The following is a 230,686-nucleotide window of genomic DNA, read 5'->3' on the forward strand; positions in this document are numbered from 1 at the left end:
GAGACGCGCTCATGGAAAGTACGCCGAAAAAAGCTCCTCGCAGTAAATTCCCTGCTCTGTTAGTGGTTGCGTTGGCGCTGGTTGCCCTTGTTTTCGTTATCTGGCGCGTAGACAGTGCGCCATCAACTAATGACGCTTACGCGTCAGCAGATACCATTGATGTGGTGCCGGAAGTCAGCGGTCGCATTGTAGAACTGGCGGTCACCGACAACCAGGCGGTGAAACAGGGCGATTTGCTGTTCCGCATTGATCCGCGCCCGTACGAAGCCAATCTGGCGAAAGCTGAAGCCTCCCTCGCGGCGCTGGATAAGCAAATTATGCTCACCCAGCGTAGCGTTGACGCACAACAGTTTGGTGCCGACTCGGTTAATGCCACGGTAGAAAAAGCCCGTGCCGCCGCGAAACAAGCCAGCGATACGTTACGCCGTACCGAACCGCTACTGCGAGAAGGTTTTGTTTCTGCGGAAGAGGTTGACCGTGCAAGAACCGCACAGCGTGCGGCAGAAGCGGACCTTAATGCCGTATTGTTGCAGGCGCAGTCAGCCGCCAGCGCCGTCAGCGGCGTGGATGCGCTGGTGGCGCAGCGTGCGGCAGTGGAAGCGGATATTGCCCTGACCAAACTGCATCTGGAAATGGCGACCGTTCGCGCGCCGTTTGATGGCCGGGTCATTTCCCTCAAAATCTCCGTCGGGCAGTTTGCATCTGCGATGCGCCCTATTTTCACTCTAATCGACACTCGTCACTGGTACGTGATTGCCAACTTCCGCGAAACTGATCTGAAAAATATTCGCTCGGGTACACCCGCAACCATTCGCCTGATGAGCGACAGCGGCAAAACCTTCGAGGGTAAAGTGGATTCGATTGGCTACGGCGTGCTACCGGATGACGGCGGCCTGGTGCTGGGCGGCCTGCCGAAAGTGTCTCGTTCTATTAACTGGGTCCGCGTTGCCCAGCGTTTTCCGGTCAAAATCATGGTCGATAAACCTGACCCGGAAATGTTCCGCATCGGCGCTTCGGCAGTCGCTAATCTTGAGCCGCAATAATGAGCGCGCTCAACTCCCTGCCATTACCGGTGGTCAGGCTGCTGGCGTTCTTTCATGAAGAGTTAAGCGAGCGGCGACCAGGGCGCGTGCCACAGACTATGCAACTCTGGGTAGGCTGCCTGCTGGTGATTCTGATCTCGATGACTTTTGAGATCCCTTTTGTGGCGTTATCACTGGCAGTGCTGTTTTACGGTATTCAGTCGAACGCGTTTTACACCAAATTTGTGGCGATCTTGTTTGTGGTCGCCACGGTGCTGGAGATCGCCAGCCTGTTTTTGATCTACAAATGGTCATATGGCGAACCGTTGATCCGATTGATCATTGCCGGGCCGATCCTGATGAGCTGTATGTTTTTGATGCGCACCCATCGGTTGGGGCTGGTCTTTTTCGCCGTCGCCATTGTCGCTATTTACGGGCAAACCTTCCCCGCCATGCTCGACTATCCGGAAGCGGTCGTGCGCTTAACGCTGTGGTGTATCGTTGTTGGCCTCTATCCAACCTTGCTGATGACGTTAATCGGCGTGCTGTGGTTTCCCAGTCGTGCCATTACGCAGATGCATCAGGCGCTTAATGATCGGCTTGATGATGCCATTAGCCACCTGACGGACAGCCTCGCACCGCTACCCGAAACGCGGATTGAAAGAGAGGCGCTGGCGCTGCAAAAACTCAATGTCTTTTGCCTCGCGGACGATGCCAACTGGCGAACCCAGAGCGCATGGTGGCAAAGCTGCGTGGCAACGGTAACCTACATTTACTCGACACTGAATCGCTACGATCCCACCTCTTTTGCTGATTCTCAGGCAATTATTGAATTCCGACAAAAATTAGCTTCAGAAATCAACAAGCTGCAGCATTCCATTACCGAAGGTCAGTGCTGGCAAAGCGACTGGCGGATCAGTGAAAGTGAAGCGATGACGGCACGGGAATGTAACCTGGAGAATATCTGCCAGACGCTGTTACAGCTTGGTCAGATGGACCCGAATACGCCGCCAACGCCCGCAGCCAAACCGCCATCAATGGTCGCCGATGCTTTTACCAATCCAGACTATATGCGCTACGCGGTAAAAACGCTGCTCGCCTGTTTGATCTGTTACACCTTCTACAGCGGCGTGGACTGGGAAGGCATTCATACCTGTATGCTGACCTGCGTGATCGTCGCTAATCCAAATGTCGGTTCGTCGTACCAGAAGATGGTGCTGCGTTTTGGTGGGGCCTTTTGCGGCGCGATTCTGGCGCTGTTATTCACGCTACTGGTCATGCCCTGGCTGGACAATATTGTCGAATTGCTGTTTGTGCTGGCACCGATTTTCCTGTTGGGCGCATGGATTGCCACCAGCTCTGAACGCTCTTCTTATATCGGCACACAGATGGTGGTCACCTTCGCGCTCGCCACGCTCGAAAACGTTTTTGGCCCGGTGTACGACCTGGTGGAAATTCGCGATCGCGCTCTGGGTATCATCATTGGTACCGTGGTGTCGGCGGTGATTTACACCTTTGTCTGGCCTGAAAGCGAAGCGCGCACGCTGCCGCAAAAACTGGCTGGCGCGCTGGGTATGTTGAGTAAAGTAATGCGGATCCCACGCCAGCAGGAAGTCACGGCTCTGCGCACTTATCTGCACATTCGCATAGGTCTGCATGCGGCGTTTAATGCCTGTGAAGAGATGTGCCAACGCGTGGTGCTGGAGCGTCAACTGGACAGCGAAGAACGCGCATTACTGATTGAACGTTCGCAAACGGTTATTCGTCAGGGCCGCGATATTCTTCACGCCTGGGATGCCACCTGGAACTCGGCGCAGGCGCTGGATAACGCACTACAGCCGGACAGAGCAGGTCAGTTTGCCGACGCCCTGGAGAAATACGCTGCCGGTGTGGCTACCGCACTCAGTCATTCTCCTCAAATAACGTTAGAAGAGACATCCGCCTCGCAGGCCATTCTGCCCACCTTATTAAAACAGGAGCAACACGTCTGCCAGCTTTTCGCCCGCTTGCCAGACTGGACAGCCCCGGCATTAACGCCCGCCACGGAACAGGCACAAGGAGCCACGCAATGATCAATCGTCAACTTTCACGTCTGCTGTTGTGCAGCATTCTCGGCAGCACGACGCTGATTTCCGGCTGTGCCCTGGTACGTAAGGATTCTGCGCCTCATCAACAGCTCAAACCGGAGCAAATCAAACTGGCCGATGATATTCATCTTGCCAGCTCCGGCTGGCCGCAGGCGCAGTGGTGGAAACAACTCAATGACCCGCAGCTGGATTCGCTGATCCAACGGACGCTAAGTGGTTCACACCCCCTCGCCGAAGCGAAACTGCGGGAAGAAAAAGCGCAGTCCCAGGCCGATTTGTTAGATGCCGGTTCACAATTACAGGTCGCAGCGTTAGGGATGCTCAACCGCCAACGCGTCTCGGCGAACGGCTTTTTAAGCCCTTATGCGATGGATGCGCCAGCACTGGGTATGGACGGGCCGTACTATACGGAAGCCACAGTCGGTTTGTTTGCCGGACTGGATCTCGATTTGTGGGGTGTGCATCGCTCAGCGGTTGCTGCCGCCATTGGCGCGCATAATGCCGCGCTGGCAGAAACCGCAGCAGTAGAGCTATCGCTGACCACGGGCGTAGCGCAGCTTTATTACAGTATGCAGGCCAGCTATCAGATGCTCGATCTGTTAGAACAAACTCGCGATGTGATTGATTACGCGGTGAAAGCGCACCAGAGTAAAGTGGCGCACGGTCTGGAAGCGCAAGTGCCTTTCCACGGCGCGCGGGCACAGATTCTGGCGGTCGATAAACAAATTGCTGCCGTCAAAGGGCAAATCACTGAAACGCGAGAATCTCTGCGTGCATTGATTGGCGCGGGAGCCAGCGATATGCCGGAGATCAAACCGGTGGCATTACCACGAGTACAGACCGGCATTCCGGCAACGCTCTCTTATGAGTTGCTCGCCAGACGCCCGGATCTGCAAGCCATGCGCTGGTATGTTCAGGCGTCATTAGATCAGGTGGATTCCGCGCGGGCGCTGTTCTACCCGAGCTTTGATATCAAAGCGTTTTTCGGTCTGGACTCCATCCACCTGGATACCTTATTCAAAAAAACCAGTCGCCAGTTCAACTTCATCCCGGGTCTGAAATTGCCGCTGTTTGACGGTGGACGGTTGAATGCCAATCTCGAAGGCACTCGCGCCGCCAGCAACATGATGATTGAACGTTACAACCAGTCAGTACTGAACGCGGTGCGTGACGTTGCCGTCAACGGCACACGTCTGCAAACGCTCAACGACGAGCGAGAGATGCAGGCTGAACGCGTAGAAGCAACGCGCTTCACCCAGCGCGCAGCCGAGGCCGCCTATCAGCGCGGCTTAACCAGCCGCTTACAGGCCACCGAAGCCCGGTTGCCAGTGCTTGCCGAAGAGATGTCATTACTGATGCTGGACAGCCGCCGGGTGATCCAAAGCATTCAGTTGATGAAATCGCTGGGCGGCGGGTATCAGGCGGCTCCCATCGTCGAGAAAAAATAAAATGTCTACCGCGTGATGGCTGTCACGCGGTATTTCGTTTCGTCACGTCAAAACTGACGACAGCCTGTTTTTCGTCAGAGTTTTGAATAAATAGTGCCCGTAATATCAGGGAATGACCCCAAATAAAATGTGGCATAAAAGATGCATACTGTAGTCGAGAGCGCGTATGCGTGATTTGATTAACTGGAGCGAGACCGATGAAAAAAGTCGTCACGGTTTGCCCCTATTGCGCATCAGGTTGCAAAATCAACCTGGTCGTCGATAACGGCAAAATCGTCCGGGCGGAGGCAGCGCAGGGGAAAACCAACCAGGGTACCCTGTGTCTGAAGGGTTATTATGGCTGGGACTTCATTAACGATACCCAGATCCTGACCCCGCGCCTGAAAACCCCCATGATCCGTCGCCAGCGTGGCGGCAAACTCGAACCTGTTTCCTGGGATGAGGCACTGAATTACGTTGCCGAGCGCCTGAGCGCCATCAAAGAGAAGTACGGTCCGGATGCCATCCAGACGACCGGCTCCTCGCGCGGTACGGGTAACGAAACCAACTATGTAATGCAAAAATTTGCGCGCGCCGTTATTGGTACCAATAACGTTGACTGCTGCGCTCGTGTCTGACACGGCCCATCGGTTGCAGGTCTGCACCAATCGGTCGGTAATGGCGCAATGAGCAATGCTATTAACGAAATTGATAATACCGATTTAGTGTTCGTTTTCGGGTATAACCCGGCGGATTCCCACCCAATCGTGGCGAATCACGTAATTAACGCTAAACGTAACGGGGCGAAAATTATCGTCTGCGATCCGCGTAAAATTGAAACCGCGCGCATTGCTGACATGCACATTGCATTGAAAAACGGCTCGAACATCGCGCTGTTGAATGCGATGGGCCATGTCATTATTGAAGAAAATCTGTACGACAAGGCGTTCGTCGCTTCCCGTACAGAAGGCTTTGAAGAGTATCGTAAAATCGTTGAAGGCTACACGCCGGAGTCGGTTGAAGATATCACCGGCGTCAGCGCCAGTGAGATTCGTCAGGCGGCGCGGATGTATGCCCAGGCAGAAAGCGCCGCCATCCTGTGGGGCATGGGGGTAACCCAGTTCTATCAGGGCGTGGAAACCGTGCGTTCTCTGACCAGCCTCGCGATGCTGACCGGTAACCTCGGTAAGCCACATGCGGGTGTAAACCCGGTTCGTGGTCAGAACAACGTGCAGGGTGCCTGCGATATGGGCGCGCTGCCGGATACGTATCCGGGCTATCAGTACGTGAAAGATCCGGCTAACCGCGAGAAATTCGCCAAAGCCTGGGGCGTGGAAAGCCTGCCTGCTCATACCGGCTATCGCATCAGCGAGCTGCCGCACCGCGTGGCGCATGGTGAAGTGAGAGCGGCGTACATTATGGGCGAAGATCCGCTGCAAACTGACGCGGAACTGTCGGCAGTACGTAAAGCCTTTGAAGATCTGGAACTGGTTATCGTTCAGGACATCTTTATGACCAAAACCGCGTCGGCGGCGGATGTCATTTTACCGTCAACGTCGTGGGGCGAGCATGAAGGCGTGTTTACTGCGGCTGACCGTGGCTTCCAGCGTTTCTTCAAGGCGGTTGAGCCGAAGTGGGATCTGAAAACGGACTGGCAAATCATCAGTGAAATTGCCACTCGTATGGGTTATCCGATGCACTACAACAACACCCAGGAGATCTGGGACGAGTTGCGTCATCTGTGCCCGGATTTCTACGGTGCGACTTACGAGAAAATGGGCGAACTGGGCTTCATTCAGTGGCCTTGCCGCGATACTTCAGATGCCGATCAGGGGACTTCTTATCTGTTTAAAGAGAAGTTTGATACCCCGAACGGTCTGGCGCAGTTCTTCACCTGCGACTGGGTAGCGCCAATCGACAAACTCACCGACGAGTACCCGATGGTACTGTCAACGGTGCGTGAAGTTGGTCACTACTCTTGCCGTTCGATGACCGGTAACTGTGCGGCACTGGCGGCGCTGGCTGATGAACCTGGCTACGCACAAATCAATACCGAAGACGCCAAACGTCTGGGTATTGAAGATGAGGCATTGGTTTGGGTGCACTCGCGTAAAGGCAAAATTATCACCCGTGCGCAGGTCAGCGATCGTCCGAACAAAGGGGCGATTTACATGACCTACCAGTGGTGGATTGGTGCCTGTAACGAGCTGGTGACCGAAAACTTAAGCCCGATTACGAAAACGCCGGAATACAAATACTGCGCCGTGCGCGTCGAGCCGATCGCCGATCAGCGCGCCGCCGAGCAGTACGTGATTGACGAGTACAACAAGTTGAAAACTCGCCTGCGCGAAGCGGCACTGGCGTAATACCGCGTAAACTCACGTTAAAAGCGGCGATATTACCCAACGCCTTTGTATCAATCCGGAAACGACTCTCTGTTTCCGGATTTTTTTATACATACCTGCGCAGTCAAACCAGCCCATCCTGGTTATTAGCGACGTCTTCTCGGTTGTTCTTCTATTCCAGTCACGATTGCAAATGAGAATTATCTTTACTCAATTCTCATCGCGGCCTAACGTAATAATACTTTACATTTGATAAACAAAATTTCGGTAAGGTGAGAAATCATCGACCATTTAACTCGTTCTATTAACGGGATATTCTGGCGCGATTAATGCAGCGAAACCCCGTCTGATAGCATATTAATAACCTCAAAGTAATTTCAGGGATTGGGAAGCATATGATTAAAAAACTATTACCTTTACTGGTTTTAAGCACAATTTCCGCCACAACCGTTGCCGCTACACCGCCTAATACGTTGGTTGTAGCCCAGGGGCTGGATGATATTGTGAGTCTGGACCCGGCAGAAGCTAATGAACTCTCAAGTATTCAGACTGTACCAAGTCTGTATCAACGCGTAGTACAACCGGACCGTAATGATCCGACGAAAATCACTCCGATTCTGGCGGAAAGTTGGCAGGCTGACCCCGCAGCCAAAACGCTAACCATAAAACTGAAAAGCGATGCGAAATTTGCCTCTGGTAATCCGGTACGCCCGGAAGATGTGATTTACTCTTATGTCCGGGCTGTCACACTGAATAAATCCGGTGCGTTTATTCTCAATGTGCTGGGATGGCAGCCAGAAAATATCGCCAGCCAGTTGAAGAAAATCGATGACCATACCGTCCAGGTGCAATGGAGTGCCGACGTCAGCCCGGCGCTGGCACTGAATATTCTCTCCACACCAATCGCCTCAATTGTTGACGAGAAGCTGGTTGCGCCAAACGCCAAAAATAACGACTTTGGTAATGAATGGCTGAAGATGCATTCCGCTGGCAGCGGCGCGTTTAAAATGCGTACTTACCAACCGCATCAGGCCATCGTGATGGAAGCCAACGCCAGCTCACCAACCGGCGCCCCGAAACTGAAAAACGTCATCATCAAAAATGTTCCCGATCCGGCAACGCGTCGCCTGCTGATCCAACAAGGTGATGCTGATATGGCTCGTGATCTGGGAGCCGATCAAATCGATGCATTACAGGGTAAACCTGGCGTAAAAGTGATGAGCATTGCCTCCGCCGAACAGAACTACCTGGCCTTCAATACCGGTAACAAGGATAACCCGCTGATGAGTAATCCTGCGTTCTGGGAGGCCGCTCGCTGGTTGGTCGATTACGACGGCATCACCAAAAATCTCTTAAAAGGACAATATTTTACCCATCAAAGTTTCCTGCCCGTGGGCTTTCCTGGAGCACTGGAAGAAACACCGTTTACCTTTAATCCAGCCAAAGCAAAAGAGATCCTCGCTAAAGCCGGAATCAAAGACCCGCACTTCACGCTTGATGTCGAAAATAAACCGCCATTTATTACCATCGCGCAGTCAATTCAGGCCAGCTTTGCTCAGGGCGGTGTAAAAGTTGATTTGCTGCCAGCCGCAGGGAGTCAGGTCTACTCTCGCGTTCGCGCCCACCAGCATCAGGGGGCCATTCGTATGTGGTTGCCTGATTATTTTGACGCACATTCCAACGCCAGCTCTTTCGCCTATAACGATGGCAAATCCAGCACCGTTGCCGGGTTAAACGGCTGGAAAATCCCGGAACTGAACAAAGAAACGCTGGCGGCCATCGCTGAACCTGATAGCACTAAACGTCTTGATTTGTATAAGAAAATGCAACAAGAACTACAACGTAGTTCCCCGTATGTCTTTATTGATCAAGGCAAAACGCAAATTGTCATGCGTGATAATGTGCAGGGGTATCAACAAGGGTTGAATGCCGATATGGTCTGGTTTGATCAGGTAACCAAATAACCCTGTATGCAACTCGCGTCCAGCCATGTTACCGGGCGCGGTACCAGGGCTGGCCTGTATTGCAGGCCAGCCGCTGATTTATCACTGTATGGAAAGATCATGTCTGTCGTTTTTTCCACTCGCGCGAGATGGCGAGGCAAGCGCCCTCTGCTCGCGCTGTTGCAAGGGCTGTTTACCGTTGCTCTGACGCTACTCGGCCTGCTGCTGATTACCTTTGCGCTTTCGGCTCTCTCACCGGTCGATCGCGTACTACAAATCGTTGGCGATCACGCCAGCCAGTCCACCTATGATCAGGTACGCCACCAGTTAGGATTGGATCAGCCGTTAGCCGTCCAGTTCTGGCATTACCTGATGAATCTGGCACACGGCGATCTGGGCATCGCCAGCTCCACCGGGCAACCAGTACTTCAGGACTTGCTATCAGCATTCCCGGCGACCATTGAACTGGCAACGTTGGCGCTTATTGTCGGTGCTGTTGTCGGCGTCATTGCGGGTGTACTTTGCGCCCGTTATGTCGGTTCTCCGCTGGATTTCACCGTGCGAACATTAACTCTACTGGGAAATTCCGTCCCTGTTTTTTGGCTTGGTCTGCTGATGCTGGCGCTGTTCTACGCCAGACTGCAATGGAGTGCCGGGCCGGGCAGGCTGGATGATATTTATCAATTCACCATAGAACCCCGCAGCGGATTTGCGCTGATTGATACGTGGCTTTCTGGCGATCGCGAGGCATTTACCAATGCAATCAACCATTTGATACTTCCGGTTTTATTACTGGCGTACTTCTCGCTCGCCAGTATTACGCGCCTGACTCGTTCCGCCTGTCTTGGCGAAATGAATAAAGAATATATTCTGCTGGCGCGCGCCAAAGGAGCCAGCGAGATGACAATTTTGCTACGTCATGTTTTACCCAACATTCGCGGCACCTTGCTCACTGTTATCGCCCTCGCCTATACATCAATGCTGGAAGGCGCGGTACTGACAGAAACCGTCTTTTCATGGCCAGGTATTGGGCGCTACCTCACTACAGCGCTCTTCGCGGGTGATACCACAGCAATCATGGGAGGAACGCTGCTGATTGGCGTCTGCTTTGTGTTGATAAATAACTTAACCGACCTGCTGGTCCGGCTGACCGATCCGAGGTTACGCTGATGCCGATGTTTCTCTTTTTACGCCGTTTACGCCATTCACCCGCCGCGTTTTGCGGGTTGATAATTATCCTGTTATTGATGCTAATTGCGCTCTTCGCGCCGTGGCTGGCACCTCACGATCCTAACTGGCAGGATGCGGCGGCGCGGTTACAAGCACCGAGTCGTCAGCACTGGCTCGGCACTGACAGTTACGGGCGAGACCTACTTTCACGTTTAATCTACGGCAGCCGTCCGGCACTGGGGCTGGTGGCATTGGTGACAATCATTACACTCCCGGTCGGTCTGCTGATTGGCATTTTAGCCGGGTACTACGGCGGCTGGCTGGAACGCGTGCTGATGCGTTTTACTGACGTAGTAATGTCAATGCCGCGTTTAATTCTGGCTTTTGCTTTTGTTGCCATGCTGGGGCCGGGGCTGGTTAACGGCGCACTGGCGCTGGCATTAACCACCTGGCCTGCTTATGCGCGTCAGGCACGGAGTGAGATCCAACGTCTGCGACACAGTGATTATCTTGCCGCCGCAGAAATGATGGGCATCCGCGGCAGGCGTCTGCTGGCTGGTCATATTTTGCCATTGTGCCTGCCATCTGCCATTGTCCGTCTGGCGCTGGATTTAGCGGGTATCATTCTGGCGGCTGCTGGCCTGGGTTTTCTTGGGCTTGGTGCTCGCCCGCCAATGGCGGAATGGGGAGCCATGATCGCCGACGGTATGCAGGTCATTTTTGATCAATGGTGGATTGCCGCCGCTCCCGGCGCAATTATCTTAATTGCCAGTCTGGCCTTTAATCTGCTGGGTGATGGCTTGCGCGATGTTCTGGAGCCTCAACATGACTGACTCACGTCTTAGTATCAACAATCTCTGCGTCGATTATCCGGAGTCCCGGGTCGTCAACAATGTCAGTTTTACATTAGGCAATGAACGTCTGGCGCTGGTCGGTGAGTCGGGTTCAGGTAAGTCCATGACCGCCCGCGCCCTGATGGGGCTGGTGCGTAAACCGGGTGTAGTAACCGCGGACACACTTAACATTCTGGGGCGTGATGCACTCACCCTTAACGCGCGTGGATGGCAACAGTTGCGCGGTAACGATATCGCGATGGTATTGCAAGATCCGCGTTACGCGCTTAATCCAGTAAAGACAGTAAAAGCGCAACTGGAAGAGGCGCTTACGCTCCATCAACGTCTGAACCGCCGCGAGAAAGAAGAGAAAATAAACACCGCAATTCAGGCTGTCGGCCTCAATACGCGAGTACTGCAAAGCTATCCTCGTGAACTTTCTGGCGGCATGGGGCAGCGAGTGATGATTGCAATTGCGCTCATCAACGATCCCCGGGTATTGATTGCCGATGAGCCAACATCAGCACTGGATGTGCGCCTGCGTAATCAGATTCTGGAACTGCTGGTTACCCAGTGTGAACAACGTCAGATGGCAATGTTGCTGATCAGTCACGACCTGCCATTAGTTGCCCAATTTTGCCATCGGGTGCTGGTGATGTATCAGGGAAATAAGGTGGATGAAATGCACGCTGCTGCGCTACCTACAGCAACGCATCCTTACACGCGCACACTGTGGACTTGCCGCCCAAATGCACAAACTTACGGGCAGATGCTGCCGACGCTGGACAGGACGGCAATGACGCCGGAGAAATACCATGACGATTGTTGAAATTAATCACTTACAGGTGACTTTTGCTGAGAAAACCGCAGTTTCTGCCGCCAGTTTTTCGGTTAATGCCGGAGAGACATTTAGTTTAATTGGCGAATCAGGCTGCGGAAAATCCACGATTTTGCGCGTAATTGCTGGATTACAGCGCGACTGGCACGGTCAGGTGTCACTGTTTGGGCACACCATCAAACCAGGAATGCGTTTTCAGGGCGATCTCCGCCGCAATGTGCAAATGGTGTTTCAGGATCCCTATGCCTCGTTGCATCCCAATCATACTCTGTGGCGAACGCTGGCTGAACCACTCAAAATTCGTGGCGAAAGAGAAATAGAAAAACGCGTCCAGACTGCACTGGAACAGGTTGGCTTGCCTTTCGACGCCGCTCGTCGCTACCCACACCAGCTTTCCGGTGGTCAACGGCAACGTGTGGTTATTGCTCGCGCCCTGTTGTTACGACCACAACTTCTTCTGCTGGATGAACCCACCTCGGCGTTGGATATGTCGGTACAAGCGGAAATCCTTAATTTGTTGAATCAACTTAAGCTGGAACACCAAATGACATATCTGCTGGTCAGTCACGATGCCGATGTCATCGCGCATATGTCTGATCGAGCGGCATTGATGTCCGAGGGAAAAATTCAGCGATTTTTTGATCGCGACGCCATGGAAAAGGGGGAACATCGGATGGATTAAAAAACCTGACATTGCATTAATTCATTCTGCTTTCAGGTCTTTTTACAGTTGTTTTTTTGTCCACCCGAACACTTTATACTGTCTCTCCCCTACCAAACTTCATTATCAAAATGAAAAAAATTATCACTTTGATGTTGTTTTTGACATTCTTTGCCCACGCGAACGACTCCGAGCCTGGCAGCCAGTATTTAAAGGCAGCAGAGGCCGGAGACCGACGCGCACAATATTTTCTTGCCGACAGCTGGTTTAGCTCCGGCGATTTGAGCAAAGCCGAATATTGGGCACAGAAAGCCGCCGACAGCGGTGATGCCGATGCCTGCGCGCTGTTGGCGCAGATCAAAATCACCAATCCGGTCAGTCTGGACTATCCACAAGCAAAAGTGCTTGCCGAGAAAGCAGCGCAAGCGGGCAGTAAAGAAGGTGAAGTAACGCTGGCGCATATTCTGGTAAATACGCAAGCGGGTAAACCGGATTATCCAAAGGCGATTTCGCTGTTAGAAAACGCCTCGGAAGATCTGGAGAACGACTCTGCCGTCGATGCCCAAATGCTGCTTGGTTTGATTTACGCCAACGGCGTGGGCATTAAGGCCGACGATGACAAAGCAACCTGGTATTTCAAACGCAGCTCTGCGATTTCCCGAACCGGTTATTCCGAATACTGGGCGGGAATGATGTTCTTAAACGGTGAAGAGGGTTTTATCGAGAAGAACAAACAAAAGGCGCTGCACTGGTTGAACCTGAGCTGTATGGAAGGGTTTGATACCGGTTGTGAAGAGTTTGAAAAATTAACTAACGGTTAAGGTAGGCGCAGCAAACGTCGCATCAGGCATTGATGTCGGATGCGGCGTAAACGCCTTATCCGACCTACAAAAATCACGCCAAATCAGGCTATTGCGCTGTCTGGCGTAGGCCTGATAAGACGCGGCAACCGTCGCATCAGACATTGATGCCGGATGCGGCGTAAACGCCTTATCCGACCTACAAAATCACGCTACATCAGGCTATTGCGCTGTCTGGCGTAGGCCTGATAAGACGCGGCAAGCGTCGCATCAGGCGTTGATGTCGGATGCGGCGTAAACGCCTTATCCGACCTACAAAAACCACGCTACATCAGGCTATTACGCTGTCTGGCGTAGGCCTGATAAGACGCGGCAAGCGTCGCATCAGGCGTTGATGTCGGATGCGGCGTAAACGCCTTATCCGACCTACAAAATCACGCTACATCAGGCTATTGCGCTGTCTGGCGTAGGCCTGATAAGACGCGGCAAGCGTCGCATCAGGCGTTGATGTCGGATGCGGCGTAAACGCCTTATCCGACCTACAAAAACCACGCTACATCAGGCTATTACGCTGTCTGGCGTAGGCCTGATAAGACGCGGCAAGCGTCGCATCAGGCGTTGATGTCGGATGCGGCGTAAACGCCTTATCCGACCTACAAAATCACGCTACATCAGGCTATTGCGCTGTCTGACGTAGGCCTGATAAGACGCGGCAAGCGTCGCATCAGGCGTTGATGTCGGATGCGGCGTAAACGCCTTATCCGACCTACAAAAATCACGCTACATCAGGCTATTACTCAGTCAGGCATCCACACATTGCCGGGTGGATATCCCCCCGGCAATCTTCAATTACTGATCCGCCGTTTTATCAAATTTGCCCAGCACTTCACGCTCATAAGCCAGCGCTTTCTTACGGTCAAATTTGTGTTCCCACTTGGCAATCACCAGCACCGCCAGCGCATTACCCACCACGTTCAGCGCAGTACGCGCCATATCGAGGATACGGTCAACACCGGCAATAAACGCCAGACCTTCCAGCGGAATACCTACGCTACCCAGCGTTGCCAGCAACACCACAAACGACACGCCCGGCACGCCAGCAATCCCTTTCGAGGTCACCATCAGCGTCAGCACCAGAATGATTTCCTGCCAGATGGACAGGTCAATGCCATACAGCTGAGCGATGAAAATAGCGGCAATACTTTGATACAGCGTCGAACCATCAAGGTTAAAAGAGTAACCGGTCGGCACCACGAAACTGGTGATCGACGCCGGTGCTCCGTAGGCTTCCATCTTCTCAATAATTCGCGGCAGCACGCTTTCAGAGCTGGCAGTGGAGTACGCCAGAATCAGCTCATCTTTCAGAATACGAATCAGGATCCAGACGCTTAACCCGCACAGGCGCGCCACAATTCCCAGCACTACCAGCGCGAAGAACAGAATGGCGAAATGCACCAGCAGCACCAGTTTCGCCAGTGGCCACAGAGACGAGAAACCAAAGTTAGCCACCGTCACCGCAATCAGCGCAAACACACCCACCGGCGCATAACGCATCACCATGTGAGTCACTTTAAACATGGTTTCAGAGATGGAGCGGAAAACGGTCACCAGCGGTTCACGATGCGTCGCGGGCAGGGATGAAAGCCCCAGACCAAACAGCACCGAGAAGAAGATGATCGGCAGCATTTCGCCTTTCGCCATCGACGCCACGATGTTCGTCGGCACCAGCGACAAAATCGTGCCCATAATGCCGTGGGAACTGCTTTGTACCGCTTCCGTAGTGCTCTGATATTTCGAGATATCGACGGTCGCCAGCTGCGACATATCCACCCCGGCACCGGGCTGGAAGACGTTCGCCAGAGTGATCCCCAAAATGATGGCGACGGTGGTGATCACCTCGAAGTAGATAATGGTTTTCGCACCAATACGCCCGAGCTGTTTGGCATCACCAACACCCGCGATACCCACCACCAGTGTGGAGATCACAATCGGCACAACAATCATTTTGATCAGATGGATGAAGATATCACCCGCCGGAGAGAGCAAATTGACGACCAGCCAGTCGCGGCTGTCGCTATGGTAGTGCAGGTAGCTTCCCAGGAGAATGCCCAGCACCATAGCAAACAGAATCTGCCAGGCCAGGCTGAATTTTATATTTTTCATCAGAATAACTTCCTCAATGGAGCGCCGTTCCCCGTTCAGAAACGCGAGAACGTGACATACTGCCAGGGCATGAATTGTGTTGCGTTGGTTTGTAGATTTTTTTAACGCTTATGATCAGTATCATTTGCGCGGTATGTTGCGCAACCCTTTAACAACAGAGCTTTTCGCTGCATTAATGCATAATAACGCGAGTTTATGGCAGGATTAATGAATAACCATTTGTTATAGAAGGATTTTTATTTGTTTAATCTGCAATAATACTGATTGGTGATTATTTTTGATTATATGTTCATTCGATTATTTTTTATGCAGCTCAATAACATAATCTTCATCACCAGATGATTAATCTGATCTCCGCTGCAACAATTTCGCCATATTAATCGACTCGACCAGCTGTGTCCGGTTGATCCGGGGTGAGTTGAGATCCATCACTTTTTGCCATAGTTCGATGGCTTGCGCGTAGTTCGCCTGCATAAACGCATCGGAAGCCAGCAGCATCAGAGCGGTGATTTCGTTAGAGTCCAGCGCGAGGGCTCTGTCGATCATTGCGCGAGTCTGGACGGTCATATGTTGGCTGGCCTGGTAATACAGCACCGTCGCCAGCGCCGCATACAGTTCAGCGTTCTCACCACGTAGTTGCAACGCCTGACGGTACGCCAGCAGCGAATTGCTGTAATCGTTTTGCCACAGATAATACTCGCCCAGTAACGCCCACTGTTCGCTGTTTTGTGGATTAGCACGGATTTTATCCTGCAATGCCTGAAGCTGCGCTTCCGGGGTTTGCTGGCTGGCAAACTGATGCAGCGGATCGCGCTGACGCTGATACTCCGCACGTACCGCCTGCCATTTTGGACTTAACAGATAACTGCCGACACAGAGAAATACCATCAAAATCGTGAGTGTTGTCAGCATTTTCACCGGTATTTGGGGCTGTTTCATCGCTTCGCCCTCACTCGCCAGAGGATCAGTGCCATCAGCAGTAACAACACTACTGGCAGCGCCCACAACACCAGCGTCTGACCCGTTAACGGTGGGTTATAGCGAACAAAATCTCCGTAGCGTTCGGTCATCCAGTCAATGATTTCGACTTCACTTTTCCCCTCTTCCACCATGGTGTAAACCTGATGGCGCATACTGACTGCCACCGGCGCATTGGATTCCAGTAAGTTCTGATTCTGGCACTGCGGACAACGTAACTGGCTGGCAATATTTAACGCCTGTTGCTGTTGTTGCGGATTGGCGAATTGCCAGGTGTCTACAACCTGAGCGCGCGCAAAACAGGTAAATAACAGCAGTAGCGTGAGAAGCCCTTTATTCATCGCGCTTCCTTCCCCGCCATCCGCTTAACAATGCGCCCGCAATCATCAACAATCCTCCCCCCCAGATCCAGCGCACACCGCTTTGTACATACAAACGAAAAGCGTAACGATCCGCTCCGGTTTTCTCGCCCATGACCGCATACCAGTCATGGATGCCATTCCAGCGAATTGACGGTTCCATCATTTGCTGACGACGTGCTTCGTAAAAACGCCGCTCCGGCGTTAATTCACCAATGCGTTGCTGATGGTCAAACAGTGCCACTATCGCTTTTTCGCTGGTGTAATTGCCTTTGGCTTGCAGATCGAGGCGCTCAAAACGGAAGGTGTATCCTGCCAGCGTCACCTGCTGACCCGGCTGTAAATTCAGGCTGATCTCCTGACGGCTGACGCTGGAAACCACGATCCCCGCGGCAAATAACAGCACGCCCGCATGCGCCAGCAGCGCCGGAAGCTGAGCACGTTTGCCAGAGACAAACGTCGCCAGCACAATCACCACCAGCATCAACAGAGCAAACGGTAACGTCGCGCGGTTAAAATACGGCGCGCCAACGGAGAGGCGTCCCCAGCCCAGCAGGCCGTAAATCATCGGATAAAGCGTTCCCACCAGCACGATCAGTAGCACTGCGCAAAACAGCAACAGCGTAGCGAGGATTAACATTTCCCGCGATAACCCCGAAAAACGCACCGCCGGGCCACCGTCCCGCGCTCGCCAGCCATACAGAGCCAGAGACGCAAGGCTAATCAGTGCAAACAGGCTGAACAACGGCACGGCGCGGACGTTATCCAGCGCGAACGCATGAACCGAAACCAGAATGCCAGAACGGACAATTAAGGTGCCCAGCAGCGACAGCATCAGAGTTACTATCGCCAGCAACAGCGACCAGTGGCGGAAAATCCCCCGCTGGCGTGTCAGGGATAAACTGTGCAGCAGCGCTGTGGCAGAAAGCCAGGGTAATAACGACGCGTTTTCCACCGGATCCCAGAACCACCAGCCGCCCCAGCCCAGTTCGCAATAGGCCCACCAGGAACCGAGGATGATCCCCGCCGTTAATGCGCTCCAGCCAGGTAGTGCCCAACGCCAGCAAATTCGGGCGCTGGCACCATCAAGCTCGCCGCGCAGTAAACTCGCCAGTGCCACGCTCGCCGCCACCATCAAACCGCCGTAGCCGAGATAAAGCAGCGGTGGATGAAAGATAAGACCGGGATGTTGCAGCATCGGATTGAGATCGCGGCCTTCGATTGCTGGTGGAAATATCCGCACGAAGGGATCGGACCACAGCACCACAAACAGTAGCAGTGTGGCGAGCATGAGAGATAAAACGGCTAGCGTCAGCGGAAATAGCGGATCGGTTTGCTGTCGATAATGCCAGGCAAACAGCGCGCTCCAGGCGGAAAGCAGCAGCACCCAAAGCAGCAGCGAACCTTCATGACCGCCCCACACCGCCGCCAGTTTGAGTTCCCACGACAGCAGGCTATAGCTATGTTGGGCGACATAAATGACCGAGAAATCGCTGATGAGAAAACAATACGTCAGTACGCCAAAGGCGAGCAGCAGGAGCGCGAACTGCGCCAGAATGCCGATGCAAGTGAGTCGCATCATGGCAGGCCAGCGCAACCGCACTCCCGCGAAGGCCGTCAACGGGGTCAACACGTTGACCCCGAGACTTAACAACAACGCCAGAAAACTGACTTCAGGAAGGAATACGTCCAGAAACCACCTCTGTTCTGGCTTACGCCACCGTTAACTGCCCGGCGTAGAGAATGAAAAAGCGCAGCATCAACACGCCGACCAGGCTGGCCCCACATGCCGCCAGCACGGCAGGAATGCCGGAACTGCGATTGACCCACGGTTTGAGCAACATTGGCACAATCAGCCCCAGCCCGGCGACACCAAGCCAGAACCACCACGTCCAGAAACCGCCGCCCAATGCCGCCACCAGCGCACGCACTTTACCGTCATCGCCCAGCGCCAGACCGACAAAAAACGCCACCAGCAGGAAGATTTCACCCCATACCACGGGGATTTCCATACGGTGTACAAAGTGCGCTTCCGTGGAATGCGGGTTACTGCGTTGGCGTATCGCCATGGCGATCAGCGCCACCGCCGCACCAGACGAGATGCCGGAGAAGAGGAACAGCACCGGCAGGATCGGGTTATTGAGGAACGGATACGATTTCAGCGCCGACAGCAGAAAGCCGGTATAAGCCCCCAACAACACCGCCAGCACCAGCATCAATGTTTCCAGTCCGCGATGAACGGGCGTCAGCAGGCTCAAGACCTTTTGCACGATCCCCAGCTTCGGCAACCAGCGTTGTTGCAGGGCAAGCAAATCATGTTCAAAGATTTTCGCCAGCCACAGCACCAGCACCACCATGTAAAGCTGAAACAGCATCACCCCCATCGACATCACCGAGGTAAAACTGTAGTGGAACATCAGCTTCCAGAAGGTCCACGGTCTTGTCAGGTGGAAGACGAGGATCAACAGACCGAGGATCACCGCGCCAGGCCCGACAATCAGCGTGGTGCGCAACAACGTACTGTCTGCACCGCCCGCCTGCGGGTAGACACGACGTAACAGCACGGCCAGCGTCACCAGACCGGCAGAAATACCAATCAAAAACAGGTAGATGGCAATCGGCCAGTCCCACACCAGCGATTCAAAATGAAATGCGGAAGTCTGCGTCATTGGCTCACCTCCCCGTATTTAAACGGTACGCGGTACAGCTTCGGTTTGGTTCCCAGCGCCAGCTTGTAGCGGTAAGTGGGCTTCTGGCGCAGCAGTTGCGAAATCTCACTGCTGGGATCGTCCAGATTGCCAAACGTCAGCGCCTTCGTCGGGCAAGCCTCAACGCACGCGGGCAGCTTACCGGCCTGCAAATGGGTCTTACGGCAGAAATCGCATTTGTCCGCCGTCTTCGTGACCGGATGGATAAAGCGCACGCGGTACGGACAGGCGGCGATGCAGTACTGACAACCGACGCAGAGATCCGGATTAACATCGACAATCCCACTGGCAGCGTCGCGAAAAGACGCACCGGTCGGGCAAACGTCAACGCACGGCGCATGATCGCAGTGCTGGCAAGACTTACGGAAGAAGCGATATTTCACATCAGGAAATTCGCCCTGCGGCTCGCTACGAATAATCGTCAGGCGCGAGACGCCTTCCGGCACCTTGTTCACTTCCCGACAAGCATCCATACAGGCGGTACAGCCGATGCATAACGACTCGTCATGCACCATGCCGTAACGCACCCCATTGATATTCAACGTTTTCGCCACCACGCGTCCTGCGGTGCCGCTGACGGCTGCCAGCACGCCGACGCCGGTGAGAAACTGGCGACGAGACCAGGTCATGGCTGCTCCTTAAGCAACGGAACAGACGCCGGGTTAAAGTTCGGATTGGTGCGCTGATCGCTGTGGCAATCGACGCAAATCTTAATCCGTCCTTTGTCACTTAACGTCTGCATCGTATCTTGCTGTGGATGCAGGGAATGGCAGCTGGCGCACGCCACTTTGGTTACGTGGACATCGTGCGGCCAGAAGGCTTTTTGCAACTGTTCCGGCAGATGGCAGGACATACAGACGCTGTTCTGCTCTCCAACCTTGTACATCGGCTCGTTAAAGCGCATCACATCTTTCACCCCTTCGCGGTGTTGCGGTGATGGCTGACCGTGGCAGTTGGTGCAGGTGACCGGCAGTTTGTTATTCGGGTTGATAACAGAAGCATGTTTGCCATGCATACCTTCGGTATCTGGCTTATGACAGTCCAGACAGGCGGCATCCGGGTTACGCTGCTGGGTAACTTCGTAGCGATCATCAGATGCCTGCGCCGCAGGGGTAGCGGTAATTCCGTTCAGGCTCCACAACAGGCCCGACGCCAGCACCCCGGCAGTTAATAACGAACGTAATACGCTCATATTCACTCCATTGTGTTTTCCGCCCCTTGCGAGGCGGAACGGGGTTATTGGCTTAACAGACCGTTTTTACGTGCCTGCTCTTCCCACTGCGGGATCACCGTTTTGATGAAGTCCTGCTTCTCGGCCTTGATTTGCTCCATGTTCAGGCCAATGGCCTGCTGGGCTTTCTCTTTGGTCGAGATATCCGGGATCTGGATTTCATGGGTAATGCCTTTGGTCGCCAGCAGGCGCGCCAGTTTGGTGCGTGCATCCGCCGCTTTATCCATCGCCGTACCGAGCATCCTCAGACCTTCTTCCGGTGCGTGCATATGAATGCCGTGGGAAGCGATCGCCAAATCCCAACGCCACTGGGCATGACGGATATCGTCCTGAATCGGCTTCATTTCGGCTTCCGTTGCACCTGCATCCAGCGCCGCTTTCGCTTCGAAGTGAGCGTGAACCAGTTGATCTTCAACCTTGATTTTCAGGTCGTTAATCGACTGCTTACGTTCCGCGACCACTTTCTGCAAGGCAGCTTTGTCCTGGGTATGGCAGTTCGCACAAGTCTGGGCGAAGTTATCAAACGGATTACCAATTTTATGGTCGGTGTAGAGTTTGCCTTCGGCGTTCTGCACTTTTGGCATATGGCAATCGATACAGGTCACGTTGTTTTTGCCGTGAATGCCCGCTGTCCAGGTTTCATATTCCGGGTGCTGCGCTTTCAGCATTGGCGTTTTCGACAGGGAGTTAGTCCAGTCAGAGAAGGCAATTTTGTCGTAATACTGCTCCATATTTTCGACTTTCATGCCGTCATCCCACGGGAATTTAACCGCTTTGTTTTTGCCGTCGAAGTAATACTCCACATGGCACTGACCGCAAACCATCGATTGCTGGTCGAAACGTCCGGCTTTCTCGAAAGGTTTACCAATGGCTTCCATCGCGCGAGCCGCATACGGACGGGAAAGGGTTAACTCCGGTTTGCCTTTGGCGAACTCTGGTGAGGCGGTGTTATGGCAATCGGCACAACCTAAGTTGTTGACGATTTCCGGGCCGCCGCGCGCCCATTTTCCGTGGAAGTAGCCATCTTCGCCGTCTTTCTGGATCAGACGCGCCACATCCGGGCTTTTACAACTCCAGCACGCCATCGGTAGCGGACCATCTTCAGCGTTTTTCGGCGCACCGGTACGCAGGGTTTCACGCACATCGGTCACAGCAAAGGCATGTCCACGCGGCTTGTTGTAATCGCGCGAGAAGGGATACCCTGCCCACAGGATCACCAGCCGTGGATCTTCCGCCAGGGCGTCAACACGCTCTGACTGTTCCGAGGTAGCTTTCCAGGAGAGATATTGATCGGGATGCTGCGGGGCAAAGGTTTCATTCTTCGCTTCCACAGTTACAGGTGTTGCGGGAGCAGCCGTTTGTTCAGCGTGAACAGAAGTGAAAAAGAAAAAAGGAATCAATAAGCTGAAGATACGGCGTGCGTTTATTTTTATCCTTGTCATAGGGCTTCATCCGAATTGCGCCATTGTTGCAATGGCGGTTTTTATTGTTTTTCACGACAGTAACCGCACCTACACTGTCATGACATTGCTCGTCCCTATGTGTAACAAATAACCACACTATGAATGTTGTCTTTAATCAATTGTAAGTGCATGTAAAATACCACTTTAGAGTTAGTCAGTATCTTCCTCTTTTTCAACAGCATGCATAACTGCATGTTCCTCAAAGAATTAATCAACTTTTGTTGCTGACCTTCAAAAATTACCCTGCCGTTTATTTGCACAATTCTACTTTTGCGTGATCTGTCGCCCAAATACTAAACAAAACTGCCAATACCCCTACATTTAACGCTTATGCCACATATTATTAACATCTTACAAGGAGAACAAAAGCATGAGTCAAATTCACAAACACACCATTCCTGCCAACATCGCAGACCGTTGCCTGATAAACCCTCAGCAGTACGAGGCGATGTATCAACAATCTATTAACGCACCAGATACCTTCTGGGGCGAACAGGGAAAAATTCTCGACTGGATCACACCGTACCAGAAGGTGAAAAACACCTCCTTTGCCCCCGGTAATGTGTCCATTAAATGGTACGAGGACGGCACGCTGAATCTGGCGGCAAACTGCCTTGACCGCCATCTGCAAGAAAACGGCGATCGTACCGCCATCATCTGGGAAGGCGACGACGCCAGCCAGAGCAAACATATTAGCTATAAAGAGCTGCACCGCGACGTCTGCCGCTTCGCCAATACCCTGCTCGAACTGGGCATTAAAAAAGGTGACGTAGTTGCGATTTATATGCCGATGGTACCGGAAGCCGCGGTCGCGATGCTGGCCTGCGCCCGCATTGGCGCGGTACATTCGGTGATTTTCGGCGGCTTCTCGCCGGAAGCCGTTGCCGGACGCATTATCGACTCCAGTTCACGACTGGTGATCACTTCCGACGAAGGTGTGCGTGCCGGGCGTAGTATTCCGCTGAAGAAAAACGTTGATGACGCGCTGAAAAACCCGAACGTCACCAGCGTAGAGCATGTGGTGGTACTGAAGCGTACTGGTGGAAAAATTGACTGGCAGGAAGGGCGCGACCTGTGGTGGCACGACCTGGTTGAGCAAGCCAGCGCTCAGCACCAGGCGGAAGAGATGAACGCCGAAGATCCGCTGTTTATTCTCTATACCTCCGGTTCTACCGGTAAGCCAAAAGGCGTGCTGCACACTACCGGCGGTTATCTGGTGTACGCGGCGCTGACCTTTAAATATGTCTTTGATTATCATCCGGGCGATATCTACTGGTGCACCGCCGATGTGGGCTGGGTTACCGGACACAGTTATTTGCTGTATGGCCCGCTGGCCTGCGGCGCGACCACGCTGATGTTTGAAGGCGTACCGAACTGGCCGACGCCTGCCCGTATGGCGCAGGTGGTGGACAAGCATCAGGTCAATATTCTCTATACCGCGCCCACGGCGATTCGCGCGCTGATGGCGGAAGGCGATAAAGCGATCGAAGGCACCGACCGTTCGTCGCTGCGCATTCTCGGTTCCGTGGGCGAGCCAATTAACCCGGAAGCGTGGGAGTGGTACTGGAAGAAGATCGGCAACGAGAAATGCCCGGTGGTCGACACCTGGTGGCAGACCGAAACTGGCGGTTTCATGATCACGCCACTGCCTGGCGCTACCGAGCTGAAAGCCGGTTCGGCAACACGTCCGTTCTTCGGCGTGCAACCAGCGCTGGTCGATAACGAAGGTAACCCGCTGGAGGGGGCCACCGAAGGCAGTCTGGTGATCACCGACTCCTGGCCGGGTCAGGCGCGTACGCTGTTTGGCGATCACGAACGTTTTGAGCAGACCTACTTCTCCACCTTCAAAAATATGTATTTCAGCGGCGACGGCGCGCGTCGCGATGAAGATGGCTATTACTGGATCACCGGGCGCGTTGACGACGTGCTGAACGTCTCCGGTCACCGCCTGGGGACGGCAGAGATTGAGTCGGCGCTGGTGGCGCATCCGAAAATTGCCGAAGCCGCTGTGGTCGGTATTCCGCACAATATTAAAGGTCAGGCGATCTACGCCTACGTCACGCTTAATCACGGGGAGGAACCGTCACCAGAACTGTACGCAGAAGTCCGCAACTGGGTGCGTAAAGAGATTGGCCCGCTGGCGACGCCAGACGTGCTGCACTGGACCGACTCCCTGCCTAAAACCCGCTCCGGCAAAATTATGCGCCGTATTCTGCGCAAAATTGCGGCGGGCGATACCAGCAACCTGGGCGATACCTCGACGCTTGCCGATCCTGGCGTAGTCGAGAAGCTGCTTGAAGAGAAGCAGGCCATCGCGATGCCATCGTAACCCACAATTGCCGGATGCGCTCCGGGCAACAAGTCGGAAACGATTTGTAGGCCTGATAAGACGCGACAGCGGCGCATCAGGCGCTGGTTGCCGGATGCGGCGTGAACGCCTTATCCGGCCTACATTCGGCAACGGCTGTAGGCCTGATAAGACGCGACAGCGACGCATCAGGCGTTGATTGCCGGATGCGGCGTAAACGCCTTATCCGGCCTACATTCGGCAACGGCTGTAGGCCTGATAAGACGCGACAGCGTCGCATCAGGCGTTGATTGCCGGATGCGGCGTGAATGCCTTATCCGGCCTACATTCGGCAAGGGTTACCCAAGCGTTAACCTTCTCCCATAAGGGAGCGGGAATTAAAACAATCCCTACATTACCTCTGGAGAATCTGTGATGAATGGTACGATTTATCAGCGGATAGAAGACAATGCGCATTTCAGGGAGTTAGTCGAAAAACGGCAACGGTTTGCCACCATCCTGTCGATTATTATGCTGGCAGTTTATATCGGCTTTATTTTACTGATCGCCTTCGCGCCCGGCTGGCTGGGCACCCCGCTGAATCCGAACACCAGCGTCACACGCGGTATTCCAGTCGGTGTCGGGGTAATTGTGATCTCCTTTGTTCTCACTGGTATCTACATCTGGCGGGCGAACGGCGAATTCGACCGTCTTAATAACGAAGTCCTGCATGAGGTACAAGCATCATGAAAAGAGTTCTGACGGCGCTTGCCGCCACACTCCCTTTCGCAGCTAACGCCGCGGATGCTATTAGCGGGGCCGTAGAGCGTCAGCCAACGAACTGGCAGGCGATTATTATGTTCCTGATTTTCGTCGTGTTTACGCTCGGCATTACCTACTGGGCGTCAAAACGCGTACGTTCGCGTAATGACTACTACACCGCAGGCGGCAATATCACCGGTTTTCAGAACGGGCTGGCGATTGCCGGGGACTATATGTCCGCCGCCTCATTCTTGGGGATCTCCGCGCTGGTGTTTACCTCCGGCTATGACGGCTTAATTTACTCGCTAGGCTTCCTGGTAGGCTGGCCGATCATTTTGTTCCTGATTGCCGAACGTCTGCGTAACCTCGGTCGCTACACCTTTGCCGATGTGGCCTCTTACCGTCTGAAACAAGGGCCGATTCGTATTCTTTCGGCCTGTGGTTCTCTGGTGGTGGTGGCGCTTTACCTTATCGCCCAGATGGTGGGCGCAGGTAAACTGATCGAGCTGCTGTTTGGCCTTAACTATCACATTGCGGTAGTGCTGGTCGGCGTGCTGATGATGATGTACGTCCTGTTCGGCGGCATGCTGGCGACCACCTGGGTACAAATTATTAAAGCCGTGCTGTTGCTGTTCGGTGCCAGCTTTATGGCCTTTATGGTGATGAAACACGTCGGCTTTAGCTTCAACAATCTGTTCAGCGAAGCGATGGCGGTACACCCGAAAGGTGTCGACATCATGAAGCCGGGCGGGCTGGTGAAAGATCCTATCTCCGCGCTCTCTTTGGGGCTAGGACTGATGTTTGGTACGGCGGGCTTGCCGCATATTCTGATGCGCTTCTTTACGGTCAGCGATGCCCGCGAAGCACGTAAGAGCGTGTTCTACGCCACCGGATTTATGGGCTACTTCTACATCCTGACCTTTATTATCGGCTTTGGCGCGATCATGCTGGTCGGTGCGAATCCGGAATATAAAGACGCGGCGGGCCATCTGATTGGTGGTAACAACATGGCAGCAGTTCACCTGGCCAATGCGGTGGGCGGCAACCTGTTCCTCGGCTTTATTTCAGCGGTTGCTTTCGCCACCATTCTTGCGGTGGTTGCGGGTCTGACGCTGGCGGGCGCATCGGCGGTGTCTCACGACCTGTACGCTAACGTCTTCAAAAAAGGTGCGACCGAACGTGAAGAGCTGCGGGTATCGAAAATCACCGTACTGATCCTCGGTGTGATTGCCATTATCCTCGGCGTGCTGTTTGAGAATCAGAACATCGCCTTTATGGTGGGGCTGGCGTTTGCCATCGCGGCGAGCTGTAACTTCCCGATCATTCTGCTTTCCATGTACTGGTCGAAACTGACTACCCGTGGCGCAATGCTGGGCGGCTGGTTAGGACTGATTACTGCGGTGGTGCTGATGATCCTCGGCCCGACTATTTGGGTACAGATCCTCGGTCACGAAAAAGCCATCTTCCCGTATGAATACCCGGCGCTGTTCTCTATCAGCGTGGCATTCCTCGGTATCTGGTTATTCTCGGCAACGGATAATTCAGCGGAAGGTGCGCGCGAGCGTGAACTGTTCCGTGCGCAGTTTATCCGTTCCCAGACTGGCTTTGGCGTTGAGCAGGGCCGCGCGCATTAATCTCTCCCCTTCCCCGGTCGCTTGATCGGGGAATTTCTTCAGAACATCATCCTGGCCACCAGCGGCGAAACCAATACCATCAATACACCTGAAAGCATCATGACCAGGCTTGCAACTACGCCTTCTTGTTGACCCAGTTCATACGACCGCGCAGTCCCGGCACCATGAGATGCCGCGCCGAATCCAGCACCTTTCGCCATCCCTTCGCGAATAGAGAGACGTAAAAACAACACGTCGCCAATCGCCATGCCAAACACACCGGTGACCACCACAAACAGCGCCACCAGATCAGGCTGTCCGCCGAGCGACTGGCTCGCTGCCAAAGCAAATGGCGTAGTGACCGAACGCACCGCCAGGCTACGCTGGATCTCATCTGGCAGGGTAAACAATCGCGCCAGCCACACTGAGCTGGTCACTGCCACCACCGTTGCCGTCAGTACGCCTGCCGTCAACGACATCCAGTGACGCTTAATGATCGCCCGATTGTCATACACTGGTACCGCAAAGGCGATGGTGGCCGGACCTAATAGCCATAGTAACCAGTGCGCTTCGCCAATATAGTTTTGCCAGGAAATATTGCCAAAAACCAGCAGCATAACCAGTAGCGTAGGCGTCAGCACCAGAGGCATCAATGGCAATTTACGAAAGCGGCGATAAAGGCGTTTGTTAAGAAAATAGATAACTAGCGTAATTGCCAGACAGAGCATACTTAGCTGAAAATTAGCCACGGTTTAACCTGCGCATTTCATAGCGATAGACTTTTTCCACTACCCAGGCAGTCGTGCCCAGCACCATCACCGTACTCAGCGCGATCACAGCAAAAATACGCCAGCCATCCACCAGTAATAGTTGTGCATAGTTCACCACAGCCACCACGGCAGGGACAAAAAACAGCAACATTTCGGCCAATAGCCAACGCGCCCCGGCTCGAACCCATTGCAGAGGAAGAATGCGACAAACAATCAGCGCCAGCATCAGGATCATCCCCACCAGGTTGGCAGGCAGCGGCAAATGCAGCCAGGAGACGAGATACTGCGCAAAAATAAATAAACCTGCATACAGCACAACCTGAAAAAATACCTGGATAGATTGCACTACGGCAGGGGTAATGCGGCGAAGCGCCACGGGCATGAGAGGATATCCTGAAAATAAAACAGAATGGTAAGTATAGAGAGCGCTCGCCCCTGACTGAAATGAATTAAAATCATTGCAGGTATAGTCAAAGGGAATAGTTATGGATATCAGAACGCTGCGTTATTTTGTCGAAGTCGTGCGCCAGCAAAGCTTCACCCGCGCAGCGGAGAAGTTGTTTGTCACCCAACCAACTATCAGCAAGATGCTGAAGAATCTCGAAGATGAGCTGAACTGTATATTGTTGATCCGCGATGGTCGTCGGCTGCTTCTCACTGATACTGGTCGCGTCGTATTTGAGCGCGGGCTGGCTTTACTGGCTGAGTTTCGGCAACTGGAAGCTGAGCTTAGCGATATCAATCAGCTTAAAACCGGCGTTTTGCGGCTGGGAATCCCGCCGATGGTTGGGATGTTGATGGCCGGGCCGATTGGCCTTTTTCGCCAGCGTTACCCCGGCGTAGAATTGAAAATTTCGGAGTTTGGTGGTCTGACGGTACAACAAGCGGTGATGAACGGTGAACTGGATATGGCACTGACAGCCCTGCCAGTAGAAGAAAGCGGCCTGACAACGTTATCGCTGTTTAGTCATCCACTATGTGTACTGACGCCACATTCAGGTAAATGGCTTGAATGTGATGCCGTCTCACCGGAGACATTGGCGGAACATCCTCTACTTATCTATAACGAAGATTTTGCCTTAAGTAAGCAATTGATGAAGTTATTCGATGAACATGGCGTTAAGCCGAGAATTGCAGTTCGCAGCGGGCAATGGGATTTTCTCGCCGCGATGGTTCAGGCCGGTGTCGGAATAGCCATATTGCCGGAACCCATTTGCCAGCGATTAGATAAAAACACCTTAAAATGGCTACCGCTGGAAAGCGAACTAAGCTGGAAATTAGGAATGATTTGGCGTGAGGGCGTTTACCTTTCCCACTCTGCCCACGCGTGGCTGAGCTGTTGTGAAGGATACTGGTTAACGCCAGTGTAAGTCGGGTTGGCGGGCTCGCCCGCCAACCATGCAGATTACTGATTTTCCTCAATCAGCAACGCTTCAAGCAAATCGAGATCGTGCAGTAATTTTTGCAGCGTTTCGTTACTGATCTCCCGCGTGGCGCGCAGGTGGTACAGTTCAGCACGTTCAGAACGCAATGCCGCCAGACGGAAGCGACGCTCCAGGTTCTCTTCCAGGATTGAACTTTCTACATCATTACGTCCATCGGCGCGACGACGCAGGTTACCAATGACGCGAGAACTAACCTCTGTGAGCAGCTGGTTATCGATATTCTCTTCGGTATCCGCCGCCAAACGCTCCTCCATTTTCTGGATCGCCACAATCGCCACTTCTGCCGTTGCCGCTCGTGCAATACGTTCCTCTTTCAATTGTTGCGAATGGTCCGCGACTTCTATGTGTTGTAGCAGAATAGGCAACATCACCACGCCGACAAACAACGAGAAGAGAATGACGCCAGCCGCCAGGAACACCAACTCATAGCGCGCAGGGAAGACGTTACCATCCGGCAAGAGAAGCGGGATAGAGAGCACACCGGCCAGAGTGATCGCCCCACGCACCCCGGCGAAAGACGCGATCAGGATTTCTCGTGTAGTCCACGAACCAAACTCCATCGGCTTCTTCTTCAGGAAGCGGTTGCTGAACTTTTTCATCGTCCACAGCCAGCCGAAACGGACCAGCATCAGTGCCGCATATATCAGAATAATATCGGTAAACAGCATCCAGATTTCGACGTTAGGGTCGATTTCTGCCGCCATCAGCGACGTCTCCAGAATCCCCGGCAACTGCAGACCTAACAGCAGGAACACCATGCCGTTAAAGACAAATTCCAGCATCGCCCAGGTGCTGTTTGCGCGCAGGCGCATTGCCAGCGGCGCACGGCGCATCACACCGGAGCGGGTGATGGTCATCCCGGCGGCAACCGCAGCGAGGATGCCGGAAACGCCAATATGTTCCGCAATCAGATAAGAAGCGAATGGCAGCAAGAACAGCAGAACGATCTGCGTCGCGGGTTCATCACCGCCCCAGCGGCTGAGGAATCGCAGCGAGCGACCATACAGCCAGCTCACCACAAAACCGGCGAGAATACCGCCTATTGCCACTTTCATAAATTCGACCGTCGCACCGCCGACGGTGAAGATCATTGTCCCCATCGCCACTGCCACGGCAAACTTCAACGACACCAGGCCGGAGGCGTCATTCATCAACGCTTCGCCCTGCAAAATGCCCATGATTTTTTTCGGGATGCGCCCCTCGCCAACAATCCCGGAGAGCGCTACAGCATCGGTCGGAGAAAGCACTGCAGCCAGCGCAAAGGCGGGGATCAGCGGAATGCCCGGCACCACCCAGTAAATAAGGAAGCCAATGCCGACCACGGTGACCACCACCAGCGCCAGCGCGAGGCCGAAAATCTCTCGCCCATGTTCGAGAAATTCACGGGTCGGCGTTTTCCAGCCATCAGCGAACAGCAACGGCGGGATAAACAAGACTAAAAAGAGTTCAGGATCAAACTCCACATGCAAACCAAACGTCGGCCACGCCAGTAGCGCACCGATGGCGATTTGCATAAGCGGAAGCGGGATCTGAAAGGGCATGACACGAGTGACCACCCCGGACAGCGAGACCACGAGGGTCATTATCAGTATGGTGAAGAAGATTTCCATGCGTTCCCTGTTTGCGATGTTTTTTATGATCTGAGAAAGGCGTTATGCCTGAATTCTCATTTTTTCAGAATATCGCAAAAGCTCACACAATGTGCGGAGAAAATAAAAACGGGCAGCCATTGCCACCCGTTTTCAGAATCCTATGTAAGATTAGATAGCCCAGCCACCCGCATAGAAGGTCACCAGCGCCACGGCAATAACGACCGTACCGATGTTCAACTTGCGCCATTCGCCGGAAACCAGACGACCAATCACCAGAGTCGCGAAGCCAATCATGATGCCTGTTACGATGTTACAGGTCAGCACGATGAATACCGCCGTAACCAGACCCGCCATCGCATCAACAAAATCAGCAAAGTCGATTTTCGCCACGTTGCTCAGCATCAGCAGGCCAACGTACATCAGCGCCGGAGCCGTTGCGTACCCCGGAACGAGGTAAGAGAGCGGAGAGAGGAACAGAATCAGCAGGAACAGCACGCCAACGGTGATAGCCGTCAAACCGGTTTTACCGCCCGCCGCCGTACCCGCCGCAGACTCGATGTATACCGCTGCCGGAGCTGCACCCACCAGGCCAGAAAAAACGCTGCTCATGGAGTCGGTGGTCAGTGCTTTCCCGCCGTCGATGATCTGCCCATCTTTATCCAGCAGGTTCGCCTGACCGGCGACGGCACGGATAGTTCCGGTGGCATCAAATACTGCTGTCATCACCAGTGCCAGAACACTTGGCAGGACTACAGGATTCAGCGCGCCCATAATGTCCAGGCTGCCAATCAGTGAATTGCCGTTTTCATCGCTCAATGAAGGCATGGCAAAAACGCCGGAGAAATGGACGTTAGGATCGAAGATCAAACCGACAATTGAGATACCGATAATGGTCAGCAGAATGCCACCAGGGACTTTCAGTTTTTCCAGGCCGATAATCACTGCCAGACCCACCAACGACATCATCACCGGAAAGGTCGTGAAATCCCCCAGCGCGACGGGCAGACCATCAAGTGGGTTTTTAATCACCAGACCGACACCATTAGCAGCAATCAGCAGCAGGAACAGACCGATACCAATCCCCGTGCCGTGCGCCACACCGTGCGGCAAGTTGCGCAAAATCCAGCTACGGATACCCGTGGCAGAAATTACCGTAAACAACACACCCATCAGGAACACGGCACCCAGCGCGACAGGTACGCTAATATGTTGCCCCAGCACCAAACTGAATGCGGTAAACGCCGTCAGAGAGATGGCGCAACCAATCGCCAACGGCAGATTAGCCCACAGACCCATCACGATAGAACCGAGTCCGGCAACCAGACAGGTTGCAACGAAAACTGCCGCAGGCGGGAAGCCCGCTTTACCCAACATGCCTGGAACGACGATAACTGAGTAGACCATCGCCAGAAACGTTGTTAACCCGGCAACCACTTCCTGACGGACAGTGCTTCCACGTTGTGAAATTTTAAACCAGGCGTCGAGTGAACCGCCGGTACGCGCTGATGGCGTAGACATAAGAAAACATCCCCTGAGAGTTTAATTTTCGTCAAGATGCGTGGCGGACAATCCCCTGCCAGCGAAACGTTATCTTCCTGCTCCAGGTTTGCGACAATTTGCTGCGTCGCAAAAAAAAGCAAACGTTTAGCTCCGCGCATACAAAACGGGTGGTAAAAAAAGCAAACGATTATCCGGCGATCATAGCGGCTTTTTCAACCGAAGTTTGCTGCTTTTTTCTCTTTTATTGTCTTGACGATGAAAAACCAGGCAATTGATGCGCAAACGTTATCGTCGATGCGCAAGATTGCAGCGTTATCGAGCCGTATACCGTTCAGGATTGCGATAAAAAATCGTCTGAGATGACAAAAATATTGCGGCTAAAAAGTGTACTTTTACACTGGCGAAGAAACGCCGGTCACATACAATTAAAGCATCAACACCAACCGGAACCTCCACCACGTGCTCGAATGAGGTGTGTTGACGTCGGGGGAAACCCTCCTGTGTACCAGCGGGATAGAGAGAAAGACAAAGACCGGAAAACAAACTAAAGCGCCCTTGTGGCGCTTTAGTTTTGTTCATCTTCCAGTAAGCGTGCGCCGGTACCTTCTTCTCCTAATCGGTCGCCCGGGTTACGCAACGGGCAATCACTGCGCGAAAGGCAGCCACAACCAATACATCCATCCAGTTCGTCACGCAGCGCCACTAAGGTATGAATGCGCCGATCCAACTCTTCTCGCCATTGGGACGAAAGCTGTTTCCACTCTTTCGCACTTAACGTATGCCCTTCTGGCAACACGCCAAACGCTTCACGAATGGTTGCGAGCGGAATGCCAATACGCTGAGCAATTTTGATAATTGCGACATATCGCAACACATCACGTTTATATCGCCGCTGATTGCCGCTATTACGGATACTGGTAATCAACCCTTTGCTTTCATAGAAATGCAGCGCCGATACCGCCACACCGCTGCGTTTCGCCACTTCGCCGGGGGTTAGCAGCGCTTTAATGCGGGGTAATTTCTTTTCCATAAATCGCTTTACCTCAAGTTAACTTGAGGAATTATACTCCCCAACAGATGAATTAACGAACTGAACACTGAAAAGAGGCAGATTTATGTCCCATCAGAAAATTATTCAGGATCTTATCGCATGGATTGACGAGCATATTGACCAGCCGCTTAACATTGATGTCGTCGCAAAAAAATCTGGCTATTCAAAGTGGTACTTGCAACGGATGTTCCGCACGGTGACGCATCAGACGCTTGGCGATTACATTCGCCAGCGCCGTCTGTTACTGGCCGCCGTTGAGTTGCGCACCACCGAGCGTCCGATTTTTGATATCGCAATGGACCTGGGTTATGTCTCTCAGCAGACCTTCTCCCGCGTTTTCCGTCGGCAGTTTGATCGCACTCCCAGCGATTATCGCCACCGCCTGTAGTTTTATTGCCCGCGCGTTAACTCCCGCGCGGGTAATTACCCCATCCATTGCATAAACACCTGCGGCGGCATCGCCTTCGCAAAAAACCATCCCTGGCAATAGCGCACGCCGCGTTTGCGCAGCCAGTTAACCTGCGCCTCAGTTTCGACACCTTCAGCGATCGTTTTTAACCCCAGGCTGTGCGCCAGCTCGATGATGTGTTCCGCAATCAAATGACTGGTTTTGTGGGTGGTCAGCGTCTCAACAAACGATTTATCGATTTTCAAAATATCGACATTCAATGATTTAAGGTTATGCAAGTTAGAGTAGCCAATACCAAAATCATCAATTGCCACTTCGTAACCGGCCTTGCGGAAAGCCAGAATAATCGGCGTCATTTTGTCGACATCAAGAAATGCATGTTCAGTCACTTCAAATTTAATTTGCTGCGGGCGCACCGCATGTTGCTCTGTTTTCTGATTGGTTCGCGCTATCAACCGTGAGGTATGAAAATCGGAGGCTGACAGGTTAATAGAAACATAGCGATCGGTATGTGTTGCCAGATACGCGCCCAAATCACGGAAGACATTATCAATAACATAATCAGTTACCTGTTCGATCATCCCCTCCTTTTCTGCCAGCGGAATAAACTCTGCCGGATTCATTACTTGCCCCTGCTCACCAGGCCAACGTAACAACGCTTCAGCGCCGATACATTTTTCTGTTTTGATATCGATTATTGGCTGGTAATAAAGGCAAAGTTGATGTTTTTCGAGGGCGCGTTGCAATTTGCGTTTGGGAGACAAATAGTTTTGTCGAATACGTAGCCAGAGTAATAGCAGAACAAGACTCCCCAAAATACCGGCGGGCAACGCAAAAATAAGATGATTATAAAAATGAGTTATAAGACGTTGATATGAAGTCGCAACAATGGCTGCAATTGGGCGTTTTGTCGAATAAACTGTCGCATATAAATAGCCATTTCGTTGTACGGTTAAATCATTCAAATGAATCAGCGGAGAAAACGTTGCTGCCGAGGCCTCGTTGCTTAACGAGAAAAAGGTTTTCGTCACCGTATCATACACTCCCCATTGCAATGTCGGATCATCAGACATCACTTCACTCCAGAAGAGAGGGTTGATAACCGCCACATAATTTCCCCGCTGCATGTAGGTCATTTTATAGCCAGAGAAAAAAGGCGTATCACGGTAATAATAGATAGAAACGTTAGGTTCGCGCTTATAATCGGCCGGTGCAATCGTATAGCCATTTACAGACGCTATCAGCGATGAGCATAAAAAATGGTTATCACGAGCATAAATCAATTCATTAATATAAAGATAGCCACGAATAATATTCAACATTCGCTTTTGATGGGCTGGAGTGCAAACTTGCCCCTGATAGCGTTCAGCTGCATCGCTCACTAAATCTGCCTGACGAATGACCAGCTCAGATTTATCCAACGCCAGCTGAGCAAAAGTTCGGAGCTGATTATTCACTTCTGATTTTGCCCAAAAGAAGGCAATCCATAGCGACATAATGATGGGAAAGAGAACTAAAAAGATAATGCCCGGAAACGCCAGTAATTGGTGTCGTGCACGATGACTCATTGCTATCAATTCCCTGCCTGTTTATACCCGGTTATTGCAAGGTGAAACCCTGGCTACCGACGTCTTTAGATAAATCTTACGGTATAAATAGCACTTTTGCCTGATATAAAATTGAGACCTTTTTAATCGTCACCAGGATGACGATAATTCATTGATCTTAAAAATTAATCACCTTCAGGAATGCAGAGGCGGCGGGAAGATATACCCTTAATGCCGCTGAAAAAACACATAATCTGTACGGCAATAAAAGTCACGGCCTAATCTGGCTAACAAACAACCAATTGTGATATAGTTCACAAAATTCATGAAACAAACAGAGTGTTTCATTTTTGTGTTCTGCAAGCCCCGCGATAGCCAGAGTGTATCACGCCTCCCGTGAACAACGCCGCGCTGTCCAGGGCATCAGCTCTTTTCCGAGGAATTGTTTGATGGCTACCCTCACCACTGGCGTGGTTCTTCTTCGCTGGCAACTTCTTAGTGCCGTAATGATGTTTCTGGCTAGCACGCTCAACATCCGTTTTCGTCGGGCTGATTATGTCGGGCTTGCAGTGATCAGCAGCGGTCTGGGCGTAGTTTCCGCCTGCTGGTTCGCAATGGGGTTGCTTGGCATCACAATGGCGGATATCACCGCCATCTGGCACAACATCGAGTCGGTGATGGTAGAAGAGATGAATCAGACACCGCCACAATGGCCAATGATTTTGACTTGATATGTAGAAGCCTCCATAACGGAGGCTTCTTTTTTATGGCTGGCAGATGCTTTAATCATCCACCTTAAAACAATATAACCTATTGTTTTAATGACAAATCAGAACGGAATATCGTCATCAAAGTCCATCGGCGGCTCGTTAGACGGCGCTGCCGGAGCGGACTGCTGCGGGCGAGACTGCGCGCCGCCGCTGAACTGATTGCCACCCTGCGGCTGCTGAGGCTGACCCCAACCGCCCTGCGGCTGACCACCACCGATATTGCCACCTGCAGGAGCGCCACCACCCTGACGACCACCCAACATCTGCATGGTGCCGCCAACGTTCACCACGACTTCTGTGGTATAGCGATCCTGACCGGATTGATCGGTCCATTTGCGGGTACGCAGCTGGCCTTCGATATAAACCTGAGAACCTTTACGCAGATATTCGCTGGCCACTTCTGCCAGTTTGCCGAACAGCACAACGCGGTGCCATTCAGTCTGCTCTTTCATCTCGCCGGTGGCTTTATCACGCCAGGATTCGGAAGTAGCCAGCGTAATGTTGGCAACTGCGCCACCATTTGGCATGTAGCGTACTTCCGGGTCCTGACCCAGATTACCAACGAGAATAACCTTGTTTACGCCTCTGCTGGCCATGTTCGTGTCTCCTGAAAAAAAATCGTTCTGAATAAGTGTAAACGCGCGATTGTACCATTACCAATAGCGCTTTTACTATGTTGTGACCTCGGTTCCGGGAAACAAACCTGGCCAGACATTGTTACACAACACTCCGGGTAATGCATTCCAATACTGTATATTCATTCAGGTCAATTTGTGTCATAATTAACCGTTTGTGATCGCCGGTAGCACCATGCCACCGGGCAAAAAAGCGTTTAATCCGGGAAAGGTGAATGGATAAGATCGAAGTTCGGGGCGCCCGCACCCATAATCTCAAAAACATCAACCTCGTTATCCCCCGCGACAAGCTCATTGTCGTGACCGGGCTTTCGGGTTCTGGCAAATCCTCGCTCGCTTTCGACACCTTATATGCCGAAGGGCAGCGCCGTTACGTTGAATCCCTTTCCGCCTACGCGCGGCAGTTTCTGTCACTGATGGAGAAGCCGGACGTCGACCATATTGAGGGGCTTTCTCCTGCCATCTCAATTGAGCAGAAATCGACGTCTCATAACCCGCGCTCTACGGTGGGGACAATCACCGAAATCCACGACTATTTGCGTCTGCTGTACGCTCGCGTTGGTGAGCCGCGCTGCCCGGACCACGATGTTCCGCTGGCGGCGCAAACCGTCAGCCAGATGGTGGATAACGTGCTTTCGCAGCCGGAAGGCAAGCGTCTGATGCTGCTCGCGCCAATCATTAAAGAGCGCAAAGGCGAACACACCAAAACGCTGGAGAACCTGGCAAGCCAGGGTTACATCCGTGCTCGTATTGATGGCGAAGTCTGCGATCTTTCCGATCCGCCGAAACTGGAACTGCAAAAGAAACATACCATTGAAGTGGTGGTTGATCGCTTCAAAGTGCGTGACGATCTTACCCAACGTCTTGCCGAGTCGTTTGAAACCGCGCTGGAGCTTTCCGGTGGTACCGCGGTAGTGGCGGATATGGACGACCCGAAAGCGGAAGAGCTGCTGTTCTCCGCCAACTTTGCCTGCCCGATTTGCGGTTACAGTATGCGCGAGCTGGAACCTCGCCTGTTTTCATTTAACAACCCGGCGGGAGCCTGCCCGACCTGTGACGGTCTTGGCGTACAGCAATATTTCGATCCTGACCGCGTGATCCAGAATCCGGAATTATCGCTGGCTGGCGGTGCGATCCGTGGCTGGGATCGCCGCAACTTCTATTATTTCCAGATGCTGAAATCGCTGGCAGATCACTATAAGTTCGACGTCGAAGCGCCGTGGGGCAGCCTGAGCGCGAACGTGCATAAAGTGGTGTTGTACGGTTCTGGCAAAGAAAATATTGAATTCAAATACATGAACGATCGTGGCGATACCTCCATTCGTCGTCATCCGTTCGAAGGCGTGCTGCACAATATGGAGCGCCGTTATAAAGAGACGGAATCCAGTGCGGTACGTGAAGAATTAGCCAAGTTTATCAGCAATCGCCCGTGCGCCAGCTGCGAAGGAACGCGTCTGCGTCGGGAAGCGCGCCATGTATATGTCGAGAATACGCCGCTGCCTGCTATCTCCGACATGAGCATCGGTCATGCGATGGAATTCTTCAACAATCTCAAACTCGCAGGTCAACGAGCGAAGATTGCGGAAAAAATTCTTAAGGAGATTGGCGATCGCCTGAAATTCCTCGTTAACGTCGGCCTGAATTACCTGACACTTTCCCGCTCAGCAGAGACACTTTCCGGCGGTGAAGCCCAGCGTATTCGTCTGGCGAGCCAGATTGGTGCAGGCCTGGTTGGCGTGATGTACGTGCTGGATGAGCCGTCTATCGGCCTGCACCAGCGCGATAACGAGCGCCTGCTGGGTACGCTTATCCATCTGCGCGATCTCGGTAATACCGTGATTGTGGTGGAGCACGACGAAGACGCGATTCGCGCCGCTGATCATGTGATCGATATCGGTCCGGGTGCGGGTGTTCACGGCGGTGAAGTGGTCGCGGAAGGTCCACTGGAAGCAATTATGGCGGTGCCGGAGTCGTTGACCGGACAGTACATGAGCGGTAAACGCAAGATTGAAGTGCCGAAGAAACGCGTTCCGGCGAATCCGGAAAAAGTGCTGAAGCTGACGGGTGCACGCGGTAATAACCTGAAAGACGTGACGCTAACGCTGCCAGTCGGTCTGTTTACCTGCATCACAGGGGTTTCAGGTTCCGGTAAATCGACACTGATTAACGACACACTGTTCCCGATTGCCCAACGCCAGTTGAATGGTGCGACCATCGCCGAACCGGCACCGTATCGCGATATTCAGGGACTGGAGCATTTCGATAAAGTGATCGATATCGACCAAAGCCCAATTGGTCGTACTCCGCGTTCTAACCCGGCGACCTATACCGGCGTGTTTACACCTGTGCGCGAACTGTTTGCGGGCGTACCGGAATCCCGTGCGCGCGGCTATACGCCAGGACGTTTCAGCTTTAACGTCCGTGGCGGACGCTGCGAGGCCTGTCAGGGCGACGGCGTGATCAAAGTGGAGATGCACTTCCTGCCGGACATTTACGTACCGTGCGACCAGTGCAAAGGCAAACGCTATAACCGTGAAACGCTGGAGATTAAGTACAAAGGCAAAACCATCCACGAAGTGCTGGATATGACCATCGAAGAGGCGCGTGAGTTCTTTGATGCGGTGCCAGCTCTGGCGCGTAAGCTGCAAACGCTGATGGATGTTGGCCTGACGTACATTCGCCTCGGGCAGTCCGCAACCACACTTTCTGGTGGTGAAGCCCAGCGCGTGAAGCTGGCGCGTGAGCTGTCAAAACGCGGCACCGGGCAGACGCTGTATATTCTCGACGAGCCGACCACCGGTCTGCACTTCGCCGATATTCAGCAACTGCTCGACGTACTGCATAAACTGCGCGATCAGGGCAATACCATTGTGGTAATTGAGCACAATCTCGACGTGATCAAAACCGCTGACTGGATTGTCGACCTGGGACCGGAAGGCGGCAGTGGGGGCGGCGAAATCCTCGTCTCCGGTACGCCAGAAACCGTCGCAGAGTGCAAAGCTTCGCATACGGCGCGCTTCCTCAAGCCGATGCTGTAATCGTTAAGGCCGCTTTCAGAGCGGCCTTCTTCTTTCAGAGTTGCACCAGCAATTTACGTTTTTCTTCCGGCAGCAAATTCACCGCCTGCTGATAAGACGCATCCACCAGATAATAGATTTGCGAATCCGGCAGCGAACCGTCGAGATACACGGTGCTCCAGTGCGCTTTATTCAGATGGCGGCTTGGACGCACATCGCTGTGCTGCTGACGTAGCAGCTCCGCCAGCTCCGGGCTGGTTTTCAGCGAAACAGCTGGGCGATTTTCTACTTCTTTCACCATCGCAAACAGCACATCTCCCACTTTGATCTGCGTCGCTTTCCAGTCGTTATGCACGCTCTGTTCTGCGCCTGGTTTTGCCATGCAATATTGTAGCAACTCCGAAATGGTCATTTTTCACTCCCCTTGTAGTGTCGCGATGATGCGACGCGATCCGCCGTGGATGCGATGTTCCCCCAGCCAGATGCCTTGCCAGGTGCCGGTCTGAATACGCCCTTTATGCACCGGCAATACAAGCGATGTTCCCAGCATTGAGGATTTGATATGAGAAGGCATATCGTCTGCTCCCTCATAGTCATGCTCATAATTTCCGTTATCGGGAACGGCGCGGAGGAAAAAACGCTCCATGTCGTGGCGTACGGTGGGATCGCAGTTCTCATTAAGTGTCAGAGAGGCGGAGGTATGTTGCAGCAACAGATGCAGTAAACCGATGTTAACGCGCGGCATATCAGCCAGCTGATTCAGAATTTCATCCGTTACCAGATGAAACCCACGAGATTTGGCGCTAAGCGTGAGCGTCTTTTGATACCACATGTGCTGCTCCTTGATAAAACTCTCTTAATCAGTTTGCAGCAAGACAGCGAAAGGATAAAGGTGTGATTAAAAAAACAGCATTCGGGAGAGTATTACGCTCTCCCGCTCTGTCAGTATTCTGAATTGACGATCACCTCTTCACCAAACGCACCCGCTTGTGGCAAGGGTTTGTAGGTAGAGTTGGAGGCGCGCAGAATGCGGATACCACGAGCGCCGACATCGCGTGCGGCGGTAATATCGTTATCGGAATCACCATAAAAAATTCGGATATTTTTATCCTGCAGCCATTGCGATTTTGTATTTTGCCCTGGTTTATCGCCCGCAAAGATCACCGGATTCATGTTGGTGGCAGGAATATGAAAATTATCCGCCAGCGTTTTTGAAACCGTTTCTGTTTTGGTCGGGCTACGACCAGTCACAAAGAAGATCGCGTCACCGCGGCGTACATGCATATCAATCAGCTGGCGAGCGACCTCTTTTGGAATGCTGAATTCATCCCAGCCATTGTTCATTTTTTCCCAGAACACAGGATTTTTCAGATAATCTTCGCTTTCTGGCGAGAAGGTTTTTTTGCCGCGCCAGAAACCCGGACTGGAAAAAAGTACCGTATCATCGATATCAAACCCCACCGCCATTGGCGGACGTCCTGCGAGGCTATTTTCAATTTGTGCAACCGAAACCCAATGAATTGGCGCCTGTTCAGCGAGTTTGGCTACGTTAGTACCCGGATTAAGCGGTGAAGGAGATGAGGCCAGGGCAACAGCGGAACTGTTTAGAGCGAACAATAAGCAAACGGCACTCAATGCCTGTGTGATCTTGCGCATATTTTTCCCTAAATAGTCAGTAAGTTGAAACTTATTATTGTGCGTTTGTTGAAAAAACCATCTGACCATAACGCCAACCGCGGGGGAAAGGAAGGATTATCTGCGGATTTGTCACATAAAAAGAGCATGATCACATTTGGAATACCTGTGCGATAAACCACACATTGCCACGGTTATTCTGCTTACACATTCACACAATGGCACTCTTTTGGTTCTCGCAAACATTGTTCAGGGAATATACTGATGATAAATATAAATGCATTCAATGGATGATGAATGAAAATATCGTGGAATTATATATTTAAGAACAAATGGCGATTTCACATTACAAGCATTTCACTTTTTCTTATCATGCTCGCGGTTTCAATCGCTTTTTTGCACTTGCGTTTTAATACCTTGTCCAGTACCGATAAAATGCGGCTTGAAATGTATAAGTCCACATTATATTCCACCATCGAGCAATTTTATGTTTTACCCTATATGCTCTCAACAGACCATATCATCCGTCAGGCGGTAATTACGCCTGACGATATGACGTCCAGCGAACTCAATCAACGAATTGCACATTTCAATACTCAACTCAAAACCGCAGCAATATTTATTCTGGATACCCAAGGTAAGGCCATCGCTTCTAGCAACTGGCAGGACCCCGGCAGCTATGTAGGGCAAAATTATAGCTATCGCCCCTATTATAAACACGCCATGTCTGGCTTAAATGGACGCTTTTACGGTATTGGTAGCACTACGAATACACCGGGATTCTTCCTCTCTACAAGTATAAAAGATAAAGGAAAAATTGTCGGTGTTGTAGTAGTAAAAATAAGTCTTAATGAAATTGAAAAAGCATGGGCCGAAGGTCCTGAAAATATTATCGTGAATGATGAACATGGGATTATATTTTTAAGTTCAAAATCGCCATGGCGAATGCGAACACTGCAACCGTTACCTGTTCAGGCAAAACAAAAACTACAATCTACCCGCCAATATAGTCTCGACAATCTTTTACCGGCGGATTATTATCCCTGTTATACCGTGAGCAATTTTACTTTCCTGAAAGATAAAAAAGAACAACTCTGTTTATTCCCGCAATATTATACGCAACAAATAGCCATTCCAGAATTTAACTGGAAAATGACAATTATGGTCCCCTTAGATAACCTGTACTGGTCATGGGCTATTTCGTTAGTCATTACACTAATTATTTACCTGCTGTTTTTGTTATTTATTAAATACTGGAGAATGCGATCTCATGCACAACAATTATTAACACTTGCGAATGAAACATTAGAAAAACAGGTTAAAGAGCGTACATCTGCCCTGGAATTGATCAATCAAAAATTAATACAGGAGATAAAAGAGCGCAGTCAAGCTGAACAAGTATTACAAATTACGCGTAGTGAACTGGCAGAGTCCAGCAAACTGGCGGCGCTTGGACAGATGGCAACCGAAATTGCCCATGAACAAAATCAACCGTTAGCCGCCATTCACGCACTTACTGATAACGCGCGTACTATGCTAAAAAAAGAGATGTATCCGCAGGTTGAACAGAATCTGAAACATATTATTTCAGTGATTGAGCGGATGACGCAGCTCATTTCCGAACTTAAAGCATTTGCCTCGCGCCATCGCGTACCTAAAGGTTCTGCCGATGTCATCAAAGTGATGTATAGCGCCGTGGCGTTACTTAATCACAGCATGGAGAAAAATAACATTGAGCGACGAATAAAAGCCCCATCCATGCCGTTATTTGTCAATTGCGATGAGCTCGGTCTTGAACAGATATTCAGTAATTTAATTAGCAACGCCTTAGATTCTATGGAAGGTAGCTCTTACAAACGACTGGATATCGCCATTCGCCAGGCAAATAACAAAGTTATTATTACCATTAAAGACAGCGGTGGCGGTTTTGCACCTGAAGTTGTCGATCGCATATTTGAACCATTTTTTACCACTAAACGTAGAGGAATGGGGTTGGGACTGGCAATAGTCAGCGAAATTGTCCGAAATTCGAACGGCGCACTCCACGCCAGTAATCATCCTGAAGGCGGCGCAGTAATGACATTAACCTGGCCTGAATGGGGAGAAGAACATGAATAATAAATCCAGTGAAATTACTATAGTTTATATTGAGGATAGTGACGATGTACGTTTTGCCTGTGAACAAACGCTCACGCTGGCTGGTTATCGTGTTATTTCCTGTTGCGATGCAGAACACAGTATTCCCCTTATTCAAAGTCAGGCCAACATTATTATACTGACCGATGTCAGGTTACCTGGAATATCAGGACTAGAGCTCCTCAGTTACATCAACGAAATGGATAGCAAAATTCCGGTTATTTTAATTACCGGACACGGTGACGTGGAAATGGCGGTGGATGCCATGCGTAATGGTGCATTCGATTTCATTGAGAAACCAAGTAGCTCAGATAAATTATTGAGTATTATTGCCAGAGCGGTAGAAAAACGGCGATTGGTTTTAGAAAATCAGCAATTACTGGCGAATCTGCAACAGGAAAATGGCCCGGTGCTGATTGGTCGTAGTCCGCAGATGCAACAACTGCGTAAAATGATCCTTAATGTCGCAGATACCGGTGCCGATGTCCTTATTTATGGTGAAACAGGTTGTGGTAAAGAAGTCGTCGCCAGAATGCTGCATCACTGGAGTACCCGCCGTCAGGGGCAGTTTGTTGCCTTAAACTGTGCAGGCTTACCAGAAACGTTGTTTGAAAGCGAAATATTTGGTCATGAGGCGGGCGCATTTACCGGTGCGGTTAAAAAGCGTATTGGAAAAATTGAACATGCAAATGGTGGTACGTTATTTCTCGATGAAATAGAGGGAATGCCATCAGGAATGCAGGTAAAACTGCTACGTGTATTGCAGGAAAGAACCATTGAACGATTAGGTGCCAATCAATTAATTCCGGTGAATTGCCGTGTTATTGCAGCGACCAAGGAAGATTTACTGCGTCGCAGCGAAGAACATCTGTTTCGTCTCGATCTCTATTATCGTCTGAATGTGGTTAGCCTGAATATTCCACCTCTACGCCAGCGACGAGAAGATATCCCTGAACTGTTTTACTGGTTCGCCAGTCAGGCGGCACAAAAATATAATCGTCCTCTGCCTGATATTTCTCCCATGTTACTGGCCTGGTTGCAATCACAAAGTTGGCCTGGCAATGTACGTGAACTTAAACACAATGCAGAGCGTTTTGTTCTCGGTTTACTGACCCACCACCAGCCAGTGCCAATGACTCAGCAAGAAGAGAGTGGCCTTACCGCCTGCATTGATGCTTTCGAGAAAAAGTTAATCGAAGATATGCTGCGACAAACGGAAGGCCAGGTCAGTTTGACAGCGCGGCTATTACAGCTGCCGCGCAAGACTTTATATGACAAACTCAACAAACATCAGATTCAACCGCAAGTTTATCGACCAGAATCATCCAGCTAATGCTGATTCCTGAGGATGTAACCCCAAATCGATACCTTTGCGGGCGTAATGTTCAACTACCCAGGACCAGAATGATACCGGGATCGTAATCATCTTCGCATTGCGTTCCCGGTTGGCAGCTTCTGGCATACCGGGGTAAATCACCGGATTGCCGCCAGGTTGAGGCTGCGTAGCTAACAGATAATCCGCAAAGAACTGCCCTTTCTCCCCTGCCAGATCGGTGAATTGATCAGGATCGATAATCAACGCAAAAAGATGATTATGCGCAGATCCATCCGTCTGATGATCTTCGGCGATCGTGTCACCACCAGATAAGATCCCCGCCATCATTTCAATCATCAGTGCCAGGCCAAATCCTTTATGCTCACCAAATGGCAGTAACGCCCCTGGAGGATTGCTGAATAACACCCCAGGATCATTGCTTGGATTCCCCTGTGCATCAATCAATTGTCCCGGCGCGGCCTGCTTCCCGGTGGACGACATTACCCGTGCTTTATTTAGCGCCATGCTACTGGTGGCAAAATCAACCAGAATCGGCGGACGCCCATCACTGAACGGCCAGGCAAAGCAGAAAGGGTTAGTGGTCATACGCGGTTCCGCACCGCCCCAGGGCGCGACCAGCGCCGGACGCCCGGTAACGTTACTCATGGCCAGCATCGCCAGGCCTTGATCAGCAACCATTTGCCCGTAATGCCCCATACGCCCTAAATGATGCGCATGGCACAACGTTAACAGGCAAAAACCACGGCGTTTTGCTTGTTCGATGGCAGCATTTACCGCCACTTTTCCGGCGTGTTGACCAAAGCCATTGTGGGCATGAAAACGTTGTAAATTACCTTCACTTGTTAAGCATTCCGGGCGGGCATTCGCGGTTACATCGCCACGAGCGATATTTTCCAGATATTTCGGTAGCAGCGTGACGCCGTGGCTGGCAAAGCCATAACGTTCCGCTTCAATCATATGTTCCGCCACATCCTGAGCGATATCGGCATCACAGCCATTAAGTTCCAGCAGCCCGGCAGCTAACCAACGCACTTTTTCAACAGCAATTTGTAATGACATCGTTGGTTTCCTCACATTAGACCTAAAATTTTCCACCAGGTAGCGGCAAACAGTAGCAACAACAGGTAGCCGATTACCGTCAGGTACAGTCCCACACGGGTAAACTGGCGTGGCGTGAAGGTATCCGTACCCATACACACCATATTTTGTGGCGCGTTAATCGGCAGGATGAAGCCAAAACTGACACTGAAGGCGAGCAGAATGGTCATGCCGACCGGGTTAACGCCGAGTTCTGGCGGCAGACTGCTTAACAGGCTAATCAGGATGGGCAGCAATGCGGCAGTTAGCGCAGTGGCACTGGCAAACCCCAGGTGAATAATTATCAAGAAAGCGGCGAGAATCGCGAAGATGGCTAATGATGGCAAGCCATCGAGACCAAAACCTTTCACCACATAGTTCGCCATCCATGAAGCTGCCTGCGTATCAAGCAGCGTGGACCCCAGGCTGATACCAATACCAAACATCAGCAACGTGCCCCACTGCACACGTTTTTCGACCTCTTTCCAGCTCATTACACCGATGCCTGGCAGCAACATAATCGCCAGTCCGGCAAGGGTGACAGAGGTGGTATCAATACTGTGTAATTTTCCGCCAGTAGACCAAAAGAGCAGTAACAACAGCGAAATACCGATCAAGCGTTTTTCTTTACCGGTGGTTGGCCCTAATTCTGCGAGTGCTTTTTTAATGGCCTCGCTCCCCCCTTCAACAGCTTCCGTTTCTGGCGGCAACAATTTACGTGCGAGGAAATAGAGGATCACCGACATGGTGAGGCTCCAGGGCGCGCCCGCTAACAGCCAGTCAAGCCAGCTGACAGAATGCCCGGCGCCGAAAGTTTTATTGATAAAACCGATAGAAAGCAGGTTTTGCGCCGCCGAAGTTTGAATACCAACGTTCCAGATACTGGTCGCCTGGGCGATAACAATCATCATTGACGCCGCTAAACGTGAATGTTTATCCACCTTAAATGCCGCAATGACCCCCATCATAATCGGCACCACGCAAGCCGTACGGGCAGTGGCACTGGGTACGACCAGGCTCAGGACGATGGTCACCACAATGGCACCGATAATAATGCTGCGGCTGCTGGCACCTATTTTCGACATAGTAAACAGCGCAATGCGTTTATCCAGCCCGGTAATGGTCATTGCCGCCGCGATAAACATTGCTGCTGCCACCAGCGCCAGAGCAGAATTAGAAAAACCCGACAGAGTCATTTTCAGCGCTTTCGCGGTGCCAAGGATCGTGTCCGGGTGATTCATATCCGGGGCAAAACCAACCATAAAGATAATCAGTGCGGAAATAACAATTGCACTGGCGGTGTAATCCATCGCTTCGCTGATCCAGACAATAATGGCAAACACCAGAATGGCGATCATATTTTGTCCAGCGACGGGCAAGGTATCGCCCAGTGGCAGAAGGGTAATAATAATTCCGGCAATGATCGCCAACCACAGGCCGGGATTAGGGATAATTCGACGCTTTTGTGGTGCGCCATGGGATATTGATGACATATTCACCTCATTGTGAAAAATAAAAAACCTGCCTGGCTATTGCAGGAGCTATGCCATCTTTAATTTTTTAATAACGCTTTGTTATTTAATGATTTTATTATTTATTCTTTTTATTTTGTGCGCGGTTTTCCGCACAGTAAATAAAAGGTGATTCTCTTACCACACAGATAAAAAAAGGGAGCGATATGCTCCCTTGATATTCATTTATGGATTACTTAATAACATTCCATAACGTTTCGCCAAGTAATGCTGGATTTCGTGTCCATGCCATGCCTGCTTTATCGAACGCCCGGAATTTATCCTCCGCACTGCCGCTACCGCCAGAAATAATGGCTCCAGCGTGTCCCATGCGTTTTCCTTTTGGTGCAGTGACACCGGCAATATAACCTACGACCGGTTTATTCATTTCATGGCGAATAAATTCCGCGGCCCGTTCTTCCGCATTACCACCAATTTCACCGATCATAATTACCGCGTCTGTTTGCGGATCATTTTCGAATAAACGCAGCGCATCAATAAAGTTAGTCCCCGGAACCGGATCGCCGCCAATACCAATACAGGTGGATTGCCCAAGTCCCAGCGCCGTGGTTTGCGCTACAGCTTCGTAGGTTAATGTACCGGAGCGGGAAACAATCCCAATACGCCCTGGGCGGTGGATTTCACCAGGCATAATCCCGATTTTGCACTCGCCCGGCGTGATAACTCCTGGGCAGTTTGGCCCAATCAGCCGCACATCCGGGTGGCAGTCAAGCAGCCGACGAACTTTCACCATATCCAGTGTCGGTACACCTTCAGTGATCACCACAACCAATTTGACGCCAGCTTCAATAGCCTCAACAACAGAATCCAGCACAAACGGTGCAGGCACATAAATCACGCTGGCATCAGCCTCAGTTTGTCGCATCGCTTCTTTCATTGAATCAAAAACCGGGCGATCCAGATGCCGTTGCCCGCCCTTACCTGGCGTCACTCCACCCACAATCTGCGTGCCATACGCAATAGCCTGCTCTGTATGAAATGTGCCGTTTTTGCCGGTAATGCCCTGCACCAGTACCCGCGTGTGTTTGTTGATCAAAACGCTCATCTTAACCTCCTGTTAATTCAGTAACGCAATGATGCGTTTAGCGGCATCATCCAGAGAATTGACGGCTTCCACCGTCAGGCCACTTTCTGCCAGTAACCGCTGCCCTTCGGCAGCGTTATTACCGGAGAGACGCACCACGACAGGCAGGGTGATACGGGCCTCATTCAGAGCATGAATAATGGCTCTGGCGATCATGTCGCAACGGACAATCCCACCAAAAATATTAACCAGAATGGCTTTCACTTTGCTGTCGGAAACAATCAGCCGAAAGGCTTCACTGACGCGCTCCTGGGTTGCGCCACCGCCAACATCCAGGAAGTTTGCGGGTTGTTCACCGTATAGCTTGATGATGTCCATGGTTGCCATAGCCAGCCCTGCACCATTGACCATGCAGCCGATATTTCCGTCCAGCGAGACATAATTAAGATCAAGCTTCGCTGCCTGGCTTTCGCGTGGATCTTCCTGGGTTTCATCACGTAGCACCTGGAGTTCCGGGTGACGATACAGCGCGTTATCATCCAGCGATACTTTCGCGTCTGCACACATAAATTCGCCCGTTTCCCGCAACACCAGAGGGTTAATTTCCAGCAGGGCGAAATCCAGTTCGTTAAAGGCTTTCCACGCCTGATTAACCAGGCGACTAAAGGCAGCAAATAGCCCGTGTTCCAGTTGCAGAACAGCAAACATTTCGCGGATATGGCAAGGCTGCACGCCTGTCAGTGGATCAATGCTGACACTGCTGATTTTCTCCGGTGTCTCATGGGCGACTTTTTCAATTTCCACGCCACCTTCCGGGCTGACAATAAACGTGACCCGCTGGCTTTCACGATCCACCACCATGCCAAAATAGAGTTCCTGGCGTACCGGATAGATGTTTTCGCACAGCAAAATACTGCTGACATACTGCCCTTCTGGCCCGGTCTGATAAGTCACCAGTTGCGATCCCAACATTTGCTGTACAAAAGCCTGTGCTTCCGGCAGCTGCTTAAGCACTTTTACGCCGCCAGCTTTACCGCGCCCACCAGCATGTACCTGCGCTTTAAGTACCGCGCCTTTACTCGGGCAAGCAATATGTTGCCAGGCATCTGCCAGTTGCGAAATCTGTTGGATGGCTATCTCTTTTGGACACGGCATCCCCATGCCAGCCAGTAACGATTTGGCCTGATACTCATGTAAATTCATATATTCCCTCAGTGGTATGTGTTATCCGTGTAATGCTTTATTATTCAAGGCCATTGCTGCTTCGTGGATGACTTCGCTTAATGTCGGATGCGCATGGATCGCACAGGCAATATCCTCGCCAGAGGCGCTAAAAGTCATCGCCAGCGCAATTTCATTGATCAGCTCGGATGCCTGCGGGCCAACAATCGCTCCGCCAAGTACGCGGTCAGTGTGTTTATCGCTGTATAACGTGCAACGCCCACCTTCCTGGCCTAATGCTAAGGCGCGACCGTTACCGGCAAACAGAGAATTTCCTTTGTTAAAGACTCTGCCAGCGGCTTTCAGTGAGGCCTCGTTTTCCCCTACCCACGCAACTTCCGGTTGGGTGTAAATCACCGAAGGGATCAGCGCAAAATTAATCGGCTCTACCGCCAGTCCGGCAATTTGATCCGCAACCACCACACCTTCAGCCATCGCTTTATGCGCCAGCATCGGCCCTCGCACGACATCACCAATTGCCCACAGCCCGGCTTTCCCGGTACGGCATAAGTTATCGACGGCAATACCGCCACGGTTGTCGGCTTCAAGACCGAGTTGCACGAGATCGACACCAGAAAGTCGCGGTACACGTCCAATGGCAAGAATTAATTTATCGAAGCGGCTTTCTTCTCGCTTCTCACCCTGCCGCCAGCGCACATGCACACCGTCATCCCGTTGTTCAATAGCCTCAATCTCTACTGCCAGTTGCATTTTCATCCCACTGGCAATCATTGCTTTACGGACTTCGTTCGACAGGCGAGCTTCCAGTGCAGGCAAGAACGTTGGCGCCATCTCCAGCAACGTGACGTCTGAACCGACCCGATTCCACACAGACCCCAGTTCAAGGCCAATCACGCCAGCGCCGATCACACCGAGACGCGGCGGCACAGCGGTTAACGCCAGGGCGCCGCGATTATCGAGAATTTGCTGATTATCAATGGTAACGCCAGGCAGTTGACGCGGCTGAGAACCTGTTGCAATCACCACATTACGGGCGCGGATTTGTTGATCGTTTACACGTAATTGCCAAATCTCATCCCGAGCATGTTCTAACGTTGCGAGGCCGCACAGGTACTTCACTTTATTTTTCTTAAACAGCAAGCCGATGCCCATTGTCAGGCGGCTTACTATGGCGTCTTTACGTTGAATCATCGCAGCTGCATTGAAAGATACGCCGTCAACATTAACGCCATGAATGCTCGCCTCATGCTGCACTTGCGCGTACAGTTCGGAAGATTGCAGCAACGATTTTGACGGAATACAGCCGACATTGAGACACGTACCGCCCGGCGAAGGTTCGCCCTGTGCATTAACACCATCATCAATACATACTACGGAAAGCCCATTCTGCGCAGCCCGCAGTGCCGCTACGTAACCACCTGGCCCCCCCCCCATAACTGCCACATCAAAAATTGTACTCATCGGCGCCCTCCTTAAAGATCCAGCAACAGTTGTTCCGGTGATTCCAGTAGCTCACGTATTGCCACCAATGTCTGCACGGCTTCCTGACCATCGATAATGCGATGGTCATAGCTGAGAGCAAGGTACATCATGGGACGAATAACAACCTGGCCGTTTTCTGCGACCGGGCGCGGCGTGATGGCATGCATCCCAAGAATGGCCGACTGCGGCGGGTTAATGATTGGCGTTGACATCATCGAACCAAAAGTACCGCCGTTGGTGATAGAGAACGTGCCGCCCTGTAACGCCTCCAGCGGCAATTTGCCATTGCGTGCCTGTGTGGCGTATTCGGCAATTTGCCGTTCAATTTCCACCAAAGAGAGTGATTGCGCATTGCGTAACACAGGCACTACCAGGCCGCGGTTGCTGCTCACTGCAATGCCGATATCGCAATAATCACGCCAGATAATCTCGTTGCCATCAACGCTGGCATTCACTACAGGGAAGCGCTCCAGCGCCCGGGTAACGGCCTTAACAAAGAAGGACATAAAGCCCAGCTTCACGCCGTGCTTCTCGGCAAAACGATCTTTCCAGCGGGCGCGTAAATCCATCACGCTCTGCATGTTTACTTCGTTGAATGTGGTAAGAATGGCGTTATTTTGTTGGGAAGCCAGCAGACGCTCAGCAATCCGCTGACGTAAGCGCGACATCGGCTCACGACGTTCCTGACGAGCACCCGGTGTCAAGGGTTTAGCTGGCGCGATCTCCGCCACCCGTTCAGGCTGAATGACTGGTGCAGGAGTAACGCGCTGTACATCCTCTTTCAGGATACGTCCATTTCTCCCGCTCCCCGCAACGTCAGCAAGTTCGACACCACTACGCTGTGCCTCCAGCCGTGCGGAAGGCATCGCCAGGGTTTCGGTGACTGGTGTGACGGTTTCTTCTATGACAGCTTGCGGCTTAAGATGCGCCAACAGTTGCGCGGACGTGACCGTGCTACCTTCGCTGACGATAATATTGCTTAACACGCCATCGTGCGGGGCCGGTATTTCCAGAATGACTTTATCGGTTTCCAGCTCGGCAATCACATCATCGCGTTTTACGTGCTCGCCTTCTTGTTTACACCAGGTTGTCAGCGTGCCTTCCGTGACAGATTCCGGTAATACAGGGACAGTAATTTCGATCATAAAATGTTCTCCTTATTATTTTTGTGCGCCTTTCATGGCTGAATATCTGCAAACGCAGCAGCAAGAAATTCGTCGATTTGTTGTTTATGTACACGCCCATACCCTGTCGCCGGAGCTGCCGCTGCCGGGCGGCCTGCATACTGCCAGTAAGGAGTGTTAATTTTCAGTGCCGCCAGCTCATGACGAATCTGCCGCCACGCGCCCTGGTTTTCTGGCTCTTCCTGCAACCAAATCCATTCGCAGCAGTTCGGCCAACTCGCCAGAACATCATTCAGTTCTGCGACCGGGAACGGGTAGAGTTGCTCCAGGCGAACAATCGCCACTTCGTCTTCATGCTCACGCTGCTTACGGGCTTCCAGTACGTCGTAATAGACCTGGCCGCTACACAAAATAACGCGCTTAACTTTCTGGGACTGATGCAATTGCGGATCGGTGATTACCGGTTTATAAGCGCCATCAGTGAATTCACAAAGCTCGCTCATAGCGCCTTTAAACCGAAGTAAACGCTTACTCATCATTATCACTAACGGTTTGCGCATTGGGCGTAATGCCTGACCGCGCAACAAATGGAACATTTGTGCTGACTCACTGGGCATCACCACCTGCATGTTGTTTTCTGCGCACAGTTGCAGCCAGCGCTCAGGACGCGCAGAAGAGTGCTCCGGCCCTTGTCCGTCATAGCCATGCGGCAGAAGAATGGTTAAACCGCTATAGCGATCCCACTTGGTTTCGCCAGACGAGATAAACTGGTCAATAGCAACCTGAGCGCCGTTGGCAAAGTCACCAAACTGTGCTTCCCAAATAACCAGTTGCTGAGGCGCAGACGTTGAATAGCCATATTCAAAGGCTAAGAGCGCTTCTTCATTAAGCACCGAATCATAAACATCGAAAGATGCCTGACCAGCGCGGATATGCTGTAACGGCAGATAACGACGGGCTTCAGTTTGATGATGTACCACTGCATGGCGATGACTGAACGTGCCACGCCCTGAGTCTTCACCAGAAAGACGCACACCAACACCCGCATCCACAAGCGATGCATAGGCCAGCATTTCAGCCATTCCCCAGTCTATTGGCTGAGTACCTGCGGCCATATCCTGGCGTAACGCCAGTTGCCGTTTAATGGTAGGATGTGCGACCACATCGGGTGGCAGTGTAGAAATGATTTCACCATACGCTGCCAGCTTTTGCCGAGGCAATGCCGTAGATACCGGGGCGCTCCAGTGAGGGTTGGTCAACCCATACCAGTTAGCGCTAAAAGAGTGAATTGCAGGTTTGAGAGGCTGCGGTTCACGTTTCTGGCAGCTATCCAGCCAGTCGCGATAGCGTGCCGTCATCTCATCTTGTTGCGCCTGAGTTAACAGGCCGCGGCGGGCAAGAGATTCACCATAACGGGCGAGCGTACCAGGGTGAGCATCCACTGCCTGATACATTTGTGGCTGGGTAAGACGTGGCTCATCGCTTTCGTTGTGTCCGTGCTTACGGAAGCAGCAAATATCGATGATGATGTCGCGCCGGAAGGTGTCTCGCCATTCGCACGCCAGTTCCATTACCTGGCAAACAGCGTCAACGTCATCGCCATTAACGTGGATAATTGGGGCCGCTACCATTTTGGCAATATCGGTGCAGTACCGTGAAGAACGCATATCCTGCAAGCGGGAAGTGGTGAAGCCAATCTGATTGTTAATCACCAGATGTAGCGTACCGCCAGTGCCGTAGCCCTGAGTCTGCGATAAGTTAAACGTGGTTTGGTTGACGCCGAGGCCGCCCAACGCGGAATCCCCATGAATAAGTACGCCCACCACTTTTGCCTGACCATCCTCACCACGGCGTTCCTGCCTGGCTCGCACCTGGCCCAGCACCACCGGATTCACGATCTCCAGATGTGAGGGGTTATACGCCAGCGCCACATGCAGCGAACCGGCAGGTGTTTCCAGATTGCTGGAATACCCCATGTGGTATTTCACATCGCCTGAACCACTGCCGATCGTCTGCTTGCCTTCAAACTCAGCAAAAAGCTGTGCCGGGTCTTTATTCAACAGATTAACCAGAACATTAAGTCTTCCCCGGTGCGCCATGCCAATGACCATTTCCTCCACACCTTGCGCACGCAGGCGTTTTGTCAGCGTATCGAGCGCCGGGATTGCACTTTCGCCCCCTTCCAGAGAAAACCGTTTCTGCCCAACATAACGGGTATGCAGATAACGCTCTAACGTCTCTGCCGCCATCAGTTTTTCAAAACGAGCAATACAGGTTTGTACATCTGCTTGTGGCGCATTGCTGCTCTCAATCCGTGATAACAACCAGTTGATTTCTTCACGATTTTCCAGATGAGCAAGTTCATAAGCCTGGCTACCCGCCCAGGCTTGCTCCAGCAGGTTAAGCAGTTGCTTAAGTGGCATTTGCGTGGTGTGTGCGCCAAAGGTGACGCTAAATTCCTGCAACAAGTCTTCTTCGCTTAATCCCCAAAAACCAGGCTGGAGGGAGGGAACGTCAGCCGGGGGATTCAAACCAAGTGGATCAAGCTTTGCGCGCAGATGCCCCTGCGTGCGCCAGGCATTGATCAGTTGTATTACCGCAGCCTGTTTTTTTAACGTCGCACCGCTGACGTTGTTATCACCGGATACGCTTTGGACAGTCAGTTCAGGTGAAAGAAAAAAACGCCGCCAGTCTTCCGGGAGTTGTTCCGGCGTACGCAACCAGGTCTGGTAGTACTCTTCAAGCCAGGTCGCGTTATCTCCACTAAGCAGCGTGCCGGGCGAGGTCATGTTCTCCATGTTTTTCTCCTGATGGTCATAGACAGCCGCATTACTGCACAATCCGTACCAACAGTTAAAAACACTAATTTTCAAAAACTTATAGAAAAGAGATGATGTAAAAGTGGGCGAAAAAAGGGACAGAATAGTAGGGGATGGCTGGAGTCAGGAACAGGCGGAGAGATCCGCCTGTTGATTAAAATCACATCACCGCAGCAAACGCCTTTGCCACGCGATGCACATTTTGCGCGTTAAGCCCGGCGACACACATGCGACCGCTGGCGATGAGATAGACACCAAATTCTTCACGTAGTCGGTCAACCTGAGCGGTTCTTAAACCGGTATAACTGAACATGCCGCGCTGATTAAGCAGATAATCGAAATTGCGCTCTGGCATCTCTGTGCTCAATACCTTCACCAGTTCCTGACGCATTGCCAGAATGCGAGTTCGCATCTCTTCTACTTCCGCCAGCCAGCTGGCTTTCAATGCCTCGTCATTCAGCACCGCAGCCACCACCTTCGCACCAAAATTCGGCGGGCTGGAGTAGTTGCGGCGAACGGTTGCTTTCAATTGCCCCAGTACGCGGCCTGCGGCTTCGGCATCTTCACACAGAACAGAAAGTCCGCCGACGCGCTCGCCGTAAAGGGAGAAAATTTTCGAGAACGAATTGCTCACCAGAGCGGGTAATCCAGCGCTGGCAATGGCGCGAATGGCGTAGGCATCCTCTTCCATACCGGCACCAAATCCTTGATAGGCAATATCGAGGAATGGAATAAGCTCGCGGGCTTTGAGAATTTCAATCACGGAATCCCACTGGTCATTAGTGAGATCGGCACCCGTTGGGTTGTGGCAACATGGATGCAGCAACACAATACTGCGGGCAGGTAATGTTTTCAGCGTCGCCAACAGGTCATTAAAGCGCACGCCGTTAGTCGCTTCGTCATACCAGGGGTAAGTGCTCACTTCGAATCCAGCCCCGGCGAATATTGCTACGTGGTTTTCCCAGGTAGGATCGCTGACCCAGACGCCTGATTCCGGGAAGTAGCGTTTCAGGAAATCTGCACCCACTTTCAATGCCCCTGAGCCGCCAAGGGTTTGAATGGTTGCTACGCGCTGTTGTTGCAGTACCGGATGGTCCGCACCAAACAGCAGCGGCGCAATGGCATGGCGATAGCTGTTAAGCCCTTCCATCGGTAAATAAAGCGAAGCACCATGAGGCTGCGCATTCAGGCGCGCTTCCGCATCCGCCACGGCTTTCAGTTGTGGAATAATTCCGTCTTCGTTGTAGTACAGACCGATACTTAAATTCACTTTGTCGCTGCGAGGGTCTTCTTTAAAACGCTCCATAAGCGTAAGAATCGGGTCGCCAGCGTAGGCGTCAACTTTTTGAAACACGCGATGGTTCTCCAGGTTTACGGGCTGGTGGTTAAAACACAATAAACCGGAAGTAGGCGAAGATCGAGAGGATGTTCAAAGTCAGTCGGGAAGTTGGCGAAGAATTTGCTCCACTCGCTCTTGCAGTGGCCCCGAAACCGAAAGATAAGGAATGTTCCTGCGCGACAATTCCTGTTCATACCACACCTGTTGCCGTGCGCGAAATACCTCTCCTTGCCGGGTGCCATCCTGCACGAAGGGAAATTCTGCGCCGCAAAGCACCACCAGAGAGTATTCCCGCTCCGCCAGTTGATGAAGTTCTTGCGGAGCATGACCATATTGATCAAGGGCATAGAACAAGGTCGTGAGTGGCGACGTGTCACATATAAGATAGTGATTAGCTTCTGCTTGTTGTTCCCGGCGTACCTGTTCGCAGGCGATATGCAACAAATCATCCGCGGTTAAGATTCCGTTTTTTTCTTCCCAATAGTCGCGGCCAAATTCAGCGACATACACCGTATCAAGCCCATCCGCCAGCGCTTTTGAAAGCGTGCTTTTACCGGTAGATTCGCCACCAAGCAGACAGATACGGCGAACGAAACTGTAATAAACATCATTCGCCAACATGTAGCGATAGCGGTGAACATCGGAACGAATAAGCGTTCCCGAAGGCGCTTCATCGCCAACTGGGCGCGCCATTCGAACGTGTTCAACGGGTTGGGCAAAACGCCGCGCCAGCACGTTAGCAAAGCCATCGCCATAGTCTTCTGCAGTAAATACAGCATGTGGACGACAGCGTAATATCTGCAGGCACAGCGTCGCCACATAATGACGGTGGATGTCGGCATCGGCATCGTTATGCGGTATGGCAGGTAAGTTATAACGCGCAACAAGCTCTGGCGTCAGTACCAAAATCGTCGCTTGCGGGAAGCGCACTTGCAGCCACGTCAGGCGCTTTTCAGGTTCACAGTCAGGCATTTCCGGCACGGAATAACTGATGATGAACAGTTCTTCACATTGCGCCAGTGCGGTATTGATCAACTTTTCATGACCACAATGCAAAGGCGCGAATTTACCAACCACCAGGCCCGTTGCAAAAGGCTTCATGATGTTTGCAACTCTTTGCGCCATTGATACAAACCATGCCAGGCGTTAATCCAGAACAGGAAATATAAGCCAGCGGTCAGGTTTAAACCGCGCGTCATATACAGTGGCACTGCCAGGGTATTCACCGCTAACCAGACGAACCAGTTTTCGATACGTCTTCCCATCAACATGAATTGTGCCAGAACGCTAAAGGTCAAAATCAACGAATCCAGCCAGGGTGCCCAGGCATTGGTAAAGGTGTGGAGTAAAAAGCCGTAACCGCCTGCCACGACGACAGCACAGAGCAACAAAAGGAAAAAGTGACTGGCTTGCGTTCGGCGCACCGGCAAGATGTCGCCACCCTGACCTTTCAGCCAGTGGATCCAGCCAGTGATGCTGGTCGCGATGAAGAATAACTGGAGCGTAACGTCGGCATAGAGTTGCACGGACCAAAAAACCCAGCCGTACAATATGCTGCCAATTATGCCGATCCACCATGTATGCACATTGTTTCTGGCAGCCAGCCAGACGGAAACCGCGTATGCCAGACACGCGGCGATTTCTGAATAAGACATTGTCCCTCCCTGGAGACGAATATTAATCCACGTATTTCATCGCGACTCTTGAAGTCAGGCGCGTAATAAGTTCGTAAGCGCTTACTTTCGTCATTTCAGCGATACGTTCTACGGGCAAACCTTCGCCCCATAAAATGACCGGGTCCCCGGCTTTGTCCTGCGCCTGTGGACCTAAGTCTACGCAGATCATATCCATCGCGACTCGCCCGACAATCGGCACTTCGCGACCGTTCACCAGCACTGGCGTACCGGACGGCGCGGCGCGCGGATAACCATCGCCATAGCCCATCGCGACTACGCCAAGACGAGTATCACGTTCGCTTACCCAGGTTCCACCATAACCGACAGGCTCTCCGGCTTTATGCTCACGCACGGCAATCAGGCTGGAGGTTAAAGACATGACTGGCTGACAGCCAAAATCAGCCCCTGTCGTGCCATCTTCCAGCGGCGAGACACCGTAAAGAATGATCCCCGGACGCGCCCAGTCAAAATGCGACTGCGGCCATAACAAAATGCCGCCTGATGCCGCAATTGAGCGTTGCCCCGGTTTACCTTCACAAAAGGTGTTGAAGATATCGAGCTGCTTTTCAGTCGCGCCGCTTTGCGGTTCATCGGCACGGGCGAAGTGACTAACAATGTTCACCGGCTGGCGGACATTTTTACACTGGCTCAGACGCTGATAAAACGCCTCGGCCTGTTCCGGCAATACGCCCAAACGGTGCATTCCGGTATCGAGCTTCATCCAGACGGTGACAGGCTCTTTAAGTTCAGCGTTTTCGAGGGCGACAAGCTGCTCTTCATTGTGGACTGCGGTATGCAGATGTTCAGCGGAGATCGTCGGCAAATCGTCTGCTTCAAAAAAACCTTCCAGTAACAAAATAGGTCGCGTGATACCCCCCGCCCGCAGCCGTAGGGCTTCTTCGAGACGGGCAACGCCAAAGGCGTCAGCATCGGGGAGCGTTCGCGCGGTCTCAATCAGACCGTGACCGTAGGCGTTCGCTTTCACCACCGCAACCAGTTTACTGGCGGGGGCCAGTTCACGCAGACGTTGCAGGTTGTGTCGCAGAGCGCGGCGGTTAATCAAAACAGTTGCCGCTTGCATTTGTATTCCTTTTTTTCAGGTTCTGCCCACCAGTGCAAAACCTCGCTAAACAGATATGACCGGAGTATGCTATTCCACATCCAGGGATGGGTTTATAAACGGCAAGATGATATCGGATTTTCAGCCATGACAAAGATAAAATTTGTTTTCTTTTTTCTGCTAATCGCAGGTATAACACCTGCCGCGACGGGGGCTTGCCCGGTGCAGACACCTGACGGTGTCGCAGATAAGTTTTATTCAACCTATGTTTTTTCTGATACCGGCTTTAAGAGTGAAAAAGACCAGCTGGCATTTTTTCAGAATTACCTCACCCCCTCGCTTTATCAACTTATTGTTGGCGCGTATGACAGAAATAAACGCGACTACGCCATTGATCCCACGGCCAAACCTACTTTTGGTGACGGGATTATTTTCACGTCTTATCCTTCGGATAGTTACTATGAGAAATTTGATGGCGTGACGCTACCGTCATCGTTTAAACCTGGTGATAACAACGTCACTGTCACCCTCCATTTTCATTTTAGCGTTGATGATAAAAAGGCCTGGCAGGACGAAGCGCTAATGGCGCGTTCCGCTGATGATGGCTGTTGGCAGATCGACAATATCATATTCCACGAAGACGAAGATAACTCGGTTCTGAGCCTTAAAGAGTGGCTAAAAAAAGGGATTGAAAGCCCGGCAGAATAATTTTGGGACCAGTGTTTAGCTGGCCCCAAAGTGATTATTCGTCGTCGTACTGCGGCCCCGCATAGTTGTCGAAGCGCGACCATTGACCGTTAAAGGTCAGGCGTACCGTCCCGATTGGGCCGTTACGTTGTTTACCGATAATAATTTCCGCGATGCCTTTTAAATCACTGTTTTCGTGATACACCTCATCACGATAGATAAACATGATCAAGTCCGCATCCTGCTCGATAGAGCCAGATTCACGCAGGTCGGAGTTGACCGGGCGTTTGTCGGCACGTTGTTCCAGAGAACGGTTCAACTGGGACAGCGCCACCACCGGCACGTTCAGTTCTTTCGCCAGTGCTTTCAGCGAGCGGGAGATTTCTGCAATTTCCAGCGTACGGTTATCGGAAAGCGCCGGTACGCGCATCAGTTGCAGGTAGTCGATCATGATAAGCCCGATGCCGCCGTGTTCACGGGCAATACGGCGTGCGCGGGAACGCACCTCCGTTGGCGTCAAGCCGGAGGAATCATCGATATAGATATTGCGTTTTTCGAGCAAAATACCCATGGTGCCGGAAATGCGTGCCCAGTCTTCATCATCGAGCTGCCCGGTACGGATTTTAGTCTGGTCAACGCGCGACAGCGACGCCAGAGAACGCATCATAATCTGTTCTGATGGCATCTCCAGCGAAAAGATAAGCACCGGTTTATCCTGCAACATCGCTGCGTTTTCGACGAGATTCATCGCAAATGTTGTTTTACCCATCGACGGACGCGCGGCGACGATGATCAAATCCGACGGCTGCAAGCCAGCGGTTTTTTTGTTGAGATCGTCATAACCGGTATTTACCCCGGTAACGCCATCGTGTGGCTGCTGAAACAACTGCTCAATACGCGCCACGGTTGCGTCGAGCACATCGGCGATGTTCTTCGGCCCTTCGTCTTTGTTTGCACGACTTTCGGCAATTTTAAAGACGCGGGATTCAGCAAGGTCGAGCAGATCTTCACTGGTACGCCCTTGTGGATCAAAACCAGCTTCGGCAATCTCGTTAGCAACGGAGATCATCTCACGAACAACGGCACGTTCGCGCACGATATCCGCATATGCACTGATGTTCGCCGCACTTGGCGTATTTTTTGACAGCTCTGCCAGATAAGCAAAACCACCGACGCTATCGAGTTGCCCCTGGCGTTCCAGCGATTCCGCAAGGGTAATCAGATCGATAGGACTACCGCTTTCCTGCAAACGCGCCATTTCAGTAAAGATATGACGGTGTGGGCGGGTGTAAAAATCGTCTGCCACCACACGCTCGGCTACATCATCCCAGCGTTCGTTATCCAGCATTAAACCGCCCAACACCGACTGCTCCGCTTCGATCGAGTGCGGAGGCACTTTTAGCCCGGCAACTTGTGGATCGCGTTCGCGGTTATCAGTCTGTTGTTTGTTGAAAGGTCTATTGCCTGCCATAACGAATGGTGTTACCTGCTGTTGAATGGGGGACAAGAGAGTATAGCGAGAAACAGTTTCTCGCTACAGCATTTAACGCCCCCGCTTTCCGGTGGAAGCGCGAATTTGCAGGGTCGGGCGATAGATGTAATGGCTGAGCGGTGCGTCTGGTTGCGCAATACGCCGTAAAATTTGCTGCGCCGCCTGTTTCCCCAGAGCCAATGGTTCTACCGCAATTGTGGTTAACGGCGGGTTACTGTAAGCACAAGCCGCCACGCCATCATTACCAATCAACGAAATATCTTCCCCGGCAAATAATCCTCTTTCGCCTAGTGCCGACTCCGCGCCAAAAGCCATTAAATCGTTATAACAAATCACCGCTGTGGGTGGCGAAGGCATATCCAACAGCTGTTGCATCAACTGGTAGCCGTTGGCCTGAGTCGGTTCAGCACGCAGCGAAAAAGCATCAGTACTCCACGGCTGTAAACCATGGTGATTCATCGCCTCAAGGTATCCCTGATAACGCATATGGTGCGTAAGACCACCAATAAACACGATATCTCTGTGCCCTTGTTGAATGAGATATTCCGTCGCTTCCCGTACACCTGCGTGGCTGTCCACGCCAACGTAATCGACGGGCAATTGTTGCCAATCCAGAGGACGCATCGTGATTAATAAGGGTGTGGAACTGTTGGCATAACGCTGTAAATCGGCTTCTGAGGTACTGTTCACTGGACAGAGGACAATGCCCGCGACGTGGTGTTCCAGCAAGGTATCAAGCACCTGTTTTTGCCGGTCACTACGCTGGGAGGTATTGGACATCACGGTGATAAAACCGTGCTCCGCCAGCGTCATCTCAAGACCCATAGTAAATTCAGCGAAGAAAGGATTTATCAAATCGTCAATGACTACGCCGATAGTTAGCGATTTTTGCGAACGCAGATTGGCAGCAAAACGGTTATAGACATAGCCTAATTGTTCAATGGCTTGCTGGACTTTTTGTTGAGTCTCTTTTTTGATAAGTGAACTGTCGTTGAGAACCAGCGATACGGTCGATTTCGAAACGCCAGCCGCACGCGCAACATCGGTTAATGTTACCCGCTTTCTTCCTGTATCCGACTTCGCCATGCCTGCTCCAACCCCCCATAAGATCAAGGCAATTACTTTATCATAATCTCCTTTTACTCATGCGATCCGTTAACGCAAGGGATCGCAGGAGATCGTCGTTTCGATCACAGATTCGCACTTCCCTTGTTGTGTTTTTTACACCCTAATCGTACAAATTACGCATAAATTAGATCGTTCCAATTAATTTATGAAAATTATCATATTGTTTTAAATGCATATTTTTAATTATTTTTATATCGAAACAAGGAAATTATTATGTGCTCTGTACGCACGATCACTGCACCGGAAGCTGCAGATTTGATTGTTGATGGCGCAGTTGTCACCGTCTCCTCCTCCAGTGGAATGGGGTGTCCGGATGCGGTGCTGGCAGCAATAGGTGAACGCTTTCAACGTGCCGGACATCCGCAAAACATCACCTCCATCCACCCTATCGCCGCTGGTGATATGTATGGCGTAAAAGGCATCGATCATCTGGCGCAACCGGGCTTACTGGCAAAAGTGATCGCTGGCTCCTACCCCTCCGGTCCATCATCAATGGCACCTCCGTTAATCTGGCAAATGATCAATGACAACGCGATCCCCGCCTGGAATCTGCCTTCCGGGATCTTATTTGATATGCACCGGGAAGCGGCGGCTCATCGTCCTGGCGTGCTGACACAAACAGGCATGGATACCTATGTGGATCCCCTGTTGCAGGGCGGTGCAATGAATGAAAAAGCGGCGCAACAATCTCTGGTTGAACGTGTTCGATTTGCTAACGACGACTGGCTGTTTTTCCCCAGTATCGTGCCGCAGGTGGCGATCATTCGCGCTACCACTGCCGATGAACGCGGCAACCTGACTTATGAACATGAAGGGGCTTATCTGGGGCCACTGGAACAGGCTACTGCCGTTCGCAATAATGGTGGCATCATAATTGCGCAAGTAAAACGACAGGTTGCCGCCGGAAGTCTGAAACCAAAAGAGGTGCGTATTCCGGGTGTACTGGTGGATTACATCGTGATTGCGCCGGAACAAACACAAACGACACAAACGCAATATGAACCTGCCATTTCCGGCGAAATCAGTCGTCCGCTATCAGCCTTTCGTTATATGGAACATGGCCCGGCGCGAGTTATTGCCCAGCGAGTCGCGCAAGAACTACAAAGTGGAGATGCGGTAAATATTGGCTTTGGTATTTCTGCCAACGTACCACGCATTCTACTGGAACAAGGTCGCCACGGTGACGTCACCTGGCTGCTGGAACAGGGCGCGATTGGCGGAGTTCCACTGCTGGAATTTCAGTTCGGTTGTGCCTCTAATGCAGAAGCATTTTTGCCCTCTCCCCAGCAGTTCACCTATTTCCAGGGCGGTGGCTTTGATCTCACTCTGATGTCGTTTTTACAAATCGGCGCAGATGGCTCAGTGAACGTCTCACATCTCCCCGCTCGTCCACATGTCACTGCCGGATGCGGTGGATTTATTGATATCACCTCACATGCGAAGCGCATTATTTTCTCTGGCTTTTTCAATGCCGGTGCCCAACTGCAACTGGAAGAAGGTCAGCTGCGTATCATTAAAGAAGGCAAAGCCAAAAAACTGGTACAGGACGTCGCCCACGTGACGTTCTCCGGCAAACGCGCAATAAGACTCGGGCAACAAGTGCAGTACATCACTGAACGCTGCGTGCTGGAATTAACCCCAGACGGACTACTGGTCACGGAAATTGCCCCAGGTATTGATCCTGAACGCGACATTCTCGCCCAAAGCGATGCCCCACTCCGTCTGGCAGACGATCTCAAACTAATGAATCCCCACTATTTTCAACAAGGACGTCACCATGAATAACGGCACCATTGACCTCCAGCGCAACGGTTTCATTGCCACTTTGGTGATTAATCGCCCGGCGAAACTCAACGCATTAACCCCAGAGATGCTCGAACAACTGCTGGCGCATTGCCACACGTTGGAAACTGATTCGGAGATCCGCGTAGTACTGCTGACCAGTGCCAGTGAAAAAGCGTTTTGTGTCGGCGCGGATATTCATCGCTGGACCTCTCTTTCTGCACTCGATATGTGGCGCAACTGGATCCGCCGCGGTCATCAGGCATTTGATGCTCTGGCACAACTGCCACAGCCCGTAATCGCCCTGTTGCACGGCCTGGCTTATGGCGGTGGTCTGGAACTGGCTGCTACCGCCGATATCCGTATTTGTAGCGCCGAAGCACAAATGGCACTACCAGAAACCGGGCTGGCGACAGTGCCTGGCTGGTCAGGAACGCAGCGGCTGACGGCACTGCTTGGGCGCTCACTGGTGAAAGAACTGGTATTTACCGGTGAACCACTGGATGCACAGCGGGCACTGTCCTGCGGGCTGGTGAATCGCGTTGTCGCCAGGGAGACGTTACACGACGCCGGACTGCAACTGGCACAACGTATCGCCCAGCGTGCTCCCGTTGCAGTGCAGATCGCCAAGCAGGTTATTGATGCCGGAGAAGGTATTGCTGTGGCCTCGACGCTTGAAGCACTGGCTGGCGCTTTTTCCGCCACGACTGAAGATGCTCATGAAGGCAGTCAGGCATTTACTGAGAAGCGTCAACCGCACTTTAGTGCTCGATAACTTAGCATTTCATTTTGGATTTTAATAATAACGCAAGAATCCCATTGATTTTAGGCGGATTTCTTTTATCCGTCTGAAAGGAGACACATCATGCAACCTTCACAACCAGCAGAGAAAGCGAATGTTTCATCGGCAGATCTGCGTCGCGCGGCGTGGACCTGCTCTCTCGGCAGCGCACTGGAATACTACGATTTCGCACTTTACAGCCTGGCATCCGCCATTATTTTTGGTCCACTCTTTTTTCCTAATCAGGAACCGGGAATGGCGCTGATCGCCAGTTTTGGCACCTACTTTCTCGGATTTGCCGTCAGACCTGTAGGCGGAATTCTCTTCGGCTCATTAGGTGATCGTTTGGGCCGTAAGTTCGTCCTGTTAGCAACGGTGTTGTTAATGGGAATCGCCAGCACGTTGATCGGGGTATTACCCACTTACGAAACAGCGGGAATCTGGGCGCCAATTATGCTTATTGCATTACGCCTGCTGCAAGGGCTTGGTGCTGGGGCTGAACAGGCGGGAGCCGCCGTACTGATGACCGAATATGCTCCTGACGGCAAACGGGGTTATTACGCCGCGCTGCCGTTCCTCGGAATCCAGATTGGTACGTTTATGGCATCTGCCGTTTACTTCATCCTGCTGCATAATGTGACAAATCTTGCCGAAACCTGGTGGTGGCGCTTGCCCTTCCTCTCCAGCGTGGTGATTATCGCGGTGGCTATTTATATTCGACTGCATCTTAAAGAATCGCCATCATTCGCAAAACTCGAAGCTCGTCAACAAGTTACAGAATCACCCTTACGAAATTTGCTGAAAACATCACGCCGTAATGTCTTCGTCGGGATTGGCTTACGTCTGGCAGAAAACGGCGGCTCGTCGATTTATCAGGCTTTAGCGATCAGTTATATCGTTGGTGTGGTTGGGCTGGACAAATCAGTTGGTACGCTATGCCTGATGTCTGCGGTAGTAGTCGGTGCAATTATGGTGCCTATTGCCGGTTGGCTGACCGATCGCTTCGGCAGGGTTCTTGTCTATCGTAGTCTGGCGATTTTTCAGTTGTTGATTACCTTTCCGGTGTGGTGGTCTTTCAGCCACGGTAATGTTCCTGTCACTATTGTCTCTCTTTCTCTGGCCTTAGGGATTGGAGCCTGGGGTATGTTTGGTGCACAAGGTGCTTTTCTGCCTGAACTCTTTGGTGCTCGCCATCGTTATATTGGCGTCGCACTGGCAAGGGAAGTTTCTGCCGTTATTGCCGGAGGGATCGCGCCACTGGTTGGTTCTGCAATCATTTCCTGGGTGATCCACACTAACGATCCCAGTGGTATTGCTGCCTGGATGCCAATCGCTATTTACCTTAGTCTGCTGACCGTTGGTACGATTATTGCGACTTTCTTTGCTCCAGAAACACGCGATCGTGATCTTGATGATCTTGCCGACGCTGAAACGATCAGCGTTTCCCAACATAACCAGACTACGGGCACCTACCATGACGCATAATGTCTCTGAATCTATTATCGATTCCCTGACTGACGTGAAAATGCCCCATTACGCACCGCTGGCTCAAGTCAGCGGTAGTATCGACCTTAACGGTACCATTTTACCTGAGTACCGCTGCAACACGCTGGTTCTGGGCAGTGGCGCGGCAGGATGGCGAGCTGCCGTCGAGCTGAAACGGCAAAATGTCGATGTAATGGTAGCCTCCAGCAAAGCCTTCTGGGGAACTTCCGCCTGTTCTGGTTCTGATAAACAAACGCTTCACACCGCGAATACGCGTGCAAATGGTGACCATTTTCTGACATTAAGTAACACCCTGGCGGCAGGTGGTGCGATGGATCATGACACCGCATATGTTGAGGCGCTCGGATCGGTGAACACCTGTGAAGTACTGAAATATCTGGGTCTGGATTTGCCTGAAGATCTCTTTGGCGCAACGTTGCGTTATCAAACCGATCACGATGAATTTGGCCGTGCCACTAGCTGCGGTCCTCGAACATCGCGCCTGATGGTGAAGGTGCTGGCCCAGGAGGCAATGCGCCTTAATATTCCTCTTTGCGATCACACAACGGCGATTCGTATCCTGACCAGTGGTGAAGGAGAAAATCGACGAGTCGAGGGGGTGATCGCCATCGATAAAGCCTGTCGGGATAATCCCTGGAGAATGGTAGTGATTCGCTGTCAGCATCTGGTTTTAGCCACGGGCGGGCCTGGTGAACTTTATCGTGACAGTGTTTATCCGGTGAACTGTTTTAGTGCGTTGGGCATGGCGCTGGAAGCAGGGATAACTCTGGTTAATCTTACGGAAAGTCAGTTTGGTATCGGTACACCGCGCAGCCAGTTTCCGTGGAATCTTTCCGGTACTTACATGCAGGCGATGCCGCGCATCTATTCGCAGGACCACTCCGGGCGTCAGTATAATTTTCTGGCAACTTATTACCCCACGACTCGTATGCTGGCCTCCGCGATATTTCGCAAAGGTTACCAGTGGCCGTTTCACGCGGAACGAATGCTGGAATATGGCTCCAGCTTGCTGGATGTCGCAGTTTATGAAGAGACTCAAAAAGGGCGCGATGTTTTTCTCGATTTTCTACGGGAACCAGAACCCGCAGCGGACGGAACACTATTTAACCTGCGGGAGCTGGATGATGATGTCATCGACTATCTGCAACAAAATCACGCCCTGCTGGCACAACCGCTGGCGAGATTAACACAGATGAATCCTCTGGCTATTCGTTTGTATCAGATGCACGGTCATGATCTCACAGCCTCACCGCTCAAGTTTACGCTAAATAATCAACATCTTAATGGCGGAATTGAAGTTGATATTTGGGCACGTACATCGCTAACTGGTTGTTATGCTGCCGGAGAAAATGCCGGAACACATGGTGTCACGCGCCCAGGTGGAGCAGCGCTCAATGCCGGGCAAGTTTTCGCCCGCCGCTGTGCATTACATATTGCTCATCAGAAAAGCCAGGACCGGCCTCTCGAGAGGCAACAAATTCTCAGTACGATTAATGAGGCGCAACAGCACCTGAATCAGGGGCTGCTACGTGACGACGTGCGAGAAACGATACAAAATACCATGAGCCACCATGCCGCAATTTTGTGTCATACACAGGGGATCAACACTGCCGCGCAAACCCTGGCAACACTTTGTGAAGATATTCGCCGGGAAGGTATTCAATGCGATGAAAACAGCCTGGCACAATCTTTCCAGTGGCGGCAAAGTGCGCAACTGGCGCTGGCTGTACTGCGTTCTTTACAATGTTATGTCGAAAACGGTGGTGGGAGTCGTGGTGCCAGGGCTATCTATGATGGCGAAGCCGGTATTGCACCGCAAACACCAGGTGGGCCACTCCTGGCCTGGCGTTTTCGGCCAGAAAATCAGGATGCCAGGCAATATATGATTTGTGTTTGTCGGGAAGCTAATGATTACCAAACCTGGACTCGCCCGTGCCGTGAACGGGGCGTATTAACGCTAACCAACTTTGAGCGCCAGTGGCAAAACTGGATTGCGGCGACGCCGTTTCAATACTGATCAGAGATATTCCGGGTTGTGACCGCAGCCCGGAAAAAATCCCCGCGCGGCCTGGCGACTACTGTTAGGCTTAAAACAGATATGTCGCTCAGTAAAGGAGTTTAAATGGCAACACGAATTGAATTTCACAAGCACGGTGGCCCGGAAGTACTTCAAGCCGTAGAGTTCACTCCTGCCGATCCGGCGGAGAATGAAATCCAGGTCGAAAATAAAGCCATCGGCATCAATTTTATCGACACGTATATCCGCAGCGGCCTTTACCCGCCACCATCGCTACCCAGCGGATTAGGCACCGAAGCGGCAGGCATCGTGAGTAAAGTCGGCAGTGGTGTAAAGCATATTAAGGCAGGCGATCGCGTAGTCTATGCACAATCGGCATTAGGCGCTTACAGCTCTGTGCATAACATTAATGCGGATAAAGCGGCGATTCTGCCTGCGGCAATTTCTTTTGAGCAAGCTGCGGCATCCTTCCTGAAAGGCTTAACGGTTTATTATCTGCTGCGCAAAACCTATGAAATTAAACCCGATGAACAATTCCTGTTCCACGCAGCGGCTGGCGGCGTTGGCTTGATTGCCTGCCAGTGGGCAAAAGCCCTTGGCGCGAAACTTATCGGCACCGTAGGAACGGCGCAAAAAGCGCAAAGCGCCTTAAAAGCCGGAGCATGGCAGGTTATTAACTATCGCGAAGAAAACCTGGTCGAGCGATTGAAAGAGATCACCGGTGGTAAGAAAGTGCGCGTGGTGTACGATTCAGTGGGCAGAGACACCTGGGAACGGTCGCTGGATTGCCTGCAACGCCGCGGCTTAATGGTGAGTTTTGGCAACTCATCAGGTGCGGTTACCGGTGTGAACTTAGGCATTCTCAATCAGAAAGGCTCGTTGTATGTGACACGCCCTTCCCTGCAAGGCTATATCACCACGCGGGAGGAATTAACCGAGGCCAGTAATGAACTGTTCTCTTTGATTGCCAGCGGTGTGATTAAGGTCGATGTCGCCGAGCAGCAGAAATATCCGCTGAAGGATGCGCGGCGTGCGCATGAGATTCTGGAAAGCCGGGCGACGCAGGGTTCCAGCCTGTTGATTCCATAAAAGAAATTGGGCTTCCACCTGGGAAGCCCTTTCTTTTATAGTTCGGCTGTATGTAGGGTACAGCTCGATGAATTTGTTTGACGCGCAATAGTGACAGATTTGATTATCAATTCCTATTTTGTTCTAAGGATAAAACCTTAGGTTGTGATCATCCGCACAATCCCTTAGTAACGCCAGCGGTCATAACGCTGATATTTCGGCACTTTTGGTGCTTTAATTGCCCTGATCACCCACACCACCGCAACCGCCAACAGCAGCCACGGCAGCAACTTAATCATCAATGCCAGCATACCGCCGAGGAACATAAAGGCCGTCGCCACAATCAGCGCGGCGATAATACCCAGCAACGAAACACCGGTGACCATCAGCATGACAAAAAAGCCAATTACAAAAAGTAGTTCCAGCATGATGCTCTCCCAAATATGAAATCTCTTGCTGGCATTACAAGAATCATGCCAAAAATAATCTGTTGATTTAACAGCAAAACACCCCGCGACGGTGCGCAGGGCGTGGTGAATTTGACTACTTTTTGGTGAAAAGTTAACGCTTATCCGCCACCAGTTTGAGCGCGTGTTCCAGCACATTAATGTCTGCACCCGCTTTATGGGCATTTTCACTTAAATAACGCCGCCACTGCCGCGCGCCAGGAATACCCTGGAACAAGCCCAGCATATGCCGGGTAATATGGCCGAGATACGTACCCTGGCTGAGTTCACGCTCAATGTACGGATACATGGCGCGCACTACCGCCACCGGATCGGCATCGGTATCCGAGGAACCAAAAATCTCTCGGTCTACCGCCGCCAGAATCCCCGGATTCTGATACGCCTCGCGCCCGACCATCACGCCATCCATATGTTGCAAATGCGCTTTAGCTTCTTCCAGCGACTTGATACCACCGTTAATCGACATCGTCAGATGCGGAAAGTCACGCTTCAGTTGATACACACGCGGATAATCGAGCGGCGGGATCTCACGGTTTTCTTTCGGACTTAACCCAGAAAGCCAGGCTTTACGTGCGTGGATGATGAACATCTCACACTCACCTTTGCCGGAAACGGTGTTGATGAAATCGCAGAGAAATTCATAGCTGTCCTGATCATCGATGCCAATACGCGTTTTCACCGTCACCGGAATCGACACCACATCGCGCATCGCTTTCACGCAGTCGGCAACCAGCTGCGCATTACCCATCAGACACGCACCAAACATGCCGTTCTGCACCCGGTCAGACGGGCAGCCGACATTCAGGTTGATCTCATCATATCCGCGCGCTTCTGCCAGCTTCGCACACTGTGCCAGCGCCGCCGGATCGCTACCCCCGAGTTGCAACGCTACCGGATGTTCTTCTTCACTGTACGCCAGGTAATCACCTTTACCGTGAATAATCGCCCCTGTGGTCACCATTTCGGTATACAGCAACGTATTGCGGGAAAGCAGACGCAGGAAATAACGGCAATGTCTGTCCGTCCAGTCAAGCATCGGGGCAATCGAGAAACGGTAAGCGGGATAAACAGTGTGTGATTCTGCTGGCATGGCGACTTTTTAAGCATCTGGTAAATTGGGGGCGCTACTATAGCATAACGAATATGCGATCAGGCAATGTGACAGCCATGACACCCTGTTCTCGGCGTTTAAGTGAGAACTATGATAAAGTAAGGACATTCTTAACCCCACTGTCGAGGTGCCCAATGGAAAAGACCACAACGCAGGAGTTATTAGCGCAGGCTGAAAAAATCTGCGCACAGCGTAATGTGCGCCTGACCCCACAGCGCCTCGAAGTGTTGCGCCTGATGAGTCTGCAGGATGGCGCTATCAGCGCTTATGATCTGCTTGATTTGCTGCGCGAAGCTGAACCGCAAGCCAAGCCGCCAACGGTTTATCGCGCGCTGGAGTTTCTGCTTGAACAAGGTTTTGTGCATAAGGTGGAATCCACCAACAGTTATGTGCTCTGTCATCTGTTCGATCAGCCCACCCATACTTCAGCCATGTTTATTTGCGATCGCTGCGGCGCGGTGAAAGAAGAATGTGCTGAAGGCGTGGAAGACATCATGCATACGCTGGCGGCAAAAATGGGTTTTGCCCTGCGGCATAATGTTATTGAAGCACATGGATTATGTTCAGCATGTGTAGAAGTAGAAGCGTGTCGTCATCCTGAACAGTGCCATCATGACCACTCTATTCAGGTGAAAAAGAAACCTCGCTAAAAGGGTGTACATCCTTGTACATGTCGGGCAGGAGGGATTAATTACCAGCGGTAATCATGGCGTTTTTCCCAACTATCAACCTCTTTTTCTGCCTGATCTTTCTGATAACCGTAGCGTTCCTGGATTTTACCCACTAACTGATCACGTTTTCCTTCAATGATCGTCATATCATCATCGGTCAGTTTGCCCCATTGCTCTTTCACTTTACCTTTAAACTGTTTCCAGTTACCGCCGGCTTCATCTTTATTCATAATCAAGACCTCATCGTTAGGTTGTGAATGAGAGTACGTTCACTTTTCTTCTGAACGTGAGATTAAGTGTAGTCAGCAATTTGGCTTAGGATTATTTATTCAGAATTTTTAACCGTCACGTTGCGACAAACCAGGTATCGTTACGCCAGTGACGCCGCCAGATAGCCGCCAGAGAAAGCCCGCGTAACGCCAGAAAGACGGTTAACGCCAGCCACAAACCATGATTCCCCAGCCACGGCAGCGTAAGGAGCGTCAGCGCAAAACCTGCGGCGGCCACCGCCATACTGTTACGCATTTCGGCGGCACGCGTTGCGCCTATAAACATGCCGTCCAGCAGATAACACCAGACGCCGACCAACGGCAAAATCACCTGCCAGATAAGATAGCGGTCAGCCAGCTGCTGAATCTGGGTTAACGACGTCAGCAACGCAATGATGTGTTCCCCTGCCAGCAAATAAACCACCGAAAACAGTAACGCTACGATCCCCGACTGGCGGCACGCTGCCCGCCAGACATCCAGCAATTGACTACCGTCGCGCGCACCGTATGCCTGACCGGAATGTGCTTCAACCGCGTAGGCAAAACCATCCAGCGCATAGGCGGTAAAGGTGAGTAGCGTCATCAGAACCGCGTTAACAGCGATAATGTCACTCCCCAGTCGCGCGCCAAGTACAGTGATCGCGCCGAAACAGAGTTGCAGCAACAGCGAGCGCAGCATGATATCGCGGTTAAGCGCCAGCAAGTGACGGAAGTTTCCTCGCCAGGCTGTTTTCAGCATTTCGCCGGAGATTCCGCGTAGTTTGAGAATTTTACGCACCATTAGCAGACCAATCAGCAATGTTGCATATTCCGCAATAACCGTCGCCAGAGCCGCGCCCTGCACGTTCATATGCAGCCCCATCACCAGCCAGACATCCAGCACAATGTTGAGGATATTGCCGACCACTAACAAAATTACTGGCGCACGGGCATATTGCACGCCGAGTAACCAACCAAGTAATACCAGATTCGCCAGCGACGCCGGTGCGCTTAACCAGCGGATTTCAAGAAAGCGTCGCGCCTGTTCCAGGACTGCTTCACTACCGCCAACAATATGCAGCGCCAGATCGATAATCGGCGTACGCAGCAGCGCAATTAACGCCCCGGCCCCCAACGCCAACAGCAACGGTTGCACCAGCGCACGGGCTAGTGCCTGAGGATTTTTGGCACCATAAGCCTGCGCAGTCAGCCCGGTGGTGCTCATGCGTAAAAACAGCAACAACATAAAGAGAAAGCTGGTCGCCGTTGCACCAACCGCCACGCCGCCCAAATAAACCGGACTATCAAGATGACCAATTACCGCCGTATCGACCAGTCCCAGCAACGGAACGGTGATATTGGAGAAAATCATGGGTAAGGCGAGATGCCAGAGTGCTTTATCAGATGAAGTGAGGAATGCCATGCAGACAAGCCTGATGAAGAGAGATGAAAAACAAACCGCGACGCCAGGCGGCATCGCGGTCTCAGAGATATGTTACAGCCAGTCGCCGTTGCGAATAACCCCAACCGCCAGCCCCTCAATGGTGAAGCTCTGCTGACGAAGGTCAACGACAATTGGTTTAAACTCGCTGTTTTCTGGCAACAGTTCGACTTTATTGCCCTGTTTTTTCAGGCGTTTAACGGTAACTTCGTCATCAATACGTGCGACAACGACCTGACCGTTACGTACATCCTGAGTTTTATGCACTGCCAGCAAATCGCCATCCATAATGCCGATATCTTTCATCGACATCCCGCTGACACGCAGCAGGAAATCAGCATTCGGCTTGAACAAGGAAGGATCGACCTGATAATGACCTTCAATATGCTGTTGCGCCAGAAGCGGTTCACCGGCAGCCACACGACCTACCAGCGGCAACCCTTCTTCCTCTTCCTGCAATAAACGAATCCCGCGTGATGCGCCGGAAACAATTTCAATAACGCCTTTGCGTGCCAGCGCCTTCAGATGTTCTTCAGCCGCGTTTGGGGAACGGAACCCCAAACGCTGCGCGATTTCCGCACGCGTCGGCGGCATACCTGTCTGGCTGATGTGATCACGGATGAGATCAAACACCTCTTGTTGCCTGGCCGTTAACGCTTTCATTCCGCCCCCTGGGTGTATATACAGTTATGCTGTGAGTATATACAGCAAAAGGCGATTTTGGAACCATAAACTGCACAATAAACCAGAGATTTATCGAAATCTGGAAGGGTTATCCAAAATGCGACCATAACAGGATGCACCAGGTAATCACGGCGACGATAATGGCAATCAGCACTGCGGCAGATCCCATATCTTTAGCGCGTCCGGAAAGCTCATGGTATTCAGAGCCAATTCGGTCAACCACAGCTTCGATGGCGCTATTGAGAATTTCCACAATCATCACCAGCATCACGGAGCTGATAAGCAGCACGCGGGTAATCGCGTCCACATCCAGCCAGCAGGCGATAACCACCGCTAACAATACCGCTACACCTTCCTGACGGAATGCCGCTTCGTTGATCCATGCAGCGCGTAAACCTTTCCAGGAATAGCCAGCAGCTTTGATAATTCGGGTGAATCCAGTGGTATTATTGGCCATTGAAAGAACCTTTTTACATTATGAGCGTCAATATCAGTGTACCGTTAAATCCGATGATTCGGGTTTGAGTAACGCCGCGCGAAACATGAGCGGATACCACAGAATTTCCCATGACTTTCTGCTATCCTTGCCGCGCATTTGCATTATTAACCAGAGGCTTTACATCGTTTATGTCCGGCTGGCCACGAATTTACTACAAATTACTGAATTTACCATTAAGCATCCTGGTAAAAAGCAAGTCTATTCCGGCGGATCCTGCCCCGGAACTGGGGCTGGATACCTCTCGTCCAATTATGTACGTTTTGCCGTACAACTCGAAAGCTGACTTGCTGACGTTGCGCGCCCAGTGTCTGGCACATGACCTGCCTGACCCGTTAGAGCCGCTGGAAATCGACGGCACGCTACTGCCGCGCTATGTGTTCATTCACGGCGGGCCGCGTGTGTTCACCTATTACACGCCGAAAGAAGAGTCTATTAAGCTGTTCCACGACTATCTCGATTTGCACCGCAGCAACCCAAATCTGGATGTGCAGATGGTGCCTGTATCGGTGATGTTTGGTCGCGCGCCGGGGCGTGAAAAAGGCGAAGTGAACCCGCCGCTGCGTATGCTTAACGGCGTACAGAAATTTTTCGCTGTACTGTGGCTCGGTCGCGACAGTTTTGTGCGTTTCTCGCCGTCAGTTTCGCTGCGCCGTATGGCGGATGAACACGGCACGGATAAAACTATCGCTCAGAAACTGGCGCGCGTAGCACGTATGCACTTTGCCCGTCAACGTCTGGCTGCCGTGGGTCCACGTCTGCCTGCTCGTCAGGATCTGTTTAATAAGCTGCTCGCCTCCCGCGCCATTGCGAAAGCGGTAGAAGATGAAGCACGCAGCAAAAAAATCTCCCATGAAAAAGCGCAGCAGAACGCGATTGCGCTGATGGAAGAGATTGCGGCGAATTTCTCTTACGAGATGATCCGCCTGACTGACCGCATTCTGGGCTTCACCTGGAACCGACTTTACCAGGGTATCAACGTCCATAACGCCGAGCGCGTTCGCCAGCTGGCCCACGACGGCCATGAGCTAGTGTATGTGCCTTGCCACCGCAGTCACATGGACTACCTGCTGCTTTCTTACGTGCTGTATCACCAGGGGCTGGTGCCGCCGCATATCGCCGCCGGGATCAACCTGAACTTCTGGCCGGCCGGGCCGATTTTCCGCCGTCTGGGGGCGTTCTTTATTCGCCGTACGTTTAAAGGCAATAAACTTTATTCCACCGTTTTCCGTGAGTATCTCGGCGAACTGTTCAGCCGTGGTTATTCCGTCGAGTATTTCGTGGAAGGCGGTCGTTCCCGTACGGGGCGTTTGCTGGATCCGAAAACCGGTACGCTGTCGATGACCATTCAGGCGATGCTGCGTGGCGGCACTCGTCCGATTACGCTGATTCCGATCTATATCGGTTATGAGCACGTCATGGAAGTGGGTACTTACGCCAAAGAACTGCGCGGTGCGACGAAAGAGAAAGAGAGCCTGCCGCAGATGCTGCGTGGTTTAAGCAAGCTGCGTAATCTCGGTCAGGGTTACGTCAACTTCGGTGAACCAATGCCGTTGATGACCTACCTTAACCAGCACGTACCAGACTGGCGTGAATCTATCGATCCCATCGAAGCGGTGCGTCCGGCCTGGTTAACGCCGACGGTCAATAATATTGCTGCCGATCTGATGGTACGCATTAACAACGCAGGCGCGGCAAACGCCATGAACCTGTGCTGTACTGCGCTTCTGGCGTCACGTCAGCGCTCACTCACCCGCGAGCAGTTAACCGAGCAACTCAACTGCTACCTGGATCTGATGCGCAACGTACCTTACTCCACGGACTCTACCGTTCCTTCAGCCAGCGCCAGCGAGCTTATCGATCACGCGCTGCAAATGAACAAGTTTGAAGTTGAGAAAGACACTATCGGCGACATCATCATTCTGCCGCGCGAGCAAGCGGTGCTGATGACCTACTATCGCAACAACATTGCACATATGTTGGTGCTGCCTTCGCTGATGGCGGCAATTGTCACCCAGCATCGCCACATCTCCCGCGACGTATTGATGGAGCACGTCAATGTGCTTTACCCAATGCTGAAAGCGGAGCTGTTCCTGCGCTGGGATCGCGACGAGTTACCGGACGTTATTGATGCGCTGGCAAATGAGATGCAACGTCAGGGGCTGATTACCCTGCAAGATGATGAGTTGCATATCAACCCGGCGCATTCTCGCACGCTACAGCTGCTGGCCGCAGGCGCGCGCGAAACGCTGCAACGTTATGCCATCACCTTCTGGCTGTTGAGTGCCAACCCGTCGATCAACCGCGGTACGCTGGAGAAAGAGAGCCGCACCGTCGCGCAACGTCTCTCCGTGCTGCACGGTATCAACGCGCCGGAGTTCTTCGACAAGGCGGTGTTCAGTTCTCTGGTGCTGACACTGCGTGATGAAGGGTATATCAGCGATAGCGGCGACGCCGAACCGGCAGAAACGATGAAGGTGTATCAGTTGCTGGCGGAGTTGATTACATCAGACGTGCGTTTGACGATTGAGAGTGCGACGCAGGGCGAAGGGTAATCAGTGAGAATTGCCGGATGCGACGCAAACGCCTTATTCGGCCTACCATGATCTGCAAATTCAATAAATTGCGATATGTTGTGTAGGCCTGAGAAGCGCAGCGCATCAGGCAACCCAGAAGAAAGCCGGATGATCATCCGGCTTTTTTACATCATCAGAAATGCCAGTAACTCATTGCCAGCCCTAAAAACAGTACCAGACCAACATAGTTATTATTCATAAATGCTTTAAAGCAGGCTTCACGCTCGCGGTTGGCAATCAGTTTTTGTTGATAAACAAACAGCGCGCCAGCTACCAGAATTGACCAGTAATATCCCCAGCCTAAGCCATTTAACTCACCGATGATCGCCATCAGCGCTAGTACGCCAATCTGCAAAATACCAATAATCAATTTATCGTATTGGCCGAACAGGATTGCGGTGGATTTAATGCCAATCTTCACATCATCATCGCGGTCAACCATCGCATACTGCGTGTCGTAAGCCACCGCCCAGAGAATATTGGCGAGGAACATTAACCAGCAACTCAATGGCACCGACTCACTCACAGCGGCAAAAGCCATTGGAATCGACCAGCCAAACGCCGCGCCCAGCACCACTTGCGGTAGATGGGTATACCGCTTCATAAACGGGTATACCCACGCCAGCGCCAGCGCGGCAATCGACAACAGAATAGTCATCGTATTCAGCGTCAGCACCAGTAAAAATGAAATCAGTACCAGCACTACAAACAGCGCGCGCGCCTCTTTCTCCGTTACCGCGCCGCTGGGAAGTGGTCGGTTCGCCGTGCGCTTAACATGACCATCAAACTTGCGGTCAGCATAATCATTCACCACGCAACCAGCAGCGCGCATCAGCCAGACGCCCGCGACAAACACCGCCAGGATCCAGAGCTGGGGAACGCCCGGTGTCGCCACCCACAACGCCCATAATGTTGGCCAGAGCAGCAGTAACGCGCCAATTGGCTTATCCGTACGCATTAAGCGATGAAACGCCAGCAGCTTATTCTGCGTCAGACTCCACTCCATATTTTTTTCCTCTTAGTACAACGGTGACGCCGGTAAAAACAGTTCTGTTAGCAACAGCGGTTTACCGCTTAATCGCAGGCGGGAACGTCGCCCCCACAGTCCGGCATCACGGCCTATCTCAATAAAGTCCCGGGTTAATGTCGATGATGTGAACAGATAGCGTCCTAACGGCGTTTTACCTAATTTTTGTAACGCCAGCTCCGGCCCGCTTAACGTTGACACAGGAACGACGGTACGACCGGCAAGCCACGGTTCACCATCGGCACATAACAAAATTTCACGTAACCAGTAACGAGACTCTTTCGGCAGCAGTGGCAGTTCTTCGGGGATTTCATTCTGCTCGACAAACCCTTCGCGGATCATCGTCACGCTCACCGTTTTTCCCTGCTGTTCAAAACGTTTTGTCATGGAATCTTCCAGCAACAGCCAGTCGAGCAGTTGCGGCTCCAGGGCAGGGATCTCTGTAAAATAGCGCAGCGCACGCAGTTGCGTTAACGCGGGGTGTGACATGCCGAACTCTCCGTTACATAACGTAAAGGCATTGTATCGCAGAAAAATATTTACGGGAGATGTAAAGCAAATTAAGTGAACTAATGCGCAACAAAAACGCAACAATAGTACAGGAGGAGAAAAAAAGGTGCGCCAGGAGACGCACCAGTTGTTGCAAAATCAGCACTGTGGGGCGTAATTACCCCTTGCCTTTTACACTGCTGATAAAGGTGGAACGGGCAGATGTCGACCCCAGGCGTTCAGCTTCATCAAGCAGTTTTAACGCCTTATCAACATCACCTTTCGCGACAGCGTTTTTGATCGCGGTATTAAAATAACTTTCCGTGTCGTTGAGCATCGGCTCGCTTTTCTTCACCGGTGCCGGAGCGGGTGCAGCCACAGCTGGTGCCGCCGTGTTGCCTACCGTAACCGGAGCTGGAGCGGAAGAACCAAATAGTGGTCCTACCAACACGCTGGAGCTGGAGTTCGTTTTCACTTTCAGTTTCAGTAAGCCATCGGTGGTATGACGAGCAACCGGATCGGGAATATCCGGGATCGAGTTACCGACGCCTTTGGCATAGGCTTTAGCCGGGTCGAGCAGTTGAGTCGTCTGCTGGAGATCTTTTTCCGTGGTAAAGACCAGAACATAAAGTTTTTGCTGCCCCAACGCCGGTGTCAGGCGCATAACGCCTTCCAGCCGATCTGCACTCATCACGCCGGGTTCCTGGTAGGTGAAATAACTGCTGGGGAAGAAGGCTGATGGAGTCATGTTCTGATCAAGAATCAGCACATTCGGCGCAAATACGCTGGTTTGTTTGTTCACTTCGCTGGTCAGCGTCAGTGTCAGTTCACCAATGTTTGCCGGGACGCTGTACGCAGCAACCGGACCACTGATGCCAGGGACATTCAGTTGTTGGCCGCCGGTCGACAGTTGAGTAGTCTGGGTTTTAGATTGATCGACCGGTGTCCAGGTGAGTTGTTGCAGCGCGGCAGATGGAATGGCTGGCGCGTCGCTGGTGTTTTGCGGTACGTAGTTAACATCGGCAAGGCTGATTCCAGGTGCGCTTGCCAGCAACCCTGCTGATAAACAGAGAGCGATGAGACTTTTATTCATTTTCATTGTTTTCACCTCAAAATCTGGAGCTCAGCGGTAGCCAGGCAATAGCGCGCTAAACCCGATAATCAGAGGGGCTTTCGCCCCTTAAAGCTGTTTTTATGCCGGATGCGGCGTAAACGCCTTATCCGGCCTACTTTCGGCAGCAGTTGTAGGCCTGATAAGACGCAACAGCGTCGCATCAGGCATTGGTTGCCGGATGCGGCGCAAGCACCTTATCCGGCCCAGGTTTTGCTATTACCACCAGATTTCCATCTGGGCACCGAAGGTCCACTCGTCGCTGTCGCCACGACCGAAGCTACCGCCGTTGAAATCAGCCGACACAGCCTTGCCGTAGTATGGGTTGGTTGAAGAGCTACCGGTGTAGTCATAACCCCATTTCTCATCCCACTTGGCGTAGGTTGCGAAGACACGAATAGCCGGGCGTGACCAGATGCTGTCGCCAGCCTGCCATTGTTGTGCAAGGGTAATTTTGTACTGATTGTTCTTGTCGCCGGTGCGCTGGGATTCGACGTTGTCGTAGCCGATTTCCATCACGGTGCTCATGATTGGCGTCCACTTGTACATCGGGCGAATACCGACGGTCCACCACTTGGTGCCGTTGTCGTTATCCCAGTTGATATCCTGGTACATACCCACGTACATCATGTCCCAGTTGTCGCCCATGGAGATCGCACCGTGGTCGAGGATACGCAGCATGTGACCGTTGTTATTGATATTGTAGGCAAATTTTTCGTTATCAAACGCGACGCCAGAACCCTGCGACAGACCTTTACCCTGCGAGGTCATCGAGTCAGTAGCGTACTGAACAACAAACTTGTTAAAACCCTTCAGGACACTCTGAGTATGTTCAGCAGTGAATAACCAGCCGTCTTTCGATGCGCCATCAACCAGACGATAGTTATCACGCAGGTTGGCACGACCGTAGTCGACACCCAGTTCTAATGTGCCGCCCGGGTTGATTTCCATCTGCGCTAAACGCACATCGAAAACGTCGTTCGCGGTTTCGTTGGTATAGTCATAAATATTGTTGCTGGCGAAAGAGGAAGAACCACCCGCTTCAGAGGAGCGGGTTGCTGCCAGAGAGAGTTTACCGAAGCCAACATCGATGTTTTCCAGACCGGCACCAGGACCAGAAATATCCCAGTAGTAGAAGTCGATCATATGAACGTCATGACGTTGGTAGAAGCGCTTACCTGCCCAGATGGTGGAGCCTGGCAGCCATTCGATCAGGTTTTTACCCTGCACGTTTGCTTCACGGAAGGCCGGATCGGTAGCTTCCCAGTCATTCTGTTGCGCGACGGAATAGGCCACGTTAGTGTCGAAATAGAAGCTCTTATCGCCCTCTTTCCACACTTCCTGACCCAATTTTAATTCAGCATAAGTTTCACATTCGTTGCCAAGACGGTATTTACTTTGAGCACCGGTAGTCTGGAAACACTGTTGTTCGCCGCCGCTACCTGTCCAGCCAATACCGGAACGTGCATAGCCGTGGAAATCAACAGCCATTGCCTGAGCAGACATTACGCCCGCTGCGACGGCAACCGCCAGAGGAAGTTTGCGCAGAGTAATCATCATTCTATCTCCTGAGTCATTGCTTTTCTTTTTTCACATCACCTGTGACAGGCTTTGTGTGTTTTGTGGGGTGCTTAAACGCCCGGCTCCTTATGCAGTCGACGACATGCAGTGCCATCCTCACGGAACAGATGGCAACGCTCTGGCGGCAGGCCGATAGCGAATGTGGCACCTTCTTCTACCAACACCACGTCGTTCTGGCGGTACACCAGGTTTTGACGAATGGAAGGGATCTGGATATGGATTTGGGTTTCGTTGCCGAGTTGCTCGACGACCTGAACTTCACCCTCAAGGATGACGTCAGCGATATCACTCGGCAGTAGATGTTCCGGGCGAATACCCAGCGACATATTGGCTCCCACCTGGACATCACGGCTTTCAACAGGTAGCCAGACTTGCTGACGATTTGGCATCGGCAGCTCCACCTGCACTTGATCGATTGCGGTGGAGGTCACTTTTACTGGCAGGAAGTTCATCTTTGGCGAACCGATAAATCCGGCGACAAAACGGTCTGCCGGATAGTGATACAGCTCCAGCGGTTTCCCAACCTGCGCCACGCGACCAGCGTCCAGCACCACGATTTTGTCGGCCAGCGTCATCGCTTCGACCTGATCGTGGGTGACGTAAATCATTGTGCGGCCCAGGCGTTTATGCAGACGGGAGATTTCGATACGCATTTGCACACGCAGTGCAGCATCGAGGTTGGAGAGCGGTTCATCGAGCAAAAATACGCTTGGCTCGGCCACCAGCGTACGGCCAATCGCCACACGCTGACGCTGACCACCGGAGAGCGCTTTCGGTTTGCGATCCAGCAAATGCGCCAGTTGCAGCACTTCCGCAACCTGGTTAACTCGCTGGTTAATCACTTCTTTTTTCGCGCCAGCCAGTTTCAGGCCAAATGACATGTTTTCTGCTACTGACAGGTGGGGATAGAGCGCGTAAGACTGAAACACCATACCAACGCCGCGTTCTGCAGGCGGAGTGTCATTCATCCGTTTCTCACCGATGAACAGGTCGCCGCTGGTGATCGTCTCAAGCCCGGCAATCATGCGCAGTAAAGTCGATTTACCGCAGCCAGACGGTCCGACAAACACCACGAATTCACCTTCATGGATATCGAGATTGATATCTTTCGATACCACGACCTCGCCCCAGGCTTTCGTTACATTTTGCAGCTGTACGCTCGCCATGCCCTTCTCCCTTTGTAACAACCTGTCATCGACAGCAACATTCATGATGGGCTGACTATGCGTCATCAGGAGATGGCTTAAATCCTCCACCCCCTGGCTTTTTTATGGGGGAGGAGGCGGGAGGATGAGAACGCGGCTTCTGTGAACTAAACCGAGGTCATGTAAGGAATTTCGTGATGTTGCTTGCAAAAATCATGGCGATTTTATGTGCGCATCTCCACATTACCGCCAATTCTGTAACAGAGATCACACAAAGCAACGATGGGGCGTAGGGGCAAGGAGGATGGAAAGAGGTTGCCGTATAAAGAAACTAGAGTCCGTTTAGGTGTTTTCACGAGCACTTCACCAACAAGGACCATAGATTATGAAAATAAAAACAGGTGCACGCATCCTCGCATTATCCGCATTAACGACGATGATGTTTTCCGCCTCGGCTCTCGCCAAAATCGAAGAAGGTAAACTGGTAATCTGGATTAACGGCGATAAAGGCTATAACGGTCTCGCTGAAGTCGGTAAGAAATTCGAGAAAGATACCGGAATTAAAGTCACCGTTGAGCATCCGGATAAACTGGAAGAGAAATTCCCTCAGGTTGCGGCAACTGGCGATGGCCCTGACATTATCTTCTGGGCGCACGACCGCTTTGGTGGTTACGCTCAATCTGGCCTGTTGGCTGAAATCACCCCGGACAAAGCGTTCCAGGACAAGCTGTATCCGTTTACCTGGGATGCCGTACGTTACAACGGCAAGCTGATTGCTTACCCGATCGCTGTCGAAGCGTTATCACTGATTTATAACAAAGATCTGCTGCCGAACCCGCCAAAAACCTGGGAAGAGATCCCGGCGCTGGATAAAGAACTGAAAGCGAAAGGTAAGAGCGCGCTGATGTTCAACCTGCAAGAACCATACTTCACCTGGCCGCTAATTGCGGCTGACGGGGGTTATGCGTTCAAGTATGAAAATGGCAAGTACGACATTAAAGACGTAGGCGTGGATAACGCTGGCGCGAAAGCGGGTCTAACCTTCCTGGTTGATCTGATTAAAAACAAACACATGAATGCAGACACCGATTACTCCATCGCAGAAGCTGCCTTTAATAAAGGCGAAACAGCGATGACTATCAACGGCCCGTGGGCATGGTCCAACATCGACACCAGTAAAGTGAATTATGGTGTAACGGTACTGCCGACCTTCAAAGGTCAACCATCTAAACCGTTCGTTGGCGTGCTGAGCGCAGGTATTAACGCCGCCAGTCCGAACAAAGAGCTGGCGAAAGAGTTCCTCGAAAACTATCTGCTGACTGACGAAGGTCTGGAAGCGGTCAATAAAGACAAACCGCTGGGTGCAGTAGCGCTGAAGTCCTATCAGGATGAACTTGCGAAAGATCCACGTATTGCCGCCACCATGGATAACGCTCAGAAAGGTGAAATTATGCCGAACATCCCGCAGATGTCCGCTTTCTGGTATGCCGTGCGTACTGCGGTGATCAACGCCGCCAGCGGTCGTCAGACTGTGGATGCTGCGCTGAAAGATGCACAGACTCGTATCACCAAGTAATGCTGTGAAATGCCGGATGCGGCGTGAACGCCTTATCCGGCCTACGAAATTGAAACGTATGTAGGCCTGATAAGACGCGTCAGCGTCGCATCAGGCAGTTGTTGTCGGATAAGGTATGAAAGCCTTATCCGTCCTGGAATGAGGAAGAACCCCATGGATGTCATTAAAAAGAAACATTGGTGGCAAAGCGACGCGCTGAAATGGTCAGTGTTAGGTCTGCTCGGCCTGCTGGTGGGTTACCTTGTTGTTTTAATGTACGCACAAGGGGAATACCTGTTCGCCATTACCACGCTGATATTGAGCTCAGCGGGGCTGTATATTTTCGCCAATCGTAAAGCCTACGCCTGGCGCTATGTTTACCCGGGAATGGCTGGAATGGGATTATTCGTCCTCTTCCCTCTGGTCTGCACCATCGCCATTGCCTTCACCAACTACAGCAGCACTAACCAGCTGACTTTTGAACGTGCGCAGGAAGTGTTGCTAGATCGCTCCTGGCAAGCAGGCAAAATCTATAATTTTGGTCTTTATCCGGCGGGCGATGAGTGGCAACTGGCGCTCAGCGACGGCGAAACCGGCAAAAATTACCTCTCCGACGCTTTCAAATTTGGCGGCGAGCAAAAACTGCAATTGAAAGAAAGCGCCACGCAGCCTGAAGGCGAGCGCGCGAATCTGCGCGTGATTACCCAGAATCGTCAGGCACTGAGTGACATTACCGCCATTCTGCCGGATGGCAACAAAGTGATGATGAGCTCCCTGCGCCAGTTTTCTGGCACGCAACCGCTCTACACACTCGACGGTGACGGCACGTTGACGAATAATCAGAGCGGCGTGAAATATCGTCCGAATAACCAAATTGGCTTTTACCAGTCCATTACCGCCGATGGCAACTGGGGTGATGAAAAGTTAAGCCCCGGTTACACCGTGACCACCGGCTGGAAAAACTTTACCCGCGTCTTTACCGACGAAGGCATTCAGAAACCGTTCCTCGCCATTTTCGTCTGGACCGTGGTGTTCTCGCTGATCACTGTCTTTTTAACGGTGGCGGTCGGCATGGTTCTGGCGTGTCTGGTGCAGTGGGAAGCGTTGCGCGGCAAAGCGGTCTATCGCGTCCTGCTGATTCTGCCCTACGCGGTGCCATCGTTCATTTCAATCTTGATTTTCAAAGGGTTGTTTAACCAGAGTTTCGGTGAAATCAACATGATGTTGAGCGCGCTGTTTGGCGTGAAGCCCGCCTGGTTCAGCGATCCGACCACCGCCCGCACGATGCTGATTATCGTCAACACCTGGCTGGGTTATCCGTACATGATGATCCTCTGCATGGGCTTGCTGAAAGCGATTCCGGACGATTTGTATGAAGCCTCAGCAATGGATGGTGCAGGTCCATTCCAGAACTTCTTTAAGATTACGCTGCCGCTGCTGATTAAACCGCTGACACCGCTGATGATCGCCAGCTTTGCCTTTAACTTTAACAACTTCGTGCTGATTCAACTGTTAACCAACGGCGGCCCGGATCGTCTTGGCACGACCACGCCAGCCGGTTATACCGACCTGCTTGTTAACTACACCTACCGTATCGCTTTTGAAGGCGGCGGGGGTCAGGACTTCGGTCTGGCAGCAGCAATTGCCACGCTGATCTTCCTGCTGGTGGGCGCGCTGGCGATAGTGAACCTGAAAGCCACGCGAATGAAGTTTGATTAAGGGAGATAACAAAAATGGCAATGGTCCAACCGAAATCGCAAAAAGCACGTTTGTTTATTACTCACCTGCTACTGCTACTTTTTATCGCGGCAATTATGTTCCCGCTGCTGATGGTCGTCGCCATCTCGCTGCGTCAGGGGAACTTCGCGACCGGTAGTCTGATCCCGGAGCAAATCTCCTGGGATCACTGGAAACTGGCGTTAGGTTTTAGCGTGGAACAGGCTGATGGTCGCATTACGCCACCGCCATTCCCGGTACTGCTGTGGCTGTGGAACTCGGTAAAGGTCGCCGGGATTTCCGCGATTGGCATTGTGGCGCTCTCCACCACCTGCGCCTACGCTTTCGCCCGTATGCGCTTTCCAGGCAAAGCGACGCTGCTGAAAGGAATGCTGATTTTCCAGATGTTCCCGGCAGTACTTTCACTGGTCGCGTTGTATGCGTTGTTTGATCGTCTGGGTGAGTACATTCCATTCATTGGCCTGAATACTCACGGCGGCGTAATTTTCGCGTATCTGGGCGGGATTGCGCTGCATGTCTGGACCATCAAAGGTTATTTCGAAACCATCGACAGTTCGCTGGAAGAAGCGGCGGCGCTGGATGGTGCGACACCGTGGCAGGCCTTCCGCCTTGTCCTGTTGCCGCTGTCAGTACCGATTCTGGCGGTTGTGTTCATCCTGTCGTTTATCGCTGCCATTACTGAAGTTCCGGTCGCGTCGCTATTACTGCGTGACGTAAACAGCTACACCCTGGCCGTGGGGATGCAGCAATACCTCAACCCGCAAAACTACCTGTGGGGTGACTTTGCCGCCGCTGCCGTGATGTCTGCATTACCGATCACCATCGTCTTCTTGCTGGCTCAACGCTGGCTGGTCAACGGCCTGACGGCAGGTGGTGTGAAAGGTTAAAGATGTTGTTCTGCCAATGTTATGCCGCTGCACCCTCAACTTACGTTATCCCAACTTGTGACTGTTATTCGGCGCTCCACGGAGCGCCTTTTTTTACTCCCGCTTCAGCCGTTTCGAATTACACAACCACAGGGTGATCACCAGTAACAGGATCGCTGCCGAGTAGATCAACACATCCAGTGGCGATTTATGATCGACGATGATCAAGCGCACAATGGCGGTGATCCCAATATAGACAAAGTAACGTAGCGGGAAGTGAAAACCGGACTGAAAGTACTTCACAATCAGCGCGATAAATTCGAAATAGAGAAAGTAAACCACCAGCCCTTCTACCAGCTCATATTTACTGGTTTGTTCTGGCGCGAACAGCACATCAGCCAGATGCACCGTTTCTTTGCCGAGGAAGACAACCAAAATCAGGCCGAGGCACAACAGGCCAAGATTGAGTACGGTCTGCAAAATGGTGGAGATAAACTCCACGCGCGGACGAGAGAGTGACGTCATAGCAGTACCTCCTTCACAGTGGCGAGCTTCCTGTATAACGCAAAAATGTGACGGAGATCTATATTTTTTGTGTATGTTTTGTTCAGCTCAATTAAGTGGGCATCTCCCATCAATGTCTCATCTGGCAAAACACACAGCCCAAAAAAATCACCCATTCAGGTGATTCCCTGCCACCAGCAATGCGCGAAAAATCGACAATGTTCCTCTGGAACAAATGAAACGTAACCTGATAAAGGTGGTAAAAATGAAGCCTTATTTTGCTGCTTTGATGTTATCAGTCTCTGTTCTTCCTGCTTATGCTGGTCCGCTCGGTACTGCTGATAAAGCCGACCTACCGCAAAGCAATGTCTCCAGCCCAATGATGGCCCAGTCGCTCAGGCAACCAGACCTGCAACCGATATCGACGGACAGGAAGACAGAATGTTTTCGCCTTTACACACCAGATCGCAAACCGGGGGTGAACTGCGTTCCTGATGGCTCGACAGGCCATTAAGAATGAAGGTGCCAGTGAGTGCGAAAACTGGCACCTTTCCCATGACTTAGCGGAAATTGACGCTACGGTCGCTGGTCATATCATACAACTGGAACTTACGCCCAAGTTGCTGACCACCGTCACGCGTCAGCGGCGTCCAGCCAATCGCCGCACGGCTGCGTGTCGGGCCAGACGAGAAGAGATCCAGCGGTACAGAGACATACACGCCTTTGGTGAAGTCCCCTTCGCCGTACTCCTCTTTCGAAACATTCGTGATCGTGGCATAGCCCCCCACCACCACGCCGCTATCAAAGCGTTTGGCGATCTCCAGCGTGCCGCCTTTATCCCCAGCCAGATACTGCCCGACGCTCGCTTTCACTAACACGTCCTGGGCGAAAGATGGCGTCCAGTACGCGGTCAGATGTCCGGTTTTCACGCTGTAATCGGTGAATTTCATCATATCTTTTGCGCTACGCCAGTCGCGCTGTTTAACGTAGTTGGCATCCAGACCAAACGCCCAGTTACTATCCAGCGGGCGATACAACACTTCTGCTCCCACGCCGCCAAACATGGTTTCGAGATAACCTCCGTAGACCTGACCGTAGAAGCCGTTGCCCAGATGCTGGAAGTAGTTGGCTTGCAGGTTATTCACATAGACATCATTCTGCACATACTCGCGCACATGGGTACGCACGCGCGGTAAGTGCGAGTCCTGCGGTGGATTGGTGTAGTTAAACTTGTCGTAGTTGTTGGCAAGGTTAGCAAACAGGCTGCCGGTGGTCAGCAGATGGTCCGTCAGCCACAAATCCGCCGTTCCCATCACGCCCAGCTGATACATGTAAAAGTTTTCCGGGCCACCGACCGACTGGTTCAGCACCGGATCAATATGAAAATCAAAGCGCGATTTGTCGATATACCAGCCCTGCTCGGTGGACTTCGGAACCACTGGCTCGACGCGTTTTTGCGCCAGCTTCGTTTCGTGGCCCAACGGCTCTCCGGCGAGATGATTTTTCAGGCTGGCGACATCGGTTTCCGTCGTCACCTGCGGCATGTTAAGGCGATTTTCCGTAATGCGGATCGTTTTGATCCCATCAGGCAGATCGTTCATCACGATCCGATTAGCACGGATGATCCCTTCGCGCGAATCACGATATTTCACCTGCTCGCCGGTGACATACAGCGTATCGCCTTTCGCCTGGATCTGCGGATCGGCCAGTCCGGCATTGTATTTCAACAGCGTTAACTGATTCGCCACCACCGAGTGCTGCAAAATGGCATCCTGCGGTTGCGGCTGGTATTTCGGTCGGGCGTTATCGTTGTAGGACGGGCGCAGATCGTTAAAGTTGGTGCGCAGCGTGACGCCAAACATAAAGGTGTTGCCACGTTCATAGCTAAGGTTAACGTCGGCCCAATCGGTAACGCGATAAATCGCCCCGACGTTAAACTTACTTTTTTGCTCCAGCTTCCCGGCAAAATCCTGCTGATAATTATTACCTTCATACTCCAGTTTCAGGCGCAGCGGTTGCCAGGGCGTCTGGTATTCCACGCCGCCAAACAGTGAGGCCGGGCCGTGGAACATCTGACTGCCGTCGATAGATCCCGCTTGTTTGTAGCTGTTATCGCGATAGCAATATTTATCACTGGCTGAACAGAGCGGATTTTTCACGTTACCGCTGGTGCCCAGATATCCCCAGCCCAGGCCGAGTGTAAAATCGAACGGCCACCAGGCTTTGCTGGCAACAAGATATTCCGCATCAAACAGCCCCGTACCGCCGATATCCCGCGCACCAACCGCCACTTGCGGCAGCCAATAACTCTCTTCCCACAAACGCAGTTTGAGATCGAAGGCTTTATCTTTATACGTTTGATCGCCAGAGAACGCTTCGACGCTGCTGTACTGCCGGGTGCGCACGTCGGTGTAGCGCAGCGTTGTTTCCAGCCACGGGAAGAGTTGCACTGAAGCTGAGTAATAACGGTACTGATCGTTATCGCGATAGTTCAGGCTCAGCTCCCCTTCCCGCGCCATGCGCGCGGTGGGCGTTTGTAATAATCCTACGCCACCGAAATCCGATTGCGACGGACCAATGGGCGCAGGATATGTTTCGCCGTAGCAAGCTGTGCTAATGCCCAGCGCCAGTAAGCTAAGCAGATGTCTTTTTTTCATTATTGGGGTATCCGCTGCGTCAGAGTCTGAAGAATGTCGGCGTTAAGGGCATCAGGTGTCTCACTCCAGACGGAGTCCGCGAGGCCAACATAAATAATGCTGCCGGGCATCGGCTCTACGTGACGCTTGTTCCAGTAAGCCACCGGCGCTTTTTGCGTGCGTCCGTCCGGGTAAACCACCCACGCGTAGCTGCGATCCGCACCGCTGAGCAGGCTCTGGTCAGAGAGATAGCTCGCCACGTCGCGACCTGGAGTGAATGACTGCTTGCCAGGACGACTGATAAGCCCGAACAACGTGACCGTGGACGGCGGCGTTCCGACCCACAGCGTGTAGTTGCCCTGCAACGGCGGGTTACCGCGTTCGGCAACGCGGACGATATCAGGATCAAGATTGATTTTTTGCCTGCCCGTCACCTTCAACGCCTGAATTTGCTGGCGTAAGGCGTTAATCGCGGCGGCATCGTCGGCGCTGGAATCTGCAGCCAGTTCTGCCAGCCGTGTCAGCAACGCCTGCTGCTGACGCAATGCAGCCGCCGTGGCCAGCTCTTCGCTAATCACCGCTCCGGGCCACCAGCTGTTTGCCAGCCGCGGTTGGCCTACCAGATCGATTAAATGCTCTGCGCCCGTCAGCGTTTTGGCCTCACTGCTGCCATTGCTGAACACCTTGACGGTTCCCGCCGCGAAGACTGATGACGCCCCCGCACTCAAAAGCAACGCGACAATAGTTTGTTTAATCATTGTTTTGCCGCCTTGATGAGGGTGGTTTTCACCGGGAAGTAATCCGCGCCGAGATACTGTTCCGACTGGCGAATTTGCCCTTCGCTGTCGATCCAATAGCGGTTATGCCAGCGCGCCTGGTCAGTGAAGACTTCTTCGTCCAGCACGCGAACCGGGGTTTCATCGCTGCCGACTTTGACGGTATCGGTGCCATTCCATTTGAAGACTGAGCGCGCGGTGGCGTAGCGTACCTGCTGGTACTCGGTCCAGCCCATCGTGCGCGTCCAGGTTGCACCATCAATGATTTGTGCGGGTTTAATCAGCGGGTCGGCGGCAAGGTTATTCACTTCAATCAGGTTGTCGCCGCCAAGCAAAGTCTTCACCAGACGACCATGTTGTGTGACAAGGGTGGCCTGATCCTGAGTGACCCATTTTTGTTGTCCGTCTTCAGCGAAGGCCAGCACCACAAATAACTGCGGCCCGCCATTAAGCTGCATGTACTGGCTGGCGTAGGGCATATTTTGAATATCATCGTCCGTCAGCTGTACGCCTGGCGTACCGAACAGACTGTCCCATAGTGAATTGCCCAGCTCTTTAGTCGTGGCTGAACAGGCCTGTAATAGCAGGCAGATAAGAATGAGTGCAGGTCGCTTCACGACTCTTCTCCAGAGGGGCAGAATAACCACACCGGAGTGTGGTTATGGTTAATCCCCTTCATACTTCAAGCTGCAGATGCGGTGACCGCACTCGTTCACCCCGGTCACATAGTTATCTATGCTCCCGGGGACTCACTCGCTTGTCGCCTTCCTGCAACTCGAATTATTTTGGGGATACATACTTTATTACTGGGTACTGGTGGTCGTGGTTGTGGTGGTCCCGGTATTAGAACCATCACCGCCACCGGTTGCCGCGAGCGCGACACCCACCGCCGAGCTTACGGTGCTGACGCTGGTCGCGGAGGAACTCCCCGCCGAAACCGACGTTGCTGCCGATCCTGCCGCTTCGCCCACCTGTACAGGTGCAGCCCACGCAGAAGTCGCCGCAAGCGCAGATATGGCAAAAATGCCATACAGAACTTTTTTCATAACAATTTCCCTTCATTGAATGAATGGAGATTTACCCAAAACATTTCGGGCGGGATCGAGTATACACAACTAAAGCATGCGAATTACGGCGCGGGGAATTAGTGATGGAGTTTTAGGACAATTGGAATGAATATCAAATATAAGCTTTGACTTATATATAAATAAGATTAAAAATCATGAAGTTAAAATAAAATAAAAAGTAATTACTCTGCGTATTTTCCGAAATAAACCACGATTAAAAATTTATTTTAGGATTAACCTCACGGTATGATTTTCGTTAAATGACAGACAAGAGGATTTATCTGATAAAACAATGCCGACTTATAGTCGGCATTGTTTTTAAGGCTATTTAATCAATCGTACTATGTATTAATTGCCGAATACGATGTACATATCGGCATCGACCTGTAGGCCTGATAAGACGCGACCGCGTCGCATCAGGCATCGGTTGCCGGATGCGGCGTGAACGCCTTATCCGGCCTACATATCGACAATGATTAACCGCGCCACGCTTTATAGCGGTTAATCAGACCATTGGTCGAGCTATCGTGGCTGCTGATTTCTTTGTCATCTTTCAGCTCTGGCAGAATACGGTTCGCCAGCTGTTTACCCAGTTCCACGCCCCACTGGTCGAAGGTGAAGATGTTCAGGATCACGCCCTGAGTAAAGATTTTGTGCTCATACAGCGCAATCAACGCACCCAGGCTGAACGGAGTGATTTCACGCAGCAGGATGGAGTTAGTCGGGCGGTTACCTTCGAACACTTTGAACGGCACCACGTAGTCAAGCGTTGCCGGATCTTTACCCTGATCGCGATATTCCTGCTCAACCACTTCGCGGGATTTACCAAACGCCAGCGCTTCGGTCTGAGCAAAGAAGTTAGACAGCAGTTTCTGGTGATGATCAGAGAGCGGGTTATGGGTGATAGCCGGAGCGATGAAATCGCACGGTACCATTTTGGTTCCCTGGTGGATCAGCTGATAGAACGCGTGCTGACCGTTCGTGCCAGGTTCACCCCAGATAATCGGGCCAGTCTGGTAATCCACAACCTTACCGTTACGGTCAACATACTTACCGTTGGATTCCATATTGCCCTGCTGGAAGTACGCCGCGAAACGGTGCATATACTGGTCATACGGCAGAATCGCTTCAGTTTCCGCGCCAAAGAAATTGTTGTACCAGATGCCAATCAGCGCCAGCAGTACAGGCAGGTTTTTCTCGGCAGGCGTGGTGGAGAAATGCTTGTCCATCGCGTGTGCGCCAGAAAGCAGTTCAACGAAGTTATCAAAGCCGATGGAGAGAACAATCGACAGGCCAATCGCTGACCACAAAGAGTAACGACCGCCGACCCAGTCCCAGAACTCGAACATGTTGGCAGTATCAATACCAAACTCGCCAACGGCTTTGGCGTTGGTTGAGAGCGCCGCAAAGTGTTTCGCAACGTGCTTCTCATCACCTGCCGCTTTCAGGAACCAGTCACGCGCGCTGTGGGCGTTGGTCATGGTTTCCTGAGTGGTGAAGGTTTTAGATGCTACCAGGAACAGCGTGGTTTCCGGGTTTACTTTTTTCAGCACTTCCGCGATGTGAGTCCCATCGACGTTAGAAACAAAGTGCATGTTCAGGTGGTTTTTGTATGGACGCAGTGCTTCAGTCACCATGTACGGGCCGAGGTCAGAACCGCCGATCCCGATGTTCACTACGTCAGTGATTGCTTTGCCGGTATAGCCTTTCCACTCACCGGAAATAATCGCTTCCGAGAAGGTTTTCATCTTCTCCAGCACCGCGTTGACTTCCGGCATAACATCTTTGCCATCAACCAGAATCGGGGTATTGCTACGGTTACGCAGCGCTACGTGCAGTACGGCGCGGTTTTCAGTGCGGTTGATCTTCTCGCCAGAGAACATCGACTTAATCGCGCCCGCCAGATCGCACTCTTTCGCCAGATCTTGTAATTTCGCCAGCGTCTCTTCAGTGATGCGGTTTTTGGAGTAATCCACCAGCATCTGATCGTCGAAGGTTGCGGAGAACTTAGAAAAACGATCGCCGTCTTTAGCAAAAAGATCGGCGATCGTAACGTCTTTCATTTCATCGAAGTGTTTCTGTAGTGCCTGCCAGGCAGCGGTCTGCGTTGGATTGATGTTTTTCATTAGCAATACTCTTCTGATTTTGAGAATTGTGACTTTGGAAGATTGTAGCGCCAGTCACAGAAAAATGTGATGGTTTTAGTGCCGTTAGCGTAATGTTGAGTGTAAACCCTTAGCGCAGCGAAGCATTTATTAGCTGAACTACTGACCGCCAGGAGTGGATGAAAAATCCGCATGACCCCATCGTTGACAACCGCCCCGCTCACCCTTTATTTATAAATGTACTACCTGCGCTAGCGCAGGCCAGAAGAGGCGCGTTGCCCAAGTAACGGTGTTGGAGGAGCCAGTCCTGTGATAACACCTGAGGGGGTGCATCGCCGAGGTGATTGAACGGCTGGCCACGTTCATCATCGGCTACAGGGGCTAAATCCCCTGGGTTGTCACCAGAAGCGTTCGCAGTCGGGCGTTTCGCAAGTGGTGGAGCACTTCTGGGTGAAAATAGTAGCGAAGTATCGCTCTGCGCCCACCCGTCTTCCGCTCTTCCCTTGTGCCAAGGCTGAAAATGGATCCCCTGACACGAGGTAGTTATGTCTGAAATTGTTGTCTCCAAATTTGGCGGTACCAGCGTAGCTGATTTTGACGCCATGAACCGCAGCGCTGATATTGTGCTTTCTGATGCCAACGTGCGTTTAGTTGTCCTCTCGGCTTCTGCTGGTATCACTAATCTGCTGGTCGCTTTAGCTGAAGGACTGGAACCTGGCGAGCGATTCGAAAAACTCGACGCTATTCGCAACATCCAGTTTGCCATTCTGGAACGTCTGCGTTACCCGAACGTTATCCGTGAAGAGATTGAACGTCTGCTGGAGAACATTACTGTTCTGGCAGAAGCGGCGGCGCTGGCAACGTCTCCGGCGCTGACAGATGAACTGGTCAGCCACGGCGAGCTGATGTCGACCCTGCTGTTTGTCGAGATCCTGCGCGAACGCGATGTTCAGGCACAGTGGTTTGATGTACGTAAAGTGATGCGTACCAACGATCGATTTGGTCGTGCAGAGCCAGATGTAGCCGCGCTGGCGGAACTGGCCGCGCTGCAGCTGCTCCCACGCCTCAATGAAGGCTTAGTGATCACCCAGGGATTTATCGGCAGCGAAAATAAAGGTCGTACAACGACGCTTGGCCGTGGAGGCAGCGATTATACGGCAGCCTTGCTGGCGGAGGCTTTACACGCATCTCGTGTTGATATCTGGACCGACGTCCCGGGCATCTACACCACCGATCCGCGCGTGGTTTCCGCAGCAAAACGCATTGATGAAATCGCGTTTGCCGAAGCGGCAGAGATGGCAACTTTTGGTGCAAAAGTACTGCATCCGGCAACGTTGCTACCCGCAGTACGCAGCGATATCCCAGTCTTTGTCGGCTCCAGCAAAGACCCACGCGCAGGTGGTACGCTGGTGTGCAATAAAACTGAAAATCCGCCGCTGTTCCGCGCGCTGGCGCTTCGTCGCAATCAGACTCTGCTCACTTTGCACAGCCTGAATATGCTGCATTCTCGCGGTTTCCTCGCGGAAGTTTTCGGCATCCTCGCGCGGCATAATATTTCGGTAGACTTAATCACCACGTCAGAAGTGAGTGTGGCATTAACCCTTGATACCACCGGTTCAACCTCCACTGGCGATACGTTGCTGACGCAATCCCTGCTGATGGAGCTTTCCGCACTGTGCCGGGTGGAAGTGGAAGAGGGTCTGGCGCTGGTCGCGTTGATTGGCAATGACCTGTCAAAAGCCTGCGGCGTTGGCAAAGAGGTATTCGGCGTACTGGAACCGTTCAACATTCGCATGATTTGTTACGGCGCATCCAGCCATAACCTGTGCTTCCTGGTGCCCGGCGAAGATGCCGAGCAGGTAGTGCAGAAGCTGCATTTTAATTTATTTGAGTAAACACAGTATGGCCCGGAAGACATTATTTCGGGCCGTATTGTTTTTCTTGTCATTATGCCCATAAATAAACGAGCCTGTACTCTGTTAACCAGCGTCTTTATCGGAGAATAATTGCCTTTAATTTTTTATCCGCATCTCTAACTAATTATCGAAAGAGATAAATAGTTAAGAGAAGGCAAAATGAATATTATCAGTTCTGCTCGCAAACGAATTCCCGTACACTGAACTCTCTGGCTCACTGAGGGCACCATCATGGCACTCCCCCGTATTACCCAAAAAGAGATGACTGAACGCGAGCAGCGTGAACTTAAAACACTGCTGGATCGGGCGCGGATTGCGCATGGTCGCGTACTGACCAACTCCGAAACTAACAGCATTAAGAAAGAGTACATCGATAAATTAATGGTCGAGCGTGAGGCTGAAGCGAAAAAAGCCCGCCAATTGAAGAAAAAGCAGGCTTATAAACCGGATCCTGAGGCGTCATTTAGCTGGTCAGCAAATACGTCGACGCGCGGCAGGCGCTGATTAACGCCCCTTCTTTTTGCGCCCCGGCGAGGTAAAACGCTTACCGTTGGACGCCGGGCGACCGCCTTTTTCCGCCGTTTTTTCCATCTTAACGACTGGACGTTTGATGCCTACCGTTTTCGGTTTGGCCTTCGCTTTAGGTTTTGCCTCGGAAGAGGAATTTTCAATGAGCTTAAAGAGATCGATTAACTCATCGTCGGTTAAATCGCGCCACTCACCCAGCGGAATGCCGCTTAAGCTGACGTTCATAATGCGCGTACGTTCCAGCTTTTTCACTTCGTAACCAAAGTGCTCGCACATGCGACGAATCTGACGGTTCAGCCCCTGCACCAGGGTAATGCGGAAGACAAACGGTGCTTCTTTTTTGACTTTGCACTTTTTAGTTACTGTCCCGAGGATCGGTACTCCCGCCCCCATACCACGAATAAATTCATCGGTAATCGGTTTATCAACCGTCACCAGATACTCTTTCTCATGATCGTTACCCGCACGGAGGATCTTATTCACCAGATCGCCGTGATTGGTGAGGAAAATCAGCCCCTGGGAATCTTTATCCAGGCGGCCAATCGGGAACACGCGTTTGCTGTGGTTAACGAAATCGACAATGTTATCGCGCTCGCCATCTTCGGTGGTGCTGACAATACCGACGGGCTTGTTCAGGGCGATAAGTACCAAATCTTCGGATTCCCGAGGCTCAATCAACTGACCGTTTACTTTCACAACGTCGCCGGGTTTCACCTGATCGCCAATGGTGGCTCGCTTGCCATTAAGGAACACATTGCCTTGCTCGATATAGCGATCCGCTTCGCGGCGTGAGCAAATTCCGCTTTCGCTGATGTATTTATTTAAACGGACTGATGAGTCGGGCAGCATAAATTCTCCTGTAAAACGCGGAATATACCGTACCTCTTAGCGGGGAAAAACAGGGTTATGCGGCAACGTCGAAATTAAATGTGATCTGCCACGCCTTTTATCACAAAAGTGTCTCCGGAAGTACGATGCAAATTTGCCTGGCAAAATAAGAATAATCAACAAATTACGAATCGCTGCACACCTGTGCTGATGACTACTACGCAGAGAAACAAATGTGCAAGAGAAAGCGCTATTTCCCCCCATGCAAAGAGTGAAAAATCGCTTTGAAAGGCCATCATGATGGGGTTATATCAGATCAAGCGGTGAGAAAGCGTATTTGCACAAATGTGCAGAACCAGGAGGCGGCAATGGAAAACAGTGACGATATCCGTTTGATTGTGAAGATTGCCCAACTCTATTACGAACAGGATATGACGCAGGCGCAAATTGCGCGCGAACTGGGTATTTATCGCACTACCATCAGCCGCTTGCTTAAACGAGGCCGCGATCAGGGAATTGTCACCATCGCCATCAACTATGACTACAACGAAAATCTCTGGCTGGAGCAGCAAGTGAAGCAAAAGTTTAGCCTGAAAGACGTTGTGGTGGTGTCAGGAAATGATGAGGATGAAGATACTCAACTGGCGATGATGGGGTTACACGGCGCGCAACTGCTGGATCGCTTGCTGGAACCTGGCGATATTGTCGGTTTTTCCTGGGGCCGCGCGGTGAGCGCACTGGTTGAAAACTTGCCGCAGGCGGGGCAATCGCGGCAGTTAATTTGCGTGCCGATTATTGGCGGCCCGTCCGGTAAACTCGAAAGCCGCTATCACGTAAACACATTAACCTACAGCGCGGCAGCGAAGCTGAAAGGGGAATCGCATCTCGCGGATTTTCCGGCTCTGCTGGATAACCCATTAATTCGTAATGGGATCATGCAGTCTCAGCACTTTAAAACCATCTCTGCCTACTGGGATAATCTGGATGTCGCCCTGGTGGGAATTGGCTCACCGGCCATTCGCGACGGCGCTAACTGGCATGCGTTTTATGGTGGTGAAGAGAGTGACGACCTGAATGCCCGCCAGGTTGCTGGCGATATTTGCTCGCGCTTTTTTGATATTCACGGCGCAATGGTTGAAACGAATATGAGCGAAAAAACACTCTCTATCGAAATGAATAAATTAAAGCAGGCACGGTATTCCATTGGCATTGCCATGAGCGAAGAAAAATACAGCGGAATTGTTGGTGCACTGCGTGGAAAATATATTAATTGTCTGGTAACGAATAGCAGCACAGCTGAACTATTACTGAAATAAAAATCTTCCCGATGTTTACCGTAATAAAAATTACGGCGGGTCCCTATTATCTAAAATCAGGAGTCTGTTATGCAAACGTGGTTAAATTTGCAGGATAAAATCATTATTGTCACCGGTGGCGCATCCGGCATTGGTCTGGCGATTGTGGATGAATTATTAGCACAAGGCGCGAATGTACAGATGGTCGATATTCACGGTGGCGATGGTCAGTATGAAAGCCATAAAGGTTATCAGTTCTGGCCGACCGATATTTCCAGCGCCAAAGAGATAAATCATACGGTAGCAGAAATTATCCAGCGTTTTGGTCGCATCGACGGTCTGGTTAACAACGCCGGGGTCAATTTCCCGCGTCTGCTTGTCGATGAGAAAGCGCCTGCCGGGCAGTATGAACTCAACGAAGCTGCATTCGAAAAAATGGTCAATATCAACCAGAAAGGCGTTTTTCTGATGTCGCAGGCGGTGGCGCGACAGATGGTCAAACAACATGATGGCGTGATTGTGAATGTTTCCTCAGAAAGTGGGCTGGAAGGCTCAGAAGGCCAAAGCTGTTACGCCGCGACCAAAGCCGCGCTCAATAGCTTCACGCGCTCCTGGTCGAAAGAGCTGGGCAAGCACGGTATCCGTGTGGTCGGTATCGCGCCGGGGATTCTGGAAAAAACAGGACTGCGCACGCCGGAATATGAAGAAGCGCTGGCGTGGACGCGCAATATCACCGTCGAGCAGCTGCGTGAAGGCTATACCAAAAACGCCATTCCTATTGGGCGCGCCGGAAGATTAGCAGAAGTGGCTGATTTTGTTTGTTATCTGCTGTCTGAACGCGCCAGCTATATCACCGGAGTAACCACTAACATTGCAGGCGGCAAAACGCGCGGCTAAGGAGGCTTTATGGTCAATGCCATTTTTTGCGCCCACGGCAAATTAGCCTGCGCCATGCTGGAATCGGTTCAGATGGTGTACGGCGATGCCAGGGTCGAGGCCGTTGAATTTGTGCCCGGCGAGAACGCCGGAGACATTGTGGCAAAGCTGGAGAAGTTAGTAAGCATTCACAATCAAGATGAGTGGCTAATCGCCGTGGATTTACAGTGCGGCAGCCCGTGGAATGCGGCAGCGATGCTTGCGATGCGCAATCCTCGTCTGCGGGTAATCAGCGGCCTTTCTCTGCCGCTGGCGCTCGAACTGGTTGATAACCAGGACAGCATGAATATTGATGAACTGTGTGAACACCTGACGCAAATCGCAAAGCAAACCTGCGTCGTCTGGAGACAGGTGGCAACAGCGGAGGAGGATTTCTGATGAACATTACGCTCGCCCGCATTGATGACCGCCTGATCCACGGCCAGGTCACTACCGTCTGGTCTAAAGTGGCTAACGCCCAACGCATTATTATCTGCAATGACGAAGTTTATAACGATGAAGTTCGCCGGACATTATTGCGTCAGGCTGCGCCACCGGGAATGAAGGTTAACGTGGTCAATATTGAAAAAGCCGTCGCGGTTTATCACAACCCGCAATATCAGGACGAAACCGTTTTTTATCTTTTCACTCGCCCACAGGATGCCTTAGCAATGGTTCGCCAGGGGGTAAAAATAGGTACCCTGAATATTGGCGGTATGGCCTGGCGTCCTGGTAAGAAACAGTTAACCAAAGCAGTTTCATTAGATGACGATGATATTAACGCATTTCATGAGTTAAATAATCTTGGCGTCATACTGGATTTACGCGTCGTAGCGTCAGATCCCTCAATCAATATTATCGACAAAATAAACGAACAGTTAATCGCAAATTAAATAATAGCGCCTGTGTACATATGCTTTAACAGGCAGGGATGACGACACTTAAAAGGTGACAAATCATGGAAATAAGTACCCTACAAATCATTGCTATATTTCTTTTTTCCTGTATTGCCGGAATGGGCAGCGTGCTGGATGAATTTCAGACTCATCGTCCGTTAATTGCCTGTACGGTGATTGGTTTAATTCTCGGTGATTTAAAAACCGGAATTATGCTCGGTGGTACGCTGGAATTGATAGCTCTCGGCTGGATGAACGTCGGCGCGGCGCAATCTCCGGATTCTGCACTCGCCAGCATAATCTCCGCCATTCTGGTTATCGTTGGTCAGCAAAGCATCGCCACCGGAATCGCCATCGCGTTGCCTGTGGCTGCGGCAGGCCAGGTGCTGACGGTGTTTGCCCGTACCATCACCGTAGTGTTCCAGCACGCGGCGGATAAAGCAGCGGAAGAAGCACGGTTTCGCACTCTCGATATTCTGCATGTCTCCGCGCTTGGCGTGCAGGCACTGCGCGTTGCTATTCCGGCACTGATTGTCTCGCTGTTCGTCAGCGCAGATATGGTGAGCAATATGCTGAGCGCCATTCCCGAATTTGTGACCCGTGGACTGCAGATTGCTGGCGGTTTTATCGTGGTGGTCGGTTACGCCATGGTGCTTCGCATGATGGGCGTGAAATATTTGATGCCTTTCTTTTTCCTCGGTTTCCTCGCAGGTGGCTACCTCGATCTCAGTCTGCTGGCGTTCGGTGGCGTCGGCGTGATCATGGCCCTGCTCTACATCCAGTTAAATCCACAGTGGCGTAAAGCTGAACCACATCCCCAGACCACCACTATCACCGCCCTTGACCAACTTGATGATTAACGGAGCCATCATGGAACAGAGAAAAATTACACGCAGCGATCTGGTGAGCATGTTTCTGCGCTCCAACCTGCAACAGGCATCCTTTAACTTTGAACGTATTCACGGGCTGGGTTTTTGCTACGACATGATCCCCGCCATCAAACGACTTTACCCATTAAAAGAGGATCAGGTTGCGGCGCTCAGGCGACACCTGGTGTTCTTCAATACCACGCCAGCCGTATGTGGCCCGGTCATCGGCGTCACTGCCGCCATGGAAGAGGCGCGAGCCAACGGCGCGGAAATTGATGACGGTACCATTAACGGCATCAAAGTCGGTCTGATGGGACCATTGGCAGGAGTTGGCGATCCACTGGTCTGGGGAACGCTGCGCCCGATTACCGCCGCGCTCGGCGCATCTCTGGCACTTTCGGGCAACATTCTCGGCCCCCTGCTGTTCTTCTTTATTTTCAACGCGGTGCGTCTGGCGATGAAGTGGTATGGCCTACAGCTCGGCTTTCGCAAAGGGGTGAATATCGTCAGCGATATGGGCGGTAATTTGCTGCAAAAACTCACCGAAGGCGCGTCGATTCTCGGGCTGTTTGTGATGGGCGTGCTGGTGACCAAATGGACGTCAATCAACGTACCGTTGGTGGTTTCACAAACGCCTGCCGCCGATGGTGCCACCGTCACCATAACCGTGCAGAACATCCTCGACCAACTTTGCCCTGGTTTGCTGGCGCTCGGTCTGACGCTGCTGATGGTTCGTCTGCTCAACAAAAAAATTAACCCGGTATGGCTGATTTTCGCCCTGTTTGGTTTAGGGATTATCGGTAATGCGCTGGGCTTCCTGTCCTGATTCTTCGCCCCGGCGCAACCGTCGGGGCCATCGTTCAACATGAGGTGGTTTATGAAAACAACAGCTCTGCGTCTTTATGGCAAACGTGACCTGCGTCTGGAAACCTTTGACCTTCCTGAAATGCAGGAGGATGAAATCCTCGCAACGGTGGTCACTGACAGCCTGTGCCTCTCTTCCTGGAAAGAGGCCAATCTGGGTGAAAACCATAAAAAAGTACCCGACGATGTGGCGACCAATCCCATCATCATCGGCCACGAATTTTGCGGCGATATTCTGGCCGTGGGTAAAAAGTGGCAGCACAAATTCCAGCCGGGTCAGCGTTATGTGATTCAGGCCAACCTGCAACTCCCCGACCGCCCGGATTGCCCCGGCTACTCCTTCCCGTGGGTAGGCGGCGAAGCGACGCATGTGGTTATTCCCAACGAGGTCATGGAACAAGATTGCCTGCTGGCATACGACGGCGAAACCTATTTTGAAGGCTCGCTGGTTGAACCGCTTTCCTGCGTGATTGGCGCGTTCAACGCCAACTATCATCTTCAGGAAGGTAGTTATAACCACACGATGGGGATTCGCCCGCAAGGGCGCACGCTGATCCTCGGCGGCACCGGCCCGATGGGGCTGCTGGCGATTGATTATGCGTTGCATGGACCGGTTAACCCGTCGCTGCTCGTCATTACCGATACCGACAACGACAAATTGAGTTATGCACGCAAGCACTATCCATCAGAACCGCAAACACTGATTCATTATCTCAATGCCGCCGATGCAGCATTTGATACGTTAATGGCACTGAGTGGCGGTCACGGCTTCGATGATATTTTCGTCTTTGTGCCTAATGAAGGACTGGTGACTCTCGCCTCTTCCTTGCTGGCAACAGATGGTTGTCTGAATTTCTTCGCCGGACCGCAGGATAAGCACTTCAGCGCGCCAATTAATTTCTACGATGTGCATTATGCATTTACCCACTACGTGGGCACGTCAGGCGGCAATATCGACGACATGCGCGCAGCGGTCAAATTGATTGAAGAGAAAAAAGTGCAGGCCGCAAAAGTGGTAACACATATTCTTGGGCTGAATGCCGCGGGCGAAACCACGCTTGAATTGCCTGCCGTCGGCGGCGGCAAAAAGCTGGTGTATACCGGGAAATTCCTGCCGCTGACGTCACTCACGCAGATTCAGGATCAAGCACTGGCGGCGATTCTGGCGCGTCATCAGGGGATCTGGTCCGGTGAGGCGGAGCAATACCTGCTCGCCCATGCAGAGGCAATTTCCCATGATTAATCGCGCTACTTAACTCTGCATGTCGCTGGCTGGTCGCCGCGGCAACTTCGCGACCTGATGTGCGGCTGATTGCTGAAGCGGCACAATGTGCACGAGAAGAATAAAAAAACATCAGCGCCTTAAGGGGCGCTCAAATTGGTGGCAAAGTACACATTGTTTATGCCGGATACGGAATGAAGCCTTATTCGGCCTACATAATCTTGAAAATTCAATATATTGCAGTTATCTGGTAGGCCAGGTAAGCGTAGCGCATCAGGCAATCCTGTGTTTGTCATCAGTCTCAGCGCCTGTGCAATATGTGACATCGTGAGCCATGTCAGTAAGTGGTTAAATTCGCAGTGGTAGCATTCCTTCCGTGTTTTCTTACTAACCGGAGAAGTAATGGAACTGCTTTTATTGAGTAACTCGACGCTGCCGGGTAAAGCCTGGCTGGAACACGCGCTGCCGCTGATTGCTGAACAGTTGCAGGGTCGCCGTTCTGCGGTATTTATTCCTTTCGCTGGCGTAACGCAGACCTGGGATGATTACACAGCGAAAACTGCTGCGGTTCTCGCTTCGCTGGGTGTTTCTGTCACCGGTATTCATAGCGTTGTCGATCCCGTTGCCGCGATTGAAAATGCGGAAATTGTGATTGTCGGCGGCGGTAATACTTTCCAGTTGCTGAAACAGTGCCGCGAGCGTGGGCTGCTGGCACCAATTACTGACGTGGTGAAACGTGGCGCGCTGTATATTGGCTGGAGCGCAGGCGCTAACCTTGCTTGCCCAACCATTCGTACCACCAACGATATGCCGATTGTCGATCCGCAAGGTTTCGATGCGCTAAATCTGTTCCCGCTGCAAATCAACCCGCACTTCACCAACGCGCTGCCGGAAGGCCATAAAGGTGAAACCCGTGAGCAGCGTATTCGCGAACTGCTGGTCGTCGCGCCAGAACTGACGATTATTGGTCTGCCGGAAGGTAACTGGATCACAGTAAGTAAAGGTCACGCTACGCTGGGTGGCCCGAACACCACTTATGTGTTTAAGGCTGGTGAAGAAGCGGTGCCGCTGGAAGCGGGTCACCGTTTTTAAGTGAATTGCCGGATACATGATCCGGCATCTTGTTCATAGTGCCTGATGCGACGCTTTACGCGTCTTATCAGGCCTTCAGGGTCACGGTATTAATACTCGTCCCGTCCTTCATCTTCATCCGGCTGTTCCAGCACACTGTAAGCCACCGAACAAAACAGCGAGTTCAGACGCTGCATATCTCCCAGTAAGCCTAAATGTAGCGAACTGGTTTCAATACTCTGCACGTTTTGCTGGTGCAGGCGATCGACGTGGGCGTGGGAATAGCGGCGATTAAGAATGCGAAAACGATGTTTGCTGCGGCGCAAACGACGGGCGCTGGTAACATCGCCAGAGAAGAAAACCGACATTGCCAGTTTTAAATTACTGAGCAATTGCTCATAGAGCGCATCCAGTTCCTTCAAGCCATCAAGCGAAAATGCTCGCCTTGCTGCCAGCGATTTGTCGGCAATTTCACTCCCCATGCGCTCGACGATATCGGAGGCTTGTTCAAGGTTGAGCGACATTTCGATGATCTCCGCCCAGCGGCGCGACTCTTCTTCTGCCAGTTCCTCTTTTGGCATCCGCGCCAGATACAGCTTAATGGCGGTATAGAGAACGTTGATGTCATCAGCCAGCTTACGCAGCTCTTTCTCCTGCCGTGGCTCGCCGTGCATCACTTTATTCAACCCTTCCATCATCTGTTCCATGGCGTCGCCAATGCGCAGGGTTTCGCGGGCAGCGTTCGCCAGAGCAAGCGTGGGCGTATCCAGCGCGCTGACATCCAGATGTTTAGGCCGTAGCTGGGTATCCAGTTCCGGTTCATCGCGAATAATCGTTTTGCAAAACCGTGCCATCGGGTCAACGAATGGCAACATGACCAGGCAGCGTACAAGGTTGTAGAAGACGTGGAAATAGATCACCAATTCCGCTTTTGGCAATGGCAACTTCCCCATTGTCTCTGCCAGCAAATGAACAAACGGCAGGATAATCAGGCTACCCACCAGCTTAAACAGCAGGCTACCCAGCGCGACACGGCGGGCTGCGGCATTGGCGGCACTGTTGTTGAGCATCGCCAGCAGGCCGGAACCGAGGTTTGCACCAATCACCAGACAAAGCGCCACTGGGAAAGAGATAATGCCTGCGGCGGTCAGAGTCGCGGTCAGCAGTACCGCGGCAAGGCTGGAGTAGCTGATAATGGCGAACATCGCACCAATCAGCGCATCCAGCAAAATGTCGCCAGTCAGCGAGGCAAAGATCACCTGAACGCCGTTTGCCTGAGTGATCGGCGTTACGGCCTGCACAATCAACTCCAGCGCCAGTAAAATCAGCCCAAGACCAATACCGACGCGGCCCAGTTGCCCGGCGCGTGACTGTTTGCGTCCGAGGAAAAAAATCACGCCGATAAAAATAAGTAACGGTGACAGCCAGGATAAATCGAAGGTGAGAATACGCGCCATCAGCGCCGTCCCGACATCTGCACCCAGCACAATCACCAGCGCAGGCGCGAGAGCAACCAGATCCTGAGCGACGAACGAGGTCACCAGCATGGTGGTGGCATTACTGCTCTGCACCAGTGCGGTAACGCCGATCCCCGCGCAAAAGGCGAGCGGCTTTTTTTCGACGCTCCGGCTAAGGACAGTACGCAGACGCGCGCCGAAGACGCGCATTACGCCTGTTCGAACAATATGAGTCCCCCAGACCAGCAGGGCGACGGCAGAAAGCAGGTGAAGCAAAGTTAGCACGGAATCAGGTTCTCCTTTTTGTTATGCATTTTCCTGTTAAGATTTTTCTAATCACGTTGTTTTTATCCAGGCATTTCTCTTGTATGTACTTTCAGTATAAGAGATTTATACAAGAAAGCATTTAAAAAGGCATTTATATAAAAATCCACCTGTATCTGTTGCTATTTCTGTCACACTTTCCCCTGTCGTTTACACCAGATAATCGTTGTCACTTTTGTGACCTCTGAGAAGATAAACAACGAAATATTTAAGACCAGATTCTGTGAATGAAAATAATTAAGTAACAACGGTATTACGGAGATTGAGCAGCTTACGGTAGCAAAACGCATAACTTCCTGAATCGCCAAAAAAGAGAAACTAAATAATTTTTGTCTTAAAAAACATTGCGCAGAAAAGAATAAAGAGAGCAATAATACTATTTGTAGCGTAACAGTGGCGACTGCATAAGCGTAAAAACCGCCTTCAACACCGATATCCTTAAGTAAAGAAAGTGAATGAACGATATCGGAATAAAAAGGGATACGACCATTACCAAGCGAGTAGAACAGATATGTGGCTATCGCGATAACATCCATGACACCCCAAAAAAGAAGAATGTATTTTTTATATTGACGTTGCATAAAGTAAATCCTTTTTACGAAAACAAATATTACCAGGAATTATTATAATTGCGGGCGTTTTTGGATTAACACTCCACCCGTATTTTTTAAACCTCTGTCAGCTATACCTTCACTAAATAAGACATCGATACGCCCTTTACTTTTATCGTGATACAGAATACTGCATGAGATACACCTTATACCCTCTTTGGATTTACGAAAATCTAACCAATAACGACCATCATAAAATACCCACTCCACACCTGTTTTTATATTAATCATCCAATCATTATAACCTGTTGGTTTTTTTCCTAATAGTTCAGTAACTTCGGACTCTGAACATCCTTCGAAAGCGAAAAAATCTATTTCATCAATTTTTATCATGTTCAATAATCCATTATTTATGACATTAAAAACCGGGGCAAATACCCCGGTGTTATCACTTACTCGGCATCATACCCCAGATTCGGTGCCAACCAACGCTCGACTTCGGTAACGCTCATTCCTTTACGGCGGGCATAGTCTTCAACCTGATCGCGCTGAATTTGCGCCACCGCGTAATACTTGCTGTCTGGATGACTGAAGTACCAACCCGAAACCGATGCACCCGGCCACATGGCGAAGGATTCCGTGAGTTTCATACCGGTATGTTTTTCCACTTCCAGCAGCTCCCAGATTGTGGCTTTTTCCGTATGTTCCGGGCAGGCAGGGTAGCCCGGTGCCGGACGGATGCCCTGGTAGTTTTCGCGGATCAGCTCTTCGTTGCTGAGGTTCTCGTTCGGCGCATAGCCCCAGTAGACTTTACGCACACGCTCATGGAGATACTCCGCAAAGGCTTCCGCCAGACGGTCGGCAAGCGCTTTCACCATGATTTTGTTGTAATCATCATGCTGTGCTTCAAAGGCATCAGCCAGTGCGTCCTCTTCCAGCCCGCCAGTCACGGCAAATGCGCCGATGTAATCCGCTTTGCCGGAAACCTTCGGCGCAACGAAGTCAGCGAGACAGTAGTTAGCGAAGCCGGTTTTTTCGGTCTGTTGGCGTAGATGGTGGCTGACATTAATCACATGGGTACGCGTTTCGTCACGGTAGATTTCAATGTCATCGCCCACACGGTTTGCCGGGAACAGGCCCACCACACCACGCGGGTTCAGCATTTTTTCGGCGCTTAATTTATCCAGCATGTCGTTGGCGTCTTTAAACAGCCGCTGCGCCTCAACACCTACCACTTCATCTTCCAGAATGCGCGGATACTTCCCGGCCAGCGACCAGGTCATAAAGAACGGCGTCCAGTCGATGTAATTACGCAGCGTTTCGATGCTGGCTTCGACTTCCTGCACACCGAGACGGTGCGCCACCGGCGGCGTGTAAGCCTGCCAGTCAAAAGCGAAGTCGTTATCACGCGCCGCTTCCAGCGTGACCGGTGGTGTGCGTGGTTTCTTTCGTCCGTGCTGAATACGCACGGTTTCGTACTCCTTGCGGGTACGAGCAACGAAATCATCGCGCTGAGTGTCGGAAAGCAGCGCCGCCACCACACCAACGGTGCGCGATGCGTTCTGCACATACACCGTCGGGCCGCTGTAGTTCTGCTCGATTTTCACCGCCGTGTGCGCTTTTGAGGTGGTCGCGCCGCCAATCAATAGCGGAATGGTGAAGCCCTGACGCTCCATCTCTTTCGCCACGTTAACCATCTCGTCCAGCGACGGCGTGATCAGCCCCGAAAGGCCAATCAAATCAGCATTCACTTCTTTAGCGGTACGGAGAATTTTTTCCGCAGGCACCATCACGCCGAGATCGACAATTTCGTAGTTGTTACATTGCAGCACCACGCCAACGATATTTTTACCGATGTCGTGGACATCACCCTTCACTGTGGCGATCACCATCTTGCCGTTGGTTTTACCCTGCTCTTTGCTGGCTTCAATGAACGGCTCGAGATACGCCACCGCCTGCTTCATTACGCGCGCCGATTTCACCACCTGCGGCAGGAACATTTTGCCCTCGCCAAACAGGTCGCCGACCACGTTCATGCCGTCCATCAACGGGCCTTCAATCACTTCAATCGGACGCGTAGCCTGCTGGCGGGCTTCTTCGGTATCCTGCTCGATAAACTCGGTAATGCCTTTGACCAGCGAGTATTCCAGACGTTTATTCACTTCCCACGAGCGCCACTCCGCCTGCTGGGTGTTAGCGGTGTCGTCGGTTTTGCTGCCGCGATATTTCTCGGCAAGCTCCAGTAAACGCTCGGTGCCATCGTCGCGACGGTTGAGGATCACATCCTCCACCGCGTCGCGTAGTTCGGTAGGCAGGTCGTCGTAAATCGCCAGTTGCCCGGCGTTGACGATCCCCATATCCATGCCATTGCGAATAGCGTAGTAGAGGAACACCGCGTGAATGGCTTCGCGCACCGGATCGTTGCCACGAAACGAGAACGACACGTTAGAAACGCCGCCGGAAATCAGTGCGTGCGGCAGTTCACGTTTGATGTCTTCACACGCGCCGATAAAGTCCTGTGCGTAATTGTTGTGCTCTTCAATGCCAGTTGCGACCGCGAAGATGTTCGGGTCGAAGATGATATCTTCAGCCGGGAAGCCAACCTCTTCGGTGAGGATTTTGTACGCCCGACGGCAAATCTCGATTTTCCGTGCGCGGGTATCGGCCTGGCCCTGTTCGTCAAAAGCCATTACCACGACTGCCGCACCGTAGCGACGCAACAGTTTCGCGTGATGGATAAAGGCGTCGACACCCTCTTTCATCGAGATAGAGTTAACAATGCCTTTGCCCTGGATACACTTCAGACCTTTTTCAATAACGTCCCATTTTGAGGAGTCGATCATTATCGGCACGCGAGCGATATCCGGTTCACCGGCAATCAGATTGAGAAAACGCACCATCGCCGCTTCGGCATCGAGCATCCCTTCATCCATGTTGATATCGATAATCTGCGCACCGTTTTCCACCTGCTGACGCGCCACATCCAGCGCCTCGCTGTATTTCTCTTCTTTGATCAGGCGCTTGAACTTAGCGGAACCGGTGACGTTGGTGCGTTCACCCACGTTCACAAACAGGCTATCTTCGCCAATGTTCAGCGGCTCCAGGCCGGACAAGCGGCAGGCTACGGGAATTTCCGGTAGTTTGCGCGGCGCTAATCCTTCTACTGCACGACTCATCGCTGCAATATGTTGTGGCGTGGTGCCGCAGCAGCCGCCGACGATATTGAGAAAGCCTGCTTCTGCCCATTCACGTATCTGTTTTGCCATCGTGTCGGCGTCGAGATCGTATTCACCAAAGGCGTTGGGCAGCCCGGCGTTCGGGTGGGCGGTGACGTAGCATTCCGCAATACGCGACAGTTCCTGTACGTACTGGCGCAGTTCGTCTGGCCCCAGCGCACAGTTCAGGCCAAAGGTCAGCGCTTCGGCGTGGCGCAGGGAGTTGTAAAACGCTTCAGTGGTCTGCCCGGAGAGCGTGCGCCCGGAGGCGTCGGTGATGGTGCCGGAGATCATAATCGGCAGTTCAACGCCCAGCGCTTCAAACTCCGTTTTCACCGCAAAGACCGCCGCTTTGGCGTTAAGGGTGTCGAAAACGGTTTCAATCAGGATCAGGTCCGCGCCACCTTCCACCAGCGCTTTGGTGGATTCTCGATAAGCCGCCACCAGCTGGTCAAAAGTGATGTTGCGGAATGCCGGATCGTTGACGTCCGGAGAAATAGACGCCGTGCGGTTGGTCGGGCCGAGAACACCGGCAACGTAGCGCGGTTTCTCCGGCGTGCGGGCAGTCCACTCGTCAGCACAGGCGCGCGCCAGTTTCGCCGCCGCAAAGTTGATTTCCGCCGACAGGGATTCCATTTGGTAATCCGCCATCGCAATAGTCGTGGAGTTGAAGGTGTTGGTTTCGATGATATCCGCGCCCGCTTCAAAGTAGGCGTTGTGGATAGCGGCGATCACTTCCGGTTTGCTGAGCACCAGCAGGTCGTTGTTGCCTTTGAGATCGCATGGCCAGTCGGCAAAGCGTTCACCACGAAAATCGGCTTCGTTCAGTCGATAGCTCTGGATCATGGTGCCCATACCGCCGTCCAGCACCAGAATACGTTCATTTAACTGCGCACGCAGTTGTTCCACTTTGCTGCTCACACTTGCTCCCGACACGCTTAACCCAGATTTAATAAAAATTCAACAAACCATACTGGCATAAACGCATCTGTGGTAAAAGCGACCACCACGCAACATGAGATTTGTTCAACATTAACTCATCGGATCTGTTCAGCAACTATTGCATTCGCTGATAATAAAAATGAAAATGATTTCCACGATACAGAAAAAGGAGACTGTCATGGTCGCACCCATTCCCGCAAAACGCGGCAGAAAACCCGCCGTTGCCACCGCACCAGCGACTGGACAGGTTCAGTCTTTAACGCGTGGCCTGAAATTACTGGAGTGGATTGCCGAATCCAATGGCAGTGTGGCACTCACGGAACTGGCACAGCAAGCCGGGTTACCCAATTCCACGACCCACCGCCTGCTAACCACGATGCAGCAACAGGGCTTTGTCCGTCAGGTCGGCGAACTGGGTCACTGGGCAATCGGCGCACACGCCTTTATGGTCGGTAGCAGCTTTCTCCAGAGCCGTAATTTGTTAGCGATTGTTCACCCTATCCTGCGCAATCTAATGGAAGAGTCTGGCGAAACGGTCAATATGGCGGTGCTTGATCAAAGCAATCACGAAGCGATTATTATCGACCAGGTACAGTGTACTCACCTGATGCGTATGTCCGCGCCTATCGGCGGTAAATTGCCGATGCACGCTTCCGGTGCGGGTAAAGCCTTTCTGGCCCAACTGAGCGAAGAACAGGTGACGAAGCTGCTGCACCGCAAAGGGTTACATGCCTATACCCACGCGACGCTGGTGTCTCCTGTGCATTTAAAAGAAGATCTCGCCCAAACGCGCAAACGGGGTTATTCATTTGACGATGAGGAACATGCGCTGGGGCTGCGTTGCCTTGCAGCGTGTATTTTCGATGAGCACCGCGAACCGTTTGCCGCAATTTCAATTTCCGGACCGATTTCACGTATTACCGATGACCGCGTGACCGAGTTTGGCGCGATGGTGATTAAAGCGGCGAAGGAAGTGACGCTGGCGTACGGTGGAATACGCTGACTTTTTCGCCTCTGATTTATACGAATCGGACGCTAAACCGCTGCCTGCGCCGATACGCATAAACATCTTCCACATGCCCTTCACGTATGCGGTTTTGTAGTGCGCGCCAGTAATCAGCGCGGAACAAGTCGGCGTGCATCTCTTCAAATAGCGGACCAATACGCGGGTCGGCACATAACCAGTGACGGAACTCTTCCGGGAAAACATCGCCCGGCGAGACGCTGTACCACGGTTCGCTGGCAAGTTCGTCTTCCGGGTAGCGCGGCAGCGGGATGTCGCGGAAATTCACTTCCGTCATGTAGCAAATTTCGTCGTAATCATAAAACACCACGCGCCCGTGACGGGTGACGCCAAAGTTTTTAAATAACATATCCCCAGGGAAGATGTTGGCAGCGGCAAGCTGGCGAATGGCGTTGCCGTACTCTTCAATGGCATCACGCAATTGCTGCCCCTCAACTTGCTCAAGCCAGATATTAAGCGGCACCATCCGTCGTTCGATATAGAGATGGCGAATCACAATTTGTTCGCCGAGATCGGTGATTTTTTCCGCTGCTTCCTGGAGCAGTAATTCCATTAATGCCGGGGAAATATGCCGCTTCTCCAGCACAAAGTTTTCAAACTCCTGGGTGTCCGCCATTCGGCCCACGCGATCATGCTCTTTCACCAGTTGGTAGCAGGCACGAACGTGAGCGGCAGACATCTCTTTCTGCGGCGCGAACCTGTCTTTGATGACTTTGAATACTCGATCAAAACCCGGCAACGTAAACACCAACATCACCATTCCACGAATACCCGGCGCTTCAATGAACTGCTCATTACAGCCCTGTAGATAAACGAGATATTCGCGGTAGCTTTCGGTTTTGGCGTGCTTCTGGCAGCCGATAGCCATATACAATTCAGCGGTGGTTTTACCTGGCAGAATTTCCCGTAGCCACTCGACCAGCGCTGCGGGCAGCGGTGCATAAACCATAAAATAAGAACGCGCAAAGCCAAAAACAATGCTCGCTTCGGCGGTCGTCGTCAGGCAGGTATCAATAAATAACTCGCCGTCGTCCGTCTGGTGGATCGGCAATAAAAATGGCAACGTGCCGGAAGGCGTGATCAGTTTGCCCACCAGCCAGGCTGCCTTATTGCGGTAAAACAGTTCGTTCGCCACCTGTAAATGACTTTCCGCGAGGTTGTCTGTCCCCAGCGTTTCCGTCAGATGGCGAACGATGTAATGAATGTCACGGCTTTTATTCTGCCAACGCAGACGCAGCGGCAGATCGCTGATAACGCGCATCAGCAGAGATTCCCAGCCGTGATCGGGGTGAAAGTCTTTCGCCAGTGGGCGTGGAATGGTACGAAAGCGGCGCTCTGGCTGGGAGCTAAAGATAAAAAGCCGCTCGGGAGTAAGCGAGCGGTGGTCAAATAACCGACAGTACACGGAGTTGAAAAAGCTCTCCGCAATCTCGAAGCGCGGGTAATCTGGCAACAGCCGGGTGTAATGCTCTTTAACGCGCAGTAAAAATGCCGCGTCCGTGCTTTGGCCATTAGTAATGCAGCGCAGTTGCTCCACGACCAGACCCACGTGATGATCGTAAAGATGAATACGGTTTTTCATCGCCTGCTGGACAGCATGCCAGTCGGCTTGCTCGAAACGCTGCTGCGCCCCGGAAGTCACTTCGAGGAATCGACCATACTGAGCGTCGAAACCTTGCAAAATGGTTTGTGCAATCAGTAATTCCAGGCCACGCGGCATTTGTTGCCCTCGTCGGGAGCAGAGAATTGCCGGATAAGACGCGTAAGCGTCACATCAGGCGCTGATTGCCGGATGCGGCGTGAACGCCTTATCCGGCCTACGTTCGGCAACGGCTGTAGGCATGATAAGACGCGCAAGCGTCGCATCAGGCGCTGATTGCCGGATGCGGCGTGAACGCCTTATCCGGCCTACAGTCAGCAACGTTTATCGGTTGCTTAGAACTGCGATTCTTCGGTGGAGCCGGTCAGCGCGGTAACTGAAGACGTGCCACCTTGAATAATGGTCGTCACTTTATCGAAGTAACCTGTACCCACTTCCTGTTGGTGAGATACGAAGGTATAGCCATCTTTCGCGGCGGCAAATTCCGGCTGCTGCACTTTCTCAACATAGTGCTTCATACCCTCGCCCTGGGCATAGGCGTTTGCCAGGTCAAACATGTTGAACCACATGCTGTGGATACCTGCCAGGGTGATGAACTGGAACTTGTAGCCCATATCCGACAGCTGCTGCTGGAAGCTGGCAATAGTTTTGTCGTCGAGGTTTTTCTGCCAGTTGAACGACGGCGAGCAGTTATAAGCCAGCAGTTTGCCCGGATATTTCGCGTGGATGGCTTGTGCAAAGCGACGCGCCAGTTCTAGGTCCGGCGTGGAGGTTTCACACCATACCAGGTCAGCATATGGCGCATACGCCAGGCCACGGCTGATCGCTTGCTCAATACCCGCATGAGTACGGAAGAAGCCTTCACTGGTACGCTCGCCAGTAATAAATTCGCTGTCATATGGGTCGCAATCGGAGGTAATCAGATCCGCCGCATCGGCATCGGTACGAGCAACCAGCAGGGTTGGAACGCCCGTCACATCAGCTGCCAGACGCGCCGCGACCAGTTTCTGAATAGCTTCCTGAGTTGGCACCAAAACTTTGCCGCCCATGTGACCACATTTCTTCACTGATGCCAGCTGATCTTCGAAGTGAACTGCCGCTGCACCGGCTTCAATCATCGCTTTCATCAGTTCAAAGGCATTCAGTACACCGCCAAAACCGGCCTCCGCATCGGCGACGATCGGCAGGAAGTAATCGACATAGCGCGGATCGCCCGGCTCAATGCCCGCGGACCATTGGATCTGATCCGCACGGCGGAAAGTATTGTTGATCCGCTCCACCACCGCTGGCACCGAGTTTGCCGGATAGAGCGACTGATCCGGATACATGCTGGCCGCCAGGTTAGCGTCCGCCGCTACCTGCCATCCCGACAGATAGACTGCTTCAATACCCGCTTTCGCCTGTTGCAGCGCCTGACCGCCAGTCAGTGCACCGAGGCTGTTGATGTAGCCTTTTTTCGACTCGCCGTGCAGCAGACGCCACATTTTCGCCGCACCCAGTTGCGCCAGGGTGCATTCCGGATTGACTGAACCGCGTAATTTCACCACATCTTCCGCGCTGTACGGGCGAGTAATGCCTTCCCAACGCGGTTGAGTCCACTCTTTCTGTAATTCTTCAATTTGTTGTGTACGGGTTTTCATGTGCAGATGCTCCATAGTTATGTGGTGGTTTACGCTAACAGGCGGTAGCCTGGCAGGGTCAGGAAATCAATTAACTCATCGGAAGTGGTGATCTGTTCCATCAAGCGTGCGGCATCGTCAAAACGCCCATGGGAGAAACGTTCTTCGCCCAGTTCGCTGGCAATGACTTTCATCTCTTCGCCCAGCATCTGGCGGAACAAGGCTTTAGTCACCGGTTTGCCATTGCTCAACGTTTTTTGATGATGGATCCACTGCCAGATTGAGGTACGGGAAATTTCAGCCGTCGCCGCATCTTCCATCAGGCCATAAATCGGCACACAGCCATTGCCAGAGATCCACGCTTCGATGTACTGCACAGCCACGCGAATGTTGGCGCGCATACCTTCTTCGGTGCGTTCACCAGCACAAGGTGCCAGCAGCTGATCGGCAGTAATCGGCGCGTCTTGTTCGCGCATCACCTCAAGCTGGTTTTTGCGGGAGCCGAGAATATCGTTGAATACCGCCATTGCCGTATCAGCAAGGCCCGGGTGAGCGATCCATGTGCCATCGTGACCGTTATTGGCTTCCAGCGATTTATCCGCTTTTACTTTGTCGAGCACCTGGTTATTGCGCTCTTCATCTTTGCTCGGAATAAACGCCGCCATGCCGCCCATCGCAAAAGCACCGCGTTTATGGCAGGTTTTAATCAACAGGCGTGAGTAAGCATTCAGGAAGGGTTTATCCATCGTCACTGCCTGTCTGTCTGGCAGGACGCGATCGGGATAGTTTTTCAATGTTTTGATATAACTGAAGATGTAATCCCAACGACCGCAGTTCAGACCAACAATATGGTCACGCAGCGCGTGAAGGATTTCATCCATCTGGAACACGGCGGGCAGCGTTTCAATCAGCAACGTCGCCTTGATGGTGCCGCGCGGCAGATTAAAGCGATCTTCTGCATAGCTGAAGACTTCGCTCCACCAGGCCGCTTCCTGCCAGGACTGGGTTTTCGGCAGATAGAAATAGGGACCGCTGCCCTTTGCCAACAGTGCCTGATAGTTGTGGAAGAAATAGAGCGCAAAATCAAACAGGCTACCGGGGATTGTCTCACCACGCCAGGTGACATGTTTTTCCGGCAAGTGCAGACCGCGTACCCGACAAATCAAAACCGCTGGATTGGGCTTGAGCTGATAAATTTTGCCTGCTTCATTGCTATAGCTGATGGTGCCGTTAACCGCATCGCGCAGGTTAATTTGCCCATCGATCACTTTGTTCCAGTCTGGTGCCAGTGAATCTTCGAAATCGGCCATAAAGACTTTCACATTGGCGTTGAGCGCGTTGATCACCATCTTGCGCTCTACAGGTCCGGTAATCTCTACGCGACGATCTTCTAAGTCCGAAGGAATCCCGCGAATTTTCCAGTCAGCATAACGAATGGAAGCTGTTTCCGAAATAAAATCAGGCAACATTCCGTTATCGATATCCTGCTGCTGCTGAATACGCGCTGCCAGAAGTTTATTGCGTTGTGGCGTAAAATGCGTCACCAGCTCAGTCAGAAATTCTACCGCTTCGGCAGTAAGAATTTGCTTCTCCTGCTCGCCATACGGCCTTGTAAAAGCCAGTTCATCGATTGTTGTTGCCTGTTCAGTCATCGTGCAGCTCCTCGTCATGGATCCGAAAACTTCCCCACTGTGAACGAAGGATCGTTGTGCGCTTTTCGTTCAGCACAACTAAGACTACTCATTTAAAATGCAAAATCAAAAACAATTTCCATTTTAATTAAAAATACATGTTAACTTATTGATAACAATATAAATAAAATTTATTCACTTACTGAGGTGTGTTTCGGAAATAAAAAAGGCACCCGAAGGTGCCTGAGGTAAGGTGCTGAATCGCTTAACGATCGACTATCACAGAAGATTAATCCAGCGTTGGATTCATGTGCCGTAGATCATATGGCGTGATCTGGTAGACGTAATAGTTGAGCCAGTTGGTAAACAGCAAATTACCGTGACTACGCCAGCTCGCTCGCGGTGTATTTTGCGGATCATTGTGCGGGAAATAGTTATACGGTACATCCGGGTCTAGCCCGGCTTCCACATCGCGGAAATATTCCTGCGCCAGCGTTTGCGCATCATATTCGGGATGGCCCGTCACAAAGGCAATGCGCTTATCTTTGCTGGCAAACAGATATGCATCCCCTTCTTCCGTCTCTGCCAGAATTTCCAGATCGGTATAATCACGAATCAACGCTGCCGGAAAGTCAGCATAGCGCGAATGCGGTGCCAGGAATGAATCATCAAAGCCACGCGTCAGAAGCGCATGAGGATGGAGAATATGATGCTCGTAAACGCCAGAGAGTTTGTCGGTGCGGGTTTGCTTAGGAATACCATAGAGGATATTGAGCGCGGCCTGTACAGCCCAGCAGACAAACAGCGTCGAGGTGACGTGATCTTTCGACCACTCCAGCACCTGTTTGATCTGCGGCCAGTAAGCGACATCATTAAACTCCACCAGGCCCAGTGGCGCGCCGGTAACTATCAGACCGTCAAAGTTTTGTTCCTGAATATCTTCAAAGTTACAGTAGAAGTTATTCAGATGCTCTGCGGGCGTGTTGCGCGATTCACGGGAATCGATGCGCAAAAGCTGAATATCGACCTGCAAAGGTGAGTTTGAAAGCAGGCGCAGAAACTGATTTTCAGTTTCGATCTTCTTCGGCATCAGGTTAAGGATAAGCACCTTTAGCGGACGAATTTCCTGACCAGACGCGCGAGAAGTTGTCATCACAAAGACGTTTTCTTCACGCAAGAAATTGACGGCGGGTAGCTCGTCCGGCACACGAATCGGCATAACCTGATTACCTCACTATATACGCTTATACGTTTAGACATCCAGATAGCTGAAGATAACCAGAAAATTTACCAATGTCGAGCCTGCATGTTGAAGGTGAGAAAGTTTCAAGGAAAAGGCTACGTTAGAATATAAGAATGACGAAAAGGAGAGAAAATGGTTATTAGTATTCGCCGCTCACGGCATGAGGAGGGGGAGGAACTCGTTGCGATTTGGTGTCGTTCTGTCGATGCCACTCACGATTTTTTATCAGCAGAGTATCGGGCCGAGCTGGAAGAGCTGGTGCATTCCTTTCTGCCGGAAGCACCGTTGTGGGTCGCGGTTAATGAGCGGGATCAGCCGGTTGGGTTTATGTTGTTAAGTGGGCAGCATATGGATGCGCTGTTTATCGATCCTGATGTGCGCGGCTGCGGCGTGGGCCGGATGCTGGTGAAGCATGCGCTCTCAATGGCCCCGGAACTGACAACCAATGTTAATGAGCAAAATGAGCAGGCGGTTGGGTTCTATAAGAAGGTGGGCTTTAAGGTTACGGAACGCTCTGAGGTGGACGATTTGGGGAAACCGTATCCGTTGCTGAATCTGGCATATGTGGGGGTGTAGGCGGTTTTTTTCTCATCCCGGTGGGCTGAACTTTAGGTTTCGTACCCACCAATGGTGACATGATTATTTCTGCTTAAACATTGCCAGGACCGCACTATCACTGAGTACCACTGATTGCGCATGGATGTGGAACTGGCGATATTTCATTAACGTTGCCCCTGCGACCACTTCATGAAGAATGCGTTCCTCAACCTGTGACAAACCGCCCTCATTCATTTCCAGCGCGCTCACAACAATATCCATACGTTTTGCTGGCAAAAAAGAATGCCAGGTTGAACGTGGGTGGAGTTGCAGAACAAGATCTTGCAGAACTTTTTCTGCAACAAAGAAATTGGCGATTAACAGGCGCTGGTTACTGAAGGCAGCATCTCCTGACACTTCACGTTTGCTTTCAAGATCGCGAACAGTAATTTGATTACGACGAATTTGGATATACAGAACTGACATGAGATTCCCTTCATCATGCAAATAATTGATATGCAAAAAACCCCGGCCTTATTGACCGGGGTTTTTCTAATTTGATGCCTGGCAGTTCCCTACTCTCGCATGGGGAGACCCCACACTACCATCGGCGCTACGGCGTTTCACTTCTGAGTTCGGCATGGGGTCAGGTGGGACCACCGCGCTAAGGCCGCCAGGCAAATTCTGTTTCATTAACCCGCTTGTCGCCGGTTAATCTAATCTGTATCAGGCTGAAAATCTTCTCTCATCCGCCAAAACATCTTCGGCGTTGTAAGGTTAAGCCTCACGGTTCATTAGTACCGGTTAGCTCAACGCATCGCTGCGCTTACACACCCGGCCTATCAACGTCGTCGTCTTCAACGTTCCTTCAGGACCCTCAAGGAGTCAGGGAGAACTCATCTCGGGGCAAGTTTCGTGCTTAGATGCTTTCAGCACTTATCTCTTCCGCATTTAGCTACCGGGCAGTGCCATTGGCATGACAACCCGAACACCAGTGATGCGTCCACTCCGGTCCTCTCGTACTAGGAGCAGCCCCCCTCAGTTCTCCAGCGCCCACGGCAGATAGGGACCGAACTGTCTCACGACGTTCTAAACCCAGCTCGCGTACCACTTTAAATGGCGAACAGCCATACCCTTGGGACCTACTTCAGCCCCAGGATGTGATGAGCCGACATCGAGGTGCCAAACACCGCCGTCGATATGAACTCTTGGGCGGTATCAGCCTGTTATCCCCGGAGTACCTTTTATCCGTTGAGCGATGGCCCTTCCATTCAGAACCACCGGATCACTATGACCTGCTTTCGCACCTGCTCGCGCCGTCACGCTCGCAGTCAAGCTGGCTTATGCCATTGCACTAACCTCCTGATGTCCGACCAGGATTAGCCAACCTTCGTGCTCCTCCGTTACTCTTTAGGAGGAGACCGCCCCAGTCAAACTACCCACCAGACACTGTCCGCAACCCGGATTACGGGCCAACGTTAGAACATCAAACATTAAAGGGTGGTATTTCAAGGTCGGCTCCATGCAGACTGGCGTCCACACTTCAAAGCCTCCCACCTATCCTACACATCAAGGCTCAATGTTCAGTGTCAAGCTATAGTAAAGGTTCACGGGGTCTTTCCGTCTTGCCGCGGGTACACTGCATCTTCACAGCGAGTTCAATTTCACTGAGTCTCGGGTGGAGACAGCCTGGCCATCATTACGCCATTCGTGCAGGTCGGAACTTACCCGACAAGGAATTTCGCTACCTTAGGACCGTTATAGTTACGGCCGCCGTTTACCGGGGCTTCGATCAAGAGCTTCGCGTTACCGCTAACCCCATCAATTAACCTTCCGGCACCGGGCAGGCGTCACACCGTATACGTCCACTTTCGTGTTTGCACAGTGCTGTGTTTTTAATAAACAGTTGCAGCCAGCTGGTATCTTCGACTGATTTCAGCTCCACGAGCAAGTCGCTTCACCTACATATCAGCGTGCCTTCTCCCGAAGTTACGGCACCATTTTGCCTAGTTCCTTCACCCGAGTTCTCTCAAGCGCCTTGGTATTCTCTACCTGACCACCTGTGTCGGTTTTGGGTACGATTTGATGTTACCTGATGCTTAGAGGCTTTTCCTGGAAGCAGGGCATTTGTCGCTTCAGCACCGTAGTGCCTCGTCATCACGCCTCAGCCTTGGTTTTCCGGATTTGCCTGGAAAACCAGCCTACACGCTTAAACCGGGACAACCGTCGCCCGGCCAACATAGCCTTCTCCGTCCCCCCTTCGCAGTAACACCAAGTACAGGAATATTAACCTGTTTCCCATCGACTACGCCTTTCGGCCTCGCCTTAGGGGTCGACTCACCCTGCCCCGATTAACGTTGGACAGGAACCCTTGGTCTTCCGGCGAGCGGGCTTTTCACCCGCTTTATCGTTACTTATGTCAGCATTCGCACTTCTGATACCTCCAGCAACCCTCACAGGCCACCTTCACAGGCTTACAGAACGCTCCCCTACCCAACAACACATAGTGTCGCTGCCGCAGCTTCGGTGCATGGTTTAGCCCCGTTACATCTTCCGCGCAGGCCGACTCGACCAGTGAGCTATTACGCTTTCTTTAAATGATGGCTGCTTCTAAGCCAACATCCTGGCTGTCTGGGCCTTCCCACATCGTTTCCCACTTAACCATGACTTTGGGACCTTAGCTGGCGGTCTGGGTTGTTTCCCTCTTCACGACGGACGTTAGCACCCGCCGTGTGTCTCCCGTGATAACATTCTCCGGTATTCGCAGTTTGCATCGGGTTGGTAAGTCGGGATGACCCCCTTGCCGAAACAGTGCTCTACCCCCGGAGATGAATTCACGAGGCGCTACCTAAATAGCTTTCGGGGAGAACCAGCTATCTCCCGGTTTGATTGGCCTTTCACCCCCAGCCACAAGTCATCCGCTAATTTTTCAACATTAGTCGGTTCGGTCCTCCAGTTAGTGTTACCCAACCTTCAACCTGCCCATGGCTAGATCACCGGGTTTCGGGTCTATACCCTGCAACTTAACGCCCAGTTAAGACTCGGTTTCCCTTCGGCTCCCCTATTCGGTTAACCTTGCTACAGAATATAAGTCGCTGACCCATTATACAAAAGGTACGCAGTCACCCCATTAAGAGGCTCCCACTGCTTGTACGTACACGGTTTCAGGTTCTTTTTCACTCCCCTCGCCGGGGTTCTTTTCGCCTTTCCCTCACGGTACTGGTTCACTATCGGTCAGTCAGGAGTATTTAGCCTTGGAGGATGGTCCCCCCATATTCAGACAGGATACCACGTGTCCCGCCCTACTCATCGAGCTCACAATATGTGCATTTTTGTGTACGGGGCTGTCACCCTGTATCGCACGCCTTTCCAGACGCTTCCACTAACACACACACTGATTCAGGCTCTGGGCTCCTCCCCGTTCGCTCGCCGCTACTGGGGGAATCTCGGTTGATTTCTTTTCCTCGGGGTACTTAGATGTTTCAGTTCCCCCGGTTCGCCTCATTAACCTATGGATTCAGTTAATGATAGTGTGTCGAAACACACTGGGTTTCCCCATTCGGAAATCGCCGGTTATAACGGTTCATATCACCTCACCGACGCTTATCGCAGATTAGCACGTCCTTCATCGCCTCTGACTGCCAGGGCATCCACCGTGTACGCTTAGTCGCTTAACCTCACAACCCGAAGATGTTTCTTGCGATTCATCATCGTGTTGCGAAAATTTGAGAGACTCACGAACAACTCTCGTTGTTCAGTGTTTCAATTTTCAGCTTGATCCAGATTTTTAAAGAGCAAATATCTCAAACATCACCCGAAGATGAGTTTTGAGATATTAAGGCAGGTGACTTTCACTCACAAACCAGCAAGTGGCGTCCCCTAGGGGATTCGAACCCCTGTTACCGCCGTGAAAGGGCGGTGTCCTGGGCCTCTAGACGAAGGGGACGTGTCAGTCTGCTTCGCAAGACGCCTTGCTTTTCACTTTCTATCAGACAATCTGTGTGAGCACTGCAAAGTACGCTTCTTTAAGGTAAGGAGGTGATCCAACCGCAGGTTCCCCTACGGTTACCTTGTTACGACTTCACCCCAGTCATGAATCACAAAGTGGTAAGCGCCCTCCCGAAGGTTAAGCTACCTACTTCTTTTGCAACCCACTCCCATGGTGTGACGGGCGGTGTGTACAAGGCCCGGGAACGTATTCACCGTGGCATTCTGATCCACGATTACTAGCGATTCCGACTTCATGGAGTCGAGTTGCAGACTCCAATCCGGACTACGACGCACTTTATGAGGTCCGCTTGCTCTCGCGAGGTCGCTTCTCTTTGTATGCGCCATTGTAGCACGTGTGTAGCCCTGGTCGTAAGGGCCATGATGACTTGACGTCATCCCCACCTTCCTCCAGTTTATCACTGGCAGTCTCCTTTGAGTTCCCGGCCGGACCGCTGGCAACAAAGGATAAGGGTTGCGCTCGTTGCGGGACTTAACCCAACATTTCACAACACGAGCTGACGACAGCCATGCAGCACCTGTCTCACGGTTCCCGAAGGCACATTCTCATCTCTGAAAACTTCCGTGGATGTCAAGACCAGGTAAGGTTCTTCGCGTTGCATCGAATTAAACCACATGCTCCACCGCTTGTGCGGGCCCCCGTCAATTCATTTGAGTTTTAACCTTGCGGCCGTACTCCCCAGGCGGTCGACTTAACGCGTTAGCTCCGGAAGCCACGCCTCAAGGGCACAACCTCCAAGTCGACATCGTTTACGGCGTGGACTACCAGGGTATCTAATCCTGTTTGCTCCCCACGCTTTCGCACCTGAGCGTCAGTCTTCGTCCAGGGGGCCGCCTTCGCCACCGGTATTCCTCCAGATCTCTACGCATTTCACCGCTACACCTGGAATTCTACCCCCCTCTACGAGACTCAAGCTTGCCAGTATCAGATGCAGTTCCCAGGTTGAGCCCGGGGATTTCACATCTGACTTAACAAACCGCCTGCGTGCGCTTTACGCCCAGTAATTCCGATTAACGCTTGCACCCTCCGTATTACCGCGGCTGCTGGCACGGAGTTAGCCGGTGCTTCTTCTGCGGGTAACGTCAATGAGCAAAGGTATTAACTTTACTCCCTTCCTCCCCGCTGAAAGTACTTTACAACCCGAAGGCCTTCTTCATACACGCGGCATGGCTGCATCAGGCTTGCGCCCATTGTGCAATATTCCCCACTGCTGCCTCCCGTAGGAGTCTGGACCGTGTCTCAGTTCCAGTGTGGCTGGTCATCCTCTCAGACCAGCTAGGGATCGTCGCCTAGGTGAGCCTTTACCCCACCTACTAGCTAATCCCATCTGGGCACATCCGATGGCAAGAGGCCCGAAGGTCCCCCTCTTTGGTCTTGCGACGTTATGCGGTATTAGCTACCGTTTCCAGTAGTTATCCCCCTCCATCAGGCAGTTTCCCAGACATTACTCACCCGTCCGCCACTCGTCAGCAAAGCAGCAAGCTGCTTCCTGTTACCGTTCGACTTGCATGTGTTAGGCCTGCCGCCAGCGTTCAATCTGAGCCATGATCAAACTCTTCAATTTAAAAGTTTGATGCTCAAAGAATTAAACTTCGTAATGAATTACGTGTTCACTCCTGAGACTTGGTATTCATTTTTCGTCTTGCGACGTCAAGAATCCGTATCTTCGAGTGCCCACACAGATTGTCTGATAAATTGTTAAAGAGCAGTTGCGACGCGGCTTTCAGCTCACTGTCGCGAGGTGGCGTATATTACGCTTTCCTCTTTCAGAGTCAACCCTGAATTTCAGGATTTTTCTCTTCAACCGAACCGGCTGTTTGTGTGAAGTGATTCACATCCGCCGTGTCGATGGAGGCGCATTATAGGGAGTTCTCCGCAGGCCGCAATAGAAAAATTGCATAAAAATGACTGACTGCTGCATTCCCCAGCAAAACCCCGCTTTATACCTTTTTACGCACAGAGTTATCCACAATCATCAATGTAATTTCTGTATTTTTCCCACGGTAGCCACTGTCAAAATTGTGATCACCATTGAAAGAGAAAAATTCGCGAGCGTTGCGCAAACGTTTTCGTTACAATGCGGGCGAAAAATAAGGATGCCCCGTTAGGGGCGTTAGCTGAGTTTTTCGCGAAAAATTCAGCTAACGCTCTCTGTAATAGTCAAATCCAGGGGATTTACCATGCAACAACGTCGTCCAGTCCGCCGCGCTCTGCTCAGTGTTTCTGACAAAGCCGGTATCGTCGAATTCGCCCAGGCACTTTCCGCACGCGGTGTGGAGCTGCTGTCTACAGGGGGCACAGCCCGTCTGTTAGCAGAAAAAGGTCTGCCGGTAACCGAAGTTTCCGATTACACCGGTTTCCCGGAGATGATGGATGGACGCGTGAAGACCCTGCATCCGAAAGTACATGGTGGCATTCTGGGCCGTCGCGGCCTGGACGATGCCATTATGGAAGAACATCAGATCCTGCCTATCGATATGGTGGTTGTTAACCTGTATCCGTTCGCCCAGACCGTTGCTCGTGAAGGCTGCTCGCTGGAAGATGCGGTAGAGAACATCGATATCGGCGGCCCAACGATGGTGCGCTCCGCCGCCAAGAACCATAAAGATGTCGCAATCGTGGTGAAGAGCAGCGACTACGACGCCATTATTAAAGAGATGGATGCCAACGAAGGATCGCTGACGCTTGCAACCCGTTTCGACCTTGCCATCAAAGCCTTTGAACATACCGCCGCCTACGACAGCATGATTGCCAACTACTTCGGCAGCATGGTTCCGGCTTACCACGGTGAAAGCAAAGAAGCCGCCGGTCGCTTCCCACGCACGCTGAACCTGAACTTCATTAAGAAGCAGGATATGCGTTACGGCGAGAACAGCCACCAGCAGGCTGCCTTCTATATAGAAGAGAATGTGAAAGAAGCCTCCGTTGCTACCGCAACCCAGGTTCAGGGTAAAGCCCTCTCTTATAACAACATCGCCGATACCGATGCGGCGCTGGAGTGCGTGAAAGAGTTCGCCGAGCCGGCATGTGTGATTGTGAAGCACGCCAACCCTTGCGGCGTTGCTATCGGCCATTCCATTCTTGATGCTTACGATCGCGCGTACAAAACCGACCCAACCTCCGCGTTCGGCGGCATTATCGCCTTTAACCGCGAGCTGGATGCGGAAACCGCACAGGCCATCATTTCTCGTCAGTTTGTCGAAGTGATTATTGCGCCGTCCGCCAGCGAAGAAGCTCTGAAAATCACCGCCGCCAAACAGAACGTACGCGTTCTGACCTGCGGTCAGTGGGGCGAGCGTGTTCCGGGCCTTGATTTCAAACGCGTGAACGGCGGCCTCCTGGTTCAGGATCGCGACCTGGGCATGGTCGGTGCGGAAGAACTGCGCGTCGTCACCAAACGCCAGCCGAGCGAACAGGAGCTGCGTGATGCGCTGTTCTGCTGGAAGGTGGCGAAATTCGTGAAATCCAACGCCATTGTCTATGCCAAAAACAATATGACCATCGGCATTGGCGCGGGCCAGATGAGCCGCGTGTACTCCGCAAAAATCGCCGGTATTAAAGCTGCCGATGAAGGTCTGGAAGTGAAAGGTTCGTCAATGGCTTCTGACGCGTTCTTCCCGTTCCGCGACGGTATTGATGCCGCCGCCGCTGCGGGTGTGACCTGTGTAATCCAGCCTGGCGGTTCTATCCGTGATGACGAAGTGATTGCCGCCGCCGACGAGCACGGTATTGCGATGCTCTTCACCGACATGCGCCACTTCCGCCATTAATGGAGCAATAGATGAAAGTATTAGTGATTGGTAACGGCGGGCGCGAGCACGCGCTGGCCTGGAAAGCGGCTCAGTCGCCGCTGGTTGAAACTGTTTTTGTTGCTCCGGGTAATGCAGGCACTGCGCTGGAACCCGCGCTACAGAACGTCGCTATCGGCGTAACCGATATCCCGGCGCTGCTGGATTTCGCACAAAACGAAAAGGTAGATCTAACCATCGTTGGCCCGGAAGCGCCGCTGGTGAAAGGCGTAGTCGATACCTTCCGCGCCGCCGGGCTGAAAATCTTCGGCCCAACCGCAGGTGCTGCACAACTGGAAGGTTCTAAAGCATTCACCAAAGACTTTCTGGCCCGCCATAACATTCCCACAGCGGAATACCAGAACTTCACCGAGGTAGAACCTGCGCTGGCGTATCTGCGTGAGAAAGGCGCGCCAATCGTCATTAAAGCGGACGGTCTGGCCGCCGGGAAAGGCGTTATCGTGGCGATGACGCTGGAAGAAGCTGAAGCCGCCGTGCGCGACATGCTGGCGGGCAACGCGTTTGGCGACGCGGGTCATCGCATTGTTATCGAAGAGTTCCTCGACGGCGAAGAAGCGAGCTTTATCGTGATGGTGGACGGCGAGCATGTGCTGCCGATGGCCACCAGCCAGGATCACAAACGCGTAGGCGATAAAGATACCGGGCCGAACACCGGCGGGATGGGCGCTTACTCCCCTGCGCCAGTAGTGACCGATGAGGTTCATCAGCGCACGATGGAACGTATCATCTGGCCAACCGTGAAAGGCATGGCGGCGGAAGGCAACACCTACACTGGTTTTCTCTACGCGGGCCTGATGATCGACAAACAGGGCAATCCGAAGGTTATTGAATTTAACTGCCGCTTTGGCGATCCGGAAACCCAGCCGATTATGCTGCGCATGAAGTCCGATCTGGTTGAGCTCTGCCTGGCGGCCTGTGAAGGCAAGCTGGACGAGAAAACGTCCGAGTGGGATGAACGCGCTTCTCTCGGCGTGGTGATGGCTGCGGGTGGATATCCGGGCGATTACCGCACCGGCGATGTGATCCACGGCCTGCCGCTGGAAGAAGTGGCAGACGGCAAAGTGTTCCACGCGGGCACGAAACTAGCGGATGACGAGCAGGTAGTGACCAGCGGCGGGCGCGTACTGTGCGTTACCGCGCTGGGTCATACCGTGGCAGAAGCGCAGAAACGCGCTTATGCCTTAATGACCGATATCCATTGGGACGACTGCTTCTGCCGGAAAGATATCGGCTGGCGCGCTATCGAACGCGAGCAGAACTAACGCGACAGTTTTGCCAATAGCGTTTTGCGCGTGATCCCTAACTGGCGGGCGGCTTCGGTTTTGTTGCCGCCCGTTTTCTCCAGCGCCGCCAGAATCACCTCTTTTTCGACTTCCACCAGCGGCTGAATATCCTGACTTTGTACCAGCGGGATCGGCGTACTGGCAATCGCCAGCGGCAGCTCGCGTTCGGAAATATATTCCCCGGTCAGCAGCACCACCGCCCGTTCCACCGCGTTTTCCAGTTCACGAATATTTCCCGGCCAGTCGTAATGAATCAGCAGATCCATCGCCTGGGGCGTAAAGCCTTTTACCGCCTTGCGATTACGTTCGGCAAAGCGCTGAAGAAAATGGTTTGCCAGCAGAGGAATATCTTCCCGCCGCTGACGCAGCGATGGTACTTCAATCGCCACCACGTTCAGGCGATAGTAGAGATCCTGGCGAAAACGCCCGGCATTCACCTCTGCGGCAAGATCGCGATGAGTCGCCGCAATCAGCCGGACATCAACCGAGATGGTCTGGTTGCTGCCGACACGCTGAACTTCGCGCTCCTGAATCGCACGCAGCAGACGAACCTGCATCATCGGCGAGATATCGCCAATTTCATCGAGAAACAGCGTGCCGCCGTCCGCCTCAACAAAGCGCCCTTCCCGGCGTTTGTCGGCCCCGGTAAACGCCCCTTTTTCGTGACCGAACAATTCAGACTCCAGCAAGGATTCGTTGAGCGCCGCGCAGTTGAGCGTTACCAGCGGTTTTTCGCTACGTGCGCTACTGGCGTGAATCGCCCTGGCGACCAGCTCTTTACCGGTGCCGGAATCGCCGTGGATCAGCACCGTGGCTTCCGATGGCGCGACGAGGGCGATTTCACTGAGCAGGTGTTGCATCGCCGGGCTTTTACCGACCATACCGAACTGGCTGGCAGACACCGCAGGCGTTTCAGCGTCAACACTGTGTGTATGCGCGAGCGCCTTTTCCAGCGTCGCCTGCAGGTTATCGAAATCCAGCGGCTTGATGAGATAATCCAGCGCCCCGGTTTTCAACGCCTCTACCGCCGTCTCGACGCTGGAGTACGCGGTCATAATCAGCACCGGAATCGCGGGGTTTAATGTTTTGATCTCTTTTAGCGTGGCGATACCATCCATCTCTGCCATTCGTACATCGCAAAGCACAAGATCAAAAACCTGTTCCCGCACCTGCTCCAGCGCCTGTCGCCCGCTGTTCGCCAGCGCGACGTTATAACCCCAGCCGCGCAGCAAAGCCTGCAAAATAGTGCAGTGGCTAATGTCATCATCCACCACCAGAATATCGATATTATCGTGCGTCATCCTTGTGGGTCCTTACGCGTAATATTGACCGGAAGCCAAAGGGTGAACGTTGCGCCTTTTCCCTCCTGGCTTGCGACCTGAATTGTACCACCGTGTTGTTCAACAATATTATGCACGACCGCCAGCCCCAGTCCGGTGCCTTCGGCTTTGGTGGTGAAGTACGGGGTGAAGATGGCTTCAAGCTGATCCGCCGCAATTCCCTTACCGCTGTCGGTAACGCTGATTTTCACGCCTGCGCCGCTTTCGCTGGCCGTCACGCTAATCACGCCATGCTGACCAATCGCCTGAATAGCATTGAGATAGAGATTCAACAGGACCTGAGTCAGCCTGTCCGGATCGGCCTGAATTTCCGGTAATGTGTCGTTGGCGGTAAAGCGTAACTGGATCTCCCGGCTGTTTGCATCCTGGCTTACCAGCTGTAATGAGTGGCTAATCAGCGTGTTGAGTTCCACCGCCTGCAAAGCCAGATGCGTTGGCTTAACCAGTTCCAGCAACTCGCTTACCACGCGGTTTAAACGGTCAGCTTCTTTCGCCATCACCTGCGCCAGTTGATGCGCTTCTCCCCCTGCTGGCGCGCGTTCGGCAAAGTATTTCGCCAGCCCTTTAATCGAGGAAAGTGGGTTACGGATTTCGTGGGCAACGCCTGCCGCAAGATGCCCCAGTGCCACCAGCTTCTCTTTGCGCTTCATTTCATCCTGCAACAGCTGGCCCGAGCGCAGATATCGGCGATACCAGAAGAATGACAACACGCTTGCCAGCAAGACCGTCGCCAGGGCGAAGAGGATAATCAGGGTGTTTCTCTGCTCACGATCTTCAGCACTCACAATGTTACTGGCGTCGAAAGCGATAAAAATTGCTTGTGGTGTCGCGGCATACTGCTGCATATGGCGCATCCGGTGCATTCCAGCAGCAAACATCGGTTGAAACTGGCGATAAATTTCCAGAACAGGCTCGCCGTCTGCGCTATCGATCCGCCGCCACGCTTCTTCATCTCCCGGATGTAACTGCTGCATTTCCTGCGGGGAATAAAGCTGTTTTCCCATCATGCCGGAGTTGCTATGCATCACGATTGTTCCTTGTTCATCCGTGACCGCAAACCAACGTACACCAGGCTGCCCGGCCATTTCTTCCAGTAATGCCTGCTGCTGCGCATGATGCATGCGCATCCCCATGCCGACGCGCGAGCCGGATTCGAGAGCACGGATAAGTACACTGCCTTTTTCCAGCAGCGTTTGTCTGGCGGCGGCAGTCTCGCGCCCATAATCGCGAATCACTGTCACCGCAAACAGCCCCACCAGCCCAACAATGACCACGGGGAGGATCGCGCTTAACCATTTAGCTAAGGAGTCTTTAGAACGTTGCATAAAACGCATCTTCTTCTTTGCCTGTCCATCCCTTTCTGACAGCAGAAATCATGCCATCTTTTATCAGCGCTTACCCTGAGCTGTAACACAAAGGCTTAAGTTTCAATGAGTAAAAATGACTCGCTACCCGCAGCAGGCGAGTCATTTTTACTCGTTTATCATGCCAGATTACCCGTCATATCAGCGTTTCGCCGTTGGCACGGAAGATGCAATACCCGAAGTAAGACAACCACTGGAGGATTAACCATGAAACGGAACACGAAAATTGCCCTGGTAATGATGGCGCTTTCAGCAATGGCGATGGGATCGACATCTGCATTTGCTCACGGCGGACATGGTATGTGGCAGCAAAATGCCGCGCCTTTGACCAGCGAACAACAGACAGCGTGGCAGAAAATCCATAATGACTTTTACGCTCAAAGCAGCGCACTGCAACAGCAACTGGTGACAAAGCGTTATGAATACAATGCCCTGTTAGCCGCGAACCCACCGGATAGCAGCAAAATTAACGCGGTCGCCAAAGAGATGGAGAATTTGCGTCAGTCGTTAGATGAGTTACGGGTGAAACGAGATATTGCGATGGCTGAAGCGGGTATTCCGCGCGGTACCGGAATGGGTTACGGCGGCTGCGGTGGTGGCGGTCATATGGGTATGGGCCACTGGTAAATCAGAACGTTTTCTCGTTGGGTTGCCAGCGACAGAAATCAGAGTTTGCCACCAACAGTAATTGCGAACCTTCGGGCGCTTCCAGCCATGCCACGCTGACATCAACAGAAGAGCGGCTCTGGCGGCGCTCGATATGCGCTATCGCCTGCGAATCTAAATCAGGTTTAATGGTTTGCCCTTCACAGGTGGTCACAGTCTGCTCCATCGCATGCCAGCGCCCCTGGCGCAGCACGACTCTCCCCTGACGTAAGGCATCGCTAATCTGGCGGATCTGATCAGCACGATAACGGTATAAATCGATTTGGTCGTTAGAAAGCTGCTGCTTTTCCCCATCGGATTCGCGTTGCATAAAGCTCAGATCGCCGCGATCGTCAAAACGCGCGCGAATATTCACCGGGGGTTTGCTGTAAACATTGATATTGATGAGCGTGAGGTTATCGCCCTGCCAGCGATACTCTCGCGTCGTGGTATCGCCACTGCGCCACGGGCTAAACACGGCAAGCAGATGCACATTATCGCCGCTGTCTTTTCGCCAGATGCGTACCGCGCCCTGGTCTTCAGCAAATCCACTGGCGGTAAAGGGAGGAAGTGAAGAGTTGTGACTACAAGCAGTGAGAAACAGAGCGCCAGCCAGCATCAATGATCGACGCCAGAAAGACAAAAGGGGTGAAACCACCCCTTCGATAAAACTGTTCACTGCCACGCAATCTTACTTAACTGCGTCTTTCAGTGCCTTGCCAGAAACAAATGCCGGTACGTTAGCTGCGGCAATTTTGATTTCTTTACCGGTCTGCGGGTTGCGGCCAGTACGCTCAGCGCGGTGGTTCACTTTGAAGGTACCGAAACCAACCAGTTGTACAGCATCGCCTTCTTTCAGAGACTCAGTAATTGCAGCCAGAGTGGACTCCAGAGCAGCTTTAGCCTGGGTTTTGGACAGTTCTGCTTTCTCTGCAATTACATCAATCAGTTGAGTCTTGTTCATAAGTTATCCTTACAATGTGTTTATCGCTTGCTAAGCATCGAGTGCGACGGAAATGCCAGAATAGCACTCTCCTGCATACACGCACCGATAGCCACTTTTTTTCGCCCCCCAAATGTAGACCAGACGGGGGGCGAAAGGGAAGACTCCAGGTACGACAAATCAGGCGTTAAATCACGTTTTCTGGTCTTATTGCTGAAAAATTATACCAATATTGCTCTCACCCGCCTCACGCAGGTCTGCCCTAAGGCCTTTTATCAGCTCGATATCGCGTTCTTCGCACTCAGCTAAAAGTCGGAATATTTCCCACTGAATGTCCCATTCTTGCTCTACAGCTGGGTTTTCTTTGAGCTCTTCATCGCTCATTTCGCGACCAGCCTGAGTCATTTCCAGCATCGCCACGGTCGTGATGGAGGTCTTACTCACTTCCACCGCGTGTTCGAGCGTTTCGCCACTTAAACGCGAATGGACCAGTTCACTTAACGCCACGCAAGCATCAATTGCCGGATAAACGCCGTACAGATCGAAATCGTCGGCTGAAGGAATCGCTTCTTCAAATTTCTCCAGTTGGCTGTCGAAATTTACTTTTGCGTCTTTGACGGTCAGCGTTTCCCAAATGAGATCGAGAATGCGGCGGTAAATCTGCCCATCGCCGAAGCCGGTTTGCTGACAGAATACGGCGTAATTGGGGTACATGCGTTCGCATAAGCAGGCCATAAAAGTGACATGCTGCCAGCTTTCCAGGCGCTCCAGACGCAGATGAATTGGGTTTTGTAACATGTTGAGTTCTCAAATACGGAAATTATCCGCAGTTTACCTGAATTAGGGCTGATTTGCTGTATAGCGCACGAACGCCGGACGTTCCGAGGCCACCGCGTCCGCCCAGCGCGTTGGCTCCGGCAGACGATAGCCTTTCATGCAGCGTTGTACCCACGCCAGCGCGCTGTCCACGCTGACCCGATGGCCGGTAGCGATAAACAACGGGTTACAGCGCGCTTTGCTGCGCCAGACCCAGGCCAGCTGCTCGCCTTTATCCATCAGCGGGGCCAGCGCGCCCGGTTCGCTGGAGAGCGGTTCGAATTTACCGCAGAGCCGTTTTTTCGCTACGCCAATGGTCGGCACATCCACCAATAAGCCAAAATGGCTGGCTACGCCAAGACGGCGAGGATGCGAGATCCCATGACCATCGACAAACACTAAATCCGGCTTTTGCGACAGCATCTCCCACGCTGCCAGCAGCGCAGGATATTCGCGGAACGAGAGAAAACCTGGAATGTAAGGCATGGTGGTGGCGATGCGGGCCACTTTATACTCCACCAGCTCAAGCGAGGGGTATTTCAGCAGCACCATCGCCGCTCGCGTCACTTCTCCGCCCTGCTCAAATCCGACATCGGCTCCGGCGATCAGATCCGGCGGATCTTTATCGAGTCGATCCTCGCGGATCACAGAAGAAGCCAGTTCAATTTGTTGAGCGCGTAATGACGCGAGATCCATAATCGCTCCTTAGCGGTGATACTGTTCAGACAAGCGATGCACTGCCTCCACAAACACGCCTGCATGTTCTGGCGGCACATCCTGATGAATGCCGTGACCAAGGTTAAAGACATGGCCTTCGCCGTGACCGAAACCGGCAAGTATAGACGCCACTTCTTCTTCAATGCGGGCAGGCGGCGCGTACAGCATCGACGGGTCCATATTACCCTGCAGCGCGACTTTATTGCCCACGCGACGGCGCGCATCGGCGATGTCCGTTGTCCAGTCGAGGCCCAGCGCATCGCAACCGGTTTCTGCCATCGCTTCCAGCCACTGTCCACCGCCTTTAGTAAACAGCGTGACTGGTACGCGGCGACCGTCGTTTTCACGCAGTAAACCATCAACAATTTTATGCATGTAATAGAGCGAGAACTGTTGATAATCGCGCCCGGTAAGCACGCCGCCCCAGGTGTCGAAAATCATGACTGCCTGAGCACCGGCTTTAATCTGCGCATTCAGATACAAAGTGACGCTTTTCGCCAGTTTATCGAGTAGCGCGTGCAGCGCCTGTGGATCGGCATACATCATTTTTTTGATCACGGTGAACGCTTTGCTGCTGCCGCCTTCCACCATGTAGGTCGCCAGCGTCCACGGGCTGCCGGAAAAACCAATCAGCGGCACTTCGCCTTTCAGTTCGCGACGAATGGTACGCACCGCGTTCATCACGTAACCCAGCTCATCTTCCGGGTCCGGAATTGGCAGTTTATCGACATCGGCTTTGCAGGTGACTGGCGAGGTAAAACGCGGACCTTCTCCGGCTTCAAAATAGAGCCCTAAACCCATCGCGTCTGGCACGGTGAGGATATCGGAAAAGAGGATCGCCGCATCCAGCGGATAGCGACGCAGCGGTTGCAAAGTCACTTCGCACGCCAGCTCGGCATTTTTGCACAGCGACATAAAATCGCCCGCCTGGGCGCGCGTGGCTTTATATTCCGGTAGATAGCGACCCGCCTGGCGCATCATCCATACTGGAGTGACATCAACGGGCTGGCGCAGCAGCGCCCGCAGATAACGATCGTTTTTAAGTTCGGTCATTTTGGCTGTTCCTTAGTGCGTCAGGCGGTCAGTGTATCATCACTCATACTCTGCCCGACACATCGCCACTGTATCTTCTATCAGACGGCGCGCTACGGTGCCGGGCGGCGGGAGTAACGGCAAATCGTCATAGCGATACCAGTTCGCCTCAAGCAATTCTTTCGGGTCGATCACGATCTCGCCGCTGTCATATTCCGCCATAAACGCGGTCATTAAAGACTGAGGAAACGGCCACGGTTGGGAGGTCACGTAACGCAAGTTTTTAACTTTAATTCCGCTCTCTTCCATCACTTCCCGCGCGACTGCCTGCTCGAGGGTTTCACCCACTTCGACGAATCCGGCAAGTACTGTATGGACACCGTTACGATGGCGGGTATGCTGGGCGAGGAGGATCGAATCATCGCGACGGATGGCAACAATAATGCAGGGGGCGATTTGCGGGTAGTAACGCTCACGGCAATGGCTGCACAGCATCGCCCATTCGGTTTTGCTTGGATACATTTCATGCCCGCAGTAACCACAGTATTTATGCGATCGGTAAAACTCCGCCAGTTGCACGCCACGTCCGGCCAGTTGAAACAGCCCAACATCGAGATCAATGACCTGACGTACCGACCCCATATCGTGACGCCGCTGCAGTTGTACTAACCAAACAGGTTCCCCCTGCCATTCGCCGATTTGTAGTGCGCGCTGACCCACAAGATCGAAATTTGCCGCTTCGCCATATGGCAATTCTCCCTTCGGCAACCATAATTTTTGTTCATGGCTGACGACCCACCAGCCGTGATCTAATTTTTCAATTATACGATCCATAGCTCTTGCACTACCTTTGCATCACTGGCATGTTTAACATGGTTTTTACATTTCTCACAGAGCAGTTTTTGAATACAAACTTGCGGAGTCAATCATGCTTAACCAGCTCGATAACCTGACGGAGCGCGTCAGAGGAAGTAACAAACTGGTTGATCGCTGGCTACATGTACGTAAGCATCTGCTCGTGGCTTACTACAATCTGGTTGGCATTAAGCCTGGCAAAGAATCGTACATGAGGCTAAACGAAAAAGCCCTTGATGATTTTTGTCAGAGCCTGGTCGATTACTTGTCTGCCGGACATTTCAGTATTTATGAGCGCATTCTTCATAAGCTGGAAGGCAATGGGCAACTCGCACGCGCCGCGAAGATTTGGCCACAACTCGAAGCCAATACTCAACAGATTATGGATGACTACGATTCCAGTCTGGAAACCGCCATCGATCATGATAATTACCTTGAGTTTCAACAGGTTTTATCTGACATCGGCGAGGCACTGGAAGCGCGCTTTGTGCTGGAAGATAAGCTGATTCTACTGGTGCTTGACGCCGCCCGCGTCAAACATCCTGCTTGAGTTCTGCGCTGTTAACGCGTAATTTACATTCAACGCCCCGTTTGTGGGGCTAATTTCTTGTCGGAGTGCCTTAACTGGCTGAGACCGTTTATTCGGGATCCGCGGAACCTGATCAGGCTAATACCTGCGAAGGGAACAAGAGTTAATCTGCTATCGCATCGCCTTTGCGGCGATCGTCTCTTGCTTCATCCGTCGTCTGACAAGCCACGTCCTTAACTTTTTGGAACGAGCTATGTCTGCAACAAAACTGACCCGCCGCGAACAACGCGCCCAGGCCCAACATTTTATCGATACCCTGGAAGGCTCCGCCTTTCCCAACTCAAAACGCATTTACATCACTGCCACACAACCCGGCGTGCGCGTGCCGATGCGTGAGATCCAGCTTAGCCCGACGCTAATCGGCGGTAGCAAAGAACAACCGCAGTACGAAGAAAACGAAGCGATTCCGGTCTACGACACCTCCGGTCCGTATGGCGATCCGCAGATCGCCATTAACGTGCAGCAAGGGCTGGCAAAACTACGCCAGCCGTGGATCGATGCGCGCGGCGATACCGAAGAACTTACCGTGCGCAGTTCCGATTACACAAAAGCGCGGCTGGCAGATGATGGCCTCGACGAGCTGCGTTTTAGCGGCGTATTAACGCCAAAACGCGCCAAAGCAGGACGCCGCGTCACCCAACTGCACTACGCCCGCCAGGGTATCATCACACCCGAAATGGAATTCATCGCCATTCGCGAGAATATGGGTCGCGAGCGCATACGGAGCGAAGTTTTACGCCACCAGCATCCGGGAATGAGCTTTGGCGCACGTCTGCCGGAAAATATCACTGCGGAATTTGTCCGTGATGAAGTTGCTGCCGGACGTGCGATTATCCCGGCCAACATTAATCATCCGGAATCGGAGCCGATGATTATTGGCCGTAACTTCCTGGTAAAAGTTAACGCCAATATCGGCAACTCAGCGGTCACTTCTTCCATCGAAGAAGAAGTGGAAAAACTGGTATGGTCCACACGCTGGGGAGCGGATACCGTGATGGATCTTTCCACTGGTCGCTATATTCACGAAACCCGCGAGTGGATTTTGCGTAACAGCCCGGTGCCGATCGGTACAGTGCCGATCTACCAGGCACTGGAGAAGGTGAACGGGATCGCTGAAGATCTTACCTGGGAAGTCTTCCGCGACACCCTGCTGGAACAAGCCGAGCAAGGTGTGGATTACTTCACGATCCATGCGGGGGTGCTGCTGCGCTACGTGCCGATGACCGCGAAACGCCTGACCGGTATCGTCTCTCGCGGCGGTTCGATTATGGCGAAATGGTGCCTCTCCCATCATCAGGAAAATTTCCTCTATCAACACTTCCGCGAAATTTGTGAAATCTGTGCTGCTTATGACGTTTCGCTATCGCTGGGCGACGGCCTGCGCCCCGGTTCTATTCAGGACGCCAACGATGAAGCACAGTTTGCCGAGCTGCATACGCTGGGTGAACTGACTAAAATCGCCTGGGAATATGACGTACAGGTGATGATTGAAGGCCCAGGCCACGTGCCGATGCAGATGATTCGCCGCAATATGACCGAGGAGTTAGAGCACTGCCACGAAGCGCCATTTTACACTCTGGGGCCGCTAACTACCGATATCGCGCCGGGCTATGACCACTTCACGTCAGGGATTGGCGCGGCGATGATTGGCTGGTTTGGTTGTGCAATGCTCTGCTACGTAACGCCGAAAGAGCATCTGGGCCTGCCAAATAAAGAAGATGTTAAACAGGGGCTTATCACCTATAAGATTGCCGCTCACGCCGCCGACCTGGCGAAAGGGCATCCGGGCGCGCAAATTCGCGATAACGCCATGTCGAAAGCCCGCTTCGAATTTCGCTGGGAAGACCAGTTTAATCTGGCCCTCGACCCGTTTACTGCCCGCGCTTATCACGATGAAACCCTGCCGCAAGAGTCCGGTAAAGTCGCCCATTTTTGCTCCATGTGTGGACCGAAATTCTGCTCGATGAAAATCAGCCAGGAAGTGCGTGATTACGCCGCCGCGCAAACCATTGAAGTGGGAATGGCGGATATGTCGGAGAACTTCCGCGCCAGAGGCGGAGAAATCTACCTGCGTAAGGAGGAAGCGTGATGTATCAGCCTGAGTTTCCTCCTGTACCCTTTCGTTTAGGACTGTACCCGGTGGTTGACAGCGTACAGTGGATCGAACGTCTGTTGGATGCAGGCGTACGTACTCTCCAGCTACGCATCAAAGATCAGCGCGATGAAGAGGTGGAAGCCGATGTCGTGGCGGCAATTGCGCTGGGCCGCCGCTATAACGCGCGATTGTTTATTAATGATTACTGGCGACTGGCGATCAAGCATCAGGCATACGGCGTCCATCTGGGGCAGGAAGATTTGCAAGCCACCGATCTCAGCACCATCCGCGCGGCAGGTCTGCGACTGGGCGTTTCGACACATGATGATATGGAAATCGACGTCGCGCTGGCAGCACGCCCTTCTTATATCGCGCTGGGACATGTGTTCCCGACGCAAACCAAACAGATGCCTTCCGCACCCCAGGGGCTGGAACAGCTGGCACGGCATGTTGAGCGCCTGGCGGATTATCCCACCGTGGCGATTGGCGGTATCAGTCTGGCGCGCGCGCCTGCGGTGATAGCAACGGGTGTCGGCAGTATCGCCGTCGTCAGCGCCATTACTCAAGCCGCAGACTGGCGTTTGGCAACGGCACAGCTGCTGGAAATTGCAGGAGTTGGCGATGAATGACCGTGACTTTATGCGTTATAGCCGCCAAATCCTGCTCGACGATATCGCTCTGGACGGGCAGCAAAAACTGCTCGACAGCCAGGTGCTGATTATTGGTCTTGGCGGTCTGGGTACACCTGCTGCGCTATACCTGGCGGGGGCTGGCGTCGGGACGCTGGTACTGGCAGATGACGACGATGTGCATTTAAGCAATCTGCAACGACAAATCCTCTTTACCACTGAAGATATCGATCTCCCGAAATCACAGGTCAGCCAACAGCGACTGACACAGTTGAATCCCGACATTCAACTGATGGCATTACAACAACGATTAACGGGTGAGACGTTAAAAGATGCGGTTGCACAAGCCGATGTGGTGCTCGACTGTACTGACAATATGGCGACTCGCCAGGAGATTAATGCCACCTGCGTGGCACTCAACACGCCGCTTATCACCGCCAGCGCGGTCGGATTTGGCGGTCAGTTGATGGTACTGACGCCGCCCTGGGAGCAGGGGTGTTACCGCTGCCTGTGGCCAGATAACCAGGAGCCAGAACGCAACTGCCGCACGGCGGGCGTGGTTGGCCCGGTGGTCGGGGTTATGGGCACTTTACAGGCCCTGGAAGCCATTAAGTTATTAAGCGGTATAGAGACGCCTGCGGGAGAACTCCGACTGTTCGACGGTAAGTCGAGCCAGTGGCGCAGCCTGGCTTTGCGCCGCGCCAGTGGTTGCCCGGTATGCGGAGGAAGCAATGCAGATCCTGTTTAACGATCAACCGATGCAGTGTGTCGCCGGACTAACTGTTCACGAACTGCTGGAGCAACTCGATCAACAACAAGCAGGTGCGGCACTGGCGATTAATCAGCAAATCGTCCCGCGGGAACAATGGGCGCAACATATCGTGCAGGATGGCGACCAGATCCTGCTTTTTCAGGTTATTGCAGGGGGTTGAGATGTTACATATTGCGGACAAAACGTTTGATTCACATCTGTTTACCGGCACCGGAAAATTCGCCTCTTCACAACTGATGGTGGAGTCTATTCGCGCTTCCGGCAGCCAACTGGTGACGCTGGCGATGAAACGTGTCGACTTGCGCCAGCACAACGACGCTATCCTCGAACCGCTTATCGCGGCGGGTGTGACCCTGCTGCCGAATACTTCCGGGGCGAAAACCGCGGAAGAAGCCATTTTCGCCGCCCATCTGGCACGTGAAGCGTTAGGCACAAACTGGCTAAAATTAGAGATTCACCCTGACGCCCGCTGGCTGTTGCCCGATCCCATCGAAACCCTGAAAGCCGCCGAAACGCTGGTACAACAGGGATTTGTCGTGCTGCCTTACTGCGGGGCCGATCCGGTATTGTGTAAACGTCTGGAAGAAGTCGGCTGTGCAGCGGTGATGCCGCTCGGCGCGCCGATTGGCTCGAATCAGGGACTGGAAACCCGCGCCATGCTGGAGATTATTATCCAACAGGCCACTGTTCCGGTGGTTGTCGATGCTGGCATCGGTGTTCCCAGCCATGCCGCGCAGGCACTGGAAATGGGGGCCAATGCGGTGTTAGTGAATACGGCGATTGCCGTCGCGGACGATCCCGTCAACATGGCGAAGGCATTTCGCCTGGCGGTAGAAGCAGGCCTGCTGGCACGTCAGGCCGGACCGGGCAGCCGCAGTCATTTTGCTCATGCCACCAGCCCGCTGACCGAATTTCTGGAGGCATCGGCATGAAAACCTTCAGCGATCGCTGGCGACAACTGGACTGGGACGACATTCGCCTGCGTATCAACAGCAAAACGGCTGCTGACGTAGAGCGGGCGCTAAATGCCTCGCAACTCACCCGCGACGATATGATGGCATTGCTATCACCTGCCGCCAGTGAATACCTGGAACCACTGGCTCAACGGGCGCAGCGTCTGACCCGTCAGCGATTTGGCAACGTCGTCAGCTTCTACGTCCCGCTTTATCTTTCCAATCTTTGCGCTAACGACTGCACGTACTGCGGATTTTCCATGAGCAATCGCATCAAGCGCAAAACGCTGGATGAAGCGGATATTGCCAGGGAAAGCGCCGCTATACGGGAGATGGGCTTTGAACATCTGCTATTAGTCACTGGTGAACATCAGGCGAAAGTGGGGATGGATTACTTTCGTCGTCATCTCCCTGCCCTGCGTGAACAGTTCTCTTCACTACAGATGGAAGTGCAACCGCTGGCGGAGACGGAATACGCCGAGTTAAAGCAACTAGGTCTGGATGGCGTGATGGTTTATCAGGAGACATATCACGAGGCGACTTATGCCCGCCATCATCTGAAAGGTAAAAAACAGGACTTCTTCTGGCGGCTGGAAACGCCGGATCGGCTAGGGCGTGCGGGGATTGATAAGATAGGCCTCGGCGCGCTAATCGGCCTTTCCGACAACTGGCGAGTTGACTGCTATACGGTTGCCGAACATTTGCTATGGCTGCAACAGCATTACTGGCAAAGCCGCTACTCTGTCTCCTTCCCACGCCTGCGTCCATGTACTGGCAGCATTGAGCCTGCGTCGATTATGGATGAACGCCAGTTAGTGCAAGCCATCTGCGCTTTCCGGCTGCTTGCACCGGAGATTGAACTGTCACTCTCCACGCGGGAATCACCGTGGTTTCGCGATCGCGTAATTCCGCTGGCAATTAATAACGTCAGCGCTTTTTCGAAAACGCAGCCAGGTGGCTATGCCGACAACCACCCCGAGCTGGAACAGTTCTCACCGCACGACGATCGCAGACCGGAAGCGGTTGCTGCCGCGTTAACCGCTCAGGGTTTGCAGCCGGTATGGAAAGACTGGGACAGCTATCTGGGACGCCCATCGCAAAGGCCATGAGACAGAATGTAAGAACGTAAATTTATTCCGAGCAGCTCCGGAAGATGAAAAACGCAAGGTTGTTGAAAGCGTTGTGTTTTTTTATGGTAGTCCCGTCAACAGGAATGTTGTCCAGGGCGAAAAGCTTCTTCCTCGTTTCGCCCTGCCTTTCTTAATATTTCCCGTGAAGACTTTGCCCTCTGAATAACACCCATAAAAAAACCCGCCGAAGCGGGTTTTTACGTTATTTGCGGATTAACGATTACTCGTTATCAGAACCGCCCAGACCTGCGTTCAGCAGTTCTGCCAGGCTGGCAGATGCGTCTTCTGCAGTCACCTGCGGTGCAGCCGGAGCTTCACCCGCAGCACGGCGACGCATACGATCCTGGTGGTACGCATAACCGGTACCTGCCGGGATCAGACGACCCACGATAACGTTCTCTTTCAGGCCGCGCAGTTCGTCGCGTTTGCCCGCAACGGCTGCTTCGGTCAGCACGCGAGTGGTCTCCTGGAACGATGCCGCGGAGATGAAGGACTCGGTTGCCAGAGACGCTTTGGTGATACCCAGCAGATCGCGGGAGTAAGTTGCACCCACTTTGCCGTTCGCTTCCAGTTCGCGGTTTGCGATCTTGACGCGAGAGTATTCAACCTGTTCACCTTCCAGGAAGTCGGAGCTGCCCGCGTTAACGATGGTAGCTTTACGCAGCATCTGACGAACGATAACTTCGATGTGTTTATCGTTAATCTTAACGCCCTGCAGACGGTATACGTCCTGTACTTCGTTAACGATGTAACGAGTCACAGCATGAACACCACGCAGACGCAGAATGTCGTGCGGCGCTTCCGGACCGTCGGAAATTACGTCACCACGTTCTACACGTTCACCTTCGAACACGTTGAGCTGACGCCATTTCGGAATCATCTCTTCGTACGGATCGCTACCGTCTACCGGGGTGATAACCAGACGACGTTTACCTTTGGTTTCTTTACCGAAGGAAACGATACCGCTGATTTCAGCCAGGATTGCCGGCTCTTTCGGACGACGTGCTTCGAACAGGTCCGCAACGCGCGGCAGACCACCGGTGATGTCCTTGGTACCGCCGGATTCCTGCGGAATACGCGCCAGGGTGTCACCAGAGCTGATCTGTACGCCATCTTCCAGCTGAACAATCGCTTTACCCGGCAGGAAGTACTGCGCAGGCATATCGGTACCCGGGATCAGAACGTCGTTACCCTGAGCATCAACGATTTTCAGTGCCGGACGCAGATCTTTACCACCTGCGGTACGTTCTGCAGAATCCAGAACCACCAGCGAAGACAGACCTGTCAATTCGTCGGTCTGACGAGTAATGGTCTGGCCGTCGATCATGTCAGTAAAGCGTACAAAACCGCTTACTTCGGTGATAACCGGCATGGTGTGCGGGTCCCAGTTTGCAACGGTTTCGCCGCCAGCAACCTGTTCGCCATCGCCTTTCGCCAGTACCGCACCGTAAGGTACTTTGTAGCTTTCTTTGGTACGACCGAATTCGTCGATCAGTTTCAGTTCGGTGTTACGGGAAGTGATAACCAGTTTACCGCTGGAGTTCACAACCGACTTCACGTTGCTGAGCTTGATGCTACCTTTGTTTTTCACCTGGATGCTGGATTCAGCAGCCGCACGAGATGCCGCACCACCGATGTGGAACGTACGCATGGTCAGCTGTGTACCCGGTTCACCGATGGACTGTGCCGCGATAACACCGATTGCTTCACCTTTGTTGATGATGTGGCCACGCGCCAGGTCACGACCGTAGCAGTGCGCACATACACCAAAGTCGGTGTCACAAGATACAACAGAACGTACTTTAACCGCGTCGACAGAGTTCTCTTCCAGCAGGTCACACCACTGTTCGTGCAGCAGCGTGTTGCGCGGAACGAGGATATCAGCAGTACCCGGCTTCAGAACGTCTTCAGCAGTTACACGACCCAATACGCGATCGCGCAGCGGCTCTTTAACGTCACCACCCTCGATAACCGGAGTCATCATGATACCTTCATGGGTACCACAATCGTCTTCGGTAACCACCAGGTCCTGCGCCACGTCAACCAGACGACGAGTCAGGTAACCGGAGTTCGCAGTTTTCAGTGCGGTATCCGCCAGACCTTTACGAGCACCGTGGGTGGAGATGAAGTACTGGAGTACGTTCAGACCTTCACGGAAGTTCGCGGTGATTGGTGTTTCGATGATGGAGCCATCCGGCTTCGCCATCAGACCACGCATACCAGCAAGCTGACGAATCTGTGCCGCAGAACCACGCGCACCGGAGTCGGCCATCATGTAGATGCTGTTGAAGGAAACCTGCTTCTCTTCCTGACCGTCACGGTTAATAACGGTTTCAGTTTGCAGGTTATCCATCATCGCTTTGGATACACGATCGTTCGCCGCAGCCCAGATATCGATAACTTTGTTGTAGCGTTCGCCCGCAGTTACCAGACCAGACTGGAACTGCTCCTGAATTTCAGCAACTTCTGCTTCTGCCTCGGAGATGATTTCGTGTTTCTTCTCCGGGATGACCATGTCATCGATACCAACAGATGCACCAGAACGCGCTGCATATGCAAAGCCGGTATACATGATCTGGTCCGCAAAAATAACGGTCGGTTTCAGACCGAGAATGCGGTAGCAGGTGTTCAGCATTTTGGAGATTGCTTTTTTACCCAGCGCCTGGTTGACGATGGTGTAAGGCAGACCTTTCGGTACAATCATCCACAGAATGGCACGGCCAACAGTCGTGTCTTTCAGGCTGGTTTTCGCCACTAATTCACCGTTAGCATCTTTTTCATACTCGGTGATACGCACTTTAACGCGCGCATGCAGAGAAGCCAGACCAGAGCGATACAGACGTTCTGCTTCTTTCGGGCCAGTCAGCACCATGCCTTCGCCTTTGGCGTTAACACAGTCGCGGGTCATGTAGTACAGACCCAGTACAACGTCCTGAGACGGAACGATGATTGGTTCGCCGTTCGCCGGGGACAGGATGTTGTTGGTAGACATCATCAGCGCACGCGCTTCGAGCTGGGCTTCCAGCGTCAGCGGTACGTGAACGGCCATCTGGTCACCATCGAAGTCGGCGTTATATGCCGCACAAACCAGCGGGTGCAGCTGGATAGCTTTACCTTCGATCAGTACCGGTTCAAATGCCTGGATACCCAGACGGTGCAGAGTCGGTGCACGGTTCAGCAGTACCGGGTGTTCGCGGATAACTTCGTCCAGGATATCCCAAACGACAGCTTCTTCGCGCTCAACCATTTTCTTCGCAGCTTTGATGGTGGTAGCAAGACCACGCAGTTCCAGCTTGCCGTAGATGAACGGTTTGAACAGCTCCAGCGCCATTTTCTTCGGCAGACCGCACTGATGCAGACGCAGGTATGGACCTACGGTGATTACAGAACGACCGGAGTAGTCAACACGCTTACCGAGCAGGTTCTGACGGAAACGACCCTGTTTACCTTTGATCATGTCGGCCAAAGATTTCAGAGGACGCTTGTTAGAACCGGTGATTGCACGACCGCGACGACCGTTATCCAGCAGGGCGTCTACCGCTTCCTGCAGCATACGTTTTTCGTTACGTACGATGATATCCGGCGCAGCCAGGTCCAGCAGTCGTTTCAGACGGTTGTTACGGTTAATGACGCGACGATACAGATCGTTCAGGTCAGAAGTCGCGAAACGACCACCATCCAGCGGAACCAGCGGACGCAGATCTGGCGGCAGTACCGGCAGAACGGTCAGGATCATCCACTCTGGTTTGTTACCAGACTGAACGAACGCTTCCAGCAGTTTGATACGCTTGGTCAGCTTTTTACGCTTGGTTTCGGAGTTGGTTTCGTTCAGCTCTTCACGCAGCTGTTCGCACTCTTGCTCCAGATCCATGCTCTTCAGCAGGGCCTGGATTGCTTCCGCACCCATCTTCGCGTCGAATTCGTCACCGAACTCTTCCAGCGCGTCCAGATACTGCTCTTCAGTCAGGATCTGCTGACGCTCCAGGTTGGTCATACCACCTTCGATAACCACATAGGATTCGAAGTACAGTACACGTTCGATATCGCGCAGCGGCATATCGAGCAGCAGGCCGATACGGGACGGCAGCGATTTCAGGAACCAGATGTGCGCAGTCGGGGAAGCCAGTTCGATGTGGCCCATACGCTCACGGCGTACTTTAGTCTGGGTCACTTCAACGCCGCACTTCTCACAGATGACGCCACGGTGTTTCAGGCGCTTGTACTTACCGCACAGGCACTCGTAATCTTTTACCGGCCCAAAGATACGGGCGCAGAAAAGGCCGTCACGTTCTGGTTTGAACGTACGGTAGTTGATGGTTTCCGGCTTTTTAACTTCACCGAAAGACCATGAACGGATCATGTCTGGCGAAGCCAGAGCAATTTTGATCGCATCAAACTCTTCGGTTTTAGTCTGCGCTTTCAGAAACTTTAATAAATCTTTCACGGATTTGCTCCCGTCGGAGTTAGCACAATCCGCTGCCGGGTTTTACCCCGACAGCAGTGACCTGTTTGAGCGAGAATTACTCGTCTTCCAGTTCGATGTTGATACCCAGCGAACGAATCTCTTTCAACAATACGTTGAAGGATTCTGGCATGCCCGGCTCCATCTGATGGTTGCCGTCCACGATGTTTTTATACATCTTAGTACGACCGTTCACGTCATCAGACTTAACGGTGAGCATTTCCTGCAGGGTGTATGCTGCGCCATATGCTTCCAGCGCCCACACTTCCATCTCCCCGAAACGCTGACCACCGAACTGTGCCTTACCACCCAGCGGCTGCTGAGTAACCAGGCTATAAGAACCGGTGGAACGCGCGTGCATCTTGTCGTCGACCAGGTGGTTCAGTTTCAGCATGTACATGTAACCAACGGTTACCGGACGCTCGAACTGTTCACCAGTGCGACCGTCGTACAGGCGGATCTGACCAGAAGTCGGCAGGTCGCCAAGTTTCAGCAGCTCTTTAATTTCTGCTTCTTTCGCACCGTCGAAGACCGGCGTTGCGATTGGCATACCTTTGCGCAGGTTTTCAGCCAGACGCATAACTTCTTCATCGCTGAAGGTACTCAGGTCAACTTTCTGACGAACGTCAGCGCCCAGATCGTACGCACGCTGGATGAATTCGCGCAGTTTCGCGACTTCTTGCTGCTGTTTCAGCATGGCGTTGATCTTGTCGCCGATACCTTTCGCAGCCATACCCAGGTGGGTTTCGAGGATCTGACCAATGTTCATACGAGACGGTACGCCCAGCGGGTTCAGTACGATGTCTACCGGAGTACCGTTTTCATCGTAAGGCATATCTTCGATCGGGTTGATCTTAGAAATTACACCCTTGTTACCATGACGGCCTGCCATCTTGTCACCAGGCTGGATACGGCGTTTAACCGCCAGATATACCTTAACAATCTTCAGCACGCCCGGTGCCAGATCGTCGCCCTGGGTGATTTTGCGGCGTTTCGCTTCGAGTTTCTTCTCGAACTCGTGTTTCAGTTCGTCATACTGCTCAGCCAGCTGTTCCAGCTGATTTTGTTTCTCTTCGTCGGTCAGGCCCAGCTCCAGCCAGCGATCGCGCGGCAGTTTGTCGAGCTTCTCAGCTTCAACGCCACCGGCTACCAGCACAGCACGGATACGGCTGAACAGACCCGCTTCGAGGATCTGCAGTTCTTCAGACAGGTCTTTCTTCGCCTGTTTGAGCTGCATTTCTTCGATTTCCAGCGCACGTTTGTCTTTTTCTACGCCATCGCGAGTAAAGACCTGAACGTCGATAACCGTACCGGATACACCGTTTGGTACGCGCAGAGAAGAGTCTTTAACGTCAGACGCTTTCTCACCGAAGATCGCACGCAGCAGTTTTTCTTCTGGGGTCAGCTGAGTTTCGCCTTTCGGCGTTACCTTACCAACCAGAATGTCGCCACCGGTCACTTCCGCACCAATGTAAACGATACCGGATTCATCCAGTTTGGAGAGCGCAGCTTCACCCACGTTCGGGATGTCAGCGGTGATCTCTTCTGGCCCCAGCTTGGTGTCACGGGACACACACGCCAGTTCCTGAATGTGGATGGTGGTGAAACGGTCTTCCTGAACAACACGCTCGGATACGAGGATGGAGTCTTCGAAGTTGTAACCATTCCACGGCATGAACGCTACGCGCATGTTCTGACCAAGCGCCAGTTCACCGAGGTCGGTGGACGGACCGTCTGCCAGCACGTCGCCACGTTCAACCGGTTCACCCAGAGACACACACGGCATCTGGTTAATACAGGTGTTCTGGTTAGAACGGGTGTATTTGGTCAGGTTGTAGATGTCGATACCTGCTTCACCCGGATACATCTCGTCTTCGTTAACTTTGATTACGATACGGGAAGCATCCACGTACTGAACGACACCACCACGTTTAGCAACCGCAGTTACACCGGAGTCAACGGCAACAGCACGTTCCATACCCGTACCAACCAGCGGCTTATCAGCACGCAGAGTCGGAACGGCCTGACGTTGCATGTTCGCACCCATCAATGCACGGTTGGCGTCATCGTGTTCCAGGAACGGGATCAGGGACGCACCGACGGATACCACCTGCTGGGTGGATACGTCCATGTAGTCAACCTGGTCGCGGCTGAACAAGCTGGATTCGCCTTTGCTACGGCAAGTTACCAGGTCTTCTACGAAGTGGCCTTCTTCATCCAGGTTGGAGTTCGCCTGGGCGATAACGTAGTTGCCTTCTTCGATAGCAGACAGATAGTGAATTTCGTCAGTTACAACACCGTCGGTCACTTTACGATACGGAGTCTCAAGGAAGCCGTATTCGTTAGTCTGTGCGTACACGGACAGGGAGTTGATCAGACCGATGTTCGGACCTTCAGGGGTTTCGATTGGACATACGCGACCGTAGTGAGTCGGGTGTACGTCTCGAACTTCGAAGCCTGCACGTTCACGGGTCAGACCGCCTGGGCCAAGTGCCGAGATACGACGTTTGTGCGTAATCTCAGACAGCGGGTTGTTCTGGTCCATAAACTGAGACAGCTGGCTGGAACCGAAGAACTCTTTCACTGCTGCGGAAATCGGCTTGGCGTTGATCATATCCTGAGGCATCAGGGTATCCAGATCGCCCAGAGACAGACGCTCTTTCACCGCACGCTCTACACGTACCAGGCCAACGCGGAACTGGTTTTCCGCCATTTCGCCAACAGAACGGATACGACGGTTGCCGAGGTGGTCGATATCATCGACTTCGCCTTTACCGTTACGGATATCGATGAGCTTTTTCATAACATCAATGATGTCGTCTTTGCTCAGGATACCGGAACCTTCGATTTCTTCGCGCAGCAGAGAACGGTTGAACTTCATACGACCAACCGCAGACAAGTCATAGCGGTCTTCGGAGAAGAACAGGTTCTCGAACAGGCTTTCAGCAGCTTCACGAGTCGGCGGCTCGCCAGGGCGCATCATACGGTAGATTTCTACCAGTGCGCTCAGACGGTCGTTAGTTGGGTCGACACGTAAGGTTTCAGAGATATATGGGCCGTGATCCAGATCGTTGGTGAACAGCGTTTCGATACGCTTATGACCAGACTGGCTCAGCTTAGCCAGCAGATCCAGGCTCAGCTCCATGTTCGCTGCGCAGATCAGCTCGCCGGTAGACTCATCAATGTAGTCTTTAGCAACCACTTTACCTGCGATGTACTCAACCGGGACTTCGATCAGCTTGACGTCGTCTTTTTCCAGCTGGCGAATATGGCGCGCAGTAATGCGGCGGCCTTTTTCTACGTACACTTTACCGTTAGCTTCGATGTCAAAAGATGCGGTTTCACCACGCAGGCGTTCCGGCACCAGTTCCATCTGCAGCTTGTTATCACGGATTTCAAAGATAACTTTTTCAAAGAACAGGTCGAGGATCTGCTCTGTGGTGTAGTTCAGGGCACGCAGAATGATGGTCGCAGGTAGTTTACGGCGACGGTCGATACGTACGAACAGGTTGTCCTTCGGATCGAATTCGAAGTCCAGCCAGGAACCACGGTAAGGGATGATGCGCGCGTTATACAGCACCTTACCCGAAGAGTGGGTTTTACCTTTGTCGGAGTCAAAAAAGACCCCCGGACTACGGTGCAGCTGGGAAACGATAACACGCTCAGTACCGTTGATAACAAAGGTACCGTTGTCCGTCATGAGCGGAATTTCGCCCATGTAGACTTCTTGTTCTTTAATGTCTTTTACGGTGCCTTCCGGCGCTTCGCGCTCATAGATCACCAGACGCAGTTTAACGCGCAGCGGTGCGGAATAGGTCACGCCACGGATTTGACATTCCTGGACGTCAAACACCGGTTCGCCAAGGCGGTAGCTGACGTATTGCAGCTCGGAATTACCGCTGTAGCTCTGAATCGGGAATACGGAACGGAAAGCAGCTTCCAGACCATACTGCCCTTCAGGATCTTGCTCGATAAATTTCTGAAACGAGTCAAGCTGGATAGAAAGGAGATAAGGTACATCCAGAACTTGTGGACGTTTACCAAAATCCTTACGAATACGTTTTTTCTCGGTATAGGAGTAAACCATAGGGTTCCTCAGCTCGCTGACAAGTCGACCCATCTGTCCATTGAGCGGACAGTTTGTGCAACACTATTTTGTTGACCGGAAAATGGAACACTTTCCGCAATGCCTGTTGCTATCACGCTTAAACCATTTCATTGCGATTTACACAGAACGGGCGTCCTGTCGCAGTATATTAAGTCGTCGATAGAAACAAGCATTGAAAGGCACAGCAGTAGTCAAACAGTGTGAAACGCTACTGGCGCCTTACAGCGCAAAAAGGCTGGTGACTAAAAAGTCACCAGCCATCAGCCTGATTTCTCAGGCTGCAACCGGAAGGGTTGGCTTATTTAACTTCAACTTCAGCGCCAGCTTCTTCCAGAGCTTTTTTCAGTGCTTCTGCGTCGTCTTTGCTCACGCCTTCTTTCAGAGCAGCCGGTGCAGATTCAACCAGGTCTTTAGCTTCTTTCAGACCCAGGCCAGTTGCGCCACGTACTGCTTTGATAACAGCAACTTTGTTAGCGCCAGCAGCTTTCAGAATTACGTCGAATTCAGTTTTTTCTTCAGCAGCTTCAACCGGGCCAGCAGCTACAGCTACAGCAGCAGCAGCGGAAACACCGAATTTTTCTTCCATTGCAGAGATCAGTTCTACAACGTCCATTACAGACATAGCTGCAACTGCTTCAATGATTTGATCTTTAGTGATAGACATTTAAATTGTTCCTGAATATCAGAATAAGTTTATACGTAAGCGAATGCGTTAAAAAGATAACTGCGATTAAGCAGCTTCTTTCGCATCGCGTACAGCAGCCAGAGTACGAACCAGTTTGCCAGCCGAAGCTTCTTTCATGGTTGCCATCAGGCGTGCAATTGCTTCTTCGTAGGTCGGCAGAGTTGCCAGGCGGTCGATCTGAGACGCCGGGATCAGCTCACCTTCAAAGGCAGCGGCTTTGACCTCAAATTTTGCATTCGCTTTCGCGAACTCTTTGAACAGACGAGCAGCAGCGCCCGGGTGTTCCATAGAGTATGCAATCAGGGTCGGACCAACAAACGCGTCTTTCAGGCACTCGAACGGAGTACCTTCAACAGCACGGCGCAGCAGGGTGTTACGAACAACACGCATGTATACGCCAGCTTCGCGACCTGCTTTACGCAGTTCAGTCATTTTATCTACAGTTACGCCACGGGAATCCGCAACTACTGCAGACAGCGCGCCTTTGGCTACTTCGCTGACTTCAGCAACAATCGCTTGTTTGTCTTGAAGATTTAAAGCCATTAGCTTTGCTCCTGGATGTTTGCCAGAGAAAATCTCTGGAACTCACTTCACTCCTCCAAACGGAGAGAGCGTCTTAATTACGGTGAGCAGAAACAAGCCAGAATATAAAAGAATAATCTTAGCGTTCTGTCACCGTCTACGCAGGGGATTAAGTTTCTTGCGAAACTCCTGCGGTCTTCGACGGAGGCCTGGATAGGCCAGGCTCCAACGAACAAATCTTTTTAGCTGCTAACTTTCGTTAGCATACGTGGGGGTAAGATTGTAGACAAAATCACCGCCCACGTAAAGGCATTAGTTTACAGAAGCGCTCAGGCCAGCCTGGTCAACTGCAACACCTGCACCCATGGTGGTAGAGATGCTAACTTTCTTGATGTACACGCCTTTCGCCTGAGTCGGTTTTGCTTTTTTCAGCGCAACCAGCAGAGCTTCCAGGTTTTCTTTCAGTTTGTCAGCGTCAAAGTCCACTTTACCGATGGTGGTGTGGATGATGCCGTTTTTGTCGTTACGGTAACGAACCTGGCCAGCTTTAGCGTTTTTAACCGCTTCAGCAACGTTCGGCGTTACAGTACCCACTTTCGGGTTTGGCATCAGGCCGCGCGGACCCAGAACCTGGCCCAGCTGGCCAACAACGCGCATTGCATCCGGAGAAGCAATAACAACGTCAAAGTTCATTTCGCCTTTCTTGATCTGGTCAGCCAGATCTTCCATACCTACCAGTTCAGCACCTGCAGCTTTAGCAGCTTCAGCGTTTGCACCCTGGGTAAATACGGCTACGCGAACGGAACGGCCAGTACCGTGCGGCAGTACAGTTGCACCACGTACGTTCTGGTCAGATTTACGAGCGTCGATGCCGAGGTTAACAGCTACGTCCACGCTTTCTACGAATTTAGCAGTCGCCAGTTCTTTCAGCAGAGCGATAGCTTCGTTGATGTCGTACTGTTTGGTTGCATCAACTTTCTCGCGGATAACACGCATGCGCTTGGTCAGTTTAGCCATTTCTTAGTCCTCCACTACCAGGCCCATGGAACGTGCAGTACCTTCGATGGAGCGAGTCATCGCTTCAATGTCGGCACCAGTCATGTCGGCAGCTTTGGTCTGCGCGATTTCCTGCAGCTGAGCGCGGGAAATTTTACCCACTTTGTCTTTGTTCGGCTTACCGGAACCAGACTTGATACCAGCCGCTTTTTTCAGCAGAACTGCTGCCGGCGGAGTCTTGGTAACGAAAGTGAAAGAACGGTCAGCGTAAACAGTGATTACTACCGGAATCGGCAGACCTTTTTCGATGGAATCAGTTTTTGCGTTGAACGCTTTGCAGAATTCCATGATGTTTACGCCCTGCTGACCCAGAGCCGGACCTACTGGCGGACTCGGGTTAGCCATACCAGCTGCAACCTGCAGCTTGACATAGGCTTGTACTTTCTTAGCCATTATAAATTCCTCAAGTTGGGTAATAACGCCTCTGAGAGGCTCCCCGTGATATAAAAAATCGTTTTACGGGCAAGGCCCATAAAAACAAAAGGCGCGAAATTGTATTCCAATCTCGCGCCTTGTGCAACGATTAAATCGCCGCTTTTTTGATCGCTGAGTTAAGCTTTTTCAACCTGGCTGAAGTCCAGCTCTACAGGGGTCGCACGACCGAAGATAGAAACAGACACTTTCAGACGAGATTTCTCGTAATCAACTTCTTCAACAACGCCGTTGAAGTCAGCGAACGGACCATCATTAACACGGACCATTTCACCCGGTTCAAACAACGTTTTCGGACGCGGCTTATCACCAACCTGCTGCAGGCGGTTCATAATCGCATCGACTTCTTTATCGCTGATTGGCGCAGGACGATCGGAAGTACCGCCGATGAAGCCCATCACACGCGGTACGCTGCGCACCAGGTGCCAGCTCGCGTCGTTCATCACCATCTGAACGAGGACGTAGCCAGGGAAGAATTTACGTTCGCTTTTGCGACGCTGACCGCCACGGATTTCAACCACTTCTTCGGTTGGTACCATGACTTCACCAAACAACTCTTCCATGTTGTGTAATTTGATATGCTCACGCAGCGACGTTGCTACGCGGCCTTCAAAACCGGAAAACGCCTGAACGACGTACCAGCGCTTTTTAGGAGCTTCAGACATCTCAGAACCTCAGGCCAGTGATAAAGGATACCAGGCGAACCAGAATACCATCCAGTCCCCACAGGATCAGTGACATTACTGCGGTAACCGCAGCCACAATCAGCGTGGTGTGCAATGTTTCCTGGCGAGTCGGCCAAATGACCTTACGGACTTCGGTACGCGCTTCACGGGCAAAAGCAACGGTTGCTTTACCTTTTGTCGTTAACAGCGCGACACCACCCGCTGCAGCAATCAGAATTACTACGGCCAGCGCACGCAGCGGCAGCATAATGTCGCGATAAAGGTAGTTGCCGACAATCGCTACCAGGAGCAATGCCACCACAACGACCCACTTCATCGCTTCCAGGCCGCGCCCGCTTCCTTGAGCTTCGGTATTCGCACTCATAAACCAACCTGTCAGAAGTATTCTACAAACATTTTCACCCCGCGATCGCGAGGCAAACCAAATCGAAACGCGTATTAGCTTTTCGGATTATACGCCCTCAACAGAGCCTGTCTCAGCAATGATTATGACAAAGAAAATCACTGATGAGCCAGGTTCTGGTACGAAAGCGTGCAAAAAGGGCATCAAATGATGCCCTTTTAGTGCGCATTGCGTCAAATGTTATCGGCAATTAGCTCAGAACTTTTGCTACAACGCCCGCGCCAACGGTACGGCCGCCTTCACGGATTGCGAAACGCAGACCGTCGTCCATCGCGATCGGGTGGATCAGGGTAACAACCATTTTGATGTTGTCGCCCGGCATTACCATCTCTACACCTTCCGGCAGTTCGATGGTACCAGTCACGTCAGTAGTACGGAAGTAGAACTGCGGACGGTAGCCTTTGAAGAACGGAGTATGACGACCGCCTTCATCTTTGGACAGAATGTACACTTCAGATTCGAACTTGGTGTGCGGCTTGATGGTGCCCGGCTTAGCCAGTACCTGACCACGTTCGATTTCTTCACGTTTGATACCACGCAGCAGAACACCTACGTTCTCACCAGCACGGCCTTCGTCCAGCAGTTTGCGGAACATTTCAACGCCAGTACAGGTAGACTTCTGAGTCTCTTTGATACCAACGATTTCAACTTCTTCACCAACTTTGATGATACCGCGTTCTACACGACCGGTAACAACGGTACCACGACCGGAGATGGAGAATACGTCTTCGATCGGCAGCAGGAACGGCTTGTCAATCGCACGCTCTGGTTCCGGAATGTAGGAATCCAGGAAGCCAGCCAGTTCCAGGATTTTCGCTTCCCACTCTGCGTCGCCTTCCAGCGCTTTCAGAGCAGAACCACGAACGATCGGAGTGTCGTCGCCCGGGAAGTCGTACTGAGACAGAAGTTCACGAACTTCCATTTCAACCAGTTCCAGCAGCTCTTCGTCATCAACCATGTCGCATTTGTTCAGGAACACGATGATGTACGGAACGCCTACCTGACGACCCAGCAGGATGTGCTCACGAGTCTGCGGCATCGGGCCGTCAGTCGCAGCAACTACCAGGATCGCGCCGTCCATCTGAGCAGCACCGGTGATCATGTTTTTAACATAGTCGGCGTGCCCCGGGCAGTCTACGTGTGCGTAGTGACGGGTCGGGGTGTCATATTCAACGTGAGAAGTGTTGATGGTGATACCACGAGCTTTTTCTTCCGGCGCGTTATCGATCTGGTCGAATGCGCGAGCAGCACCGCCGTAGGTTTTAGCCAGTACGGTAGTGATTGCAGCGGTCAGCGTTGTTTTACCATGGTCAACGTGGCCGATAGTACCGACGTTAACGTGCGGTTTTGTACGTTCAAACTTTTCTTTAGACATCGATTGTCCCTCTAAGACACGGATAAATCGGTGATATCACCACATCAACCAGGCAACATGCCCGACTTGTTGAATGCAATAAACAGAAGGAAAAAACAGGGAGGAGAAAAGAAGTGGTGCTGATAGGCAGATTCGAACTGCCGACCTCACCCTTACCAAGGGTGCGCTCTACCAACTGAGCTATATCAGCACATCTTGGAGCGGGCAGCGGGAATCGAACCCGCATCATCAGCTTGGAAGGCTGAGGTAATAGCCATTATACGATGCCCGCATCCTGGAACTCGGCTACCTGATTTTCATTCTGCACTGAATATCGAGAGAAGCTCTCTTTATTCGAGCCGGTAAGCGAACTTATCGTCTCGGGCTACGCCATCGCGTGGCCGAAATTGGTGGTGGGGGAAGGATTCGAACCTTCGAAGTCTGTGACGGCAGATTTACAGTCTGCTCCCTTTGGCCGCTCGGGAACCCCACCGGACTTGATGGTGCCGACTACCGGAATCGAACTGGTGACCTACTGATTACAAGTCAGTTGCTCTACCTACTGAGCTAAGTCGGCATCAAGTAGCGCGCATTCTATGGAGACATGCGAGTTCATGCAACTAAAAAATTGCATAATTTGTTTTATTGGTCACATTTTATGCGACACGATGAAGAAACAGCCGAACGGAGGGCAGATTAGCACACTTTTTCAACATCATTGTGCTCAACAATGTGCTCCTGCTAAACCATAATTCTTTTTATCAGATGGAATATCTGTCACATTGCTTTTCAACGATAGCTTCCTGGGAGAGATTTTTTCTTATTATTCCTCCCCATCTGGTGTTACCCTCCTGCCCATTAACCCATTCAACAGAACTGTGACGCGCCATGGCAAATATCGCTTTGCCGATAGAGCTATGACCGCCAGAAACATGCTTATGAGTATAAAAGAGCAAACGTTAATGACGCCTTACCTACAGTTTGACCGCAACCAGTGGGCAGCTCTGCGTGATTCCGTACCTATGACGTTATCGGAAGATGAGATCGCCCGTCTCAAAGGTATTAATGAAGATCTCTCGTTAGAAGAAGTTGCCGAGATCTATTTACCTCTGTCACGTTTGCTGAACTTCTATATAAGCTCGAATCTGCGCCGTCAGGCAGTTCTGGAACAGTTTCTTGGTACCAACGGGCAACGCATTCCTTACATTATCAGTATTGCTGGTAGTGTCGCGGTGGGGAAAAGTACAACCGCCCGTGTATTGCAGGCGCTATTAAGCCGTTGGCCGGAACATCGTCGTGTTGAACTGATCACTACAGATGGCTTCCTTCACCCTAATCAGGTTCTGAAAGAACGTGGTCTGATGAAGAAGAAAGGCTTCCCGGAATCGTATGATATGCATCGCCTGGTGAAGTTTGTTTCCGATCTCAAATCCGGCGTGCCAAACGTTACAGCCCCTGTTTACTCGCATCTTATTTATGATGTGATCCCGGATGGAGATAAAACTGTTGTTCAGCCTGATATTTTAATTCTTGAAGGGTTAAATGTCTTACAGAGCGGGATGGATTATCCACACGATCCACATCATGTATTTGTTTCTGATTTTGTCGATTTTTCGATATATGTTGATGCACCGGAAGACTTACTTCAGACGTGGTATATCAACCGTTTTCTGAAATTCCGCGAAGGGGCTTTTACAGACCCGGATTCCTATTTTCATAACTACGCGAAATTAACTAAAGAAGAAGCTATTAAGACTGCCATGACATTGTGGAAAGAGATCAACTGGCTGAACTTAAAGCAAAATATTCTACCTACTCGCGAGCGTGCCAGTTTAATCCTGACGAAAAGTGCTAATCATGCAGTAGAAGAGGTCAGACTACGCAAATAATTTAAAGGGGAGTTAATGCTCCCCTTTCTTATTTTTCTGCACTACGCAGGGATATTTCACCGCCCATCCAGGGTTTTATTATTCCATCCTGCTCAAGTAATAAAGCACCCTGTTTGTCTATTCCGCGTGAAATGCCAAATATTTCTTTATCACCAATGATAAGTTTCACTGGGCGATTAATAAAATTATCCAACTTTTCCCAGCGCGAAAGATAAGGTGTCAATCCTTCTTGCTCGAAGAGTTCCAGCGCCGCGCGTAATTCACGTATCAGCATGGCCGCAAGAGTATTACGATCGAGATTGATCCCGGCTTCCTGCAGCGTGATCCACCCTTGATTAACGACACTCTCTTCAACACGACGCATTGCCATGTTGATCCCTGCACCAATGACTATTTGCGCCGCATCGCCGGTTTTGCCAGTCAGCTCCACAAGAATGCCTGCCAGCTTGCGATCCTGCAGATAGAGGTCATTAGGCCATTTAACACGAACTTTATCTGCACCCAGCTTGCGTAATACTTCCGCCATCACGATACCGATAACCAGACTTAAACCAATCGCCGCCGCCGGGCCCTGTTCCAGACGCCAGAACATCGACAAATATAAGTTCGCGCCAAAAGGCGAAAACCATTTCCGACCACGACGACCACGGCCAGCATGCTGGTATTCTGCAACACAGGCATCGCCAGATTTAAGCTCTCCGATGCGGTCCAGGAGATACTGATTCGTGGAGTCAATAACTGGCAGCACGGCTACACTGCCGTCATCCAGCTGACTCAATATCTTTTCGGCATTAAGTAACTGGATTGGCTCGGGCAAGCTGTATCCTTTACCCGGAACAGTAAATACATCAACGCCCCAGTCACGCAGTGTCTGAATGTGTTTATTAATAGCCGCCCGGCTCATTCCCAGCGTTTCACCCAACTGCTCGCCAGAGTGAAATTCGCCATTCGCTAACAGGGCGATCAATTTCAGTGGCACGGTGTTATCCTTCATGAAATTGTCTCCACTGCGCTCACTTCACCTGATGCACCAATAAAGCGGACTTCAGGCTCAAGCCAGACATTAAATTTTTCACCCACTTTTTGTCTTACATGATGCGCCAGCTGTACAACATCTTCGCTTTTTGCATCGTGCTCATTTATGAGAACCAGCGCCTGTTGACGGTGTACCGCAGCCCCACCAATTTGCGTCCCTTTAAGCTGGCACTGATCAATAAGCCAACCTGCAGCCAGTTTTACTGAACCATCCACCTGGGGGTAATGTGGGGCTGTTGGAAATTGTGCCAACAACGCGTTAGCAGTTTCGGCAGAAACAACAGGATTTTTGAAGAAACTACCCGCATTACCGTTCACTTTTGGATCAGGGAGTTTGGTGGTGCGCATATGACACACCGCATCAAATACTTGCTGTGGCGTTACCGTTGAAGGATCCAGGCGAGTTAAGTCACCATACGTCAGTACAGGTTGCCACTCTTTTGGCAGACGCAGACCTACGGCTACAATGGCGAAGCGATCCTGGTATTCATGTTTAAAAATACTGTCTCGATAGCCAAAACGGCACTCTTTGGCAGTTAAGCGTACTTGCTTGCCTGTCGCCAGTTCAACACAATCAACATAAGCGCAAACTCGCTGTAATTCTACGCCATAAGCACCAATATTCTGGATAGGTGATGAGCCGATACAACCAGGAATTAATGCCAGATTTTCCAGACCAGGCATACCTTCCTGCAAAGTGTATTTTACCAGGCGATGCCAGTTTTCTCCGGCTCCTACATGTAAATACCACGCATCAGGTTCATCATGAATTTCGATACCTTTGATCCGGTTGATGATCACCGTGCCGCGATAGTCCTCCAGAAAAAGTACATTACTTCCTTCACCCAGAATAAGAACGGGTTGTCCTTCTGCGGTTGCATGCTGCCAGGCATTGAGTAATTGTTGTTCGTCTTCGGCACATACAATGTGCTGAGCATTATGATCAATGCCAAATGTGTTCCAGGGTTTTAAGGAGTGGTTCATAGCTGCTTTCCTGATGCAAAAACGAGGCTAGTTTACCGTATCTGTGGGGGGATGGCTTGTAGATATGACGACAGGAAGAGTTTATAGAAACGCAAAAAGGCCCAGTCTTCCGACTGGGCTCTTCGCTTAATTTGATGCCTGGCAGTTCCCTACTCTCGCATGGGGAGACCCCACACTACCATCGGCGCTACGGCGTTTCACTTCTGAGTTCGGCATGGGGTCAGGTGGGACCACCGCGCTAAGGCCGCCAGGCAAATTCTGTTTCATTAACCCGCTTGTCGCCGGTTAATCTAATCTGTATCAGGCTGAAAATCTTCTCTCATCCGCCAAAACATCTTCGGCGTTGTAAGGTTAAGCCTCACGGTTCATTAGTACCGGTTAGCTCAACGCATCGCTGCGCTTACACACCCGGCCTATCAACGTCGTCGTCTTCAACGTTCCTTCAGGACCCTCAAGGAGTCAGGGAGAACTCATCTCGGGGCAAGTTTCGTGCTTAGATGCTTTCAGCACTTATCTCTTCCGCATTTAGCTACCGGGCAGTGCCATTGGCATGACAACCCGAACACCAGTGATGCGTCCACTCCGGTCCTCTCGTACTAGGAGCAGCCCCCCTCAGTTCTCCAGCGCCCACGGCAGATAGGGACCGAACTGTCTCACGACGTTCTAAACCCAGCTCGCGTACCACTTTAAATGGCGAACAGCCATACCCTTGGGACCTACTTCAGCCCCAGGATGTGATGAGCCGACATCGAGGTGCCAAACACCGCCGTCGATATGAACTCTTGGGCGGTATCAGCCTGTTATCCCCGGAGTACCTTTTATCCGTTGAGCGATGGCCCTTCCATTCAGAACCACCGGATCACTATGACCTGCTTTCGCACCTGCTCGCGCCGTCACGCTCGCAGTCAAGCTGGCTTATGCCATTGCACTAACCTCCTGATGTCCGACCAGGATTAGCCAACCTTCGTGCTCCTCCGTTACTCTTTAGGAGGAGACCGCCCCAGTCAAACTACCCACCAGACACTGTCCGCAACCCGGATTACGGGCCAACGTTAGAACATCAAACATTAAAGGGTGGTATTTCAAGGTCGGCTCCATGCAGACTGGCGTCCACACTTCAAAGCCTCCCACCTATCCTACACATCAAGGCTCAATGTTCAGTGTCAAGCTATAGTAAAGGTTCACGGGGTCTTTCCGTCTTGCCGCGGGTACACTGCATCTTCACAGCGAGTTCAATTTCACTGAGTCTCGGGTGGAGACAGCCTGGCCATCATTACGCCATTCGTGCAGGTCGGAACTTACCCGACAAGGAATTTCGCTACCTTAGGACCGTTATAGTTACGGCCGCCGTTTACCGGGGCTTCGATCAAGAGCTTCGCGTTACCGCTAACCCCATCAATTAACCTTCCGGCACCGGGCAGGCGTCACACCGTATACGTCCACTTTCGTGTTTGCACAGTGCTGTGTTTTTAATAAACAGTTGCAGCCAGCTGGTATCTTCGACTGATTTCAGCTCCACGAGCAAGTCGCTTCACCTACATATCAGCGTGCCTTCTCCCGAAGTTACGGCACCATTTTGCCTAGTTCCTTCACCCGAGTTCTCTCAAGCGCCTTGGTATTCTCTACCTGACCACCTGTGTCGGTTTTGGGTACGATTTGATGTTACCTGATGCTTAGAGGCTTTTCCTGGAAGCAGGGCATTTGTCGCTTCAGCACCGTAGTGCCTCGTCATCACGCCTCAGCCTTGGTTTTCCGGATTTGCCTGGAAAACCAGCCTACACGCTTAAACCGGGACAACCGTCGCCCGGCCAACATAGCCTTCTCCGTCCCCCCTTCGCAGTAACACCAAGTACAGGAATATTAACCTGTTTCCCATCGACTACGCCTTTCGGCCTCGCCTTAGGGGTCGACTCACCCTGCCCCGATTAACGTTGGACAGGAACCCTTGGTCTTCCGGCGAGCGGGCTTTTCACCCGCTTTATCGTTACTTATGTCAGCATTCGCACTTCTGATACCTCCAGCAACCCTCACAGGCCACCTTCACAGGCTTACAGAACGCTCCCCTACCCAACAACACATAGTGTCGCTGCCGCAGCTTCGGTGCATGGTTTAGCCCCGTTACATCTTCCGCGCAGGCCGACTCGACCAGTGAGCTATTACGCTTTCTTTAAATGATGGCTGCTTCTAAGCCAACATCCTGGCTGTCTGGGCCTTCCCACATCGTTTCCCACTTAACCATGACTTTGGGACCTTAGCTGGCGGTCTGGGTTGTTTCCCTCTTCACGACGGACGTTAGCACCCGCCGTGTGTCTCCCGTGATAACATTCTCCGGTATTCGCAGTTTGCATCGGGTTGGTAAGTCGGGATGACCCCCTTGCCGAAACAGTGCTCTACCCCCGGAGATGAATTCACGAGGCGCTACCTAAATAGCTTTCGGGGAGAACCAGCTATCTCCCGGTTTGATTGGCCTTTCACCCCCAGCCACAAGTCATCCGCTAATTTTTCAACATTAGTCGGTTCGGTCCTCCAGTTAGTGTTACCCAACCTTCAACCTGCCCATGGCTAGATCACCGGGTTTCGGGTCTATACCCTGCAACTTAACGCCCAGTTAAGACTCGGTTTCCCTTCGGCTCCCCTATTCGGTTAACCTTGCTACAGAATATAAGTCGCTGACCCATTATACAAAAGGTACGCAGTCACCCCATTAAGAGGCTCCCACTGCTTGTACGTACACGGTTTCAGGTTCTTTTTCACTCCCCTCGCCGGGGTTCTTTTCGCCTTTCCCTCACGGTACTGGTTCACTATCGGTCAGTCAGGAGTATTTAGCCTTGGAGGATGGTCCCCCCATATTCAGACAGGATACCACGTGTCCCGCCCTACTCATCGAGCTCACAATATGTGCATTTTTGTGTACGGGGCTGTCACCCTGTATCGCACGCCTTTCCAGACGCTTCCACTAACACACACACTGATTCAGGCTCTGGGCTCCTCCCCGTTCGCTCGCCGCTACTGGGGGAATCTCGGTTGATTTCTTTTCCTCGGGGTACTTAGATGTTTCAGTTCCCCCGGTTCGCCTCATTAACCTATGGATTCAGTTAATGATAGTGTGTCGAAACACACTGGGTTTCCCCATTCGGAAATCGCCGGTTATAACGGTTCATATCACCTCACCGACGCTTATCGCAGATTAGCACGTCCTTCATCGCCTCTGACTGCCAGGGCATCCACCGTGTACGCTTAGTCGCTTAACCTCACAACCCGAAGATGTTTCTTGCGATTCATCATCGTGTTGCGAAAATTTGAGAGACTCACGAACAACTCTCGTTGTTCAGTGTTTCAATTTTCAGCTTGATCCAGATTTTTAAAGAGCAAAACTTCGCAGTGAACCTTTGCAGGTACACTCTGAAGTATTTTTTATTTAATCACTACAGAGATGGTGGAGCTATGCGGGATCGAACCGCAGACCTCCTGCGTGCAAAGCAGGCGCTCTCCCAGCTGAGCTATAGCCCCATAACATGTAGTTAAAACCTCTTCAAATTTGCGGTGCAAATTTGGTAGGCCTGAGTGGACTTGAACCACCGACCTCACCCTTATCAGGGGTGCGCTCTAACCACCTGAGCTACAAGCCTGTAGAGGTTTTACTGCTCATTTTCATCAGACAATCTGTGTGAGCACTGCAAAGTACGCTTCTTTAAGGTAAGGAGGTGATCCAACCGCAGGTTCCCCTACGGTTACCTTGTTACGACTTCACCCCAGTCATGAATCACAAAGTGGTAAGCGCCCTCCCGAAGGTTAAGCTACCTACTTCTTTTGCAACCCACTCCCATGGTGTGACGGGCGGTGTGTACAAGGCCCGGGAACGTATTCACCGTGGCATTCTGATCCACGATTACTAGCGATTCCGACTTCATGGAGTCGAGTTGCAGACTCCAATCCGGACTACGACGCACTTTATGAGGTCCGCTTGCTCTCGCGAGGTCGCTTCTCTTTGTATGCGCCATTGTAGCACGTGTGTAGCCCTGGTCGTAAGGGCCATGATGACTTGACGTCATCCCCACCTTCCTCCAGTTTATCACTGGCAGTCTCCTTTGAGTTCCCGGCCGGACCGCTGGCAACAAAGGATAAGGGTTGCGCTCGTTGCGGGACTTAACCCAACATTTCACAACACGAGCTGACGACAGCCATGCAGCACCTGTCTCACGGTTCCCGAAGGCACATTCTCATCTCTGAAAACTTCCGTGGATGTCAAGACCAGGTAAGGTTCTTCGCGTTGCATCGAATTAAACCACATGCTCCACCGCTTGTGCGGGCCCCCGTCAATTCATTTGAGTTTTAACCTTGCGGCCGTACTCCCCAGGCGGTCGACTTAACGCGTTAGCTCCGGAAGCCACGCCTCAAGGGCACAACCTCCAAGTCGACATCGTTTACGGCGTGGACTACCAGGGTATCTAATCCTGTTTGCTCCCCACGCTTTCGCACCTGAGCGTCAGTCTTCGTCCAGGGGGCCGCCTTCGCCACCGGTATTCCTCCAGATCTCTACGCATTTCACCGCTACACCTGGAATTCTACCCCCCTCTACGAGACTCAAGCTTGCCAGTATCAGATGCAGTTCCCAGGTTGAGCCCGGGGATTTCACATCTGACTTAACAAACCGCCTGCGTGCGCTTTACGCCCAGTAATTCCGATTAACGCTTGCACCCTCCGTATTACCGCGGCTGCTGGCACGGAGTTAGCCGGTGCTTCTTCTGCGGGTAACGTCAATGAGCAAAGGTATTAACTTTACTCCCTTCCTCCCCGCTGAAAGTACTTTACAACCCGAAGGCCTTCTTCATACACGCGGCATGGCTGCATCAGGCTTGCGCCCATTGTGCAATATTCCCCACTGCTGCCTCCCGTAGGAGTCTGGACCGTGTCTCAGTTCCAGTGTGGCTGGTCATCCTCTCAGACCAGCTAGGGATCGTCGCCTAGGTGAGCCTTTACCCCACCTACTAGCTAATCCCATCTGGGCACATCCGATGGCAAGAGGCCCGAAGGTCCCCCTCTTTGGTCTTGCGACGTTATGCGGTATTAGCTACCGTTTCCAGTAGTTATCCCCCTCCATCAGGCAGTTTCCCAGACATTACTCACCCGTCCGCCACTCGTCAGCAAAGCAGCAAGCTGCTTCCTGTTACCGTTCGACTTGCATGTGTTAGGCCTGCCGCCAGCGTTCAATCTGAGCCATGATCAAACTCTTCAATTTAAAAGTTTGATGCTCAAAGAATTAAACTTCGTAATGAATTACGTGTTCACTCCTGAGACTTGGTATTCATTTTTCGTCTTGCGACGTCAAGAATCCGTATCTTCGAGTGCCCACACAGATTGTCTGATAAATTGTTAAAGAGCAGTGCCGCTTCGCTTTTTCTCAGCGGCGCGGGGTGTGCATAATACGCTTTCCCGCCACAGAGTCAAGCATTTATTTTTGCTTTCTCTGCCGAAGTTCTCAGGAGAACCCCGCTGACCCGGCGGCGTGTTTGCCGTTGTTCCGTGTCAGTGGTGGCGCATTATAGGGAGTTATTCCGGCCTGACAAGAGGAAATTTAAAATAATTTTCTAACCGCGCAACATTCAACCAAATCAATCTAAAACTGCCAGTTTTTCGAGCGTTTCGAAGCCGTAACGCTGTAAAACGGGCAATAATTGTTCAGCTTCTGGCGTCATTGCCATACAAAATGCAATATTCGCATCGGCAGATTTTGCATCCGGGGCTTCATGCTCTAACAACCAGGCCGTTCGGCGAGCAATCGCTGCGCCAGAATCCACCAGCCGGGTTCCCTCTGGCAGCACTTGTAATAGTTCTTCTTGTAGTAGAGGGAAATGGGTGCAACCCAATACAACTGTATCTGGCGGCTCTTTCATTCTTAACCACGGGCGTAGGATACGTTTTAGCGCATCCAGAGAAACATCTTCGCCATGCAGCTTCGCTTCAGCCAACTCAACCATCTCTGCCGAGCCCAGCATTTCTATCTGGCATTCATTAGCGAAACGCGCGATCAGCTCATGAGTATAAGAACGTTTAACAGTTCCGCGGGTTGCCAGTAATCCGACAATGCCATTTGCCGTCAGACGTGCAGCAGGTTTAATCGCCGGCACGACACCAACAACCGGGAAGTCGAACTTTTCGCGTAATGCAGGAAGTGAAACGGTACTGGCGGTGTTGCAAGCGACCACAGCCAGCGCAAGGGGATAACGTTCTTGCACTGCGGTGACAATTTCCACCACTCGCTCAACAATAAACACTTCGCTTTTTTCGCCATACGGGAAAGCGACGTTATCGAAAGCATAAATGTAATGGAGATCCGGCAAGAGATGCCGGATCTCGTCATAGACCGACAACCCACCGACGCCGGAGTCAAACACCAGCACGGTGGGACGTGGTTCAGAAGGTGTAGCTGCCAGACAAGGTATATTCCCGTCCTGCAGTTTGGTAGCCATAGACTGTCTCGTAATCTTTGTCGAACAGGTTGGCTATTTTACCACGAACTGTCAGGTGAGAGGTGACCGGATACGCAACCGCAAGATCCCACAAGCTCACACCGCCCATTTTAACGGTTTGATAAGGATAAGAGGAGTAATCCTTATCATAGCGAGTGCCTAAATACTGATAAGTAATCCCCCAGTCGAAGTCATACAACTGCCAGTCGAGCTGGTATTTCACCTGCTGTTTAGCACGGCGTAACAACGGCGTGTCAGTAATCGCATTGCGCGCATCAACATAATCATAACTCACAGTATGCGTCAGTGGTCCGGTATCAAAATTAGCGGTCGCCTCGACACCCTTAATCCGCGCTTTCCCTTCATTGTAATATTTCAGGGTGTGATCATCATAATCGATCAAGTCACTGACATCGTTACGATATCCGGAAATACGCCAGTTAACCCCAGCAGTTAAGCCTTCAAACGCGCCTTCCCATTGTTTGCTTTTCTCAGGATTCAGATTCGGATTACCGTAGGAGCCGTACAGTTGCCCAAGATTTGGTGCCTTATAAGATGTTCCGTAGGAAGCAATAAAGCGATAACCTTCGATGAACTCCCAACCGGCGCTGGTTTGCCAGGTACCATGACGACCAAACTGAGAATTATCGTCGCTGCGTCCTGCGCCTTCAAAAGTAAAATCGCCGACTTGCTGCAGCCCAGTCAGATAGATGCCGGTATTACGTTGATCATATCCATCCTCAACATAAGCTGTGCCCGGTGCCGTGCTCTGCTTCTGCCAGTCAACACCCGCACCAATATTACCGTGGCCAATGATGATGTTGTTTGCCCACTGGACGGTGTACTGTTTCATCTCATCGAGCGTCGCGGACGAATCATAACGACCATAATGCGGATCGTAGTTGTAATCTTTGCTATGGCTGTAGCTGGTAATCAGTTGTGATTTAATCAGTTCGCCGTTATAGCGCAGTCCGGCATCCCAACTTTGGCTATAGAGTTTACGGGTATCGACCAGTGGCAAGCCGGGAGAATAATATGCGTCATAATTGGTACGATTATCATAGCCATAGCCGCGCACAAAGCCGCTCCAGGCATCAGTAAAATTATGCTCCAGCGCGCCATAAAGCGTTTTACTTAAAAAACCATCGTTATCTGGCTGCGCTTGCGTTCCGGTATTACCATAGGCGACAACATCATAACCATGAGTATGGGCATAATCGCCCAACAGCGTTACCCGTGTCTTATCCCCCAGTTGTTGCTGTGTAGAGACATCATAGTTCTGATAACTATTGCTTCCCCACCCTGCTGAAATTTCCGTTCCGGGGTGATCGCGCGTCGTGATGATATTCACGACCCCGCCTATTGCATCTGAACCATAAACAGCGGAGCGCGGCCCACGGATATATTCAACACGCTGGACAAGCGCAATAGGGAACTGACTAAGATCAGCAGAACCACTCACCCCCGCCAAATTCAGGCGGACGCCATCAATTAACACCAACACATGACTGGCATTTGTACCGCGAATAAAAATAGATGAGAGCTGACCTGAACCGCCGTTTTGGGTGATATCCACGCCCGGAAGACGGCGCAGCACATCATTGACCGAGGTCGACTGCCAGCGGTCGATATCCTGACGCGTCACAACAGTAGTTGGCGCAAGCACAGTGCTGCGCGGTTGTTCAAAACGGTTAGCAGTAACGACGAGAGTATCCGGGCTGGTATCCTGTGCCCAAGCGGAAAATGCCGTGACGGAACACGCCGTCAGCAGCGAAGCTTTTTTAATCATTGTAAAGCATCCACAATAGAAGAAGGATGCCGCAGGTTTCATCAATATTACGCGATGATGAGAACCAGATGCGACGTTGGCCGGCAGGTCTTCGGGCTTGGAGGGGTATCTAAGATACTAAGAGATGATGACTTCCCACCGGATGGCAGTGTCCGCATAACGCAATCATCGCACCTTTCCTTACCGCTGCGCGTCAGCTCCAGATTCGCACTGGATTCCCTATTAACTCACAGGACCGGCAAGTGGATGCTACAGGTTGTAACAAGTTACTGTCCAGACGTAGCTCACAAATAGGAATTCATCAAGATCTGGACATCTGATGAGCAATCCCTACAATCGCCGCGTACTTTAATTTTTCAGGATACATCATGACCCCCGAACACCTTCCAACAGAACAGTATGAAGCGCAGTTAGCCGAAAAAGTGGTACGTTTGCAAAGTATGATGGCACCGTTTTCTGACCTGGTTCCGGAAGTGTTTCGCTCGCCGGTCAGTCATTATCGGATGCGTGCGGAGTTCCGCATCTGGCACGATGGCGATGACCTGTACCACATCATTTTCGATCAACAAACCAAAAGTCGTATCCGTGTGGATAGCTTCCCCGCCGCCAGTGAACTTATCAACCAGTTGATGACGGCGATGATTGCGGGTGTGCGTAATAATCCCATTCTGCGCCACAAGTTGTTCCAGATTGATTACCTCACTACGCTAAGCAATCAAGCGGTTGTTTCCTTGCTGTACCATAAAAAGCTGGATGATGAGTGGCGTCAGCAGGCGGAAGCCCTGCGCGATGCACTGCGCGCGCAGAATCTGAATGTGCATCTGATTGGTCGGGCAACGAAAACCAAAATCGCGCTGGATCAGGATTACATCGACGAACGTCTGCCGATCGCGGGGAAAGAGATGATCTACCGTCAGGTAGAAAACAGCTTTACCCAACCGAACGCGGCGATGAATATTCAGATGCTGGAATGGGCGCTGGACGTAACCAAAGGCTCAAAAGGCGATTTACTGGAGCTATACTGCGGCAACGGTAACTTTTCATTAGCGCTGGCACGCAATTTTGATCGGGTATTAGCCACCGAAATCGCCAAGCCGTCAGTCGCCGCCGCGCAATACAACATTGCCGCTAACCATATTGATAACGTACAAATTATTCGTATGGCGGCAGAAGAATTTACTCAGGCGATGAATGGTGTGCGCGAGTTTAACCGCCTGCAAGGAATCGACTTAAAGAGTTATCAGTGCGAAACCATTTTTGTCGACCCACCGCGCAGCGGTCTGGACAGTGAAACCGAGAAAATGGTGCAGGCGTATCCACGTATTCTGTATATCTCCTGCAATCCGGAAACGTTATGCAAGAATCTGGAAACATTAAGCCAGACGCACAAGGTCGAACGTCTGGCTCTATTTGATCAGTTCCCCTACACGCACCATATGGAGTGCGGCGTATTACTGACCGCGAAGTAAAACCCATGCCGGATGCGCTTGCATCCGGCATGATACCGATTACTCAGCAACTTCCTGCTTACGGTTACGCATCTTCGCGCCAATCCAGAACACCATAATGACGGACAGTACTGCCGGGAAGAAGTTAGAGCCGATATCCGGATATTCCGCACGAACTACCGTGCTGTACAGCAGTACGCCGAGAATAAAACAAGCAGCTGCCAGACCCGGCAAGCCTACCGGCATAGTGCGATTAAGATAACGTTGATGCAGGCAGTAAACTGTCAACACCAGGGAAATAATCGGGAATACAGAAAATGGTACAATGGAGCTAAACAGCGCTGCAAAAGTACCATTGATCGATAAGCCAGCAACCAACGCTAGCAGCAGCGTACCTCTATCTTGATTTGCTTGTTTCATTACTCGTCCTTCACATTTCCCGGAATAATTGTGGTTTTCTCTTGTTCACGGCGATACCAGTAATAAGCCCCTTTCGAAATCATTCGCAGCTGCAGTACCAGTCGCTCTTCTAATTGCCGGCGTTGCTCGACGCCGACATCCAACGCCTCGGCCCCCGCACTGAAGACAATCGTCACCATTGCTTCGGCTTGCGCTTCAGTAAACGCACGCGGCATATGGTTTTCGAGTTCCAGATAGTCCGCAAGTTCCGCAATGAAGTGCTGAATTTCACGCGCAACGGCGGCACGAAACGCAGCGGAGGTGCCGGAGCGTTCCCGCAATAATAACCGGAAGGCGTTAGGATTATTACCGATGAACTCCATAAATGTGGAGACCGAGGTGCGGATCACACTCCCGCCTTTGGCGATACGCTGACGCGCCTGACGCATGAGTTGGCGTAGCATTAAACCGCTCTCATCAACCATGGTCAGACCCAGTTCGTCTACGTCGCGGAAATGCCGATAAAAAGAGGTGGGAGCAATGCCTGCTTCTCGTGCCACTTCACGCAAACTCAGGCTGGCGAAGCTGCGTTCAGCACTTAATTGGCTAAATGCGGCTTCCACCAGCGAACGGCGGGTTTTTTCTTTTTGTTGCGCTCTTACGCCCATCACGATGTCTGAATCCTTGCCAAAAGTACTGCTGGCACTATACCAGAGAATGAACATACTGGATTGCTCCAGTGTTGTGAATGAACGGTAACGCAATAAAACATATTTACTGCAATTCTTTGGCCGGTTCTTTTACGTACAACAACGCCAGCATCGACAGCAACGTGCCTCCCCCCAGATACCACGCCGGAGCCGTCAGACTATCCAGCAACACGATGGATTGCGTGGCGAAATATTGCGCAAAACCGCCAAAGATTGCTACGCCAATGCTATAAACCAGCGCGAAACCTAATGCCCGAATCCGTTTCGGCAACAGTTCAGAGATCAACAACATCACTGGCACACCGCCAAGCGTGGTAAAGCTGACCATCACGAAAACCACCGTCAGCAACATGCCAGGGCTTGGGTAATTCACCAACAGCCAGAATGACGGCCAGCTACAGAGAAGCACCATCACACGGGAGATTAAAATCAGCTTTTTACGCCCAACCGAATCACATAGCATCCCCACCAACAGCGCACCCACAAACGTAATTACCCCCGCCAGTAACATCGCTGCATGAGAATAATGTTGAGGCATCGCCAGATACTTCGCCGCCCAGGTGCCGTAATAAAAGAGGGAGATATAGGTTGCGACCGTGCTACCAATAGCGAGTAAAACGCCATTAACGATAGTCGCCTTATGTTGCAGGAGCAGAGAAAACGCGCTTTCGCTGGTAGCAGCTTTTTTATTGCGCACTGGCTCAGGTACGTCATTTTCCAGGCTCAGACGCAACCAGCAACCGATAGGTGCTAATAACACGCCAATAAAAAACGGCACACGCCAGCCCCATTCTGCCATTACGGTTTCTGAACCTGTGGCGAACGGTAGCCATGCGCTCAGACCTAAAGCAACAACCCCACCGAAGGTCGTTGCCAGCCCTTGGGTCGCCAGTGACCAACTGCTGTAAAAGCCGCGACGATTTGCCGGAGCTGACTCCACCAGTAGCGACATTGAAGCCCCGACTTCACCACCTGCCGCAACACCCTGAATTAGACGCGCCAGCACCAGCGTTGCGGTTCCCCAATAGCCCGCCGTTTCATACGTCGGTGCGATGCCGATCATCAGCGTACCGAGGCTCATCAGAGCAATAGTGAACACCATCGCCGGTTTACGCCCGAAGCGATCGGCCCAGGCACCAACGATAATCCCACCGAGCGGACGCATAAAAAAGCTCACACCAAACGTTGCAAATGCCAGTAACAGCGCGACGTTATGATCGGCACTGGGTGGGAAGAAAAGCGTACTGATATAGACCACAAAAAAGTTGTAAACGCCAAAATCAAAAAATTCGAGCGCATTGCCAAACGCCGAGGCAAAGATCACCCGCCTGCCGCTGGGCTTTTTCTTCACACTCACGGTTTCATTTACGATCGCCGTCATTCCATGTTCCTTGCCAAAAAGTGTTGTTGTGTGTTGTTTTATTTATTGCAGCCAGGCTTCAACCAGTGCGCCCCAGTAGCTGCTTGCCGGGACCAGGCTTGCATCGTTAAAGTCGTAACCGGGGTTATGCACCATGCAGGAACCTTCCCCGACATCGCCATTACCGAATAACAGGAAACCGCCTTTGGGTTGGGCTTCCAGCATGAAAGAGAAATCTTCACTGCCCATCAGGGGTTTGATGCCAAACTCAGCCCGATCTTCACCAAATGTTTTGCACGCCACCTGCCAGGCGAAGCGCGCCATCTCCTCGTCATTTACTAATACCGGTGTACCGTTAACATGCGTAACCTCAGCCGTAGCGCCAAAGCTGGCAGCCTGGGCTTGTGCAAGAGCAGGAATACGGGTCAGAAGAAGTTGTCGGGTATCGCGGCTAAGAGAGCGGACACTGATTTTCATCTCAGCACTGTCAGGAATGACGTTAGCCGCCTCACCCGCAACAATGCTGCCGACGGTAATTACCGCCGCTTCCAGCGGATCGACATTGCGCGACACAATGCTTTGTAATGCGGTGGTGATATGTGCAGCAACCAGCACTGGATCGATGGCTTTGTGCGGGATCGCACCGTGTCCGCCACAACCACGAACCGTAATATGGAACTGATCCATTGACGCCATCAGCGCCCCAGGCTGGAAGAAAAACTTGCCGACCGGCAAACCCGGCATGTTGTGCATCCCGAAAATGACATCGCAGGGGAAACGATCAAAAAGCCCCTCTTTAACCATGATCTCACCGCCGTTAATCATCTCTTCCGCAGGCTGGAAGATAAGGCGTAACGTGCCGTTAAAACGGCGGGTTTCGGCAAAATAACGCGCAGCCCCCAGCAGTATGGTGGTATGCCCGTCATGCCCGCAGGCGTGCATTAAACCAGGATGTTTACTGGCCCAGGGCTTGCCACTATTTTCATAAATCGGCAACGCATCCATATCCGCCCGCAGGCCAATACTTTTCTCTCCGTCGCCCACTTTTAACGTGGCTACCACGCCGGTTGTCGCCAGCCCTTGCTCAACCTCATAGCCCCACTGGCGCAGCTTTTCCGCAACCAAAGCACTGGTTTTAAATTCTTGTAATCCCAGCTCCGGGTTTTCGTGGATCTGATGGCGGATCTCGCGAAGTTCTTCCTCAAACCCACGAATATAGTGTTCGATCATCGGCTATTCCTTTATTCACTTATAAACAGGCTAATTAACGGATTTTATTGATGGTATAAATACAAATAACTCATCAATATAAAATATTTATATATTTGTTTTATAAGAAGATTTCATAAAGACAATAACAAAAAAGCACGCTTCGGCAAGATAAAACTATCAGCCATAAGAAAAAGCGATTAATAGTGAATAAATAAAATAAGAAGGAGGAAGACAAAGCAAAGGCCGCTCACGATATAGCCAGATAAATGACGGGGATCAATTGGCTTACCCGCGATAAAATGTTACCATTCTGTTGCTTTTATGTATAAGAACAGGTAAGCCCTACCATGCCACATTCCTACGATTACGATGCCATAGTAATAGGTTCCGGCCCCGGCGGCGAAGGCGCTGCGATGGGCCTGGTTAAGCAAGGTGCGCGCGTCGCAGTTATCGAGCGTTATCAAAATGTTGGCGGCGGTTGCACCCACTGGGGCACCATCCCGTCGAAAGCTCTCCGTCACGCCGTCAGCCGCATTATAGAATTCAATCAAAACCCACTATACAGCGACCATTCCCGACTGCTCCGCTCTTCTTTTGCCGATATCCTTAACCATGCCGATAACGTGATTAATCAACAAACGCGCATGCGTCAGGGATTTTACGAACGTAATCACTGTGAAATATTGCAGGGGAACGCTCGCTTTGTTGATGAGCATACGTTGGCGCTGGATTGCCCGGACGGCAGCGTCGAAACACTAACTGCTGAAAAATTTGTTATTGCCTGCGGCTCTCGTCCATATCATCCAACAGATGTTGATTTCACCCATCCACGCATTTATGACAGCGACTCAATTCTTAGCATGCACCACGAACCGCGCCATGTACTTATTTACGGTGCTGGAGTGATCGGCTGTGAATATGCGTCGATCTTCCGCGGTATGGATGTAAAAGTGGATCTGATCAACACCCGCGATCGCCTGCTGGCATTTCTCGATCAAGAGATGTCAGATTCTCTCTCCTATCACTTCTGGAACAGTGGCGTAGTGATTCGTCACAACGAAGAGTACGAGAAGATCGAAGGCTGTGACGACGGTGTGATCATGCATCTGAAGTCGGGTAAAAAACTGAAAGCTGACTGTCTGCTCTATGCCAACGGTCGCACCGGTAATACCGATTCGCTGGCGTTACAGAACATTGGGCTGGAAACTGACAGTCGCGGACAGCTGAAGGTCAACAGCATGTATCAGACCGCACAGCCGCACGTTTACGCGGTGGGCGACGTGATTGGTTATCCGAGCCTGGCGTCGGCAGCCTATGACCAGGGGCGCATTGCCGCGCAGGCGCTGGTGAAAGGTGAAGCCAACGCACATCTGATTGAAGATATCCCTACCGGCATTTACACCATCCCGGAAATCAGCTCTGTAGGCAAAACCGAACAGCAGCTGACCGCGATGAAAGTGCCATATGAAGTGGGCCGCGCCCAGTTTAAACATCTGGCACGTGCACAAATCGTCGGCATGAACGTGGGCACGCTGAAAATTTTGTTCCATCGGGAAACAAAAGAGATTCTGGGTATTCACTGCTTTGGCGAGCGCGCTGCCGAAATTATTCATATCGGTCAGGCGATTATGGAACAGAAAGGTGGCGGCAACACTATTGAGTACTTCGTCAACACCACCTTTAACTACCCGACGATGGCGGAAGCCTATCGGGTAGCTGCGCTAAATGGCTTAAACCGCCTGTTTTAACACTTTATCGAAATGGCCATCCATTCTTGCGCGGATGGCCTCTGCCAGCTGCTCATAGCGGCTGCGCAGCGGTGAGCCAGGACGATAAACCAGGCCAATAGTGCGGCGTGGTTCCGGCTTAATGCACGGCAGATAAACAACCCCATCGCGTTTGCGTTCCGGCGGCACAGCCAGCGCAGGCAGTAAAGTGATCCCGCTACCTGCCGCCACCATGTTGCGCAGAGTTTCCAGGCTGGTCGCGCGGAAGTGTGTATCTTCATCCGCCCCGGCTTCAAAACAGAAACCCATTGCCTGATCGCGCAAACAGTGACCATCTTCCAGCATCAGCAGTTTTTCCCCTGCCAGATCGGCCATCGGTACACATTCGCGGTTCGCCCACGGGTGGTCTTCATAGATAGCCAGCAACATTGGCTCATCAAACAACGGCACTTCAATGAATGCTTCGCTCTCTTTCACCAGCGCGAGGATCACGCAATCGAGTTTGCCGCTGTCCAGTTGCGCCAGTAACTGGTGGGTCTGTGCTTCATGCAGATACATTTCCAGCTTTGGAAAGGTCTGGTGCAGCATCGGGATAATATGCGGTAGCAGGTACGGTCCAACCGTGGGAATCAAACCAATATGCAGCGGCCCGGACATCGTCTCGCCCTGCTGGCTTGCCATCTCTTTAAGGACTTTCACCTCACGCAGTACGGTACGCGCCTGATCCACCAGCAGCATTCCCGCCTGGGTGAACAACACTTTACGGCTGGTCCGCTCCAGCAACATCACGCCCAACTCATCTTCCAGCTTACGAATTTGCCCGCTAAGCGTCGGCTGGCTAACGTGGCAGGAATCTGCCGCACGCCGAAAATGGCGGTGTTCGGCCAATGCCACCAGGTACTCAAGATCACGAATATTCATTATCCATCCTCCATTGCCACGATAGTTCGCGGCGATAGGTAGCATAGCAACGAACGATTATCCCTATCAAGCATTCTGACTGATAATTGCTCACAGAAACGGAGCGGCACCTCTTTTAACCCTTGAAGTCACTGCCCGTTTCGAGAGTTTCTCAACTCGAATAACTAAAGCCAACGTGAACTTTTGCGGATCTCCAGGATCCGCTTTTTTTTATTCTACAGGCCCACAGCAAGAGAGCCTGATAGTAACGGTTACTCAATCCGATCTTTGACAATAAAGAAGTAACACAGCGCCCCGGTGAACGTCACACAGGCCGCGATAACCAGCGCCAGATTAAACGAGTGTGTGGTATCCACGACCCAACCGGTTACGATCGGAGCAAAGGAAGCAAAAACAAAACTGCCAAAGTTTTGAATCCCGGCGATGGAAGCCACTTTTGTTTCTGACACCATCACCTGCACCAGCCCCCATGCAGATGTTCCCGCGAAATGCACGCAGAACAGCGCCATTGAGATAAACGCTACCGCCTGGGCTGGCGAGGAAGATTGCACGACCAGCAACGTGCCTAATGCCGACATCATCAAACCGCAGACAATAGCCGTTTTACGCGTCTTCGCCAGGTCATAGCCTTTTTTCGCCAGCCGATCGACAACAATACCGTTAACCCACATCCCGACCGCCGCCGCGAGGAAAGGAATTGCCGCCACCCAACCGGTTTTCGCCAGACTGAAACCTTGTTCGGCCTGCAAATAACCGGGTAACCACGCGATGTAGAGCCAACCGGTATAATTGACGCCAGAGAAACCTAAAATCATCCCCCAGGTTGTCCGATGCTTAAACAGCGCCAGCCACTCGCTAAATTGTAACTGTGGACGCGGTTTAACCGGCGCGGAGAGATATGTCCGTTCTTCCTCGGTCAGGACAAACTGCGCCCGGTTGCGATACCACGCGTACCAACAGATCCCAACCAGAATCCCTGCTACGCCGATGATGACAAACATCGTCCGCCAGCCCCATGCCAGTTGCATCAATACAAGAGCAGGAGGCGCGATAGCCTGACCGATAACGGTAGATGAGTTAAAAATCCCCAGCGCCGTGCCGCGTTCTTTTTGCGCATACCAGTCGGTGATCGACTTTACTCCCGCAGGCATAAATGGCGCTTCGCCAATACCCAGACCGATACGCATTAAAATAAAGTGGCTAAAAGAATTAACCATTCCTGTTAATGCCTGCATTAATGACCAGAATATTAAGCCTGCGCCTAACACTATTCGTGGGCCAAAGCGGTCTAGCAAAATACCGGAAGGAAGTTGTGAAAAACCATAAGACAGAGAAAATGCAGAAAGCAAAACACCAAACTCGGTAGCGGATAATCCTAACTCGCCACGAATTGCTTCACCTGCCACGCTCAATGACGAACGGTCGAGAAAATTAACGATCCCCGCCATAAATAATAAAACCAGGGTCACTGTCTGAATACGACGAATCCGTTGCGGTTTATTACCCGCAACACTGGTTGACACATCAACGTCCATTTTTAGCTCCTTGAGCGGAATTAATCGATTTGATGAATATTCAGAAAATAATTAAGCGAACCGCTATTACCAGTTCCACAATGTGCCATCTTCCAGTCGTGCGACGGGGAGATACGCCGGGTCATACGGATATTTCGCCGCCAGTTTCTCATCGAAAGAAATACCCAGCCCCGGTTCATCGCCTGGGTGCATATAACCTTCATCGAAGCGCCAGCTGTGCGGGAAGACTTCAAGCATTTGTTCGGAATAGCCCATGTACTCCTGAACGCCAAAGTTTGGCACCCAGAGGTCAAAATGCAGCGCCGCCGCATGACAAACAGGCGATAAATCTGAAGGGCCATGCGAACCGGTACGTACCTGATAAAGCGATGCAAAATCGGCAATCCGTCGCATCCCGGTAATGCCGCCTGCATGGGTAATCGTCGTGCGAATATAGTCAATCAGCTGCTCTTCGATTAACTGTTTGCAGTCCCAGATACTGTTAAACACTTCACCGACCGCAATCGGCGTCACGGTATGCTGGCGAATCAGACGAAAACATTCCTGGTTCTCGGCAGGCGTCGGATCTTCCATCCAGAACAGGCGGTAATCCTCAATGCTCCTCCCAAAGCGCGCCGCTTCGATGGGGGTCAGGCGATGGTGCATGTCATGCAACAGATGTTCGTTAAAACCGAACTTATTACGCACCGCTTCAAATAACTTCGGCGTAAAATCGAGATACTTTTCTGAAGACCACAACTGCTCTTCTGGCCACAGGCCTTTGGTTGCTGGTTCATACGCCAGTCCTTTGCCCTTCGCCAGACCATAGGTGGTTTGCATACCCGGTACACCACACTGCACACGAATCGCCTTAAAGCCCATCTGCTGGTGCTTTGCATAGTCTTCAAGGACTTCATCAATCGTCCGCCCGGTGGTGTGGCAATAAACCATCACGCCTTCACGAGAAGCGCCACCAAGCAGTTGATACAATGGCATATTTGCCGCTTTAGCTTTGATATCCCACAACGCCATATCAATGGCAGAAATGGCCGACATCGTGACGGGACCACGTCGCCAGTAAGCTCCTTTATAAAAGAATTGCCAGATATCTTCGATACGGCTGGCATCGCGGCCAATTAATTGAGGACAAAGATGATCTTTCAGATAAGAAGCGACCGACAATTCGCGACCATTTAACGTGGCATCTCCTAATCCACAAAGTCCGCTTTCAGTGGTTATTTTAAGCGTAACGAAATTACGCCCGGGACAAGTAACAAAAACATCCACAGCAATAATTTTCATTATTGCAATCTCCTGTATTGTAAATAGACACTTCAAACTTAATTTTACGCCTACTACCATACAAGAGAGAAAAAGTGATTATTCAACCGTGATCACATTAAAAATAAAAATTTCTACCGAGGAGAAAAAACACCCTCAAAAACCACCTGAATAATTAGCCATCATCGTTAAAACAACACGTTAAATAATCACATAACAAACTCCATTAATCATTAAAAATGAACACAACAATAGAAATAAATTATATTCAATTAATTAAAGTATGTATTGGCTGATGTATTGAAAATATAATTTTTATGGGGAGAGTGAAGGTAAAGAAGACGCAAGAATAAAAAGGAATGTGACAAATAATGGTTCTGGTTGGGCGTTAAATTTAAGGTCACCAGAATACTGACAAATTTCTGCCTGATGCGGCGTAAACGCCTTATCCGCCTACGAAGTGTCACACTTTGTAGGCGTGGTAAGCTCCCCATTTTCAGGGGAGCAATATAAACAAATTACCCCAACCGCGCCTGCGCAAAAGCAATCGCCTGCGCCACCTGTTGCGGTGAGACACCGCCTTTTGCTGCACGCTTGTCGAGGCACGATTGCAGCGACAGAATCGGATAGACATCTTCGCCAATCACCTGGCTGAATTTCTGCAACTCACTGAGCGGCAGATCTTCCAGCGCTTTGCCCTGACGAATGGCTTCCACCACCGCTTCACCCACAATATGGTGCGCCTCGCGGAACGGTACGCCTTTCGCCACCAGATAATCCGCCAGTTCAGTAGCGTTGGCGTAACCCTGCTGCGCCGCTTCCTGGCAACGCGGACGTTTCACCTGAATGCCGTCCAGCACCAGCGCCGCCATATGCAGGCAGTCCAGCCAGGTATCGAGCGCGTCGAACAGACCTTCTTTGTCTTCCTGCATATCTTTGTTGTAAGCCAGCGGCAAACCTTTCAGCGTCATCATCATGCCGGTTAACGCCCCCTGCACCCGACCGCATTTACCGCGAATCAGCTCCAGCGCATCCGGGTTTTTCTTCTGCGGCATTAATGATGAACCGGAAGTCACACGGTCAGAAAGCTCCACAAACCCCGCTTCGCCGGTGTTAAAGAAAATCAGATCTTCAGCAAAACGCGACAGATGCACCATGCCGATAGCGGCAGCAGAAAGCAGTTCCAACACATGGTCACGGTCAGAAACGCTGTCGAGACTGTTACGGGTCGCCGAAGCAAAGCCCAGCCAGCCTGCTAACTGTTCACGGTCGATTTCATAGGCCGTTCCTGCCAGTGCGCCACAACCTAGCGGGCTGACATCCAGACGCTTAAGCGCGTCCTGCAAACGGCTTTCATCACGCGCCAGCATCTCAACGTAGGCCAGGCACCAGTGAGCGAACGTCACCGGCTGGGCGCGTTGCAGGTGAGTGTAACCCGGCATCACCGCGTCCTGATTGTTCTGCGCGGTCTCGACCAGAGCGGATTGTAACTGCCGGTTAGCCGTCAGCAACTCGCTAACGGTATCTTTGCACCACAGTTTCAGGTCAGTTGCTACCTGATCATTACGGCTACGCCCGGTATGCAGTTTTTTGCCTAACTGACCCACTTTGTCGATCAGTTTACCTTCCACCCAGCTATGGATATCTTCGGCGTCGCTTTCAAGGATTTGTTGTGGCCTGGCGCGAACATCTTCCAGCAGCACGTTCAGCGCCTCTTCCAGTTGCGCCTGCTCTTCTGCGGTTAACACGCCGACCGTTACCAGGGCTTTGGACCAGGCCACAGAGCCAACAATATCCTGCTCCGCCAGACGGTAATCAAAGCGCAGTGAGTCGTTGAATTGTTTGAACCGTTGATCTGCTGCCTGGGTAAAACGCCCGCCCCAAAGTGCCATAACTCTGTTTCCTTATTTTGAAATTCAATGCCGGAAAGCTGCGCCTCCGGCCAACAAAACTTAAGCTAAAATCCGCGTACCCATCGGCATACCGTTAAACAGTGCCGGAAGCTGTTCCGCATGACGCCAGGAGGCGATATCTACCGGACGGCCCAACGTGCGCGCAGCATCCAGCGCCGCGTTCACTTTCACAATCATGCCGTCAGTAATAATGCCCTGCTCAATCAGTTGTTCTGCTTTCGCGGCGGTCATTTCGGCAATACGTTGCCCTTTGCCGTCGAGAATGCCGCTGACGTCAGAGAGCAAAATCAGATCCGCGCCCAGCGTTGCCGCCAGCGCCGTCGCCGCCTGGTCGGCATTGACGTTCATCAGTTGCCCTTCGTTTGTTACGCCAATGGAGCTGACCACCGGCAGATAACCGTTCTCCAGCAAGCTGTTGATAAGCTTAGGCGAACCTGGCTGCGCCAGTCCAACATGGCCTAACTCTTCATCAAGCTGGGTCACTTTGACGCTGTCGCCGTCACCGAGAAACAAACCTACGGCCGCAATCTGATGCTTCTTCGCCCATGCCAGCAGGGTTTTATTTGCCGTTCCCGCCAGTGCTCCGGTGATAATGTCTATCTGATCCGCAGGCGTCACCCGCAGGCCATTTTTCTTTTTCACCGGCAGATTCAGCCCTTTCATCAGCTCATCCACCACGCAACCGCCGCCGTGCACAATCACCAGCTGACGCTGATGTGACTCGCGATAATTCACCAGTGCGCTAAACAGACGTTCCAGCGCCTCTTCACTATCCAGCAGTACGCCACCCAGTTTGATAATTAATGGATTCATCATTGCACCCTTAAATAAGAGACTGCGTTTCCGCATAGCCGAAACGAATATTGGCGCACTGCACCGCTTGTGCCGCCGCGCCTTTCAGTAAGTTGTCTTCGGTCGCCACAATAATCAGATGCTCGCCCTGAACGGCAAAACCGATATCGCAGAATGGCAGTCCAACGACATTTTTCAGCGCCGGAACGCCTTTGTCATACAGCCGCACCAGTGGTTTATGGGCATACGCCTGCTGTAACGCTTGCGCCACTTGCACCTGGCTCACACCCGGTTTCAGGCGGCAGGTAATGGTTTCGAGAATGCCGCGCGGGAAATTGCCCAGATGCGGGGTGAAGATAACGTCAGCACCGAGGTGTGTGGCGATCTCTGGTTGATGGCGATGGGTAAAGACGCCATACGGTTGCAGGCTAACTTCACAAAAACTATTTGAAATCGCTGCCTTACGTCCTGCACCGCTCACGCCGCTGGTGGCGTTGATCACCGGCCACTGATTGAGGTCAAGAAGATCGGCATCAATCAACGGTTTCAGCGCCAGCTGTGCTGCCGTCGGATAACAGCCTGGCACGGCAATCAAGTTCGCTTCTTTTAATTTATTACCGCACCACTCCGCCAGACCGTAGGCTGCCTGTTCCAGCAGTTCCGGGTATTGATGGGTAAAGCCGTAATATTTTTCATAGAAGGCGACATCGTTAACACGAAACGCGCCGGAAAGGTCGAACACCACACAGCCTGCTTCAAGAAATTGCGGCGCTAAATCGTGGCTGACTTCATGGGCGGTGGCGAGAAACACCACGTCCACCCCTGGGCTAAACTCGCTGATATCCGACATCGGCTGCAACGGCAGATCAACGATGCCTTTTAGCTGCGGATGCAAATCGGAGATTAACTTTCCCGCATCATTGCTTTGCGCTGAAACAGTCAAAGCGGTTATGTTCATATGCGGATGGCGATTTACATAGGTCACTAGCTCTGCGCCAGCGTAGCCGCTGGCACCCACAATCAGCGTATTCAACATCGGGGCTATTCACCTTCTTATGTCTGGTTGCCAGGTTAAACGTAAAACATTCACCTTACGGCTGGTGGGTTTTATTACGCTCAACGTTAGTGTATTTTTATTCATAAATACTGCATGAATATTGATACTATCATGACCAGAGGTGTGTCAACAATGAAAAACAAATTACCGCCATTTATCGAGATTTACCGTGCTCTGATTGCCACACCTTCAATAAGCGCCACGGAAGAGGCACTCGATCAAAGCAATGCAGATTTAATCACTCTGCTGGCGGACTGGTTTAAGGATTTAGGCTTCAATGTGGAAGTACAGCCTGTGCCAGGAACTCGCAACAAATTTAATATGCTGGCCAGTTGCGGACAGGGGGCTGGCGGTTTGTTGCTGGCGGGGCATACCGATACGGTGCCATTTGATGACGGACGCTGGACGCGCGATCCATTTACGTTGACGGAGCATGACGGCAAGCTTTACGGCTTAGGCACCGCCGACATGAAAGGCTTTTTTGCGTTTATCCTTGATGCGCTACGCGATGTCGACGTCACGAAGCTTGCAAAACCGCTCTACATTCTGGCGACTGCCGATGAAGAAACCAGTATGGCCGGAGCGCGTTATTTTGCCGAAACTACCGCCCTGCGCCCGGATTGCGCCATCATTGGCGAGCCAACGTCGCTGCAACCGGTACGCGCGCATAAAGGTCATATCTCTAACGCCATCCGTATTCAGGGCCAGTCGGGCCACTCCAGCGATCCAGCACGCGGAGTTAACGCTATCGAACTGATGCACGACGCCATAGGGCATATTTTGCAATTGCGCGATAACCTGAAAGAACGTTATCACTACGACGCGTTTACCGTGCCATACCCTACGCTCAACCTCGGGCATATCCACGGCGGCGATGCATCTAACCGTATTTGCGCTTGTTGTGAGTTGCATATGGATATTCGTCCGCTGCCAGGCATGACACTCAATGAACTTAACGGTTTGCTCAACGATGCATTGGCTCCAGTGAGCGAACGCTGGCCGGGTCGTCTGACGGTCGACGAGCTGCATCCGCCGATCCCTGGCTATGAATGCCCACCGAATCATCAACTGGTTGAAGTGGTTGAGAAATTGCTCGGAGCAAAGACCGAAGTGGTGAATTACTGTACCGAAGCGCCGTTTATTCAAACGTTATGCCCGACGCTGGTTCTGGGGCCTGGCTCAATTAATCAGGCTCATCAGCCTGATGAATATCTGGAGACGAGGTTTATCAAGCCCACCCGCGAACTGATCACCCAGGTGATTCACCATTTTTGCTGGCATTAAAACGTAGGCCAAACAATGTCGGATGCGATGCTTGCGCATCTTATCCGACCTACACCTTTGGTGTTATTCGAGGCGATTTTTTAACATTCCCATAAGTTACGCTTATTTAAAGCGTCGTGAATTTAATGGCGTAAATTCCTGCTATTTATTCGTTTGCTGAAGCGATTTCGCAGCATTTGACGTCACCGCTTTTACGTGGCTTTATAAAAGACGACGAAAAGCAAAGCCCGAGCATATTCGCGCCAATGCGACGTGAAGGATACAGGGCTATCAAACGATAAGATGGGGTGTCTGGGGTAATATGAACGAACAATATTCCGCATTGCGTAGTAATGTCAGTATGCTCGGCAAAGTGCTGGGAGAAACCATCAAGGATGCGTTGGGAGAACACATTCTTGAACGCGTAGAAACTATCCGTAAGTTGTCCAAATCTTCACGCGCTGGCAATGATGCTAACCGCCAGGAGTTGCTCACCACCTTACAAAATTTGTCGAACGACGAGCTGCTGCCCGTTGCGCGTGCGTTTAGTCAGTTCCTGAACCTGGCCAACACCGCTGAGCAATACCACAGCATTTCGCCGAAAGGCGAAGCTGCCAGCAACCCGGAAGTGATCGCCCGCACCCTGCGTAAACTGAAAAACCAGCCGGAACTGAGCGAAGACACCATCAAAAAAGCAGTGGAATCGCTGTCGCTGGAACTGGTCCTCACGGCTCACCCAACCGAAATTACCCGTCGTACACTGATCCACAAAATGGTGGAAGTGAACGCCTGTTTAAAACAGCTCGATAACAAAGATATCGCCGACTACGAACACAACCAGCTGATGCGCCGCCTGCGCCAGTTGATCGCCCAGTCATGGCATACCGATGAAATCCGTAAACTGCGCCCAAGCCCGGTAGATGAAGCCAAATGGGGCTTTGCCGTAGTAGAAAACAGCCTGTGGCAAGGCGTACCGAATTACCTGCGCGAACTGAACGAACAACTGGAAGAGAACCTCGGCTACAAACTGCCCGTCGAATTTGTTCCGGTCCGTTTTACCTCGTGGATGGGCGGTGACCGCGACGGCAACCCGAACGTCACTGCCGATATCACCCGCCACGTCCTGCTACTCAGCCGCTGGAAAGCCACCGATTTGTTCCTGAAAGATATTCAGGTTCTGGTTTCTGAACTGTCGATGGTTGAAGCCACCCCTGAACTGCTGGCGCTGGTTGGCGAAGAGGGTGCCGCAGAACCGTATCGCTATCTGATGAAAAACCTGCGTTCTCGCCTGATGGCGACACAGGCATGGCTGGAAGCGCGCCTGAAAGGCGAAGAATTGCCAAAACCAGAAGGTCTGCTGACACAAAACGAAGAACTGTGGGAACCGCTCTACGCTTGCTACCAGTCACTTCAGGCGTGTGGCATGGGTATTATCGCCAATGGCGATCTGCTCGACACCCTGCGCCGCGTGAAATGTTTCGGCGTACCGCTGGTGCGTATTGATATCCGTCAGGAGAGCACGCGTCATACCGAAGCATTAGGCGAACTGACCCGCTACCTCGGTATCGGCGATTATGAAAGCTGGTCAGAAGCCGACAAACAGGCGTTCCTGATCCGCGAACTGAACTCCAAACGTCCGCTTCTACCACGCAACTGGCAACCAAGCGCCGAAACGCGCGAAGTGCTCGATACCTGCCAGGTGATTGCCGAAGCGCCGCAAGGCTCCATTGCCGCCTACGTGATCTCGATGGCGAAAACGCCGTCCGACGTGCTGGCTGTCCACCTGCTGCTGAAAGAAGCGGGTATCGGGTTTGCGATGCCGGTTGCTCCGCTGTTTGAAACCCTCGATGACCTGAACAACGCCAACGATGTCATGACCCAGCTGCTGAATATCGACTGGTATCGCGGCCTGATTCAGGGCAAACAGATGGTGATGATTGGCTATTCCGACTCAGCAAAAGATGCGGGCGTGATGGCAGCTTCCTGGGCGCAATATCAGGCACAGGATGCATTAATCAAAACCTGCGAAAAAGCGGGTATTGAGCTGACGTTGTTCCACGGTCGCGGCGGTTCCATTGGTCGCGGCGGCGCACCTGCCCATGCGGCGCTGCTGTCACAACCGCCAGGAAGCCTGAAAGGTGGCCTGCGCGTGACCGAACAGGGCGAGATGATCCGCTTTAAATATGGTCTGCCAGAAATCACCGTCAGCAGCCTGTCGCTGTACACCGGGGCGATTCTGGAAGCCAACCTGCTGCCACCGCCTGAGCCGAAAGAGAGCTGGCGTCGCATTATGGATGAACTGTCAGTCATCTCCTGCGATCTCTACCGTGGCTACGTACGTGAAAACAAAGATTTTGTGCCTTACTTCCGCTCCGCTACGCCGGAACAAGAATTGGGTAAACTGCCGTTGGGTTCACGTCCGGCGAAACGTCGCCCAACCGGCGGCGTCGAGTCACTGCGCGCTATTCCGTGGATTTTCGCCTGGACGCAAAACCGCCTGATGCTCCCCGCCTGGCTGGGTGCAGGTACGGCGCTGCAAAAAGTGGTCGAAGATGGCAAACAGAGCGAGCTGGAAGCCATGTGCCGCGATTGGCCATTCTTCTCGACGCGTCTCGGCATGCTGGAGATGGTCTTCGCCAAAGCAGACCTGTGGCTGGCGGAATACTATGACCAACGCCTGGTAGACAAAGCACTGTGGCCGTTAGGTAAAGAGTTACGCAATCTGCAAGAAGAAGACATCAAAGTGGTGCTGGCGATTGCCAACGATTCTCACCTGATGGCCGATCTGCCGTGGATTGCAGAGTCTATTCAGCTACGGAATATTTACACCGACCCGCTGAACGTATTGCAGGCCGAGTTGCTGCACCGCTCCCGCCAGGCAGAAAAAGAAGGCCAGGAACCGGATCCTCGCGTCGAGCAGGCGTTAATGGTCACTATTGCCGGGATTGCGGCAGGTATGCGTAATACCGGCTAATCTTCCTCTCCTGCAAACCCTCGTGCTTTTGCGCGAGGGTTTTCTGAAATACTTCTGTTCTAACACCCTCGTTTTCAATATATTTCTGTCTGCATTTTATTCAAAATCTGGATATCCCTTCAGATATCCTTAAGGAATTGTCGTTACATTCGGCGATATTTTTTTCAAGACAGGTTCTTACTATGCATTCCACAGAAGTCCAGGCTAAACCCCTTTTTAGCTGGAAAGCCCTGGGTTGGGCACTGCTCTACTTTTGGTTTTTCTCTACTCTGCTACAGGCCATTATTTACATCAGTGGTTATAGTGGCACTAACGGCATTCGCGACTCGCTGTTATTCAGTTCGCTGTGGTTGATCCCGGTATTCCTCTTTCCGAAGCGGATTAAAATTATTGCCGCAGTGATCGGCGTGGTGCTATGGGCGGCCTCTCTGGCGGCGCTGTGCTATTACGTCATCTACGGTCAGGAGTTCTCGCAGAGCGTTCTGTTTGTGATGTTCGAAACCAACACCAACGAAGCCAGCGAGTATTTAAGCCAGTATTTCAGCCTGAAAATTGTGCTTATCGCGCTGGCCTATACGGCGGTGGCAGTTCTGCTGTGGACACGCCTGCGCCCGGTCTATATTCCAAAGCCGTGGCGTTATGTTGTCTCTTTTGCCCTGCTTTATGGCTTGATTCTGCATCCGATCGCCATGAATACGTTTATCAAGAACAAGCCGTTTGAGAAAACGTTGGATAACCTGGCATCGCGTATGGAGCCTGCCGCACCGTGGCAATTCCTGACCGGCTATTATCAGTATCGTCAGCAACTAAACTCGCTAACAAAGCTACTGAATGAAAATAATGCCTTGCCGCCGCTGGCTAATTTCAAAGATGAATCGGGTAACGAACCGCGCACCTTAGTGCTGGTAATTGGCGAATCGACCCAGCGTGGACGCATGAGTCTGTACGGTTATCCGCGTGAAACCACGCCGGAGCTGGATGCGCTGCATAAAACCGATCCGAATCTGACCGTGTTTAATAACGTGGTTACGTCTCGTCCGTACACCATTGAAATCCTGCAACAGGCGCTGACCTTTGCCAATGAAAAGAACCCGGATCTGTATCTGACGCAGCCGTCGCTGATGAACATGATGAAACAGGCGGGTTATAAAACCTTCTGGATCACCAACCAGCAGACGATGACCGCCCGCAATACCATGCTGACGGTATTTTCGCGCCAGACCGACAAGCAGTACTACATGAACCAGCAACGTACGCAGAGTGCGCGTGAATATGACACCAACGTGCTGAAGCCGTTCCAGGAAGTGCTGAAGGACCCTGCGCCGAAGAAACTGATCATCGTTCATCTGCTGGGTACGCATATCAAGTACAAGTACCGTTATCCGGAAGATCAGGGCAAATTTGACGGTAATACAGAGCATGTTCCACCGGGATTAAACGCAGAAGAGCTGGAGTCATATAATGATTATGACAATGCTAACCTGTACAACGATCACGTGGTTGCCAGCCTGATTAAAGACTTTAAAGCGACCGATCCGAACGGTTTCCTGGTTTATTTCTCTGACCACGGTGAAGAGGTTTACGACACGCCGCCGCACAAAACTCAGGGGCGTAATGAAGACAACCCGACGCGTCATATGTACACCATTCCGTTCCTGCTGTGGACGTCAGAAAAATGGCAAGCGACTCATCCGCGTGATTTCTCACAAGATGTTGATCGTAAATACAGCCTGGCGGAACTGATCCACACCTGGTCAGATTTGGCGGGCTTATCTTACGACGGTTACGATCCAACCCGTTCAGTGGTGAATCCGCAGTTCAAAGAAACTACCCGCTGGATTGGTAACCCGTATAAGAAAAACGCACTGATCGATTACGACACTCTGCCGTATGGCGATCAGGTGGGTAATCAGTAATTATCAGCCAGATGTTATTTGCCGGATGCGACGCTTGACGCGTCTTATCCGGCCTACAGATCGCGGCGGTAGGCCGGGTAAGGCATTTACGCCGCATCCGGCAATACAAGGCGACTGAAACTGTCGCAATGTTTACATCGAACTCCCATCAGGCCACACTTTTCAGGTGGCCTTTTTTCATAATGCCAGTTACTGTTTTCCCGTCTACATACCTAAGGGAATAACATGTATCACGACGTCAGCTATCTGCTCTCCCGCCTGATCAACGGCCCGCTGTCCCTGCGCCAGATTTACTTTGCCAGCAGCAACGGCCCGGTGCCCGATCTTGCGTATCAGGTCGATTTTCCACGGCTGGAAATTGTGCTGGAAGGTGAGTTTATTGATACCGGCGCTGGAGCAGCGTTAGTTCCCGGCGATGTGCTGTACGTCCCTGCTGGTGGCTGGAATTTTCCACAATGGCAAGCCCCCGCCACCACCTTTAGCGTGCTGTTTGGCAAACAGCAACTCGGCTTCAGCGTTGTGCAATGGGATGGCAAACAATATCAAAATCTGGCGAAGCAACACGTCGCCCGACGCGGCCCGCGCATTGGTTCTTTTCTGCTACAAACGCTCAATGAAATGCAAATGCAGTCGCAGGAGCAGCAAACGGCCAGACTTATCGTCGCCAGCCTGCTTAGCCACTGCCGCGATTTGCTCGGCAGCCAAATACAGACCGCCTCACGCAGCCAGGCTCTATTCGAAGCTATTCGTGATTATATCGACGAACGCTATGCCTCCGCACTTACCCGCGAATCTGTCGCACAGGCGTTCTATATTTCGCCAAATTACCTCTCGCACCTGTTTCAAAAAACGGGGGCCATTGGTTTTAACGAATACCTGAATCACACGCGACTGGAGCACGCTAAGACATTATTGAAAGGCTATGACCTGAAGGTAAAAGAAGTGGCGCACGCCTGCGGCTTTGTCGACAGCAACTACTTCTGCCGTCTGTTTCGTAAAAATACCGAACGCTCGCCGTCGGAATATCGTCGGCAGTACCACAGCCAACTGACAGAAAAACCGACTACTCCAGAATAAGATGGGTTTGCTGCGGCGCAGAAAGCACTTTGCGCACTGCGCTCATCACCCTCTGCGGCTCACGCAGGAAAGCGTAGATGCTGCATTGCACGTAGCGACAATGTTCAAATCGCTCAGCACCGGCAAGCTCGATATCCGTAATTAACAGCGCAACATCCGCCCGGCGGATATCCTCGTCCGCTAAACGATTCTCCGTTCCCAACGCGCCCTGAGTTTCAATGCTAACGCCCCACTTCTCTAACTGGCACAACTTTTCCAGCCGTTCCGCCGCCATATAAGTATGCGCCACGCCGCTTACGCAGGCGGTTACTGCCACCAGATATGCCATTTTAACCTCCCACGGTAACCTGAAATCCGGCCCGTTCTGCCATTTCACGCATCGTTGCCACATCGGCTGACGACGGCGCAGAAACCTCTTTCATCGACCATGTTTTCCCCAGCAGGCGGTATTTCGGCTCGCCGTACTGATGAAACGGTAACAGATGGATCTGCTTGATATTCAGCGGGATCAGCACGTCCAGCGCCTGCTGCATATTCTCCCGGCTGAGCGTGAAACCAGGGATCAGCGGTAAACGCGGGATCACGTTGACACCCTCACTCACCAGCAAACGCAGATTCTCCAGCACGCGTTGCAGGTTCATCTTCACCACATCCCGCGCCTGAGCCGCATCCATAATTTTTAAATCGAACAACACTTCATCGCACAATTTCGCCAGCGGTAACAGCTTGCTGGCTGGCGCGTCTCCGGCAGTTTCGATGGCGCATGACACACCCCATAGCCGCAGTCGCTGTAAAAAACGGGTCGCAAACTCCGCCTGCATTAACACTTCGCCGCCAGAAAGCGTGACGCCACCGCCGGACGTGCGAAAGAAAATGTCATCTTTCATCACTTCCCGTTCCAGAGCGTCAAGGCTGATATCGCGACCAATCCGTTCAAATGCCCCGGAGGGGCATTCATCCGCATCACGCAAACATTTCGCGCAGTGCAGACATTTCGCCTCTCTGCGCACCGTCTGGATTTTGCCGGAGATCGACTCCGGATTAGCACACCATGGGCAAAGATGCGGACAGCCTTTAAAAAAGACCACCGTACGAATGCCCTCGCCGTCATTCAGTGAATAACGCTGAATGTTGAAAATGCGCGCCACATCATTGCGGCGCGTTTCCACAACGTTACAGCTGATGCGCTGTCCGGCGGATGATGTCATCCTGGATCTCCTTCGACAGTTCGACAAAGAAGGCGCTGTATCCGGCAACGCGCACCACCAGCCCGGCATAATCTTGTGGGCGCTGTTGCGCTTCCCGTAACGTGTCGGCGTTCACCACGTTAAACTGAATATGCTGCAACTTAAGCTGGGTAAACGCCCGTAAGAAGTCGGCCAGTTTGCGTAATCCCGCTTCACCTTCCAGGGTCGCCGGAGTGAATTTCACGTTCAGCAACGTACCGTTAGACAGCAGCGTATTATCGAGCTTACTGACTGACTTCAGTACCGCTGTTGGCCCTTGTGCGTCCTGGCCCAGCATGGGTGACAAGCCGCCGTCTGCCAGCTGTTCTCCGGCAAAACGACCGTCTGGCGTCGCGCCAACCACCGATCCCAACGGGACGTGGGCAGAAACGGTATACGATCCCGGCGTGAAGTAGCCGCCGCGCGGGTTCTGGTATTTTTCCACTTCTTTGCAGTAGTGGCGTAACAGTTCGGCGCTGATGTTATCCACCTCGTCGATATCGTTACCGTATTTCTCGAAGCGGTTAATTAAGCGAGCGCGGACTTTTTCGCCTTCTGGCGTGGCGAAGTTGGCTTTTAATACCGACAGCAATTCGTCAAAACTTAAACGCTGTTGATCAAAAATCATCCCTTTCAACGCATGGAGAGAATCGCTCAGGTTGGCGATACCGATCCCCTGTACGCCGGAGAAGTTATAACGCGCGCCGCCATCGGTAATATCGCGACCTTTTTCCAGACAATCGCTGATAAAAGACGAGAGTAGCGGTACAGGTGCCCAGTCACGGTGACCGATATCGCAAATATTGCTGCCCTCAACCATCAGGGTGATGTAGTGGCTGATCTTGGCGCGGATCTGCTCCAGTAAACCTTCATAAGTCAGCGCAGCATTGCCTTCATTTTCATGCAGGCAGATTTCCATCACTTTCAGCAGGTTAAACATCGCGATGTCATGCAAGCCGTAGGTTCTGCCGGGAATAGATAATTCCACACAGCCCACTACGGAATAGTCGCGCGCATCTTCCAGCGAAACGCCACGGTTGAGGAACGCTGGCACCACCACTTCATCGTTAAAGATTTGCGGAATACCGGTGCCGAGGCGAATGGTTTCTGCGGTTTTCATCAGGAACGGCGTGTCGATCAAGGCGTTAGTGCGCACGCCGAGGTTCGGTTGCGGTAATTGCACGCTTTGATAAGCGTCAAGGCAAAGGAACGAAAGCACGTTCACCGCGCTACGTCCGTTCTCGGTTAACCCGCCGAGCAGTGCGGTATAGCCGGTAGGGAAACCTGCGAAATAACGCGCGCTACTGGTGGAGCGCAACAGCACGATGTCGTTGCATTTCACCCATAAAGATTCGAGCAGTTCTTTCAGGAATGCCGGATCTTCGCCCTGGGTTAATGATGCCTGATAGAACGGCAACATATACTGGTCGAAGCGCCCCAACGATAGCGAACTGGCGTTGGATTCGTATTGCAGAATGATGTTCATGTACCAGAATAACTGGCACGCCTGCCAGAACGTCTGCGGCTTATGTTCGGCGTTATGGCGGGAGATCTCCGCAATGGTCAGCAGTTCTTCGCGACGCGGGCCATCAGTGCAGCTTGCCGCCATCGTTTCCGCCAGTTCGGCGTAACGCAAAATATGTTTCTGCGAGGCTTCCAGCAGTAACAGCGCTGCCTGATAAAAGTGATTCTCCGGCTGTTGCTGACAATGTTGCTGCATCTGTGCCACCAGCTCCCCCAGCCCGTGATTCAGCAGGCGCGGGTAATCAATAATAATGTGCCCCTGGCCTTTATCCGTCTGGTTGATGCTGAAAATCTGCGTGCTGGTCGCGGCTTTTACTTCATCCGTCATCTGCCCGTTGATGAAATCTTTCATCGAACGTTTTTCCCAGTACGGGAACAACTCTTCGCGGTAGATACGTTTATCTTCTTCGCTGATAGCAAAGCGGTCCTGCGGACGCGTCGGGAATTGATCCAGCTCTTTCAGCAGCCAGTAAGGGTCCATTTCCGGCGACATAATCCCGGCGCGTGGTTTTACGGTGCGGTTACCGGCAATCAGTTCTTCATCACGAATCGAAATTTCAACGTGTTCAAGGATATACGCTGTTGCTTTCGCCCGACGCATTATCACCGGCTCCCCTTCGGTTTGCCGATGGCTGGCGGTATAAAGCAACGCCCGCTCCAGCGAGATTTCACGGGTATTGGCAAACAGTGCAGTTTTGAGGCGAGAGATACGATTCGTCATGAGGAACTCCTGTGGGAAAGCGAACCCGCCCTTGCGGGCGGGATAAGAACTTAAGCGGTTTGCGCCAGGTGAGCTTCAATTTTGCTCATAATGGCGTCAGCACGTTTTACCGCGTCGCTGATGTTGACACGCACGATAGTCTTGCCAGCAAAACGCTCTTCAAATTTGATGCCGATATCTTTGGTCAAAATCACCATATCGGCGCTTGCCACGTCTTCCGCAGTCAGTTCATTTTCCAGACCAATCGACCCCTGGGTTTCTACTTTCACTTCCCAGCCTTTCGCTTTCGCGGCGCTTTCCAGCGCCTCTGCCGCCATATAAGTATGGGCAACACCTGAAGGACATGCGGTTACTGCGATAATTTTCGTCATGGCTCGTTCCTCAATTAATTAATTTCAAAATCCAGATCCAGGTCGTCTTCCTTCTCTTCAGTTGAAGACCCATTTTTACGCGCCAGACTTTTCAGCACGTTCACGCAGACTGCCGTCACAACCGCCCCGACAGCCACTGCCGCGATGTAACCCAACTTACCTTCAACCACCGGCAGCACAATCAGACCACCCCAGCCTGCATAGCACTGCGCACCGACCAGCGCCGCAGTTACCGCACCACAAACTGAACCGACCATGATGGAAGGAATGACACGCAGCGGATCGGCAGCGGCGAAAGGAATCGCCCCTTCAGTAACGCCAACACAGCCCATCACCAGTGCCGCCTTGCCGGTTTCGCGCTCTTCTGCGGAGAAATTTTTACGACCAATCAGCGTCGCCAGCCCCATCCCCAGCGGTGGAACACAAATCCCAACAGCGGCAATAGCCACCACGGTATAAACACCCTGAGCAACGCAAATCAGCATGAAGGCATAGGCCACTTTGTTAACCGGGCCGCCCATATCGAACGCCAGCATCAGACCCATGATCACCGCCAGCATAACAATGCTGCCCTGCTGCATCCCCTGAAGCCACTGGGTCAGGCTGTTGGTCAACGCCCCCACCGGCTCGCCCAGCCCCCACATCATGACGCCAGCGGTAATCAGTGTGCCGACGATTGGAATGATGAAGATTGGCATCACCGAGCGCAGAACTTTATGCACCGGAATTTTCTTCAGGTAATGCACCACGATGCCGCCGATAATCCCGGCGATCAGCGCACCAAAGAAGCCCGCGCCAAAGCTGTTACCAACCCAGGCACCGATAGCGCATGGAGCCAGCGCAGAACGTTCTGCAATGGAATAACCGATGTAAGCGGCGAGGAAAGGCACCATCAGCGTCAAACCTGCAACGCCGATATCAAACAGTTTTTTCAGATTCGGATCGGCTACGGCATCCGGCACTGCGCCTTTGCCATACAACATGACGGAAACCGCCAGCAAAATACCGCCCGATACCACGAAGGGAATCATGTGTGAAACGCCCGTCATTAAATGCTGACGGGTATTTTTCAGGATCTGCACCAACTCATTCATAAGCTGCTCCCGGGCTTGCGAAAGCCCATGTCCATATTTTTGATGGAAGAAACAATAGGCAATCGCAGGCGGAGCAAACAGTGGATAAAAAGGCCATTTACTGGACTTTTGTAATATCAGTACAAAAATGCGATCCGCCTCATAACTTGCGATAATCCGGAAGTACGCCGCAAAACGGCGTCTTGTGAGACGCGTCGCAAATTGACGGTTACATTACATTTGTCCAGCTTTTGGCAGATTTGTCACATGGCAGGCCGTTGCCGTGCGCTCTTATCCTGTAAACAGAAAACCGTACCGGGAGAAAGGCAATGGCCCTGATTGTGGAATTTATTTGTGAGCTACCTAACGGCGTGCATGCGCGTCCGGCAAGCCACGTTGAAACGCTGTGTAATACTTTTTCATCACAAATTGAGTGGCATAACCTGCGCACTGACCGCAAGGGCAACGCCAAAAGCGCCCTTGCGCTGATTGGCACCGATACGCTGGTGGGCGATAACTGCCAGTTACTGATTTCCGGGGCCGACGAACAGGAAGCGTACCAGCGTTTAAGCCAATGGCTGCGCGATGAATTCCCCCACTGCGACGCACCGCTGGCGGAAGTAAAATCTGACGAACTGGAACCACTGCCGGTTTCACTGACCAATCTGAATCCGCAAATTATCCGTGCTCGCACCGTGTGCAGTGGTAGCGCAGGCGGCATTCTGACGCCGATCTCTTCTTTAGATCTCAATGCGCTGGGTAATCTTCCCGCAGCCAAAGGCGTTGACGCCGAACAATCCGCACTGGAAAACGGTCTGACGCTGGTACTGAAAAACATAGAGTTTCGTCTGCTGGATAGCGACGGTGCTACCAGCGCGATTCTGGAAGCGCACCGATCCCTGGCTGGCGATACTTCCCTGCGCGAACATTTACTGGCAGGTGTCAGCGCCGGATTAAGCTGCGCCGAAGCGATTGTTGCCAGTGCGAATCACTTTTGCGAAGAGTTCGCCCGTTCCAGCAGCAGCTACCTGCAAGAACGTGCCCTGGACGTACGCGACGTCTGCTTCCAGTTACTCCAGCAAATCTACGGTGAGCAACGCTTCCCGGCACCGGGCAAACTGACGCAGCCCGCCATTTGTATGGCTGATGAACTGACCCCCAGCCAGTTCCTCGAACTGGATAAAAATCACCTCAAAGGTCTATTACTGAAAAGTGGCGGCACCACATCACATACGGTGATCCTTGCCCGTTCGTTCAACATTCCGACGCTGGTAGGTGTGGATATTGCTGCCCTTACTCCGTGGCAGCATCAGACGATTTATATCGACGGCAACGCAGGGGCGATTGTGGTTGAGCCAGGGGAATCCGTGGCCCGTTATTATCAGCAAGAAGCCCGCGTACAGGACGCTCTGCGTGAGCAACAGCGTGTCTGGCTGACCCAGCAAGCGCGTACCGCAGACGGTATCCGCATTGAAATTGCCGCTAACATCGCTCACTCCGTGGAAGCGCAGGCCGCATTCGGCAATGGTGCGGAAGGCGTTGGTTTGTTCCGCACTGAAATGCTCTATATGGATCGCACCAGTGCACCGGGTGAAAGCGAGCTGTACAACATTTTTTGTCAGGCGCTGGAGTCTGCCAACGGACGCAGCATTATTGTGCGCACTATGGACATTGGCGGTGATAAACCCGTTGATTATCTGAACATTCCGGCAGAAGCTAACCCGTTCCTCGGTTATCGCGCGGTGCGTATTTATGAAGAATACGCGTCGTTGTTTACCACACAACTACGGTCGATCCTGCGCGCCTCTGCTCACGGCAGCCTGAAAATCATGATCCCGATGATCTCCTCAATGGAAGAGATCTTATGGGTGAAAGAAAAACTGGCGGAAGCCAAACAGCAACTGCGTAACGAACACATTCCGTTTGATGAGAAGATCCAGCTCGGCATCATGCTGGAAGTGCCGTCGGTGATGTTCATCATCGATCAATGCTGCGAAGAGATTGATTTCTTCAGTATCGGCAGTAATGACCTGACGCAATATCTACTGGCAGTGGATCGCGATAACGCTAAGGTGACTCGTCACTACAACAGCCTGAATCCGGCCTTCTTGCGGGCGCTCGATTACGCCGTGCAGGCGGTGCATCGCCAGGGCAAATGGATTGGTCTGTGCGGTGAACTGGGAGCGAAAGGTTCCGTGCTGCCGTTGCTGGTCGGTTTAGGGCTGGATGAACTCAGCATGAGCGCACCATCAATTCCGGCGGCGAAAGCGCGGATGGCGCAACTTGATAGCCGTGAGTGCCGCCAGTTGCTCAACCAGGCAATGGCCTGCCGTACTTCGCTGGAAGTGGAACACCTGCTGGCGCAATTCCGCATGACCCAACAGGACGCACCGCTGGTCACCGCCGAGTGCATCACACTGGAAAGCGACTGGCGCAGCAAAGAAGAAGTGCTCAAAGGCATGACCGATAACCTGCTGCTGGCGGGCCGCTGCCGCTATCCGCGTAAACTGGAAGCCGACTTGTGGGCGCGCGAGGCCGTTTTCTCTACCGGACTGGGCTTTAGTTTCGCCATTCCCCACAGTAAATCGGAACACATTGAGCAATCCACCATCAGCGTAGCGCGTCTGCAAGCGCCAATGCGCTGGGGCGATGATGAAGCGCAATTCATCATTATGTTAACCCTGAACAAACACGCCGCGGGCGATCAACATATGCGCATTTTCTCGCGCCTCGCTCGTCGCATCATGCACGAAGAATTCCGTAATGCGCTGGTTAACGCCGCCTCTGCCGACGCTATCGCCAGCCTGCTGCAACATGAACTGGAACTGTAAAAGGAAACATCATGGAACTGTATCTGGACACCGCTAACGTCGCAGAAGTCGAACGTCTGGCACGCATATTCCCGATTGCCGGGGTGACAACTAACCCGAGCATTATCGCTGCCAGCAAGGAGTCCATCTGGGAAGTGCTGCCGCGCCTGCAAAAAGCGATTGGTGATGAGGGCATTCTGTTTGCTCAGACCATGAGCCGCGACGCGCAGGGTATGGTGAAAGAAGCGAAACACCTGCGCGACGCTATTCCGGGCATTGTGGTGAAAATTCCGGTAACCTCTGAAGGTCTGGCAGCAATTAAAATGCTGAAGAAAGAAGGCATTACTACGCTGGGAACCGCAGTGTACAGCGCCGCGCAAGGATTACTGGCGGCGCTGGCTGGAGCCAAATACGTTGCTCCATACGTTAACCGCGTAGATGCCCAGGGCGGTGACGGCATTCGTACTGTACAGGAGTTGCAAGCGTTACTGGAAATGCATGCGCCAGAAAGCATGGTGCTGGCTGCCAGCTTTAAAACACCACGTCAGGCGCTGGATTGTTTGCTGGCTGGATGTGAATCCATCACACTGCCCTTAGATGTAGCGCAACAAATGCTTAACACCCCTGCGGTAGAGTCAGCTATAGAGAAGTTCGAGCACGACTGGAATGCCGCATTTGGCACTACTCATCTCTAAAGGAGTAATTATGGACCGCATTATTCAATCACCAGGTAAATACATCCAGGGCGCAGATGTAATTAATCGTCTGGGCGAGTACCTGAAGCCACTGGCGGAACGCTGGTTAGTGGTGGGTGACAAATTTGTTTTAGGTTTTGCTCAATCCACTGTCGAGAAAAGCTTTAAAGATGCTGGACTGGTAGTAGAAATTGCGCCGTTTGGCGGTGAATGTTCGCAAAATGAGATCGACCGTCTGCGTGGCATCGCGGAGACTGCGCAGTGTGGCGCAATTCTCGGTATCGGTGGCGGAAAAACCCTCGATACTGCCAAAGCACTGGCACATTTCATGGGTGTTCCGGTAGCGATCGCACCGACTATCGCTTCTACCGACGCACCGTGCAGCGCATTGTCTGTTATCTACACCGATGAGGGTGAGTTTGACCGCTATCTGCTGTTGCCAAATAACCCGAATATGGTCATTGTCGACACCAAAATCGTCGCTGGTGCACCTGCACGTCTGTTAGCGGCGGGTATCGGCGATGCGCTGGCAACCTGGTTTGAAGCGCGTGCCTGTTCCCGTAGCGGCGCGACCACCATGGCGGGTGGCAAGTGCACTCAGGCAGCGCTGGCACTGGCTGAACTGTGCTACAACACCCTGCTGGAAGAAGGCGAAAAAGCGATGCTTGCCGCCGAACAGCATGTAGTGACTCCAGCGCTGGAGCGCGTGATTGAAGCGAACACCTATTTGAGTGGCGTTGGTTTTGAAAGCGGCGGGCTGGCGGCGGCACACGCGGTACATAACGGCCTGACCGCTATCCCGGACGCGCATCACTATTATCATGGTGAAAAAGTGGCATTCGGTACGCTGACGCAGCTGGTTCTGGAAAACGCGCCGGTGGAGGAAATCGAAACCGTAGCTGCGCTTAGCCATGCGGTAGGTTTGCCAATAACTCTCGCTCAACTGGATATTAAAGAAGATGTCCCGGCGAAAATGCGAATTGTGGCAGAAGCGGCATGTGCAGAAGGTGAAACCATCCACAACATGCCTGGCGGCGCGACGCCAGATCAGGTTTACGCCGCACTGCTGGTAGCCGACCAGTATGGTCAGCGTTTCCTGCAAGAGTGGGAATAACCTACTCCAAACTCCCGGCTTGTCCGGGAGTTTGAACGCAAAATTGCCTGATGCGCTACGCTTATCAGGCCTACGCAATCTCTGCAATATAGTAAATTTACGTACTTTTGTAGGCCGGATAAGGCGTTCACGCCGCATCCGGCACGCTGTGCCAGTAATCTGAAACTTCCACCTTGTTCGGGTGTTTTTTTATCCGCTTCTGGACATTTTCTCCACAGAACAATCGTTAGCCCGGAAGGTCGAATCTGTGACTCTTATTTTCACGGACGAAACAGATGAAAGCTTCACTGGCGTTATTCAGTCTTCTGACGTTATTTACCAGTTACTCCTTAAAATATCCCGCCGTTCCACCAACCGTGGTACAAATCCAAGCTAACACCAATCTTGCCATCGCAGACGGCGCCAGACTGCAAATCGGCAGCACGCTATTTTACGATCCGGCGTATGTGCAGCTTACCTATCCTGGCGGTGATGTCCCGCAAGAACGCGGCGTATGTTCCGATGTGGTGATCCGTGCATTGCGCAGCCAGAAGGTCGATTTGCAGAAACTGGTGCACGAAGATATGGCGAAGAATTTTGCTGCGTACCCGCAAAAATGGCAGTTAAAGCGCCCGGACAGCAACATCGATCACCGTCGGGTGCCTAATCTGGAAACCTGGTTTACCCGCCACGATAAAACACGCCCCACCAGCAAGAACCCCAGTGACTATCAAGCGGGCGATATTGTCTCCTGGCGATTAGATAACGGGCTGGCACATATTGGGGTGGTGTCAGATGGCTTCGCCCGCGACGGTACGCCGCTGGTGATACATAACATTGGCGCAGGCGCGCAGGAAGAAGATGTACTGTTTAGCTGGCGGATGGTGGGGCACTATCGGTATTTTGCTAAATAAGAGATCTCCCCACATGAAGAAAAAATTCAGATCCTTTTTACACTGACGGCTTCTTTTTTCTTACGGCTCACCAGCGCCAGTGCCAGCACAATCAGCACAATACCGCTACCTTCAACTGCCCCCGGATTCTCACCGAGCAGCCACCAGGAAAAGAGTACGCCGCAAACGGGAACGGCCAGTGTGCTTAAGCTGGCAATACTGGCAGGCAAGTTTTTCAATACAAACAACCATAAGCTCCACGCCAGCGCTGTCGCCAGAATCGCACTGTAGGCCAGCGCCCAGAACACGGTGGGTTGCCAGTCAATTTCACGTTGCGGCACCAGTAAAGCGACCACGCTCATCACCAGCGCCGCATACAGCATCTGCCAGGATGTTAGCGACAATAAATCCACGCGCGGATGGCGGGCATACAGACGTTTAGCAACAATCGCGCTCGCCCCCCAACTCACACCGGAGAGGATTGCCAGCATGGCACTTTTCATCGAAGAGAAATCGAGTTGCCACGGCTGCAACACCAAAAATAAGCCGAAAGCGGCAATCAGTATCGCGAAATATTGCCCACGTCGCAGGCGTTCACCGAGAAACAACGCGGCGAAAATTACCACCCAGAACGGCATGGTATAGCTCAGGATTGCCACCTTCCCCGCTCCGCCGCTGACCAGCGCCCACTGTGCCAGGCCAACCATCCCGCAGGTTTGTAACAGGGCAATGGCTAAGGTGTATTTAAACGGCGTCGGGCGCATTCCGCGACCACGTAATAAAAGGACGATGAATAAAACGAGAGCGCCGAAAATGCAGCGTAAGGCGGTGAAGTCGAAGGCACCGATGTAGCTGGTGACTTGCTTCATGAAAATCCAGCTATAACTCCAGATAAGTGTGAGCACAACCAGGCCACTGATTGCCAGTGGGTTGCTCTTTCCTGCGGCAGACATGAGAGATCCAGTGTGTAGTTTTCCTGTGGACACTATACGCCGGTAAAGAAACTTCAGCGACTGCATGAAAGGCAGTCGCTGAAGAAGGTCAGATTACAGCAGGTCGAAACGGTCGAGGTTCATCACTTTCACCCACGCTGCCACGAAGTCTTTAACAAACTTCTCGTGGGCATCGCTGCTGGCGTAGACTTCCGCCACCGCACGCAGGACAGAGTTAGAACCAAAGACCAGATCCGCACGGCTGGCTGTGTATTTCACTTCGCCAGTTTCGCGGTCACGGCCTTCGAACAGTTCTTTCGATTCGTCGGTCGCTTTCCACTCGTAACGCATATCCAGCAAGTTCACGAAGAAGTCATTGCTCAATACGCCAACGCGGTCAGTGAAGACGCCGTTTTTGCTGCCATCGAAGTTGGCACCCAGTACGCGCATCCCGCCCACCAGCGCAGTCATTTCCGGCGCGGTCAGCGTCAGTTGCTGTGCTTTATCAATCAACAGTGACTCGGTGGTGGAAACGTCCAGACGAGCGCGATAGTTACGGAAACCGTCAGCAATTGGCTCCAGCAGTTCGAACATCTCAATGTCAGTCTGATCCTGACGCGCATCAACGCGGCCCGGCGCAAACGGTACATGAATGCTCAAACCTGCGGCGCTTGCGGCTTTCTCAACGCCAACCACACCTGCCAGCACGATGATATCCGCCAGCGAAGCTTTGCCAGACTCTTTCTGAATTTTCTCCAGAACTGGCAGAGCACGAACGGCTGCGGCGTTCACATCCCAGTCACGCTGCGGCATTAATGCCAGACGCGCACCGTTGGCACCACCACGTTTGTCGCCACCACGGAAGGTAGAAGCAGACGCCCAGGCCACCGATACCAGCTCACTAACAGACAGACCAGAATCCGCAATCGCGAATTTCAGATCGATAATGTCCTGCTCGGTCGGGTTGTAGATCGGCTGCGGCAGCGGATCTTGCCAGATCAGATCTTCTTTCGGTACTTCCGGCCCGATGTAACGAGATTTCGGCCCCATATCCCTGTGCGTCAGTTTGAACCAGGCACGAGCAAAGGCTTCGTTGAACGCCTGCGGATCGTTGAGGAAACGACGAGAGATCTTCTCGAACTCAGGATCAAAACGCAGCGTCAGGTCGGTCACCAGCATCGTCGGTTTACGTTTCTTCGACGGATCAAACGGATCCGGGATAATTTCCGGTGCGTCTACCGCTTCAAACTGGATTGCGCCAGCCGGGCTGCGGGTCTGTACCCACTCATACTTGAACAAGTTCTCGAAGAAATAGTTGCTCCACTGGGTCGGCGTCTGGGTCCAGACCACTTCCAGACCAGAGGTAATGGCATCTGCGCCAACGCCGCTGCCGTAAGTGCTCGCCCAGCCTAAACCTTGTTCTTCAATCGGTGCTGCTTCTGGATCAGGACCTACGTTTGATGTCGGACCGGCACCGTGGGTTTTACCCAGCGTATGACCACCCGCAATCAGCGCCACGGTTTCTTCGTCATTCATGCCCATGTTGCCGAAGGTCGCGCGGATAGCTGCTGCTGCCGAAAGTGGTTCGCCGCTGTGATCCGGGCCTTCCGGGTTAACGTAAATCAGGCCCATCTCGGTTGCACCCAGCGGTGCTTTCGCCAGCGCTTCCGGATGACGGTGAGTCAGCCAGGCTTTTTCATCACCCCAGTTAACATCCAGATCCGGTTCCCAGACGTCTTCACGACCGGCACCAAAACCGAAGGTACGGAAGCCGGAGTTTTCCAGCGCCACGTTACCCGCGAGGATAAACAGGTCGGCCCAGGAGATTTTCTGACCATATTTCTGTTTGATTGGCCACAACAGGCGACGCGCTTTATCGAGGCTTACGTTATCCGGCCAGGAGTTCAGCGGTGCAAAACGTTGCTGACCACGACCCGCGCCGCCGCGACCGTCGATTGAACGGTAAGTACCCGCGCCGTGCCAGGCCATACGAATAAACAGACCGGCGTAGCTGCCCCAGTCGGCTGGCCACCACGGTTGAGATTCTGTCAGCAGGGCTTTCAGATCTTTTTTCAGGCCGTAGTAATCTAATTTGCTGAATTCTTTGCGGTAGTCAAAGTCCTCACCCAGCGGGTTAGAACGATTAGAATGTTGGTTTAACAGGTCAACACGGAGTTGATTTGGCCACCAGTCGCGCGTGGTTGTGCCCCCACCTGCGCTCTGGTCGTGACCGCCCTGATGGAACGGGCATTTGCCGGTGGCTGTCGTGTTATGGATATCGTCTGACGTGCTCATCAATGTGCTCCCCTCTACAGTGTTACCGTTACGATACACAGCGTTAGAGAGAAGTTATAATTGAATTAATCCACGGATGCGATAGTTGAGATCTTACATATTGTTGGTTAAAGAGATGTAGATCAAATTGATCGTAATTAAGCCTTTATGAGTATGTCTGATTTCGGCAGAATGCTTTATAAGAAAAGGTTTTAGCCTGGTACCCTTCAAGTAATGAAGGCGAAAACAAGGCTGATAACCTTATTTTCCCGCCCTCATTTCGAGGCAGCATTTTGTGCTCTGTTTAAAATTTGTGAACACTGTGTGATTTTCACAAAAGGCACACTATTTATAAACCAGGTCGAACTCCCAGTGTATGGCAAATCGCGTAACTCATTTCAGCGCGGTTAAGCGTATAGAAGTGGAAATCTTTCACTCCTTCACGGCTTAAAATCTTCACCATATCCATGGCAATATTCGCGCCCACCAGCTTGCGGGTTTCAGCATCGTCATCCAGGCCGTCGAACATTTGTGCCATCCACGCCGGAATACGCACGTTGGTCATGTCGGCAAATTTCTTCGCCTGTTTAAAGTTCGAAACCGGCAAAATTCCCGGAATGATTTCCACATCAATGCCTGCCGAGACGCAGCGATCGCGAAAACGCAGGTAGCTTTCGACATCGAAGAAGAACTGAGTAATGGCGCGGTTGGCTCCGGCATCCACTTTTCGTCTCAGGTTGAGTAAATCGGCCTGGGCACTTTTCGCTTCTGGATGTACTTCCGGATACGCCGCCACGGAGATATCGAAATCTGCCACTTCTTTTAACAGCGTCACCAGGTCAGAAGCATACATTTCTGGCTTACCACTTCCCGGCGGCAGGTCGCCACGCAGCGCCACGATATGGCGAATACCGTTATTCCAGTAGTCGCGTGCAATGATCCGCAGCTCGGCAGGCGTCGCATCAATGCAGGTAAGATGCGGTGCCGCTTCCAGGCCGGTGCGATCTTTAATGCCTTTAATAATGCTGTGCGTACGGTCGCGCTCGCCGGAGTTTGCGCCATAGGTCACCGATACAAACTTCGGTTTCAGGCTGCTAAGGCGATCGATGGAGTTCCACAGGGTCTGCTCCATTTCACTGGTACGCGGCGGGAAAAATTCGAACGAAACGTTAATCTGCCCCTGGACTTCTGCCAGACTCTGATTCAGGGCATCCCGCTGGCTGGCGTGAAAAAAGCTCATACCTTACCTCATCAATCGCTTATCGTTATATGTTGTGTTGTGCACATCTATCCGTTTAGACGTCCAGATGTAAAGATGAAGGAAAAGCCGAAGGGCGTCAACCGAAAAATAACCAATGATGGTGAGGAAAAATCAGGGAAGATGAAAAAAACTCATCTTAATTAGAGGCGATAAAAGATTTCTCTATAGCGCAATCCACCTCGCACGTTTTGACTCATATTCTGACAACACAGCGACACCTGGGCTAATTCGAAAAACAACGTCCTGCCACCGGATGGTGATGTTAAGGCATCTGATTTGGCCTGCGCCCTCGCGTAGGCCGAATACAGGATCTGCGCAATCAACGGGTAACAAACAGTTGAGTCAATTCAGTGCGCACTTTTATTTGATATCCTTCACGCGCATACCGTTGAGCTGTTCATCCGTAATGGTGTTGCCCGCTTTGAAGTAATCAACCACCGCGTGATAAACGTAATAACCGCCCGTTATGTTACGCGCTTTCCCTTCGGTAAAGGCGGTAAAACCATCTCCACCATCAGCAAGGAAACTCTGAGTAGCAATGTGATAAACCGTCGCATCTTCAATGGGTTTGCCATTCAGAGTCAGTGTGATTACCCGCTGACCAACCGGCTTGCTGCTGTCGTACTTCATTTCCAGGCCTTTCGATACCTGTAAAACGCCATTGCTTAAACTTGCGCCGTGTTCCATCAGACTGCGTAATTGTTTACCCGTGAGTTCCATCGTCACCAGTTCGTTGGGGAACGGGAACGTACTGATGACGCCGCCCATCGTAATCGCCCCTGCGGGGATCTCATTGCGGATACCACCAGAGTTTGTTAACGCCAGTTGGGTATTTTTACCCGCTGCTGCCAGTAAAGCGTCAGCCGCCAGGTTCCCGAGGGAAGCCGATTCACCATAGGCACGTTTTAATTCAACCGGCGATTGCGCCACCGTTTGTTGCACCACTTCATCAAGCTTTTTATTCCAGCCGTCGATCACCTGTTTCGTTTGCTGATCGGGCTTCCACTCGTCAGCGTAAATGGTTTTAAGCTCGAAGTTTTTCACCGTAAAATTATGCGGCTTCTCTTTGTAGTCGAGAACCAGTTTGCCCACATCAATCCCGCCGCTGTCAGTGGAGAGGATGAGCGTATTGCCGACTTTAATCGGTTCCGGCGTACCCACATGTGCATGTCCGGTGATCAAAATATCCAGCCCTTTCACCTGACTTGCCGTCTGAATATCTTTATCCAACGCGCGACGCACATCTGTGCCTCCCATACTGGACTGGCGGGCTGGAACACCTTCGTGGATCAGGGCGACGGTCAAATCAACCTTGCCTTTGAGTTCATCGATATAACGTTGTAGCCATTTAATTTCATCGCGCGCTTCAATACCCACGCGCGTGGCAGCAGATACCGTATCATTAAAGGCAAATACTCCGTGCAAACCTATAACGCCTATTTTCACACCGTCTTTTTCGATGATGGTATATGGCTTATCCCAGAATGATTTACTGCTGTTCTGATAAAAAATATTGCCCTGCACAATAGGGAATTTTGCCTGGCTCAACTGTAATAATGTGTTGTCCCAGCCGTGGTCAAATTCATGGTTGCCTATTGTGACGGCATCAAACGGCATAGTATTCATAATATCGATAATAGCCTTACCTTTGGTCAGGCTGCTGATATATGGCCCGGTAAAATAGTCGCCCGCATCAAAAAACCATGTCGCTTTATTTTTTGCTTTTTCTTGCTTAACCAGCGTAGTGATATTTGCCCAGCCGCCAATATCCCGTTTACCGTCAGCGATCCACGGCACTTTATAAGGTTCTACATGCGCATGGAGGTCGTTGGTATAAATGATAGTGACATCTTTAGCGCAAGCCCAGAACGGCAGTGTTAATGCGATACCCGCAGCAAGTATTTTAATTTTCATAAACAATCCCTTTCAGTGAGATAAAGGATTGCTACATTACGTTCTGAAAGACTTATTTATGTGAGAGTAATCACATCCGCAGGGGATAGTTGCCGGACAAAATCAACGACCTTGTGAAATCGTTGGTGATATATGTCGACTCTGTTTACGATTAATGCCTGTAAAACGTTCGGTTGCCGAAATTTGGGATTGGCCTCATCGGAAGATTACAGTTGGCCAGACTATAAACTGGGTTATCCGGCACTGCACTGTCGGGCATGTGGCAGTTACCCGCCGTTGTTTGACGAGCAACAATTTCGTGACTGGTTGTCAGTTCACTTGTCTACTTATGCAATTGAGAAAGGCCATTTCTGCCCGGTATGTTATGGCACAGACATGATTTGTTATGGTCACAATCCACAGGGTTCGCAACGCATTCAATGCCGTAACTGCAAAAAAGTCTGGACGCCTAAAAAATATCAGAAAGAAATTACGCATCCCCAGGCCATTGAAACCGTTCAACTGTTCATACCCTTTCAAGGGGCCAGCGCAGTACAAAAACTGTATGTTTTAGTCAGTCTTGACGCCACTCGTGGCAACATTCTTCATCTCTCCACGAATTATACGCAACATCAGACAGGAGACAGTCTGCGGTACAGTTACAAGGGCAACACAGAACCAACTATGCACCATCGCGATATCGTGCAGAAGGTAGATATGCGTGAAGCGCAATTCTTGCGCCGGAGCCAGTTCGATGAAATTCAGTATGGCAGTGCTGTACTCAAGCGCAACGGTAAGGGAGCCATACTACGCCCGGTTATCACGGCACACGGGCATTTCAGAATACTGAAAATCCGCTATCCAGATGTCAAAACGCATATTATTTCACACGAATGTTTTCTAAGAGGCGCAATTATTACAGCCTGGGCAGATCAGTTCCGCCAACAACAAGGTGAACTTTGGTTCGTAGAAGAAGAAATCAGTGACAGTAACGCTGATACGCCCTGGCATTTTAAGGGAACGACATACCATGGTTGGTGGCAAAATCAGTGGCAGCGCTGGGAGCAGGGGAATAATTGCAAGATGGTCTGCCTACTCACGGGAGCCAGCTTAGAAAGGGGCGCAAATGTTTCTCTGGCAACCAGTCGTTGTTTTATCACATGGCTGACAGACCAACACGACTTTACCCAAAGCGCGTTATTATCCGCAGGTCGCGTAACGCAAATGCTGACCTCACTGGCGTTAAAATACAATGAATCGCTCACTCCATCTTGTTAGTCAATACACTCGACAAACGACCATAAATTAAGAGAGATCACTACCTTTCATTTAATTAAATATATAAATGTATGACCGTGAAATATAATCATGGTCAATGTTTAATTAATAACATTATTTGTTACTAAGATCACACAATACTTTTCTGAACTATGCTTACATAAAATAAGACACGATGTGCCTTTTATTTAAATAATTCAACAAATGTAACACACCCTATCCAGGAGGGATGATGAAAACTGTATTTACAACATTATCAGTCATATTCGGCGTGATATTTTCTCACAGTGTTCTAGCTCAGGACGTTACTATTTATTATACGAATGACATTCACGCACATGTCAATCCGGCAAAAATCATCGCTGTTGATAAGAACAGACTTATAGGTGGTATGGCTAATATTGCAGGCATCGTTAATGAAGCGAAGAAAAAAAGCAAAGATGTGTTTTTCTTTGATGCAGGCGACTATTTTACCGGGCCGTATATCAGCACCCTGACCAAAGGTGAAGCTATTATTGATATCATGAACACTATGCCCTTTGATGCGGTGTCTGTTGGTAATCACGAGTTCGATCACGGTGTGCCCAATATGGTGTCTCAGTTATCAAAAGCAAAATTCCCCATTCTGCTGGGAAATATCTACTACACCGATACGAATAAACCAGTTTGGGATCATCCGTGGACCATTATCGAAAAAGATGGTTTAAAGATTGGTGTGATTGGATTGCATGGCGCATTCGCTTTCTATGATACAGTCGCGGCAAAAGCACGTGAAGGCGTAGAAGCCAGAGACGAAATTAAATATTTAAATAAAGCACTTGCAGAATTAAAAGGTAAAGTCGACATTACCGTTTTGCTAATTCACGAAGGTGTCCCGGCGCGTCAATCAAGCTTTGGTAGTAAAGATGTGGAGCGGCTACTACAGGCAGATATTGAGACAGCTAAAAAAGTGAATGGTGTTGATGTCTTAATTACCGGTCACGCACATGTCGGAACACCGCAACCAATAAAAGTTAATAACACATTAATTGTATCTACCGATGCATACGGCACCAACATCGGAAAACTTGTGCTTGATTACAATCCGAAAACGAAGAAAATTGATAGTTATAATGGTGAGTTAATCACCATCTTTGCAGATCAATTTAAACCTGACACCATCGTTCAAAATACTATTGATAAATGGAGTGCAAAGCTTAACAAAATAACAAAGGAAGTTGTCGGCCATTCTCCCGTAGTTTTAACACGTGAGTATGGTAGTTCCTCTTCTACCGGCAACCTTATTCTTGATGCAATGATGGAAAAAACACCTGATGCCGTTGCCGGATTTCAAAATAGCGGTGGGATGCGAGCTGATTTTCCTAAAGGCGATATCACACTGGGAGATGTTATTAGCACATTCCCCTTTAATAATGACCTCATCGAGATGGATTTGACGGGCCGCGATCTCAAATCATTGATGACGCATGCAACCAATCTAACTAACGGTGTGTTACAAGTTTCTAAAAGTGTTGCGGTTGTCTATGACAGCAAAAAACCACTCAACCAACGGTTAATCTCTTTCACCATTAACGGCAAACCCGTGGAAGATAATCAAACATATCGTATTGCCACGCACTCCTTTTGTGCCAGTGGTGGTGACGGTTTTGAAGCATTTTTGAATGGAAAAAATGTGAAGACGATACCGGGAACAACCTCGGCGGAATCTATCATCGATTATTTCAAAAATCATAAACCTGTCACCCCAGACTTAACTAAACGAGTCATGGACGTCGCCAAATAAAATCTCATTTATCAGTCAATTTATTTAACAAGGAATGCGAATGAAAACAGCGCAGCGTACTTTATTTGCCGCAACATTGCTGACTATTTTTTCGACCTCAGTTATGGCGCAGGATGTCACGATTATTTATACCAATGATCTTCACGCTCATGTGGATTCCTATAAAGTACCGTATGTCGCAGACGGAAAACGCGACATTGGTGGCTTTGCCAATATATCCACGTTAGTAAAACAAGAGAAAGCCAAAAATAAAGCCACCTTTTATTTTGATGCTGGAGACTATTTCACCGGGCCATATATCAGTAGCCTGACAAAGGGCGAAGCAATAATTGATATTATGAATACCATGCCTTTTGACGCAGTATCAATCGGTAATCATGAGTTTGACCATGGCTGGGATAATGCCCTCCGACAATTAAGCAAAGCGAATTTCCCTGTTTTATTAGGCAATGTTTATCATAAAGAGAGTGAGAAACCCTTCTGGAACAAGCCCTACACCATCCTGGAAAAAGATGGCATCAAGATTGGTATTGTTGGGCTACACGGCGTATTTGCATTTAATGACACGGTCTCGGAGCTCTCTCTCCAGGGACTCGATAATGACAATAATAACCGATTTGATAAATCTTCCGCGACCCTCAAGAATCAGGGGATTGAAGCACGTGATGAAGTGAAGTATTTGCAGCATTATATCGATGAGTTACGTGATAAGGTTGACCTCACCGTGGCGCTGGTTCATGAAGGCGTACCGGCGCGTCAGTCCAGCATTGGCAATACAGATGTTAGACGTGCGCTGGATAAAGATATTCAAACCGCAAGCAAGGTGAAAGGATTGGATATTCTGATTACCGGGCATGCCCACGTCGGAACGCCAGAACCAATCAAAGTCGGCAACACCTTAATCCTTTCGACTGACAGTGGCGGTATCGATATTGGTAAATTAATCCTTGATGTCAACCCTACAGCTCGTACTCATAAAGTGAAGAGCTTTGAGCTGAAAACGGTTTATGCCGATGAATGGATACCTGATCCAACCACACAAAAAGTTATCAATGGCTGGAATAAAAAACTGGCGGATCTTGTACGCCAACCAGTCGGTGAATCATCGATTGCATTAACTCGTGCCTACGGTGAGTCATCGCAACTTGGCAACCTGTTTACCGATGCAATGCTTGTCGCTGCACCGACTGCACAAATTGCGTTGATAAACTCCGGCAGTTTACGTGCTGATATAAATGCAGGCACGATTACCTTTGGTGACATTACCAGTACATTCCCCTTCAAGAATGAACTTACTGAAATGGATCTCAGCGGTAAGGATCTGCGTAACCTACTGGAACACGGGGCATCGCTTACCAATGGCATCCTGCAAATGTCAAAAGGCGCAGAAATGCGCTATACCCTGCAGAAACCAGTAGATCAGCGCATTGTATCTTTTAAAATTAATGGTGAAGAGATCGTTGATACGAATATTTACCATGTTGCGACTACGACTTTCCTTGCACTTGGGGGCGATGGTTTTCTGGCATTCAAAGAAGGGAAAAATGTCCAGGTCCGCGCCGGAAATAACATGTCCAATGTCGTAATCGATTATTTTAAGAAAGGCCACAAGATTACTCCTGCACAGGTAAATGAAATGCGGGTAGAAGTAAGCAAATAACAAAAACTTATAATACCATTCATTCACTGGATGACATTATTTCTCTCTAAATCAACAATATATAAGAGATATATTTATGTATATAAAAAAGCACTGGATAGCTTTATCCATTCTATTAATACCTTGCATTGGAAACGCTCAGGAAATTAAAATTGATGAAAGCTGGTTACATCAAAGCTTGAATGTCATTGGTCGCACAGACTCTCGCTTTGGCCCAAGACTGACTAACGACCTCTACCCTGAATATACTGTAGCAGGAAGAAAAGACTGGTTTGATTTTTATGGTTATGTTGATCTACCGAAATTCTTTGGCGTCGGCAGTCACTATGATGTTGGGATCTGGGATGAGGGCTCACCACTATTTACGGAAATAGAACCTCGGTTTTCCATTGACAAATTGACCGGATTAAATCTTGCGTTCGGCCCATTTAAAGAATGGTTCATTGCAAACAACTATGTCTATGATATGGGTGACAACCAGTCATCCCGGCAAAGTACATGGTATATGGGGCTTGGTACAGATATCGACACGGGTCTACCAATTAAGCTTTCTGCCAATATATACGCCAAGTATCAGTGGCAAAACTATGGTGCCGCTAATGAAAATGAATGGGACGGATATCGATTCAAAATAAAATATAGCATCCCTCTTACAAATTTATTCGGAGGACGATTGGTATACAATAGTTTTACTAACTTTGATTTTGGCTCCGATCTTGCGGACAAGTCACACAATAATAAACGAACCAGTAATGCTATTGCTTCAAGCCATATCCTTTCCCTTCTATATGAACACTGGAAATTTGCATTTACACTACGTTATTTTCACAACGGTGGACAATGGAATGCGGGAGAGAAGGTTAACTTCGGAGATGGTCCATTTGAATTAAAAAATACAGGATGGGGAACCTATACTACTATTGGTTATCAATTTTAAATTAGGTGACATTTTAGATATTGTTACTTAATGTCATTTTGTAATTGTCATTAATAACTTCACCATTCACTCTGTTACTTCATCGCTCAACACAAAAGCCCCCTTATTACCGGGGGCACTGACCAAAGGCAAAATGACAATCAATCACCACTTCCCCAGGAAGAGGTTTAGGGGTGACAACAAAAGCTGGCAACTGCCAGCTTTTGTTCAATAATCACTACAACAACTGCGCCAGTCGGTTAATATCCGACTGAATCGCCCCGGCGGTGACGTCGCGCCCTGCACCTGGCCCGCGGATCACCAGCGGGTTGTCGCGATACCAGCGGCTTTCGATGGCAAAGACGTTATCGCATGGCAGTAGTGATGCCAGCGGATGGTCTTCACGCACCGCTTCCACGCCCACACGCGCTTTGCCGTTGGCATCGAAACGCGCCACGTAGCGCAGCACCAGCCCCATTTCGCGGGCCGCTTCCAGTCGTTGCACCATCTGCTCGTTAAGTTCATCGCCATTTTCAAAGAAATGGTCGATGCTGCCGCCTTCGCAATGGGCAGGTACCAGTGATTCAACACGTACCTGGTCCGGTTCAATGTTGTAACCCGCTTCACGCGCCAGAATCACCAGCTTGCGCATCACGTCTTTGCCGGAAAGGTCATCACGCGGGTCAGGCTCGGTTAAGCCCTGCTGCCACGCCTGATCCACCAGTTCGGTAAACGGCACGCTACCGTCGAATTGCAGGAACAGCCAGGAGAGCGTGCCGGAGAAGATCCCGCTGATCGACAAAATAGTATCGCCGCTGTCGATCAGATCGCGCACGGTGTGGTTGATCGGCAAACCTGCGCCGACGGTAGCGTTGTACAGCCAGTGACGCCCGGTTTTTTCGAAGGCGTCGTGGATCTGGCGATATTTATTGCTGTCGCTCGCTCCTGCCAGTTTGTTGGCACTGATGACGTGGAAACCGTGGCTGGCGAAATCAAGATACTGGTCAGCGAGCTGCTGGCTGGCGGTAACGTCCAGCACCACTAAATCATCATACGGATGGGCGCGCATCCACAGGAACAGCGACTCTTCATCCTGCTCGACCGCTTCATCGTTGAAGAAGGCTAGCGCGCGGCTGGCGTCCAGCCCGTCATAGCTCAACAGGCTACGGCGGCTGTCCACCACGCCTGCCAGCACAAATTCAAAGCCGGTACGTGCCGAAAGCGTACTCTGCTCACGGGCGAACAGTTCCAGCCAGCGGGAACCGATATTGCCCTTACCGAACAATACCAGGCCGATGCGTTTTTCCGCGCGGAAGACGGACTGATGCAGCCCCTGAATCAGGCTTTCGGTCGGGCCGGTGCGCAGTACTGCCACCAGGCTGATGCCATCATCAGACTGCCAGGTAAACTCGACCGGCTGGCCTTTCAGTTGCTGCCAGAAGCGGTGGCAATGCAGCGGGTTACGGGTGACGCCCGCCCCAACCATCGCCACCAGCGCCAGCCCCTGACGCAGGCGCAGTTCGCCAGGTAATCCCGCTTCGTCGAGGATTTTCAGCGCACTGTCGGCCACTTCTGAGGTGTAGCAAAATTGCAGCAACTGGCGATCGTTATGCACGCCAACCGCCAGTGGGCGCACCTGAGCACGTTTCAGGATCTGGTCGATCTCTTTATGCGCCAGTTTGAAATCCTGGCTGGCGGGCACCTGAAACTCAATCAAGCAGACATCATCATGGCTGGTGACAATACGCGCACCAGTACCGGAGGCCAGCACGCGTTCAATGCGCGTGGAACCTTGATCCGGCGTGTAGCTACAGCGCAGTTGCAGGTCGATTTCGCTGCCAGAAACGGGCTGTAAAGTACGGGCATGAAGAACGGGAGCCGCCAGACGCGCCAGTTCGCTGGCTTCATCCAGACGCAGCAACGGCAGCAGGCAGGCATCTTTCACTTTACGCGGGTCGGCGCTATATACCCCGGCGACGTCACTCCAAATGGTTACGCGAGAAACACCCGCCAGCGCACCGATTTGTGTCGCGGAATAGTCGGAACCGTTACGCCCAAGCAGCACCGTTTCACCGGCGTTGTTACGGCTGATAAACCCGGTCACCACCAGACGTTTGCCCGGATGTTGTACCAGTAGCTGTTGCAGCAACGGGTACGAAAGCCCTTCATCAACCTGCGGTTGCGCAGCGCGTTCAGCGCGTAAAAACTCGCGGGCATCAAGCCAGGCCGCTGGCAGCCCTTGTTGATTAAGCACCGCAGACATCAGGCGCGCCGACCACACTTCACCGTGGCCCACCACTTCCGCATACACCGCATCGTTAATACCGCTGTCGAGCAACGCAGCCAGGTGCTCAAGATCGCTGACAAAAGCGCTAATGAGGTTATCGGCTTCTTCGGCGGGTAGCAGGCCGCTAATCAGATCGCACTGATAACGACGTAATGTTTGTTGAACCTGATGCGCAGAGAGACGATCGGTCTGGCTTAGTTTCAACCAGTTAATCAACTGGTTAGTGGTGCTACCGGCGGCGGAAACCACCATCATATCGTCAGGCTGAGAGTACTCCGCCATAATGCCCGCGACACGCAAATAACACTTCACATCAGCCAGACTACTGCCACCAAATTTATGCAGTTGACGACCTTTCGCCCCTGCCTGCGCAATCACACTCATTTTTACCCCTTGTTTGCAGCCCGGAAGCCATTTTCCAGGTCGGCAATTAAATCTTCGCCATCTTCAATACCGGTGGAGATACGCAGCAGCGTCTCGGAGATCCCGGCGGCAGCACGCGCTTCTGGCGCCATGCCTGCATGTGTCATGGTTGCGGCGTGAGAGATTAAACTTTCCACTCCCCCTAATGATTCCGCCAGCGTAAACAACGACAGCCCGCCCAGGAAACGACGCAGCGTCTGCTCATCGCCATCCAGTTCAAAACTCAACATTGCGCCAAAGCCTTTTTGCTGGCGCGCGGCAATTTCATGCCCCTGATTTTCCGGCAGCGACGGGTGATACAGTTTTTTCACCAACGGCTGGGTTTGCAGATATTTCACAATCGCCTGCGCGTTGCGCTGCGCCAGCTCCATACGCGGCACCAGCGTTCGCAACCCGCGTAGCAGCAGATAGCTGTCAAACGCGCCGCCCGTCACGCCAATATTGTTTGCCCACCAGGCAAGTTCAGTGACAACGTCCGGGTCTTTAGCAATCACTACGCCTGCCACCACGTCAGAGTGACCGTTCAGATATTTCGTGCATGAATGCAACACCAGATCGGCACCTAATGCCAGTGGATTTTGTAATGCCGGGCTTAAGAAGGTGTTATCCACCACGCTCACCGCCCCGACTTCCCTTGCCAGATGGCAGATTTTCGCAATATCCACGACGCGTAACAATGGATTACTTGGGCTTTCTACCAGTACCAGTTTGGGGTTTTCTGCCAGCGCTGCCCGTAATGCCTGTTCATCGCTTTGATCAACAAACAACACGCGATAGCAACCGCGTTTCGCCAGGCTGTCGAACAGGCGATAGCTACCGCCGTAGCAGTCGTGCGGCGCAACCAGCAGATCGCCAGGTTTCAAAAAGACGGTCGTTACCAGGTGAATCGCGGACATGCCGGTATTAGTAAGTACTGCACCAGCACCGCCTTCCAGTTCTGCCAGCGCTCGCTGAACCACATCGCGCGTTGGGTTGCCGCGCCGCGAGTAATCATGCGCGCGCGGTTCATTAAATCCGGTAAAGTTATAGGTACTGGAAAGATGGATGGGAGGGACAACGCAACCATACTGTTCGTCGTCATTTAACCCGCTACGCACTGCGATGGTGGCCTGTTTACGCGTCATGTGATGAAGTTCCCTGGGCTTGGTCGGTGAAATGTCAGGCACCAGAGTAAACATTGTGTTAATGGACGTCAATACATCTGGACATCTAAACTTCTTTGCGTATAGATTGAGCAAATCTCAAATAGCCGTTAAAATTATATGCATTATCACGCCGACAGGTGCATTACACGATGTCACGGTAACGCCTGTACGGTAAACTATGCGGGTTTACGGTCAGTACCCATATTAATTGTGTGGTCTGGCCTCAATTTATTGACGAAGAGGATTAAGTATCTCATGGCTGAATGGAGCGGCGAATATATCAGCCCATACGCTGAGCACGGCAAGAAGAGTGAACAAGTCAAAAAAATTACGGTTTCCATTCCTCTTAAGGTGTTAAAAATCCTCACCGATGAACGCACGCGTCGTCAGGTGAACAACCTGCGTCACGCGACCAACAGCGAGCTGCTGTGCGAAGCGTTTCTGCATGCCTTTACCGGGCAACCTTTGCCGGATGATGCCGACCTGCGTAAAGAGCGCAGCGACGAAATTCCGGAGGCGGCAAAAGAGATCATGCGTGAGATGGGGATTAACCCGGAGACGTGGGAATACTAAAGCGGAAAAGAGCGGCGCGGAGTTAACCAGCCGCTTTTTTCATACATGGACGTTTAACGATGAAAATCAGGCTACTGATTCTCAGCCTGCTGGTTTCTGTGCCTGCATTTGCCTGGCAACCACAAACCGGCGACATCATCTTTCAGATCTCTCGCTCATCGCAAAGTAAAGCGATCCAACTGGCGACCCATTCCGATTACAGCCACACCGGTATGCTGGTGATACGCAACAAAAAGCCCTACGTTTTTGAAGCGGCCGGCCCGGTAAAATACACCCCGCTCAAGCAGTGGATCGCCCACGGTGAAGATGGCAAATACATTGTTCGCCGCGTTGAAGGTGGACTGAATACCGAACAACAGCAAAAACTGGCGCAAACGGCAAAACGTTATCTCGGCAAACCGTACGATTTCAGCTTCTCGTGGAGCGACGATCGCCAGTACTGTTCGGAAGTGGTGTGGAAGGTTTATCAGAACGCGCTGGGGATGCGCGTAGGTGAACAGCAGAAGTTGAAAGAGTTCGATCTTAGTAACCCGCTGGTTCAGGCGAAACTCAAAGAACGTTACGGGAAAAATATTCCGCTTGAGGAAACGGTGGTCTCGCCACAAGCCGTTTTCGATGCGCCACAACTCACCACGGTCGCCAAAGAATGGCCGCTGTTTTCCTGGTAATACGACCAAAATTCAGGCACAAAAAAAGCGCCGTGCGGCGCTTTTTTCGGAAATCCGGTCTTATTTGCTGCCCGGGATGTTGAAACGCTTGTTGAAGCGGTCAACACGGCCACCGGTAGCAACATCACGCTGTTTGCCAGTGAAGAACGGGTGGCACTTGCTGCACACGTCGAGGTTCAGGTCATGACCAACGGTGGAGCGGATTTTCATTACGTTACCGCAAGAGCAGCTAGCAGTAATTTCTTCGTATTTCGGGTGAATATCTTTTTTCATGGGAAAACCTCGGTTTAAGGCCGCGTCGCTCTTCCAGCCCTAACGCCAGACACCACGCGATGTTAAAAGTATAGCTTCAATACGATCATTTCGTACGAAGGCGCGAAATCATACAGAAATTAACCAGCGTATGCAAACTGATCCGCACTCTTCTACGGCAATGTGTATACTAACCCACCGAATTTCAAGTCAGGATGATGCTATGCCCGTTGCCCACGTTGCCTTGCCCGTTCCGCTTCCTCGTACCTTTGACTATCTGCTGCCAGAAGGCATGACGGTTAAAGCCGGGAGTCGCGTGCGCGTGCCGTTTGGCAAACAACAGGAGCGTATCGGTGTTGTGGTGTCAGTGAGCGATGTCAGTGAGCTGCCGCTTAACGAGCTGAAAGCGGTAGTTGAAGTGCTGGACGTTGAGCCGGTATTTACTCACTCTGTCTGGCGATTACTGCTCTGGGCGGCAGATTACTATCATCATCCGATTGGCGATGTGCTGTTTCATGCCTTGCCGATTTTACTGCGCCAGGGGCGGCCTGCGGCGAACGCGCCGATGTGGTACTGGTTTGCCACTGAACAAGGTCAGGCGGTGGATCTGAACAGCCTGAAACGTTCGCCAAAGCAACAACAGGCGCTGGCAGCGTTACGGCAAGGCAAAATCTGGCGTGATCAGGTCGCGGAACTTGAATTTAATGATGCCGCGTTGCAGGCACTGCGCAAAAAAGGTCTGTGTGATTTAGCAAGTGAAACACCAGAGTTTAGCGACTGGCGAACGAACTATGCCGTTTCTGGTGAGCGGTTGCGGTTGAATACCGAACAGGCCACCGCCGTTGGCGCAATTCATAGCGCGGCAGATACTTTTTCTGCCTGGCTGCTGGCGGGCGTTACCGGTTCCGGTAAAACGGAGGTTTATCTCAGTGTACTGGAAAACGTGCTCGCTCAGGGCAAACAGGCGCTGGTGATGGTGCCGGAAATCGGCCTGACACCGCAAACTATCGCCCGTTTTCGTGAACGTTTTAATGCCCCGGTGGAAGTTCTGCATTCCGGCCTGAACGACAGCGAGCGTCTTTCGGCGTGGTTGAAAGCGAAAAATGGCGAGGCGGCGATTGTCATCGGCACCCGCTCCGCGCTGTTTACGCCGTTTAAAAATCTCGGCGTGATTGTTATTGATGAAGAGCACGACAGCTCCTACAAGCAGCAGGAAGGCTGGCGCTATCATGCCCGCGACCTGGCGGTGTATCGCGCGCATAGCGAGCAAATCCCAATTATTCTTGGCTCCGCAACGCCCGCACTGGAAACGTTATGCAACGTGCAGCAGAAAAAATACCGCCTGCTGCGCCTGACCCGTCGGGCGGGCAATGCGCGCCCGGCAATTCAACATGTGCTGGATTTAAAAGGTCAGAAGGTGCAGGCAGGTCTGGCTCCGGCGTTAATCACCCGTATGCGCCAGCATTTACAGGCCAACAATCAGGTTATCCTCTTTCTTAATCGTCGGGGTTTTGCGCCTGCGCTGCTGTGCCACGACTGCGGCTGGATAGCCGAATGCCCACGTTGCGATCACTACTACACGCTGCATCAGGCGCAACAGCATTTGCGCTGCCACCATTGCGACAGTCAGCGTCCGGTGCCGCGCCAGTGCCCTTCTTGCGGTTCCACGCACCTGGTACCCGTGGGGCTGGGCACCGAACAGCTTGAACAGACGCTCGCGCCGTTGTTCCCTGGTGTCCCCATTTCTCGTATCGACCGCGATACCACCAGCCGCAAAGGGGCGCTGGAACAGCAACTGGCGGAAGTGCATCGCGGCGGCGCGAGGATCTTGATTGGCACGCAAATGCTGGCGAAAGGTCACCACTTTCCGGATGTGACGCTGGTGGCGTTACTGGATGTGGACGGCGCGCTGTTTTCTGCCGATTTTCGCTCGGCAGAACGTTTCGCCCAGCTTTACACCCAGGTCGCCGGTCGTGCCGGGCGTGCGGGTAAACAGGGCGAAGTGGTGCTGCAAACGCACCATCCGGAACATCCTCTGTTGCAAACATTGCTCTATAAAGGCTACGACGCCTTTGCCGAACAGGCACTGGCTGAACGACGCATGATGCAGCTGCCGCCGTGGACCAGCCATGTGATTGTGCGTGCGGAAGATCATAACAATCAGCACGCGCCATTGTTCCTGCAACAACTGCGTAATCTCATTCTCGCCAGCCCACTGGCAGACGAGAAACTGTGGGTTCTCGGTCCGGTTCCGGCGCTGGCCCCTAAACGTGGCGGTCGCTGGCGCTGGCAGATATTGTTGCAGCACCCTTCCCGCGTGCGCTTACAGCACATCATCAATGGTACGCTGGCGCTTATTAATACAATACCGGATTCCCGCAAGGTGAAATGGGTGCTGGATGTCGATCCGATTGAGGGTTAAACCGCTCACGATGCGAGGCGGATCGAAAAATTCAATATTCATCACACTTTTCATGAAAATTCTGTAACCGTTTTCACGCGCTATCTGCTAAAAATGTTGCCGATGTGAAGTAAACATGGATGTAGTACGCCTGACGTGCCAGGCGAGGAGTGAGTGTGAAAGCGAAGAAGCAGGAAACTGCCGCGACCATGAAAGACGTTGCCCTCAAGGCAAAAGTCTCTACAGCGACCGTCTCCCGAGCATTAATGAATCCCGATAAAGTCTCCCAGGCCACTCGTAATCGGGTTGAAAAAGCGGCCCGGGAAGTGGGTTATTTACCACAGCCTATGGGGCGCAACGTCAAGCGTAATGAATCCCGCACTATTCTGGTGATTGTCCCGGATATCTGCGACCCTTTCTTTAGCGAAATTATTCGCGGTATCGAAGTTACGGCGGCAAATCACGGATATCTGGTGCTGATTGGCGACTGTGCGCATCAAAATCAGCAGGAAAAAACCTTTATCGATTTGATCATCACCAAGCAAATTGATGGCATGTTGCTGCTGGGTTCAAGGCTGCCGTTTGATGCCAGCATTGAGGAACAGCGTAATCTGCCGCCGATGGTGATGGCGAACGAATTTGCACCGGAACTGGAGCTACCTACAGTTCATATAGACAATCTGACCGCCGCATTTGATGCAGTAAATTATCTATATGAGCAAGGGCATAAACGGATTGGCTGTATAGCCGGTCCCGAAGAGATGCCGCTGTGTCACTACCGCCTGCAAGGCTACGTTCAGGCGCTGCGTCGCTGCGGCATTATGGTTGATCCGCAATACATCGCCCGTGGCGACTTCACCTTCGAAGCCGGAAGCAAAGCGATGCAGCAGTTGCTTGATCTTCCACAACCGCCTACTGCTGTCTTCTGCCATAGCGATGTGATGGCGCTCGGCGCACTTTCTCAGGCAAAACGCCAGGGGCTGAAAGTCCCGGAAGACCTTTCCATAATCGGTTTTGATAACATCGACCTGACGCAATTTTGTGATCCGCCGCTGACAACCATCGCGCAGCCGCGTTACGAAATCGGTCGGGAAGCTATGCTGTTATTGCTTGATCAAATGCAGGGGCAACACGTTGGCAGTGGCTCTCGTTTAATGGACTGCGAACTTATCATCCGGGGATCAACACGCGCGTTACCTTAAAGTAAACCTTTAAGACTGCCGTGACTGGTCAAAGGCCCGCCGCTTAAGTAACATGGCGGGCTGACGAACGAATAAATACAGCGAAACGATAGTGGCACAACGAGATTATGTACGCCGCAGCCAACCGGCACCTTCGCGGCGAAAAAAGAGCACCTCACGGAAAAAGCAACGAAATCTGCCTGCGGTTTCTCCCGCTATGGTCGCTATTGCTGCCGCCGTTCTTGTGACCTTTATCGGTGGTCTGTACTTCATTACGCATCACAAGAAAGAAGAGTCCGAGACGCTGCAAAGCCAGAAAGTGACCGGAAACGGACTACCACCAAAACCAGAAGAACGCTGGCGCTACATCAAAGAGCTGGAAAGTCGCCAGCCGGGTGTGCGTGCGCCTACAGAACCTTCTGCCGGTGGTGAAGTGAAAACGCCGGAGCAACTGACACCAGAACAACGCCAGCTTCTTGAGCAAATGCAGGCTGATATGCGCCAGCAGCCAACGCAGCTGGTTGAAGTTCCGTGGAATGAACAGACGCCGGAACAGCGTCAGCAAACGCTACAGCGCCAGCGTCAGGCGCAGCAATTAGCGGAGCAGCAACGCCTGGTTCAGCAGTCGCGTACGACTGAACAAAGCTGGCAGCAGCAGACGCGTACGTCGCAAGCCGCGCCGGTACAGGCGCAACCGCGCCAGTCTAAACCGGCTTCTACTCAGCAGCCGTACCAGGATCTGCTGCAAACCCCTGCGCACACGACCGCGCAGTCGAAGCCGCAGCAAGCTGCGCCGGTTGCTCGTGTCGCTGACGCGCCAAAACCGACGGCGGAGAAAAAAGACGAACGCCGCTGGATGGTGCAGTGCGGTTCGTTCAGAGGCGCGGAACAGGCAGAGACGGTACGTGCTCAGCTGGCGTTCGAAGGCTTTGACTCAAAAATTACCACCAACAATGGCTGGAATCGTGTGGTGATTGGCCCGGTGAAAGGCAAAGAGAACGCAGACAGCACCCTCAATCGCTTGAAGATGGCGGGTCATACAAACTGCATTCGGCTCGCCGCCGGGGGTTGAAACCCTCAAAATCCCCCCCATCTATAATTGCATTATGCCCCGTACTTTTGTACGGGGTTTGTACTCTGTATTCGTAACCAAGGGGTCAGCTCGTGACAACTATAGTAAGCGTACGCCGTAACGGCCATGTGGTCATCGCTGGTGATGGTCAGGCCACGTTGGGCAATACCGTAATGAAAGGCAACGTGAAAAAGGTCCGCCGTCTGTACAACGACAAAGTCATCGCGGGCTTTGCGGGCGGTACTGCGGATGCTTTTACGCTGTTCGAACTGTTTGAACGTAAACTGGAAATGCATCAGGGCCATCTGGTCAAAGCCGCCGTTGAGCTGGCGAAAGACTGGCGTACCGATCGCATGCTGCGCAAACTTGAAGCACTGCTGGCAGTCGCGGATGAAACTGCATCGCTTATCATCACCGGTAACGGTGACGTGGTGCAGCCAGAAAACGATCTTATTGCTATCGGCTCCGGCGGCCCTTACGCCCAGGCTGCGGCGCGCGCGCTGTTAGAAAACACTGAACTTAGCGCCCGTGAAATTGCTGAAAAGGCGTTGGATATTGCAGGCGACATTTGCATCTATACCAACCATTTCCACACCATCGAAGAATTAAGCTACAAAGCGTAAGGATCTCCCATGTCTGAAATGACCCCACGCGAAATCGTCAGCGAACTGGATAAGCACATCATCGGCCAGGACAACGCCAAGCGTTCTGTGGCGATTGCTCTGCGTAACCGCTGGCGTCGCATGCAGCTCAACGAAGAGCTGCGCCATGAAGTGACCCCGAAAAATATCCTGATGATCGGCCCGACCGGTGTCGGTAAAACTGAAATCGCCCGTCGCCTGGCTAAGCTGGCGAATGCGCCGTTCATCAAAGTTGAAGCGACCAAATTCACCGAAGTGGGCTATGTCGGTAAGGAAGTGGATTCTATTATTCGCGATCTGACCGATGCCGCCGTGAAAATGGTACGCGTCCAGGCTATCGAGAAAAACCGTTATCGCGCTGAAGAACTGGCAGAAGAACGTATTCTCGACGTACTGATCCCACCGGCTAAAAATAACTGGGGACAGACCGAACAGCAGCAGGAACCGTCCGCTGCTCGTCAGGCATTCCGCAAAAAACTGCGTGAAGGCCAGCTTGATGACAAAGAAATCGAGATCGATCTTGCCGCAGCACCGATGGGCGTTGAAATTATGGCTCCTCCGGGCATGGAAGAGATGACCAGCCAGCTGCAGTCCATGTTCCAGAACCTGGGCGGTCAGAAACAAAAAGCGCGTAAGCTGAAAATCAAAGACGCCATGAAGCTGCTGATTGAAGAAGAAGCGGCGAAACTGGTGAACCCGGAAGAGCTGAAGCAAGATGCTATCGACGCTGTTGAGCAGCACGGGATCGTGTTTATCGACGAAATCGACAAAATCTGTAAGCGCGGCGAGTCTTCCGGTCCAGATGTTTCTCGTGAAGGCGTTCAGCGTGACCTGCTGCCGCTGGTAGAAGGTTGCACTGTTTCCACCAAACATGGGATGGTCAAAACTGACCACATTCTGTTTATCGCTTCTGGCGCGTTCCAGATTGCGAAACCGTCTGACCTGATCCCGGAACTGCAAGGTCGTCTGCCAATCCGCGTTGAGCTGCAGGCACTGACCACCAGCGACTTCGAGCGTATTCTGACCGAGCCGAATGCCTCTATCACTGTGCAGTACAAAGCACTGATGGCAACTGAAGGCGTAAATATCGAGTTTACCGACTCCGGTATTAAGCGCATCGCGGAAGCGGCATGGCAGGTGAACGAATCTACCGAAAACATCGGTGCTCGTCGTTTACATACCGTTCTGGAGCGTTTAATGGAAGAGATTTCCTACGACGCCAGCGATTTAAGCGGTCAAACTATCACTATTGACGCAGATTATGTGAGCAAACATCTGGATGCGTTGGTGGCAGATGAAGATCTGAGCCGTTTTATCCTATAATCGCGTTCAATCATTTTCATCATTGTTTGATGGGGCTGAAAGGCCCCATTTTTATTGGCGCGTATTATGACTGAACAACAAATTAGCCGAACTCAGGCGTGGCTGGAAAGTTTACGACCTAAAACCCTCCCCCTCGCCTTTGCTGCAATTATCGTCGGGACGGCGCTGGCATGGTGGCAAGGTCACTTCGATCCACTGGTCGCCCTGCTGGCATTGATTACCGCCGGGCTATTACAGATCCTTTCTAACCTCGCCAATGATTACGGCGATGCGGTAAAAGGCAGCGATAAACCTGACCGCATTGGGCCGCTACGCGGCATGCAAAAAGGGGTCATTACCCAGCAAGAGATGAAACGGGCGCTCATTATTACCGTTGTGCTCATCTGTCTTTCCGGGCTGGCACTGGTTGCAGTGGCGTGCCATACGCTGGCCGATTTTGTCGGTTTCCTGATTCTTGGCGGGTTGTCGATCATTGCCGCTATCACCTACACCGTGGGCAATCGTCCTTATGGTTATATCGGTTTGGGTGATATTTCCGTACTGGTTTTCTTTGGCTGGTTGAGCGTCATGGGGAGCTGGTATTTACAGGCTCATACATTGATTCCGGCACTGATCCTTCCGGCAACCGCATGCGGCCTGCTGGCAACGGCAGTACTGAACATTAATAACCTGCGTGATATCAATAGCGACCGCGAAAACGGCAAAAACACGCTGGTGGTGCGCTTAGGCGCAGTAAACGCGCGTCGTTATCATGCCTGCCTGCTGATGGGCTCTCTGGTGTGTCTGGCGCTGTTTAATCTCTTTTCGCTGCATAGCCTGTGGGGCTGGCTGTTCCTGCTGGCGGCACCGTTGCTGGTGAAGCAAGCTCGTTATGTGATGCGCGAAATGGACCCGGTGGCGATGCGACCAATGCTGGAACGCACTGTCAAAGGAGCGTTACTGACTAACCTGCTGTTTGTTTTAGGGATATTCCTAAGCCAGTGGGCAGCATAACTGACAAATATCAATTAACAATTGATGATTTTGCCAACAGCCCACATAGCGCGATATACTGAAAATTCTCGCAGCAACTGAATGTTAAGCCTATGAAATACGATACTTCCGAGCTTTGTGACATCTATCAAGAAGATGTTAACGTCGTGGAACCGCTGTTCTCCAACTTTGGCGGACGGGCGTCGTTTGGCGGACAAATAATCACGGTAAAATGTTTCGAGGACAACGGGTTGCTGTACGATCTGCTCGAACAGAATGGCCGTGGTCGTGTTCTTGTCGTCGATGGCGGAGGTTCTGTTCGTCGCGCACTGGTCGATGCTGAACTGGCGCGTCTGGCAGTACAAAATGAATGGGAAGGTCTGGTCATTTACGGCGCGGTGCGTCAGGTAGATGACCTGGAAGAGTTGGATATCGGCATCCAGGCGATGGCGGCAATTCCGGTTGGTGCCGCTGGCGAAGGCATTGGCGAAAGCGATGTCCGCGTCAATTTTGGCGGTGTCACCTTCTTCTCCGGCGACCATCTTTATGCCGACAATACCGGGATTATTCTTTCAGAAGATCCGCTGGATATTGAATGATAAAAAAGGCACCGCAAGGTGCCTTTTTTCTGCGTTACCTGTTGGCCTACACAGTAAAGAAATTACGCGAAAGATGAAGTGTAATCAGACCTCTTCCATGCGACCCAGCAGGGCCTGCAGACGTTCCTGCCAGCCGTTCTGCTGTTCTTTCAGATGGTTGTTCTCACGCTCCAGCTCTTCGCGCTGATGCTGGGCATTTTGAACTTCCTGCGACAGTGAGTTGTTTTTTTCTTTCAGCTCTTCGATTTCCATCTGCAACAGAGTGATGGTATCAATCGCCTGCTGTACTTTTGCTTCCAGTTTCTCAAACACTTCTAATGACATTGTCATACCTCTCCTGAATTGCAAGGCGTTGATGGATAAAAATCCTCGTCCCGATTACCGGTGACGCCTTAATAAATACGAGCGCACTTTAGTTAGCTCCGATTGTATGAAGCCGCGCCATCGCTGTCCAGCGGCACGCCTTGCAGATTACGGTTTGCCACACTTTTCATCCTTCTCCTGGTGACATAATCCACACCAATCGAAAATGTTAATAAATTTGTTGCGCGAATGATCTAACAAACATGCATCATGTACAATCAGATGGAATAAATGGCGCGATAACGCTCATTTTATGACGAAGCACACACATTTTAAGTTCGATATTTCTCGTTTTTGCTCGTTAACGATAAGTTTACAGCATGCCTACAAGCATCGTGGAGGTCCGTGACTTTCACGCATACAACAAACATTAACTCTTCAGGATCCGATTATGAGTCAAACATCAACCTTGAAAGGCCAGTGCATTGCTGAATTCCTCGGTACCGGGTTGTTGATTTTTTTCGGTGTGGGTTGCGTTGCAGCACTAAAAGTCGCTGGTGCGTCTTTTGGTCAGTGGGAAATCAGTGTCATTTGGGGACTGGGGGTGGCAATGGCCATCTACCTGACCGCAGGGGTTTCCGGCGCGCATCTTAATCCCGCTGTTACCATTGCATTGTGGCTGTTTGCCTGTTTCGACAAGCGCAAAGTTATTCCTTTTATCGTTTCACAAGTTGCCGGCGCTTTCTGTGCTGCGGCTTTAGTTTACGGGCTTTACTACAATTTATTTTTCGACTTCGAGCAGACTCATCACATTGTTCGCGGCAGCGTTGAAAGTGTTGATCTGGCTGGCACTTTCTCTACTTACCCTAATCCTCATATCAATTTTGTGCAGGCTTTCGCAGTTGAGATGGTGATTACCGCTATTCTGATGGGGCTGATCCTGGCGTTAACGGACGATGGCAACGGTGTACCACGCGGCCCTTTGGCTCCCTTGCTGATTGGTCTACTGATTGCGGTCATTGGCGCATCTATGGGCCCATTGACGGGTTTTGCCATGAACCCAGCGCGTGACTTCGGTCCGAAAGTCTTTGCCTGGCTGGCGGGCTGGGGCAATGTCGCCTTTACCGGCGGCAGAGACATTCCTTACTTCCTGGTGCCGCTTTTTGGCCCTATCGTTGGCGCGATTGTAGGTGCATTTGCCTACCGCAAACTGATTGGTCGCCATTTGCCTTGCGATATCTGTGTTGTGGAAGAAAAGGAGACCACAACTCCTTCAGAACAAAAAGCTTCGCTGTAATATGACTACGGGACAATTAAACATGACTGAAAAAAAATATATCGTTGCGCTCGACCAGGGCACCACCAGCTCCCGCGCGGTCGTAATGGATCACGATGCCAATATCATTAGCGTGTCGCAGCGCGAATTTGAGCAAATCTACCCAAAACCAGGCTGGGTAGAACACGACCCAATGGAAATCTGGGCCACCCAAAGCTCCACGCTGGTAGAAGTGCTGGCGAAAGCCGATATCAGTTCCGATCAGATTGCAGCTATCGGTATTACGAACCAGCGTGAAACCACTATTGTCTGGGAAAAAGAAACCGGCAAGCCTATCTATAACGCCATTGTCTGGCAGTGCCGTCGTACCGCAGAAATCTGCGAACATCTCAAACGCGATGGCATGGAAGAGTACATTCGTAACAACACCGGTCTGGTGATTGACCCGTACTTCTCTGGCACCAAAGTGAAGTGGATCCTCGACCATGTGGAAGGCTCTCGCGAGCGTGCGCGTCGTGGTGAATTGCTGTTTGGTACGGTTGATACGTGGCTTATCTGGAAAATGACTCAGGGCCGTGTCCATGTGACCGATTACACCAACGCCTCTCGTACCATGTTGTTTAACATCCATAGTCTGGACTGGGACGACAAAATGCTGGAGGTGCTGGATATTCCACGCGAGATGCTGCCAGAAGTGCGTCGTTCTTCCGAAGTATACGGTCAGACTAACATTGGCGGCAAAGGCGGCACGCGTATTCCAATCTCCGGGATCGCCGGTGACCAGCAGGCGGCGCTGTTTGGTCAGTTGTGCGTGAAAGAAGGAATGGCGAAGAACACCTATGGCACTGGCTGCTTTATGCTGATGAACACTGGCGAGAAAGCGGTAAAATCAGAAAACGGCCTGCTGACCACCATCGCCTGCGGCCCGACTGGCGAAGTGAACTATGCGCTGGAAGGTGCAGTGTTTATGGCGGGCGCGTCCATTCAGTGGCTGCGCGATGAGATGAAGTTGATTAACGACGCCTACGATTCCGAATATTTCGCCACCAAAGTGCAAAACACCAATGGTGTGTATGTGGTTCCGGCCTTTACCGGGCTGGGTGCGCCATACTGGGATCCGTATGCACGCGGGGCGATTTTCGGTCTGACTCGTGGGGTGAACGCTAACCACATTATACGCGCGACGCTGGAGTCTATTGCTTATCAGACGCGTGACGTGCTGGAAGCAATGCAGGCCGACTCCGGTATTCGTCTGCACGCGCTGCGCGTGGACGGCGGTGCGGTGGCAAACAATTTCCTGATGCAGTTCCAGTCCGATATTCTCGGTACGCGCGTTGAGCGCCCGGAAGTGCGCGAAGTCACCGCTTTGGGTGCGGCCTATCTTGCTGGTCTGGCGGTTGGCTTCTGGCAGAATCTTGACGAGCTGCAAGAGAAAGCGGTGATTGAACGCGAGTTCCGTCCTGGCATCGAAACCACTGAGCGTAATTACCGTTACGCAGGCTGGAAAAAAGCGGTCAAACGCGCGATGGCATGGGAAGAACACGACGAGTAATAATGATTGCCTGATGCGACGCTTGCGCGTCTTATCAGGCCTACGAGTCGGATACACATCCGGCATCACACAGACTCTGAAACCGTGCGGGGGCAACCCCGCACACATCAATAATCCCGCCCTTCCCCTGTGCTACACTTCGCGCCATTCCTTACTGCTTAGAGTTTGCTATGAGACGAGAACTTGCCATCGAATTTTCCCGCGTCACCGAATCAGCAGCGCTGGCTGGCTACAAATGGTTAGGACGCGGCGATAAAAACACCGCGGACGGCGCGGCGGTAAACGCCATGCGTATTATGCTCAACCAGGTCAACATTGACGGCACCATCGTCATTGGTGAAGGTGAAATCGACGAAGCACCGATGCTCTACATTGGTGAAAAAGTCGGTACTGGTCGCGGCGACGCGGTAGATATTGCTGTTGATCCGATTGAAGGCACGCGCATGACGGCGATGGGCCAGGCTAACGCGCTGGCGGTGCTGGCAGTAGGCGATAAAGGCTGTTTCCTCAACGCGCCAGATATGTATATGGAGAAGCTGATCGTCGGACCGGGAGCCAAAGGCACCATTGATCTGAACCTGCCGCTGGCGGATAACCTGCGCAATGTTGCGGCGGCGCTCGGCAAACCGTTGAGCGAACTGACGGTAACGATTCTGGCAAAACCGCGCCACGATGCCGTTATCGCAGAAATGCAACAACTCGGCGTACGCGTATTTGCTATTCCGGATGGCGATGTGGCGGCCTCAATTCTCACCTGTATGCCGGACAGTGAAGTCGATGTACTGTACGGCATTGGCGGCGCGCCGGAAGGCGTGGTTTCTGCGGCGGTGATCCGCGCATTAGATGGTGACATGAACGGTCGTCTGCTGGCGCGTCATGACGTCAAAGGCGACAACGAAGAGAATCGTCGCATTGGCGAGCAGGAGCTGGCACGCTGCAAAGCGATGGGCATCGAAGCCGGTAAAGTATTGCGTTTGGGCGATATGGCGCGCAGCGACAACGTCATCTTCTCTGCCACCGGTATTACCAAAGGCGATCTGCTGGAAGGTATTAGCCGCAAAGGCAATATCGCCACCACCGAAACGCTGCTGATCCGTGGTAAATCACGCACCATTCGTCGCATTCAGTCCATCCACTATCTGGATCGTAAAGACCCGGAAATGCAGGTGCACATCCTCTGATTGATTTGATCGATTGAGCCTTCCAGTCCTTCGGGACTGGAATTTTTTTGTTCGGAGAACGAAGATAAGGCAAGTCAATCAAAACAGGAGAAAAACATGGCTGATTGGGTAACAGGCAAAGTCACTAAAGTGCAGAACTGGACCGACGCCCTGTTTAGTCTCACCGTTCACGCTCCCGTGCTTCCGTTTACCGCCGGGCAATTCACCAAACTTGGCCTTGAAATTGAAGGCGAACGCGTTCAGCGCGCCTACTCCTATGTTAACTCGCCCGATAATCCGGATCTGGAGTTTTACCTGGTCACCGTCCCCGATGGCAAATTAAGTCCACGACTGGCGGCACTGAAACCGGGCGATGAAGTGCAGGTGGTTAGCGAAGCCGCTGGCTTCTTTGTGCTGGATGAAGTACCAGATTGCGAAACGCTATGGATGCTGGCAACCGGTACAGCGATTGGCCCTTATTTATCGATTCTGCAATTGGGCAAAGATTTAGAACGCTTCAAAAACATGGTGCTGGTTCACGCCGCACGATATGCCGCCGACTTAAGCTATCTACCTCTGATGCAGGAACTGGAAAAACGCTACGAGGGGAAACTGCGCATTCAGACGGTGGTCAGTCGGGAAACGGCTGCGGGTTCGCTCACTGGGCGATTACCGGCGTTAATTGAAAGTGGTGAACTGGAAAGCGCGGTTGGCCTGCCGATGAATAAAGAAACCAGCCATGTGATGCTGTGCGGCAATCCACAGATGGTGCGCGATACACAACAGTTGCTGAAGGAGACCCGGCAGATGACGAAACATTTACGTCGCCGACCGGGCCATATGACAGCGGAGCATTACTGGTAAGCGGTTACTTGTCGATAAACGGCACGATCAAGAGATCCGCACTCAACTTATTGATCATCCCGCGATATGCCGGCATCAAACGGTTGATAAATGAGTGGTGATGACCACAGACAAGGAGGTCGCACTGCTCTTTTTGCATAATTTCCAGCAGTGTTTCCGGCATTTCTCCGCGTTCAATACGCAGTTTTGTCTTCGGCCATTGAATATTTTTCGTCAGTTTATACAGCTTGTTATCCGACTTATTCTTCAACAATTGAAGAATATCTTCTGTTGCAGGGAAGTAGATACCCGGATACAACTCGCTTAAGCCATCATCAATATGAATTAACGTCAGGTGAGCGTCATTATGTCTGGCGAGCTCCAGGGCTTTATTCACCAGTAAGGCATCTTCTTCATTCCCGGAAATTGCCACGCCAATGTGTTTATAAGCCATATTTAACTCCTTCTAAAGCAACTCCATCAAGCTAACGAACGCAGTGATAACTCAAAAATAATCATCTCGGCCTGGCATGAGAAGGTGAAGGCCGCATCAAGCTCAACTTGCCCTTCCAGATCCTTAATCTTATAGGCCACGCTGGCCCCTTCATCTGCAGAGGATGCAGCGGCGGCAAGCTCTTTCAGTTTGGTCATAAAGGACTCTGCTTCTTCGCGGGTGGCAAAAAAGCGCGAAAACTTACTGGTACAGTTGTCGTTATCAATCACCGTACCGATATCAATCGCACATCCTTTAGTACTGCATTTATCTACGACATCTTTCATAGGGCACCTCTGTATATTCGCCTCTCTGTCGATTACGACTTAAGAATAATGCGCCGTTAAAGGAAGAACAAACAAGTAATGATCTTATGGATTACCATTTTTTTTGATATTGCTTAAGGTGAAGAGTTCAGAAGGATTTTCCGGGCATTGTCACTTGCATCGTGGAAATAACAATCCCGGAAAAAAATAGCGATAAGAGATATATTAAAGGTTAATTACTTGATTTATTGTCGGCTTTATACTTCACATCCTGGGTATCTTTA

At 51.9% G+C, this 230,686-nt stretch carries 186 protein-coding genes, 7 tRNA genes, 6 rRNA genes and 3 riboswitches (1 of these 202 cut by a window edge); of the genes, 81 read left to right on the forward strand and 118 right to left on the reverse strand.

The annotated features are described in order from the left end of the window. The first annotated feature begins 11 nt into the window (after positions 1–11). The 10 genes from mdtN (at position 12) to yjcO (ending at position 13,147) form a co-directional block, all read left to right on the forward strand. Positions 12–1,043: a multidrug efflux transporter periplasmic adaptor subunit MdtN gene (gene mdtN, locus HBM92_RS22340; RefSeq protein WP_000446362.1), complete on the forward strand. Its 1,032-nt coding sequence runs from the start codon at positions 12–14 to the stop codon at positions 1,041–1,043. After that, complete coding sequence (mdtO, locus tag HBM92_RS22345) at positions 1,043–3,094, forward strand: multidrug efflux transporter permease subunit MdtO (RefSeq protein ID WP_001275175.1); 2,052 nt, start codon at positions 1,043–1,045, stop codon at positions 3,092–3,094. The genes mdtN and mdtO overlap by 1 nt, the downstream gene beginning before the upstream one ends. Continuing rightward, positions 3,091–4,557, forward strand: coding sequence for a multidrug efflux transporter outer membrane subunit MdtP (gene mdtP, locus HBM92_RS22350; RefSeq protein WP_000610612.1), 1,467 nt, complete (start codon positions 3,091–3,093; stop codon positions 4,555–4,557). The genes mdtO and mdtP overlap by 4 nt, the downstream gene beginning before the upstream one ends. A gap of 197 nt (positions 4,558–4,754) precedes the next feature. Further along, positions 4,755–6,902: a formate dehydrogenase H subunit alpha, selenocysteine-containing gene (locus HBM92_RS22355; RefSeq protein ID WP_011076734.1), complete on the forward strand. Its 2,148-nt coding sequence runs from the start codon at positions 4,755–4,757 to the stop codon at positions 6,900–6,902. A 374-nt stretch (positions 6,903–7,276) separates the two neighbouring features. Beyond that, positions 7,277–8,845, forward strand: a complete 1,569-nt coding sequence (locus HBM92_RS22360) for an ABC transporter substrate-binding protein (RefSeq protein ID WP_000592281.1) — start codon at positions 7,277–7,279, stop codon at positions 8,843–8,845. Between the two features lie 99 nt (positions 8,846–8,944). After that, positions 8,945–9,994 (forward strand): ABC transporter permease, encoded by a 1,050-nt coding sequence (locus tag HBM92_RS22365; RefSeq protein WP_001296651.1) that lies wholly within the window; start codon positions 8,945–8,947, stop codon positions 9,992–9,994. Next, positions 9,994–10,827 carry an ABC transporter permease gene (locus tag HBM92_RS22370; protein WP_001131977.1) on the forward strand — a complete coding sequence of 278 codons (834 nt, stop codon included), beginning with the start codon at positions 9,994–9,996 and terminating at the stop codon, positions 10,825–10,827. Before HBM92_RS22365 ends, HBM92_RS22370 begins: the two co-directional genes overlap by 1 nt. Next, entirely contained in the window at positions 10,820–11,656 is an 837-nt protein-coding gene (locus HBM92_RS22375) for an ABC transporter ATP-binding protein (protein ID WP_000132446.1), read from the forward strand. The genes HBM92_RS22370 and HBM92_RS22375 overlap by 8 nt, the downstream gene beginning before the upstream one ends. Further along, positions 11,643–12,347: an ABC transporter ATP-binding protein gene (locus HBM92_RS22380; RefSeq protein WP_000156927.1), complete on the forward strand. Its 705-nt coding sequence runs from the start codon at positions 11,643–11,645 to the stop codon at positions 12,345–12,347. Before HBM92_RS22375 ends, HBM92_RS22380 begins: the two co-directional genes overlap by 14 nt. A 110-nt stretch (positions 12,348–12,457) precedes the next feature. Continuing rightward, positions 12,458–13,147, forward strand: a complete 690-nt coding sequence (gene yjcO, locus HBM92_RS22385) for a Sel1 family TPR-like repeat protein YjcO (protein ID WP_001296650.1) — start codon at positions 12,458–12,460, stop codon at positions 13,145–13,147. Positions 13,148–13,975: 828 nt separating this feature from the next. On the opposite strand, the gene gltP is transcribed toward yjcO, so the two are convergent. The 8 genes from gltP to nrfA form a co-directional block, all read right to left on the reverse strand. Then, entirely contained in the window at positions 13,976–15,289 is a 1,314-nt protein-coding gene (gene gltP / locus HBM92_RS22390; RefSeq protein WP_000789589.1) for a glutamate/aspartate:proton symporter GltP, read from the reverse strand. Positions 15,290–15,631: 342 nt separating this feature from the next. Beyond that, a complete protein-coding gene (nrfG, locus tag HBM92_RS22395; RefSeq protein WP_000812989.1) occupies positions 15,632–16,228 on the reverse strand; it encodes a heme lyase NrfEFG subunit NrfG in 597 nt (198 codons plus the stop codon). After that, positions 16,225–16,608 (reverse strand): heme lyase NrfEFG subunit NrfF, encoded by a 384-nt coding sequence (nrfF, locus tag HBM92_RS22400; protein WP_001032550.1) that lies wholly within the window; start codon positions 16,606–16,608, stop codon positions 16,225–16,227. The genes nrfG and nrfF overlap by 4 nt, the downstream gene beginning before the upstream one ends. Beyond that, complete coding sequence (locus HBM92_RS22405) at positions 16,601–18,319, reverse strand: heme lyase CcmF/NrfE family subunit (RefSeq protein ID WP_071526285.1); 1,719 nt, start codon at positions 18,317–18,319, stop codon at positions 16,601–16,603. Before HBM92_RS22405 ends, nrfF begins: the two co-directional genes overlap by 8 nt. Positions 18,320–18,338: 19 nt before the next feature. Continuing rightward, entirely contained in the window at positions 18,339–19,295 is a 957-nt protein-coding gene (gene nrfD, locus HBM92_RS22410) for a cytochrome c nitrite reductase subunit NrfD (RefSeq protein ID WP_000195192.1), read from the reverse strand. Then, entirely contained in the window at positions 19,292–19,963 is a 672-nt protein-coding gene (gene nrfC, locus HBM92_RS22415) for a cytochrome c nitrite reductase Fe-S protein (protein ID WP_000220273.1), read from the reverse strand. Before nrfC ends, nrfD begins: the two co-directional genes overlap by 4 nt. Beyond that, the gene (nrfB, locus tag HBM92_RS22420) at positions 19,960–20,526 is read right to left on the reverse strand and encodes a cytochrome c nitrite reductase pentaheme subunit (protein WP_001295391.1); all 567 of its coding nucleotides are present in this window, start codon (positions 20,524–20,526) and stop codon (positions 19,960–19,962) included. Before nrfB ends, nrfC begins: the two co-directional genes overlap by 4 nt. A 44-nt stretch (positions 20,527–20,570) precedes the next feature. After that, positions 20,571–22,007, reverse strand: a complete 1,437-nt coding sequence (nrfA, locus tag HBM92_RS22425; protein ID WP_000196879.1) for an ammonia-forming nitrite reductase cytochrome c552 subunit — start codon at positions 22,005–22,007, stop codon at positions 20,571–20,573. A 391-nt stretch (positions 22,008–22,398) separates the two neighbouring features. On the opposite strand from nrfA, the gene acs reads away from it, so the two are divergent. The 3 genes from acs (at position 22,399) to actP (ending at position 26,711) form a co-directional block, all read left to right on the forward strand. Further along, positions 22,399–24,357 (forward strand): acetate--CoA ligase, encoded by a 1,959-nt coding sequence (acs, locus tag HBM92_RS22430; protein ID WP_000078223.1) that lies wholly within the window; start codon positions 22,399–22,401, stop codon positions 24,355–24,357. A gap of 393 nt (positions 24,358–24,750) precedes the next feature. Then, positions 24,751–25,065 (forward strand): DUF485 domain-containing protein, encoded by a 315-nt coding sequence (locus tag HBM92_RS22435; RefSeq protein ID WP_001296646.1) that lies wholly within the window; start codon positions 24,751–24,753, stop codon positions 25,063–25,065. Continuing rightward, entirely contained in the window at positions 25,062–26,711 is a 1,650-nt protein-coding gene (actP, locus tag HBM92_RS22440) for a cation/acetate symporter ActP (protein WP_000832549.1), read from the forward strand. Before HBM92_RS22435 ends, actP begins: the two co-directional genes overlap by 4 nt. Before the next feature lie 38 nt (positions 26,712–26,749). Here the strand turns inward: actP and HBM92_RS22445 are convergent, their stop codons facing one another. Both HBM92_RS22445 and HBM92_RS22450 read right to left on the reverse strand, forming a co-directional pair. Further along, positions 26,750–27,439: an LrgB family protein gene (locus HBM92_RS22445; protein WP_001273403.1), complete on the reverse strand. Its 690-nt coding sequence runs from the start codon at positions 27,437–27,439 to the stop codon at positions 26,750–26,752. Then, entirely contained in the window at positions 27,432–27,842 is a 411-nt protein-coding gene (locus HBM92_RS22450; RefSeq protein ID WP_001143718.1) for a CidA/LrgA family protein, read from the reverse strand. Before HBM92_RS22450 ends, HBM92_RS22445 begins: the two co-directional genes overlap by 8 nt. A gap of 103 nt (positions 27,843–27,945) precedes the next feature. On the opposite strand from HBM92_RS22450, the gene HBM92_RS22455 reads away from it, so the two are divergent. Further along, the gene (locus tag HBM92_RS22455) at positions 27,946–28,830 is read left to right on the forward strand and encodes a LysR family transcriptional regulator (RefSeq protein WP_000354954.1); all 885 of its coding nucleotides are present in this window, start codon (positions 27,946–27,948) and stop codon (positions 28,828–28,830) included. A gap of 35 nt (positions 28,831–28,865) precedes the next feature. Here the strand turns inward: HBM92_RS22455 and HBM92_RS22460 are convergent, their stop codons facing one another. The 3 genes from HBM92_RS22460 to soxR form a co-directional block, all read right to left on the reverse strand. Then, the gene (locus HBM92_RS22460; RefSeq protein ID WP_000402206.1) at positions 28,866–30,515 is read right to left on the reverse strand and encodes a Na+/H+ antiporter; all 1,650 of its coding nucleotides are present in this window, start codon (positions 30,513–30,515) and stop codon (positions 28,866–28,868) included. 150 nt (positions 30,516–30,665) lie between these two features. Continuing rightward, entirely contained in the window at positions 30,666–32,015 is a 1,350-nt protein-coding gene (ghxP, locus tag HBM92_RS22465; RefSeq protein ID WP_000106892.1) for a guanine/hypoxanthine transporter GhxP, read from the reverse strand. A gap of 547 nt (positions 32,016–32,562) precedes the next feature. Further along, entirely contained in the window at positions 32,563–33,027 is a 465-nt protein-coding gene (gene soxR / locus HBM92_RS22470) for a redox-sensitive transcriptional activator SoxR (protein WP_000412431.1), read from the reverse strand. An 85-nt stretch (positions 33,028–33,112) separates the two neighbouring features. Here soxR and soxS point away from each other — a divergent pair, with 85 nt between their 5' ends. Beyond that, on the forward strand, positions 33,113–33,436 hold the full coding sequence (gene soxS / locus HBM92_RS22475; RefSeq protein WP_000019358.1) for a superoxide response transcriptional regulator SoxS: 324 nt from the start codon (positions 33,113–33,115) through the stop codon (positions 33,434–33,436). A gap of 35 nt (positions 33,437–33,471) precedes the next feature. Here soxS and pdeC read toward each other — a convergent pair whose 3' ends face one another. Then, positions 33,472–35,025 (reverse strand): c-di-GMP phosphodiesterase PdeC, encoded by a 1,554-nt coding sequence (pdeC, locus tag HBM92_RS22480; RefSeq protein WP_001327775.1) that lies wholly within the window; start codon positions 35,023–35,025, stop codon positions 33,472–33,474. A 428-nt stretch (positions 35,026–35,453) separates the two neighbouring features. On the opposite strand from pdeC, the gene HBM92_RS22485 reads away from it, so the two are divergent. Next, entirely contained in the window at positions 35,454–35,735 is a 282-nt protein-coding gene (locus tag HBM92_RS22485; protein WP_001304710.1) for a YjcB family protein, read from the forward strand. A 98-nt stretch (positions 35,736–35,833) separates the two neighbouring features. Here the strand turns inward: HBM92_RS22485 and ssb1 are convergent, their stop codons facing one another. Next, a complete protein-coding gene (ssb1, locus tag HBM92_RS22490; protein WP_000168305.1) occupies positions 35,834–36,370 on the reverse strand; it encodes a single-stranded DNA-binding protein SSB1 in 537 nt (178 codons plus the stop codon). Positions 36,371–36,624: 254 nt separating this feature from the next. Between ssb1 and uvrA the strand changes: the two genes are divergently transcribed. Beyond that, positions 36,625–39,447, forward strand: a complete 2,823-nt coding sequence (gene uvrA / locus HBM92_RS22495) for an excinuclease ABC subunit UvrA (RefSeq protein ID WP_000357764.1) — start codon at positions 36,625–36,627, stop codon at positions 39,445–39,447. A gap of 34 nt (positions 39,448–39,481) precedes the next feature. Here uvrA and HBM92_RS22500 read toward each other — a convergent pair whose 3' ends face one another. The 3 genes from HBM92_RS22500 to aphA form a co-directional block, all read right to left on the reverse strand. Continuing rightward, positions 39,482–39,838: an MmcQ/YjbR family DNA-binding protein gene (locus HBM92_RS22500; RefSeq protein WP_000155661.1), complete on the reverse strand. Its 357-nt coding sequence runs from the start codon at positions 39,836–39,838 to the stop codon at positions 39,482–39,484. A 3-nt stretch (positions 39,839–39,841) separates the two neighbouring features. Next, entirely contained in the window at positions 39,842–40,258 is a 417-nt protein-coding gene (locus tag HBM92_RS22505) for a secondary thiamine-phosphate synthase enzyme YjbQ (protein ID WP_000270369.1), read from the reverse strand. 110 nt (positions 40,259–40,368) lie between these two features. After that, positions 40,369–41,082, reverse strand: coding sequence for an acid phosphatase AphA (gene aphA, locus HBM92_RS22510; RefSeq protein ID WP_001226933.1), 714 nt, complete (start codon positions 41,080–41,082; stop codon positions 40,369–40,371). A 276-nt stretch (positions 41,083–41,358) separates the two neighbouring features. Here aphA and HBM92_RS22515 point away from each other — a divergent pair, with 276 nt between their 5' ends. After that, positions 41,359–43,179, forward strand: a complete 1,821-nt coding sequence (locus HBM92_RS22515) for an ATP-binding protein (protein WP_000704419.1) — start codon at positions 41,359–41,361, stop codon at positions 43,177–43,179. Beyond that, a complete protein-coding gene (locus HBM92_RS22520; protein WP_001060859.1) occupies positions 43,172–44,530 on the forward strand; it encodes a sigma-54-dependent transcriptional regulator in 1,359 nt (452 codons plus the stop codon). The genes HBM92_RS22515 and HBM92_RS22520 overlap by 8 nt, the downstream gene beginning before the upstream one ends. On the opposite strand, the gene HBM92_RS22525 is transcribed toward HBM92_RS22520, so the two are convergent. The 11 genes from HBM92_RS22525 to alr form a co-directional block, all read right to left on the reverse strand. Next, positions 44,519–45,592 carry an Ldh family oxidoreductase gene (locus tag HBM92_RS22525; RefSeq protein WP_001304711.1) on the reverse strand — a complete coding sequence of 358 codons (1,074 nt, stop codon included), beginning with the start codon at positions 45,590–45,592 and terminating at the stop codon, positions 44,519–44,521. The genes HBM92_RS22520 and HBM92_RS22525 overlap by 12 nt on opposite strands. A gap of 11 nt (positions 45,593–45,603) precedes the next feature. Next, positions 45,604–47,103 (reverse strand): DASS family sodium-coupled anion symporter, encoded by a 1,500-nt coding sequence (locus HBM92_RS22530; RefSeq protein WP_001304712.1) that lies wholly within the window; start codon positions 47,101–47,103, stop codon positions 45,604–45,606. Positions 47,104–47,314: 211 nt separating this feature from the next. Continuing rightward, a complete protein-coding gene (gene sucD / locus HBM92_RS22535; RefSeq protein WP_000114648.1) occupies positions 47,315–48,187 on the reverse strand; it encodes a succinate--CoA ligase subunit alpha in 873 nt (290 codons plus the stop codon). A 12-nt stretch (positions 48,188–48,199) separates the two neighbouring features. Then, on the reverse strand, positions 48,200–49,369 hold the full coding sequence (sucC, locus tag HBM92_RS22540; protein WP_001048625.1) for an ADP-forming succinate--CoA ligase subunit beta: 1,170 nt from the start codon (positions 49,367–49,369) through the stop codon (positions 48,200–48,202). A gap of 21 nt (positions 49,370–49,390) precedes the next feature. Beyond that, positions 49,391–50,809, reverse strand: coding sequence for a dihydrolipoyl dehydrogenase (gene lpdA, locus HBM92_RS22545; RefSeq protein WP_000103920.1), 1,419 nt, complete (start codon positions 50,807–50,809; stop codon positions 49,391–49,393). An 11-nt stretch (positions 50,810–50,820) separates the two neighbouring features. Next, positions 50,821–51,975 carry a 2-oxoglutarate dehydrogenase complex dihydrolipoyllysine-residue succinyltransferase gene (odhB, locus tag HBM92_RS22550; protein WP_000570229.1) on the reverse strand — a complete coding sequence of 385 codons (1,155 nt, stop codon included), beginning with the start codon at positions 51,973–51,975 and terminating at the stop codon, positions 50,821–50,823. 32 nt (positions 51,976–52,007) lie between these two features. Further along, entirely contained in the window at positions 52,008–54,752 is a 2,745-nt protein-coding gene (locus tag HBM92_RS22555; RefSeq protein ID WP_001304713.1) for a 2-oxoglutarate dehydrogenase E1 component, read from the reverse strand. 181 nt (positions 54,753–54,933) lie between these two features. Next, entirely contained in the window at positions 54,934–56,127 is a 1,194-nt protein-coding gene (gene tyrB, locus HBM92_RS22560; RefSeq protein WP_000486943.1) for an aromatic amino acid transaminase, read from the reverse strand. A gap of 81 nt (positions 56,128–56,208) precedes the next feature. After that, on the reverse strand, positions 56,209–57,213 hold the full coding sequence (locus HBM92_RS22565) for an AAA family ATPase (RefSeq protein WP_001327771.1): 1,005 nt from the start codon (positions 57,211–57,213) through the stop codon (positions 56,209–56,211). Then, entirely contained in the window at positions 57,210–57,767 is a 558-nt protein-coding gene (pnuC, locus tag HBM92_RS22570; RefSeq protein ID WP_000122235.1) for a nicotinamide riboside transporter PnuC, read from the reverse strand. Before pnuC ends, HBM92_RS22565 begins: the two co-directional genes overlap by 4 nt. Positions 57,768–57,789: 22 nt before the next feature. Beyond that, the gene (gene alr, locus HBM92_RS22575) at positions 57,790–58,869 is read right to left on the reverse strand and encodes an alanine racemase (RefSeq protein ID WP_001147288.1); all 1,080 of its coding nucleotides are present in this window, start codon (positions 58,867–58,869) and stop codon (positions 57,790–57,792) included. Between alr and HBM92_RS22580 the strand changes: the two genes are divergently transcribed. Next, entirely contained in the window at positions 58,825–59,556 is a 732-nt protein-coding gene (locus tag HBM92_RS22580; protein ID WP_223931515.1) for a hypothetical protein, read from the forward strand. The genes alr and HBM92_RS22580 overlap by 45 nt on opposite strands. Before the next feature lie 34 nt (positions 59,557–59,590). On the opposite strand, the gene dnaB is transcribed toward HBM92_RS22580, so the two are convergent. Together dnaB and HBM92_RS22590 are read right to left on the reverse strand one after the other, a co-directional pair. Then, a complete protein-coding gene (gene dnaB, locus HBM92_RS22585; RefSeq protein WP_001296639.1) occupies positions 59,591–61,006 on the reverse strand; it encodes a replicative DNA helicase in 1,416 nt (471 codons plus the stop codon). Positions 61,007–61,078: 72 nt separating this feature from the next. Beyond that, positions 61,079–62,113 (reverse strand): LacI family DNA-binding transcriptional regulator, encoded by a 1,035-nt coding sequence (locus HBM92_RS22590; protein WP_001129782.1) that lies wholly within the window; start codon positions 62,111–62,113, stop codon positions 61,079–61,081. Positions 62,114–62,368: 255 nt separating this feature from the next. Between HBM92_RS22590 and HBM92_RS22595 the strand changes: the two genes are divergently transcribed. From HBM92_RS22595 to HBM92_RS22615, 5 genes are all read left to right on the forward strand, one after another. Then, entirely contained in the window at positions 62,369–63,940 is a 1,572-nt protein-coding gene (locus tag HBM92_RS22595; protein WP_000337270.1) for an acyl CoA:acetate/3-ketoacid CoA transferase, read from the forward strand. Continuing rightward, a complete protein-coding gene (locus HBM92_RS22600; RefSeq protein ID WP_001059069.1) occupies positions 63,933–64,712 on the forward strand; it encodes an enoyl-CoA hydratase/isomerase family protein in 780 nt (259 codons plus the stop codon). Before HBM92_RS22595 ends, HBM92_RS22600 begins: the two co-directional genes overlap by 8 nt. Before the next feature lie 90 nt (positions 64,713–64,802). Further along, on the forward strand, positions 64,803–66,203 hold the full coding sequence (locus HBM92_RS22605) for an MFS transporter (RefSeq protein ID WP_001183175.1): 1,401 nt from the start codon (positions 64,803–64,805) through the stop codon (positions 66,201–66,203). Then, positions 66,193–68,241: an FAD-binding protein gene (locus HBM92_RS22610; protein ID WP_000149526.1), complete on the forward strand. Its 2,049-nt coding sequence runs from the start codon at positions 66,193–66,195 to the stop codon at positions 68,239–68,241. Before HBM92_RS22605 ends, HBM92_RS22610 begins: the two co-directional genes overlap by 11 nt. A 105-nt stretch (positions 68,242–68,346) precedes the next feature. Continuing rightward, the gene (locus HBM92_RS22615) at positions 68,347–69,330 is read left to right on the forward strand and encodes a quinone oxidoreductase (protein WP_000235524.1); all 984 of its coding nucleotides are present in this window, start codon (positions 68,347–68,349) and stop codon (positions 69,328–69,330) included. Positions 69,331–69,494: 164 nt separating this feature from the next. Here the strand turns inward: HBM92_RS22615 and pspG are convergent, their stop codons facing one another. Beyond that, positions 69,495–69,737 carry an envelope stress response protein PspG gene (gene pspG / locus HBM92_RS22620; RefSeq protein ID WP_000891396.1) on the reverse strand — a complete coding sequence of 81 codons (243 nt, stop codon included), beginning with the start codon at positions 69,735–69,737 and terminating at the stop codon, positions 69,495–69,497. Positions 69,738–69,870: 133 nt separating this feature from the next. After that, the gene (gene dusA / locus HBM92_RS22625; RefSeq protein WP_001110630.1) at positions 69,871–70,866 is read right to left on the reverse strand and encodes a tRNA dihydrouridine(20/20a) synthase DusA; all 996 of its coding nucleotides are present in this window, start codon (positions 70,864–70,866) and stop codon (positions 69,871–69,873) included. Between the two features lie 155 nt (positions 70,867–71,021). Here dusA and zur point away from each other — a divergent pair, with 155 nt between their 5' ends. Further along, complete coding sequence (zur, locus tag HBM92_RS22630) at positions 71,022–71,537, forward strand: zinc uptake transcriptional repressor Zur (RefSeq protein WP_000416264.1); 516 nt, start codon at positions 71,022–71,024, stop codon at positions 71,535–71,537. A 41-nt stretch (positions 71,538–71,578) separates the two neighbouring features. Here zur and HBM92_RS22635 read toward each other — a convergent pair whose 3' ends face one another. The 4 genes from HBM92_RS22635 to dgkA all read right to left on the reverse strand — a co-directional run bounded on the left by HBM92_RS22635 (position 71,579) and on the right by dgkA (position 74,388). After that, the gene (locus tag HBM92_RS22635; RefSeq protein WP_001296638.1) at positions 71,579–71,788 is read right to left on the reverse strand and encodes a CsbD family protein; all 210 of its coding nucleotides are present in this window, start codon (positions 71,786–71,788) and stop codon (positions 71,579–71,581) included. 115 nt (positions 71,789–71,903) lie between these two features. Beyond that, positions 71,904–73,229 carry an MATE family efflux transporter DinF gene (gene dinF / locus HBM92_RS22640; RefSeq protein WP_001296637.1) on the reverse strand — a complete coding sequence of 442 codons (1,326 nt, stop codon included), beginning with the start codon at positions 73,227–73,229 and terminating at the stop codon, positions 71,904–71,906. Positions 73,230–73,301: 72 nt separating this feature from the next. Continuing rightward, a complete protein-coding gene (gene lexA / locus HBM92_RS22645; RefSeq protein ID WP_000646078.1) occupies positions 73,302–73,910 on the reverse strand; it encodes a transcriptional repressor LexA in 609 nt (202 codons plus the stop codon). Between the two features lie 109 nt (positions 73,911–74,019). Further along, positions 74,020–74,388, reverse strand: coding sequence for a diacylglycerol kinase (gene dgkA, locus HBM92_RS22650; protein WP_000002907.1), 369 nt, complete (start codon positions 74,386–74,388; stop codon positions 74,020–74,022). 170 nt (positions 74,389–74,558) lie between these two features. Here dgkA and plsB point away from each other — a divergent pair, with 170 nt between their 5' ends. Continuing rightward, positions 74,559–76,982: a glycerol-3-phosphate 1-O-acyltransferase PlsB gene (plsB, locus tag HBM92_RS22655; RefSeq protein ID WP_000017354.1), complete on the forward strand. Its 2,424-nt coding sequence runs from the start codon at positions 74,559–74,561 to the stop codon at positions 76,980–76,982. Positions 76,983–77,136: 154 nt separating this feature from the next. Here the strand turns inward: plsB and ubiA are convergent, their stop codons facing one another. The 5 genes from ubiA to malK all read right to left on the reverse strand — a co-directional run bounded on the left by ubiA (position 77,137) and on the right by malK (position 82,377). Next, positions 77,137–78,009 carry a 4-hydroxybenzoate octaprenyltransferase gene (ubiA, locus tag HBM92_RS22660; RefSeq protein WP_000455227.1) on the reverse strand — a complete coding sequence of 291 codons (873 nt, stop codon included), beginning with the start codon at positions 78,007–78,009 and terminating at the stop codon, positions 77,137–77,139. A gap of 12 nt (positions 78,010–78,021) precedes the next feature. Then, positions 78,022–78,519 carry a chorismate lyase gene (ubiC, locus tag HBM92_RS22665; protein WP_000019227.1) on the reverse strand — a complete coding sequence of 166 codons (498 nt, stop codon included), beginning with the start codon at positions 78,517–78,519 and terminating at the stop codon, positions 78,022–78,024. A gap of 178 nt (positions 78,520–78,697) precedes the next feature. Continuing rightward, the gene (gene malM, locus HBM92_RS22670) at positions 78,698–79,618 is read right to left on the reverse strand and encodes a maltose operon protein MalM (protein ID WP_001298285.1); all 921 of its coding nucleotides are present in this window, start codon (positions 79,616–79,618) and stop codon (positions 78,698–78,700) included. 231 nt (positions 79,619–79,849) lie between these two features. Beyond that, positions 79,850–81,190 carry a maltoporin LamB gene (gene lamB / locus HBM92_RS22675; RefSeq protein WP_000973666.1) on the reverse strand — a complete coding sequence of 447 codons (1,341 nt, stop codon included), beginning with the start codon at positions 81,188–81,190 and terminating at the stop codon, positions 79,850–79,852. Between the two features lie 71 nt (positions 81,191–81,261). Then, positions 81,262–82,377 carry a maltose/maltodextrin ABC transporter ATP-binding protein MalK gene (malK, locus tag HBM92_RS22680; protein WP_001314343.1) on the reverse strand — a complete coding sequence of 372 codons (1,116 nt, stop codon included), beginning with the start codon at positions 82,375–82,377 and terminating at the stop codon, positions 81,262–81,264. A gap of 364 nt (positions 82,378–82,741) precedes the next feature. Here malK and malE point away from each other — a divergent pair, with 364 nt between their 5' ends. From malE to malG, 3 genes are all read left to right on the forward strand, one after another. Then, the gene (malE, locus tag HBM92_RS22685) at positions 82,742–83,932 is read left to right on the forward strand and encodes a maltose/maltodextrin ABC transporter substrate-binding protein MalE (protein WP_000695389.1); all 1,191 of its coding nucleotides are present in this window, start codon (positions 82,742–82,744) and stop codon (positions 83,930–83,932) included. Between the two features lie 153 nt (positions 83,933–84,085). Beyond that, the gene (gene malF / locus HBM92_RS22690; protein WP_001350408.1) at positions 84,086–85,630 is read left to right on the forward strand and encodes a maltose ABC transporter permease MalF; all 1,545 of its coding nucleotides are present in this window, start codon (positions 84,086–84,088) and stop codon (positions 85,628–85,630) included. A gap of 14 nt (positions 85,631–85,644) precedes the next feature. After that, positions 85,645–86,535, forward strand: coding sequence for a maltose ABC transporter permease MalG (gene malG / locus HBM92_RS22695; protein ID WP_001252058.1), 891 nt, complete (start codon positions 85,645–85,647; stop codon positions 86,533–86,535). A gap of 93 nt (positions 86,536–86,628) precedes the next feature. Here malG and psiE read toward each other — a convergent pair whose 3' ends face one another. After that, positions 86,629–87,039, reverse strand: a complete 411-nt coding sequence (gene psiE, locus HBM92_RS22700; protein WP_000202902.1) for a phosphate-starvation-inducible protein PsiE — start codon at positions 87,037–87,039, stop codon at positions 86,629–86,631. A 214-nt stretch (positions 87,040–87,253) separates the two neighbouring features. On the opposite strand from psiE, the gene HBM92_RS22705 reads away from it, so the two are divergent. After that, positions 87,254–87,532 (forward strand): periplasmic protein, encoded by a 279-nt coding sequence (locus HBM92_RS22705; protein ID WP_001295279.1) that lies wholly within the window; start codon positions 87,254–87,256, stop codon positions 87,530–87,532. A gap of 46 nt (positions 87,533–87,578) precedes the next feature. On the opposite strand, the gene HBM92_RS22710 is transcribed toward HBM92_RS22705, so the two are convergent. The 5 genes from HBM92_RS22710 to pgi form a co-directional block, all read right to left on the reverse strand. Next, entirely contained in the window at positions 87,579–89,675 is a 2,097-nt protein-coding gene (locus tag HBM92_RS22710) for a YjbH domain-containing protein (protein WP_000745793.1), read from the reverse strand. After that, positions 89,675–90,412, reverse strand: a complete 738-nt coding sequence (locus HBM92_RS22715) for a capsule biosynthesis GfcC family protein (protein WP_000595547.1) — start codon at positions 90,410–90,412, stop codon at positions 89,675–89,677. Before HBM92_RS22715 ends, HBM92_RS22710 begins: the two co-directional genes overlap by 1 nt. Then, positions 90,409–91,047: a YjbF family lipoprotein gene (locus HBM92_RS22720; protein WP_001314342.1), complete on the reverse strand. Its 639-nt coding sequence runs from the start codon at positions 91,045–91,047 to the stop codon at positions 90,409–90,411. Before HBM92_RS22720 ends, HBM92_RS22715 begins: the two co-directional genes overlap by 4 nt. A gap of 186 nt (positions 91,048–91,233) precedes the next feature. After that, positions 91,234–91,476, reverse strand: coding sequence for an exopolysaccharide production protein YjbE (gene yjbE / locus HBM92_RS22725; RefSeq protein ID WP_000757333.1), 243 nt, complete (start codon positions 91,474–91,476; stop codon positions 91,234–91,236). Between the two features lie 497 nt (positions 91,477–91,973). Continuing rightward, entirely contained in the window at positions 91,974–93,623 is a 1,650-nt protein-coding gene (pgi, locus tag HBM92_RS22730) for a glucose-6-phosphate isomerase (RefSeq protein WP_000789981.1), read from the reverse strand. Between the two features lie 236 nt (positions 93,624–93,859). Beyond that, a riboswitch (Lysine riboswitch) is annotated at positions 93,860–94,056 on the forward strand. A 91-nt stretch (positions 94,057–94,147) separates the two neighbouring features. Between pgi and lysC the strand changes: the two genes are divergently transcribed. Beyond that, a complete protein-coding gene (lysC, locus tag HBM92_RS22735) occupies positions 94,148–95,497 on the forward strand; it encodes a lysine-sensitive aspartokinase 3 (RefSeq protein WP_001290321.1) in 1,350 nt (449 codons plus the stop codon). Between the two features lie 252 nt (positions 95,498–95,749). Next, positions 95,750–96,022 carry a DUF3811 domain-containing protein gene (locus HBM92_RS22740; protein ID WP_001207638.1) on the forward strand — a complete coding sequence of 91 codons (273 nt, stop codon included), beginning with the start codon at positions 95,750–95,752 and terminating at the stop codon, positions 96,020–96,022. Here the strand turns inward: HBM92_RS22740 and rluF are convergent, their stop codons facing one another. Continuing rightward, positions 96,023–96,895, reverse strand: a complete 873-nt coding sequence (rluF, locus tag HBM92_RS22745; protein ID WP_000936385.1) for a 23S rRNA pseudouridine(2604) synthase RluF — start codon at positions 96,893–96,895, stop codon at positions 96,023–96,025. 347 nt (positions 96,896–97,242) lie between these two features. Between rluF and HBM92_RS22750 the strand changes: the two genes are divergently transcribed. From HBM92_RS22750 to pepE, 8 genes are all read left to right on the forward strand, one after another. Further along, positions 97,243–98,190 (forward strand): sugar-binding transcriptional regulator, encoded by a 948-nt coding sequence (locus tag HBM92_RS22750; RefSeq protein WP_000431666.1) that lies wholly within the window; start codon positions 97,243–97,245, stop codon positions 98,188–98,190. 69 nt (positions 98,191–98,259) lie between these two features. Continuing rightward, positions 98,260–99,066 carry an SDR family oxidoreductase gene (locus HBM92_RS22755; protein WP_001195409.1) on the forward strand — a complete coding sequence of 269 codons (807 nt, stop codon included), beginning with the start codon at positions 98,260–98,262 and terminating at the stop codon, positions 99,064–99,066. A 9-nt stretch (positions 99,067–99,075) separates the two neighbouring features. Then, positions 99,076–99,483, forward strand: coding sequence for a mannose/fructose/sorbose PTS transporter subunit IIA (locus HBM92_RS22760; protein WP_000245630.1), 408 nt, complete (start codon positions 99,076–99,078; stop codon positions 99,481–99,483). Continuing rightward, positions 99,483–99,977 carry a PTS system mannose/fructose/N-acetylgalactosamine-transporter subunit IIB gene (locus HBM92_RS22765; protein WP_001027853.1) on the forward strand — a complete coding sequence of 165 codons (495 nt, stop codon included), beginning with the start codon at positions 99,483–99,485 and terminating at the stop codon, positions 99,975–99,977. The genes HBM92_RS22760 and HBM92_RS22765 overlap by 1 nt, the downstream gene beginning before the upstream one ends. Positions 99,978–100,042: 65 nt before the next feature. After that, entirely contained in the window at positions 100,043–100,840 is a 798-nt protein-coding gene (locus tag HBM92_RS22770) for a PTS mannose/fructose/sorbose transporter subunit IIC (protein WP_000406332.1), read from the forward strand. A gap of 10 nt (positions 100,841–100,850) precedes the next feature. Further along, entirely contained in the window at positions 100,851–101,675 is an 825-nt protein-coding gene (locus HBM92_RS22775; protein ID WP_000437896.1) for a PTS system mannose/fructose/sorbose family transporter subunit IID, read from the forward strand. A 51-nt stretch (positions 101,676–101,726) separates the two neighbouring features. Continuing rightward, a complete protein-coding gene (sorE, locus tag HBM92_RS22780; protein WP_000858554.1) occupies positions 101,727–102,956 on the forward strand; it encodes an L-sorbose 1-phosphate reductase in 1,230 nt (409 codons plus the stop codon). Positions 102,957–103,337: 381 nt separating this feature from the next. Next, positions 103,338–104,027, forward strand: coding sequence for a dipeptidase PepE (gene pepE, locus HBM92_RS22785; protein ID WP_000421769.1), 690 nt, complete (start codon positions 103,338–103,340; stop codon positions 104,025–104,027). An 89-nt stretch (positions 104,028–104,116) separates the two neighbouring features. Here the strand turns inward: pepE and HBM92_RS22790 are convergent, their stop codons facing one another. The 4 genes from HBM92_RS22790 to metH form a co-directional block, all read right to left on the reverse strand. Next, a complete protein-coding gene (locus tag HBM92_RS22790; protein WP_000956822.1) occupies positions 104,117–105,748 on the reverse strand; it encodes a Na/Pi cotransporter family protein in 1,632 nt (543 codons plus the stop codon). Between the two features lie 170 nt (positions 105,749–105,918). Then, a complete protein-coding gene (locus HBM92_RS22795) occupies positions 105,919–106,368 on the reverse strand; it encodes a hypothetical protein (protein WP_001189567.1) in 450 nt (149 codons plus the stop codon). A gap of 42 nt (positions 106,369–106,410) precedes the next feature. Further along, positions 106,411–106,731 (reverse strand): hypothetical protein, encoded by a 321-nt coding sequence (locus HBM92_RS22800; RefSeq protein WP_000590025.1) that lies wholly within the window; start codon positions 106,729–106,731, stop codon positions 106,411–106,413. A gap of 59 nt (positions 106,732–106,790) precedes the next feature. After that, a complete protein-coding gene (gene metH, locus HBM92_RS22805) occupies positions 106,791–110,474 on the reverse strand; it encodes a methionine synthase (protein WP_000096035.1) in 3,684 nt (1,227 codons plus the stop codon). Positions 110,475–110,673: 199 nt separating this feature from the next. Here metH and iclR point away from each other — a divergent pair, with 199 nt between their 5' ends. Then, the gene (gene iclR, locus HBM92_RS22810; protein WP_000226409.1) at positions 110,674–111,498 is read left to right on the forward strand and encodes a glyoxylate bypass operon transcriptional repressor IclR; all 825 of its coding nucleotides are present in this window, start codon (positions 110,674–110,676) and stop codon (positions 111,496–111,498) included. 16 nt (positions 111,499–111,514) lie between these two features. Here iclR and aceK read toward each other — a convergent pair whose 3' ends face one another. From aceK to metA, 4 genes are all read right to left on the reverse strand, one after another. Then, positions 111,515–113,239, reverse strand: coding sequence for a bifunctional isocitrate dehydrogenase kinase/phosphatase (gene aceK / locus HBM92_RS22815; protein WP_001137237.1), 1,725 nt, complete (start codon positions 113,237–113,239; stop codon positions 111,515–111,517). Between the two features lie 215 nt (positions 113,240–113,454). Then, positions 113,455–114,759, reverse strand: coding sequence for an isocitrate lyase (aceA, locus tag HBM92_RS22820; RefSeq protein WP_000857856.1), 1,305 nt, complete (start codon positions 114,757–114,759; stop codon positions 113,455–113,457). A 29-nt stretch (positions 114,760–114,788) separates the two neighbouring features. Continuing rightward, a complete protein-coding gene (gene aceB, locus HBM92_RS22825; protein WP_000138846.1) occupies positions 114,789–116,390 on the reverse strand; it encodes a malate synthase A in 1,602 nt (533 codons plus the stop codon). Between the two features lie 268 nt (positions 116,391–116,658). Continuing rightward, entirely contained in the window at positions 116,659–117,588 is a 930-nt protein-coding gene (gene metA / locus HBM92_RS22830) for a homoserine O-succinyltransferase (RefSeq protein ID WP_001122785.1), read from the reverse strand. A gap of 156 nt (positions 117,589–117,744) precedes the next feature. Here metA and HBM92_RS22835 point away from each other — a divergent pair, with 156 nt between their 5' ends. Continuing rightward, complete coding sequence (locus tag HBM92_RS22835) at positions 117,745–118,188, forward strand: acetyltransferase (protein ID WP_000236965.1); 444 nt, start codon at positions 117,745–117,747, stop codon at positions 118,186–118,188. A gap of 63 nt (positions 118,189–118,251) precedes the next feature. Here HBM92_RS22835 and HBM92_RS22840 read toward each other — a convergent pair whose 3' ends face one another. From HBM92_RS22840 to HBM92_RS22860, 5 genes are all read right to left on the reverse strand, one after another. Next, entirely contained in the window at positions 118,252–118,635 is a 384-nt protein-coding gene (locus tag HBM92_RS22840) for a YjaA family stress response protein (RefSeq protein ID WP_001298281.1), read from the reverse strand. Positions 118,636–118,711: 76 nt separating this feature from the next. Beyond that, a 5S ribosomal RNA gene (rrf, locus tag HBM92_RS22845) occupies positions 118,712–118,827 on the reverse strand. A 95-nt stretch (positions 118,828–118,922) separates the two neighbouring features. Continuing rightward, a 23S ribosomal RNA gene (locus HBM92_RS22850) occupies positions 118,923–121,826 on the reverse strand. Positions 121,827–122,019: 193 nt separating this feature from the next. Then, positions 122,020–122,095, reverse strand: a tRNA-Glu gene (locus HBM92_RS22855). A gap of 85 nt (positions 122,096–122,180) precedes the next feature. Next, positions 122,181–123,722: ribosomal RNA gene (locus HBM92_RS22860) — 16S ribosomal RNA — on the reverse strand. The 16S, 23S and 5S rRNA genes sit together here with 1 tRNA gene alongside, the layout of an rRNA operon. Positions 123,723–124,338: 616 nt before the next feature. Here HBM92_RS22860 and purH point away from each other — a divergent pair. Together purH and purD are read left to right on the forward strand one after the other, a co-directional pair. Continuing rightward, complete coding sequence (gene purH, locus HBM92_RS22865) at positions 124,339–125,928, forward strand: bifunctional phosphoribosylaminoimidazolecarboxamide formyltransferase/IMP cyclohydrolase (RefSeq protein ID WP_001187531.1); 1,590 nt, start codon at positions 124,339–124,341, stop codon at positions 125,926–125,928. A gap of 11 nt (positions 125,929–125,939) precedes the next feature. After that, positions 125,940–127,229 carry a phosphoribosylamine--glycine ligase gene (gene purD / locus HBM92_RS22870; protein WP_000866837.1) on the forward strand — a complete coding sequence of 430 codons (1,290 nt, stop codon included), beginning with the start codon at positions 125,940–125,942 and terminating at the stop codon, positions 127,227–127,229. On the opposite strand, the gene zraR is transcribed toward purD, so the two are convergent. Both zraR and zraS read right to left on the reverse strand, forming a co-directional pair. Continuing rightward, positions 127,226–128,551, reverse strand: coding sequence for a sigma-54-dependent response regulator transcription factor ZraR (gene zraR, locus HBM92_RS22875; protein ID WP_000148537.1), 1,326 nt, complete (start codon positions 128,549–128,551; stop codon positions 127,226–127,228). The two genes, purD and zraR, sit on opposite strands and share 4 nt — an antisense overlap. Further along, positions 128,548–129,924: a two-component system sensor histidine kinase ZraS gene (zraS, locus tag HBM92_RS22880; RefSeq protein ID WP_001211898.1), complete on the reverse strand. Its 1,377-nt coding sequence runs from the start codon at positions 129,922–129,924 to the stop codon at positions 128,548–128,550. Before zraS ends, zraR begins: the two co-directional genes overlap by 4 nt. A 237-nt stretch (positions 129,925–130,161) precedes the next feature. Here zraS and zraP point away from each other — a divergent pair, with 237 nt between their 5' ends. Beyond that, positions 130,162–130,581: a zinc resistance sensor/chaperone ZraP gene (zraP, locus tag HBM92_RS22885; protein ID WP_001296714.1), complete on the forward strand. Its 420-nt coding sequence runs from the start codon at positions 130,162–130,164 to the stop codon at positions 130,579–130,581. Position 130,582: 1 nt separating this feature from the next. On the opposite strand, the gene HBM92_RS22890 is transcribed toward zraP, so the two are convergent. From HBM92_RS22890 to nudC, 6 genes are all read right to left on the reverse strand, one after another. Continuing rightward, positions 130,583–131,278 carry a DUF1481 domain-containing protein gene (locus HBM92_RS22890; protein WP_016265889.1) on the reverse strand — a complete coding sequence of 232 codons (696 nt, stop codon included), beginning with the start codon at positions 131,276–131,278 and terminating at the stop codon, positions 130,583–130,585. Between the two features lie 12 nt (positions 131,279–131,290). After that, on the reverse strand, positions 131,291–131,563 hold the full coding sequence (gene hupA, locus HBM92_RS22895; RefSeq protein ID WP_001044513.1) for a nucleoid-associated protein HU-alpha: 273 nt from the start codon (positions 131,561–131,563) through the stop codon (positions 131,291–131,293). Positions 131,564–131,749: 186 nt separating this feature from the next. Next, positions 131,750–132,340 carry a YjaG family protein gene (locus HBM92_RS22900; protein WP_000941119.1) on the reverse strand — a complete coding sequence of 197 codons (591 nt, stop codon included), beginning with the start codon at positions 132,338–132,340 and terminating at the stop codon, positions 131,750–131,752. Positions 132,341–132,382: 42 nt separating this feature from the next. Next, complete coding sequence (gene nfi, locus HBM92_RS22905) at positions 132,383–133,054, reverse strand: deoxyribonuclease V (RefSeq protein WP_000362388.1); 672 nt, start codon at positions 133,052–133,054, stop codon at positions 132,383–132,385. Positions 133,055–133,063: 9 nt separating this feature from the next. Further along, on the reverse strand, positions 133,064–134,128 hold the full coding sequence (gene hemE, locus HBM92_RS22910; protein WP_000137653.1) for a uroporphyrinogen decarboxylase: 1,065 nt from the start codon (positions 134,126–134,128) through the stop codon (positions 133,064–133,066). Between the two features lie 39 nt (positions 134,129–134,167). Then, positions 134,168–134,941, reverse strand: a complete 774-nt coding sequence (nudC, locus tag HBM92_RS22915) for an NAD(+) diphosphatase (protein WP_000373936.1) — start codon at positions 134,939–134,941, stop codon at positions 134,168–134,170. 94 nt (positions 134,942–135,035) lie between these two features. Between nudC and rsd the strand changes: the two genes are divergently transcribed. The 7 genes from rsd to thiH all read left to right on the forward strand — a co-directional run bounded on the left by rsd (position 135,036) and on the right by thiH (position 141,109). Next, positions 135,036–135,512 (forward strand): sigma D regulator, encoded by a 477-nt coding sequence (gene rsd, locus HBM92_RS22920; protein WP_000934299.1) that lies wholly within the window; start codon positions 135,036–135,038, stop codon positions 135,510–135,512. Positions 135,513–135,563: 51 nt separating this feature from the next. Continuing rightward, a riboswitch (TPP riboswitch) is annotated at positions 135,564–135,664 on the forward strand. A gap of 80 nt (positions 135,665–135,744) precedes the next feature. Further along, entirely contained in the window at positions 135,745–137,640 is a 1,896-nt protein-coding gene (gene thiC, locus HBM92_RS22925; protein ID WP_001305321.1) for a phosphomethylpyrimidine synthase ThiC, read from the forward strand. Next, positions 137,640–138,275 carry a thiamine phosphate synthase gene (gene thiE / locus HBM92_RS22930; protein WP_001305322.1) on the forward strand — a complete coding sequence of 212 codons (636 nt, stop codon included), beginning with the start codon at positions 137,640–137,642 and terminating at the stop codon, positions 138,273–138,275. Before thiC ends, thiE begins: the two co-directional genes overlap by 1 nt. Further along, positions 138,268–139,023, forward strand: a complete 756-nt coding sequence (gene thiF, locus HBM92_RS22935; protein WP_001305323.1) for a thiazole biosynthesis adenylyltransferase ThiF — start codon at positions 138,268–138,270, stop codon at positions 139,021–139,023. The genes thiE and thiF overlap by 8 nt, the downstream gene beginning before the upstream one ends. Further along, the gene (gene thiS, locus HBM92_RS22940) at positions 139,007–139,207 is read left to right on the forward strand and encodes a sulfur carrier protein ThiS (RefSeq protein ID WP_001166248.1); all 201 of its coding nucleotides are present in this window, start codon (positions 139,007–139,009) and stop codon (positions 139,205–139,207) included. The genes thiF and thiS overlap by 17 nt, the downstream gene beginning before the upstream one ends. Before the next feature lies 1 nt (position 139,208). Next, entirely contained in the window at positions 139,209–139,979 is a 771-nt protein-coding gene (thiG, locus tag HBM92_RS22945; RefSeq protein ID WP_000902352.1) for a thiazole synthase, read from the forward strand. Further along, positions 139,976–141,109 carry a 2-iminoacetate synthase ThiH gene (thiH, locus tag HBM92_RS22950; RefSeq protein ID WP_000847471.1) on the forward strand — a complete coding sequence of 378 codons (1,134 nt, stop codon included), beginning with the start codon at positions 139,976–139,978 and terminating at the stop codon, positions 141,107–141,109. The genes thiG and thiH overlap by 4 nt, the downstream gene beginning before the upstream one ends. A 241-nt stretch (positions 141,110–141,350) precedes the next feature. On the opposite strand, the gene rpoC is transcribed toward thiH, so the two are convergent. The 13 genes from rpoC to HBM92_RS23015 form a co-directional block, all read right to left on the reverse strand. Next, complete coding sequence (gene rpoC, locus HBM92_RS22955; protein ID WP_000653952.1) at positions 141,351–145,574, reverse strand: DNA-directed RNA polymerase subunit beta'; 4,224 nt, start codon at positions 145,572–145,574, stop codon at positions 141,351–141,353. 76 nt (positions 145,575–145,650) lie between these two features. Next, positions 145,651–149,679, reverse strand: a complete 4,029-nt coding sequence (gene rpoB / locus HBM92_RS22960; protein ID WP_000263098.1) for a DNA-directed RNA polymerase subunit beta — start codon at positions 149,677–149,679, stop codon at positions 145,651–145,653. Between the two features lie 319 nt (positions 149,680–149,998). Then, entirely contained in the window at positions 149,999–150,364 is a 366-nt protein-coding gene (rplL, locus tag HBM92_RS22965; protein WP_000028878.1) for a 50S ribosomal protein L7/L12, read from the reverse strand. Positions 150,365–150,430: 66 nt separating this feature from the next. Continuing rightward, positions 150,431–150,928: a 50S ribosomal protein L10 gene (gene rplJ / locus HBM92_RS22970; RefSeq protein ID WP_001207201.1), complete on the reverse strand. Its 498-nt coding sequence runs from the start codon at positions 150,926–150,928 to the stop codon at positions 150,431–150,433. A 291-nt stretch (positions 150,929–151,219) separates the two neighbouring features. After that, a complete protein-coding gene (gene rplA / locus HBM92_RS22975; protein WP_001096684.1) occupies positions 151,220–151,924 on the reverse strand; it encodes a 50S ribosomal protein L1 in 705 nt (234 codons plus the stop codon). 3 nt (positions 151,925–151,927) lie between these two features. Then, positions 151,928–152,356, reverse strand: coding sequence for a 50S ribosomal protein L11 (gene rplK, locus HBM92_RS22980; protein ID WP_001085926.1), 429 nt, complete (start codon positions 152,354–152,356; stop codon positions 151,928–151,930). A 158-nt stretch (positions 152,357–152,514) separates the two neighbouring features. Continuing rightward, the gene (gene nusG, locus HBM92_RS22985; protein WP_001287521.1) at positions 152,515–153,060 is read right to left on the reverse strand and encodes a transcription termination/antitermination protein NusG; all 546 of its coding nucleotides are present in this window, start codon (positions 153,058–153,060) and stop codon (positions 152,515–152,517) included. Position 153,061: 1 nt separating this feature from the next. Then, complete coding sequence (gene secE, locus HBM92_RS22990; protein WP_001275702.1) at positions 153,062–153,445, reverse strand: preprotein translocase subunit SecE; 384 nt, start codon at positions 153,443–153,445, stop codon at positions 153,062–153,064. A 229-nt stretch (positions 153,446–153,674) separates the two neighbouring features. After that, positions 153,675–154,859: an elongation factor Tu gene (tuf, locus tag HBM92_RS22995; protein ID WP_000031784.1), complete on the reverse strand. Its 1,185-nt coding sequence runs from the start codon at positions 154,857–154,859 to the stop codon at positions 153,675–153,677. A gap of 114 nt (positions 154,860–154,973) precedes the next feature. Beyond that, positions 154,974–155,049 (reverse strand) — tRNA-Thr (locus tag HBM92_RS23000). Positions 155,050–155,055: 6 nt separating this feature from the next. After that, positions 155,056–155,130 (reverse strand) — tRNA-Gly (locus tag HBM92_RS23005). A gap of 116 nt (positions 155,131–155,246) precedes the next feature. Next, a tRNA-Tyr gene (locus HBM92_RS23010) sits at positions 155,247–155,331 on the reverse strand. An 8-nt stretch (positions 155,332–155,339) separates the two neighbouring features. Continuing rightward, positions 155,340–155,415: transfer RNA gene (locus HBM92_RS23015), tRNA-Thr, on the reverse strand. A 361-nt stretch (positions 155,416–155,776) separates the two neighbouring features. On the opposite strand from HBM92_RS23015, the gene coaA reads away from it, so the two are divergent. Then, a complete protein-coding gene (gene coaA / locus HBM92_RS23020; protein WP_000023081.1) occupies positions 155,777–156,727 on the forward strand; it encodes a type I pantothenate kinase in 951 nt (316 codons plus the stop codon). 28 nt (positions 156,728–156,755) lie between these two features. Here the strand turns inward: coaA and birA are convergent, their stop codons facing one another. The 9 genes from birA to btuB all read right to left on the reverse strand — a co-directional run bounded on the left by birA (position 156,756) and on the right by btuB (position 167,005). Beyond that, positions 156,756–157,721, reverse strand: coding sequence for a bifunctional biotin--[acetyl-CoA-carboxylase] ligase/biotin operon repressor BirA (birA, locus tag HBM92_RS23025; RefSeq protein ID WP_000654598.1), 966 nt, complete (start codon positions 157,719–157,721; stop codon positions 156,756–156,758). Then, positions 157,718–158,746 carry a UDP-N-acetylmuramate dehydrogenase gene (murB, locus tag HBM92_RS23030; protein WP_001016654.1) on the reverse strand — a complete coding sequence of 343 codons (1,029 nt, stop codon included), beginning with the start codon at positions 158,744–158,746 and terminating at the stop codon, positions 157,718–157,720. Before murB ends, birA begins: the two co-directional genes overlap by 4 nt. Before the next feature lie 136 nt (positions 158,747–158,882). Beyond that, positions 158,883–158,998: ribosomal RNA gene (gene rrf, locus HBM92_RS23035) — 5S ribosomal RNA — on the reverse strand. 95 nt (positions 158,999–159,093) lie between these two features. Next, positions 159,094–161,997, reverse strand: a 23S ribosomal RNA gene (locus HBM92_RS23040). Between the two features lie 183 nt (positions 161,998–162,180). Beyond that, positions 162,181–162,256: transfer RNA gene (locus HBM92_RS23045), tRNA-Ala, on the reverse strand. A gap of 42 nt (positions 162,257–162,298) precedes the next feature. After that, a tRNA-Ile gene (locus HBM92_RS23050) sits at positions 162,299–162,375 on the reverse strand. A 68-nt stretch (positions 162,376–162,443) separates the two neighbouring features. After that, a 16S ribosomal RNA gene (locus HBM92_RS23055) occupies positions 162,444–163,985 on the reverse strand. A 373-nt stretch (positions 163,986–164,358) separates the two neighbouring features. Next, positions 164,359–165,216: a glutamate racemase gene (gene murI, locus HBM92_RS23060; protein WP_001529515.1), complete on the reverse strand. Its 858-nt coding sequence runs from the start codon at positions 165,214–165,216 to the stop codon at positions 164,359–164,361. Beyond that, the gene (btuB, locus tag HBM92_RS23065; RefSeq protein ID WP_001305033.1) at positions 165,161–167,005 is read right to left on the reverse strand and encodes a TonB-dependent vitamin B12 receptor BtuB; all 1,845 of its coding nucleotides are present in this window, start codon (positions 167,003–167,005) and stop codon (positions 165,161–165,163) included. Before btuB ends, murI begins: the two co-directional genes overlap by 56 nt. A gap of 64 nt (positions 167,006–167,069) precedes the next feature. Next, positions 167,070–167,260, reverse strand: a riboswitch (cobalamin riboswitch). A gap of 113 nt (positions 167,261–167,373) precedes the next feature. On the opposite strand from btuB, the gene trmA reads away from it, so the two are divergent. Then, positions 167,374–168,474, forward strand: coding sequence for a tRNA (uridine(54)-C5)-methyltransferase TrmA (gene trmA / locus HBM92_RS23070; RefSeq protein WP_000187001.1), 1,101 nt, complete (start codon positions 167,374–167,376; stop codon positions 168,472–168,474). Positions 168,475–168,513: 39 nt separating this feature from the next. On the opposite strand, the gene HBM92_RS23075 is transcribed toward trmA, so the two are convergent. The 4 genes from HBM92_RS23075 to HBM92_RS23090 form a co-directional block, all read right to left on the reverse strand. Further along, positions 168,514–168,873: a YijD family membrane protein gene (locus HBM92_RS23075; RefSeq protein ID WP_000806411.1), complete on the reverse strand. Its 360-nt coding sequence runs from the start codon at positions 168,871–168,873 to the stop codon at positions 168,514–168,516. Beyond that, on the reverse strand, positions 168,873–169,523 hold the full coding sequence (gene fabR, locus HBM92_RS23080; RefSeq protein WP_122083113.1) for an HTH-type transcriptional repressor FabR: 651 nt from the start codon (positions 169,521–169,523) through the stop codon (positions 168,873–168,875). Before fabR ends, HBM92_RS23075 begins: the two co-directional genes overlap by 1 nt. A 103-nt stretch (positions 169,524–169,626) precedes the next feature. Continuing rightward, complete coding sequence (locus HBM92_RS23085) at positions 169,627–170,943, reverse strand: citrate-proton symporter (RefSeq protein ID WP_000125464.1); 1,317 nt, start codon at positions 170,941–170,943, stop codon at positions 169,627–169,629. Positions 170,944–170,985: 42 nt separating this feature from the next. Then, complete coding sequence (locus HBM92_RS23090) at positions 170,986–172,152, reverse strand: M20 aminoacylase family protein (protein WP_000569571.1); 1,167 nt, start codon at positions 172,150–172,152, stop codon at positions 170,986–170,988. Between the two features lie 329 nt (positions 172,153–172,481). On the opposite strand from HBM92_RS23090, the gene sthA reads away from it, so the two are divergent. Then, positions 172,482–173,882, forward strand: coding sequence for a Si-specific NAD(P)(+) transhydrogenase (gene sthA, locus HBM92_RS23095; RefSeq protein WP_001120806.1), 1,401 nt, complete (start codon positions 172,482–172,484; stop codon positions 173,880–173,882). Here the strand turns inward: sthA and oxyR are convergent. The 6 genes from oxyR to argC form a co-directional block, all read right to left on the reverse strand. After that, the gene (oxyR, locus tag HBM92_RS23100) at positions 173,865–174,782 is read right to left on the reverse strand and encodes a DNA-binding transcriptional regulator OxyR (protein WP_001025939.1); all 918 of its coding nucleotides are present in this window, start codon (positions 174,780–174,782) and stop codon (positions 173,865–173,867) included. The genes sthA and oxyR overlap by 18 nt on opposite strands. Before the next feature lie 251 nt (positions 174,783–175,033). Next, positions 175,034–176,317, reverse strand: a complete 1,284-nt coding sequence (locus HBM92_RS23105; RefSeq protein WP_000382186.1) for an MFS transporter — start codon at positions 176,315–176,317, stop codon at positions 175,034–175,036. Between the two features lie 66 nt (positions 176,318–176,383). Next, on the reverse strand, positions 176,384–177,598 hold the full coding sequence (manD, locus tag HBM92_RS23110; protein ID WP_000691039.1) for a D-mannonate dehydratase ManD: 1,215 nt from the start codon (positions 177,596–177,598) through the stop codon (positions 176,384–176,386). 497 nt (positions 177,599–178,095) lie between these two features. Further along, a complete protein-coding gene (gene argH / locus HBM92_RS23115; protein ID WP_001230079.1) occupies positions 178,096–179,469 on the reverse strand; it encodes an argininosuccinate lyase in 1,374 nt (457 codons plus the stop codon). 60 nt (positions 179,470–179,529) lie between these two features. Then, entirely contained in the window at positions 179,530–180,306 is a 777-nt protein-coding gene (gene argB, locus HBM92_RS23120) for an acetylglutamate kinase (RefSeq protein ID WP_001298414.1), read from the reverse strand. A gap of 7 nt (positions 180,307–180,313) precedes the next feature. Continuing rightward, the gene (argC, locus tag HBM92_RS23125; protein WP_000935379.1) at positions 180,314–181,318 is read right to left on the reverse strand and encodes an N-acetyl-gamma-glutamyl-phosphate reductase; all 1,005 of its coding nucleotides are present in this window, start codon (positions 181,316–181,318) and stop codon (positions 180,314–180,316) included. 153 nt (positions 181,319–181,471) lie between these two features. Here argC and argE point away from each other — a divergent pair, with 153 nt between their 5' ends. The 4 genes from argE to HBM92_RS23145 all read left to right on the forward strand — a co-directional run bounded on the left by argE (position 181,472) and on the right by HBM92_RS23145 (position 188,569). Then, complete coding sequence (argE, locus tag HBM92_RS23130) at positions 181,472–182,623, forward strand: acetylornithine deacetylase (protein WP_001298411.1); 1,152 nt, start codon at positions 181,472–181,474, stop codon at positions 182,621–182,623. A 301-nt stretch (positions 182,624–182,924) separates the two neighbouring features. Beyond that, complete coding sequence (gene ppc, locus HBM92_RS23135; RefSeq protein ID WP_001005579.1) at positions 182,925–185,576, forward strand: phosphoenolpyruvate carboxylase; 2,652 nt, start codon at positions 182,925–182,927, stop codon at positions 185,574–185,576. A gap of 182 nt (positions 185,577–185,758) precedes the next feature. Continuing rightward, on the forward strand, positions 185,759–187,492 hold the full coding sequence (locus HBM92_RS23140; RefSeq protein ID WP_000556298.1) for a phosphoethanolamine transferase CptA: 1,734 nt from the start codon (positions 185,759–185,761) through the stop codon (positions 187,490–187,492). 225 nt (positions 187,493–187,717) lie between these two features. Then, the gene (locus tag HBM92_RS23145) at positions 187,718–188,569 is read left to right on the forward strand and encodes an AraC family transcriptional regulator (protein ID WP_000274617.1); all 852 of its coding nucleotides are present in this window, start codon (positions 187,718–187,720) and stop codon (positions 188,567–188,569) included. Here HBM92_RS23145 and HBM92_RS23150 read toward each other — a convergent pair. The 5 genes from HBM92_RS23150 to HBM92_RS23170 are packed head-to-tail and all read right to left on the reverse strand — an operon-like array spanning position 188,556 to position 193,505. After that, complete coding sequence (locus HBM92_RS23150) at positions 188,556–188,897, reverse strand: PTS fructose-like transporter subunit IIB (protein ID WP_000323849.1); 342 nt, start codon at positions 188,895–188,897, stop codon at positions 188,556–188,558. The two genes, HBM92_RS23145 and HBM92_RS23150, sit on opposite strands and share 14 nt — an antisense overlap. A gap of 1 nt (position 188,898) precedes the next feature. Beyond that, complete coding sequence (locus HBM92_RS23155) at positions 188,899–189,777, reverse strand: [formate-C-acetyltransferase]-activating enzyme (protein ID WP_000204137.1); 879 nt, start codon at positions 189,775–189,777, stop codon at positions 188,899–188,901. Further along, positions 189,743–192,040, reverse strand: coding sequence for a formate C-acetyltransferase (locus HBM92_RS23160; RefSeq protein WP_000184858.1), 2,298 nt, complete (start codon positions 192,038–192,040; stop codon positions 189,743–189,745). Before HBM92_RS23160 ends, HBM92_RS23155 begins: the two co-directional genes overlap by 35 nt. A gap of 50 nt (positions 192,041–192,090) precedes the next feature. Further along, positions 192,091–192,411 (reverse strand): PTS fructose-like transporter subunit IIB, encoded by a 321-nt coding sequence (locus HBM92_RS23165; RefSeq protein ID WP_000161265.1) that lies wholly within the window; start codon positions 192,409–192,411, stop codon positions 192,091–192,093. Between the two features lie 14 nt (positions 192,412–192,425). Continuing rightward, positions 192,426–193,505 carry a PTS fructose transporter subunit EIIC gene (locus HBM92_RS23170; protein ID WP_001004469.1) on the reverse strand — a complete coding sequence of 360 codons (1,080 nt, stop codon included), beginning with the start codon at positions 193,503–193,505 and terminating at the stop codon, positions 192,426–192,428. 308 nt (positions 193,506–193,813) lie between these two features. On the opposite strand from HBM92_RS23170, the gene ptsP reads away from it, so the two are divergent. The 4 genes from ptsP to HBM92_RS23190 all read left to right on the forward strand — a co-directional run bounded on the left by ptsP (position 193,814) and on the right by HBM92_RS23190 (position 198,996). Then, the gene (gene ptsP / locus HBM92_RS23175; RefSeq protein WP_001185152.1) at positions 193,814–196,315 is read left to right on the forward strand and encodes a phosphoenolpyruvate--protein phosphotransferase; all 2,502 of its coding nucleotides are present in this window, start codon (positions 193,814–193,816) and stop codon (positions 196,313–196,315) included. Positions 196,316–196,326: 11 nt separating this feature from the next. After that, the gene (gene fsa / locus HBM92_RS23180; RefSeq protein ID WP_000424855.1) at positions 196,327–196,989 is read left to right on the forward strand and encodes a fructose-6-phosphate aldolase; all 663 of its coding nucleotides are present in this window, start codon (positions 196,327–196,329) and stop codon (positions 196,987–196,989) included. Positions 196,990–196,999: 10 nt separating this feature from the next. After that, a complete protein-coding gene (gene gldA / locus HBM92_RS23185; protein ID WP_000374004.1) occupies positions 197,000–198,103 on the forward strand; it encodes a bifunctional L-1,2-propanediol dehydrogenase/glycerol dehydrogenase in 1,104 nt (367 codons plus the stop codon). A 275-nt stretch (positions 198,104–198,378) separates the two neighbouring features. Beyond that, a complete protein-coding gene (locus HBM92_RS23190) occupies positions 198,379–198,996 on the forward strand; it encodes a DUF1287 domain-containing protein (RefSeq protein WP_000647854.1) in 618 nt (205 codons plus the stop codon). 26 nt (positions 198,997–199,022) lie between these two features. Here the strand turns inward: HBM92_RS23190 and yijE are convergent, their stop codons facing one another. The 4 genes from yijE to HBM92_RS23210 form a co-directional block, all read right to left on the reverse strand. Next, on the reverse strand, positions 199,023–199,928 hold the full coding sequence (yijE, locus tag HBM92_RS23195; protein ID WP_001271242.1) for a cystine transporter YijE: 906 nt from the start codon (positions 199,926–199,928) through the stop codon (positions 199,023–199,025). Positions 199,929–200,021: 93 nt separating this feature from the next. Then, positions 200,022–202,202: a catalase/peroxidase HPI gene (gene katG, locus HBM92_RS23200; protein ID WP_001296626.1), complete on the reverse strand. Its 2,181-nt coding sequence runs from the start codon at positions 202,200–202,202 to the stop codon at positions 200,022–200,024. Positions 202,203–202,530: 328 nt separating this feature from the next. Next, positions 202,531–203,421 carry a methylenetetrahydrofolate reductase gene (gene metF / locus HBM92_RS23205; RefSeq protein WP_000007515.1) on the reverse strand — a complete coding sequence of 297 codons (891 nt, stop codon included), beginning with the start codon at positions 203,419–203,421 and terminating at the stop codon, positions 202,531–202,533. Positions 203,422–203,802: 381 nt separating this feature from the next. Further along, positions 203,803–205,356: a bifunctional metallophosphatase/5'-nucleotidase gene (locus HBM92_RS23210; protein WP_000694070.1), complete on the reverse strand. Its 1,554-nt coding sequence runs from the start codon at positions 205,354–205,356 to the stop codon at positions 203,803–203,805. A gap of 132 nt (positions 205,357–205,488) precedes the next feature. Here HBM92_RS23210 and HBM92_RS23215 point away from each other — a divergent pair, with 132 nt between their 5' ends. The 4 genes from HBM92_RS23215 to HBM92_RS23230 all read left to right on the forward strand — a co-directional run bounded on the left by HBM92_RS23215 (position 205,489) and on the right by HBM92_RS23230 (position 210,993). Further along, on the forward strand, positions 205,489–206,613 hold the full coding sequence (locus HBM92_RS23215; protein WP_000105536.1) for a hypothetical protein: 1,125 nt from the start codon (positions 205,489–205,491) through the stop codon (positions 206,611–206,613). A gap of 232 nt (positions 206,614–206,845) precedes the next feature. Continuing rightward, complete coding sequence (locus HBM92_RS23220) at positions 206,846–208,396, forward strand: bifunctional metallophosphatase/5'-nucleotidase (RefSeq protein WP_000859430.1); 1,551 nt, start codon at positions 206,846–206,848, stop codon at positions 208,394–208,396. A 40-nt stretch (positions 208,397–208,436) separates the two neighbouring features. Further along, complete coding sequence (locus HBM92_RS23225; protein WP_001443192.1) at positions 208,437–210,056, forward strand: bifunctional metallophosphatase/5'-nucleotidase; 1,620 nt, start codon at positions 208,437–208,439, stop codon at positions 210,054–210,056. A 76-nt stretch (positions 210,057–210,132) separates the two neighbouring features. Beyond that, complete coding sequence (locus HBM92_RS23230) at positions 210,133–210,993, forward strand: nucleoside-specific channel-forming protein Tsx (protein WP_000275563.1); 861 nt, start codon at positions 210,133–210,135, stop codon at positions 210,991–210,993. A 217-nt stretch (positions 210,994–211,210) separates the two neighbouring features. Here HBM92_RS23230 and metL read toward each other — a convergent pair whose 3' ends face one another. Together metL and metB are read right to left on the reverse strand one after the other, a co-directional pair. Continuing rightward, positions 211,211–213,643, reverse strand: coding sequence for a bifunctional aspartate kinase/homoserine dehydrogenase II (gene metL / locus HBM92_RS23235; RefSeq protein WP_000110754.1), 2,433 nt, complete (start codon positions 213,641–213,643; stop codon positions 211,211–211,213). A gap of 2 nt (positions 213,644–213,645) precedes the next feature. After that, on the reverse strand, positions 213,646–214,806 hold the full coding sequence (metB, locus tag HBM92_RS23240; RefSeq protein ID WP_000197205.1) for a cystathionine gamma-synthase: 1,161 nt from the start codon (positions 214,804–214,806) through the stop codon (positions 213,646–213,648). A gap of 276 nt (positions 214,807–215,082) precedes the next feature. Between metB and metJ the strand changes: the two genes are divergently transcribed. Together metJ and HBM92_RS23250 are read left to right on the forward strand one after the other, a co-directional pair. Further along, a complete protein-coding gene (gene metJ / locus HBM92_RS23245) occupies positions 215,083–215,400 on the forward strand; it encodes a met regulon transcriptional regulator MetJ (RefSeq protein WP_000852812.1) in 318 nt (105 codons plus the stop codon). 59 nt (positions 215,401–215,459) lie between these two features. Then, positions 215,460–216,068 (forward strand): YiiX family permuted papain-like enzyme, encoded by a 609-nt coding sequence (locus HBM92_RS23250; protein ID WP_000702296.1) that lies wholly within the window; start codon positions 215,460–215,462, stop codon positions 216,066–216,068. Positions 216,069–216,128: 60 nt separating this feature from the next. On the opposite strand, the gene rpmE is transcribed toward HBM92_RS23250, so the two are convergent. Next, entirely contained in the window at positions 216,129–216,341 is a 213-nt protein-coding gene (gene rpmE / locus HBM92_RS23255) for a 50S ribosomal protein L31 (protein WP_000710769.1), read from the reverse strand. Between the two features lie 202 nt (positions 216,342–216,543). Here rpmE and priA point away from each other — a divergent pair, with 202 nt between their 5' ends. The 7 genes from priA to rraA all read left to right on the forward strand — a co-directional run bounded on the left by priA (position 216,544) and on the right by rraA (position 224,509). Beyond that, positions 216,544–218,742 carry a primosomal protein N' gene (gene priA / locus HBM92_RS23260; RefSeq protein WP_001305041.1) on the forward strand — a complete coding sequence of 733 codons (2,199 nt, stop codon included), beginning with the start codon at positions 216,544–216,546 and terminating at the stop codon, positions 218,740–218,742. A 155-nt stretch (positions 218,743–218,897) separates the two neighbouring features. Then, positions 218,898–219,923: a DNA-binding transcriptional regulator CytR gene (gene cytR, locus HBM92_RS23265; protein WP_000644904.1), complete on the forward strand. Its 1,026-nt coding sequence runs from the start codon at positions 218,898–218,900 to the stop codon at positions 219,921–219,923. Between the two features lie 91 nt (positions 219,924–220,014). Then, entirely contained in the window at positions 220,015–220,974 is a 960-nt protein-coding gene (gene ftsN, locus HBM92_RS23270) for a cell division protein FtsN (protein ID WP_000068846.1), read from the forward strand. 92 nt (positions 220,975–221,066) lie between these two features. Beyond that, the gene (hslV, locus tag HBM92_RS23275; protein ID WP_000208242.1) at positions 221,067–221,597 is read left to right on the forward strand and encodes an ATP-dependent protease subunit HslV; all 531 of its coding nucleotides are present in this window, start codon (positions 221,067–221,069) and stop codon (positions 221,595–221,597) included. A gap of 9 nt (positions 221,598–221,606) precedes the next feature. Then, a complete protein-coding gene (gene hslU, locus HBM92_RS23280; RefSeq protein WP_001293344.1) occupies positions 221,607–222,938 on the forward strand; it encodes an HslU--HslV peptidase ATPase subunit in 1,332 nt (443 codons plus the stop codon). 66 nt (positions 222,939–223,004) lie between these two features. Next, a complete protein-coding gene (gene menA / locus HBM92_RS23285) occupies positions 223,005–223,931 on the forward strand; it encodes a 1,4-dihydroxy-2-naphthoate polyprenyltransferase (protein ID WP_001305044.1) in 927 nt (308 codons plus the stop codon). 92 nt (positions 223,932–224,023) lie between these two features. Next, entirely contained in the window at positions 224,024–224,509 is a 486-nt protein-coding gene (rraA, locus tag HBM92_RS23290) for a ribonuclease E activity regulator RraA (protein ID WP_000872908.1), read from the forward strand. 84 nt (positions 224,510–224,593) lie between these two features. Here the strand turns inward: rraA and zapB are convergent, their stop codons facing one another. After that, positions 224,594–224,839 (reverse strand): septal ring assembly protein ZapB, encoded by a 246-nt coding sequence (gene zapB, locus HBM92_RS23295; protein WP_001296623.1) that lies wholly within the window; start codon positions 224,837–224,839, stop codon positions 224,594–224,596. 424 nt (positions 224,840–225,263) lie between these two features. Between zapB and glpF the strand changes: the two genes are divergently transcribed. From glpF to fpr, 4 genes are all read left to right on the forward strand, one after another. Then, positions 225,264–226,109, forward strand: a complete 846-nt coding sequence (glpF, locus tag HBM92_RS23300) for a glycerol uptake facilitator protein GlpF (protein WP_000084268.1) — start codon at positions 225,264–225,266, stop codon at positions 226,107–226,109. Positions 226,110–226,131: 22 nt separating this feature from the next. Then, positions 226,132–227,640 carry a glycerol kinase GlpK gene (glpK, locus tag HBM92_RS23305; protein WP_000136799.1) on the forward strand — a complete coding sequence of 503 codons (1,509 nt, stop codon included), beginning with the start codon at positions 226,132–226,134 and terminating at the stop codon, positions 227,638–227,640. A 170-nt stretch (positions 227,641–227,810) separates the two neighbouring features. Continuing rightward, a complete protein-coding gene (gene glpX / locus HBM92_RS23310; protein WP_001250644.1) occupies positions 227,811–228,821 on the forward strand; it encodes a class II fructose-bisphosphatase in 1,011 nt (336 codons plus the stop codon). Positions 228,822–228,917: 96 nt separating this feature from the next. After that, the gene (fpr, locus tag HBM92_RS23315) at positions 228,918–229,664 is read left to right on the forward strand and encodes a ferredoxin--NADP(+) reductase (RefSeq protein ID WP_000796345.1); all 747 of its coding nucleotides are present in this window, start codon (positions 228,918–228,920) and stop codon (positions 229,662–229,664) included. 4 nt (positions 229,665–229,668) lie between these two features. On the opposite strand, the gene uspD is transcribed toward fpr, so the two are convergent. The 3 genes from uspD to HBM92_RS23330 form a co-directional block, all read right to left on the reverse strand. Then, positions 229,669–230,097, reverse strand: coding sequence for a universal stress protein UspD (uspD, locus tag HBM92_RS23320; RefSeq protein ID WP_000323555.1), 429 nt, complete (start codon positions 230,095–230,097; stop codon positions 229,669–229,671). 26 nt (positions 230,098–230,123) lie between these two features. Beyond that, on the reverse strand, positions 230,124–230,423 hold the full coding sequence (locus tag HBM92_RS23325; RefSeq protein WP_000655986.1) for a DUF406 domain-containing protein: 300 nt from the start codon (positions 230,421–230,423) through the stop codon (positions 230,124–230,126). Between the two features lie 211 nt (positions 230,424–230,634). Further along, positions 230,635–230,686, reverse strand: the final stretch of a protein-coding gene (locus HBM92_RS23330) for a DUF805 domain-containing protein (RefSeq protein WP_000155265.1). The gene runs 389 nt beyond the window's last position; only the last 52 of its 441 coding nucleotides appear in the window; its start codon lies off the right edge, out of view; it ends in the stop codon at positions 230,635–230,637.

The sequence above is a fragment of the Escherichia sp. E.sYA108 genome, from assembly GCF_011754335.1.
In the GTDB taxonomy this organism is placed as follows: domain Bacteria; phylum Pseudomonadota; class Gammaproteobacteria; order Enterobacterales; family Enterobacteriaceae; genus Escherichia; species Escherichia coli.

Bases quoted from the DNA above. Each gene is read 5' to 3' on its own strand.
- sucC (WP_001048625.1), bottom strand. From the start codon at position 49,369: ATGAATTTACATGAGTATCAGGCCAAATCGTTACTGGCTGGCATGGGG.
- HBM92_RS23190 (WP_000647854.1), top strand. From the start codon at position 198,379: ATGAAAGCTTCACTGGCGTTATTCAGTCTTCTGACGTTATTTACCAGT.
- HBM92_RS22485 (WP_001304710.1), top strand. From the start codon at position 35,454: ATGGCTACCCTCACCACTGGCGTGGTTCTTCTTCGCTGGCAACTTCTT.
- ubiA (WP_000455227.1), bottom strand. From the start codon at position 78,009: ATGGAGTGGAGTCTGACGCAGAATAAGCTGCTGGCGTTTCATCGCTTA.
- rsd (WP_000934299.1), top strand. From the start codon at position 135,036: ATGCTTAACCAGCTCGATAACCTGACGGAGCGCGTCAGAGGAAGTAAC.
- thiH (WP_000847471.1), top strand. From the start codon at position 139,976: ATGAAAACCTTCAGCGATCGCTGGCGACAACTGGACTGGGACGACATT.
- mdtN (WP_000446362.1), top strand. From the start codon at position 12: ATGGAAAGTACGCCGAAAAAAGCTCCTCGCAGTAAATTCCCTGCTCTG.
- purH (WP_001187531.1), top strand. From the start codon at position 124,339: ATGCAACAACGTCGTCCAGTCCGCCGCGCTCTGCTCAGTGTTTCTGAC.
- HBM92_RS22740 (WP_001207638.1), top strand. From the start codon at position 95,750: ATGGCACTCCCCCGTATTACCCAAAAAGAGATGACTGAACGCGAGCAG.
- pepE (WP_000421769.1), top strand. From the start codon at position 103,338: ATGGAACTGCTTTTATTGAGTAACTCGACGCTGCCGGGTAAAGCCTGG.
- nrfG (WP_000812989.1), bottom strand. From the start codon at position 16,228: ATGAAACAGCCCCAAATACCGGTGAAAATGCTGACAACACTCACGATT.
- nrfD (WP_000195192.1), bottom strand. From the start codon at position 19,295: ATGACGCAGACTTCCGCATTTCATTTTGAATCGCTGGTGTGGGACTGG.
- HBM92_RS22635 (WP_001296638.1), bottom strand. From the start codon at position 71,788: ATGAATAAAGATGAAGCCGGCGGTAACTGGAAACAGTTTAAAGGTAAA.
- yijE (WP_001271242.1), bottom strand. From the start codon at position 199,928: ATGTCTGCCGCAGGAAAGAGCAACCCACTGGCAATCAGTGGCCTGGTT.
- HBM92_RS23075 (WP_000806411.1), bottom strand. From the start codon at position 168,873: ATGAAACAAGCAAATCAAGATAGAGGTACGCTGCTGCTAGCGTTGGTT.
- thiE (WP_001305322.1), top strand. From the start codon at position 137,640: ATGTATCAGCCTGAGTTTCCTCCTGTACCCTTTCGTTTAGGACTGTAC.
- HBM92_RS23215 (WP_000105536.1), top strand. From the start codon at position 205,489: ATGTCGACTCTGTTTACGATTAATGCCTGTAAAACGTTCGGTTGCCGA.
- ppc (WP_001005579.1), top strand. From the start codon at position 182,925: ATGAACGAACAATATTCCGCATTGCGTAGTAATGTCAGTATGCTCGGC.
- iclR (WP_000226409.1), top strand. From the start codon at position 110,674: ATGGTCGCACCCATTCCCGCAAAACGCGGCAGAAAACCCGCCGTTGCC.
- pgi (WP_000789981.1), bottom strand. From the start codon at position 93,623: ATGAAAAACATCAATCCAACGCAGACCGCTGCCTGGCAGGCACTACAG.
- pdeC (WP_001327775.1), bottom strand. From the start codon at position 35,025: ATGAGTCATCGTGCACGACACCAATTACTGGCGTTTCCGGGCATTATC.
- thiF (WP_001305323.1), top strand. From the start codon at position 138,268: ATGAATGACCGTGACTTTATGCGTTATAGCCGCCAAATCCTGCTCGAC.
- aceK (WP_001137237.1), bottom strand. From the start codon at position 113,239: ATGCCGCGTGGCCTGGAATTACTGATTGCACAAACCATTTTGCAAGGT.
- rplK (WP_001085926.1), bottom strand. From the start codon at position 152,356: ATGGCTAAGAAAGTACAAGCCTATGTCAAGCTGCAGGTTGCAGCTGGT.
- zraP (WP_001296714.1), top strand. From the start codon at position 130,162: ATGAAACGGAACACGAAAATTGCCCTGGTAATGATGGCGCTTTCAGCA.
- murI (WP_001529515.1), bottom strand. From the start codon at position 165,216: ATGGCTACCAAACTGCAGGACGGGAATATACCTTGTCTGGCAGCTACA.
- rraA (WP_000872908.1), top strand. From the start codon at position 224,024: ATGAAATACGATACTTCCGAGCTTTGTGACATCTATCAAGAAGATGTT.
- HBM92_RS22520 (WP_001060859.1), top strand. From the start codon at position 43,172: ATGAATAATAAATCCAGTGAAATTACTATAGTTTATATTGAGGATAGT.
- rpoB (WP_000263098.1), bottom strand. From the start codon at position 149,679: ATGGTTTACTCCTATACCGAGAAAAAACGTATTCGTAAGGATTTTGGT.
- btuB (WP_001305033.1), bottom strand. From the start codon at position 167,005: ATGATTAAAAAAGCTTCGCTGCTGACGGCGTGTTCCGTCACGGCATTT.
- ubiC (WP_000019227.1), bottom strand. From the start codon at position 78,519: ATGTCACACCCCGCGTTAACGCAACTGCGTGCGCTGCGCTATTTTACA.
- lamB (WP_000973666.1), bottom strand. From the start codon at position 81,190: ATGATGATTACTCTGCGCAAACTTCCTCTGGCGGTTGCCGTCGCAGCG.
- uvrA (WP_000357764.1), top strand. From the start codon at position 36,625: ATGGATAAGATCGAAGTTCGGGGCGCCCGCACCCATAATCTCAAAAAC.
- dnaB (WP_001296639.1), bottom strand. From the start codon at position 61,006: ATGGCAGGCAATAGACCTTTCAACAAACAACAGACTGATAACCGCGAA.
- HBM92_RS22770 (WP_000406332.1), top strand. From the start codon at position 100,043: ATGGAAATAAGTACCCTACAAATCATTGCTATATTTCTTTTTTCCTGT.
- HBM92_RS23150 (WP_000323849.1), bottom strand. From the start codon at position 188,897: ATGGCATATCTGGTGGCAGTAACCGCCTGCGTAAGCGGCGTGGCGCAT.
- HBM92_RS22765 (WP_001027853.1), top strand. From the start codon at position 99,483: ATGAACATTACGCTCGCCCGCATTGATGACCGCCTGATCCACGGCCAG.
- malF (WP_001350408.1), top strand. From the start codon at position 84,086: ATGGATGTCATTAAAAAGAAACATTGGTGGCAAAGCGACGCGCTGAAA.
- malE (WP_000695389.1), top strand. From the start codon at position 82,742: ATGAAAATAAAAACAGGTGCACGCATCCTCGCATTATCCGCATTAACG.
- murB (WP_001016654.1), bottom strand. From the start codon at position 158,746: ATGAACCACTCCTTAAAACCCTGGAACACATTTGGCATTGATCATAAT.
- manD (WP_000691039.1), bottom strand. From the start codon at position 177,598: ATGAAAATTATTGCTGTGGATGTTTTTGTTACTTGTCCCGGGCGTAAT.
- HBM92_RS22750 (WP_000431666.1), top strand. From the start codon at position 97,243: ATGGAAAACAGTGACGATATCCGTTTGATTGTGAAGATTGCCCAACTC.
- secE (WP_001275702.1), bottom strand. From the start codon at position 153,445: ATGAGTGCGAATACCGAAGCTCAAGGAAGCGGGCGCGGCCTGGAAGCG.
- fpr (WP_000796345.1), top strand. From the start codon at position 228,918: ATGGCTGATTGGGTAACAGGCAAAGTCACTAAAGTGCAGAACTGGACC.
- dgkA (WP_000002907.1), bottom strand. From the start codon at position 74,388: ATGGCCAATAATACCACTGGATTCACCCGAATTATCAAAGCTGCTGGC.
- argB (WP_001298414.1), bottom strand. From the start codon at position 180,306: ATGATGAATCCATTAATTATCAAACTGGGTGGCGTACTGCTGGATAGT.
- aceA (WP_000857856.1), bottom strand. From the start codon at position 114,759: ATGAAAACCCGTACACAACAAATTGAAGAATTACAGAAAGAGTGGACT.
- rplA (WP_001096684.1), bottom strand. From the start codon at position 151,924: ATGGCTAAACTGACCAAGCGCATGCGTGTTATCCGCGAGAAAGTTGAT.
- HBM92_RS22900 (WP_000941119.1), bottom strand. From the start codon at position 132,340: ATGTTACAAAACCCAATTCATCTGCGTCTGGAGCGCCTGGAAAGCTGG.
- thiS (WP_001166248.1), top strand. From the start codon at position 139,007: ATGCAGATCCTGTTTAACGATCAACCGATGCAGTGTGTCGCCGGACTA.
- lexA (WP_000646078.1), bottom strand. From the start codon at position 73,910: ATGAAAGCGTTAACGGCCAGGCAACAAGAGGTGTTTGATCTCATCCGT.
- HBM92_RS22375 (WP_000132446.1), top strand. From the start codon at position 10,820: ATGACTGACTCACGTCTTAGTATCAACAATCTCTGCGTCGATTATCCG.
- nfi (WP_000362388.1), bottom strand. From the start codon at position 133,054: ATGGATCTCGCGTCATTACGCGCTCAACAAATTGAACTGGCTTCTTCT.
- birA (WP_000654598.1), bottom strand. From the start codon at position 157,721: ATGAAGGATAACACCGTGCCACTGAAATTGATCGCCCTGTTAGCGAAT.
- dusA (WP_001110630.1), bottom strand. From the start codon at position 70,866: ATGCCAGCAGAATCACACACTGTTTATCCCGCTTACCGTTTCTCGATT.
- argC (WP_000935379.1), bottom strand. From the start codon at position 181,318: ATGTTGAATACGCTGATTGTGGGTGCCAGCGGCTACGCTGGCGCAGAG.
- nrfB (WP_001295391.1), bottom strand. From the start codon at position 20,526: ATGAGCGTATTACGTTCGTTATTAACTGCCGGGGTGCTGGCGTCGGGC.
- acs (WP_000078223.1), top strand. From the start codon at position 22,399: ATGAGTCAAATTCACAAACACACCATTCCTGCCAACATCGCAGACCGT.
- hemE (WP_000137653.1), bottom strand. From the start codon at position 134,128: ATGACCGAACTTAAAAACGATCGTTATCTGCGGGCGCTGCTGCGCCAG.
- aphA (WP_001226933.1), bottom strand. From the start codon at position 41,082: ATGCGCAAGATCACACAGGCATTGAGTGCCGTTTGCTTATTGTTCGCT.
- glpK (WP_000136799.1), top strand. From the start codon at position 226,132: ATGACTGAAAAAAAATATATCGTTGCGCTCGACCAGGGCACCACCAGC.
- rluF (WP_000936385.1), bottom strand. From the start codon at position 96,895: ATGCTGCCCGACTCATCAGTCCGTTTAAATAAATACATCAGCGAAAGC.
- nusG (WP_001287521.1), bottom strand. From the start codon at position 153,060: ATGTCTGAAGCTCCTAAAAAGCGCTGGTACGTCGTTCAGGCGTTTTCC.
- HBM92_RS22775 (WP_000437896.1), top strand. From the start codon at position 100,851: ATGGAACAGAGAAAAATTACACGCAGCGATCTGGTGAGCATGTTTCTG.
- HBM92_RS22760 (WP_000245630.1), top strand. From the start codon at position 99,076: ATGGTCAATGCCATTTTTTGCGCCCACGGCAAATTAGCCTGCGCCATG.
- HBM92_RS23170 (WP_001004469.1), bottom strand. From the start codon at position 193,505: ATGAATGAGTTGGTGCAGATCCTGAAAAATACCCGTCAGCATTTAATG.
- HBM92_RS23225 (WP_001443192.1), top strand. From the start codon at position 208,437: ATGAAAACAGCGCAGCGTACTTTATTTGCCGCAACATTGCTGACTATT.
- hupA (WP_001044513.1), bottom strand. From the start codon at position 131,563: ATGAACAAGACTCAACTGATTGATGTAATTGCAGAGAAAGCAGAACTG.
- HBM92_RS22715 (WP_000595547.1), bottom strand. From the start codon at position 90,412: ATGATTAAACAAACTATTGTCGCGTTGCTTTTGAGTGCGGGGGCGTCA.
- sucD (WP_000114648.1), bottom strand. From the start codon at position 48,187: ATGAGCGTTTTGATCAACAAACACACGCGGGTACTGGTGCAGGGCATT.
- HBM92_RS22365 (WP_001296651.1), top strand. From the start codon at position 8,945: ATGTCTGTCGTTTTTTCCACTCGCGCGAGATGGCGAGGCAAGCGCCCT.
- HBM92_RS23090 (WP_000569571.1), bottom strand. From the start codon at position 172,152: ATGATCGAACACTATATTCGTGGGTTTGAGGAAGAACTTCGCGAGATC.
- argE (WP_001298411.1), top strand. From the start codon at position 181,472: ATGAAAAACAAATTACCGCCATTTATCGAGATTTACCGTGCTCTGATT.
- HBM92_RS22380 (WP_000156927.1), top strand. From the start codon at position 11,643: ATGACGATTGTTGAAATTAATCACTTACAGGTGACTTTTGCTGAGAAA.
- metA (WP_001122785.1), bottom strand. From the start codon at position 117,588: ATGCCGATTCGTGTGCCGGACGAGCTACCCGCCGTCAATTTCTTGCGT.
- ptsP (WP_001185152.1), top strand. From the start codon at position 193,814: ATGGCCCTGATTGTGGAATTTATTTGTGAGCTACCTAACGGCGTGCAT.
- HBM92_RS22615 (WP_000235524.1), top strand. From the start codon at position 68,347: ATGGCAACACGAATTGAATTTCACAAGCACGGTGGCCCGGAAGTACTT.
- malM (WP_001298285.1), bottom strand. From the start codon at position 79,618: ATGAAAATGAATAAAAGTCTCATCGCTCTCTGTTTATCAGCAGGGTTG.
- HBM92_RS22500 (WP_000155661.1), bottom strand. From the start codon at position 39,838: ATGACCATTTCGGAGTTGCTACAATATTGCATGGCAAAACCAGGCGCA.
- HBM92_RS23145 (WP_000274617.1), top strand. From the start codon at position 187,718: ATGTATCACGACGTCAGCTATCTGCTCTCCCGCCTGATCAACGGCCCG.
- HBM92_RS23250 (WP_000702296.1), top strand. From the start codon at position 215,460: ATGAAAATCAGGCTACTGATTCTCAGCCTGCTGGTTTCTGTGCCTGCA.
- nrfF (WP_001032550.1), bottom strand. From the start codon at position 16,608: ATGAATAAAGGGCTTCTCACGCTACTGCTGTTATTTACCTGTTTTGCG.
- lysC (WP_001290321.1), top strand. From the start codon at position 94,148: ATGTCTGAAATTGTTGTCTCCAAATTTGGCGGTACCAGCGTAGCTGAT.
- HBM92_RS22435 (WP_001296646.1), top strand. From the start codon at position 24,751: ATGAATGGTACGATTTATCAGCGGATAGAAGACAATGCGCATTTCAGG.
- purD (WP_000866837.1), top strand. From the start codon at position 125,940: ATGAAAGTATTAGTGATTGGTAACGGCGGGCGCGAGCACGCGCTGGCC.
- plsB (WP_000017354.1), top strand. From the start codon at position 74,559: ATGTCCGGCTGGCCACGAATTTACTACAAATTACTGAATTTACCATTA.
- HBM92_RS22360 (WP_000592281.1), top strand. From the start codon at position 7,277: ATGATTAAAAAACTATTACCTTTACTGGTTTTAAGCACAATTTCCGCC.
- uspD (WP_000323555.1), bottom strand. From the start codon at position 230,097: ATGGCTTATAAACACATTGGCGTGGCAATTTCCGGGAATGAAGAAGAT.
- ghxP (WP_000106892.1), bottom strand. From the start codon at position 32,015: ATGTCTACGCCATCAGCGCGTACCGGCGGTTCACTCGACGCCTGGTTT.
- zapB (WP_001296623.1), bottom strand. From the start codon at position 224,839: ATGACAATGTCATTAGAAGTGTTTGAGAAACTGGAAGCAAAAGTACAG.
- psiE (WP_000202902.1), bottom strand. From the start codon at position 87,039: ATGACGTCACTCTCTCGTCCGCGCGTGGAGTTTATCTCCACCATTTTG.
- HBM92_RS22565 (WP_001327771.1), bottom strand. From the start codon at position 57,213: ATGAAGCCTTTTGCAACGGGCCTGGTGGTTGGTAAATTCGCGCCTTTG.
- oxyR (WP_001025939.1), bottom strand. From the start codon at position 174,782: ATGAATATTCGTGATCTTGAGTACCTGGTGGCATTGGCCGAACACCGC.
- thiC (WP_001305321.1), top strand. From the start codon at position 135,745: ATGTCTGCAACAAAACTGACCCGCCGCGAACAACGCGCCCAGGCCCAA.
- gldA (WP_000374004.1), top strand. From the start codon at position 197,000: ATGGACCGCATTATTCAATCACCAGGTAAATACATCCAGGGCGCAGAT.
- HBM92_RS22370 (WP_001131977.1), top strand. From the start codon at position 9,994: ATGCCGATGTTTCTCTTTTTACGCCGTTTACGCCATTCACCCGCCGCG.
- HBM92_RS23140 (WP_000556298.1), top strand. From the start codon at position 185,759: ATGCATTCCACAGAAGTCCAGGCTAAACCCCTTTTTAGCTGGAAAGCC.
- metL (WP_000110754.1), bottom strand. From the start codon at position 213,643: ATGAGTGTGATTGCGCAGGCAGGGGCGAAAGGTCGTCAACTGCATAAA.
- tuf (WP_000031784.1), bottom strand. From the start codon at position 154,859: ATGTCTAAAGAAAAGTTTGAACGTACAAAACCGCACGTTAACGTCGGT.
- rpmE (WP_000710769.1), bottom strand. From the start codon at position 216,341: ATGAAAAAAGATATTCACCCGAAATACGAAGAAATTACTGCTAGCTGC.
- mdtO (WP_001275175.1), top strand. From the start codon at position 1,043: ATGAGCGCGCTCAACTCCCTGCCATTACCGGTGGTCAGGCTGCTGGCG.
- metJ (WP_000852812.1), top strand. From the start codon at position 215,083: ATGGCTGAATGGAGCGGCGAATATATCAGCCCATACGCTGAGCACGGC.
- HBM92_RS22450 (WP_001143718.1), bottom strand. From the start codon at position 27,842: ATGCCCGTGGCGCTTCGCCGCATTACCCCTGCCGTAGTGCAATCTATC.
- HBM92_RS22755 (WP_001195409.1), top strand. From the start codon at position 98,260: ATGCAAACGTGGTTAAATTTGCAGGATAAAATCATTATTGTCACCGGT.
- rplJ (WP_001207201.1), bottom strand. From the start codon at position 150,928: ATGGCTTTAAATCTTCAAGACAAACAAGCGATTGTTGCTGAAGTCAGC.
- HBM92_RS22555 (WP_001304713.1), bottom strand. From the start codon at position 54,752: ATGGAGAACATGACCTCGCCCGGCACGCTGCTTAGTGGAGATAACGCG.
- HBM92_RS22455 (WP_000354954.1), top strand. From the start codon at position 27,946: ATGGATATCAGAACGCTGCGTTATTTTGTCGAAGTCGTGCGCCAGCAA.
- nrfC (WP_000220273.1), bottom strand. From the start codon at position 19,963: ATGACCTGGTCTCGTCGCCAGTTTCTCACCGGCGTCGGCGTGCTGGCA.
- HBM92_RS23230 (WP_000275563.1), top strand. From the start codon at position 210,133: ATGTATATAAAAAAGCACTGGATAGCTTTATCCATTCTATTAATACCT.
- sorE (WP_000858554.1), top strand. From the start codon at position 101,727: ATGAAAACAACAGCTCTGCGTCTTTATGGCAAACGTGACCTGCGTCTG.
- glpF (WP_000084268.1), top strand. From the start codon at position 225,264: ATGAGTCAAACATCAACCTTGAAAGGCCAGTGCATTGCTGAATTCCTC.
- trmA (WP_000187001.1), top strand. From the start codon at position 167,374: ATGACCCCCGAACACCTTCCAACAGAACAGTATGAAGCGCAGTTAGCC.
- actP (WP_000832549.1), top strand. From the start codon at position 25,062: ATGAAAAGAGTTCTGACGGCGCTTGCCGCCACACTCCCTTTCGCAGCT.
- HBM92_RS22835 (WP_000236965.1), top strand. From the start codon at position 117,745: ATGGTTATTAGTATTCGCCGCTCACGGCATGAGGAGGGGGAGGAACTC.
- gltP (WP_000789589.1), bottom strand. From the start codon at position 15,289: ATGAAAAATATAAAATTCAGCCTGGCCTGGCAGATTCTGTTTGCTATG.
- HBM92_RS22800 (WP_000590025.1), bottom strand. From the start codon at position 106,731: ATGATAAAAATTGATGAAATAGATTTTTTCGCTTTCGAAGGATGTTCA.
- hslU (WP_001293344.1), top strand. From the start codon at position 221,607: ATGTCTGAAATGACCCCACGCGAAATCGTCAGCGAACTGGATAAGCAC.
- pnuC (WP_000122235.1), bottom strand. From the start codon at position 57,767: ATGTCTTATTCAGAAATCGCCGCGTGTCTGGCATACGCGGTTTCCGTC.
- HBM92_RS22610 (WP_000149526.1), top strand. From the start codon at position 66,193: ATGACGCATAATGTCTCTGAATCTATTATCGATTCCCTGACTGACGTG.
- malK (WP_001314343.1), bottom strand. From the start codon at position 82,377: ATGGCGAGCGTACAGCTGCAAAATGTAACGAAAGCCTGGGGCGAGGTC.
- HBM92_RS23210 (WP_000694070.1), bottom strand. From the start codon at position 205,356: ATGAAAATTAAAATACTTGCTGCGGGTATCGCATTAACACTGCCGTTC.
- rplL (WP_000028878.1), bottom strand. From the start codon at position 150,364: ATGTCTATCACTAAAGATCAAATCATTGAAGCAGTTGCAGCTATGTCT.
- zraR (WP_000148537.1), bottom strand. From the start codon at position 128,551: ATGACGCACGATAATATCGATATTCTGGTGGTGGATGATGACATTAGC.
- soxR (WP_000412431.1), bottom strand. From the start codon at position 33,027: ATGGAAAAGAAATTACCCCGCATTAAAGCGCTGCTAACCCCCGGCGAA.
- dinF (WP_001296637.1), bottom strand. From the start codon at position 73,229: ATGGCATTCCTCACTTCATCTGATAAAGCACTCTGGCATCTCGCCTTA.
- katG (WP_001296626.1), bottom strand. From the start codon at position 202,202: ATGAGCACGTCAGACGATATCCATAACACGACAGCCACCGGCAAATGC.
- HBM92_RS22590 (WP_001129782.1), bottom strand. From the start codon at position 62,113: ATGGCGAAGTCGGATACAGGAAGAAAGCGGGTAACATTAACCGATGTT.
- yjcO (WP_001296650.1), top strand. From the start codon at position 12,458: ATGAAAAAAATTATCACTTTGATGTTGTTTTTGACATTCTTTGCCCAC.
- HBM92_RS23165 (WP_000161265.1), bottom strand. From the start codon at position 192,411: ATGACGAAAATTATCGCAGTAACCGCATGTCCTTCAGGTGTTGCCCAT.
- HBM92_RS23325 (WP_000655986.1), bottom strand. From the start codon at position 230,423: ATGAAAGATGTCGTAGATAAATGCAGTACTAAAGGATGTGCGATTGAT.
- metB (WP_000197205.1), bottom strand. From the start codon at position 214,806: ATGACGCGTAAACAGGCCACCATCGCAGTGCGTAGCGGGTTAAATGAC.
- mdtP (WP_000610612.1), top strand. From the start codon at position 3,091: ATGATCAATCGTCAACTTTCACGTCTGCTGTTGTGCAGCATTCTCGGC.
- HBM92_RS22705 (WP_001295279.1), top strand. From the start codon at position 87,254: ATGAAACGTAACCTGATAAAGGTGGTAAAAATGAAGCCTTATTTTGCT.
- HBM92_RS23105 (WP_000382186.1), bottom strand. From the start codon at position 176,317: ATGGACGTTGATGTGTCAACCAGTGTTGCGGGTAATAAACCGCAACGG.
- HBM92_RS23160 (WP_000184858.1), bottom strand. From the start codon at position 192,040: ATGACGAATCGTATCTCTCGCCTCAAAACTGCACTGTTTGCCAATACC.
- malG (WP_001252058.1), top strand. From the start codon at position 85,645: ATGGCAATGGTCCAACCGAAATCGCAAAAAGCACGTTTGTTTATTACT.
- HBM92_RS22795 (WP_001189567.1), bottom strand. From the start codon at position 106,368: ATGCAACGTCAATATAAAAAATACATTCTTCTTTTTTGGGGTGTCATG.
- aceB (WP_000138846.1), bottom strand. From the start codon at position 116,390: ATGACTGAACAGGCAACAACAATCGATGAACTGGCTTTTACAAGGCCG.
- priA (WP_001305041.1), top strand. From the start codon at position 216,544: ATGCCCGTTGCCCACGTTGCCTTGCCCGTTCCGCTTCCTCGTACCTTT.
- menA (WP_001305044.1), top strand. From the start codon at position 223,005: ATGACTGAACAACAAATTAGCCGAACTCAGGCGTGGCTGGAAAGTTTA.
- argH (WP_001230079.1), bottom strand. From the start codon at position 179,469: ATGGCACTTTGGGGCGGGCGTTTTACCCAGGCAGCAGATCAACGGTTC.
- nrfA (WP_000196879.1), bottom strand. From the start codon at position 22,007: ATGACAAGGATAAAAATAAACGCACGCCGTATCTTCAGCTTATTGATT.
- zraS (WP_001211898.1), bottom strand. From the start codon at position 129,924: ATGCGTTTTATGCAACGTTCTAAAGACTCCTTAGCTAAATGGTTAAGC.
- nudC (WP_000373936.1), bottom strand. From the start codon at position 134,941: ATGGATCGTATAATTGAAAAATTAGATCACGGCTGGTGGGTCGTCAGC.
- HBM92_RS22515 (WP_000704419.1), top strand. From the start codon at position 41,359: ATGAAAATATCGTGGAATTATATATTTAAGAACAAATGGCGATTTCAC.
- pspG (WP_000891396.1), bottom strand. From the start codon at position 69,737: ATGCTGGAACTACTTTTTGTAATTGGCTTTTTTGTCATGCTGATGGTC.
- HBM92_RS22525 (WP_001304711.1), bottom strand. From the start codon at position 45,592: ATGTCATTACAAATTGCTGTTGAAAAAGTGCGTTGGTTAGCTGCCGGG.
- yjbE (WP_000757333.1), bottom strand. From the start codon at position 91,476: ATGAAAAAAGTTCTGTATGGCATTTTTGCCATATCTGCGCTTGCGGCG.
- thiG (WP_000902352.1), top strand. From the start codon at position 139,209: ATGTTACATATTGCGGACAAAACGTTTGATTCACATCTGTTTACCGGC.
- soxS (WP_000019358.1), top strand. From the start codon at position 33,113: ATGTCCCATCAGAAAATTATTCAGGATCTTATCGCATGGATTGACGAG.
- HBM92_RS23085 (WP_000125464.1), bottom strand. From the start codon at position 170,943: ATGACGGCGATCGTAAATGAAACCGTGAGTGTGAAGAAAAAGCCCAGC.
- alr (WP_001147288.1), bottom strand. From the start codon at position 58,869: ATGCAAGCGGCAACTGTTTTGATTAACCGCCGCGCTCTGCGACACAAC.
- sthA (WP_001120806.1), top strand. From the start codon at position 172,482: ATGCCACATTCCTACGATTACGATGCCATAGTAATAGGTTCCGGCCCC.
- HBM92_RS22530 (WP_001304712.1), bottom strand. From the start codon at position 47,103: ATGTCATCAATATCCCATGGCGCACCACAAAAGCGTCGAATTATCCCT.
- HBM92_RS22840 (WP_001298281.1), bottom strand. From the start codon at position 118,635: ATGTCAGTTCTGTATATCCAAATTCGTCGTAATCAAATTACTGTTCGC.
- HBM92_RS22595 (WP_000337270.1), top strand. From the start codon at position 62,369: ATGTGCTCTGTACGCACGATCACTGCACCGGAAGCTGCAGATTTGATT.
- HBM92_RS23155 (WP_000204137.1), bottom strand. From the start codon at position 189,777: ATGACATCATCCGCCGGACAGCGCATCAGCTGTAACGTTGTGGAAACG.
- HBM92_RS22460 (WP_000402206.1), bottom strand. From the start codon at position 30,515: ATGGAAATCTTCTTCACCATACTGATAATGACCCTCGTGGTCTCGCTG.
- ssb1 (WP_000168305.1), bottom strand. From the start codon at position 36,370: ATGGCCAGCAGAGGCGTAAACAAGGTTATTCTCGTTGGTAATCTGGGT.
- coaA (WP_000023081.1), top strand. From the start codon at position 155,777: ATGAGTATAAAAGAGCAAACGTTAATGACGCCTTACCTACAGTTTGAC.
- HBM92_RS23220 (WP_000859430.1), top strand. From the start codon at position 206,846: ATGAAAACTGTATTTACAACATTATCAGTCATATTCGGCGTGATATTT.
- lpdA (WP_000103920.1), bottom strand. From the start codon at position 50,809: ATGAGTACAATTTTTGATGTGGCAGTTATGGGGGGGGGGCCAGGTGGT.
- HBM92_RS22600 (WP_001059069.1), top strand. From the start codon at position 63,933: ATGAATAACGGCACCATTGACCTCCAGCGCAACGGTTTCATTGCCACT.
- HBM92_RS22605 (WP_001183175.1), top strand. From the start codon at position 64,803: ATGCAACCTTCACAACCAGCAGAGAAAGCGAATGTTTCATCGGCAGAT.
- metF (WP_000007515.1), bottom strand. From the start codon at position 203,421: ATGAGCTTTTTTCACGCCAGCCAGCGGGATGCCCTGAATCAGAGTCTG.
- odhB (WP_000570229.1), bottom strand. From the start codon at position 51,975: ATGATCGAAATTACTGTCCCTGTATTACCGGAATCTGTCACGGAAGGC.
- HBM92_RS22710 (WP_000745793.1), bottom strand. From the start codon at position 89,675: ATGAAAAAAAGACATCTGCTTAGCTTACTGGCGCTGGGCATTAGCACA.
- HBM92_RS22505 (WP_000270369.1), bottom strand. From the start codon at position 40,258: ATGTGGTATCAAAAGACGCTCACGCTTAGCGCCAAATCTCGTGGGTTT.
- fsa (WP_000424855.1), top strand. From the start codon at position 196,327: ATGGAACTGTATCTGGACACCGCTAACGTCGCAGAAGTCGAACGTCTG.
- glpX (WP_001250644.1), top strand. From the start codon at position 227,811: ATGAGACGAGAACTTGCCATCGAATTTTCCCGCGTCACCGAATCAGCA.
- zur (WP_000416264.1), top strand. From the start codon at position 71,022: ATGGAAAAGACCACAACGCAGGAGTTATTAGCGCAGGCTGAAAAAATC.